At 59.7% G+C, this 224,896-nt stretch carries 218 protein-coding genes, 3 tRNA genes, 3 pseudogenes and 2 riboswitches (2 of these 226 only partly in view); of the genes and pseudogenes, 98 read left to right on the forward strand and 126 right to left on the reverse strand.

The annotated features are described in order from the left end of the window. The 9 genes from TRL7639_RS14420 to TRL7639_RS14460 all read left to right on the forward strand — a co-directional run. A protein-coding gene (locus TRL7639_RS14420) for an FAD-binding oxidoreductase (protein ID WP_085796569.1) crosses the window boundary here: on the forward strand, positions 1-562 show its final stretch. Its footprint begins 854 nt before the window's first position; only the last 562 of its 1,416 coding nucleotides appear in the window; its start codon lies off the left edge, out of view; its stop codon occupies positions 560-562. Positions 563-873: 311 nt separating this feature from the next. Then, positions 874-1,806: a LysR family transcriptional regulator gene (locus tag TRL7639_RS14425; protein ID WP_085796570.1), complete on the forward strand. Its 933-nt coding sequence runs from the start codon at positions 874-876 to the stop codon at positions 1,804-1,806. Positions 1,807-1,890: 84 nt separating this feature from the next. After that, positions 1,891-3,978: a hydantoinase/oxoprolinase family protein gene (locus TRL7639_RS14430; RefSeq protein WP_085796571.1), complete on the forward strand. Its 2,088-nt coding sequence runs from the start codon at positions 1,891-1,893 to the stop codon at positions 3,976-3,978. Beyond that, a complete protein-coding gene (locus tag TRL7639_RS14435) occupies positions 3,975-5,684 on the forward strand; it encodes a hydantoinase B/oxoprolinase family protein (protein WP_085796572.1) in 1,710 nt (569 codons plus the stop codon). The genes TRL7639_RS14430 and TRL7639_RS14435 overlap by 4 nt, the downstream gene beginning before the upstream one ends. Continuing rightward, positions 5,681-6,892 (forward strand): NAD(P)/FAD-dependent oxidoreductase, encoded by a 1,212-nt coding sequence (locus TRL7639_RS14440; protein ID WP_085796573.1) that lies wholly within the window; start codon positions 5,681-5,683, stop codon positions 6,890-6,892. Before TRL7639_RS14435 ends, TRL7639_RS14440 begins: the two co-directional genes overlap by 4 nt. Continuing rightward, positions 6,892-7,665, forward strand: coding sequence for an HpcH/HpaI aldolase family protein (locus TRL7639_RS14445; RefSeq protein WP_085796574.1), 774 nt, complete (start codon positions 6,892-6,894; stop codon positions 7,663-7,665). Before TRL7639_RS14440 ends, TRL7639_RS14445 begins: the two co-directional genes overlap by 1 nt. Continuing rightward, positions 7,662-8,876, forward strand: a complete 1,215-nt coding sequence (locus tag TRL7639_RS14450; protein ID WP_085796575.1) for a pyridoxal phosphate-dependent aminotransferase — start codon at positions 7,662-7,664, stop codon at positions 8,874-8,876. The genes TRL7639_RS14445 and TRL7639_RS14450 overlap by 4 nt, the downstream gene beginning before the upstream one ends. Then, positions 8,873-9,712, forward strand: a complete 840-nt coding sequence (locus TRL7639_RS14455) for an NAD-dependent epimerase/dehydratase family protein (RefSeq protein WP_085796576.1) — start codon at positions 8,873-8,875, stop codon at positions 9,710-9,712. The genes TRL7639_RS14450 and TRL7639_RS14455 overlap by 4 nt, the downstream gene beginning before the upstream one ends. Positions 9,713-9,716: 4 nt before the next feature. Continuing rightward, positions 9,717-10,418 (forward strand): SDR family oxidoreductase, encoded by a 702-nt coding sequence (locus tag TRL7639_RS14460; RefSeq protein ID WP_085796577.1) that lies wholly within the window; start codon positions 9,717-9,719, stop codon positions 10,416-10,418. A 266-nt stretch (positions 10,419-10,684) separates the two neighbouring features. Here TRL7639_RS14460 and TRL7639_RS14465 read toward each other — a convergent pair whose 3' ends face one another. Both TRL7639_RS14465 and TRL7639_RS14470 read right to left on the reverse strand, forming a co-directional pair. Then, positions 10,685-13,159, reverse strand: coding sequence for a GcvT family protein (locus tag TRL7639_RS14465; protein ID WP_085796578.1), 2,475 nt, complete (start codon positions 13,157-13,159; stop codon positions 10,685-10,687). Between the two features lie 156 nt (positions 13,160-13,315). Next, entirely contained in the window at positions 13,316-14,836 is a 1,521-nt protein-coding gene (locus TRL7639_RS14470) for a trimethylamine methyltransferase family protein (protein ID WP_085796579.1), read from the reverse strand. 91 nt (positions 14,837-14,927) lie between these two features. Here TRL7639_RS14470 and TRL7639_RS14475 point away from each other — a divergent pair, with 91 nt between their 5' ends. Next, positions 14,928-15,884 (forward strand): LysR substrate-binding domain-containing protein, encoded by a 957-nt coding sequence (locus TRL7639_RS14475; RefSeq protein ID WP_085796580.1) that lies wholly within the window; start codon positions 14,928-14,930, stop codon positions 15,882-15,884. On the opposite strand, the gene TRL7639_RS14480 is transcribed toward TRL7639_RS14475, so the two are convergent. Next, positions 15,865-16,347, reverse strand: a complete 483-nt coding sequence (locus TRL7639_RS14480; protein ID WP_085796581.1) for a fasciclin domain-containing protein — start codon at positions 16,345-16,347, stop codon at positions 15,865-15,867. The two genes, TRL7639_RS14475 and TRL7639_RS14480, sit on opposite strands and share 20 nt — an antisense overlap. 166 nt (positions 16,348-16,513) lie before the next feature. After that, a complete protein-coding gene (locus TRL7639_RS14485; RefSeq protein ID WP_085796582.1) occupies positions 16,514-17,053 on the reverse strand; it encodes an adenine phosphoribosyltransferase in 540 nt (179 codons plus the stop codon). Positions 17,054-17,387: 334 nt separating this feature from the next. Here TRL7639_RS14485 and TRL7639_RS14490 point away from each other — a divergent pair, with 334 nt between their 5' ends. Further along, positions 17,388-17,570, forward strand: coding sequence for a hypothetical protein (locus TRL7639_RS14490; RefSeq protein ID WP_085796583.1), 183 nt, complete (start codon positions 17,388-17,390; stop codon positions 17,568-17,570). A 17-nt stretch (positions 17,571-17,587) separates the two neighbouring features. Here TRL7639_RS14490 and TRL7639_RS14495 read toward each other — a convergent pair. Together TRL7639_RS14495 and TRL7639_RS14500 are read right to left on the reverse strand one after the other, a co-directional pair. Further along, positions 17,588-18,218 (reverse strand): annotated as a pseudogene (locus TRL7639_RS14495) (LysE family translocator). A gap of 27 nt (positions 18,219-18,245) precedes the next feature. Further along, positions 18,246-19,274: a DUF418 domain-containing protein gene (locus tag TRL7639_RS14500; protein WP_165759821.1), complete on the reverse strand. Its 1,029-nt coding sequence runs from the start codon at positions 19,272-19,274 to the stop codon at positions 18,246-18,248. Between the two features lie 376 nt (positions 19,275-19,650). On the opposite strand from TRL7639_RS14500, the gene TRL7639_RS14505 reads away from it, so the two are divergent. Further along, positions 19,651-20,340: a hypothetical protein gene (locus tag TRL7639_RS14505; protein WP_085796584.1), complete on the forward strand. Its 690-nt coding sequence runs from the start codon at positions 19,651-19,653 to the stop codon at positions 20,338-20,340. A gap of 86 nt (positions 20,341-20,426) precedes the next feature. On the opposite strand, the gene TRL7639_RS14510 is transcribed toward TRL7639_RS14505, so the two are convergent. Both TRL7639_RS14510 and TRL7639_RS14515 read right to left on the reverse strand, forming a co-directional pair. Next, positions 20,427-21,299 carry an S-methyl-5'-thioadenosine phosphorylase gene (locus TRL7639_RS14510; protein ID WP_085796585.1) on the reverse strand — a complete coding sequence of 291 codons (873 nt, stop codon included), beginning with the start codon at positions 21,297-21,299 and terminating at the stop codon, positions 20,427-20,429. Positions 21,300-21,371: 72 nt separating this feature from the next. Further along, a complete protein-coding gene (locus tag TRL7639_RS14515; protein ID WP_085796586.1) occupies positions 21,372-21,935 on the reverse strand; it encodes an invasion associated locus B family protein in 564 nt (187 codons plus the stop codon). Positions 21,936-22,110: 175 nt separating this feature from the next. Between TRL7639_RS14515 and TRL7639_RS14520 the strand changes: the two genes are divergently transcribed. After that, a complete protein-coding gene (locus tag TRL7639_RS14520) occupies positions 22,111-23,745 on the forward strand; it encodes a SulP family inorganic anion transporter (protein ID WP_085796587.1) in 1,635 nt (544 codons plus the stop codon). A 42-nt stretch (positions 23,746-23,787) separates the two neighbouring features. On the opposite strand, the gene TRL7639_RS14525 is transcribed toward TRL7639_RS14520, so the two are convergent. Together TRL7639_RS14525 and TRL7639_RS14530 are read right to left on the reverse strand one after the other, a co-directional pair. Further along, complete coding sequence (locus tag TRL7639_RS14525; RefSeq protein WP_085796588.1) at positions 23,788-24,420, reverse strand: CatB-related O-acetyltransferase; 633 nt, start codon at positions 24,418-24,420, stop codon at positions 23,788-23,790. Then, entirely contained in the window at positions 24,420-25,025 is a 606-nt protein-coding gene (locus TRL7639_RS14530; protein WP_085796589.1) for a flavin reductase family protein, read from the reverse strand. Before TRL7639_RS14530 ends, TRL7639_RS14525 begins: the two co-directional genes overlap by 1 nt. A gap of 90 nt (positions 25,026-25,115) precedes the next feature. Here TRL7639_RS14530 and TRL7639_RS14535 point away from each other — a divergent pair, with 90 nt between their 5' ends. The 4 genes from TRL7639_RS14535 (at position 25,116) to TRL7639_RS14550 (ending at position 27,624) form a co-directional block, all read left to right on the forward strand. After that, positions 25,116-25,604, forward strand: a complete 489-nt coding sequence (locus tag TRL7639_RS14535; protein WP_085796590.1) for a GNAT family N-acetyltransferase — start codon at positions 25,116-25,118, stop codon at positions 25,602-25,604. A gap of 47 nt (positions 25,605-25,651) precedes the next feature. Continuing rightward, a complete protein-coding gene (locus TRL7639_RS14540) occupies positions 25,652-26,410 on the forward strand; it encodes an EcsC family protein (RefSeq protein ID WP_085796591.1) in 759 nt (252 codons plus the stop codon). A 115-nt stretch (positions 26,411-26,525) separates the two neighbouring features. Next, positions 26,526-26,978 (forward strand): DUF1178 family protein, encoded by a 453-nt coding sequence (locus TRL7639_RS14545; RefSeq protein WP_085796592.1) that lies wholly within the window; start codon positions 26,526-26,528, stop codon positions 26,976-26,978. 4 nt (positions 26,979-26,982) lie between these two features. After that, positions 26,983-27,624 carry an SDR family NAD(P)-dependent oxidoreductase gene (locus TRL7639_RS14550; protein WP_085796593.1) on the forward strand — a complete coding sequence of 214 codons (642 nt, stop codon included), beginning with the start codon at positions 26,983-26,985 and terminating at the stop codon, positions 27,622-27,624. Here the strand turns inward: TRL7639_RS14550 and TRL7639_RS14555 are convergent. After that, positions 27,618-27,980 carry a hypothetical protein gene (locus TRL7639_RS14555; protein WP_085796594.1) on the reverse strand — a complete coding sequence of 121 codons (363 nt, stop codon included), beginning with the start codon at positions 27,978-27,980 and terminating at the stop codon, positions 27,618-27,620. The genes TRL7639_RS14550 and TRL7639_RS14555 overlap by 7 nt on opposite strands. A gap of 184 nt (positions 27,981-28,164) precedes the next feature. Here TRL7639_RS14555 and TRL7639_RS14560 point away from each other — a divergent pair, with 184 nt between their 5' ends. From TRL7639_RS14560 to zwf, 3 genes are all read left to right on the forward strand, one after another. Continuing rightward, positions 28,165-29,403 carry an aspartate kinase gene (locus TRL7639_RS14560; protein WP_085796595.1) on the forward strand — a complete coding sequence of 413 codons (1,239 nt, stop codon included), beginning with the start codon at positions 28,165-28,167 and terminating at the stop codon, positions 29,401-29,403. Between the two features lie 45 nt (positions 29,404-29,448). Beyond that, positions 29,449-31,692, forward strand: a complete 2,244-nt coding sequence (gene ptsP, locus TRL7639_RS14565) for a phosphoenolpyruvate--protein phosphotransferase (protein ID WP_085796596.1) — start codon at positions 29,449-29,451, stop codon at positions 31,690-31,692. A gap of 746 nt (positions 31,693-32,438) precedes the next feature. Next, on the forward strand, positions 32,439-33,893 hold the full coding sequence (gene zwf, locus TRL7639_RS14570; protein WP_085796597.1) for a glucose-6-phosphate dehydrogenase: 1,455 nt from the start codon (positions 32,439-32,441) through the stop codon (positions 33,891-33,893). Positions 33,894-34,078: 185 nt separating this feature from the next. Here zwf and TRL7639_RS14575 read toward each other — a convergent pair whose 3' ends face one another. Further along, a complete protein-coding gene (locus tag TRL7639_RS14575) occupies positions 34,079-35,935 on the reverse strand; it encodes an ABC transporter ATP-binding protein (protein ID WP_085796598.1) in 1,857 nt (618 codons plus the stop codon). 171 nt (positions 35,936-36,106) lie between these two features. Between TRL7639_RS14575 and TRL7639_RS14580 the strand changes: the two genes are divergently transcribed. Beyond that, positions 36,107-37,315 carry a pyridoxal-phosphate-dependent aminotransferase family protein gene (locus TRL7639_RS14580; protein WP_085796599.1) on the forward strand — a complete coding sequence of 403 codons (1,209 nt, stop codon included), beginning with the start codon at positions 36,107-36,109 and terminating at the stop codon, positions 37,313-37,315. Positions 37,316-37,568: 253 nt separating this feature from the next. Here TRL7639_RS14580 and TRL7639_RS14585 read toward each other — a convergent pair whose 3' ends face one another. Genes TRL7639_RS14585 through TRL7639_RS14595 form a run of 3 tightly spaced genes read right to left on the reverse strand, consistent with a single transcriptional unit; the run spans position 37,569 to position 39,878 of the window. Continuing rightward, positions 37,569-37,748, reverse strand: coding sequence for a hypothetical protein (locus TRL7639_RS14585; protein WP_085796600.1), 180 nt, complete (start codon positions 37,746-37,748; stop codon positions 37,569-37,571). Positions 37,749-37,797: 49 nt separating this feature from the next. Next, positions 37,798-38,922, reverse strand: a complete 1,125-nt coding sequence (locus TRL7639_RS14590) for a pyridoxal phosphate-dependent aminotransferase (RefSeq protein ID WP_085796601.1) — start codon at positions 38,920-38,922, stop codon at positions 37,798-37,800. Positions 38,923-38,978: 56 nt separating this feature from the next. Then, positions 38,979-39,878: an aspartyl/asparaginyl beta-hydroxylase domain-containing protein gene (locus TRL7639_RS14595; RefSeq protein ID WP_085796602.1), complete on the reverse strand. Its 900-nt coding sequence runs from the start codon at positions 39,876-39,878 to the stop codon at positions 38,979-38,981. A 244-nt stretch (positions 39,879-40,122) separates the two neighbouring features. Here TRL7639_RS14595 and TRL7639_RS14600 point away from each other — a divergent pair, with 244 nt between their 5' ends. Both TRL7639_RS14600 and TRL7639_RS14605 read left to right on the forward strand, forming a co-directional pair. Beyond that, on the forward strand, positions 40,123-41,193 hold the full coding sequence (locus TRL7639_RS14600; protein ID WP_085796603.1) for an SMP-30/gluconolactonase/LRE family protein: 1,071 nt from the start codon (positions 40,123-40,125) through the stop codon (positions 41,191-41,193). A gap of 78 nt (positions 41,194-41,271) precedes the next feature. Further along, positions 41,272-42,054, forward strand: coding sequence for a crotonase/enoyl-CoA hydratase family protein (locus TRL7639_RS14605; RefSeq protein WP_085796604.1), 783 nt, complete (start codon positions 41,272-41,274; stop codon positions 42,052-42,054). A 274-nt stretch (positions 42,055-42,328) separates the two neighbouring features. Here TRL7639_RS14605 and TRL7639_RS14610 read toward each other — a convergent pair whose 3' ends face one another. The 6 genes from TRL7639_RS14610 to TRL7639_RS14635 all read right to left on the reverse strand — a co-directional run bounded on the left by TRL7639_RS14610 (position 42,329) and on the right by TRL7639_RS14635 (position 49,873). Beyond that, positions 42,329-42,658, reverse strand: a complete 330-nt coding sequence (locus tag TRL7639_RS14610) for a DnaJ family domain-containing protein (RefSeq protein ID WP_085796912.1) — start codon at positions 42,656-42,658, stop codon at positions 42,329-42,331. Positions 42,659-42,697: 39 nt separating this feature from the next. Next, a complete protein-coding gene (locus TRL7639_RS14615; protein ID WP_085796605.1) occupies positions 42,698-43,861 on the reverse strand; it encodes a benzoate/H(+) symporter BenE family transporter in 1,164 nt (387 codons plus the stop codon). 120 nt (positions 43,862-43,981) lie between these two features. Next, a complete protein-coding gene (locus tag TRL7639_RS14620) occupies positions 43,982-47,137 on the reverse strand; it encodes a valine--tRNA ligase (protein ID WP_085796606.1) in 3,156 nt (1,051 codons plus the stop codon). 351 nt (positions 47,138-47,488) lie between these two features. Then, complete coding sequence (locus TRL7639_RS14625; protein ID WP_133057660.1) at positions 47,489-48,256, reverse strand: dienelactone hydrolase family protein; 768 nt, start codon at positions 48,254-48,256, stop codon at positions 47,489-47,491. 81 nt (positions 48,257-48,337) lie between these two features. Next, the gene (locus tag TRL7639_RS14630; protein ID WP_085796608.1) at positions 48,338-48,937 is read right to left on the reverse strand and encodes an HD domain-containing protein; all 600 of its coding nucleotides are present in this window, start codon (positions 48,935-48,937) and stop codon (positions 48,338-48,340) included. A 36-nt stretch (positions 48,938-48,973) separates the two neighbouring features. Then, positions 48,974-49,873 (reverse strand): phytanoyl-CoA dioxygenase family protein, encoded by a 900-nt coding sequence (locus TRL7639_RS14635; protein ID WP_085796609.1) that lies wholly within the window; start codon positions 49,871-49,873, stop codon positions 48,974-48,976. 108 nt (positions 49,874-49,981) lie between these two features. Here TRL7639_RS14635 and TRL7639_RS14640 point away from each other — a divergent pair, with 108 nt between their 5' ends. Beyond that, positions 49,982-50,863 carry a LysR family transcriptional regulator gene (locus TRL7639_RS14640; protein WP_085796610.1) on the forward strand — a complete coding sequence of 294 codons (882 nt, stop codon included), beginning with the start codon at positions 49,982-49,984 and terminating at the stop codon, positions 50,861-50,863. 166 nt (positions 50,864-51,029) lie between these two features. Here the strand turns inward: TRL7639_RS14640 and TRL7639_RS14645 are convergent, their stop codons facing one another. Beyond that, on the reverse strand, positions 51,030-51,467 hold the full coding sequence (locus TRL7639_RS14645) for an Lrp/AsnC family transcriptional regulator (protein ID WP_085796611.1): 438 nt from the start codon (positions 51,465-51,467) through the stop codon (positions 51,030-51,032). A gap of 104 nt (positions 51,468-51,571) precedes the next feature. On the opposite strand from TRL7639_RS14645, the gene TRL7639_RS14650 reads away from it, so the two are divergent. Genes TRL7639_RS14650 through TRL7639_RS14660 form a run of 3 tightly spaced genes read left to right on the forward strand, consistent with a single transcriptional unit; the run spans position 51,572 to position 56,112 of the window. Further along, positions 51,572-52,714 carry a type III PLP-dependent enzyme gene (locus TRL7639_RS14650; protein ID WP_085796612.1) on the forward strand — a complete coding sequence of 381 codons (1,143 nt, stop codon included), beginning with the start codon at positions 51,572-51,574 and terminating at the stop codon, positions 52,712-52,714. A gap of 46 nt (positions 52,715-52,760) precedes the next feature. After that, a complete protein-coding gene (locus tag TRL7639_RS14655; protein ID WP_085796613.1) occupies positions 52,761-55,058 on the forward strand; it encodes a xanthine dehydrogenase family protein molybdopterin-binding subunit in 2,298 nt (765 codons plus the stop codon). Further along, complete coding sequence (locus tag TRL7639_RS14660) at positions 55,036-56,112, forward strand: T6SS phospholipase effector Tle1-like catalytic domain-containing protein (RefSeq protein WP_085796614.1); 1,077 nt, start codon at positions 55,036-55,038, stop codon at positions 56,110-56,112. Before TRL7639_RS14655 ends, TRL7639_RS14660 begins: the two co-directional genes overlap by 23 nt. 125 nt (positions 56,113-56,237) lie before the next feature. On the opposite strand, the gene TRL7639_RS14665 is transcribed toward TRL7639_RS14660, so the two are convergent. After that, positions 56,238-56,690, reverse strand: a complete 453-nt coding sequence (locus tag TRL7639_RS14665; RefSeq protein ID WP_085796615.1) for a PaaI family thioesterase — start codon at positions 56,688-56,690, stop codon at positions 56,238-56,240. A gap of 57 nt (positions 56,691-56,747) precedes the next feature. Next, on the reverse strand, positions 56,748-57,614 hold the full coding sequence (gene metF, locus TRL7639_RS14670; RefSeq protein WP_085796616.1) for a methylenetetrahydrofolate reductase [NAD(P)H]: 867 nt from the start codon (positions 57,612-57,614) through the stop codon (positions 56,748-56,750). A gap of 100 nt (positions 57,615-57,714) precedes the next feature. Between metF and TRL7639_RS14675 the strand changes: the two genes are divergently transcribed. After that, positions 57,715-58,620, forward strand: coding sequence for a LysR family transcriptional regulator (locus TRL7639_RS14675; RefSeq protein WP_085796617.1), 906 nt, complete (start codon positions 57,715-57,717; stop codon positions 58,618-58,620). Positions 58,621-58,707: 87 nt separating this feature from the next. Here TRL7639_RS14675 and TRL7639_RS14680 read toward each other — a convergent pair whose 3' ends face one another. Continuing rightward, on the reverse strand, positions 58,708-59,748 hold the full coding sequence (locus TRL7639_RS14680) for an NADP-dependent oxidoreductase (RefSeq protein WP_085796618.1): 1,041 nt from the start codon (positions 59,746-59,748) through the stop codon (positions 58,708-58,710). A gap of 176 nt (positions 59,749-59,924) precedes the next feature. On the opposite strand from TRL7639_RS14680, the gene TRL7639_RS14685 reads away from it, so the two are divergent. After that, positions 59,925-60,710: an inositol monophosphatase family protein gene (locus tag TRL7639_RS14685; RefSeq protein WP_085796619.1), complete on the forward strand. Its 786-nt coding sequence runs from the start codon at positions 59,925-59,927 to the stop codon at positions 60,708-60,710. 53 nt (positions 60,711-60,763) lie between these two features. On the opposite strand, the gene TRL7639_RS14690 is transcribed toward TRL7639_RS14685, so the two are convergent. Further along, a complete protein-coding gene (locus TRL7639_RS14690) occupies positions 60,764-61,138 on the reverse strand; it encodes a GFA family protein (protein ID WP_085796620.1) in 375 nt (124 codons plus the stop codon). Continuing rightward, positions 61,135-61,878, reverse strand: coding sequence for a rhomboid family intramembrane serine protease (locus TRL7639_RS14695; protein WP_085796913.1), 744 nt, complete (start codon positions 61,876-61,878; stop codon positions 61,135-61,137). Before TRL7639_RS14695 ends, TRL7639_RS14690 begins: the two co-directional genes overlap by 4 nt. A 512-nt stretch (positions 61,879-62,390) precedes the next feature. Here TRL7639_RS14695 and TRL7639_RS14700 point away from each other — a divergent pair. The 4 genes from TRL7639_RS14700 (at position 62,391) to TRL7639_RS14715 (ending at position 63,777) form a co-directional block, all read left to right on the forward strand. After that, positions 62,391-62,804 carry a tetratricopeptide repeat protein gene (locus TRL7639_RS14700; protein ID WP_370809040.1) on the forward strand — a complete coding sequence of 138 codons (414 nt, stop codon included), beginning with the start codon at positions 62,391-62,393 and terminating at the stop codon, positions 62,802-62,804. A gap of 104 nt (positions 62,805-62,908) precedes the next feature. After that, positions 62,909-62,993 (forward strand) — tRNA-Leu (locus TRL7639_RS14705). 136 nt (positions 62,994-63,129) lie between these two features. Continuing rightward, positions 63,130-63,522 carry a rhodanese-like domain-containing protein gene (locus TRL7639_RS14710; protein ID WP_085796622.1) on the forward strand — a complete coding sequence of 131 codons (393 nt, stop codon included), beginning with the start codon at positions 63,130-63,132 and terminating at the stop codon, positions 63,520-63,522. Positions 63,523-63,594: 72 nt separating this feature from the next. After that, a complete protein-coding gene (locus TRL7639_RS14715; RefSeq protein ID WP_085796623.1) occupies positions 63,595-63,777 on the forward strand; it encodes a hypothetical protein in 183 nt (60 codons plus the stop codon). Positions 63,778-63,781: 4 nt separating this feature from the next. Here the strand turns inward: TRL7639_RS14715 and TRL7639_RS14720 are convergent, their stop codons facing one another. Then, positions 63,782-64,582, reverse strand: a complete 801-nt coding sequence (locus TRL7639_RS14720) for an alpha/beta fold hydrolase (RefSeq protein WP_085796624.1) — start codon at positions 64,580-64,582, stop codon at positions 63,782-63,784. A 45-nt stretch (positions 64,583-64,627) separates the two neighbouring features. On the opposite strand from TRL7639_RS14720, the gene TRL7639_RS14725 reads away from it, so the two are divergent. From TRL7639_RS14725 to TRL7639_RS14740, 4 genes are all read left to right on the forward strand, one after another. Next, positions 64,628-65,002 (forward strand): hypothetical protein, encoded by a 375-nt coding sequence (locus tag TRL7639_RS14725; RefSeq protein WP_085796625.1) that lies wholly within the window; start codon positions 64,628-64,630, stop codon positions 65,000-65,002. Between the two features lie 74 nt (positions 65,003-65,076). Continuing rightward, positions 65,077-65,667 (forward strand): TetR/AcrR family transcriptional regulator, encoded by a 591-nt coding sequence (locus TRL7639_RS14730; protein ID WP_085796914.1) that lies wholly within the window; start codon positions 65,077-65,079, stop codon positions 65,665-65,667. Positions 65,668-65,761: 94 nt separating this feature from the next. Next, positions 65,762-66,433 carry a PspA/IM30 family protein gene (locus TRL7639_RS14735; RefSeq protein ID WP_085796626.1) on the forward strand — a complete coding sequence of 224 codons (672 nt, stop codon included), beginning with the start codon at positions 65,762-65,764 and terminating at the stop codon, positions 66,431-66,433. Between the two features lie 70 nt (positions 66,434-66,503). Further along, a complete protein-coding gene (locus TRL7639_RS14740) occupies positions 66,504-66,788 on the forward strand; it encodes a YiaA/YiaB family inner membrane protein (RefSeq protein WP_085796627.1) in 285 nt (94 codons plus the stop codon). Between the two features lie 152 nt (positions 66,789-66,940). Here TRL7639_RS14740 and glyA read toward each other — a convergent pair whose 3' ends face one another. Continuing rightward, positions 66,941-68,236 (reverse strand): serine hydroxymethyltransferase, encoded by a 1,296-nt coding sequence (gene glyA / locus TRL7639_RS14745; protein WP_085796628.1) that lies wholly within the window; start codon positions 68,234-68,236, stop codon positions 66,941-66,943. A gap of 170 nt (positions 68,237-68,406) precedes the next feature. On the opposite strand from glyA, the gene TRL7639_RS14750 reads away from it, so the two are divergent. Then, positions 68,407-69,168 (forward strand): NAD kinase, encoded by a 762-nt coding sequence (locus TRL7639_RS14750; protein WP_085796915.1) that lies wholly within the window; start codon positions 68,407-68,409, stop codon positions 69,166-69,168. 505 nt (positions 69,169-69,673) lie between these two features. On the opposite strand, the gene TRL7639_RS14755 is transcribed toward TRL7639_RS14750, so the two are convergent. The 3 genes from TRL7639_RS14755 to prpE form a co-directional block, all read right to left on the reverse strand. Then, positions 69,674-71,233, reverse strand: a complete 1,560-nt coding sequence (locus TRL7639_RS14755) for an acyl-CoA synthetase (protein ID WP_085796629.1) — start codon at positions 71,231-71,233, stop codon at positions 69,674-69,676. 25 nt (positions 71,234-71,258) lie between these two features. Beyond that, positions 71,259-72,689, reverse strand: coding sequence for an amidase family protein (locus TRL7639_RS14760; protein ID WP_085796630.1), 1,431 nt, complete (start codon positions 72,687-72,689; stop codon positions 71,259-71,261). A gap of 208 nt (positions 72,690-72,897) precedes the next feature. Next, positions 72,898-74,787 carry a propionate-CoA ligase PrpE gene (gene prpE / locus TRL7639_RS14765; protein ID WP_085796631.1) on the reverse strand — a complete coding sequence of 630 codons (1,890 nt, stop codon included), beginning with the start codon at positions 74,785-74,787 and terminating at the stop codon, positions 72,898-72,900. Positions 74,788-75,198: 411 nt separating this feature from the next. On the opposite strand from prpE, the gene TRL7639_RS14770 reads away from it, so the two are divergent. Next, the gene (locus tag TRL7639_RS14770; protein ID WP_085796632.1) at positions 75,199-75,564 is read left to right on the forward strand and encodes a YMGG-like glycine zipper-containing protein; all 366 of its coding nucleotides are present in this window, start codon (positions 75,199-75,201) and stop codon (positions 75,562-75,564) included. 52 nt (positions 75,565-75,616) lie between these two features. Here TRL7639_RS14770 and TRL7639_RS14775 read toward each other — a convergent pair whose 3' ends face one another. After that, positions 75,617-77,890: an NADP-dependent malic enzyme gene (locus TRL7639_RS14775; protein WP_085796633.1), complete on the reverse strand. Its 2,274-nt coding sequence runs from the start codon at positions 77,888-77,890 to the stop codon at positions 75,617-75,619. Between the two features lie 157 nt (positions 77,891-78,047). On the opposite strand from TRL7639_RS14775, the gene TRL7639_RS14780 reads away from it, so the two are divergent. The 6 genes from TRL7639_RS14780 to upp all read left to right on the forward strand — a co-directional run bounded on the left by TRL7639_RS14780 (position 78,048) and on the right by upp (position 83,834). Continuing rightward, positions 78,048-79,133: a cupin domain-containing protein gene (locus TRL7639_RS14780; protein WP_085796634.1), complete on the forward strand. Its 1,086-nt coding sequence runs from the start codon at positions 78,048-78,050 to the stop codon at positions 79,131-79,133. A gap of 176 nt (positions 79,134-79,309) precedes the next feature. Beyond that, entirely contained in the window at positions 79,310-79,702 is a 393-nt protein-coding gene (locus TRL7639_RS14785; RefSeq protein WP_085796635.1) for a cytidine deaminase, read from the forward strand. Positions 79,703-79,706: 4 nt separating this feature from the next. After that, entirely contained in the window at positions 79,707-81,014 is a 1,308-nt protein-coding gene (locus tag TRL7639_RS14790; RefSeq protein ID WP_085796636.1) for a thymidine phosphorylase, read from the forward strand. Beyond that, a complete protein-coding gene (locus TRL7639_RS14795) occupies positions 81,011-82,222 on the forward strand; it encodes a phosphopentomutase (protein WP_085796637.1) in 1,212 nt (403 codons plus the stop codon). The genes TRL7639_RS14790 and TRL7639_RS14795 overlap by 4 nt, the downstream gene beginning before the upstream one ends. After that, positions 82,219-83,205, forward strand: a complete 987-nt coding sequence (locus tag TRL7639_RS14800) for an adenosine deaminase (RefSeq protein ID WP_085796638.1) — start codon at positions 82,219-82,221, stop codon at positions 83,203-83,205. The genes TRL7639_RS14795 and TRL7639_RS14800 overlap by 4 nt, the downstream gene beginning before the upstream one ends. After that, a complete protein-coding gene (gene upp, locus TRL7639_RS14805) occupies positions 83,202-83,834 on the forward strand; it encodes a uracil phosphoribosyltransferase (protein WP_085796639.1) in 633 nt (210 codons plus the stop codon). Before TRL7639_RS14800 ends, upp begins: the two co-directional genes overlap by 4 nt. Positions 83,835-84,184: 350 nt before the next feature. Here the strand turns inward: upp and TRL7639_RS23360 are convergent, their stop codons facing one another. Beyond that, on the reverse strand, positions 84,185-84,628 hold the full coding sequence (locus tag TRL7639_RS23360) for a hypothetical protein (RefSeq protein ID WP_235820392.1): 444 nt from the start codon (positions 84,626-84,628) through the stop codon (positions 84,185-84,187). A 67-nt stretch (positions 84,629-84,695) separates the two neighbouring features. On the opposite strand from TRL7639_RS23360, the gene TRL7639_RS23365 reads away from it, so the two are divergent. Then, positions 84,696-85,340 carry an SPOR domain-containing protein gene (locus TRL7639_RS23365; protein WP_235820393.1) on the forward strand — a complete coding sequence of 215 codons (645 nt, stop codon included), beginning with the start codon at positions 84,696-84,698 and terminating at the stop codon, positions 85,338-85,340. 33 nt (positions 85,341-85,373) lie between these two features. Here the strand turns inward: TRL7639_RS23365 and TRL7639_RS14815 are convergent, their stop codons facing one another. Beyond that, the gene (locus tag TRL7639_RS14815) at positions 85,374-86,387 is read right to left on the reverse strand and encodes a hypothetical protein (RefSeq protein ID WP_085796641.1); all 1,014 of its coding nucleotides are present in this window, start codon (positions 86,385-86,387) and stop codon (positions 85,374-85,376) included. 161 nt (positions 86,388-86,548) lie between these two features. Between TRL7639_RS14815 and TRL7639_RS14820 the strand changes: the two genes are divergently transcribed. From TRL7639_RS14820 to TRL7639_RS14830, 3 genes are all read left to right on the forward strand, one after another. Then, on the forward strand, positions 86,549-87,460 hold the full coding sequence (locus TRL7639_RS14820; RefSeq protein WP_085796642.1) for a DMT family transporter: 912 nt from the start codon (positions 86,549-86,551) through the stop codon (positions 87,458-87,460). Between the two features lie 37 nt (positions 87,461-87,497). Further along, entirely contained in the window at positions 87,498-88,154 is a 657-nt protein-coding gene (locus tag TRL7639_RS14825; protein ID WP_085796643.1) for a sulfotransferase family 2 domain-containing protein, read from the forward strand. Positions 88,155-88,387: 233 nt separating this feature from the next. Next, the gene (locus TRL7639_RS14830) at positions 88,388-89,062 is read left to right on the forward strand and encodes a Hint domain-containing protein (RefSeq protein ID WP_085796644.1); all 675 of its coding nucleotides are present in this window, start codon (positions 88,388-88,390) and stop codon (positions 89,060-89,062) included. A 98-nt stretch (positions 89,063-89,160) separates the two neighbouring features. Here TRL7639_RS14830 and TRL7639_RS14835 read toward each other — a convergent pair whose 3' ends face one another. The 8 genes from TRL7639_RS14835 to TRL7639_RS14865 all read right to left on the reverse strand — a co-directional run bounded on the left by TRL7639_RS14835 (position 89,161) and on the right by TRL7639_RS14865 (position 96,994). After that, entirely contained in the window at positions 89,161-91,362 is a 2,202-nt protein-coding gene (locus TRL7639_RS14835; protein WP_085796645.1) for a 3-hydroxyacyl-CoA dehydrogenase NAD-binding domain-containing protein, read from the reverse strand. A 24-nt stretch (positions 91,363-91,386) separates the two neighbouring features. Continuing rightward, on the reverse strand, positions 91,387-92,598 hold the full coding sequence (locus tag TRL7639_RS14840; RefSeq protein WP_085796646.1) for an acetyl-CoA C-acetyltransferase: 1,212 nt from the start codon (positions 92,596-92,598) through the stop codon (positions 91,387-91,389). Positions 92,599-92,611: 13 nt separating this feature from the next. After that, entirely contained in the window at positions 92,612-93,250 is a 639-nt protein-coding gene (locus TRL7639_RS14845) for a glutathione S-transferase family protein (RefSeq protein WP_085796916.1), read from the reverse strand. Positions 93,251-93,557: 307 nt separating this feature from the next. Continuing rightward, on the reverse strand, positions 93,558-93,770 hold the full coding sequence (locus TRL7639_RS14850; RefSeq protein WP_085796647.1) for a hypothetical protein: 213 nt from the start codon (positions 93,768-93,770) through the stop codon (positions 93,558-93,560). 58 nt (positions 93,771-93,828) lie between these two features. Further along, the gene (locus TRL7639_RS14855; protein ID WP_085796648.1) at positions 93,829-95,607 is read right to left on the reverse strand and encodes an acyl-CoA dehydrogenase C-terminal domain-containing protein; all 1,779 of its coding nucleotides are present in this window, start codon (positions 95,605-95,607) and stop codon (positions 93,829-93,831) included. Positions 95,608-95,657: 50 nt separating this feature from the next. Further along, positions 95,658-96,059, reverse strand: coding sequence for a MerR family transcriptional regulator (locus TRL7639_RS14860; protein WP_085796649.1), 402 nt, complete (start codon positions 96,057-96,059; stop codon positions 95,658-95,660). A gap of 206 nt (positions 96,060-96,265) precedes the next feature. Continuing rightward, positions 96,266-96,457: a hypothetical protein gene (locus TRL7639_RS22905; RefSeq protein WP_133057661.1), complete on the reverse strand. Its 192-nt coding sequence runs from the start codon at positions 96,455-96,457 to the stop codon at positions 96,266-96,268. Between the two features lie 153 nt (positions 96,458-96,610). Beyond that, a complete protein-coding gene (locus TRL7639_RS14865; RefSeq protein WP_085796650.1) occupies positions 96,611-96,994 on the reverse strand; it encodes a MerR family transcriptional regulator in 384 nt (127 codons plus the stop codon). Positions 96,995-97,111: 117 nt separating this feature from the next. Here TRL7639_RS14865 and TRL7639_RS14870 point away from each other — a divergent pair, with 117 nt between their 5' ends. From TRL7639_RS14870 to TRL7639_RS14880, 3 genes are read left to right on the forward strand one after another with little or no spacing between them, the layout of a single operon-like run. Continuing rightward, positions 97,112-97,531, forward strand: coding sequence for a PaaI family thioesterase (locus TRL7639_RS14870; protein WP_085796917.1), 420 nt, complete (start codon positions 97,112-97,114; stop codon positions 97,529-97,531). Next, entirely contained in the window at positions 97,531-98,043 is a 513-nt protein-coding gene (locus tag TRL7639_RS14875) for a PaaI family thioesterase (protein WP_085796651.1), read from the forward strand. The genes TRL7639_RS14870 and TRL7639_RS14875 overlap by 1 nt, the downstream gene beginning before the upstream one ends. A 4-nt stretch (positions 98,044-98,047) precedes the next feature. Then, positions 98,048-99,355 carry an MATE family efflux transporter gene (locus TRL7639_RS14880; RefSeq protein WP_085796652.1) on the forward strand — a complete coding sequence of 436 codons (1,308 nt, stop codon included), beginning with the start codon at positions 98,048-98,050 and terminating at the stop codon, positions 99,353-99,355. A gap of 137 nt (positions 99,356-99,492) precedes the next feature. On the opposite strand, the gene arsC is transcribed toward TRL7639_RS14880, so the two are convergent. The 4 genes from arsC to TRL7639_RS14900 are packed head-to-tail and all read right to left on the reverse strand — an operon-like array spanning position 99,493 to position 101,652. Further along, complete coding sequence (gene arsC / locus TRL7639_RS14885; protein WP_085796918.1) at positions 99,493-99,834, reverse strand: arsenate reductase (glutaredoxin); 342 nt, start codon at positions 99,832-99,834, stop codon at positions 99,493-99,495. Next, positions 99,831-100,889 (reverse strand): quinone-dependent dihydroorotate dehydrogenase, encoded by a 1,059-nt coding sequence (locus TRL7639_RS14890; protein WP_085796653.1) that lies wholly within the window; start codon positions 100,887-100,889, stop codon positions 99,831-99,833. Before TRL7639_RS14890 ends, arsC begins: the two co-directional genes overlap by 4 nt. Beyond that, positions 100,886-101,317, reverse strand: coding sequence for a DUF1330 domain-containing protein (locus TRL7639_RS14895; protein WP_085796654.1), 432 nt, complete (start codon positions 101,315-101,317; stop codon positions 100,886-100,888). Before TRL7639_RS14895 ends, TRL7639_RS14890 begins: the two co-directional genes overlap by 4 nt. Then, entirely contained in the window at positions 101,314-101,652 is a 339-nt protein-coding gene (locus tag TRL7639_RS14900) for a DUF952 domain-containing protein (RefSeq protein ID WP_085796655.1), read from the reverse strand. Before TRL7639_RS14900 ends, TRL7639_RS14895 begins: the two co-directional genes overlap by 4 nt. A 143-nt stretch (positions 101,653-101,795) precedes the next feature. On the opposite strand from TRL7639_RS14900, the gene TRL7639_RS14905 reads away from it, so the two are divergent. After that, positions 101,796-103,373, forward strand: coding sequence for a bifunctional metallophosphatase/5'-nucleotidase (locus tag TRL7639_RS14905; RefSeq protein WP_085796656.1), 1,578 nt, complete (start codon positions 101,796-101,798; stop codon positions 103,371-103,373). Between the two features lie 311 nt (positions 103,374-103,684). Then, positions 103,685-104,392, forward strand: a complete 708-nt coding sequence (locus tag TRL7639_RS14915; RefSeq protein WP_085796658.1) for an SOS response-associated peptidase — start codon at positions 103,685-103,687, stop codon at positions 104,390-104,392. On the opposite strand, the gene TRL7639_RS14920 is transcribed toward TRL7639_RS14915, so the two are convergent. Then, the gene (locus tag TRL7639_RS14920) at positions 104,389-104,853 is read right to left on the reverse strand and encodes a MarR family winged helix-turn-helix transcriptional regulator (protein WP_207559680.1); all 465 of its coding nucleotides are present in this window, start codon (positions 104,851-104,853) and stop codon (positions 104,389-104,391) included. The genes TRL7639_RS14915 and TRL7639_RS14920 overlap by 4 nt on opposite strands. Positions 104,854-104,995: 142 nt before the next feature. Here TRL7639_RS14920 and mnmH point away from each other — a divergent pair, with 142 nt between their 5' ends. After that, complete coding sequence (gene mnmH, locus TRL7639_RS14925; RefSeq protein WP_085796659.1) at positions 104,996-106,057, forward strand: tRNA 2-selenouridine(34) synthase MnmH; 1,062 nt, start codon at positions 104,996-104,998, stop codon at positions 106,055-106,057. Between the two features lie 173 nt (positions 106,058-106,230). On the opposite strand, the gene selD is transcribed toward mnmH, so the two are convergent. Genes selD through TRL7639_RS14960 form a run of 7 tightly spaced genes read right to left on the reverse strand, consistent with a single transcriptional unit; the run spans position 106,231 to position 114,337 of the window. After that, the gene (selD, locus tag TRL7639_RS14930) at positions 106,231-108,387 is read right to left on the reverse strand and encodes a selenide, water dikinase SelD (protein WP_085796660.1); all 2,157 of its coding nucleotides are present in this window, start codon (positions 108,385-108,387) and stop codon (positions 106,231-106,233) included. Between the two features lie 15 nt (positions 108,388-108,402). After that, positions 108,403-108,795 carry a Na+/H+ antiporter subunit G gene (locus TRL7639_RS14935; RefSeq protein ID WP_085796661.1) on the reverse strand — a complete coding sequence of 131 codons (393 nt, stop codon included), beginning with the start codon at positions 108,793-108,795 and terminating at the stop codon, positions 108,403-108,405. A gap of 12 nt (positions 108,796-108,807) precedes the next feature. Further along, a complete protein-coding gene (locus TRL7639_RS14940) occupies positions 108,808-109,077 on the reverse strand; it encodes a K+/H+ antiporter subunit F (RefSeq protein WP_085796662.1) in 270 nt (89 codons plus the stop codon). Further along, positions 109,074-109,571 (reverse strand): Na+/H+ antiporter subunit E, encoded by a 498-nt coding sequence (locus TRL7639_RS14945; protein ID WP_085796663.1) that lies wholly within the window; start codon positions 109,569-109,571, stop codon positions 109,074-109,076. Before TRL7639_RS14945 ends, TRL7639_RS14940 begins: the two co-directional genes overlap by 4 nt. Then, entirely contained in the window at positions 109,568-111,130 is a 1,563-nt protein-coding gene (locus tag TRL7639_RS14950) for a monovalent cation/H+ antiporter subunit D (protein ID WP_085796664.1), read from the reverse strand. Before TRL7639_RS14950 ends, TRL7639_RS14945 begins: the two co-directional genes overlap by 4 nt. Then, positions 111,127-111,471 carry a Na+/H+ antiporter subunit C gene (locus TRL7639_RS14955; RefSeq protein WP_085796665.1) on the reverse strand — a complete coding sequence of 115 codons (345 nt, stop codon included), beginning with the start codon at positions 111,469-111,471 and terminating at the stop codon, positions 111,127-111,129. Before TRL7639_RS14955 ends, TRL7639_RS14950 begins: the two co-directional genes overlap by 4 nt. 1 nt (position 111,472) lies before the next feature. After that, positions 111,473-114,337, reverse strand: a complete 2,865-nt coding sequence (locus tag TRL7639_RS14960; protein ID WP_085796920.1) for a monovalent cation/H+ antiporter subunit A — start codon at positions 114,335-114,337, stop codon at positions 111,473-111,475. A 225-nt stretch (positions 114,338-114,562) separates the two neighbouring features. Between TRL7639_RS14960 and TRL7639_RS14965 the strand changes: the two genes are divergently transcribed. Beyond that, a complete protein-coding gene (locus TRL7639_RS14965) occupies positions 114,563-115,030 on the forward strand; it encodes a rhodanese-like domain-containing protein (RefSeq protein ID WP_085796666.1) in 468 nt (155 codons plus the stop codon). Between the two features lie 2 nt (positions 115,031-115,032). Beyond that, positions 115,033-115,854 carry a CE1 family esterase gene (locus tag TRL7639_RS14970; protein ID WP_085796667.1) on the forward strand — a complete coding sequence of 274 codons (822 nt, stop codon included), beginning with the start codon at positions 115,033-115,035 and terminating at the stop codon, positions 115,852-115,854. A 283-nt stretch (positions 115,855-116,137) separates the two neighbouring features. On the opposite strand, the gene mdoH is transcribed toward TRL7639_RS14970, so the two are convergent. The 7 genes from mdoH to TRL7639_RS15005 form a co-directional block, all read right to left on the reverse strand. After that, positions 116,138-117,988, reverse strand: a complete 1,851-nt coding sequence (gene mdoH / locus TRL7639_RS14975) for a glucans biosynthesis glucosyltransferase MdoH (RefSeq protein ID WP_235820418.1) — start codon at positions 117,986-117,988, stop codon at positions 116,138-116,140. Positions 117,989-118,005: 17 nt separating this feature from the next. Continuing rightward, positions 118,006-119,508, reverse strand: coding sequence for an OpgD/OpgG family glucan biosynthesis protein (locus TRL7639_RS14980; protein ID WP_085796669.1), 1,503 nt, complete (start codon positions 119,506-119,508; stop codon positions 118,006-118,008). Next, entirely contained in the window at positions 119,505-120,728 is a 1,224-nt protein-coding gene (locus tag TRL7639_RS14985) for an OpgC family protein (protein WP_085796670.1), read from the reverse strand. The genes TRL7639_RS14980 and TRL7639_RS14985 overlap by 4 nt, the downstream gene beginning before the upstream one ends. A gap of 22 nt (positions 120,729-120,750) precedes the next feature. Then, complete coding sequence (locus tag TRL7639_RS14990) at positions 120,751-122,121, reverse strand: tetratricopeptide repeat protein (RefSeq protein WP_085796671.1); 1,371 nt, start codon at positions 122,119-122,121, stop codon at positions 120,751-120,753. Positions 122,122-122,299: 178 nt separating this feature from the next. Beyond that, positions 122,300-123,484: a CaiB/BaiF CoA transferase family protein gene (locus TRL7639_RS14995; protein ID WP_085796672.1), complete on the reverse strand. Its 1,185-nt coding sequence runs from the start codon at positions 123,482-123,484 to the stop codon at positions 122,300-122,302. Beyond that, entirely contained in the window at positions 123,471-125,090 is a 1,620-nt protein-coding gene (locus TRL7639_RS15000; RefSeq protein ID WP_085796673.1) for a thiamine pyrophosphate-binding protein, read from the reverse strand. Before TRL7639_RS15000 ends, TRL7639_RS14995 begins: the two co-directional genes overlap by 14 nt. Positions 125,091-125,159: 69 nt before the next feature. Continuing rightward, a complete protein-coding gene (locus TRL7639_RS15005) occupies positions 125,160-125,639 on the reverse strand; it encodes a DUF302 domain-containing protein (protein WP_085796674.1) in 480 nt (159 codons plus the stop codon). 128 nt (positions 125,640-125,767) lie between these two features. On the opposite strand from TRL7639_RS15005, the gene TRL7639_RS15010 reads away from it, so the two are divergent. Continuing rightward, positions 125,768-127,309, forward strand: coding sequence for an acetolactate synthase large subunit (locus TRL7639_RS15010; protein WP_085796921.1), 1,542 nt, complete (start codon positions 125,768-125,770; stop codon positions 127,307-127,309). Then, positions 127,306-127,668: a DUF1636 domain-containing protein gene (locus TRL7639_RS15015; RefSeq protein WP_235820395.1), complete on the forward strand. Its 363-nt coding sequence runs from the start codon at positions 127,306-127,308 to the stop codon at positions 127,666-127,668. The genes TRL7639_RS15010 and TRL7639_RS15015 overlap by 4 nt, the downstream gene beginning before the upstream one ends. 256 nt (positions 127,669-127,924) lie before the next feature. On the opposite strand, the gene TRL7639_RS15020 is transcribed toward TRL7639_RS15015, so the two are convergent. The 9 genes from TRL7639_RS15020 to cbiE form a co-directional block, all read right to left on the reverse strand. Further along, positions 127,925-128,419: a hypothetical protein gene (locus TRL7639_RS15020; RefSeq protein ID WP_085796676.1), complete on the reverse strand. Its 495-nt coding sequence runs from the start codon at positions 128,417-128,419 to the stop codon at positions 127,925-127,927. 71 nt (positions 128,420-128,490) lie between these two features. After that, positions 128,491-129,189: a CbtA family protein gene (locus tag TRL7639_RS15025; RefSeq protein WP_085796677.1), complete on the reverse strand. Its 699-nt coding sequence runs from the start codon at positions 129,187-129,189 to the stop codon at positions 128,491-128,493. Between the two features lie 4 nt (positions 129,190-129,193). Then, positions 129,194-129,364 carry a CbtB domain-containing protein gene (locus TRL7639_RS15030; RefSeq protein WP_085796678.1) on the reverse strand — a complete coding sequence of 57 codons (171 nt, stop codon included), beginning with the start codon at positions 129,362-129,364 and terminating at the stop codon, positions 129,194-129,196. A 37-nt stretch (positions 129,365-129,401) separates the two neighbouring features. After that, positions 129,402-129,615, reverse strand: a riboswitch (cobalamin riboswitch). Positions 129,616-129,643: 28 nt separating this feature from the next. After that, positions 129,644-130,402, reverse strand: a complete 759-nt coding sequence (gene cobF / locus TRL7639_RS15035; RefSeq protein WP_085796679.1) for a precorrin-6A synthase (deacetylating) — start codon at positions 130,400-130,402, stop codon at positions 129,644-129,646. Continuing rightward, a complete protein-coding gene (gene cobA / locus TRL7639_RS15040) occupies positions 130,395-131,123 on the reverse strand; it encodes a uroporphyrinogen-III C-methyltransferase (RefSeq protein WP_085796680.1) in 729 nt (242 codons plus the stop codon). Before cobA ends, cobF begins: the two co-directional genes overlap by 8 nt. After that, on the reverse strand, positions 131,120-132,436 hold the full coding sequence (locus tag TRL7639_RS15045; RefSeq protein WP_085796922.1) for a cobyrinic acid a,c-diamide synthase CobB: 1,317 nt from the start codon (positions 132,434-132,436) through the stop codon (positions 131,120-131,122). The genes cobA and TRL7639_RS15045 overlap by 4 nt, the downstream gene beginning before the upstream one ends. A gap of 13 nt (positions 132,437-132,449) precedes the next feature. After that, positions 132,450-133,244, reverse strand: a complete 795-nt coding sequence (cobM, locus tag TRL7639_RS15050; RefSeq protein WP_085796681.1) for a precorrin-4 C(11)-methyltransferase — start codon at positions 133,242-133,244, stop codon at positions 132,450-132,452. Continuing rightward, positions 133,241-133,609: a cobalamin biosynthesis protein gene (locus TRL7639_RS15055; RefSeq protein WP_085796682.1), complete on the reverse strand. Its 369-nt coding sequence runs from the start codon at positions 133,607-133,609 to the stop codon at positions 133,241-133,243. The genes cobM and TRL7639_RS15055 overlap by 4 nt, the downstream gene beginning before the upstream one ends. After that, positions 133,606-134,817 carry a precorrin-6y C5,15-methyltransferase (decarboxylating) subunit CbiE gene (gene cbiE, locus TRL7639_RS15060; RefSeq protein ID WP_085796683.1) on the reverse strand — a complete coding sequence of 404 codons (1,212 nt, stop codon included), beginning with the start codon at positions 134,815-134,817 and terminating at the stop codon, positions 133,606-133,608. The genes TRL7639_RS15055 and cbiE overlap by 4 nt, the downstream gene beginning before the upstream one ends. Here cbiE and TRL7639_RS15065 point away from each other — a divergent pair. Next, entirely contained in the window at positions 134,816-135,553 is a 738-nt protein-coding gene (locus TRL7639_RS15065) for a cobalt-precorrin-6A reductase (protein ID WP_085796684.1), read from the forward strand. The genes cbiE and TRL7639_RS15065 overlap by 2 nt on opposite strands. On the opposite strand, the gene cobJ is transcribed toward TRL7639_RS15065, so the two are convergent. The 8 genes from cobJ to TRL7639_RS15105 all read right to left on the reverse strand — a co-directional run bounded on the left by cobJ (position 135,550) and on the right by TRL7639_RS15105 (position 144,774). Continuing rightward, on the reverse strand, positions 135,550-136,311 hold the full coding sequence (cobJ, locus tag TRL7639_RS15070) for a precorrin-3B C(17)-methyltransferase (RefSeq protein ID WP_085796685.1): 762 nt from the start codon (positions 136,309-136,311) through the stop codon (positions 135,550-135,552). The genes TRL7639_RS15065 and cobJ overlap by 4 nt on opposite strands. Further along, positions 136,308-137,036 carry a precorrin-2 C(20)-methyltransferase gene (locus tag TRL7639_RS15075; protein WP_085796686.1) on the reverse strand — a complete coding sequence of 243 codons (729 nt, stop codon included), beginning with the start codon at positions 137,034-137,036 and terminating at the stop codon, positions 136,308-136,310. The genes cobJ and TRL7639_RS15075 overlap by 4 nt, the downstream gene beginning before the upstream one ends. Continuing rightward, positions 137,033-137,662: a precorrin-8X methylmutase gene (locus tag TRL7639_RS15080; RefSeq protein ID WP_085796687.1), complete on the reverse strand. Its 630-nt coding sequence runs from the start codon at positions 137,660-137,662 to the stop codon at positions 137,033-137,035. The genes TRL7639_RS15075 and TRL7639_RS15080 overlap by 4 nt, the downstream gene beginning before the upstream one ends. Further along, the gene (cobG, locus tag TRL7639_RS15085; protein ID WP_085796688.1) at positions 137,662-138,789 is read right to left on the reverse strand and encodes a precorrin-3B synthase; all 1,128 of its coding nucleotides are present in this window, start codon (positions 138,787-138,789) and stop codon (positions 137,662-137,664) included. The genes TRL7639_RS15080 and cobG overlap by 1 nt, the downstream gene beginning before the upstream one ends. Continuing rightward, on the reverse strand, positions 138,786-142,079 hold the full coding sequence (gene cobN, locus TRL7639_RS15090) for a cobaltochelatase subunit CobN (protein WP_085796689.1): 3,294 nt from the start codon (positions 142,077-142,079) through the stop codon (positions 138,786-138,788). The genes cobG and cobN overlap by 4 nt, the downstream gene beginning before the upstream one ends. Before the next feature lie 15 nt (positions 142,080-142,094). Then, a complete protein-coding gene (gene cobW, locus TRL7639_RS15095) occupies positions 142,095-143,150 on the reverse strand; it encodes a cobalamin biosynthesis protein CobW (RefSeq protein WP_085796690.1) in 1,056 nt (351 codons plus the stop codon). A gap of 3 nt (positions 143,151-143,153) precedes the next feature. Further along, complete coding sequence (locus tag TRL7639_RS15100; RefSeq protein ID WP_085796691.1) at positions 143,154-143,528, reverse strand: DUF1636 family protein; 375 nt, start codon at positions 143,526-143,528, stop codon at positions 143,154-143,156. Positions 143,529-143,606: 78 nt separating this feature from the next. Next, positions 143,607-143,817, reverse strand: a riboswitch (cobalamin riboswitch). Between the two features lie 72 nt (positions 143,818-143,889). Continuing rightward, complete coding sequence (locus tag TRL7639_RS15105; protein ID WP_085796692.1) at positions 143,890-144,774, reverse strand: LysR substrate-binding domain-containing protein; 885 nt, start codon at positions 144,772-144,774, stop codon at positions 143,890-143,892. 123 nt (positions 144,775-144,897) lie between these two features. Between TRL7639_RS15105 and TRL7639_RS15110 the strand changes: the two genes are divergently transcribed. From TRL7639_RS15110 to TRL7639_RS15125, 4 genes are all read left to right on the forward strand, one after another. After that, positions 144,898-145,863 carry an NAD(P)-dependent oxidoreductase gene (locus TRL7639_RS15110; RefSeq protein WP_085796693.1) on the forward strand — a complete coding sequence of 322 codons (966 nt, stop codon included), beginning with the start codon at positions 144,898-144,900 and terminating at the stop codon, positions 145,861-145,863. A gap of 189 nt (positions 145,864-146,052) precedes the next feature. Next, the gene (locus TRL7639_RS15115; RefSeq protein WP_085796694.1) at positions 146,053-147,462 is read left to right on the forward strand and encodes a cytochrome ubiquinol oxidase subunit I; all 1,410 of its coding nucleotides are present in this window, start codon (positions 146,053-146,055) and stop codon (positions 147,460-147,462) included. An 11-nt stretch (positions 147,463-147,473) separates the two neighbouring features. Next, positions 147,474-148,475: a cytochrome d ubiquinol oxidase subunit II gene (cydB, locus tag TRL7639_RS15120; protein WP_085796923.1), complete on the forward strand. Its 1,002-nt coding sequence runs from the start codon at positions 147,474-147,476 to the stop codon at positions 148,473-148,475. Continuing rightward, positions 148,475-148,585 carry a DUF2474 family protein gene (locus tag TRL7639_RS15125; RefSeq protein ID WP_085796695.1) on the forward strand — a complete coding sequence of 37 codons (111 nt, stop codon included), beginning with the start codon at positions 148,475-148,477 and terminating at the stop codon, positions 148,583-148,585. The genes cydB and TRL7639_RS15125 overlap by 1 nt, the downstream gene beginning before the upstream one ends. On the opposite strand, the gene TRL7639_RS15130 is transcribed toward TRL7639_RS15125, so the two are convergent. The 7 genes from TRL7639_RS15130 to TRL7639_RS15160 are packed head-to-tail and all read right to left on the reverse strand — an operon-like array spanning position 148,582 to position 154,840. Then, positions 148,582-149,373 (reverse strand): SDR family NAD(P)-dependent oxidoreductase, encoded by a 792-nt coding sequence (locus TRL7639_RS15130; protein ID WP_085796696.1) that lies wholly within the window; start codon positions 149,371-149,373, stop codon positions 148,582-148,584. The genes TRL7639_RS15125 and TRL7639_RS15130 overlap by 4 nt on opposite strands. A gap of 1 nt (position 149,374) precedes the next feature. Then, positions 149,375-149,923: a DUF3833 family protein gene (locus TRL7639_RS15135; RefSeq protein WP_085796697.1), complete on the reverse strand. Its 549-nt coding sequence runs from the start codon at positions 149,921-149,923 to the stop codon at positions 149,375-149,377. Then, complete coding sequence (locus tag TRL7639_RS15140) at positions 149,920-151,137, reverse strand: MFS transporter (RefSeq protein ID WP_085796698.1); 1,218 nt, start codon at positions 151,135-151,137, stop codon at positions 149,920-149,922. Before TRL7639_RS15140 ends, TRL7639_RS15135 begins: the two co-directional genes overlap by 4 nt. Beyond that, positions 151,137-151,664: a chalcone isomerase family protein gene (locus tag TRL7639_RS15145; protein WP_110647153.1), complete on the reverse strand. Its 528-nt coding sequence runs from the start codon at positions 151,662-151,664 to the stop codon at positions 151,137-151,139. The genes TRL7639_RS15140 and TRL7639_RS15145 overlap by 1 nt, the downstream gene beginning before the upstream one ends. Then, positions 151,657-152,814: an SAM-dependent methyltransferase gene (locus TRL7639_RS15150; protein WP_085796700.1), complete on the reverse strand. Its 1,158-nt coding sequence runs from the start codon at positions 152,812-152,814 to the stop codon at positions 151,657-151,659. The genes TRL7639_RS15145 and TRL7639_RS15150 overlap by 8 nt, the downstream gene beginning before the upstream one ends. Further along, entirely contained in the window at positions 152,790-153,563 is a 774-nt protein-coding gene (locus TRL7639_RS15155; RefSeq protein ID WP_085796701.1) for a DUF1365 domain-containing protein, read from the reverse strand. The genes TRL7639_RS15150 and TRL7639_RS15155 overlap by 25 nt, the downstream gene beginning before the upstream one ends. Continuing rightward, on the reverse strand, positions 153,560-154,840 hold the full coding sequence (locus TRL7639_RS15160) for an NAD(P)/FAD-dependent oxidoreductase (protein WP_085796702.1): 1,281 nt from the start codon (positions 154,838-154,840) through the stop codon (positions 153,560-153,562). Before TRL7639_RS15160 ends, TRL7639_RS15155 begins: the two co-directional genes overlap by 4 nt. A gap of 98 nt (positions 154,841-154,938) precedes the next feature. Between TRL7639_RS15160 and TRL7639_RS15165 the strand changes: the two genes are divergently transcribed. The 3 genes from TRL7639_RS15165 to TRL7639_RS15175 all read left to right on the forward strand — a co-directional run bounded on the left by TRL7639_RS15165 (position 154,939) and on the right by TRL7639_RS15175 (position 156,649). Further along, positions 154,939-155,601 (forward strand): sigma-70 family RNA polymerase sigma factor, encoded by a 663-nt coding sequence (locus tag TRL7639_RS15165; RefSeq protein ID WP_370809061.1) that lies wholly within the window; start codon positions 154,939-154,941, stop codon positions 155,599-155,601. Continuing rightward, positions 155,598-156,233, forward strand: coding sequence for a ChrR family anti-sigma-E factor (locus TRL7639_RS15170; protein ID WP_085796703.1), 636 nt, complete (start codon positions 155,598-155,600; stop codon positions 156,231-156,233). The genes TRL7639_RS15165 and TRL7639_RS15170 overlap by 4 nt, the downstream gene beginning before the upstream one ends. A 340-nt stretch (positions 156,234-156,573) precedes the next feature. Beyond that, positions 156,574-156,649, forward strand: a tRNA-Thr gene (locus TRL7639_RS15175). 545 nt (positions 156,650-157,194) lie between these two features. Here TRL7639_RS15175 and TRL7639_RS23570 read toward each other — a convergent pair. From TRL7639_RS23570 to TRL7639_RS15195, 3 genes and pseudogenes are all read right to left on the reverse strand, one after another. Beyond that, positions 157,195-158,196: pseudogene (locus tag TRL7639_RS23570) on the reverse strand (recombinase family protein); the annotation flags it as partial. Then, complete coding sequence (locus TRL7639_RS15190) at positions 158,159-158,464, reverse strand: hypothetical protein (protein ID WP_085796705.1); 306 nt, start codon at positions 158,462-158,464, stop codon at positions 158,159-158,161. The gene TRL7639_RS15190 and the pseudogene TRL7639_RS23570, both read right to left, overlap by 38 nt. Positions 158,465-158,577: 113 nt before the next feature. Further along, on the reverse strand, positions 158,578-158,931 hold the full coding sequence (locus tag TRL7639_RS15195) for a hypothetical protein (protein WP_165759823.1): 354 nt from the start codon (positions 158,929-158,931) through the stop codon (positions 158,578-158,580). A gap of 220 nt (positions 158,932-159,151) precedes the next feature. Here TRL7639_RS15195 and TRL7639_RS15200 point away from each other — a divergent pair. After that, positions 159,152-160,118, forward strand: a pseudogene (locus TRL7639_RS15200) (IS5 family transposase). A 496-nt stretch (positions 160,119-160,614) separates the two neighbouring features. Here TRL7639_RS15200 and TRL7639_RS15210 read toward each other — a convergent pair. The 10 genes from TRL7639_RS15210 to TRL7639_RS15255 all read right to left on the reverse strand — a co-directional run bounded on the left by TRL7639_RS15210 (position 160,615) and on the right by TRL7639_RS15255 (position 171,495). Then, positions 160,615-161,070, reverse strand: a complete 456-nt coding sequence (locus TRL7639_RS15210; RefSeq protein WP_085796707.1) for an SRPBCC family protein — start codon at positions 161,068-161,070, stop codon at positions 160,615-160,617. Positions 161,071-161,455: 385 nt separating this feature from the next. Further along, a complete protein-coding gene (locus tag TRL7639_RS15215) occupies positions 161,456-162,235 on the reverse strand; it encodes an XdhC family protein (RefSeq protein ID WP_085796708.1) in 780 nt (259 codons plus the stop codon). Then, entirely contained in the window at positions 162,232-163,413 is a 1,182-nt protein-coding gene (locus tag TRL7639_RS15220; RefSeq protein WP_085796709.1) for a vWA domain-containing protein, read from the reverse strand. The genes TRL7639_RS15215 and TRL7639_RS15220 overlap by 4 nt, the downstream gene beginning before the upstream one ends. Next, positions 163,410-164,285: an AAA family ATPase gene (locus TRL7639_RS15225; protein WP_085796710.1), complete on the reverse strand. Its 876-nt coding sequence runs from the start codon at positions 164,283-164,285 to the stop codon at positions 163,410-163,412. Before TRL7639_RS15225 ends, TRL7639_RS15220 begins: the two co-directional genes overlap by 4 nt. A 44-nt stretch (positions 164,286-164,329) precedes the next feature. Continuing rightward, positions 164,330-166,756, reverse strand: coding sequence for an aerobic carbon-monoxide dehydrogenase large subunit (locus tag TRL7639_RS15230; protein WP_085796711.1), 2,427 nt, complete (start codon positions 166,754-166,756; stop codon positions 164,330-164,332). Continuing rightward, the gene (locus TRL7639_RS15235; RefSeq protein ID WP_085796712.1) at positions 166,753-167,247 is read right to left on the reverse strand and encodes a (2Fe-2S)-binding protein; all 495 of its coding nucleotides are present in this window, start codon (positions 167,245-167,247) and stop codon (positions 166,753-166,755) included. Before TRL7639_RS15235 ends, TRL7639_RS15230 begins: the two co-directional genes overlap by 4 nt. A 12-nt stretch (positions 167,248-167,259) precedes the next feature. Then, complete coding sequence (locus tag TRL7639_RS15240; protein ID WP_085796713.1) at positions 167,260-168,114, reverse strand: FAD binding domain-containing protein; 855 nt, start codon at positions 168,112-168,114, stop codon at positions 167,260-167,262. Between the two features lie 114 nt (positions 168,115-168,228). Beyond that, on the reverse strand, positions 168,229-169,344 hold the full coding sequence (locus TRL7639_RS15245; RefSeq protein ID WP_085796714.1) for an MHYT domain-containing protein: 1,116 nt from the start codon (positions 169,342-169,344) through the stop codon (positions 168,229-168,231). 359 nt (positions 169,345-169,703) lie between these two features. Beyond that, positions 169,704-170,501, reverse strand: coding sequence for a phosphosulfolactate synthase (locus TRL7639_RS15250; RefSeq protein ID WP_085796715.1), 798 nt, complete (start codon positions 170,499-170,501; stop codon positions 169,704-169,706). A gap of 94 nt (positions 170,502-170,595) precedes the next feature. Next, complete coding sequence (locus TRL7639_RS15255; RefSeq protein ID WP_165759824.1) at positions 170,596-171,495, reverse strand: LysR family transcriptional regulator; 900 nt, start codon at positions 171,493-171,495, stop codon at positions 170,596-170,598. A gap of 130 nt (positions 171,496-171,625) precedes the next feature. Between TRL7639_RS15255 and TRL7639_RS15260 the strand changes: the two genes are divergently transcribed. Together TRL7639_RS15260 and TRL7639_RS15265 are read left to right on the forward strand one after the other, a co-directional pair. After that, positions 171,626-172,588 (forward strand): Bug family tripartite tricarboxylate transporter substrate binding protein, encoded by a 963-nt coding sequence (locus TRL7639_RS15260; protein ID WP_085796717.1) that lies wholly within the window; start codon positions 171,626-171,628, stop codon positions 172,586-172,588. 250 nt (positions 172,589-172,838) lie between these two features. Then, positions 172,839-175,085 carry a DUF3604 domain-containing protein gene (locus tag TRL7639_RS15265; protein ID WP_085796718.1) on the forward strand — a complete coding sequence of 749 codons (2,247 nt, stop codon included), beginning with the start codon at positions 172,839-172,841 and terminating at the stop codon, positions 175,083-175,085. 149 nt (positions 175,086-175,234) lie between these two features. Here TRL7639_RS15265 and TRL7639_RS15270 read toward each other — a convergent pair whose 3' ends face one another. Continuing rightward, positions 175,235-176,140: a LysR family transcriptional regulator gene (locus tag TRL7639_RS15270; protein ID WP_085796719.1), complete on the reverse strand. Its 906-nt coding sequence runs from the start codon at positions 176,138-176,140 to the stop codon at positions 175,235-175,237. A gap of 111 nt (positions 176,141-176,251) precedes the next feature. On the opposite strand from TRL7639_RS15270, the gene TRL7639_RS15275 reads away from it, so the two are divergent. From TRL7639_RS15275 to TRL7639_RS15290, 4 genes are read left to right on the forward strand one after another with little or no spacing between them, the layout of a single operon-like run. Beyond that, the gene (locus TRL7639_RS15275) at positions 176,252-177,214 is read left to right on the forward strand and encodes a Bug family tripartite tricarboxylate transporter substrate binding protein (RefSeq protein ID WP_085796717.1); all 963 of its coding nucleotides are present in this window, start codon (positions 176,252-176,254) and stop codon (positions 177,212-177,214) included. Positions 177,215-177,224: 10 nt separating this feature from the next. Further along, positions 177,225-177,716, forward strand: a complete 492-nt coding sequence (locus tag TRL7639_RS15280) for a tripartite tricarboxylate transporter TctB family protein (protein WP_085796720.1) — start codon at positions 177,225-177,227, stop codon at positions 177,714-177,716. A 2-nt stretch (positions 177,717-177,718) separates the two neighbouring features. Next, positions 177,719-179,233, forward strand: coding sequence for a tripartite tricarboxylate transporter permease (locus tag TRL7639_RS15285; protein WP_085796721.1), 1,515 nt, complete (start codon positions 177,719-177,721; stop codon positions 179,231-179,233). Between the two features lie 10 nt (positions 179,234-179,243). Further along, on the forward strand, positions 179,244-180,374 hold the full coding sequence (locus TRL7639_RS15290) for a CaiB/BaiF CoA transferase family protein (protein ID WP_085796722.1): 1,131 nt from the start codon (positions 179,244-179,246) through the stop codon (positions 180,372-180,374). Between the two features lie 2,039 nt (positions 180,375-182,413). Here TRL7639_RS15290 and TRL7639_RS15300 read toward each other — a convergent pair. After that, positions 182,414-182,487: transfer RNA gene (locus TRL7639_RS15300), tRNA-Cys, on the reverse strand. A gap of 227 nt (positions 182,488-182,714) precedes the next feature. Here TRL7639_RS15300 and TRL7639_RS15305 point away from each other — a divergent pair. The 3 genes from TRL7639_RS15305 (at position 182,715) to TRL7639_RS22830 (ending at position 186,036) form a co-directional block, all read left to right on the forward strand. After that, positions 182,715-183,368: a protein-L-isoaspartate O-methyltransferase family protein gene (locus tag TRL7639_RS15305; protein ID WP_085796723.1), complete on the forward strand. Its 654-nt coding sequence runs from the start codon at positions 182,715-182,717 to the stop codon at positions 183,366-183,368. Between the two features lie 93 nt (positions 183,369-183,461). Continuing rightward, entirely contained in the window at positions 183,462-184,880 is a 1,419-nt protein-coding gene (locus TRL7639_RS15310; protein ID WP_085796724.1) for a TolC family outer membrane protein, read from the forward strand. 76 nt (positions 184,881-184,956) lie between these two features. After that, positions 184,957-186,036, forward strand: a complete 1,080-nt coding sequence (locus tag TRL7639_RS22830; protein WP_110647155.1) for a hypothetical protein — start codon at positions 184,957-184,959, stop codon at positions 186,034-186,036. A 3-nt stretch (positions 186,037-186,039) separates the two neighbouring features. Here the strand turns inward: TRL7639_RS22830 and TRL7639_RS15320 are convergent, their stop codons facing one another. Both TRL7639_RS15320 and TRL7639_RS15325 read right to left on the reverse strand, forming a co-directional pair. Further along, entirely contained in the window at positions 186,040-187,494 is a 1,455-nt protein-coding gene (locus TRL7639_RS15320) for a cobyric acid synthase (RefSeq protein WP_085796925.1), read from the reverse strand. A gap of 153 nt (positions 187,495-187,647) precedes the next feature. Beyond that, the gene (locus TRL7639_RS15325; protein ID WP_037310273.1) at positions 187,648-187,968 is read right to left on the reverse strand and encodes a DUF6280 family protein; all 321 of its coding nucleotides are present in this window, start codon (positions 187,966-187,968) and stop codon (positions 187,648-187,650) included. A gap of 219 nt (positions 187,969-188,187) precedes the next feature. Between TRL7639_RS15325 and efp the strand changes: the two genes are divergently transcribed. Beyond that, on the forward strand, positions 188,188-188,751 hold the full coding sequence (gene efp, locus TRL7639_RS15330; RefSeq protein WP_085796725.1) for an elongation factor P: 564 nt from the start codon (positions 188,188-188,190) through the stop codon (positions 188,749-188,751). Between the two features lie 85 nt (positions 188,752-188,836). On the opposite strand, the gene TRL7639_RS15335 is transcribed toward efp, so the two are convergent. Both TRL7639_RS15335 and ygfZ read right to left on the reverse strand, forming a co-directional pair. After that, positions 188,837-189,772, reverse strand: coding sequence for an ABC transporter transmembrane domain-containing protein (locus tag TRL7639_RS15335; protein ID WP_085796726.1), 936 nt, complete (start codon positions 189,770-189,772; stop codon positions 188,837-188,839). A gap of 71 nt (positions 189,773-189,843) precedes the next feature. Beyond that, positions 189,844-190,578, reverse strand: a complete 735-nt coding sequence (ygfZ, locus tag TRL7639_RS15340) for a CAF17-like 4Fe-4S cluster assembly/insertion protein YgfZ (RefSeq protein ID WP_085796727.1) — start codon at positions 190,576-190,578, stop codon at positions 189,844-189,846. Between the two features lie 72 nt (positions 190,579-190,650). Between ygfZ and TRL7639_RS15345 the strand changes: the two genes are divergently transcribed. Then, a complete protein-coding gene (locus TRL7639_RS15345; protein WP_085796728.1) occupies positions 190,651-191,328 on the forward strand; it encodes a TIGR04283 family arsenosugar biosynthesis glycosyltransferase in 678 nt (225 codons plus the stop codon). On the opposite strand, the gene TRL7639_RS15350 is transcribed toward TRL7639_RS15345, so the two are convergent. The 3 genes from TRL7639_RS15350 to parE form a co-directional block, all read right to left on the reverse strand. After that, a complete protein-coding gene (locus TRL7639_RS15350) occupies positions 191,316-192,083 on the reverse strand; it encodes a hypothetical protein (RefSeq protein WP_085796729.1) in 768 nt (255 codons plus the stop codon). The genes TRL7639_RS15345 and TRL7639_RS15350 overlap by 13 nt on opposite strands. A 171-nt stretch (positions 192,084-192,254) precedes the next feature. Continuing rightward, positions 192,255-193,121, reverse strand: a complete 867-nt coding sequence (locus TRL7639_RS15355) for a DUF4238 domain-containing protein (RefSeq protein ID WP_085796730.1) — start codon at positions 193,119-193,121, stop codon at positions 192,255-192,257. Positions 193,122-193,207: 86 nt separating this feature from the next. After that, the gene (gene parE, locus TRL7639_RS15360) at positions 193,208-195,166 is read right to left on the reverse strand and encodes a DNA topoisomerase IV subunit B (protein WP_085796926.1); all 1,959 of its coding nucleotides are present in this window, start codon (positions 195,164-195,166) and stop codon (positions 193,208-193,210) included. Between the two features lie 255 nt (positions 195,167-195,421). Between parE and TRL7639_RS15365 the strand changes: the two genes are divergently transcribed. Continuing rightward, positions 195,422-196,870: an adenylate/guanylate cyclase domain-containing protein gene (locus TRL7639_RS15365; protein WP_085796731.1), complete on the forward strand. Its 1,449-nt coding sequence runs from the start codon at positions 195,422-195,424 to the stop codon at positions 196,868-196,870. Between the two features lie 114 nt (positions 196,871-196,984). Here the strand turns inward: TRL7639_RS15365 and TRL7639_RS15370 are convergent, their stop codons facing one another. Continuing rightward, positions 196,985-197,524, reverse strand: coding sequence for a winged helix-turn-helix transcriptional regulator (locus tag TRL7639_RS15370; protein ID WP_085796732.1), 540 nt, complete (start codon positions 197,522-197,524; stop codon positions 196,985-196,987). Between the two features lie 39 nt (positions 197,525-197,563). Here TRL7639_RS15370 and TRL7639_RS15375 point away from each other — a divergent pair, with 39 nt between their 5' ends. The 3 genes from TRL7639_RS15375 (at position 197,564) to TRL7639_RS15385 (ending at position 199,064) form a co-directional block, all read left to right on the forward strand. Continuing rightward, positions 197,564-197,941: a VOC family protein gene (locus tag TRL7639_RS15375; RefSeq protein ID WP_085796733.1), complete on the forward strand. Its 378-nt coding sequence runs from the start codon at positions 197,564-197,566 to the stop codon at positions 197,939-197,941. A gap of 85 nt (positions 197,942-198,026) precedes the next feature. After that, positions 198,027-198,635 carry a carboxymuconolactone decarboxylase family protein gene (locus TRL7639_RS15380; RefSeq protein ID WP_085796734.1) on the forward strand — a complete coding sequence of 203 codons (609 nt, stop codon included), beginning with the start codon at positions 198,027-198,029 and terminating at the stop codon, positions 198,633-198,635. Positions 198,636-198,731: 96 nt separating this feature from the next. After that, on the forward strand, positions 198,732-199,064 hold the full coding sequence (locus tag TRL7639_RS15385; protein WP_085796735.1) for a S8 family serine peptidase: 333 nt from the start codon (positions 198,732-198,734) through the stop codon (positions 199,062-199,064). A gap of 125 nt (positions 199,065-199,189) precedes the next feature. On the opposite strand, the gene TRL7639_RS15390 is transcribed toward TRL7639_RS15385, so the two are convergent. Beyond that, complete coding sequence (locus tag TRL7639_RS15390) at positions 199,190-199,801, reverse strand: glutathione S-transferase family protein (protein ID WP_085796736.1); 612 nt, start codon at positions 199,799-199,801, stop codon at positions 199,190-199,192. Continuing rightward, positions 199,798-200,688, reverse strand: coding sequence for an alpha/beta fold hydrolase (locus tag TRL7639_RS15395; RefSeq protein WP_085796737.1), 891 nt, complete (start codon positions 200,686-200,688; stop codon positions 199,798-199,800). The genes TRL7639_RS15390 and TRL7639_RS15395 overlap by 4 nt, the downstream gene beginning before the upstream one ends. Positions 200,689-200,910: 222 nt before the next feature. Between TRL7639_RS15395 and ppk2 the strand changes: the two genes are divergently transcribed. After that, the gene (gene ppk2, locus TRL7639_RS15400; RefSeq protein ID WP_085796738.1) at positions 200,911-201,864 is read left to right on the forward strand and encodes a polyphosphate kinase 2; all 954 of its coding nucleotides are present in this window, start codon (positions 200,911-200,913) and stop codon (positions 201,862-201,864) included. A gap of 51 nt (positions 201,865-201,915) precedes the next feature. Here the strand turns inward: ppk2 and TRL7639_RS15405 are convergent, their stop codons facing one another. Continuing rightward, entirely contained in the window at positions 201,916-202,554 is a 639-nt protein-coding gene (locus tag TRL7639_RS15405; protein WP_085796739.1) for a TIGR02453 family protein, read from the reverse strand. Between the two features lie 114 nt (positions 202,555-202,668). On the opposite strand from TRL7639_RS15405, the gene TRL7639_RS15410 reads away from it, so the two are divergent. Beyond that, positions 202,669-204,024 (forward strand): MATE family efflux transporter, encoded by a 1,356-nt coding sequence (locus tag TRL7639_RS15410; RefSeq protein ID WP_085796927.1) that lies wholly within the window; start codon positions 202,669-202,671, stop codon positions 204,022-204,024. A 138-nt stretch (positions 204,025-204,162) separates the two neighbouring features. Then, entirely contained in the window at positions 204,163-205,665 is a 1,503-nt protein-coding gene (locus TRL7639_RS15415) for a sensor domain-containing diguanylate cyclase (protein WP_235820397.1), read from the forward strand. 15 nt (positions 205,666-205,680) lie between these two features. On the opposite strand, the gene TRL7639_RS15420 is transcribed toward TRL7639_RS15415, so the two are convergent. Continuing rightward, entirely contained in the window at positions 205,681-206,082 is a 402-nt protein-coding gene (locus TRL7639_RS15420; RefSeq protein WP_085796740.1) for a hypothetical protein, read from the reverse strand. A 17-nt stretch (positions 206,083-206,099) separates the two neighbouring features. Continuing rightward, on the reverse strand, positions 206,100-207,302 hold the full coding sequence (locus TRL7639_RS15425) for a pyridoxal phosphate-dependent aminotransferase (protein ID WP_085796741.1): 1,203 nt from the start codon (positions 207,300-207,302) through the stop codon (positions 206,100-206,102). A gap of 94 nt (positions 207,303-207,396) precedes the next feature. Here TRL7639_RS15425 and TRL7639_RS15430 point away from each other — a divergent pair, with 94 nt between their 5' ends. From TRL7639_RS15430 to TRL7639_RS15440, 3 genes are all read left to right on the forward strand, one after another. Further along, positions 207,397-207,786 (forward strand): helix-turn-helix domain-containing protein, encoded by a 390-nt coding sequence (locus TRL7639_RS15430; protein WP_085796742.1) that lies wholly within the window; start codon positions 207,397-207,399, stop codon positions 207,784-207,786. Next, on the forward strand, positions 207,786-208,043 hold the full coding sequence (locus TRL7639_RS15435) for an FAD assembly factor SdhE (protein WP_085796743.1): 258 nt from the start codon (positions 207,786-207,788) through the stop codon (positions 208,041-208,043). The genes TRL7639_RS15430 and TRL7639_RS15435 overlap by 1 nt, the downstream gene beginning before the upstream one ends. Before the next feature lie 75 nt (positions 208,044-208,118). Further along, on the forward strand, positions 208,119-208,616 hold the full coding sequence (locus TRL7639_RS15440) for a MarR family winged helix-turn-helix transcriptional regulator (RefSeq protein WP_207559681.1): 498 nt from the start codon (positions 208,119-208,121) through the stop codon (positions 208,614-208,616). On the opposite strand, the gene TRL7639_RS15445 is transcribed toward TRL7639_RS15440, so the two are convergent. The 4 genes from TRL7639_RS15445 to TRL7639_RS15460 form a co-directional block, all read right to left on the reverse strand. Further along, on the reverse strand, positions 208,610-209,365 hold the full coding sequence (locus tag TRL7639_RS15445) for a DUF1194 domain-containing protein (RefSeq protein ID WP_235820399.1): 756 nt from the start codon (positions 209,363-209,365) through the stop codon (positions 208,610-208,612). The genes TRL7639_RS15440 and TRL7639_RS15445 overlap by 7 nt on opposite strands. Next, positions 209,362-209,790 (reverse strand): VOC family protein, encoded by a 429-nt coding sequence (locus TRL7639_RS15450; RefSeq protein WP_085796745.1) that lies wholly within the window; start codon positions 209,788-209,790, stop codon positions 209,362-209,364. The genes TRL7639_RS15445 and TRL7639_RS15450 overlap by 4 nt, the downstream gene beginning before the upstream one ends. 74 nt (positions 209,791-209,864) lie before the next feature. Further along, positions 209,865-211,229, reverse strand: coding sequence for a tetratricopeptide repeat protein (locus TRL7639_RS15455; RefSeq protein WP_165759826.1), 1,365 nt, complete (start codon positions 211,227-211,229; stop codon positions 209,865-209,867). Between the two features lie 37 nt (positions 211,230-211,266). Further along, positions 211,267-212,175, reverse strand: coding sequence for a thymidylate synthase (locus TRL7639_RS15460; protein WP_085796747.1), 909 nt, complete (start codon positions 212,173-212,175; stop codon positions 211,267-211,269). A gap of 192 nt (positions 212,176-212,367) precedes the next feature. On the opposite strand from TRL7639_RS15460, the gene thyX reads away from it, so the two are divergent. Further along, positions 212,368-213,279 carry an FAD-dependent thymidylate synthase gene (gene thyX, locus TRL7639_RS15465; RefSeq protein ID WP_085796748.1) on the forward strand — a complete coding sequence of 304 codons (912 nt, stop codon included), beginning with the start codon at positions 212,368-212,370 and terminating at the stop codon, positions 213,277-213,279. 210 nt (positions 213,280-213,489) lie between these two features. Here the strand turns inward: thyX and TRL7639_RS15470 are convergent, their stop codons facing one another. Next, entirely contained in the window at positions 213,490-213,696 is a 207-nt protein-coding gene (locus TRL7639_RS15470) for a cold-shock protein (protein ID WP_085796749.1), read from the reverse strand. Between the two features lie 217 nt (positions 213,697-213,913). Between TRL7639_RS15470 and TRL7639_RS15475 the strand changes: the two genes are divergently transcribed. Both TRL7639_RS15475 and TRL7639_RS15480 read left to right on the forward strand, forming a co-directional pair. Continuing rightward, entirely contained in the window at positions 213,914-214,231 is a 318-nt protein-coding gene (locus TRL7639_RS15475; RefSeq protein ID WP_085796930.1) for an ArsC/Spx/MgsR family protein, read from the forward strand. Positions 214,232-214,255: 24 nt separating this feature from the next. Further along, positions 214,256-214,624 carry a hypothetical protein gene (locus TRL7639_RS15480; RefSeq protein WP_085796750.1) on the forward strand — a complete coding sequence of 123 codons (369 nt, stop codon included), beginning with the start codon at positions 214,256-214,258 and terminating at the stop codon, positions 214,622-214,624. Between the two features lie 66 nt (positions 214,625-214,690). On the opposite strand, the gene TRL7639_RS15485 is transcribed toward TRL7639_RS15480, so the two are convergent. The 5 genes from TRL7639_RS15485 to thrS all read right to left on the reverse strand — a co-directional run bounded on the left by TRL7639_RS15485 (position 214,691) and on the right by thrS (position 219,417). Beyond that, complete coding sequence (locus tag TRL7639_RS15485; RefSeq protein WP_085796751.1) at positions 214,691-215,227, reverse strand: DoxX family protein; 537 nt, start codon at positions 215,225-215,227, stop codon at positions 214,691-214,693. 4 nt (positions 215,228-215,231) lie between these two features. Beyond that, complete coding sequence (locus tag TRL7639_RS15490; protein WP_085796752.1) at positions 215,232-215,984, reverse strand: HvfC/BufC N-terminal domain-containing protein; 753 nt, start codon at positions 215,982-215,984, stop codon at positions 215,232-215,234. Beyond that, positions 215,981-216,838, reverse strand: a complete 858-nt coding sequence (gene bufB, locus TRL7639_RS15495) for an MNIO family bufferin maturase (RefSeq protein WP_085796753.1) — start codon at positions 216,836-216,838, stop codon at positions 215,981-215,983. Before bufB ends, TRL7639_RS15490 begins: the two co-directional genes overlap by 4 nt. Positions 216,839-216,933: 95 nt before the next feature. Next, the gene (locus TRL7639_RS15500; protein WP_085796754.1) at positions 216,934-217,236 is read right to left on the reverse strand and encodes a BufA1 family periplasmic bufferin-type metallophore; all 303 of its coding nucleotides are present in this window, start codon (positions 217,234-217,236) and stop codon (positions 216,934-216,936) included. Positions 217,237-217,458: 222 nt separating this feature from the next. Continuing rightward, positions 217,459-219,417, reverse strand: coding sequence for a threonine--tRNA ligase (gene thrS, locus TRL7639_RS15505; protein ID WP_085796755.1), 1,959 nt, complete (start codon positions 219,415-219,417; stop codon positions 217,459-217,461). 209 nt (positions 219,418-219,626) lie between these two features. On the opposite strand from thrS, the gene TRL7639_RS15510 reads away from it, so the two are divergent. The 6 genes from TRL7639_RS15510 to TRL7639_RS15535 all read left to right on the forward strand — a co-directional run bounded on the left by TRL7639_RS15510 (position 219,627) and on the right by TRL7639_RS15535 (position 224,124). After that, positions 219,627-220,379 (forward strand): alpha/beta fold hydrolase, encoded by a 753-nt coding sequence (locus TRL7639_RS15510; RefSeq protein ID WP_085796756.1) that lies wholly within the window; start codon positions 219,627-219,629, stop codon positions 220,377-220,379. Further along, positions 220,376-221,368, forward strand: coding sequence for an alpha/beta hydrolase (locus tag TRL7639_RS15515; RefSeq protein ID WP_085796757.1), 993 nt, complete (start codon positions 220,376-220,378; stop codon positions 221,366-221,368). The genes TRL7639_RS15510 and TRL7639_RS15515 overlap by 4 nt, the downstream gene beginning before the upstream one ends. Next, positions 221,368-221,793, forward strand: a complete 426-nt coding sequence (locus TRL7639_RS15520) for a VOC family protein (protein ID WP_085796758.1) — start codon at positions 221,368-221,370, stop codon at positions 221,791-221,793. Before TRL7639_RS15515 ends, TRL7639_RS15520 begins: the two co-directional genes overlap by 1 nt. Before the next feature lie 2 nt (positions 221,794-221,795). Continuing rightward, positions 221,796-222,692 (forward strand): hypothetical protein, encoded by an 897-nt coding sequence (locus TRL7639_RS15525; RefSeq protein ID WP_085796759.1) that lies wholly within the window; start codon positions 221,796-221,798, stop codon positions 222,690-222,692. Between the two features lie 17 nt (positions 222,693-222,709). Next, positions 222,710-223,324, forward strand: coding sequence for a hypothetical protein (locus TRL7639_RS15530; protein WP_085796931.1), 615 nt, complete (start codon positions 222,710-222,712; stop codon positions 223,322-223,324). Positions 223,325-223,422: 98 nt separating this feature from the next. Next, a complete protein-coding gene (locus tag TRL7639_RS15535) occupies positions 223,423-224,124 on the forward strand; it encodes an alpha/beta fold hydrolase (protein WP_085796760.1) in 702 nt (233 codons plus the stop codon). A 154-nt stretch (positions 224,125-224,278) separates the two neighbouring features. Here the strand turns inward: TRL7639_RS15535 and TRL7639_RS15540 are convergent, their stop codons facing one another. After that, positions 224,279-224,851, reverse strand: a complete 573-nt coding sequence (locus TRL7639_RS15540; protein WP_085796761.1) for a DUF6151 family protein — start codon at positions 224,849-224,851, stop codon at positions 224,279-224,281. Between the two features lie 2 nt (positions 224,852-224,853). Further along, a protein-coding gene (phaZ, locus tag TRL7639_RS15545; RefSeq protein ID WP_085796762.1) for a polyhydroxyalkanoate depolymerase crosses the window boundary here: on the reverse strand, positions 224,854-224,896 show its 3' end. Its footprint extends 1,244 nt past the window's final position; the window shows 43 of its 1,287 coding nt (coding positions 1,245-1,287); the start codon falls outside the window, past its right edge; its stop codon occupies positions 224,854-224,856.

Here is a 224,896-nt window from a genome sequence, read left to right on the forward strand (position 1 = left end):
GATCGAACTGGGCCTGGCAGCCGGGCTGAACCCCGCGCAGATGCTGGAGCAATTGTTCGAACAGGCGGTAGAGCAAGACCTGGCGCTGGACGGCGTGATCGCGCAGTCACAGGCGCAGCGGCATGAGCTGTGGACCGTGCGCGAGCACATTCCCGAGGCCAACCGCCTGATAGGGTCCATCGCCAGCCACGACATTTCTGTTCCGATCTCTTTAATCCCCGAGTTTGTGGCCGAGGCGGGTAAGCGCCTCGCAGCGAAGGGTGATTTCCGCATCAACGCCTTTGGCCATGCGGGCGACGGCAACCTGCACTACAATATCTTCCCGCCCAAGGGGCAGTCTCGTGACACGTACAAGCCCATGGCCGCCGACCTGACCCGCATCGTGCATGACCTGGTGCACGAGATGGGCGGCTCGATCAGTGCCGAGCATGGCATCGGGCGACTCAAGGCGGCGGATCTGGAACGCTATGGCGACCCGACCAAACTGGCGGCGATGAGGGCGATCAAAACCGCCCTCGACCCCCTGGGCATCATGAACCCCGGCGCGGTATTGCGAGCCTAATCAAAAGTGGACGGCGAGCCGCCAACCCATGCGACAAATGTCGAAACGCCTCTGGAACATCCCTGAGGTGACAGGCTTTGTGAGCGTTTCCACCCGAAGATTTCTTCGAGAGCAACATAATTTCCCAAAAGCAGGCGTTGGTATGGCTCTGAGCAACGGCCGCTATGCGGGACAAACCAGACTGTGCCCCCGGCCAAACTAAGGTCTGCTCACCACACACTTTGCGGACAGAGCCACGTGATCGAAGTGTGTTGTCCTCCCGATTAAAGTTGCTGAAAAATCGGAGCCGTGCATGATCATGAAAACTGATCATGAGGTTAAAAGTGATAAAAAGCCAAATCACACTTAAGCAGCTCGAAGCCTTTTCTTTTGTTGTAGACATGGGAACTTTCAGAGCGGCCGCCGGTGCCCTTGGCACAACTCAACCCAACATCTCATCGCGGATCTCTGCATTGGAGGCCGCTTTAAATGTCACGCTTCTTTATCGCGATGCTGGTTCCGTGCGTCTAACTACCAAAGGCAAAGAGCTTCTTGAGCGGACTCGGGACGTACTTCGGGCGGGAGAAGCGTTGCTGGAAGCGGCGGGTCGGCAGGAGCTGATCGAGGAACGTTTGCGGCTTGGTGTAACAGAACTGGTCGCCTGCACCTGGCTTCAATCCTTCCTGCGCCAGTTGCGGCGGGAATATCCCAACCTTCGGGTTGAACTTCAAGTCGACTTGTCTCGCCAGATCGAAGAGCGTTTACGAGAGGGGCAGCTCGACCTTGCTCTACAGAATGGCCCGTTTACGTCACGGGCGACAGGCGAACGAACGCTATCCAGCGAAACATATGTTTGGGTGGCGAACGAAGAGGTTGCAAAAAGCCTTGGGGGCGGAGAGTCGGTCGGGCGTTTCTTTAAGCGAGCTGTCTTGACCCATGCGCGTCACACTACCGCGGGGAATGCCTTGCATGAATTGGCGAAGGAGCGCGGCTATGACGCGGGCAAGATCGTTCACTCCAGCGCGTTGTCCGCCTGTCTGCCGATGGTCAGCGAGGGGATGGGTGTAGCGCTTCTCCCAAAATCGCTGGTTCAAGGCGAATTGGACGCGGGTCGGTTGAAGTTACCAAACGCCGATTGGATTGCCCCGCCCCTGGCCTTCTTCGCCCGCTTCAATGCGGATCGCGCCCCACGTTTTATCGAAAAGGCGAGTGATATTGCAGGCAACATTAGGCCGCCTGCAAAAGAAGATAATAAAAATCTATAGGGTGTAGAAAATCAATTGATTTGATTTCTGATCTGCCATGGTCCTACGTCTACATGCTGATCTTATGTGGATGTGGAGAGACTGATGAAGGCCGAATCTATTCGAATGGGCGTCGATATTGGCGGGACATTCACGGATGTCGTTCTGGAAAAGGCGGGCGAACAGTATTCGGTCAAAGTGCTTACCACCTACGCGGCCCCCGAGAACGCGATCATCGACGGTATGCATCAGGTTTGCGCCAAGGCAGGTGTCAATCCCTCAGCCATTGAGCAGATCATCCATGGAACAACTCTGGCCACCAACGCGCTGATTGAGCGGCGCGGTGCCAAAACTGCGTTGATCACGACGGAAGGCTTCCGCGATGTGATTGAGATGCGTACCGAAAGCCGGTTTGAACAGTACGACCTGAATCTGAACCTGCCTGATCCGCTGTTGCCGCGTCAGATGCGTTTCACTGTCCCAGGACGGGTGAACGCCAAAGGCGAAATTCTGGTAGAGCTTGAGCGTGCAGATGTCGAAGCCGTTGTGGACCGCATTGCAGAAGCGGGATTCGAAAGCGTCGCGGTTGGTTTGATCCACTCGTACCTCAACCCCAAACATGAGCAGTTGGTACGTGATGTTTTGGCCGAAAAGCTGCCAGATGTTTCGGTGTCGATCTCGTCCGAGGTTTCGCCGCAGATGCGCGAATACGAACGGTTCAACACCGTGGTCGCCAACGCCTACATCAAGCCGCTCATGGCCTCCTACCTTGGACGGCTCGAAGATCGTCTGCGCGGCGAAGGCGTCGATTGCCGTATCTTCCTGATGCATTCAGGCGGCGGGATCATCTCGATTCAAAACGCGGCCGATTTCCCGGTGCGTCTGGTGGAAAGCGGACCGGCGGGTGGCGCGGTCTTCGCGGCCCACATTGCCGCCCGCTATGGTCTGGACAAGGTGCTGTCCTTTGACATGGGCGGGACCACGGCAAAGATTTGCCTGATCAAGAACCAAACGCCAAAGACCAGCCGCGTGTTCGAGGTCGCGCGAACCTACCGGTTCAAGAAAGGCTCGGGCATGCCGATCTCGATACCGGTGATCGATATGGTCGAAATTGGTGCGGGTGGCGGGAGCCTCGCCCATGTGGACGGCATGCGGCAAATTCGTGTCGGCCCTGAAAGTGCAGGGTCCGAACCTGGACCCGCCTGTTATGGGCGCGGCGGCACGCGACCGGGTGTTACAGATGCCGACCTTGTGCTGGGCAAATTGGATCCGGACAATTTTGCCGGTGGTTCGATTGCCCTTCATCCCGATCGATCGGAACAAGCGTTGAGCGCACATGTCGGTGACACTCTGGACATGGACGCGGTCGAGGCGGCATTTGGTGTGGCCGAGGTGGTTGACGAAAACATGGCCAATGCGGCGCGGGTTCACGCCGTCGAGAATGGCGAAGACCTGAGCGAGTACACCATGATCGCCTTTGGCGGCGCAGCTCCGCTGCATGCCGGGCGTCTTTGCGAAAAGCTTGGGGTTGAGCGGCTGCTTGTGCCGCCTGGCGCAGGTGTCGGTTCTGCCATTGGCTTCCTGCGCGCGCCGTTCAGCTTTGAGGCCAACCGGTCAGTCTATATGAAGCTGAGCGATTTCGATGCGGACAAGATCAAAGGCCTCCTGACCGATCTCAAAGCCGAGGCGACAGGCTTTGTGCGCACCTGCGATGAAGTCAGCCCGATCCTGTCGGAGTTCAAGGTCTACATGCGCTACACCGGTCAGGGCTGGGAAATCCCAATTGACCTCACCGAAGAGCAAGCGATGAATCCGGACGCGGCGACATTTGAAACACGGTTCGAAGAGGATTACACCAAGCTGTTTGGTCGTCCCGTCGCGGGCATGGATATCGAGATTACCGTCTGGTCGGTGAACGCCACAACGCCGCCGGAAGACGTCGCGCGCATTGAAACCACAGACGGCAGCGCGCCTGTTGTGCTGAACGGTACGAGGCAGCTCTTTGACGCGGCATCCACAAAATACCTTGATGCCCGTGTCATCGACAGGAGTCTCATGGAGGCAGGCCAGCGCGCACATGGCCCTGCCGCCGTAACCGAAGCTGAGACGACCATTATTGTTCCCGCCAGTCGGGACGCCATCCGCCAGCCTGATGGCTGCATCGATGTCGTGACGAGGAGAGCTGTCCAATGACTCAAGAACACTCGAAAGTCGCCTATCAGGTCATGTGGAACCGCCTGATTTCGGTCGTCGAAGAACAGGCGCAGGCACTGGTGCGCACGGCGTTCTCAACCTCGGTCCGCGAGGCCGGGGACCTGTCGGCAGGCGTTTATGACACGCATGGCAACATGCTGGCGCAGGCCGTCACGGGCACCCCGGGACATGTCAACGCAATGGCCGATGCCGTAGCGCATTTCATCCGCCGGATTGGGCGGCAAAACATGTTTGAAGGCGATGTCTACATAACCAATGACCCGTGGGAGGGCACGGGACACCTGCATGACATCACGATGGTCACGCCCTCTTTCCACAAAGGCACCTTGGTCGGCTTCTTCGCCTGCACGGCGCATATCGTCGATATCGGCGGGCGAGGCTTTGGCGCGGATGCGCAGAGCGTTTATGAGGAAGGTCTGTATATCCCGATCATGAAATTCGCTGATCGAGGTGAGGTGGACGAAACGCTTGTCCGCATCATCAGGGGCAACGTGCGGGAACCGGATCAGCTGATCGGCGACATCTACGCGCTGGCAACCTGTAATGAGATCGGACACCGCCGCCTGATAGACATGATGGAAGAGTTCGAACTCAGCCATCTGGACGGCATCGCCGCTTTCATCCTCGAAAACTCGCGCCGGGCGACGATCGAGGCGATCGCTGCATTGCCGCAGACATCCGCCACCGGCGAAATGACGATGGACGGCTTTGATGTGCCCATTGCGCTGAAGGTGAAGGTTAGCGTTGAAAAAGACCGTATCGTCACCGACTTCACGGGAACGTCCGGCCTCGACAGGAAGGGCATCAACTGCCCGCTTGTCTACACCAAGGCTTACGCCTGCTACGCGCTCAAAGTGGCGATTGCGCCGGAGATACCGAACAACGCAGCCTCGCTTGCTCCGTTTGAAATCACAGCACCGGAAAACTCCATAGTAAACGCGCTGCACCCCGCTCCGGTCGCTTTGCGTCACATCGTGGGGCATTTTGTGCCGGATGCGGTCTACGACGCGTTTGACAAGATCGTACCCGGCTTAGTGCCTGCCGAAGGCGCGGGATGTCTGTGCAATTTCCAGGTCAGCTTGCGCCCGCGCAGCGACGCACCAGCCCCTGCGGATGCGCGTCGTTCGGAAGTTTTGACCTTTAATTCCGGCGGTTCCGGCGCGCGGCCCGAGCACGATGGCATGAACGCGACAGCCTTCCCATCGGGCGTGATGACCATGCCGATTGAGGCGACCGAACACGCAGGCCCCGTCATCATTTGGCGAAAGGAACTGCGGCCCGACAGCGGCGGCGCGGGCAAGACACGCGGCGGTTTGGGGCAATACATGGAAGTCGGCGCACAGGAAGGCCACGAGTTCGATATTCAGGCCATGTTCGACCGCAGCCAGCACCCGGCGAGGGGTCGCCGTGGCGGCCAGAACGGCGCACCAACGACGATTGCACGGGACGATGGATCGGCGATGCGGGTCAAGGGCAAGCAATTCGTCCCACACGGCCGAAAGGTGGTGATGGCCTTTCCGGGGGGCGCTGGCTACGGCGATCCATTGGGCCGCCCGAAAGACCTTGTAAAACGCGATCTGGCGCGGGGATATATTACTGAAGAAACAGCTCGGACGGACTATGGTTTGTCCGCTGAGGACATCACGGCGGTGCAATCTGCTGTTGAAAAGGGGGACCAGATATGAGCAACCAAAGCCCATCAAAACAAAGTTATGACGTGATCATCATCGGAGGCGCCATCATGGGCGCCTCGACCGCTTGGTTCCTGTCCGACAACAAAGATTTCGATGGCTCTGTCCTCGTCGTCGAACGGGACATGACCTATGAGAATTGTTCGACCACGCACACAAACTCCTGCATGCGGCAGCAATTCTCGACCGAATTGAACGTGCGGATTAGCCAGTTTGCTGCCGACTTCGTCAAAAACATCCGCAGCTATATGGGTGGTGATGACCGGGTACCGGAACTTGGCATCCGCTCCTTCGGGTACATGTACTTTGCCGACAACGAAGGATTTGCCGATGTGCTGCGCGAAAGCCAGAAGGTGCAACTGGCGGCTGGCGCGGCAACCCAGCTTATGACACCCGACGAGATCAAAACCGCTTATCCCTTTTACAATGTGGACGACATCGTGCTTGGGTCCATCAACCTGGTGGATGAAGGCTATTGGGACGGGGCCGCCGTCAATGACTGGTGGCGACGTCAAAGCCGCGAGCGCGGTGCCGAATGGATTCAGAACGAAATTGTGGCGATGACCCGCAACGCTGCTGGCAACCGCGTCGAAAGTGTCACTCTCGCATCAGGCGAAGTGATTGCCTGTGGTCAGGTCGTCAATGCGTCCGGCCCACGCGCGGCACGCACCACCCAGATGGCGGGCATCGACGTGCCGGTGGAGCCGCGCAAACGCTATTCGTGGATCTTTAAGGCCGAACAACCGCTGGATCAGGACTTGCCGCTGACCATCGACCCCTCAGGTGTGCACGTGCGCGAAAACGGCGGCGGCACATATCAGTGCGGTGGGCATTCCGATTACGATCCTGCCGTAGACTTTGATGACTATGCGATGGATCACTCCATGTGGGAAAACCACGTCTGGCCCATCCTTGCGACGCGTATCCCGCAGTTCGAGGCGATCAAAGTGCAATCCGAATGGGGCGGGCACTATGCCATGAACACTTTTGATCACAACGCGATCATGGGACCCCACACAGAACTTTCAAATTTCATCTTCCTTAATGGCTTCTCCGGCCACGGGCTGCAGCAGTCGCCTGCCATGGGACGCGGGACTGCTGAGTGGCTGACCTACGGCGAATACCGCGCGCTTGATCTGACACCGTTCAATTACGAGCGGATTCCAGAAAACAGGCCGATCATCGAGAAAGCTATTATCTGATGAAGCTTCCCGCCAATCCCTTCACCCGTGCCATCGCAGCCGGTGAGAAACAAGTCGGCCTTTGGATCAGCCTGTGCAGCAACTTCGCCGCAGAGGTGGTATCGACCGCTGGATTCGACTGGGCGCTGATCGACATGGAGCACAGCGCCAACGACTACTTCAGTGTAATCGGTCAGCTTCAGGCGTTTGCGCCGTCCCCGACTACGGCCCTCGTGCGTGTAGAATGGAACGACGCGGTTGCGGTCAAGCGGTTGTTGGATCTGGGCGCGCCGGGCCTGTTGTTTCCAATGATCCAATCGGTGGAAGAGGCCAAACAAGCGGTTGCGGCGACGCGCTACCCGCCACACGGCGTTCGTGGCGTCTCGGGCGCGACCCGAGCAACGGCCTTTGGGCGCATCACCGATTACGTGGCTCGAGTTGAGGAAGAAACCGCTGTTCTCTTGCAACTGGAAACCCGCGAGGCGGTAGAACAGGCCGAAGCGATTGGCGCGGTTGATGGCGTCAATGGCATTTTCTTTGGACCCGCAGACATTGCGGCCGATATTGGCAAACTCGGCAAGCCGATGGACCCGGATGTCTGGGCCTTGGTCAAGCCTGCGGCGCAAAAACTGATTGCGAAAGGCATGCCAGTTGGCACCTTGGTCACGGACCCCGCCTTTGCGGCTGACCTTTTGAACGAAGGCTTCACCTTTGTTGCCATTGGGACAGACACGGGGCTTTTGGCGCGGGCCGCTGATGCGGCCCTGGCGCAAACAAAAGGCGCGCAGCAATGAGTTTCGCCTCATCGCGTCTTGCTCAGGTCAAGCCATCCGCTTCTGCCTGGGTCAGCCAGGCTGCAAAAGAGGCCAAGGCGCGCGGTGAAGATGTCATTGATCTTGGTCTTGGCGAGCCGGATTTCGACACGCCCGATCATATCAAGGAAGCGGCACATCAGGCAGCTCTCAGGGGCGAAACAAAGTATCCGCCGACGAACGGCACCCTCGCGATGCGGCAGGCTGTCGTGGACAAGTTCAAACGTGAAAACGCTCTGAACTATGCGTTGGACGAAGTGATCGTGTCGAACGGGGCCAAACAGGTGCTTTTCAACGCCTTCATGGCCACGTTGGAGCCGGGCGACGAGGTGCTGCTCTGCGCGCCCTATTTCGGTCAGTACAAGGACATTGTACTTATTCTGGGCGGCGTGCCGGTGCCGCTAGAATGCCCGGCTGAAGCTGGCTTTCTACTGACGCCTGATCAATTGCGCGACGCCATCACGCCCAAGACCCGATGGCTGCTCTTGAACCAACCGTCGAACCCATCGGGTGCGGTCTATTCGGATGCCGAGATCACGGCACTCGGCGACGTGCTGGTCGATCATGAGCGTGTGCTGGTCCTGTCGGACGAGATCTATGAGCACATCCTGTTTGACGGGCGCGTGTTCCGATCGTTTGCGGCGCTTTGCCCGGGTTTGAAAGACCGCACTTTGACGGTCAACGGCGTGTCCAAAGCCTATGCCATGACGGGTTGGCGCATTGGTTATGGTGCTGGGCACAAGGATCTGATCGCGGCGATGACCAAAGTGCAAAGCCAGATCTCATCAGGAGCGTGTTCCATCGCCCAAGCGGCTGCCGCGGCCGCATTGAACGGGCCACAAGATAATGTCCTCGGCTTTTGCCGGGCGTTCGAGGCGCGCCGTGACCTTGTGGTCGCGCGTGTGGCCCAGATCCCGGGCCTGACGCTCGATGCACCGGGCGGCGCGTTTTATGGCCTGATCGGCTGCGCCGGTCTGATTGGCGCTAAGACCCCTCTGGGTGAAACGCTCGCGAACGATACAGATGTCACAGCCTATCTTCTAAATGCTGCAGGCGTCGCCGCCGTGCCCGGCAGTGCCTATGACCTTTCACCGTTTTTCCGAATTTCAACAGCGACCTCGGAAGAGATTCTAAACGATGCGATGGATCGCATTGCTCGCGCTGTTTCTGACCTCAAAGGACTGACTTTATGAAAAAGATCGTACTCACAGGCGCGGCTGGACGCCTTGGTTCCTACTTACGCGAACCACTTTCCAAGATGTGCGAAAACTTCGTATCCTCGGACATTGCCGACAGCGTCACAAATCTTGCTGCGAATGAAACCTATGTGAAAGCCGATATCACCGATCTCGACGCCATGGTTGCGCTTCTGGAAGGCGCGGACATGGTGGTGCATTTCGGTGCGGTCGGCGACGAAGCCCCGATGGAAGTGCTTTGGGGGCCGAACTTCTACGGCGCCTATACTGTGTGGGAGGCTGCGTATCGCAATAAGCTGCGCCGCGTTGTCTATGCCTCGTCAATCCACGCGGTGGGCATGCACAAAAAGACCGATTTCATCGGCATTGATGCCCCCCATAAACCCGACACGTTCTATGGGCTTGCGAAGTGTTTTGCCGAAGACCTCGCCTCTCTCTATTGGGACAAGCGCGGGCTTGAATCCGTCTGCATGCGCATCCTGTCTTGCGCGCAGCCGACCAATTCACGCGCTGTGGGCACCTGGCTCAGCTATGATGATCTGATCCACATGGTAGAACGCGCGATCACCACGCCCATCACAGGTTTCAGCGTGGTCTACGGCGTGTCGAATAACGATCGTGCACCAGTCGATAACGCCAAGGCGCAACACTTGGGCTACCGCCCGAAGGATAACGCCGAGCAATTCGCTGCAGAAATCTTTGCCGCAGATGGCCCGCTCGACCCCCGTGATCCCGCCAACACCCACCACGGCGGCCCGTTTGCATCCGTCGAGTTGGGCAATAGCGGCATGGCCCATCTGAACCTCAGCGCAGACGACACCGGAAAGGACTAAGCACATGGAAAAAGTTGCACTGATTACAGCGGGCGGATCAGGTATGGGCGCAGACAGCGCACGCGCCTTGGCCGCAGATGGCTTCAAGGTTGGGATTCTGTCTTCGTCCGGCAAAGGCGAAGCACTTGCCAAAGAACTTGGCGGTATTGGCATCACAGGCACCAACAAATCTGAAGAAGACCTGCAAGAGCTGGTCGATGCGGCTGTGAACCACTGGGGCCGTGTCGACGTTTTGGTGAACTCCGCCGGTCATGGACCGCGCGCACCGGTCCTCGAACTCACCGATGAGGACTGGCACGAAGGAATGGAAGTCTACTTCCTGAACGCCGTACGCCCCTCGCGTCTCGTCACACCGATCATGCAAAAACAGGGTGGCGGGGCGGTCATCAATATTTCGACCTTTGCCGCGTTTGAGCCGAACCCTGTGTTTCCAACCTCAGGCGTGATGCGCGCCGGGCTTGCGGCCTTCACAAAACTCTTTGCTGACAAATACGCAGCCGAGAACATCCGCATGAACAACGTGCTGCCAGGGTTCATTGACAGCCTGCCAGAGAAAGAGGAATTCCGCTCCATGATCCCGATGGGACGCTACGGCAACTCGCTTGGCGAGATCGCAAGTGTCGTGGCCTTTTTGGCCTCGGAGGGTGGAGCTTACAGCACTGGTCAGAATATCCGGGTCGATGGGGGTATTACCCGGTCGGTTTAGTACCAATGATAATGAGGCCAAGTGCACCGCTGGTCGCCGGCGCGATCGTGGCTTGTCATCGTCGAAGTCCGCTATCCGCACTTGGCTGCCATTTATGCATCTTGCAGCATCGGCGATTCTGGGCTCAAACCGGTACTTCGCCGCGTATGGGGTGAACGGCAGCATTTGGTTCATTGGAAGTGACTCCATCACACATGTGGCGGAGCCATCCGCAATCGACACTTGCAACATGGGCTGGCGGCGAGCCGCCCCCCACTGGATTTGGTTCAGGCCCGCATATTCGCGCCATTGGCGTCATAGATTGGCGCGCCCAGAACCTCGGTGTCATACATCTCACCCAAAATCTCGACCTGCAGCTGCGTGCCGGGTGCGGCGTGCTCCGCCGCGATGTATCCCATCGCCATCGAACGCTGCGCATGATGCGCGTAGCCGCCCGAGCTGACATATCCCACCGCTGCGCCATCTTTCAGGATCGCCTCGTCGTTTGAGACATCAATCCCGTCCACATCGATGGTCATCGTCACCAGCCTTTGCTTTGGCCCCGCCGCGCGCGCGGCCAGGGTGGCGTCTTTGCCGACAAAGTCCTTCTTCCAGTTGATGAAGACGTCCATGCCGCTTTCGACCGCGTCGAAATCAGGGCGGAAATCCAGCGTCCACACGCCCCAACCCTTCTCCAACCGCATCGACATCAGCGCGCGCGCGCCATACCAGCGATAGCCCAGATCAGCGCCCGCCTCTTCAATCGCCTCGGCCAGGCGCAGCAGGTATTGCGGCTTGCAATAGATCTCATACCCTAACTCACCGCTGAACGAGATCCGGTTCAGGATCACCGGCACCCCGCCCACGAAGGTTTGTCGCAGGTCGCGGAACTTGAAGGTCTGGGCCGAAATATCCTCACGCATGATCCCTTGCAGCAGCGCCCGCGATTTCGGCCCCGACAGCGCAATCCCGTGCCAATCATCGCTGACGTTGGCGTAACTCACGTCATCGGGCAGATCCTTTTCAAACCACCTCCGATGCGCCTCTTGCATGGCGCCCGAGCCGAACAGCATGAAATGCTCTTCGCCCAGACAAGCCACCGTCAGATCACCGTACAGTTTGCCGTTGGGTGTCAGCATCGGCGTCAGCGTCAGGCGACCCGGTTTCGGCACATAGCCGGCCAGCACGCGATCCAGATAGGACCGCGCTCCGGGACCCTTGAACTCATGCTTGGCGAAGTTGGCGATCTCGATCCCGCCAACAGCCTCGCGCACCGCCTGAACTTCGCGTGCGACATACTCATGGGAGCGGTTACGCTCAAACGTCGGCTCCTCGTGGGCATCCTCTGGCCCATCGGCGAACCACAACGCGTTCTCAAGGCCAAACCCCTGACCCATCCGCGCGCCCCGCGCGACCAACCGATCATAGAGCGCGGTGGTCTTCTGCATCCGCCCCTTGGGTAGCGTTTCATTGGGGAAGGTCATCACGAACCGGCGCTCATAGTTCTCGGTCGATTTCACGGTGCCCCAATCAGGGGTCGCGAAATCGCCAAACCGCGCCACATCCATCGCCCAGACGTCGATGGACGGCTCGCCGTCAATCATCCACTCGGCCATGGTCAGACCCACGCCGCCGCCCTGACAGAACCCCGCCATGACGCCCACGGCGCACCAGTAGTTCTTCATCCCCGGCACTGGCCCGATCATCGGATTGCCATCGGGGCCGAATGTGAACGGCCCGTTGATCATATCCTTGATGCCGACCTCTCCAATCGCCGGGATACGTTCAAACGACATCTCCAACCGGTCCGCGATCCGGTCCAGATCCGGCTGCAACAGCTCGTGACCAAAGTCCCACGGCGTGCCACCCACCTTCCACGGCGTTCCCTTGGGCTCATAAGTGCCCAATAGCATCCCCTGACGTTCCTGCCGGAAATAGATGTTGGCCTCGTAATCAATGCCGGCGGGCAGGCGGGTTGGGTGCTTGGCCACTGCGTCGATCTTTTCGGTGATCAGATAGTGGTGTTCCATCGGTTGCACCGGCAGGTTCAGCCCCTGCATATGCCCCACCTCACGCGCCCATAGACCGCCACAGTTCACGATATGCTCGGCGTTGATCACACCCTTGGGCGTGGTCACATCCCAGCTGCCATCGGGGCGCTGCCTGGTCGCTGTGACGCCACAATGGGTGAAGTATTGCGCCCCATGTACCTTGGCCGATTTGGCAAAGGCATAGGTCGCGCCCGATGGATCCAGATCGCCATCCTGATCATCCCATAGCGCCGCATAGTAATGTTTCGGATCAATCAGCGGATGCCGCTCGGCCACCTCGGCGGGGCTGATGAACTCCTGGTTCAGCCCCATGTAGCGCGCTTTGGACCGTTCGCGCTTGAGGTAGTCATACCAGGTCTTGTTCGACGCCAGATAGAAACCGCCAGTGATGTGCAGACCCACGGAATGGCCCGAAGTCTCCTCGATCTCCTTATACAGATCGATGGTATAGCTCTGCAGGCGCGAGATGTTGGGGTCCGAGCTGATGGTGTGGATCTGCCCGGCTGCGTGCCAGCTCGATCCGCTCGTCAACTCGTCCCGCTCCAGCAGGACAACGTCTTTCCAACCAAACTTGGCCAGATGGAACAGGATCGAACAGCCGACAACGCCGCCGCCGATGACCACGACCTTGGCATGCGACGGCAGGGGTTTGCCGCCGGTGCCTTCTTCCTTGTGGATGTTGAGTGTGGATTGGGTGAATTGATCTGACATTTCTGTTGTCCTCAGGTCTGGGGCAAACGGCGGATGGGAAATGGGAGCGATGGCGCAAAACCGGTGCACGGGTTGTGCACGCATGGTGCACGCTTAGTGCACAGGTGTTTTCGCGGTTTCGCATCACCTGAGCATATGCGTGAAGATTGGGTTAACTCAGTACCACGCATCCGGCAGTTCCTCCTTGCGGCGGGCGACATATGCGGCCAGTTCTTCGCGCACTCCTTGATTCATGGCCGGGGGCTCATAGGCATCCAGCATCGCATTCCAGCGTTCATAAGCGCGCCGACGCATGTCCTTGGATCCGCCTTCCTCCCAGCTTTCAACATTCTCGCTATCGCTCAGAGCAGGCTCATAAAACGCGGTCTGATAGTTGCGCATCGTGTGGCCGGATCCCAGGAAATGCCCGCCGGGCGCAACTTCTCCATAGGCATCGCGCGCCAACGCCTCGTCACCGGTATCCAGGCCCTGCGAAAGTACCTTTTGGTACGACCCAAGCCGGTCCGCATCCATGATCAGCTTTTCGAACCCGGTACACAGGCCGCCCTCCAACCAGCCGGCCGAATGCAGCACGAAATTGGCTCCGGCCAGCATGGTCGAATGCATCGAATCCGCGCTTTCATAGGCCGCCTGCGCATCCTCAATCTTGGATGCGGTCAGCGACCCGCCACAGCGCAGCGGTAGGCCAACGCGCCGGGCCAACTGACCAATCGCATAATTCGAAATCACCGGTTCGGGCATTCCAAATGTGGGCGCGCCGGATTTGAGCGACATCGAACTTAGGAAGTTGCCCAGCACAAAGGGCGCGCCGGGGCGGATCATCTGGGCATAGGCGCAGCACATCATCGCTTCGGCCATGGCCTGCGCCACGCTGGCTGCCGTCGACACCGGACCCATTGCGCCAGACAGAATAAATGGAACAACAACAATGCCTTGACCGCGCCCGCAATAGGTGCGGATCGCCTCGGTCACCACCTTGTCCACCAAGAGCGGCGAGTTGGTGTTGACGTTGCCCATAATGACGCAATTGTTCTCCATCACATCCGCGCCAAACACGATCTCGGCCATATCCACACTGTCCTGTGCGCGGCTCATTTCGGTGATCGCGCCCAGATGAGGTTTGTCGCTAAGTGTCATGTGGGCAAAGAGCATATCCAGGTGCCGTTTGCTGACAGGGACGTCGCAGGGTTCGACAATCACAAGCCCGGTGTGATGCAGATTTGGGTGAAGATAGGCCAGCTTCACCAGCTTTTCAAAACTGTCCATATCGCCATAGCGCCGCCCACCTTCCAGATCGCGCACAAAAGGCGCGCCATAGATCGGCGCGAAAACTTGATGGGGACCACCGATGATGACCGACCGCTCGGGGTTGCGCGCCAGCTGCGTGAACTGCGACGGGGCCTTGGCACATAAATCGCGAATCCAGGCCGCATCGGCGCGCACGATGTCGTCCTCGATCCGGGCGCCTTTCTCGCGCCACAGATCCAGTGCCACCGGATCGTCTCGGAACGCGATGCCAACGTCCTGAATGATCCAATCGACCTGCGCCTCCAGCGTGGCGATCTGCTCTTCGTCCAGCGGATCAAAGAACGGCAGGCGTCGCTGAATGTGCGGCGAGGCCGGTGCTCCGGTCTCTGCAGTTTGCCGGGCGCGGCTGGCGCGGGCACGTCGGGCCATAGGCTCTCTCCCTTAAGTGATGCGTAAGGTTAGGGTGCTAAAACGGGCCTGTGACGGTTGAAAAACTTGATGCTTTAGATAAGCATGAGTTATGCAAGAACTCTGGAAACTCGTCACATCCCCCCGCCACCTCATCGTGTTTGAGGTCGCCGCGCGACACGGATCGTTCACACGGGCGGCAGCTGAGCTGAACGTGCAGCAACCCGCCGTCAGTGCGTCAATCGCGCAGCTCGAGGCCTCTCTGGGTGTGCTGCTCTTCGATCGGGCACACCGCAAAGTCGGGTTGACCCACGCCGGAGAGCGTTTGTTTTCAGATGTTTCCGCTGCTTTGAACCGAATTCTGCAATCCGCGCGAGAGGTGCATCAGCGCGGGCGTAACGACCATGTGACCGTCTCGGTCAGCTCGGCCTTTGCCAACTATTGGATGGTGCCGCGCTTGCAGCAGTTCCATGACAGCCATCCGGGCATCGATCTGCGGGTGCAAACCAGTGACCGTGAGCCCGACATTGACGCCGAAGGAATCAGTCTTGCCATAAGACGGGGCGATGGATCATGGCCTGGCGTCCATTCCGCCCTGATCGCCCATGAGGTCATCTCTCCGATCGCCAGCCCTCAGGTGATGGCAGCGGCGGTGAACCTGGTCACGCCGGCCAATCTTTTGCATGAACGGTTGATTCACCTGGAAGAGCCGGTGCGGGAACGGCCCAGCTGGCAGGCCTGGTTCGCGCATCACGACATCCCGGCGCAGGCACCCAAGGCGGGGCTCAGATTGAATGACTATGCGCTGGTGTTGCAGGCGGCGATGGCAGGCGAAGGCTTTGCCTTTGGCTGGCGCCATGTGACCCGTCGGCTGATCGAGCAGGGGTTGCTTGCAGCGAAAACGGATTGGGCCTGGGAGACCGGCAAGGGTTTTTACCTGGTCTGGTCCAAGACCGTGCCCCTCATCCCGCAGGCCGAGCAGGTGCGCGACTGGATGATCGGGATGGGCGAGGGGGAGGAGCAGCACCAAAGCGCTGCTCCAGTCAAACTTACGAGCTTGGCAGAATGACCTTATCGATGACGTGAATGACGCCGTTGCTGGCGGCAATGTCGGCGTCCACGACCGAAGCGTCGTTGATCATCACGCCGTTGTCCAGGTCGATGGTGATCTCACCGCCTTGAACGGTTGCGGCGGACATGTCGTCGCTCAGGTCGGTCGACATGACCTTGCCCGGCACCACGTGATAGGTCAGGATGGCGACCAGCTGATCCTTGTTCTCGGGCTTGAGCAGGTTTTCAACGGTACCTTCGGGCAGGGCTGCAAAGGCGGCATCGGTCGGTGCGAATACAGTGAACGGACCGTCTCCCTTGAGAACGTCGACCAGATCGGCGGCCTGAACAGCGGCCACGAGGGTGCCAAAGTTACCTGCACCCACAGCGGTGTCGACAATGTCCTTGGATGAATTGCCTGCAAATGCAGCCGTGGCTGCGACAGCGGTGGCGGCGGCGGTCAGTACGATTTTGCGAAACATTTTGAATCCTCCATGTCATGCCGTCAGTGGCATTGCAGGAGGTACGGGGTCTGTTCCCGGATGGATCAGAGCAGGTTTCAAGTTTCCATACTTGATCTGCAAAGGCCTTGCGCTAAGCCGCGCAAGGCCTGGACTTCCAGTCACGATCTTGTGATCGTATCAGGGCTTATTCGCCCTCAAACGCGCACAGGACGTGCACATCCATGCCCATCTCTTCCAACCGTTTGCGGCCGCCCAGATCAGGCAAATCGACGATGAAAGAGCACGACACGATCTCGCCCCCAAGACGTTCGATCAGTTTGATGCCCGCCCCGGCGGTGCCGCCGGTGGCAAGCAAGTCATCGACAACCAGGATCTTTTCACCTGGCTGGATGGCGTCATCGTGGATCTCGACGATGGCTTCGCCGTACTCCAGTTTGTAGTCTTGGCTGATCGTGGTGCCGGGCAGCTTGCCCTTTTTGCGGATCGGGACAAAACCGACGCTCAGCTGGTGCGCAATCGCCCCGCCCAGGATGAAGCCGCGCGCCTCGAGCCCGACGACCTTGTCGATCCGTTCCCCAGCATAGGGGTGCAGCATCTGGTCAATGGCCATGCGAAACCCGCGCGGGTCGGCAAAGAGCGTGGTCACGTCGCGGAACATGATCCCTTCGTGGGGGAAATCCACAATGGTGCGGATGTAATCTTGGACGGATGTTTTCTTTGGCATGGTAGCCCCCGTTCAACTAAGTCGAACGGGGTTTGGCCGATGTCGGCACAGCTTGCAAGGGACAAGAGGTCACGATCAGGGGCGTTTCACCCAGACTGCCCTATTTCTTGCCCTTCTTGCTCGCGTACGAACGGTAGAGGGCAGAGGGCAACCACAGAAGATGCGGTTTACGCCAGTCGCGACGGTCCTGGACAAGTAGAGATGAGGCGGCCAATAGGTTCATTTGCTTTCTGCTCTTTTCTGTTGTTACTGTCTGGTAATATGGATTTGCTATCCATTGTATATACAACGTATATCAAAATGAATCAAGCGACGCACTGGGTGCGGATGGGGCGTGGGTATCGTGGCAAAGAAAGACAGCAAGTCGTCTGGCAAGAAGAATGCGCAACTTGTTCTGCGATTGGACAAGTCCGAGCGCGACGCTTTTGTTGATCTCTGCAAAGAGCTGGACACAAGCGCCGCACGCGAAATCCGCCGGTTCATCCGGGGGTTTCTAAAGGAAAACGTCCAAGATTGAGCCTTAAGGTCAGGACCCTAGGCCGGTCGGCGCAGGAAGGCCGTGGCCAGCCCCATTCCCATCAGCGTGACGCCTCCCATGCGGGTCAGACCAGTGATCACCGACGGGCGGTCGATCCACTGGCGCAGCTTGTCGGCCAGCAACGCATAGGCCAACGCGTTGAAACCTGCGAGCCCAACAAACGTTGCGATCAGAATTGTGAATTGCGGCAGCAATGGCTCGGCCGGGCGAAGGAACTGCGGAACAAAGGCGATAAAAAAACGCAATGGATTTGGGGTTCAGCGACGTTACAGCAGCAGCATGCATAAACACGCTGCGCGGGGTGACATCCTTGCCGTTTGCGACGGTGCCCATTCCTTGCGAGGGGGCCGATCGGAGTAGTTTGAACCCCAGCCACAGCAGATAGGCCGCCCCGACCCATTTGAGCACGGTAAAGAGCGTGGCCGAGGCCAACACCAGGGCACCCAGACCCGCGAGCGAGGCTGTCATTGCGATCAGATCCCCCAACGCCACCCCCGTGGCCGAGGCCACAGCGACGGGTCGTCCTTTGGACAGGGCGTAGCTGAGCACCAGCAGAACGGTGGGGCCAGGGATCAGCAGCAGCGCGGTCGAGGCAGCAGCAAAGGCCAGCCAAAGATCAAGGGGCATGAGGGCTCTCTTGGCAGATGGTCGGAATCATCCGGTGACTTTGCGCATGATGGCTTCCAGCGGACCTCGACGGAAGAGGCGGAACCACAAAAGCGCAAAAATCGATGTGGTGGCCGCAAATCCCAGCCCAATCCATGTGATTTGCGGCGCCGTCAGCGAGCCGTCCAGCAATCCGAGCTCCTCCAGCGTGCCCATTCCGATCAGGATGTGCGCCACGTAGAGTGTCAGCGTCTGTTTGCCTGGAGCGGTTAGAACAGGCGACACGCGCAACCGGTCCAAGGCGGGCATAAGCTTGAGCGTTAAACCGATGATCGCACAGGCCGTGCCGGTACCAGCCATGATGTAGAACGGGCCTGGCGGAATGGACTCGGTTCCCAGCAAAGCTTGCAGATCCGGGTCTTGGGTCAGAAATTGCGGGACAAGCGCAAAGAGCGCGGCGGCAAGCCCCCACAGGATCAACCGATGTTGCGTGCAGCGGGCCCCAAGGTCACTGCGCCCAAGTGCCATTCCGATCAACAGGAACGCAGCCCAGGGCAGTACAGGGTGCCAGCCATTGAAAATGGCGTTGCGCAGGAAACCCGGCACGGTCCACAGGTCCGTGTAGATCAAAGCATCCCAATCCCAGCCTGTATCGTATTCGATGACGCCATGAACGAGCACGGACGCGGCGACCACACCGATTGCTCCAATCCACAGGGTGCGACTGCCGCTGCTCAAAAAAGGGACCGCGACCAGAAAATAGAGGGCATAGAAATGCAGAATGTCGGCGTCGAAGATCGTCATGTTCACAACGCCTATGACAAACAGAAACGCTGCTCGTCTGATCATGAGCCCTGGCGTCGGCTTGCCCAGTGTGACACCGATCCCGGCAAGAACGACAAACAGCGCGGCTGCGCGTCCTTCGAGGCTGTCGATCATCACGCTGGCCCAGTCGGTTCCGGGCGCGACCGCGGCCGCGATGCGAAAGTTCACCAGAACCATGCCGCAGAAGGCCAGAAAACGAGCCGCGTCCAAACCGTGCAGACGGGGCACGCCTTTGGTTTCAATTTTGGTCATGACTACCTCGAACGATTGTCGCAAAAATCATCCAACTCACCAATGTCGTGAGTTTCCAATCCGTTTCGACATTGTATGGGGGCGTCTGGGTTTCAACCCATGCAAGGTCGGTGGTGTTCCACGCGTGGCGTTCTTGCCTCATGCCGACCTTGAGGGGCCTGCGCCGCCCGGTGGACGTCCGGCCGCGCCAGCGGATTCGGAGTTTTCGCGATTTTGTGCTAAGGTGGCCGCATTGATTTGTTGGAGTTATTGCTATGAAACTATTTGCAGCGGCCCTTTTGGGCCTTTTCGTCGTTCTGCCCACAGCCTCACATGCATGCCCCGAAGGATACTATGACTGCGGCGGTAACTTGTGTTGTCCAAAGTGAGGCGCGCCATGTCACGTAATCTGTTGTTGATTGCTGCGGTTGGTCTGATCGTCATTTTCGCGGTCTCGCGAAAAAGCGTTCTGGATGCAGACCAATTGGATCTCAGGTACCATTTCAAATTGGTTGATGCGGCCCATGTAAATGAACCCAAACCGGGCGATGCGTTCGCCTATCACGGTCCGTCGGGTACTTTCGCCGACAATGCGATCTGCAGCCTTTATGGCGAGCAGTTCGTATCCCATCCCAACGCGGTGAACCTGACCGTTTTCAACTATCTTGGGGAAAGCGTGAACTGGGCCATAGGGCGGAGCGAGACAGTCTCACAACAAAGCCTGTGGGATTGGTTCCATTTCGACGAGCACATTTATTCCATCTCGCTCAACAAGATCTTTCGCCAGACCGCCGCGCGCGAAAACATGCGCGAATCCTGCCAGGACAACGTGTTCGAAAAAGCCACAGAGGATGGCTATTTCGTCTTCATCGTTGAAACGGTTTATCTGGATCGTGATGTGTCAGGGCTCGAACGATATGTGAAATTCAACCCAAGACCGATCGTAACAGCCGACTGCGCCGCACATTGCGGTGAAGGTGTCTCGCTTGAAACGCTCTTGGATGTGGGCTGGCTGACCAAGCAGAAAAAGAACTGGAACATCGTGCAGGTCTTTGGCGCCAATCAGCCAAGTGGGGAAGACGCGTAACCTGAAGACGCGTGAAATCGGGTCATCCTCCCGGGACCCGAGGCCTCCCGCCGGTTTTCATGATCGGCGGGAGCGCTGTTTTTGGCTTACAGAATGCGACCGGCAACCGCGTCAAGCTTGGCCAGCAGCGCAGGATCGCGTTTCTCAGGGGCGGTCAGGATCGCATATTCCAGCGCCCGGTCGCAGCCATGGGGGCAAGGATCGCGATCTGCCCCCAAAAGGGCGGGCAACCCTTTGACCAGATTGCGGCCCTTTTCGGCGTTGCCTGTCAGGGTGGCGATGATGGCGGTCACGTCCACCTCGCCATGATCGGGGTGCCAGCTGTCATAGTCGGTGACCATGGCGACAGAGGCGTAGCAAAGCTCGGCTTCGCGGGCGAGTTTGGCTTCGGGCATGTTGGTCATGCCGATGACATCCGCGCCCCAGTGTTCGCGGTACATCTTGGATTCCGCCAATGTCGAAAACTGCGGGCCTTCCATCGCCAGATAGGTGCCACCGCGATGCACGTTGATGTCAGCAGCCTTGGCTGCGGTTTCGCAAGCATCGCTCAGGCGCGGGCAGGTGGGGTGGGCGACACTGACATGCGCCACGCATCCGGTGCCAAAAAAGCTTTTGTCGCGCGCAAAGGTGCGGTCGATGAACTGATCGACGATCACAAAATCTCCCGGTGCCATTGCTTCGCGGAACGACCCGCAGGCGCTAACGCTGATCACATCCGTCACGCCCAACCGCTTGAGCGCGTCGATGTTGGCGCGATAGGGAACGTCGGTGGGTGAATGCACGTGGCCCCGCCCGTGGCGCGGCAGGAATGCCATGTCGACCCCGTCCAGGGATCCGGTAAGAATCTGATCCGAGGGGGAGCCCCAGGGCGTGTCGACGCTGACCCATTCAGCGTCCTGCAACCCGTCGATATCATAAATGCCCGAGCCGCCGATGACGGCGATTTTTGTTTTGCTCACGGGTTCTATCCCCCTGTTGGATTGAGTGTTTCGCAAGTTGTGAGGGCTGAGGCCATGTTTGGCAAGGGTGGGCTATTCTTCAACGGACAAAAGGCCGCGCGCCTCGGATTGCTGCTGAAAATCCCGCCAAGCCTGACCGAAACCGGACAAGGACCAACTCAGATCCTGTGGTTGTCCATGACGGTCGCGAAAGGTGAAACGGAACGCCTCACCATCCTGCATGCTGGAAATGAGCACATCGGCGTCATCGCCGGTGAAGGTGCAGCTCAACCCCGTCAGGCAGCCGGGAAACCGGGTGCGCCAGATGTCGCCCTGCATCGTCTCGATCCGGAACCCGTCGGGTGAAAACAACGTTCCCGGCTCCATCCCGAAGTCGACCTTGTAACCCTCCACCTCAGGCGTGATGAACAGGAACTGTGCCGCAAACTTGGGGCGCGGGGAAAAGACATCGACCCTGCGCAGATAGCATCGCTGCACCAGTGTGCCCTGTTCCTCGCGCTCGTCACACATGGAATTCCAGATGTCGTGGATTTCGTGATGCGTCACGCGCCAGTTGCCCGGAGTGTCATTGCCCTGCAGGTCCTGAGCCCACGCTGCCCAAGGGAGCAGCACAAGTATCATCCAAAGCCATCTCATGCCTCAGGGATGACGGTGGTGTGGCATTCTCGCAAGTCACGTTGGCGAGAGGGGTGGTTTTTCACCTCAGGTATGTTAAGGGCTGCGCGACGTCTCTTGCCGGGCTCGCAGGGTTTTCCAGCGGTTTTCGGCGAAAACGCGCCATAGTCGCGAACAAACCCCGTAGGATCCCGCCATGCCCCGAGCCCTTTTGGCCTCATTCGCCAGCCGTCTAGACTATCCCGATCTGCGTTGGATGCCCGACGAAGGCTTCAGCATTGGCCGCATCCGGATTGAACTGCTGTCCGGCCTGACCGTTGCCCTGGCCTTGGTGCCCGAGGCGGTGGCTTTTGCCTTTGTTGCTGGCGTTCACCCGTTGGTCGGCCTTTACGCGGCCTTTTTGGTTGGTCTGATCACCGCGCTGATCGGTGGTCGCCCCGGCATGATCTCGGGCGCGACTGGGGCTTTGGCCGTGGTCATGGTGGCGTTGGTGGCGCAGCACGGCGTTGAGTACCTGTTTGCGACCGTTGTTTTGATGGGGATATTGCAAGTCATTGCGGGCGTGATGCAGTGGGGCAAGTTCATCCGCCTGGTGCCGCATCCGGTGATGCTGGGCTTTGTGAACGGTCTGGCGATCGTGATTTTTCTGGCCCAGATGGGCCAGTTCAAAGTGCCCGGCACGATGGAAAACACCGGCCACGGCATGTCGGGTGGCGAATGGCTGTCCGGCACACCGCTCTACATGATGCTGGGGCTGGTGGCGCTGACCATGGCAATCATCTGGGTCATGCCGCGCATCACCCGTGTGATCCCGGCGCCTCTGGCAGGCATTGCCGTGGTCGCCGGTCTTGTCATCGCGATGGGTCTGGATGTTCCGCGCGTGGGCGATCTGGCCTCGATCAAGGGCGGTTTGCCGAGCTTCCACATCCCGATGGTTCCGCTGAATTGGGAAACTTTTGAAATCATCCTGCCCTATGCCGTGATCCTGGCCGCCATTGGCCTGATTGAATCGCTGTTGACGCTGAACCTGGTGGGTGAAATGACCGGCAAACGCGGTGGTGCCAGCCAGGAGTGTATCGCCCAAGGTGCGGCCAACGTTGTCACTGGGTTCTTCGGCGGCATGGGCGGCTGTGCGATGATCGGTCAGTCGATGATCAACGTGAAATCCGGCGGACGGACCCGTGTTGCAGGGATCGCTGCGGCCTTGTTCCTGTTGCTCTTCATCCTCGTCGGCTCACCCCTGATTGAACAGATCCCGCTGGCCGCGTTGGTCGGTGTGATGTTCATGGTGGTGATCGGGACCTTTGCCTGGAACTCGTTCAAGATCATGCGCAAGGTGCCCCTGATGGACGCCTTTGTCATCGTGCTGGTGACGGTTGTGACCGTGATGGAAGACCTCGCCGTCGCCGTTGTGGTTGGTGTCATTGTCTCAGCTCTGGCCTATGCCTGGAACAATGCCAAACGCATTCACGCTGAGACCCGCGAGTCGCACACCGAAGAGGGCGCCAAGGTTTACGAAATCAACGGCCCGCTGTTCTTTGGGTCGGCCGATGGATTTGGTGAACTGTTCACTGTAAGCGAAGACCCCGACACCGTGATCGTGGACTTCGCCAACAGTCGCGTCGTGGACCAATCGGCGCTGCAAGCGATTGAGGCGGTGGCTCTGAAATACGAAGAAGCGGGCAAAAAGATCATGCTGCGCCATCTGACCCGCGACTGTCACCAACTGCTGACCAAAGCCGGTCACCTGATGGTCGACAGTGACGACGACCCCGATTACGCGCTGGCCGTTGATTACTCGGTCCGCACTGGTGTCTTGGGCGGGCACTGATCCAAATCACAAGCGGGCGGCCAAGCGGTCGCCCGACTTGTTTCAAATCCGCTTGAGTGCGTCGACATCTCCACTCAGCAAGGCAGATTCGGCTTGCGCGATCTGCTCTGCGGGCCAGTCCCACCATCCCGTATCCAGCAGCGCCGCGATCGTGTTTGCATCGAACCGGGATTTGACGACCGTGCCCGGATTGCCGGTCACAACGCCGTAGTCCGGCACGTTTCCACGCACCACTGCACCTGCGCCGATGATGGCCCCGGTTCCGATCTGGGCGCCCGGCAGGATCAGGGCGCCGTAGCCGATCCAGACGTCATGGCCAATCATCGTGTCACGCGTGTCGGGCTGATAGCTGCCCATCTGCGCCGGGTCGAACACCGGGAATGGGAAACAGGTCAGGCTGTCCATCGCGTGGTTGGCCGAGCTGGTGATGAAGCGCACCCCATGGGCAATCTGACAGAACTTGCCGATGCGAAGTGCCTCGGTCGAGGTTGCAAACAGATAGGGCGCAAGGTGGCTGGCCCAATCCTGGGGCGGGTCGAAATCCGACGCGTAGGTGTAGTCGCCCACCTGAAACCGCGGATGATCAATCACGCGGTTCAGGAACACGGTTCCCTTGTGTTCGCTGCCATCGGGCAGCGTCACTGGATACCGTCGTGTGGCGTCGGGCATGGGCATCAATCGTCGGGTCGTTGCAGCGAGAACAGCTCGCGCACTACGGAATAATCGCGGTACCCCAATCGGGCCAGTGGCCGATAGGTTGTCACGTCAAAGATCCCATCGCGCAGGCAATCATCGCGCAAATGAATACCGGTAACTTCGCCGAACGCCACGCGGTTCGATTCCCCCGGCAAGGTCACGATCTTGGTCAACTTGCATTCCAGCGCTGCTGGTGCCCCTTCGACGCGGGCGCAATTGATGGTCTCGCATTCGACCGCCGTCAGGCCCGCATGGGCAAACTCGTCCACCCCTTTGTCCAGGGTGGCAGAGCTGGCGTTCATCGCGTCGCGGGCGGCAAATTCGACCACGTTGACGCAGAACTCACCCGTCTCTTCGATATTGGCCATGCTGTCCTTGGTGTTGTCCTGATCCTCTTTCGCCCCGGTCGAGGCGAACATGACCTGCGGCGGGAAATAGGCCACGCCGTTGAAAAACGAATAGGGCGCCAGGTTGTTCACACCATTGCCATCGCGTGAGGAAATCCACCCGATCGGGCGCGGGGTGATGATGGCGTTGAACGGGTTGTGGGGCAGGCCGTGGCCGTCCTCGGGGCGGTAGAACATGCAAATCTCTCCAAGTGTTTGCCCTAGGGGTAGCGAAGTGGTAGGGCGATTGCCACCCGTGGAAAGAGTTGGGTAAAGGGCAAGACGCAGTTGATCGAGGTCAAACCGGAAACGGCCAACGATTGGTGGGAGGTCGAGGCGCTTTTTGACCTGTGCTTTGCGCCGGGGCGCGAGGCGCTGTCGTCTTACCGGTTGCGTGACGACGTAGAGCCGGTGAAAGAGTTTTCTCTGGTTGCGCGCGATGAGCTGGGCATTCTGGCCGGCGCCATCCGCTTTTGGCCGGTACATGTGGGCGATCATGATAGTCTGCTGCTTGGCCCTGTGGCCGTGCACCCGACCCACCAAGGTGAGGGGTTGGGCGGTTTCCTGATCCAAGAGGGGTTGGAGGCCGCCGCGAAACACGGTTGGCATCGATGCATGCTGGTGGGCGATGCGCCCTATTACAACCGGTTCGGATTTGAGCGTCTTGACGGTGTGAACATGCCGCCGCCCACGAACCCAGACCGCGTGTTGGGCTATGCGCTGCAAGAGGGTGCCTGGACCGATATCACAGGCGATGTGTCCCGCTGGACTGCTTGAAATTCCATACTTCTCTTCCAATGTTGAAGGGAGCTGAAGGGAGCCTCATGCACGACATCATAACCCGCCCGCTGCTGGATACGGACACGGAACTGGATCGGATCGCCAAGCATTACCGCTCGGCCGGGGGGGCGGGTGTGCAGATGCTCAACGCCTTGGGGGGCAAGGCCGAAGGTCTGCTGGACCAACTGCCTGCCAATGTTCGCGATGGTTTGACCGGGGCCACGGAACGCGCGCTGCGTCTGTCTGTGCAGGCCGCCCAAGGCTCGCGCCGGGCCGTGCCGGATCAGAACGAATGGGTCAATGCTGCGGTCACCACCGCCATGGGGGCGGCTGGCGGATTTGGTGGCTTGCCCGGCGCTTTGGTCGAATTGCCTGCGACGACCACAATGCTGCTGCGCGCCATTCAGGGCGTCGCGGCGGGGACTGGCTTTGACCCGGCAACCGAAAGCGTCCAGTTCGATTGCGTTCGTGTGTTTTCTGCCGCTGGACCGTTGGATTTCGACGATGGTGCCGATCTGGGGTTCCTGTCGGCGCGCATGACGTTGACCGGCGGGGCGATGCAGAAACTGATCGCCACTGTCGCGCCCAAACTGGCAACGGCATTGGGACAGAAACTGGCGGCGCAAACTGTGCCAATTCTGGGCGCGGTTGCTGGGGCTGGCACGAACTTTGCCTACACGCGCTATTACCAGCAAATCGCCCACGTCCAATTTGGCCTGCGCCGCTTGGCCGTGGATGCAGACCTGCCGCAGGACGAATTGGTTTTGCGTTTACGCTCTAGAATGTCGGATCAAATAAGCTAGAGTGAATGTGACGGGGTTTAGCGGCTTTCCTGTTGTGATCTTGGGGCTTTACGTCCGGGCTTGATCTTGGGGCCGGTGTGGATATCTATTCGCGAACCTAAGTGATGAGCCGACAATGATTCAGTATGCGTTGAAATGCAGCAAAGACCACAGCTTTGACAGCTGGTTCCAGTCCGCCGAAGCTTATGACAAGCTGGCGGCTGCGGGCATGGTGTCCTGTGTGGTCTGTGGCGATGCGCAGGTCGAAAAGGCGATCATGACGCCGCGCGTGCGGCCCGCTCGTTCCGCCGTGGCAACGCCGCCCGCACCCGAGGCCGCTCCGGCGCCAAAGCTCAGCGAACCAACCTCTGACATGGAAAAAGCCCTGGCCGAGGCGCGCAAGCAGATCGAAGAGAACTCGGACTATGTCGGCAAGGATTTCGTGTCCGAGGCGCGTGCCATGCACGAAGGAGAAGCGCCGGAACGGTCGATCTATGGTGAGGCGAACCTGGAAGACGCCAAATCCCTGATTGATGATGGTGTGCCGGTCACACCGCTTCCTTTCATGCCTAACAGAAAGACAAACTGATCCCATGCATATCCTGATCACGGGCGCCAATCGCGGTATCGGCAAGGAAATCAGCAACAGATACCGAGCAGCAGGCCATACGGTGACCGGAACAGCACGGGACGGCTCTGAATCAGTGACGTTGGATGTCACCGATCCCGGACAGCACCGCGCGATGGCCGAGCAGATGTCGGGCAAACCTGTGGACCTGCTGATCTGCAATGCAGGCGTCTATCTGGACAAGGGGCAGGAGCCGGACGGCTACCCGGCCGAGATGTGGGCGCAAACCTTTGCAGCCAATGTTACCGGCGTCTTCTTGACCGTGCAGGCGATGATGCCGAACCTGGAGATGGCCGAGGGCGCGCGCATTGCCATCATCTCGTCGCAGATGGCGTCTCACACTCACGCTCCGGGGGGCAGTTATATCTATCGCGCCTCCAAGGCTGCTGTTTTGAACCTGGGCCGCAACTTGTCCGCTGACCTGAAGCCAAAGGGCATCGCGGTCGGCATCTATCATCCCGGCTGGGTGCGAACGGACATGGGGGGCGATGCTGGCGACATTTCAGTCGATGAAGCCGCCGATGGTCTGCTCGCCCGATTTGCCGAGCTTGATATGGACGCCACCGGCTGCTTTAAAACCTGGGACGGTCGCGATCACGCCTATTGAGGTTGCACGGCGTCTGCCGGAACCTCAAAAACCTCGCCCGGCTCGATGAAGATCCGCATGATCCCACCCTGCACCTCGTGGCTGATCGGCGTGGGAGAGCTGGAGGATGTGGGTTTGCCGTCTTCGAAATAGATACGCCGAACATCGCCGCCGGGGATCTGAACAGCCAACGTGACGCCTCCGCCCTCTTTGCGGCGCAATTCGGCATGGCAGTTCTGCAGGGCCGCGCCGGGGGCCGCGCAAGGCACAGTGCCTAAGGCGTTGTTGTTCCCATCGGTGCCGGAAACGGTAGCCTGCTGCGCAAACGCGGCAGAGGCTGTGATGGTCAAAGCAAGGGCTGCGGGAAGCAAACGCATGGAATTTCCTGTGAGATCAGTGATTTTGTTTCAAACTGGCACCGCAAATCGGGGCTGTAAAGCGGTTGCGACATTAAAGCGACGCAGATGACGCTAACATTGGGACCTCGCCACTTGCGATTGAGGACCCCCTCGCATATGAGGCGTGGAACCAATAATCCAAGGCGCGGAGACTTCTGACCCCATGCCCGTACTCGTTATGAAATTCGGTGGCACCTCGGTTGCCAACCTAGATCGCATCCGCCGCGTGGCCAAGCGCATCGGTGTCGAAGTGGCCAAGGGCTATGACGTCATCGTCATCGTGTCGGCCATGTCGGGCAAGACCAACGAGTTGGTGGGCTGGGTGAATGAAACCTCGCCGCTCTATGATGCGCGCGAATACGACGCGGTTGTATCCTCGGGTGAAAATGTGACTGCCGGTTTGATGGCGCTGACCCTGCAGGAAATGGACGTCCCCGCGCGCAGCTGGCAGGGCTGGCAAGTGCCGCTGATGACCACATCGGCCCACGGTCAGGCCCGGATCGAAGAGATCCCGACCAAGAACATCAACGAGAAATTCGGCGAGGGTATGCGCGTTGCCGTGGTCGCGGGATTCCAGGGCATCAGTCCCGAGGGTCGGATCACCACCCTGGGCCGGGGCGGTTCGGACACGACTGCGGTGGCCTTTGCCGCGGCGTTCGAGGCCGAGCGCTGTGACATCTACACCGACGTTGACGGCGTCTATACCACCGACCCGCGCATCTGCGAAAAGGCGCGCAAGCTGGACAAGATCTCGTTCGAGGAAATGCTCGAACTGGCCTCGCTGGGGGCCAAGGTGCTGCAAACCCGCTCGGTCGAGCTGGCGATGCGCTACAAGGTAAAACTGCGTGTTCTCAGCAGCTTTGAAGAACAATCCGACGAGGCCGGAACCCTGGTCTGCGATGAGGAGGATATCATGGAATCCAATGTTGTGGCCGGTGTGGCCTATTCCCGCGACGAAGCCAAGATGACCGCCGTTTCGGTGGCCGACCGCCCCGGCATCGCATCCACCATCTTTACCGCGCTCAGCGACGAGGGTGTGAACGTCGACATGATCGTTCAGAACATCTCGGACGAGGGGCGCACAGACATGACCTTCTCATGCCCGACCGATCAGGTGGCGCGTGCGGAAAAAGCCCTGTTGGCGATCAAAGACAAGGGCGAGCTGAACTATCAGGAGCTGGTTGCGGACACCGACGTCTGCAAGGTCTCGGTTGTGGGCATCGGCATGCGCTCGCAGTCGGGTGTTGCGGCCAAGATGTTCAAGATCCTCTCGGATGAGGGGATCAACATCAAAGTCATTACAACCTCTGAGATTAAAATTTCCGTGCTGATCGATCGGAAATACATGGAACTTGCTGTTCAGGCGCTGCATGATGCCTTTGAACTGGAAAAAGCGGCCTGAGCGAAACGCTTTGGGCCGGTCTGAGTAAGACAAGGTACAGGCCCGATGGCGGACGGCACAGAAAGTGAATCCCGCAAGCTGCTTGGACGGCTGCGCGAAGCCCTGGCCAGCGATGACGCTGGCCAGGCGCGTCTGGACAAGATCACCCATCTGATCGCGGACAGCATGGGAACCGAGGTCTGCTCGATCTACCTGTTCCGCGATTCGGAAACGCTGGAACTATGTGCGACCGAAGGGTTGCAGCCCGAATCCGTCCACCAGACCCGTTTGCGTATGGGCGAGGGGCTGGTGGGGCGCGTTGCCAAATACTCCAAGGTCATAAACACCCCCGACGCGCCGTCGGCCAAGGGCTTCCGCTATATGCCGGAAACGGGGGAGGAGCGGTTTTCGTCCTTCCTGGGTATTCCGGTGCAGCGTTTGGGTGAAAAGCTGGGCGTTCTCGTCGTTCAGTCCCGCGATGCACGTGAATATTCAGCGGACGAGGTTTATGCCCTCGAAGTGGTTGCGATGGTCGTGGCCGAGATGACAGAATTGGGGGCCTTTGTTGGCGAAGGCGCGGCCCTGTCGCCGCTGCACCAGCAATCGGTTCTGTTGCGTGGTGGCACCGGGCAGGAGGGCGCGGCCGAGGGTCATGTCTGGCTGCATGAGCCGCGCGTCGTGGTTACCAACCCCATCGCCGACGACCCACATCGCGAGCTGGAGCGCCTGACCGAGGCCGTCGAAGAGCTGCGCGTTGGCGTCGACAAGATGCTCGAGATGTCCCAGAACGGCGACAAAGAGCAGCTGCAAGTCCTTGAGGCCTATCGCATGTTTGCCAATTCCAAAGGCTGGATGCGGCGCATGGAAGAGGACATCGCCCGCGGCCTGAGCGCAGAGGCGGCGGTGGAAAAGGAACAGTCCCAGGCGCGCGCGCGCATGGAGCAGGTAAACGACGCCTATCTGCGCGAGCGACTGGCGGATCTGGATGACCTCAGCAACCGCTTGCTGCGCATTCTGACCGGTCAAGGGCGTGACTCCGGTGTGGAGCTGCCCGCCGATCCGATCCTTGTAGCCCGCAATATCGGGCCGGGGGAGCTGCTGGAATACGGCCGCTCGCTCAAAGGTATCGTACTCGAAGAGGGCTCTGTGGGTAGCCATGCGGCCATCGTGGCTCGGGCGCTGGCGATCCCGCTGGTTGTGCATACGGCCCGGATCACGACCGAGGCGCTGAACGGTGATCACATCATGGTTGATGGCGATCAGGGTATCGTCCACCTGCGTCCTGACGACACAGTCGTGGCGGCCTTCCGCGACAAGATCGCAATGCAGGCAGACGCTCAAGAACGCTATGCATCGATCCGGGATCGCAAGACCGAGACACAGGACGGCAAAGAAATCTCGTTGGTGATGAACGCTGGGTTGATGGCCGATCTGCCGTCACTCGACAGTTCCGGCGCCGAAGGGGTGGGGCTGTTCCGGACCGAGTTGCAGTTTCTGGTGCGCAACCAGATGCCCAAGCGGTCCGAGCTTGTGTCCCTTTATAGCCGTGTTCTGGACGCTGCGCATGGTAAGCGTGTGGTGTTCCGCACGCTTGATATCGGATCGGACAAGGTACTGCCCTACATGAAGCCCACGGACGAGCCGAACCCCGCTTTGGGGTGGCGCGCGATCCGGGTTGGATTGGACAAACCAGGCGTGATGCGGATGCAGCTGCAGGCGCTGATCCGGGCTGCCAATGGGCGTCCTCTGACCATCATGTTCCCTTTTGTTGCGCAGGCCGAGGAATACCACATGGCCCGCGCTGAGGTCGACAAGACCATCGCGCGCGAAAAGCGGCTGGGGCACGTACTGCCCGAGTCGCTTGAAATTGGCGCCATGCTGGAAACACCATCCCTGGCGTTTGCACCGCAAAAGTTCTTTGACGATGTTGGATTCCTGTCCATCGGGGGCAACGACCTGAAACAATTCTTCTTTGCGGCGGACCGCGAAAACGAACGCGTGCGTCGTCGTTATGACACGCTCAATGTGAGTTTTTTGAGTTTGATCGAGCGGATCGTGGAGCGCTGCGCAATCTCAGGCACGCCGCTGAGCTTTTGTGGCGAAGATGCAGGGCGCCCGATCGAGGCGCTGTGCCTGGCCGCCATGGGAATCCGAACTTTGTCCATGCGCCCGGCTTCAATTGGCCCAGTCAAAAGCTTGCTTTTGCGGTCAAATCTGGATGATCTGCGCAAGATCATCACCGACGCCCGCCATCGCGGAGAGCAAAGCGTCCGCCCTGCTGTGATGGAATGGCTGAAACAGCAGAGCTAAACACAAGCTCTGTGGTTTTGCCATGATCCGTGAAACCCTCTGACTTCAGTTACTTGCGGCAATGTTTTGGCGTCAAGCTGAAAGCGCGCGCTCCGCGTTTCACTCGGGAAACAGTCCGCGGCCCAACTGTTCATTTTCCCTAGGTTTATCCACTGAAATTTGAGTTGGATGTGGATGGAGTTGCGTTCAAAAATTTGCTTTTTTCTGACATTTTGGGGCAAGAAATTCTTATTTTTTCCATTTTAATTTCGAAAAGGCGACAATTTGTTTTATTTACGATCTGTTTGCCACCAGGATTGTCCATAATGCGGTCACACCGATGCTTCGGGTTCACAGCCTCGGCCGACGGCCCCTTGAATGTCGTTCAGTTCGCAGCCTGAACAGATAGTCTGTCTTGGCTAAAAACCTGTTAAATCAATAGATTGTGTGATCCAGCGTAAGCTTTTCGCTTTGCGTTGTAAGGCATTGAAATGAAACAGTTGTGGATAACTTTTTATGCGGAAAACTGGTGTAAGGCATTGAGAGTAAAGCATTTATAATTCTTCGGATGTATCCTGCAAACACGTGTTGCCTGTGCTGTTGTCGCACGCGTGTGCCGAAGCTTGCGCATTTTCTGCGCTAAACTGCCGGACGGTGCTAGGGTCGTGAGGTGGGTTGCTTTTTGTTAGACAAAGCGGCAAAAGGCTCACAACATATGTTAACGCTAACATTGCTTGCTCGACAAGGCAGGCAAAAGGAGCAAGCCGATGGTTTCGCGTGTCATCCCGGTTGAACCGTTCGACCTTGTGCTGTTCGGGGCGACAGGGGACTTGGCGCATCGCAAGATTTTGCCGGGGCTCTTTCATCGTTTCGTCGTGGGGCAGATGCCGGACACGGCGCGGATCATCGGGTCTGCCCGCTCGGACATGAGTGTTGAGGAGTTTCGCGGGACCGTGCGCGCGGCCATCTTGGAGCAAGCGGGCGATGAGGTTGGACCCGAAGAGGTCCTGGCCGACTTTCTGTCGCGCATTGATTATGTACGGGTGAATGCCACCGGCGACGAGGGGTGGGACGAACTTGCAGGAAAACTCCGCGCCGACAGGGTGCGCGCCTTTTATCTGTCGGTGGCCCCGTCACTTTTTGCCGAGATTGCCGAGCGGCTACATGCGGGTGGATTGGCAACGGGCGACAGCCGGATCGTGGTTGAAAAACCCTTTGGCCGTGACTTGCAATCAGCGCAGGAATTGAATGCGGGACTGCGCGCCTGTTTTGACGAACATCAAATCTATCGTATCGATCACTATCTGGGCAAAGAGACAGTCCAGAACCTGATGGCATTGCGCTTTGCCAACTCTCTTTTTGAACCGCTGTGGAATTCGACCCATATCGACCACGTGCAGATCACCGTGGCCGAGAGCCTCGGTATCGAAGGGCGTGAGGCGTACTATGACAAATCCGGCGCCATGCGGGACATGGTGCAGAACCATCTGGTGCAACTGCTGTGCCTGACCGCGATGGAACCCCCGTCCAAGTTCACGCCAAATGCGGTGCGAGATGAAAAGGTCAAGGTGATCGAAGCCCTTGATCCGGTGCCGGATGAGGATATCGCGCGAGGCCAATACCGGGCCGAAAAGGGCGGTGATGGATATTTGGATCACGCAGGTGACCCCAGCAGTCGGACCGAAAGCTTTGTGGCCATGAAAGTGCGTGTCGCCAATTGGCGCTGGTCGGGGACACCCTTCTACTTGCGAACAGGCAAGCGTTTGCGTGCCCGAGAATCCGAGATTGCAGTGGTGTTCCGTGACCCGCCGCACACGATCTTTCCAAACGTTGGTCATTTGCGCGGCAATGTCCTGGTGATCCGTCTGCAACCGGACGAAGGGATCACATTGCGCACCACGATTAAGGATCCGGGCCCCGGGGGCCTGCGTTTGAAAGAAGTCTCACTGGATATGTCCTTTGCCGAAGCCCTTGGCGCTGACAGCCGTCCGCAGGATGCGTATGAACGTTTGGTGATGGATGTGATCCGGGGCGATCAAACCCTGTTCATGCGCGGCGATGAGGTCGAAGCTGCCTGGACTTGGGCCGACCCGATCATCCGGGCCTGGGATGAGCGAACCGATCAGCCGACGCCCTACGATACAGGCAGCTCAGGCCCCGAAGATGCCTTGATGCTGATGCACCGCGACGGGCGTCGGTGGCGTCAAGTAGGTGAGGGTTGAAATTGCCGTTTCACCCTGGGGTCCTGACCCCAGGGATTGAATGTTCGGGCGAACGCGCAATGTTGCCCTTTCAGCAGGGATGAGGGGCCGATAGAGCGGCAGAATTGAAGGCCCCTGTGACCTTGGCAGCGAACAGAGCTGCGCCTTGAAAAGTTGCTCACGCGGTAGACTGAGGTGCTGACACCTCAGGACATGAGGCGTCCGAAGACACGTCGCACCCAAGAAGTCTGACGCAGATCCTCCTTCTTTGACTGAGGTGTCAGCGCGGCCACTCCCTCGGGGTCGACCACTGTTTTGCCGTCTTGGAATTGCAGGCGGTAGAGATCGGAATAGATGCCGCCGCGTGCAAGAAGCTCTTCGTGCGTGCCTTCATCCACGACCTCGCCGCGCTCCATTACCACGATTTTGTCTGCGTTTCTGATTGTGGAAAGGCGATGTGCAATTACGATTGTCGTACGGCCGCCAGACAGCCGGTCAAGCGCTTCTTGCACCACTTTTTCGGATTGCGCATCCAATGCGCTGGTGGCCTCATCCAACAGAAGAACGGGTGTATCTCGTAGCAAAGCGCGCGCGATCACAACCCGCTGGCGTTGTCCACCAGACAGCGCCGATCCACGTGGGCCAACCAGCGTATCTAGCCCCTTGTCCAGCTTGGGCAGGAAGTCCGAGACATGGGCCGCGTCTAGCACATCCTTTAGCTGTGCATCGCTGACATCTGTCCGCCCCAGCAAGATATTCTCGCGCAGGGAATCGTCAAACAACAACGCCTCCTGTGACACCACCGAATAGAGATCGCGCAGCTTGTCGAGCGCCATATCGCGCACCTCGACATCGCCCACGCGGACCGAGCCGGATTGCGGATCAACCAGGCGCGTCAGCAAGTTGAAGATCGTTGACTTGCCAGCGCCCGAGGCCCCAACCAATGCCGTCGTCTTGCCGCTTTCAGCATGCAGGTTTAGCCCGCGCAATACTTTGGCATCGCCATAGTTCAGCTCGACGTCCTTCAACGAGATATCGGGGCGGCCCGAGGGAGCTGCAACAGGTTTTTCCGGAGACAACAGCTTGATCGGCGCATCCATCAGGTCCTTGATGCGTTCCAAAGCTGCAGCTGCGGCCTGCCATGTGCCGCTGACCGAAGCAAGTCGACGCATCGGATCAAAAGCCAGGCCGATGGCTGTGAAAAAGCTCATGAATTCACCGACGGTCTTCTCGCCCGAGATGATCTCGGATCCGCCATAGAGCAGCACGCCCATAAAGCCGACACCGGCCATCACATCGATCAGGCCCGTGATCGATGCCACACCAAAACTTGCGCGCACCTCAGAGCGGACAAAGCCGCTCATATGCCCGGTGAAACGATCGACCTGATAGGTCTCGAGGTTGTTGAGCTTGACCGGAACGATGCCGTGGAAAATCTCGTCCAATCGGGTCGACAGATCAGCCCCCAGATCACGGGCTTGGGCCGCCTTCTTGCGAACATAGCGTTGTGCTGCGGCAACTGGCAGCAGGAGAACCGGCACGCCGATCAGCATCACGGCGGTCCAAACAAAGTCCACGTTGATCGCAACACCAATGAGCACGACCAGCGATACCGCGTCTCTGCCGGCGCCGGTGATGATCACCTGCCAGACCTGATTGACGGCAAAGACGTCCATTTGAACCCGTTGGATCAGGAACCCCGGCGGGTGAGTCTGGTGGAAGGAAGTATCCTGCCGGATCAAGCGGTTGAGCAGATCCAAGCGCAGATGTGCGGCTGTTTCCTGGGAAATCCGAACCAAAAGGACTTTTTGAACAACGCCTGCGCCGCCGCGCACAGCAAAGATCACCAGAAACGCCAGGCTTACCCATTTCAGCGCACCTGTGTTGCCCTGCACAAACACGTCATCGAACATTGGCTGCATCATATAGCTGAGCACGCCGACCATACTGCCTTCGAGCAGCATGAAAATCATCGCAAACCCCAACAGCGGCAGGTGTTTGTGCAGATATCCCCGCCAGAGCCAGCCCATGAGCTCACGGCTTGATTTGTGTTTTACACTCATGGCGTTGCTTTCAGTTGGGGGAGGGGGTGTGTCGACAGGTTTTGGGTCATGACGCGCCCATTTAAGCACGTCACAGCCAAGGCGCAAGTTTGCAGCGTGCTTGCCGTTTGGTGAATTGACGCCGCGCACGCGTTCGCTAGGGTGGCCGTCGGAGAGAAAACAGGCATTCAAATGACAACGAATTCGACACCAGTATCGGGCCGCCACTACCTTGCCATTCCGGGCCCCTCGGTGATGCCCGATGCGGTTTTGCAAGCTATGCACCGTGCCGCGCCGAATATCTACGACGGTGAATTGATCGACATGATGCCGGGCCTGACGGCGGATCTGCGCCGCGTTGCCCGAACTGAACACCATGTGGCGATCTACATCGCCAATGGCCATGGCGTGTGGGAGGCGGCTCTGGCCAATACGATCGCACCGGGTGAGCGGGTTCTGGTGCCCGCTACCGGGCGGTTTGCGCACGGCTGGGCGCTGACCGCGCAAGGGTTGGGAATCGAGACGCAGATCCTGGATTTCGGCAAGTCCAGCCCATGGGACATGGACCAGATCGCCGACGCTTTGCGGGCCGACACAGGGCATCTGATCAAGGCCGTTCTGGCGGTGCATGTGGATACCTCTACCTCGATCCGCAACAACGTGCCTGCATTGCGCGCGCTGCTGGACGAGTTGAACCACCCCGCACTGTTGATGGCCGATTGCATCGCGTCGATGGGCTGTGACCGGTTCGAGATGGATGCTTGGGGCGTGGACGTGGCGGTCACCGGTAGCCAGAAGGGGCTGATGGTGCCGCCTGGTACAGCCTTTGTGTTCTTCAACGACAAGGCGGCGGCCAAGCGGGCGTCGATGCCTCGGGTGTCGGGCTATTGGGATTGGACGCCGCGCGCGCACCCGGACGAGTTCTATCAGTATTTCAACGGCACAGCGCCGACCCATCACCTCTATGGCTTGCGTCAGGCCCTGGACATGATTCATCGCGAAGGAATGGAAAATGTCTGGTCCCGGCACGAGGTTCTGGCCCGCGCCATTTGGGCCGCCTGTGAGGTCTGGGCTGAAGGTTGTGCAGTGACGATGAATGTGAGCGACCCCGAGTTCCGCTCATACGCCGTGACGTCTTTACGCCTGGATCAGGGACGCGGTACCGCGTTGCGCAATTGGGTAGAGGGCAACCTGGGGCTGACCCTGGGGATTGGTTTGGGCATGGCAGAGCCCGATGATCCAAAGCGAGATGATTTCTTTCGCTTGGGGCATATGGGACATTTGAACGGCCACATGGTCATGGGGATGCTGGGCGGTGTCGAAGCAGGCTTGGCTGCGCTGGATGTTCCACGTGGCAAAGGTGCGCTGGAAGCGGCGGCAGCTGTCATCGGACACGGGTAAGGTCCGGACCTTGAACGGTTCGGGGGAGCTCCCGCCCGTCGGTCGAGCATCAAAGATGCCCGCCTTCCGTTGGGCCGGGCCGCCGCGCTTTGCGCGGCGGCGGGTGCTGCGCCGCCCCCTGCAAGACAAGAGTTGTAAGGTCAGCGATGTGCGGTACCGCGCCGAGCCGATAGGCGAGGCGCCCGGCCCAAGGCCGTTCGCTGAGCTGACGCAGTCAGGTTGGCGCGGGCGCGGGAGTACCCCGCCCATGGCTTCAACTTGCCCGTCGCCCAAGCCGGGCGATGCCTGCATTCAACAGCGCGGCCAGGATTAACGCAACGCCAAAGCCAAAGAACGCCCAAATCGCACAGAGGATCCACATCAGGTTCACGCCCAACATGGTCAACGCGGCAGTGGTGTAGTCGGGCGCGCGGCCCGGCGGCTTGTCTTGCACGATACTCTCCTCTGGCTGATATCATAGCGCAGAGGTGGGATTTGTCAGGTCACGCGCCCGTGTCCGCGCGGCCCCGTGCAACCTCCAGCGCGCCGGGCAGCGCCGCGGCGAAGGCATCAAGATCCCGCGTAGGGCCGCAACTGATGCGAATGCAGCGGTTTTGCGGCGCGGCAAAGGGCATGCGCACAAACAGCCCCTTGGCGATCAACGCATCCAGCACGGCCTTGGCAAATACCCCATCTTGACCACAGTCGATTGCGACGAAATTGGTGGCCGATGCCAAGCTGCAGAGGCCATTTTCCCCGGCGATCTGGGCAATGCGACCGCGGGCGGTGCTGATTTCAGACTGCACATGAGTCAACCAATTGCGATCTCGCAAAGCGGCCAATGCTCCGGCCTGCGCGGCTCGGTTCATCCCGAAATGGTTGCGGACCTTGTTGAAGGCCGAGATCAGTTCAGACGCGCCAAGGGCATAGCCCACTCGGGCGCCAGCCATGCCGTAGGCCTTGGAAAACGTACGCATCCGGATCAGGCGGGGGTCATCCACAGCCACAGGCGCGGCTGTCCCCTCGGGCGCGCATTCCACATAGGCTTCGTCCAACACCAGCAGGCAGCCCCGGGGCAAGGCCTCCATCGCGGCGACAATGTCAGCGCCCGCGTGCCACGTGCCCATCGGGTTGTCGGGATTGGCGAGATAGACCAGCTTGGCGTCCACTTCGGCGGCCTTGGCAAAAAGGGATGCAGGATCTTCGTGGTCATCGACATACGGCACTTTGTGGAGCACACCGCCAAAGCCTGCCACATGGTAGTTGAAGGTGGGATAAGCGCCTTCGGAGGTCACCACTGCGTCGCCGGGGCCAACAAAGAGCCGCACCAGATACCCCAAAAGCCCGTCGATGCCTTCGCCGACAACGATGTTCTCGTGCGAAATGCCGTGATGTGCGGCCAAAGCGTGGCGCAGATCGTGATTTTCTGGATCGCCGTACATCCAGATGTCGGCGTCGGCCTTCTGCATCGCTTCGATTGCGCGGGGAGAGGGGCCAAAGACGTTCTCGTTCGCCCCGAGGCGTGCGTCGAAGGGCGCGCCGCGCTGGCGTTCCTGTGTCTCGGGTCCGACAAAAGGCACGGTGGCAGGCAGGGATTGGGCGAGGGGGGTGAAACGAAACTGTGTCATGCTTCGCAGATAACCGCAGCGCGCGGGCTCTCGCAAGCCTCGCGCGTCAGGCTGCATCAGAAGAAGATCAGATAGATGATCCCGGCATAGATACCGTATTGGATCGCGTAATAGACTGTCTTGTTCCACGCCTTGATGCGCTTGCCAAAGGCGCGCACCTTATAGATCCAGGCAAAGGCCTTGTTCACGGCACCGACCTTGTCACCGGGTACGTTTTTGGTGGCCGAGGCGGACATGACGATGTTGGAAAACGCGGTATTGATCCAGTTGATCGGTGCAAAGGTCACAGGGCGCTTGATGTCCAGAAACAGCACGATGCGGTTGGCATCGGTCGTGTTTTCCGCGTGGTGGATATAGGTCTCATCAAACATCACCACTTCGCCATCGCGCCACGAGTAGTTCTCGCCGTCCACATTGATATAGCACCCATCGTCGTTGGGTGTGGTCAGACCCATGTGATAGCGCAGCGAACCGGCAAAGGGGTCGCGGTGCCGAACCAGCGTGGCGCCGGGCGGCAGGCTGGCGAACATCGCGCCTTTGATCGAGGGGATCTGTTCCACCATCTGCGTCGTCACCGGGCAGGTTTCCTTGGCAGACCCCAGCGAGGAGCCGTACCATTTCAGATAGAACCGGGTCCAACCTGTCTTGAAGAATGAGTTGAAGCCGATGTCGTCCAGATCATCGGACGCCTTGATCGCCCCGGCGCTGTTGAGCTGCACCGCTTCGTCGCGAATGGTTTCCCAATTGTCCTGCAGCGGCTTTAGCTCGGGGAACAGGGCCGGGTCGACGTAAGGCGTCGTCGGCACCTTGGAAAAAGCGTAGAACAGGCAGTTCAACGGCGCAAAGAGGTTGGCGTGATCGGTGATCCGGCGGCGGATCAGTTCGTGACGCAGTTTCCCACGGGTCTGCACGTAAATCGAACACAGCACAAAAATGGCCAGAATGGCGAACCCCATGGAAAACCCCTCCCAGGAAAACTTATCGTTTAACTCTGATTTGATCGCATATGCAGATGCGCAGTCCAGCGCGCAAGAGGGACGTGTTCACTTTTTACACATTTAGACATTCGTCTTGGCGGGCTGTTGCCGATGGAATGGCTCTCGAAAAAGTCCTGAACGAACAATCGGCCCAGACAACGGGTTGCGTTGGTCGACCTTAGGTTGCAGGTTTCTTTCAGTTTGGCAAAGGGACAGGGCGGTTATGCGTATTCTTTTGATTTTGGTTTTGGCGGGGCTTGGGTACTTGTTGTTTTGGCCCGTTCCGGTCGAGCCCGTTGCCTATGAACCGCCCAAGGATCGTGGCTTTGTTGCCGAGTTTGCCGAGAACGCAGCACTGAATACTGCCGAGATCGTGGCGCTGCCGGACGGTGAAATCGGCCCTGAGGACCTGGCCGTGATGCCCGACGGGCGCGTTTTCACCACAAGCCTGTCCGGTGTTTTGTACCAGATCGACGGGGCCGAGCCGGTTGAAGTCGATCGCTTGGGCGGGCGTCCCCTTGGCCTCAAGGCAGGGCCGGATGGCGCGCTCCATATCGCCGACAGCTTTCGTGGCGTTATGCGCTGGACCGGGCCGGGCAGTTTGGAAAGCGTCGTGTCCGAAATTGACGGAGAGCCCGTGATCTATGCCAACCAGCTGGATGTGGCCAGGGACGGGACGATCTATTTCTCGAACTCCTCGGACCGGTTTGATCCGGAAACCATGGGGGGAACCAAGCCGACTTCGGTTCTGACCATTTGGGAACAATCCGACACCGGCTATGTCGCCCGCGCGACCCCGGACGGAGCGGTGGAAAAGATTGCAACCGGGTTTGTCTATACCAATGGCGTGGCCCTGTCGCCGGACGAGGATTTCCTGCTGATCAATGAAACAGGGCGCGCACGGGTGCATCGGTTGTGGTTGACTGGGACAAAGGCGGGCGAGCGCGAGGTGTTTTTGGACAATCTGCCGGGCTATCCCGACAACCTTGAGCGTCAGGAGGACGGCACATTTTGGCTGGCTTTCGCAAGCCCCCGCGTACCGGCTGAAGTTCTGATGCCCTATCCATTCCTGCGCAAGGTGATCTGGCGCCTTGGCTCAGCAGTGCGGCCTGCTCCGATCGAACGCGGCATGGTCATTCAGTTTGATGCGGACGGCACCATCCTGCGCACATTGCAAGATCCCGATGGGCGGTTGGGTATCACCACTGGCGCGCGGGTTGTCAGGGATCAGTTCTACGTCATGACGCTCGATTCGCCTGGGTTCGGTCGGATGCCCTTGGCCGACATGCCCTGAGGTTCCCCGACGTTTCGGTGGCGTGGGCGCGCCGTTCGCGGCAGACTGCGCCCACCAGTGATTGAGGAGGGGCCAGCCATGGCACGTGTATCGGTTGAATATCAGGACAACATTGCCCGGGTGACCCTGACACGGGGCGACAAGATGAACGCGCTCGACAAGGCGATGATCGAGGCCATCGTGTCTGCCGGGCAAGAGGTTGCGGCTTCGGACGCCCGTGCCGTGGTTCTGTCGGGCGAGGGCAAGTCGTTCTGTGCCGGGTTGGATATGGCAAGCTTTGGCGCATTGGCGGCAGGCGGAGACAACAACTGGATCATGGAACGCACGCATGAGGACGCGAACCTGTTCCAAGAGGTCGCGCTGGTCTGGCGCCGGGTCAAGGTGCCCGTCATCGCGGCGATCCAGGGCGCCGCATATGGCGGTGGCCTGCAACTGGCGCTTGGAGCTGATATTCGAATTGCCGCGCCAGCTGCGAAATTCTCGGTCATGGAAATGAAGTGGGGACTGATCCCGGACATGGGGGGCATGGTTCTGTTGCCCCATCTGATGCGATCGGATGCACTGCGCCAGATGACGTATACGGCGCGTCCGGTGGACGCCAATCAGGCCTTGACCTGGGGTTTGGTGACCTCGATTTCCGAAGACCCGCTGACCGAAGCGCTGGCGCTGGCCGAGGAGATCGCAGGCAAGAGCCCAAGCGCTATTCGGGCCGCGAAACGTCTGATCGACATCGCCGAAAGCCATGGCCGCCAGGATGTTCTTCTGGCCGAGAGTGCGGAGCAGGGCAAACTGATCGGTGGCGCCGAACAGATGGAAGTGATCGCCGCAAACCTGCAGGGGCGTGCGCCGATTTTCAAATAAGCATCAGAGACTGGGGGGCGGGGGGTGCTCCCGCGCCCGAGCAGACCTGACTGCGTCAGCCCCGCTAGCGGCCTTGGGCCAGGCGCCGCGCTTTGCGCGGCGCCTGGCCCGCCTGCAGCTGGTCGCTTGGAAAAAATTCCATTTTTTAGTGTTTTAGGTGGCAATGGAGCGCCGCCTTCCGCGCGAAGCGCGGCCCGGCCCAACGGGAGGAAATGCCCCGGCAGGGGCGTTGACGACGGGCGGGAGCGCTCTGGTTTTGGGAACAGTACCGGGATCAGCGCATGAAGCTGCGGCGGGCGTCCTGGGCCATGTGGTAACGCATTTCAAGATCGGCCAGACGCGCCATGGCGGCCTTGCGTTTCTCTGGATCCGTCAACGTAGGGTATTCAGCACGGGCGGCATCGAGTTCTTTCTTGATCTTGAACTCTTCGGGTAGGACCCCGGCCTGGGCCATGATCCTGTGCGCGGTGTTCATTGCCGCGTCTCCGCCTGCTTCGGAAGACCGATCGGGCAGAGGCTTACCCGCGCCTGGCAGGTTGTCAAGCTGCCCCTCGGCTTGCGCCTTTTGGATCTGGCGTTCTATCAGGTTTCGAAAACTCTTCATGCGATTCATATAGCCGCTTACTGATTGATCCAAAATGCGTCACGTCGCCTTGTGGGACAGCATGTAGATCACCCCACCAACCAACAGCCCCCAGACCGCGGCGCCAAGTCCAAAGACAGTGATGCCCGAGGCGGTGATGGCAAAGGTCACAATAGCGGCCTCGCGCTCTTGGGTCACGGCCAAGGCGGCGTGGGTGGCGTTAGCCAGAACCCCCATCAGCGCGACCCCTGTGAGGGTGGCCATGAGGAGCGGGTCAGCGTTAACGGCAAAGCCGGTGATCACAGCCGCAAAGATGCCCAGAATACAATAGAACACGCCCGCCATAGCGGCGGACCAGTACCGCAGGGCCAGGTCAGGGTGGCTGTCTTCGTTCGAACACATGGCCTGGGTGATTGCGGCGAGACAGGTGGCCGGGGCACCGAATGGAGCAGTCAGGACGCTGGCCAGACCAACAGAAGCAAACAGCGGGCGCGGTTTGGGAGTGTAACCAAAGCTGCGCATCACCGCTATGCCGGGGATGTTTTGGGTTGCCATGGTCACGATGAACAACGGAAATCCGATGCTGATGACCGAAGCCAGAGAGAAGGTCGGTGTGATCCAGAGCGGTGTGCTCAGAACCTGGTCGGGGACCAGGCTGGCGTCTCCGGCATTCAGGACAACGATGACGGCGGCTGCGATGACAGCGGCGGGGACGGCGAAAAGGCGGTTGAACCGCCCCGCAATGAACCAGGTCAGGATGACGGGCAGGGCCTGCTCTGGAAGCGCAACTGCGGCTTGGAAAGGCGCAATGCACAAGGGCAGCAGAACACCAGCCAGCATGGCCTGGGCCAGCGTGGTTGGGATGGCCGAGGCCAACCGCGCCAAAGGTCGCCACAGTCCTGCCAGCACCGTCAGGGCGCCGGCGCAGAGGAAGGCGCCTGCCGCCTCTGCAAAGCCGCCGGCGGGCAGCACCGACGCCGCAAGGAGCGCCACACCTGGCGTGGACCAGGCCACACTGATCGGCTGGCGGTAGAGCAGGCTGAGAACGATGGCCGTTACCCCCATCGCAAGCGCCGCGCTCATCAGGCCGGAGGCCGCCTGTGGCGCCGTGGCCCCCATTGCGTTGAGGCCCTGCAACACGATGGGGAAGGAACTGAAGAAGCCCACGACTGCCACGACAAGGCCGGTTGAGATGGTTTGCAACGGTGGAAAGGGACGCGTCATTCGAGGCCTCGTGCTCAATTGGGCTGAGCTAACAATCAGCGCGCTGAGAAGGCAATCAAAAACCCCGCCGTGGCGTGCGCGGCGGGGTTTGGAATTTGAGTATTTGAAAAAAGGTGAAGATCAGGCCAGTTCTTGCAGGCGGGCCAGGGCCTGCTTGATCTTGCCTTCTTCCTCTTCCCGCGCAGCGAGGTTCGCGCGGGTTTCTTCGACCACCTCTTCGGGTGCGGATTCTGCAAATTTCGGGTTTTTAAGACGCCCGCGCAGACCGCCAAGTTCTTTGGTCAGCTTGCCCAGAGTTTTCTCAAGCCGCGCGATTTCAGAACCCACATCGATGATGTCCGCCAGCGGCAGGCCAAAGGTGCCGCCCGCAACCGGGATGGTTACGGTGCCTTTGGGGAACTCATCCACGGCCGTCAGGCTTTCGATCCGGGCCAGGCGCTGGATCAGGACGTGGTTGTTGTCCCAGGCCTCTTGCCCCTTGTCATCCAGGCTCGACACCAGCAGCGCGACCTTGAGGCCTGCGGGCACATGGGTTTGCGCACGCGCGGAACGCACCGTGTCGATCAGGCCGATGACCCAGTTCATCTCGCGGTCTGCCTCGGCGTCGACCAGATCAGCCGCCGTGTAGGTCGGCCAATCGGCATGGATCAGCATCTTGGCGCGTTGATCGGCGTGGCCCCAGAGCTCTTCGGTGATGAAGGGCATGATCGGGTGCAGCAGGATCAACGACTGATCCAGCACCCACCGCAGCGTCGCCTGCGTTTCGGCCTTGGCCGCCGCATCGTCGCCCTGCAGGATCGGTTTCGAGAATTCCAGATACCAGTCACAGACCTTGCCCCAGACAAAGCCATAGAGCGCAGAAGCCGCATCGTTGAACCGGTAGCTGTCAAGTGCCGCGTCAACCTCTTCGCGGACCTTGGCGGTCTCGCCGATGATCCATTTGTTCAGGGTCTGGGTTGCCTCGGGGCGGACGCTTTCACCGGCGTAGGGGATCTCGTAATGTTCGGCAAAGCTGAAGGCGTTCCACAGCTTGGTGCCAAAGTTGCGATAGCCGGTGATGCGGTCGCGGCTGAGTTTCAGCACGCCGCCAATCGCCGCCATCGAGGCGTTGGTGAACCGCAGGGCGTCGGCGCCGAATTCGTCCACGATCTCGAGCGGGTCAATGACGTTGCCGGTGGTTTTCGACATCTTCTTGCCCTTCTCGTCGCGGACGAGCTGGTGCAGATAGACGGTGTGGAACGGGATCTGATCGACCACGGCCAGCTGCATCATCATCATGCGCGCCACCCAGAAGAACAGGATGTCAAAGCCGGTGATCAGAACGTCCGTGGGGAAATAGCGCTGCATTTCCTCGGTGTCCGCAGGCCAGCCGAGCGTGCCGATGGGCCAGAGGCCGGAGGAGAACCAGGTGTCGAGGACGTCGGGATCACGCCAAACCGGGTAGACCAGTTTGGTCGGGTCCTGATCAACCGCATATTGGGCAAGGCTCTCGGCGAACTGATGGATCGCCTCATGCTTGTCGGCGACCTCGATGACGGTCGCGTGGCTCAGCGGGCTGGGGATGTTTGCATTGTCATCGAGGAATTTTTCGATGGCGTCCTCAAAGCTCGCGGCACACTCCATGACATTGCCGCGGTGCAACATGCCACCTTCGTTCAGCAGGCGACCAAGTTCGACCAGATCAAGCTGACCGTCGTTTTCGTCGTCTTTGAAGTTCTCGGCCGACAGGTCAAGGCCATACCAAACCGGAATCTGATGCCCCCACCACAGCTGGCGCGAGATGCACCAGGGTTCGATGTTTTCCAGCCAGTGGTAGTATGTCTTCTCACCCGATTCAGGGATGATCTTGACCGTGCCGTCCTTGACCGCATCCAGCGCAGGGCCGACGACCTTTTCGGCGTCCACGAACCACTGGTCGGTGAACATCGGCTCGATCACAACTTTGGACCGGTCGCCAAAAGGCTGCATGATCGGTTTGGCCTCGACCAGTGGGACGGCTGTGACCTCGGGGGCCTCTTCGCCCTTTTTCAGCTTGGGCTTGGGGCCAAGGCGCGCATCGTCCGAGGTGGTCATGACGGCCAAACCGTCGGCGGTGATCTCTTCGACAACCTTGGCGCGCGCCTCGAACCGATCCAGGCCGCGCAGGTGGTCGGGGATCAGGTTGATCGCGTCGATTTCATTCTCGGTGAATGCTTTGCCGCGCGCGTATTCCTGGGCTTTGCCGGCCTCTTCGGCATAGGGCGCGCCATCGGCCCGCATGGCACCTTTGGTGTCCATCAGGCGGTACATCGGGATGCCGCCGCGTTTGGCCACCATGTTGTCGTTGAAGTCATGCGCGCCGGTGATCTTGACCGCGCCCGAACCGAAATCGGGATCGGGATAATCATCGGTGATGATCGGGATCTGGCGGCGGTGCTCTTTTGGCCCCACGGGGATTTCACAGAGCTTGCCAACGATGGGCGCATAACGCTCGTCCGAGGGGTGCACGGCAACCGCGCCGTCGCCCAGCATGGTTTCGGGGCGCGTGGTGGCGATCGAGATGTAGTCGCGCTCCTCTTCGAGGATCACGTTCCCGTCTTCGTCTTTCTCGATGTAGGTGTAGGTGACGCCATCCGCGAGCGGGTATTTGAAGTGCCACATGTGGCCCGCAACCTCGATGTTCTCGACCTCAAGGTCCGAAATGGCGGTTTCAAAGTGCGGGTCCCAGTTCACCAGGCGCTTGCCGCGGTAGATAAGCCCCTTGTTGTACATCTCGACGAACACCTTGATGACGGCGTCGTGGAAATTGGGGGAGTTTTCGTGGCCCGTGCGCGGATCCCCGGCAGCGCCAGCCATGGTGAAGGCGTTGCGCGACCAATCACAGGTGGAGCCCAGGCGCTTGAGCTGCTCGACGATGGTGCCGCCGTACTCGCCTTTCCACTCCCAGACTTTCTCCAGGAATTTCTCGCGGCCAAGCTCGTTACGCGAGGGCTGCTGCGTGGCGGCCAGCATCTTTTCCACCTGCATCTGGGTGGCGATGCCGGCGTGGTCCTGCCCGGGCTGCCAGAGCGTGTCGAAGCCGCGCATCCGGTGCCAGCGGATCAGGATGTCTTGGAGCGTGTTGTTGAAGGCATGGCCCACATGCAGCGCGCCAGTGACGTTGGGCGGCGGGATCATGATGGTGAAGCTTTCGTCACGCGATTTGTTCGCGCCTGCCTTGAAGCAACCGGCCTCTTCCCAGGCCTTGTAGAGGCGGCTTTCGGCCTCGGCTGCGTTGAATGTCTTTTCCATCGCCATCTGATGTGTCCTGCGTCATCGAATTCGGGGTCAGCGCCTGCAATAGCGAATGGGGGCGGTAAGGGGAAGGGTTTGTCGATGGGAACCGTGCGAGACGTCCGGTTTGTGTCATGGTGACCGGTGGGCTCCCGCCCGTCGATCAGGCACCACAGATGCCTTCCTCCCGTTGGGCCGGGCCTCGCTGCGCTCGGCGGTTGGCGAAAGTGGTGAAACAGATGTCTAAGACGGAACCGCGCCGAGCCGCAGGCGAGGCGCCCGGCCCAAGCCCGCCAACGGTGCCGACGAAGTCGGGATTGTGCGGGCGCGGGAGCGCCCCAGCAGCACAAGGGAGATCGTCGACCAGAGCACGCGTCAGGCCCGCGCAAACCTCTCATGAAAATAGGCCTCGACCCTGTGATACGCCGGGTCATGAAAATGCAGCGTCAGCAGGGAATGGTCATTGCCGGGGAATTCGACCGTTTGCAGGTCTTCCCCAAAGGCGCTCTCCAGGGCGCGCATCAGGCGGGCAGGGGCCACCCGGTCGCCGGTGTACCGCATGGCAAGCCCGGGGCCTTTGCTTTTCATCCCAGTACGCGCCTCGGTGATGTCAGCCTCGCTCATGTGCAACGTATCGCCGCCAAAAAGCGGCAAGGCAGGCTGGCTGGCCACGCCGCCCAGAACTGCCTCATCCGCCATCAGTGCAAGTGCGAAACTGCCTGTCAGGCACATACCGATCACGCCAACACCCAAGGCGTCCTCTTCGGATCGGATGTGGCGGCACAAGGCGCGCATCCAGGTCGAAATCGGGCTTTGTCGGCCTTTCAGGAACACGTTGAATTCGCGTCGGATGCAGAGCATGCGCAGGGCGTTGCGCGTCATTGTCACCTTGCCGAATGTGCCAAAGAGGTGTGGCAGGTAGACGCGAAACCCTGAATCCGTCAGGCGATCGACCAGATCCAGCGTTTCCGGGCCGATGCCGGGCAACTCCTGCAGCAACAGGATCGGGGGGCCGTCGCCCCGGACATGCACGGTATGCGTGGCCTCGCGACCGGTGCTCAGCGCAGCGGTGAAATCAAAGGTTCGATCGGGTTCCCACGAGGACATATCCGCGACATAGCGCAGTACACATGCCAAATCCACGTATCGCGCAAAAACGCAGTGTTTTCGGCCCAAAAGGGCCGAAATCCTGCAGTTCTGCTGCTTTTTTGATCGCTTTGGGCTCTATTCGGACCGAGCGGCCGCGATTTCCGTGTTCTGGAGCGGTTCGCGCGCACCGGGGCGGATCACCTCTGGATCATAGGGCGTGCGCTCAAAGACCTCGCGCACCATGGGCGCAAAAAACTCCAGCGGCAGATCCTTGTATTCGGGATCGAACGAGGCCTGGTCCCAACGTTCGCAGAACACTTCGTTGTCTTCGAAATAGGGGTGACCGCGATGACGCTCGCGCTTGTTCTGATCGAACCCTTCCAGGTGATGACCATAGTAGAGCATCTGGAAATCGCCATGGGTTTGCACGACCCAGGAACATTGCTCGCGCACAAAGGGCTTCAAAATCGTCGCGGCGTATTCGTCGTGGTTGTAGGGCGCATAGATGTCGCCGATGTCATGCAGCAGGGCCGAAACGATCCAGTCGATGTCGGCCCCATCGCGATAGGCGCGGGTGGCCGATTGCACCGAATGTCCCAGACGGGTGATCTGATAGCCCGACAGGCTTTCGTCCAGATCGACCAGCGCCTGCAACAGCCGGTCGGCGGTGTGTTTGGTGTGGTCGATCTCGTGGGCGGTCAGGAACTCATACTCTTCCTTGGTGCCGTCCTTCATTTGGGTAAAACTGACTTTGTCCACAGCCGGTCCTTCCTAGTCGTTTGCGGCCGTGAGGCCCTGATACAGAGAAACATCCTTTTTCAGGCCCTCGGCAAGCGCTTTTGTCTGCTCTGTTTGAATTTCGTGGTGCAGGGCCAAGGCTTCTGTCGCGAACAGGCCAGTTGGTGTCGGTACGTGGACAAACGCGCCCGAGGTGTCGGTGCCGCGCGCCATCATGGCATAATCCCGATCGGCCACCTCTTGTCGCGCATTCGGGTTGATGTAACGGATGGCAAAGCCGATCCGGCGGTCGTCCGAAATATTGGGGCCGGACCCGTGGAATGTCAGACCATGGTGCAGCGAGATCTGGCCGGGTTGCAGTTCGATGTGGGTCTTGTCTTCGTCGCGCACATCCACTGCAATCTCTTGTCCGCGCGACAGCAGGTTGGTTTCTGAAAACGTGTCGTTGTGCGGCATGATCGGGTTCTTGTGGCTGCCTTTAACAAAATCCATGCAGCCGCTGTCGATGGTCGCGGGCGACAGCGCGACCCAGGCCGTGACCTGATCCGAGGTCTCGCCCAAGCCCCAATAGGTCAGATCCTGGTGCATGCCCACCACATGTTTTGTGTGGGGTTCCTTGATGAAGAACTCGGCCGACCAGATCATCAGGTCGGGGCCCAGAATGCCCTGTACCGCGTTCAGGATGCGGGGATCACGTGCCAGCTTGGCCGCCAGCGGCATGACCATATGCGCGTGGTTGCGTTTGTAGGTCATCAGGGGTTTGGGCAGATCGGTCGCCAGCCAGTCACGTTCGATCTGTTCCAATCCTGCGCGCGTTTCCGCAGCTTCTTCGGGGGACATGATCTGGATCGGGAAAAGGAAACCATCTGACCAATACCTATTCCTTTGGTCGGCGGTCAGATGGCCGTGGTCCAGCGAGAGAGGCTGAGGCATGGGAGCTCCTGCAGTTGCGCGTGTGTTGGCTCACGCTAGGCGAGAGGGCGAGATTCTCAGAACGCGAAGTCTTGCAGCTGAGGCTAAGTTTTGCTTAGCCTATATCTCATGGCGTCCCGCATCCCGTCCCTCAATTGGCTGCGCGTGTTCGAAGCAGCCGCACGCACCGAAAGTTTCGCGCGGGCGGCGCAGCAGTTGAACATGTCCGCAGCCGCCGTCAGCCAGCAGGTCAAGGCGCTGGAGACGCAATTGGGCGCGCGGCTTTTTGTGCGTCACCCCCATTCGGTGACGTTGACCGAGGCAGGGCGGGGCTATCTGCCATCAGTGCAGCAATCGCTGTTGATGCTTGAGACGGCGACCACGGGCCTGTTTGGGGAAAGCCGTCAGCAGCGGGTGTTTGTGCAGTCCAACATGCTCTTTGCGCATGGGTTTCTGGCTGCGGGGATCCCCTTGTTCAACGAAAAGCACCCTGACGTGCGGGCGATGCTGGGCACCAGCAATCAGGCCAGTGAAACCGCCAGTCAGTTCACCGATCTGCACATCGTTTTTGGAAATCCCAGCCTTTTCGGTGCAGCGCATGACCCGTTGTTGCAAGAACGCCTTTATCCAATGGCGCGGCCCGAGTTGGCAGAACGGATCACAGCGCCCCAGGATTTGTTGAAACACGTACTGATCGAAGTTGCCTCGCACAGGGCGGGATGGCCTTATGTGTTTGAGGCGTTGAAACTGTCGCAAGCCAATGCGCGATACACCTTTGTCGACAACACGATCATGGCTGCGACGATGGCTGCAGCAGGAGGCGGGATCTGCCTGGCCCGTGCACCTGCGAGTGACATCATCGCATCCATGAGCGGGCTTGTGCCCTGTTTGCCGGGTTTCGAAGTTCCAGGGCAGGAGGGCTATCATCTGGTTTATGCGGATGAAGCTTCGCTGCGCCCGGCTGCACGCGTGTTTCGGAACTGGCTCTTGGCTTATCTGGCACAAACGTGAATCTGTCGTTCTCTCATCGCCTATGTGCGGAGAGGAAAGGGAGGCTCCCGCCTGTCGTACGTGCATCAAAGATGCCCTCCTCCCGTTGGGCCGGGCGCCGCGCTGCGCGCGGCGGCCGCCACAGTGGCGCACATTTGCCAATCGGGAGTGTGAGTGCGAGCCAACTCTAACGCCCGCCGCGGTCGAGTTTAGTCGACAGGTGGATCAGGCTTTCGGAAGAGCGCACCCCGCGCGCCTCGCCGATCCGGTCTAGTGTTTCGTCCAGCTCAGCCGTGGTCGCGGCACTGACCTGCACCAAGAGGTCAAACCGACCGGATGTAGTGTGCACCACCTCCACCCCGGCAAGGCTGCGCAAGCGGCCTATGACTGCGGGTCCGGTGCGCGGCTCGATCGAGACCAGCACCGTGGCCTGCAGCGGCGGGCGCGCCGCCGCGCTGAGCCGCAGGGTGTATCCCGCGATGACGCCTGCGTTTTCCAGCCGCTCGATACGGGCCTGCACGGTTGTGCGGGCCAGATCCAATTTACGCGCCAGTTCCGTCACCGGGGTGCGCGCATTGTCCCCCAAGAGCGACAGGAGCTTTGCATCGGTTTCATCAAATTGCATGGCTGCCTCGGCAGAATGACGAATCTTTCTTGCATATTAGTCAATACGCCCCGCGAAATCGACGTCTTCTCGCCGCATCCTAAGAAAAAAGCAGTGAGGCACCGATGCAGCATCTCTCGACCCCTTGGGCCACCCCGGAGACCCACCTGAGCCGAATTCGCCCGGATCATCCGGTGATGTATCTGTCGCCTGCGGTGCTGCAAGCGACGGCGCGGCGGTTCCAGCAGGGATTTGACGGGTTGGTCACCTATGCGGTTAAGGCCAACGACCGCGCCGAGGTGCTGGCCAATCTGGTCGCGGCGGGTGTGACCACCTTCGACGTGGCTTCTCCGGTTGAGATGCAGGCGGTGCGCGCGGCCCTGCCAGATGCGGTTTTACACTACAACAACCCCGTGCGGTCCGAGGTCGAGATTGCTGCCGGCATTGCGCATCAGGTGGCAAGCTGGTCGGTGGATGATGCCGGAGAACTGGACAAACTGGCAGATGTGCCGAAATCCCGCGAAATCTCGGTGCGCTTTGCCTTGCCGGTTGAGGGTGCGGCTTATGATTTTGGCGAGAAATTTGGTGCGACCAAGGATGAGGCCATAGCGCTGTTGCGGCGTGTTCAAGAGAATGGTTGGTCGTCGTCCTTGTGTTTTCACCCAGGCACGCAATGTGAGGACGCAAGCGCCTGGGCGCGCTACATCGAAGCCGCCGCCGAAATTGCGCAAGCGGCGGGTGTCACCTTGGCGCGTTTGAATGTGGGCGGTGGGTTTGCCGCGCATCGCAATGGGCAAGCCCCAGATCTGGAAGGCGTGTTCAAGACCATCCGCGAGACGGTAGATCGGGTGTTTGCGGACGCCGCGCCTGCGCTCATCTGCGAGCCGGGGCGCGCCATGGTGTCCGAGGCTTTTGTCTTGGCGACCCGGATCAAGGGCATGAAACAGGACGGGCACATCGTGTTTCTGAATGACGGCATCTATGGCGGTCTTGTCGATCTGCGAGACATGGGGCTGATGGACCGGGTGCGCGTCGTATCAGATGAGGGGACTGAACGCACAGGCCTGGGGACGGCGCGCATCGTGTTTGGCCCGACTTGCGACAGCCTGGATCGGTTGCCGGATGGGCTTATTCTGCCCGACGACACGCAGACAGGTGATTATCTGTTGATCGCTGGCATGGGTGCCTATTCTGTAGCCATGTCCACCGTGTTCAACGGCTATGGTCTGCGCGACGTCGCGACGGTGCTTTCCTTCTCTGGACAATGAGGCCTCACGGGCTATCGTCGCGTCCTGAGCCAGCAGGGAGCGCGCGATGGAAAAGTTCGGAAAAAGCCAGCCAGTCAAACGGGTCGAAGACGTCCGCTTTCTGACTGGTCAGGGGCAGTTCATGGAAGACGTGGCCCCGGACGGTGCGCTTTATGCCGCCTTCTTTCGCAGTTCAGTTGCGCACGGGATCATCACCTCGCTTGATCTGGACGACGCGCGCGAGATGGATGGCGTGCATATGATCGTGACGGTCGAGGATCTCGAGGCAGCGGGGATCAAGGTGGCGATGGATGGTACCACCCTGCAAAACCGCGACGGGTCCAAGGCGGCTGCCCCTGAACGCCCGATGTTGGCACGGGGGCGTGTGCGTTTCGTGGGTGAGCCGGTGGCCATGGTGGTGGCCGAGACGCCCGAACAGGCCCGCGACGCGATCGAAGCGATCTGGATGGACACCGAAGATCTGCCCGCCAAGACCGATCTGGCCCCGGGCGGAGCAGAGCTGCACCCCGAGGCGCCAGACAACCGCGCATTTGATTGGGGGTTGGGTGACGAAGAGGCGACGCAAGCGGCCTTTGACGCAGCGGCGCATGTCGTATCGTTGGATGTGCATGACAACCGGATCATCGCCAATTCGATGGAGCCGCGCGGATGTCACGCCGCGTGGGAAGGCGACCACCTTCATTTCTCATACGGTGGGCAGGGCGTTTGGGCCATGAAGGCACAGCTTGCCGACAAGCTGGGGATGGAGCCTGAGAACCTGCATGTCACCACCCCGGATGTTGGGGGTGGATTTGGCATGAAGGCGATGCCGTACCCCGAATACATTCCCGTTGCCCACGCCGCGCGCGTCTTGGGGTGCCCCGTGCGTTGGATGTCCGAGCGCACCGAGGCAATGCTGACCGACAACCATGGCCGCGACCTGACCTCACTGGCCGAACTGGCCTTTGACGCGGATCACAAGATCACCGCCTACCGCGTGCAGACGCGCTGCAATCTCGGCGCCTACAACAGTCATTTTGCGCAGGCCATTCAGACGAACCTGTTCAGTCGCGTGCTGATGGGGGTCTATGATGTGCAGACCACCTGGCTTCAGGTCGAAGGCATTTATACCAACACCACCCAAGTCGATGCCTATCGTGGCGCTGGGCGGCCCGAAGCGATCTATGTGCTGGAGCGGGTCATGGACCGTGCCGCGCGCGAATTGGGCGTCGACCCGTGGGAACTGCGACGCAAGAACTTCATCAAGCCCGAGGCGTTTCCCTACAAGACTGCAACGGGTGAGACCTATGACGTGGGCGAATTCGACATGATCCTGTCGCGTGCGGGGGAACAGGCCGGGGCGGCGGGCTTTGCGGCGCGCCGTGCGGCGGATGCCGAGCGCGGTCTGCTGCGGGGCCAGGGCCTGTGTTACTATATCGAAAGTATTTTGGGCGACCCTTCTGAGGGTGCGACGGTCGAATTCTGCGAAGATGGCTCGGTCAACCTTTATGTCGGGACGCAGTCGAACGGGCAGGGGCATGAAACGGTTTATGCTCAATTCCTGGCCGACCAGACCGGTATCCCGACGGACATGATCCGGGTCGTGCAGGGCGACAGTGACCGCATCGCACAAGGCGGGGGAACGGGCGGGTCCCGCTCCGTGACCACGCAGGCCAACGCCACCCTGGCGACGGTCGACGTGATCCTGGCCGCATTCACGCCCTATCTTGCCGATAAGATGGGGGTTCAGGAGAGCGACGTCATGTTCGACGACGAGACATTCCGCGCACCCGGGTCAAACCTGACCCCAACGCTGGTTGAGGCGGCTGAGATGGCGCGCGCGGACGGTCGGACCGACCTGCTGAAACACGAGGCCCGGGCGCAGCTGCCCGGGCGCAGCTATCCCAATGGCGCCCATGTTGTCGAAGTTGTGATCGATCCCGAGACCGGGGTGACGACCGTGGACCGTTACACGGTGGTTGATGATTTCGGTAACCTTATCAACCCGATGCTGGCCGAGGGGCAGGTGCATGGCGGGGTGGTTCAAGGGATCGGTCAGGCAGTCACCGAACATGTTGTGCATGATGCAGATGGACAACTGCTCACGGCAACGTTGATGGACTATGCCTTGCCCCGCGCCGCCGACGTGCCCATGATTGAGTTTACCTCGCAACCGGTTCCGTCGACGGCCAATCCCATGGGGATGAAGGGCTGCGGCGAGGCCGGTACGGTCGGGGCGCTGGCCGCTGTGGCAAACGCCGTGCAGGACGCGCTCTGGGATCGGGGGGTGCGTCAGGCGGACATGCCGTTCACACCCCTCAAAGTATGGGAAATGATCAAGGATGGTGCTGTCGCGGCTGAGTAAGAAACTTCTGGGTTGGCTTGGACGGCCACTGCGGTCCGAGCATTCTGCAGAAACACCGCATCGCGGACCGCGAACGCATGTGATCATTCTGGACGGCACCATGTCGACGCTGGAGCCCGGGCGTGAAACGCATGCCGGTCAGGTGTTTCGCTTGGCCTGTGAGATGGGCTCGCAAGTGTCGGTGTTCTACGAAGCTGGGGTGCAGTGGAAAAGCTGGCGTACGACGCTGGACGTTATGATGGGGCGCGGGATCAACCGGCAGATCCGCCGCGCCTATGGGTATCTGGCGTCGCGCTACAAGCCTGGTGATCGGATCTTTCTGATCGGCTATTCACGCGGCGCTTACGGCGTGCGCAGTCTGGCGGGTGTGATCGACATGGTCGGCCTGCTCAAGGCGGAACACGCCACCGTGCGCAACATCCGGCAGGCCTATCGTCACTATGAATGCAACCCCAGCGGACCGCACGCCGCAGCATTTGCGCGAGCCTATTGCCATGATGAAACGCCGATCGAAATGGTTGGGGTTTGGGATTCGGTCAAGGCGTTGGGCATGCGTTTGCCGCTCTTGTGGCGTTGGGCTGAAGCGCGCCATGCATTCCACAACCATCAGTTGGGCCCCAGCATTCAGCATGGCTATCACGCGCTGGCCCTGGATGAGACCCGGCAGGTGTTCACGCCGGTGCTGTGGCAATGCTCGCCGGGGTTCAAAGGCCATGTCGAGCAGGTCTGGTTCCGGGGCAGCCATGGGGACGTGGGGGGGCAGTTGGGCGAGTATGAAGAGGCGCGACCGCTGGCCAATGTGTCCCTGGTGTGGATGCTGGAGAAAGCCGAGAAGCACGGGTTTCCTCTGCCGCAGGATTGGCGCAGGCGTTTCCCTGCGGACCCGGATGCCCCTTCGGTGGGGACCTGGCGAGGTTGGGGCAAGATCTTTCTGCTGCGCGGTGCGCGTGCGGTTGGGCGCGACCGGTCAGAACGATTGCACGAGACTGTCAAACCAGAGGACGTGCCAGGTGCGGCCGATGCCCCGATGGCGCATCCGACCGTGTCACATTAGTTCAGGTTCGGTCCAACATCTGCCTCTTGCGGTGGCAGAAAATTTCAAATTTTCTGACCCAATTTCTTTGAAAGAAATTGGCGCCCGAGGCTTGGTGAGCCATTCAATACGATTGGTGTCGTCTGTCATACCAGTTTCATGACGATGCAAGTGGTCGAGCCCGTGGCATAAAGTTTGCCATCCTCGACGCCACGAATTTCGCCATGTGCGATCCCGGTCGAACGACCGACGTGATCGGCCAGACCAATGGCCTCGATCTGTGTTCCCAGCTTGATCGGACGGATGATATTCACCTTGTATTCCAAGGTCGTGTAGGTCGATCCGGCCGGCACTTTGGTCCAGACCGCACAAGCCATGCAGCTGTCGAGTAACGTGCCGTACCAGCCGCCATGAACGCCGCCGTGTGGGTTGGTCGCGCCCTCGTTGGGCGTGCCGCGAAAGATCACCTTACCTGCCTCGACACTATGGGGTGCAAAGCCCAAAGTGCGGGCGATTGGCGCGCCGGGGATGTCGCCATTCAACACGGCTTGCATCAGTTCCAGACCGGATTTGTCGGTGATGTCGAAAGTCTGGCTCATGGCGCCCCCCTTGTTTCTGCGCCGCCACGCTAGCAGGGGCGCAAAAGGCGACAAGCTTTACGCCACGTTCTGCAGGTCGGCCTTGGGTACGACCCCCAAGGCATGACATACATCACGCGTCAGTTCGGGACGGTTGAGCGTGTAAAAATGCAGCTTGTCGACCCCGCCCTCAATCAGGTCTGAACACAGCTCGGTGCAGATCGCGGTGGCCAGCAGGTCTTCGCGGTCATCACGCACAGCCTTGGCAAAAGCCTCTTCGACCCACTGCGGAATGGTCGTGCCACATCGGCGGGCAAAGTTGCGCGCGCCTTTCCAGTTCTCGATCGGCAGAATGCCGGGCGTGATCTGTTTTTCGATCCCGGCTTTTGCGCAGGCATCACGAAAGCGGAAAAAAGTTTCGGCCTCGAAAAAGAACTGCGTCAGGGCCTCATCCGCGCCCGCATCCAGTTTGCGCTTAAGCCAGTCGATGTCGGCCTGCGCATGCGCGGCCTCGGGGTGGATGTCGGGATAAGCGCCGACGCGAATGGTGAACTTGCCCGTGGCAGCGAGCGCCTCGATCAACGCAACCGAATTGGCAAACCCGTCGGGATGCGGCGTGAACTTGCCCTCGCCCTTGGGCGGATCGCCGCGCAGGGCGACGATATCGGTAACACCGGCCTCGGCAAACTGATCCGCGATGGCCAGGGTCTCCGCGCGGGTTGCATTCACGCAAGTCAGATGCGCCGCAACGTTCAAGCCAGAGGATTTGTGCAAGGTCGCAACCGCCTCGCGCGTCAGGTCGCGCGTTGTTCCGCCTGCGCCATAGGTGACAGAGACAAAACGGGGGTCCATTGGCGCCAGGGTTTGAACCGTGTCCCACAGGCGGAACGAAGCCTCGAGATTCTGGGGGGGGAAGAACTCAAAGGAAATGTCAGGCGCGGTCATTTTTGTCTCACTCATATCTCTCGGATTTCGGCTCTTGTCGCATGTGCAGCATTGTGAGACAATTTCATAATACTCAAGAACAACATGAGGATCATTTGGCGTGCATATCGAATTCCGTCATCTCAGGACGATCAAGGCCATTCACAATTGTGGCGGGCTGGCACGCGCTGCGGATCAATTGAACATCACCCAGTCTGCGCTCAGCCATCAGATCAAGGGGCTCGAGGATCAGGCCGGGGTCGAGCTTTTCATTCGGCGATCCAAGCCCATGAAGCTCTCGGCGGCAGGTCTGCGGTTGCTTCGTCTTGCGGAACAGGTTCTGCCCCAAGTCGAGGCTGCGCAGGCAGAGTTTTCATCGCTCAGGGATGGTAAGGCGGGGCGGATGCACATCGCGATCGAATGCCACGCCTGTTTCGAATGGCTGTTCCCAGTGTTGGAGCTGTTTCGCAAAAGCTGGCCGGATGTGGATGTGGACATTCGCCCGGGTCTGGCGTTCGACGCGCTGCCTGCGTTGCAGAAAGAAGAGGTCGATCTGGTGGTGTCATCTGACCCCGAGGATTTGCCGGGGGTCGAGTTCATCGAGCTGTTCGACTACGATGCGGTGTTTGTGGCCGCGGCCTCTCATGCCTTGTCAAAAAAGCCGTTTATCGAGGCCGAGGATTTCCGGGGGCAAACCTTGATCACCTACCCGGTCGAACGCACGCGGCTAGATGTGTTCAGTCAACTTTTGATCCCGGCCAAGGTGGAGCCGGCCATGATTCGGCAGGTTGAGTTGACGGCTGTAATCTTGCTCTTGGTGGCCTCGAACCGCGGGATTTCGGTTTTGCCCGATTGGGTGGTTCGAGAAGTGAAATACAGCTCGGATTACGTGACCCGCCCTTTGACGGAGAATGGCATTACACGACGGCTTTATGCAGCGGTTCGGTCTGAGGATCTGGAAAAGCCATTTGTGAAGAAACTGATCAATCTGGCCAGCGTCGAGGCAAAAAAGCTTCAATCGCAATAAGAGAGGTGGCGCGGGGGCGGCGGCCATATGGGCAGGCACCCCGCCCATATGGCCGCCGCCCCCGCGCGGTTCCGTTATACGGATCTGTCAGATTACTTTGACGATCTGTTTGCCCATGTTGCCACCGCCCAGCATCGACATGAAGGCGGTTGGGGCGTTTTCGAGCCCTTCTGCGATATCTTCGATATAACGCAGTTCGCCGCTGGCAACTTTGGGCGCAACTTCAGTCAGGAAGGCGGGGTAGCGGTCAAAGTGGTTCGAGATGATGAAGCCGTTCACGCTCAGGAAGTTGACCAGAATATTGCGCCACAGCCCGGGTGCAGTGAGACCTGCATCCCGTGCGCCCGCACCCAAACCGCCTGCGTTGTACCAGCTGATCATGCCGCAGATCGGAATGCGGCCATGGGGGTTCATCACCGGCATCACCGCTTCAAGTACCTTGCCGCCCACGTTTTCGAAATAGATGTCGACGCCATCGGGGCAGGCCTCTCTCAAATCAGCGCGCAGTGATTTGGCATCCGGGTAGGCGCGATGATCAAGGCAGGCGTCAAAGCCGAAGGTCTCGGTTGCAAGCCTGCACTTGTCGGCGCCCCCTGCGATGCCCACGGTGCGCAGCCCCGCCAGTCGCGCGACCTGGCCCACCATCGACCCCACCGGCCCGGTGGCCGCAGCGACAACCAGTGTCTCTCCGGCCTTGGGTCGCCCCAATTCGGTCAGGCCATACCAACCGGTGAAACCGGGCATGCCCAGAACTCCGAGCGCTGTTGTGATCGGCATCTGGGTCGGATCGATCTTGCGCAGCATATTGGCAGGTTGCACGCCATGGGTGGTCCAGCCGAACATGCCAAAGGCGAAGTCTCCGGGGGCAAAATGCGGGCTGTTCGAGGCGAGGACTTCGCCCACGCCGCCAGCTTCCATCGTGCCGCCGATGGGTACGGGCGCGGCATAGGATTTGGCGTCGTCCATCCGACCCCGCATGTAAGGGTCAAGCGACATGTAATGCACACGGACCAGCACCTCTCCGTCGCCGGGGGTCGGGATCGGTGCGTTTTCATAGCTGAAATTCGCGGCTTCAGGCGCGCCGGTGGGGCGGCTGGCCAGGGCCACGCGGTACATCTGTTCGGTCATTTTCGGTCTCCTCCCTGTTGCAGGGCAGGTTAGGGGACTGCACGCACAAGGCAAGGCGGCGCGGCGTATAACGCGACGATAAGCAAAAGTACGGGGGCAGCCATGCAAAAGCTGCCTCTTGGCAAGTGGGCCTTGTCCAAGTATACGCGCGATCTGACCGAACAGGAGCCCACCCGATGATTGGCAGTGCAAACCTCAACATCATGCAAAAGGCCGCGCGCAAAGCAGGCCGTTCCCTTGTGAAAGACTTTCGCGAGGTTGAAAACCTGCAGGTGTCGATGAAAGGCGCCGGGGACTTTGTCTCCAAGGCAGACATCGCGGCCGAGGCGATCCTGAAAGAAGAACTGCTGGGCGCGCGCCCGACTTATGGCTGGATTGCCGAAGAGGGCGGTGAGATCGAGGGCGAAGACCCAACCCGCCGCTGGATCGTGGATCCGCTGGATGGTACCACCAACTTCTTGCACGGTCTGCCGCATTGGGCGATTTCGATTGCACTGGAACACAAAGGCAAGATCGTGGCGGGCGTGATCTATGACGCGGCCAAGGACGAAATGTTCTTTGCCGAAAAGGGCGCAGGCGCCTGGATGAACGAAAGCCGCATCCGCGTGTCGGGCCGTCATCGCATGATCGAATCGATCTTTGCCACCGGCCTGCCGTTTGGTGGGCGCTCTGATCTGCCAGCGACCTTGCAGGATCTGGCGCGTCTGATGCCGACCTGCGCCGGTGTGCGCCGCTGGGGGTCTGCCGCTTTGGACATGGCGTATGTGGCTGCTGGCCGCTACGAAGGCTTCTGGGAGCGTCGTCTGAACGCCTGGGACATGGCCGCAGGTATCATCATCGTCAAAGAAGCAGGCGGTTTTGCGCAAGCCATCGACCCCGAAGGGCACATCCTGTCGGATGGCGAAGTGATCTGTGCCAATGAGCCGATCTTTGAAACCTTTGCCAAGGTGATCCGCGGCTGAGGTTTGGTCCGGTCGCATTCGGGATGAATAGAAGGAGCCGTAGGGCTCCTTTTTTATTTGGCCCGGTCAGAGGGATGATTAACGCCATCGTGCCAGGGGATCGGGTCGTGGTCACGCGGATTGACGTTCTGAATACAGCCCAGGTTCACGCCGCATTCTGACGGGTCCAAACGACGTTGATGGTGGGTATAGATGCCGCAGATCTTGCAGAAATGGTGCTTTGCTGTGCCCGTTCCCCAAGTGTAGAGCGTCAGGTTCTCGACCCCTTTGGTTACACGCAGGCTGGCAGCGATGGCGGTGACGGCTGCGGCCCCCCGGCGGCGGCAAAAAGAGCAGTCGCAGCGGGCAGCAGAAGCGAGGCCTTGGGGGAATTCGGCCTCAAGCTTGACTGCGCCGCAATGACAGCTGGCGGTCAGAGTTTCGGTCATTTGCGGGGGACCTTTGGAATACGGGAGGTGGAAAAGCGATACTCATGCTCGGGGTGGGGCGGGTGGCCGTGGGTGCGGTCCCAGAAGGCGACACCGCCGCGTTTGATCCAAAGTGGTATGCTCAGCACGAGGCCCACGAAAAAGCCGCCTGCGTGCGCCCAATAAGCGACGCCGCCTTCGTCCGGGTTTGATCCAATGCCGCCCAGGAACTGCATCCCAAGCCAGACGCCCAGCATGACAAAGGCAGGGATCGAAAAAACTCTGAAATAGATGATCAAGATCAGCAGAATATCTACGCGAGCCTTGGGAAAGAGCAGCAGATACCCCCCCATGACGCCTGCAATGGCCCCAGATGCACCGACCAGTGGAACCGTGGATGAGGGGGAGACCACCACATGCAGCAAAGAAGCGCCCACGCCGCTGATCAGATAGAAGATCAGAAAGGGGATATGCCCCATCTCATCTTCCATATTGTCGCCAAAGATCCACAAAAACAGCATGTTGCCCGCCAGATGCATCCAGCCGCCGTGCAAGAACATCGAGCTGATTAGCGTCTCGGGTGCAAATCCGTCTGCCGTGCGGGCCGGGATCAGGGCCCAATCAAAGAAGAACCTATTGATCTGTGGGGCGTCGTTCAGGATGCCGACATAGCTGAGGAAGATCACGATATTGATCGCCATAAGCGCATAGACGACATAGGGCGTGCGCCCGGACGGGTTGTGGTCGCGGATGGGTAACATGAGGCCGACGCTGAGCCCAAAGCCGCTCAGCGTCAAGAGCGGTTAAGCCGCGTGCCTCAGAAGAGCTGCATTTCCTCGGGGGCCGGTGCCGTCGGCACAGGTGAAACGTATCGGCTGATACATGAGTATGATCTGATCCCGAGAAACGACCGGACGCGGTTGATAGCACACTGTCCCGCAGTTTCGATTTGGACAGGTGCAATGGAATTTCGTCCAGGATGCGCCTGTTTTGCCTGATATCTTGCCCAATAAGAACCGCCTCGATTTCGATCAGCGATGGATGAGAGTATGAAACCCTGAGCTTGGTGACGCTCGAAAATGTGAATTGACCTTATCCGGAATTGTAGCAGCCTATGGTCATGCGACATTTTTTGCACCTTTCGACCGCGCTGTGCTTGATTGCAGCTCCTGTATGGGCGGATAGATGCCCGCAAGCACCGGATCACTCGGAAGCTCTGACTGCGTTGATGTCAGAAATACAAGCCGCCAGAACCGAGCAGGAGGCTCGGATTGTGTCCAACAAGATGTGGACTTATTGGGCCGACGCTCCAAACGAACAAGCGCAGTCGATTTTGGATCGTGGGATGGCAAAACGGGCAGCTTGGGATCTGCTTGGCGCACGCGAAGATTTTGATGCGCTGATTGCATACTGTCCGAAGTATGCCGAAGGGTACAACCAGCGCGCGTTTGTCCATTTCCTGAGCCAGAATTTCCAGGCCGCTCTGCTTGACTTAGACCAGGCGTTGGCGTTGTCACCTGATCACGTTGCGGCCCTCAGTGGGCGGGCGCTTTCCTTGTTGGGTTTGAACCGCATTGACGAAGCGCGCGAGACGTTGCAATCCGCACTAGAAATGAATCCCTGGCTTCCTGAGCGTGGGATGCTTGACGCAGGCGGGGCGCTTGCGCCAAAAGGTCAGGACATCTGATGAAAATCATATATGTTTGACCAATTGGACAAAAAATTGTGAAAAATCCGAGTTATCAGATTGAGGTCACGCCACAGCCCGTCTAGAGCTAAAGGTGCCGGTGTGCGGGCGTGATGGAATGGTAGACATATCGGACTTAAAATCCGAAGGCCTTAGGCCGTGTGGGTTCGAGTCCCACCGCCCGTACCAGCAAAACTTCTTGAACCATGTAAGTATATTGCAAGGTCAGAACCTTTGACCGGGTGTGAAGTTGTTGGTCGGTGGACTCTACACTTGCAAGAAGTTGCATGTTATCTTCTGGCCAAAGCTTATCAGGAGAGAACAAATGGCGTTGACGGTGCAACAGATGATGGCTGCGGCAAATGCAGTGGTCGAGCGGATTGACGGAAAGAAAGCACAAGATCTGGTGGCCGAAGGGGCGCTTTTGTTGGATGTGCGCGACGGGCTTGAATTGGAAAATGCAGGGCGAGCGCAGGGTTCGCACCACGTCTCGCGCGGGATGCTGGAGTTCCGAGCAGATGCGGCAACGCAGTTCCACGATCCAGAGTTGCGCAAGGACCGTGTGATCGTCATTCATTGCGCCAGCGGCGGGCGCGCGGCTCTGGCAGGTAAGCTGCTCAAGGATATGGGGTACCAGAGCGTCTACAACGTTGGTGGGCTTTCGGATTGGCAGGCCTCAGGCGGAGCCATGGTTGAACCGGCAGATCCGGGTATGTGACACAGATCAAGGTGTCGCGTTTCAAGGCGGGCTAGAGCTTGGGCAACCTATTCAATTCAGGAGGCCCAGCCCATGTTCCGCCTTGCATCCATGCTTTATGCTCTTGTTGCCACAGCTATTTCCGGGACCGCGGTGATCGCGGTTCTGTCTGCAGGAATGGTGACAGTGCCTGCGATTGTGGGGGCGGCTGCCATAGGTGCTGTCGTTGCGGCGCCGGCGTCCTGGTTGATCGCCAAACGGCTTTACCAGAACTGACGCTTCAGGCGTTCAGGAATAGCCGCGCGGCCGCCTCGAACTCGCGCGGCTTTTCTGCGTGGAGCCAGTGGCCAGCGCCTGGGATTTTGGCAAACCGGGCCTGTGGGAACAGCGCCTTGATTCGTTCTCGGTGCTCGGGCAGCACATAGTCCGACGCCGCGCCCGACAGAAACAGCGTCGGGCCGGGCCACGACGTGGAGACATCCGGAAAGCCCATGATGTTGGGCATCTGATCGGCCAGCGCGTCCAGGTTCAGCTTCCACCCCTTGTTGGGGATATCGAGCGATTGGGTGAAAAAGCTCTGGAGCGCTTTTTCCACACCCAGTTCTGCCAACTGCGCCTCTGCATCCGAGCGACGCTCGACCCGGTCCATGTCTACGGCGCGCATGGCTTCAATGAATTGGATCTGTGTGTGGGTATAGGCCACTGGTGCGATATCGGCGACGATCAGCTTGTTCACGGCCGCGGGATGCGTCAGCGCCAAAGTCATCGCCGACTTGCCGCCCATCGAATGTCCGATGACGTCTGCCGTCCCGCCAAATTCACCGATCACCTCGGCCAGGTCACCGGCCAACGCGGGGTAATCATGCACCGCCTTGCGTGGGCTGCTGCCATGGTTGCGCATGTCCACGGCGATCACCTGCCGTTCATCCGACAGGCGCTTTGCGATGACGCCCCAATTGCGGCCCGAGCCGTAAAGGCCATGAGCAATGACAAGGGGCGGGCGGTCGGTCGGGGTGCCGTGGGTGATCCAGTTCAACATGCTCCGGTGATACCCGCAGGGCGCCTCCGCGACCACCCCCATTGAGGCCGCCTCTAAGGCAGGGTAGGGTGCCCGCCGGAGGCCAATATGTCAGAACCCATTGCCGTTCAGGATCAGATCGCGGAAACCGTCGCCCTGCTCAGGGCGCAATTGGGCGTAAGCGGTAAGGACTTGAGCAAGGCCCTGCGCAAAGCACGTCACCGTTTGCCGCGACGGATCTATCGCCAGGCCACCAAACTGGCGAAAGTCGAAGGGATGGCAACCCACCCGAAACTGCGCCTGACGCTGGATACACCCGCCTTGGCAAAAGCCGCGCGTGAGGTTCAAGAGCATCTGCGCAACATCGACGTCGCGGATCGTCGCAAAGGGTGGTGGTTGGGTGCCTTTGGCGCTCTGGCATTCAACATCCTGCTGTTCGGAGCGCTGTTGATCATGCTCCTGATGTGGCGCGACTTGATCTAAGTCGACCCCGGCGGACTTTCATTGCATGAGCGCCTGCGTTAATGGTGAACGCGGTTCACGAAACAGGGGTGCTCATGTCGACCAAATCGGAACAGCGCAAGGCGGTGCTGCGGGAAAAGCTTGTTCACTCGGCCAAGGCACGGATCGAACGGGATGGCATGGCGGCGCTGCGGGCGCGTGATCTGGCCAAGGATGCGGGCTGTGCCGTCGGGGCCATCTACAACGCCTTCGAGGATCTCAATGACATTGTCATGGCGGTCAATGGCCTGACCTTTCAGGCCTTGGGGGAAACAGTGCGCGGCTCGTTCGATGGGACCGAACCTCCGGTGGATCGCCTGATTCTGATGAGCCACGCCTACTTGGGCTTTGCAGTGGACCACACCAACCTGTGGCGGGCGCTGTTTGATCTGGACATGTCCGAGGATGGCCGGGTGCCTGCCTGGTATCGCGCGGCTCTGGGTGATCTCTTCGCCAATATCTCGCGTCCCCTGTCCGAGCTGTTTCCCGAAATGGCCGAACAGGAACTGTCCCTGATGACCCGCGCGATGTTCTCGTCGGTGCATGGGATTGTCCTCTTGGGCCTGCAGAATCGCATCTCGGGCGTACCTCCGGAACAGATCGAACAGATGATCGCCGCTGTTTTGCGCCGAATTGGAAACGAATAGTTTCGTGAACATCGTTCATAAAAGTTCTTGAACGACGTTCAGGAAATTGCTACATCCATTTTATGAACGATGTTCACGATTTGGAGGATGCGAAATGTTCAGAACTTTGAAGACTATGGTTGTGGGTGCAAATGCGCGGGCCGAGGAAAAACTGCGCGATGAATACTCGATCGAACTGATTGATCAGAAGATCCGCGAAGCGGCACAAAGCCTCAAGGCGGCCAAGCTGTCGCTGGCCAATCTGATCCAGCAGCAGCGCGCTGAGCAGCGCCAGTTGGATGGCCTGAAAGATCGGACCGACGATCTGCTGACCCGCGCCAAAGAGGCGCTGAATGCAGGGCGCGAAGATTTGGCCCAAAGCGCGGCCCAGGCGGTGGCTGATCTGGAAAACGAAAGCGTGACGCGTCAGCAGACGGTGGATCGCCTCGACATGCGCATCCTGCAGTTGCGCCAATCCATCGAGACCGCAAACCGCCGCCTGATCGACCTCAAGCAAGGGGCGCTGTCCGCCCGGGCCGTGCGCCGCGAGCAGGGGATGCAAAAGCGCCTGAACCGTCATCTTGGCGGCGACAGCCCGATGGATGAGGCGCAAGAGCTGATCGCAGGTGTTCTGCAGGCCCAGGACCCCTTTGAACAAAGCCAGATCCTGGCCGAGATCGACCAGGGGTTGGATCACACCAACATTGCCGCCCGGATGGAAGAGGCCGGGTTTGGCGAGAAAAACCGCTCGACCGCTGCTGACGTACTGGGCCGCCTAAAAGACTAAAACTGATCCAAAACTCGCCAGAATTGATGGCTAATTCTCAACTCATTTGAAAAACCGGAGTACAAGTTCCATGACTGATCGTAATGACAATGCACTGATTTTGATGCTGAACGGCGCAGGCGTGTTGATGGCCTATGGCCTGCTGGGTGTATCACTGTGGCTTTCGACCGAAGTGCCGCTGGCCACCAAAGGCTACTGGGGTATGGGGATCCTGCTGCTGACGATCAGCCTGATCAACGTGGTGAAGTACCGCTTTGACCATCGTTCGTCCGAGGACCGCATTCGCCGCATTGAAGAGGCGCGCAATGAAAAGATGCTGGAAGAGGCGATCCTGGACAGCAAAACGGACATCTGATTAAGGGCGGTGGCGCGCCGGGCCGCAGGCCCGGCGCCCGGCCCAACGCTTTTGCGGGCATCTCTGATGCAGGCAAAAGGGGCGGGAGCACCCCCGGAAACGAAAAACGGCGCCCGGTTGGGGCGCCGTTTTCATGTCATGATCGTGAAGGATCAGAGGTTCGGGTACAGCGGGAAGCGGGCGCAGAGGGCAGCCACTTTTTCGCGAACCGATGCTTCCACGTCGCCGTTGGCGTCTGCGCCGTTGGCTGCCAGACCGTCGACCACTTCGATGATCAGGTCGGCGATCTCACGGAACTCGGCCTCACCAAAGCCGCGGGTGGTGCCCGCAGGGGTGCCCAGACGGATGCCCGAGGTGACGGTGGGCTTTTCCGGGTCAAACGGGATGCCGTTCTTGTTGGTGGTGATGTGCGCACGACCCAAGGCCGCATCCACAATGTTGCCGGTCACTTTCTTGGGACGCAGGTCAACCAGCAGAACATGGGTGTCTGTGCCACCGGTGACGATGTCCAGCCCGCCCTTGACCAGCTGATCGGCCAAGGCCACGGCGTTTGCACGCACCTGCTTCTGATAGGTCTTGAACTCGGGGCGCAGCGCCTCGCCAAAGGCGGCGGCCTTGCCTGCGATCACATGCATCAGCGGGCCGCCCTGGATGCCGGGGAAGATCGCCGAGTTCACTTTTTTGGCGATCGCCTCGTCATTGGTCAGGATCATGCCGCCGCGCGGGCCGCGCAGGGTCTTGTGCGTGGTGGTGGTGGCCACATGCGCATGCGGGAAGGGCGAGGGGTGCTCGCCTGCCGCAACCAGACCCGCGATGTGGGCCATGTCGACCAGCAGGTAGGCGCCAACACTGTCGGCGATTTCGCGGAATTTGGCGAAATCGATCTGACGCGGGATGGCCGAGCCACCGGCGATGATCAGCGCGGGTTTGTGTTCGGTTGCCAGTTCCTGGATTTGCTCATAGTCGATCAGGTTGTCCTGCTTGCGCACGCCATAGTGCACGGCGTTGAACCATTTGCCCGACTGGTTCGGCTTGGCGCCGTGGGTCAGGTGACCGCCGGCCGACAGATCCATGCCCAAAATGGTGTCACCGGGCTTGATCAGCGCCTGGAACACACCCTGGTTGGCCTGGCTGCCCGAATTCGGCTGAACGTTGGCAAAGCCACAGCCAAACAGCTCTTTCGCGCGGTCGATGGCCAGATTTTCAGCCACGTCAACATACTGGCAGCCACCATAATAGCGACGACCCGGGTAGCCTTCGGCGTATTTGTTGGTCAGGACCGAGCCTTGCGCCTCCATCACGGCGGCAGAGACGATGTTCTCGGATGCAATCAGCTCGATCTCGTCGCGCTGGCGACCCAGCTCGGACGTGATCGAACCAAAGAGCTCGGGGTCACGTGTGGCGAGCGATTCAGTGAAAAACCCGGGGTCACGAATTTCGGCAGTCATTGTGGCTCCAATCAACTGGGGGTGTCTGTTGGCGGATTTCCTATCGGAAACCATGGGGGCAAGAAAGACCGTAAAGCGACGAATTGGCCAACTGCGGCGTCAAGGCTGGTCTCTGGGGGAAAGGTATGATTGTTTCGGAACCGAATGCGCAGCACCGGAAACCTGAAAACATGACCAAGAGAATCGCCTTTTTGGCCAGCGACGCTCCGGTGGCGCAAACCGCCCGGGCCGCTTTGATTGGCCGATACGGCAATGCAGCACCACGGGATGCTGACATTATTGTCGCCCTGGGAGGGGACGGGCATATGCTGCGCACGCTGCACAACACACAGCATCTCCCCGCGCCCGTTTATGGCATGAATCGGGGCACCATCGGCTTTCTGATGAATGAATATAACGAGGCTGATTTGCTGGAGCGGCTGGAAGAGGCCGAGCTAGAGATCATCAACCCGTTGTCGATGCGCGCCATGGATCAAGCGGGACAGATGCATGAGGCGCTGGCCATCAACGAAGTCTCGCTGCTGCGGGCAGGCCCCCAGGCGGCACGGCTCAAGATTTCCGTCGACGACCGGGTGCGACTGGCCGAACTTGTCTGTGACGGGGCGCTTGTCGCAACTCCGGCGGGCTCCACCGCATACAACTATTCTGCGCATGGCCCCATATTGCCGATCGGATCTGATGTCTTGGCGCTGACGGCAATTGCCGCTTTTCGCCCGCGGCGCTGGCGGGGAGCGCTGTTGCCCAAAACCGCCAAAGTGCGCTTTGACGTGGTGGACCCGGACAAGCGTCCGGTGATGGCGGATGCGGATTCCATTTCGATCAGCGACATCGACTGGGTGGAAATTCGTTCCGAACCTTCGATAGGGCACCGTATTCTCTTTGATCCGGGTCACGGGCTTGAAGAGCGGCTAATCTCGGAACAATTCACCTGAAACACCGGCGTACCCTTGGGTCTTAGGAGTTTATTTGCGTTTTTGTGAACAAACTCACAGTCACTAAAGTATGTGCCGAGTAACCTGAATTCAGGTTGGGTGTAGCGTCGCACAACATGATGTGAGTGGTTTGTTGTGCCGTGTTTATCAAGAGTTTGCATTGGTGCGCAAACGCGGGCGCGGCTGTCGTCGCGCTCGCACGCAAAGCGACCTGACTGATTGTTTCAGCATTATCGGCCCTGTTGCCGTTCGCGGTGGCAGGGCAATTAGCCTGCTCTGTGCCCGTTTGTGGTTCCATTCCGTGAGGTCGCAAACCAGTGCCGACAGAGCTCTTGCACGGCAACGCTGAGCCGGTCTCGGAGCCGAGTGCCAAAGGGCAGGGTGCTCCCGCCCGTCGTCAATTTTTCTTGCGAAAAACCTCCTCCCGTTGGGCCGCGCGCCGCGCTGTGCGCGGCGCGTTATCGCAGAACGCAGTCAACACCGACATGCCTGACCGCCAACAGCCTTATGAGATCTGGCGATCGCGTCCTTCCCAGAAGGGCTTGCGCAGTTCAGTTTTGAGGACCTTGTTTGCGCCAGAGAGCGGAAAGGGCTTTGTCCTGAATTCAATACTGCGAGGACATTTGTAACCGGCGATCAATTCGTGACAGTGTGCCATCAGCTTGTCGGGGGTGGTTTGCATGTCGGGGTTCAGGATCACGATGGCATGTACGCTTTCGCCCCACTGTTCGGAGGGGATGCCGATCACCGCGCTTGTGGCCACCGCCGGGTGTTGCGCCAGGGCGTTCTCTACCTCGGCCGAATAGACGTTTTCGCCGCCGGACACGATCATATCCTTGACGCGATCCATCAGGAAAACGAAACCCTCGTCGTCCATGTATCCTGCATCGCCGGTCATGACCCATCCATTGACAAGGGTTTTGACGGTTGCATCGGGCTTGTTCCAATAGCCCAGCATGGTGATCGGACCTTTGACCGCGATCTCGCCGATCTCGCCGACGGGCAGGGCCTGCCCAGCTTCGTCGACGATCTGGATCTCACAGACCCGGGTGGCGCGCCCGGCGGACCGCAGTTTACCGGCATTGGGCCCATCCAGCGTGTGGTATTTGCTGTCCAAAACCGTGGCAACGGGGCTGAGTTCGGTCTGACCGAAGGCCTGCATAAAGGCGACCTTGGGAAACGCCTTGAAGGCATCGGCCAGCGTGGCCTCGGTGATGGGCGAGGCGCCGTATCCAATGAGCTCCAGAGAGGAGATGTCGGTCTCGGCCAGTTTGGGCGAGGCCAGCATCATCTGGAGCATCACGGGCACCAGCAGGGTATGCGTGGGTTTGTGTGTCTCGATGGCCTCGAGCGTGGCTTCGGGCGTGAACATGGGGATCACCACGTGGGTGCCCGCCACAAATGTGATGGCCATGAACCACAATAGGTCAGCGATGTGGAACATTGGCGCGGCATGTAGATAGACCGTGCCATCGACCACCTTGAGCTCCTGCGCGTTCGAGATGCCACTGACGTAGAAATTGGTCTGCGACAGCATCACGCCCTTGGGAAAGCCTGTTGTGCCGCCGGTGTAGAAGATACCCGCCAGATCGTCATGACTGCGGTCCGCGTCCGCGGTCGGCGTGGCAGCGGCAATGATCTCTTCGTAGTTGACCATCCCCTCGGGGGTTTCGCCGTCACCGCAGAAGACCAGTGTCTTGAGACCCGGGACCTGAGCCTGGATCGCAGGTGCGGCGGTGGCAAAGGCATCGTCAACCAGCAAGATCTCGGCCCCGGCATCATTGAGTGCGTAGGCGCATTCGGCAGGAGCCCAACGGATGTTCATCGGCATCATCGCACCACCGCCCCAGACGGTTGCAAAGAAGTATTCGATGAAGCGGTCCGAGTTCAGTGACAAGAGCGCGACCCGGTCGCCAGGTGTCATGCCGAGGCTCTGGAGGGCCCCGGCCAGTCGCTGGACCCGGTCCAATAGCTCGGACCAGCTTTGTGAGCGGTCTTTGAAAACCGTGGCGGTGCCCTTTGGGTTCACCTGAACGGCACGGCGCAGCACGGATGTGATCTGCATGTCTGTCCTCCCTATTGCTCTAACCTTAGCCCATGCGTTGCCACAGCAGGTCGCACATGCGACCCAAGCGGGCCTCGATGGCGGCGCTGGCATCCACGGCCAGATCCTCGCGCCAGCGACGGGCAACGATCTGAACGCTCATCGGTTGCGGGCCTTGGGGCAATTCGGCCACATGTGTGGGCACGCAGGCGGCGGGCAGGCCCATAAAGTTCATGGAATAGGACCACAGAGCGGATCCCAGAACCTCGCGCACGCCTGCTGCCCCTTGGGTGTCGCGATCTGGCGCGAAGAAAGGCTGTGGCAGGAAGGGGCAAAGCACCAGCGGATAATCTTGCAGGAACTCCGACCACGCGCGGGCGTAGAATGTGCGCTTGGCCATCATGCGCAGGATGTCGGTGTCCTTATAGGGGGCGAATTGCTCAAAATATTCGTCAAAGATCGCGCGGATGGTGGGCGAGCCGAATTTTTCGATGTCCGGTCCCATCAGGGACAGAACCTCTCCCATCAGGGTGCGATAGCCGTCCATGCCGCAGTCGCGTAGGTGGGGTGGCTCGACCTCGACCACCTGGTATCCCGCATCGGTGAGCGCGTCCCGGGCCATGTCGAGGGCACGTGAGACCTCGGGGTGGAGGTCGAACTCATAGGTTTCTTTGGTGAAGCCCACCTTGATAGGGCCGTCCAGAGCGTCGCCGCGCCAGGGCAAGGGCACGTGGAAGGGATCGCGGGCGTCGGGGCGGATCATGGTCGGCATGGCCAGATGCAGATCATCCGCGGTGCGGCAGATCAGGCCCTGCACCGACATGCTCTGCGCCAGCATACCGCGTTCGGCGGTCTGGCTGGGGTTCCAGGCGGGCACGCGGCCCAGGCCGGGTTTCACGGTGACGGCACCATTGGCGGCGGCCGGAAAACGTAGCGAGCCGCCGATGTCATTGCCGTGGGCCAGCGCGCCGATGCCCGCCATGATGGACGAGCCCGCGCCACCCGATGAACCGCCGGGCGAGACGTGCTTGCCCCAAGGATTGTGGGTGCGACCGTGCAGCGGGTTGTCGGTGTCGGCGCGAAAGCTGAATTCGGGCGTGTTGGTGCGGCCGATGACGACGGCGCCCGCATCCTGCAGGTGGCGCACGAGGGGGGCGTCGTCGGGGGCAATCAGATCCTTGAGCGCGGGCACGCCATTGCTGCTGGCATAGCCGGTCTGATCGACGTTGATCTTGATGGTGACGGGCACGCCGTGCAATGGGCCGGTGGGCGCGCCAGATGCGCGGGCCTTATCCAGATCAAGCGCACGCGCACGGGCATCGTCGGCGCAGGACACCACAACGGCGTTGAGGTTCGGGTTGACCGCGTCCATGCGGGTCAAGGCAGCGTCCACAGCGGCCTCGGCTGTCAGGTCGCCAGAGGTGGTGCGAGCAACGGTTTCAGAGGCGCTGAGGCGCCAGGTATCGGTATCGGTCATGAAAAATCTCCCGCCCGCAGGTTAGGCGCGGGTCAGGAGAAGGCAAGCGAAACCAGAGTGATCGCGGCGTCATTTTTCCGAGGATTGCAGTTCAGGAAATGTGGTGTCGGGACGGGGGAGCTCCCGCCCCTTGGGTACGCATCAAAGATGCGCCCCCAGAAGCGTTGGGCCGGGCGCCGGGCCTGTCGGCCCGGCGCGGTGACGTGTTTCAGCTGGCGTAACCGATGGTTTGCAGCGCCGTCTTGATCTCGTCCAGGATCGCGGGGTCGTCGATGGTGGCGGGCATTTTGAATTCCTTGCCATCGGCGATCGACACCATCGTGCCACGCAGGATCTTGCCCGAGCGGGTCTTGGGCAGCCGGTCCACCACAACCGCAAGCTTGAAGGCCGCCACCGGTCCGATCTTTTCGCGCACCAGCTTGACCACTTCGGCCACCACTTCTCCGTGATCCCGGCCTGCGCCCGCATTAAGACAGAGGAAGCCAACCGGCATCTGACCTTTGAGCTGATCCGTCACCCCGATCACGGCGCATTCCGCGACGTCCGGGTGACCGGCCAGAACTTCTTCCATACCGCCCGTCGACAGGCGGTGGCCCGCGACGTTGATGACGTCATCGGTGCGCGCCATGATGTAGAGGTAGCCGTCCTCGTCAATCATCCCTGCATCGCCGGTTTCATAGTAACCGGGGAACTGCTGCAGATAGGATTTCTTGAACCGCTCTTCGGCATTCCAGAGGCCGGGCAGGGTGCCCGGGGGAAGGGGCAGCTTGACGGCAATTGCGCCGAGCTCTCCGGCCTTCATCTGGTGTCCGCCTTCGTCCAGGATCTGCACGTCATAGCCGGGCATGGGCTTGGCGGGCGAGCCCAGCTTGGTTGGTAGCTCTTCGATCCCCAGCGGGTTGCCTGCGATCGTCCAGCCGGTTTCCGTCTGCCACCAGTGGTCGATGACCGGCACCTTCAGCGCGTCCTGCGCCCAGACGATCGTGTCCGGGTCGGCACGTTCACCGGCCAGATACAGCGCCTTGAGGCAGGAGATGTCGTAATCGCCGATCAACTCGCCCTTGGGATCTTCGCGTTTGACGGCGCGGATGGCAGTGGGGGCGGTGAAGAAGCTGCTGACCTTATGCTCGGAAATCACCCGCCAGAAGGTGCCAGCATCGGGCGTGCCAACGGGCTTGCCCTCGAAGACAATGGTGGTGTTGCCGTGGATCAATGGGCCATAGCAAATGTAGGAATGCCCCACGACCCAGCCCACATCCGAGGCAGCCCAGAACACGTCGCCGGGATCGACGTTGTAGATGTTCTTCATCGTCCAGTTCAGTGCCACCAGATGGCCGGCGGTCGGACGCAGCACGCCCTTTGGCGCACCCGTTGTGCCCGAGGTGTAGAGGATATAGGCCGGGTGGTTGCCCTCGACCGGGACACATTCGGCCGGTTCCACGCCATATTGGAAGCCGTGCCAGTTGTAATCGCGCCCTTCGATGAGCTGTGCCACTTCTTGTTCGCGCTGAAAGATCACGCAGAAGTCGGGCTTGTGCTCGGACAGGTCGATGGCGCCATCCAGCAGCGGTTTGTAGTGGACCACGCGGCCCGGCTCCATCCCGCACGAGGCGGCGATGATAGCCTTGGGCTTGGCATCATCAATTCGCACAGCCAGTTCGTTCGACGCAAAGCCACCAAAGACCACTGAATGCACCGCACCCAAGCGGGCGCAGGCCAGCATCGCCTCGAGCGCCTCGGGGATCATCGGCATGTAGATGATGACGCGGTCGCCCTTTTCGATGCCCTTGGCGCGCAGTGCCCCGGCCAGGGTGGCCACCCGATTGCGCAGTTCCACATAGGAAATCTCGCGCTTGGTGTGGGTGATCGGGCTGTCATAGATGATGGCAGTCTGCTCACCGCGCCCGGCCTCGACATGGCGGTCTACTGCGTTCCAGCAGGTGTTTACCTTGCTGTCAGTGAACCATTCGTAAAGCGGGGCGTTATCATCGTTGAGCGCCTTGGTCGGGGCCTCGACCCAGTCAATGCCCTTTGCGGCCTCAAGCCAAAAGGCCTCAGGGTCCTGTTTCCAGCTGTCGTATACGTCCTGATAGGCCACGGCGTCCTCCTCACTTTAGGCTTGGCGAATGTGTTACGCCCGGCGCGGGGAGGGGGGCAAGAAAATAGCGGAACCTAGCGTCAGATTATCGCAATTTCTTTGCAGAACCTGTTAGTGTAACTTGCAAATTTTTGCAAAGCTTCTGTTTCGCTAAGGGATTTCTGCAAGCTATTCAAACTTTGCAAAGTCATAAAATTGCGCAGGCCCTTGTTGCGAATCTCAGTTTCAAAGAGCCGGGGGGGTGGTCAGGTGCGGCCATGATCCGCTCGTCGGTAAGAAATATTTATTGTCATCATTGACGGCAAATGGCGCGAAACTTATGTCCTTCGCAGCAGGGCATCCCTGTTTCCGTGAGTATGGGCCCGGGTACAGGAACTTTTTGTGCTCGGGCCCAAATTGAAAGACCAGAAAATGCGTAAGTTCATGTTGTTGGGGCTGCTGGGATTGGCAACTTGCGGCGAGTATGCCACGTCTCGGCCTTTGGCTGTGGATGGCACGAGAAATGCCAATTTCGGACAAGATGAGATCGAATGCCGGGCCTTGGCCGCGAACTACAACCCGCAAAAGCAGGCGGGTGCGATCGGGGGAGGGGCCGTGTCGGGCGCCTTGATCGGTGGATTGACCTCGGCCAGCGGTGAAAGCACCGAAGGTGCTCTCGCGGGGGCCGCAATCGGCGGTCTGCTTGGGGCGGCCGAGGGAAGCTATTACGAAGACGAAGCGCGCCGTCATGTTTTGATCAACTGCATGCAGGGCCGTGGGCACCGGGTCATCGGCTGATCAGGTCGGGCGCTCTGAAAACCACTTACCTCGGTCAGAGCGCCCGATTGTCTTATCCGTAATGGGTCACCGGCGTGCCTGCGATGGCGGCCATGTTGAGCAATCCCCGCGCGGTGATCGACGGCGACACGATATGGGCCCTGTTGCCCATGCCCATCAGGATCGGGCCGACTTCGATTCCGTCTGCTTTCATTTTTAGGATGTTGCGCACACCGCTCGCGGCATCCGCGTGGGCAAAGATCAGAACATTGGCTGCGCCTTTCAGGCGCGAGTTCGGGAAGATACGCTGCCGCAGCTCGGGATCCAAAGCAGTGTCCAGGTTCATTTCGCCCTCGTACATAAAGTCCCGCGGTTCGGCGTCCAGCAGCGCGATGGCATCGCGCAGGCGCTTGCCCGACCCCTCGGCCTGATTGCCGAATTGGGATTGCGAGCAGAACGCGATCTTGGGCTCAACACCGAAACGGCGGGCGTGACGGGCGGCGCCAATGGTGATCTCGGCCAGTTCCTCGGGGGTGGGCAGCTGGCGCACGTGAGTGTCGGCAATGAACAGAGGTCCATCTTCCAGGATCATCAGCGACAGCGCACCATGCGGATGCAGATCGCCATTGCCCAACACCTGCTCGACATAGTTCAGATGCCAGCGGTATTCGCCAAAGGTGCCGCAGATCAGGCTGTCGGCATCGCCCCTGTGCACCATGATCGCACCAATGGCGGTTGAATTCGTGCGCATGATCGCCTTGGCCAAATCGGGCGAGACGCCGCGCCGTTGCATCAACGCGTGATACGAATTCCAGTATTCATAATACCGCGGATCGTTTTCCGGGTTCACGATCTGGAAATCCTGCCCGGGACGTACGGACAGCCCAAGGCGCTCGCAACGGGCTTCGATGACCTCGGGGCGGCCGATCAAAATCGGGGTTTCGGTGGTCTCTTCCAAGATCGCTTGGGCCGCGCGCAGGACCCGCTCGTCTTCGCCTTCGGAAAATACGATCCGTCGGGATGCGGCGCTTGCTGCTTCGAACACTGGCCGCATAAGAAGAGCAGATTTGAAAACCGTTTGATTAAGTTGCTCTTTGTAGGCTTCAAGATCCTCGATGGGCCGCTTTGCCACGCCGCTTTCCATTGCGGCTTTTGCAACTGACGAAGAAACAACGCCCACCAAACGCGGGTCAAAGGGCTTTGGAATCAGATAATCCGCGCCAAAGGTCAGTTGTTCCCCCTTATAGGCGGCTGCGGCCTCGGCGCTGGTGGTGGCGCGGGCCAGCTCGGCGATGCCGTCGACACAGGCGATCTGCATTTCGTCGTTGATCTCGGTCGCGCCCACATCCAGCGCGCCGCGGAAGATGAAGGGGAAGCAAAGGACGTTGTTGACTTGATTGGGAAAATCGCTGCGACCGGTGGCGATGATTGCGTCGGGGGCAACGTCGCGTGCAGCATCCGGCAGGATCTCGGGCGTTGGGTTGGCCAGGGCAAAGATGATCGGCCGCTTCGCCATCTTCTTGACCATCTCAGGCTTGAGGACATTGGGGCCAGACAGCCCAAGGAACAGATCGGCCCCGTCAATCACATCATCCAGCGTGCGCAGGTCCGAGGCTTGCGCAAAAGCCGCCTTGTGCGGGTTCATGTCTTCGGCTCGACCCTCATAGACCAGCCCATGGATGTCGCACAGCCAGACGTTTTCGCGTTTCACGCCGAGTTTCAGCAGCATGTTGAGGCAGGCGATGCCAGCGGCACCGCCCCCGGTCGAAACGATCTTGATGTCCTCGAACCGCTTACCCGCCACATGCAGCGCGTTCTTGGCTGCTGCGCCAACAACGATCGCCGTGCCGTGCTGGTCATCGTGAAACACCGGGATGTTCATCCGCTCGCGGCAGATTTTTTCCACGATGAAGCAGTCGGGCGCCTTGATGTCTTCGAGGTTGATGGCGCCAAAGGTTGGCCCAAGCGCGCAGACGATTTCAGCCAGCTTTTCGGGGTCGCTTTCGTCCACCTCGATGTCGAAGCAGTCGATGTTGGCGAACTTCTTGAACAGGACGGCCTTGCCCTCCATCACGGGTTTTGAGGCCAGCGCGCCAATGTTGCCCAACCCCAGAACCGCCGTCCCGTTCGACACAACTGCCACCAGGTTTCCGCGCGCGGTGTAACGGGACGCCGTTGCCGGATCTTCCTTGATCTCGATACAGGCCTCGGCCACGCCCGGCGAATAGGCGCGCGACAGGTCGCGACCATTGGCCATCGGTTTCGTTGCCTTGATTTCAAGCTTTCCGGGTTTGGGAAACTCGTGATAGTCCAGTGCGGCCTGCCGCTGGCTCTGGTTTTCGGACATATGAAACACTCCTCCGGAAATTTAGTTTAGCGTTAAACTATTTTTGACGTCGGGGAAACCCTGTCAGGCCGCAGGCAAGGCGGAAATCCTGTCGCAGGCGACTTCTTGCAAATCCGTCTACCCGGCGGCACTGTCCGCGCCAGAGGAGAGAGAGCCGATGCCCGACACAATAGCCGAAATGCGCTTGCCGACCAAAGAATTGCGCGATGACATTCCGTTTTTTACCAAAACCTTGGGGATGCGGATGGAGTCCATCTATCCTGCGGACGACCCGCGCACAGCAGTGTTTTCTGGGCATGGGCTACGCCTGCGCGTGGAAAAGGACGCCACCGAAGCGCCCGGAACGATCCGAATCCTGACCGACGCGCCCGATGAGTTTGCAGGTGGTGATCGCCGTTTGGTCGCCCCCAACGGCACAGTGATCGAGATCGAAGACCGCAACCCACCGATGGTGATGCCGGAAACGGTGCACTCTTTTGTTGTGCGCCGCCTCAAGGATCAGGCGCCCTGGATCATCGGGCGCGCAGGCATGCATTATCGTGATCTGGTGCCGGATCGTTTGGGTGGCTCGATCATCGCCAGCCACATCCGCATACCTGATGGCGGGCCGGTGCCGGACATGGTGCATTTCCACAAGGTGGGCTTTCAACTGATCTTTTGCATCCACGGCTGGGTTGATGTCGTTTACGAGGATCAGGGCGACAAGATGCGCCTGACTGCCGGGGATTGCTTCATTCAGCCGCCCGAGATTCGCCATCGCGTGCTCGAAGCGAGCGACAATGTGCAAGTCATCGAGATTGGCGTTCCGGCCGAGCATGTGACCGAGATCGATCACGAGATGGAGCTGCCAACACCGCATTACCGCCCCGACCGCGAATGGGATGGGCAGCGCTTTGTCTATAACCGGGCCGACGGCGCGGAATGGATGCCATTCCGCCTGCCGGGCTTCATTTGCAGGGACACGACGATTGCCGAAAACACCAAGGGCGTGGCGGGTGTGCAGGTCGTGCGCCGGGGCGAGGGCGCGCCGCAATGGGCCAGCCATGATACGGACATCCACTTTACCTTTGTGATGAACGGCACTCTGACGCTCGAGGGGGAGGGCCGCGATCCCTTTGCTCTGGAGCAAGGTGACGCCTTTGTCATCCCGCCCGGCATGAACACCCGCCTGTCCGACCCCAGCGATGATGTCGAGCTGCTCGAAGTGACCTTGCCCGGCACGTTCAAGACAACACTGTCCTGACCCCTTCTTCTTGCTAAAAATATCCCAGGGGAGGGCCCGCAGGGACCGGGGGCAGAGCCCCCGCCGCCATTGGTGAAAGTCTAAAAACCTTCCCCCGAGTGACCTCTTCACCTCTGCGGTCAATTCGGATTATGGTGGCGTACTCTGACCAATTGATCAAAATTTGGGGAATCGCCATGAGCTTGAAGGATGCTGCAGAACAGGTGCGCGAAAAGGCCTATGCGCCTTATTCAAGGTTCAAGGTGGGCGCAGCAATTCTAGGACAGAACGGCCAGATCTATTCGGGTTGCAACGTCGAAAACGTGGCCTATCCCGAAGGCACCTGCGCCGAGGCAGGCGCAATTGCGGCCATGGTCGCTGCAGGCGAAACGCGCCTGACCGAAGTTTATGTGGTCGCGGATAGCCCGTTCCCGGTGCCGCCCTGTGGTGGCTGCCGTCAGAAGCTGTCCGAGTTTGGGTCGCCGGATGTTGTGGTGACCATGGCTTCTCAGGACGGCTTCGAAAAGTCCATGACGATCGGAGAGCTCTTGCCCGGTGCCTTTGGAACCGAGCACATGGAGGGCAACTGACTTGATGGACGCCCGCTCGATCATTGCGAAACTGCGTCGCCACGATGTGCCTGATGCGGCGGAACTCAGGTGGTTTGCCCAAGGTTTGGCGGACGGCGGTGTCAGCGATGCGCAGGCCGGGGCTTTTGCCATGGCCGTCTGCATGGGCGCGCTTGGGGCTGACGGACGCGCGGCGCTGACGCTTGCGATGCGCGACAGTGGCGATGTGCTGAGCTGGGATCTGGACGGACCGGTGATCGACAAGCATTCGACCGGCGGGGTGGGCGATTGCGTCTCGCTGATGCTGGCGCCCGCGCTGGCGGAATGTGGGACCTTTGTGCCGATGATCTCGGGGCGTGGTTTGGGCCACACCGGCGGTACCCTCGACAAGATGGAGGCGATCCCCGGCGTCACCACGCAAGTGGGACAAGACAGGCTGGCCGACATCGTGGGCGATGTGGGCGCCGCCATCGTCGGCGCCACGGCGCAGATCGCGCCGGCGGATAAGCGGCTTTATGCGATCCGCGACGTAACTGCGACTGTGGAAAGCCTCGATCTGATCACCGCCTCGATCCTGTCCAAGAAACTTGCCGCCAGCCCCGATGCGCTGGTGTTGGACGTCAAGGTGGGCAGCGGTGCTTTCATGAAAACGCCCGACGAGGCGCGGGCGCTGGCCACGGCACTTGCCGACACCGCCAATGCGGCTGGATGCCGGACCTCTGCCGTGATCACCGACATGAACCAACCGCTGGCACGTTCCCTGGGCAACGCGCTCGAGGTGGCCGAGATCATGCGTGCGCTGACCAGCGGCGAGGTGAGCCTGCTGTCCGAGCTTTCGTCGGCCTTGGGCGGCGTTCTGCTGAAGGATGCAGGTTTGGCTGCAACAGTTGAAGAAGGCACCGCCAAGATCGCCGAAATCATCCGCGACGGGCGCGCAGCCGATCGGTTCGGACGCATGATCGCCAGCGTTGGCGGCCCGGTGCAATTCGTCGAAAACTGGGCGCGTTTCCTGCCTGAGGCGAATGTGATCCAAGAGGTCACGGCCCGCGAAACCGGCTATGTTGCGGCCATCGATGGCGAGGCCCTGGGGCTGGCGGTTGTGGCTTTGGGCGGCGGACGGCAAGTCGAAAGTGACGAGATTGATCCAGCGGTTGGCCTGTCCGCCGTCGTGCGTCTGGGGGTCAAGGTCGGCAAGGGCGAGCCCTTGGCTGTGATCCACGCCAGCCGCGAGGATGCGGCGCGTCAGGCCGAGACCGCGCTGCGCCAGGCCATCACCCTCAGCGACACGGCCCCTGATGTGCCGCCCCTGATCCATGAAAGGATCGGTGCATGACACGGGCCTTTCTTGTGGTGATGGATTCGGTGGGCATCGGCGGCGCGCCGGATGCTGATCGGTTCTTTAACGGCGATGTGCCGGACACGGGTGCAAATACAGTTGCGCATATCGCGCAGGCTTGCGCCGCAGGGCAGGCGGAAAAGGGGCGCAGCGGGCCGTTGCACCTGCCCAATCTTGATCGATTGGGATTGAGCGCGGCGACCCAAATGGCATCAGGTGACAACACTCCTGGGTTAGACGGAATTCCACACGGCCTTTGGGGCTGTGCCCGCGAACACAGCCTGGGCAAAGACACGCCGTCTGGCCACTGGGAACTGGCAGGTCTGCCTGTGCCCTGGGACTGGCACTATTTCCCCGACACGCAGCCTGCGTTTCCCGCCGAAATCTCGCACGCTGCGGCGCAAGCCGCCGGAACCGGTGGCATCCTGGGCGACTGTCACGCCAGCGGCACGGTCATCATCGACCAGCATGGCGCGGAACACATGCGCAGCGGCTGGCCGATCTGCTACACCTCGGCCGACAGCGTCTTTCAGATCGCCGCGCATGAGGAAACATTCGGTCTCGACCGCCTGCTCCAGCTTTGCGCTGATGTGGCCCCGCTGCTGCATGAAATGAAAGTGGGCCGTGTCATCGCGCGGCCCTTTGTCGGCACGCCTGAGAAGGGTTTCACCCGCACCACCAACCGCAAGGATTATGCCATCGCACCACCTGCGCCCGTCCTGACCAATTGGGTTCAGGATGCGGGGCGCAAGGTTCACGCCATTGGCAAGATAGGCGATATCTTCACCATGCAGGGCATCGACACTCTGACCAAAGGCTCGGATGCCGAGCTGATGCAGGCTCTGACAGACAAAATCGAGACCGCCGAAGATGGCAGCCTCACGTTTGCCAATTTCGTCGAGTTCGACAGCCTCTATGGTCACCGCCGCGATATCAGCGGATATGCCCGCGCGTTGGAATGGTTTGATGCACAGATCGGGGCACTCCTGCCAAAACTGCGCGACGGTGACATGCTGGTGCTGACCGCGGATCACGGCAATGACCCCAGCTGGACTGGCACCGATCACACACGCGAACAAGTGCCGGTGCTGATCGCCGGGCTTGGCAGTGGCCGCATTGGGCAAATCAACTTTGCCGACGTTGCCGCCAGCATTGCCCACCACCTCAATATCCCGGCGCAAGGACCGGGGCGGAGTTTCCTATGACGGTCGCTGACCTGCCCAAGATCGAACTGCATCTGCACCACGAAGGGGCCGCGCCGCCCGCCTTCATCCGGCAGCTTGCACATGAAAAGAAGATGGACCTGAGCGGCATCTTCAAGCCGGACGGCTCTTATGATTTTCGCGATTTCGCTCATTTCCTGAGCGTCTATGAAGCGGCCAGTGAGGTGCTGACCGGACCCGAAGAGTTCCGCCGCCTGACACTGGCCATTTTGGAAGAGAGCGCCGCAAACGGTGTGGTCTATTCGGAAACCTTCCTAAGCCCCGATTTCTGCGGCGGCGGCGATGTGGCCGCCTGGCGCGACTATCTGGCAGCCATTCAGGACGCGGCGAATGAGGCTGAGGCCAAACTGGGCATCACCCTGCGCGGCGTCGTCACATGCGTGCGCCATTTCGGATCGGAAAAGGCCAAAGCCTCGGCCATTTGCGCGGCCGAAACAGCGGGTGACTGGATCGTGGGCTTTGGCATGGGCGGCAACGAAGGCGTGGGCCGTCAGGGCGATTTCGCCTGGAGCTTTGACTGTGCCCGCGAGGCCGGGCTGCGCCTGACCACCCACGCGGGCGAGTTTGGCGGGCCCGAAAGCGTGCGGGACGCGGTGCGCGATCTGCAGGTTGAACGCGTGGGCCACGGCGTGCGCGCCATCGAAAGCGCCGATCTGGTGCACGAGCTGCAAGATCGCGGCACGGTGCTCGAGGTTTGCCCGGGGTCGAACGTGGTTCTGGGGCTGTATCCCAATTTCGCGGCGCACCCGATTGCGCGCCTGCGCGACGCCGGTGTCAAAGTGACCGTCTCAACCGATGACCCGCCCTTTTTCCACACGACGATGCGCCGCGAATATGAGATGCTGGCGCAGGCCTTTGACTGGAGCGAACAGGATTTCGCCGACCTCAACGCCACGGCGCTTGAGGCGGCATTCTGCGATGAAGACACCCGCGCGCGGGTCAAGAAACGATTGGAGATGACATGAGCGACCACCTGACCGTTGTCGATCACCCGTTGGTGCAGCACAAACTCACGCTGATGCGGGACAAGGGCACCTCGACCGCTGTGTTCCGGCAGCTGTTGCGCGAGATCACACAGCTTCTGGCCTATGAGATCACGCGCGAGATGCCGCTGACCACTCGGTCCATCGAAACACCGATGGAAGAGATGGACGCGCCTATTCTGGCGGGCAAGAAGATGGCGTTGGTGTCGATCCTGCGCGCGGGCAACGGCATGCTTGATGGTGTGCTGGAACTGGTGCCCTCGGCGCGTGTTGGCTTTGTTGGCCTCTACCGGGACGAAGAGACGCTCAAGCCGGTGCAGTATTATTTCAAGGCCCCTGAAGGTCTGAAAGATCGCCTTGTGATTGCAGTGGACCCGATGCTCGCCACCGGCAACAGCTCGGCAGCGGCGATTGATCTGCTCAAGGATGCAGGTGCCACCGACATCCGTTTCCTGTGCCTGCTCGCCGCCCCCGAAGGGGTCGCCCGAATGAAGGAAGCGCACCCCGATGTGCCCATCGTCACCGCCTCGCTCGATCGTGAACTGAACGAAAAAGGTTATATCATGCCGGGACTTGGCGACGCCGGCGACCGGATGTTCGGGACGAAATAAGGCGAATCAGAGGCAACTGAGTCCTTTACTCAAGAGCTGATTTATAGCATCCTGCCTCCACATCTTGTGGGGGCAGTCATGAGAATTACAAGAGTTATTGCAGTAACCATAATGGCCGCAACGGTCGGCTTAACGAGTTTGAACGCCCAAACTCTGCGGAAATCGTCGCCTCCGGCGGAATTTCCACCTGCGTCCTACAAAGGCAAGCAATATGTTGACAGCCGCGGGTGTATCTACATCCGCGCGGGGATCGACGGCAATGTGACTTGGGTTCCGCGTGTTTCGCGCGACCGTCGCCAGGTCTGCGGTTACAAGCCTACGGCCGTAGCCGGAGCAACGGCGCGCCCAACTCAGGCACCAAAGCCCAAGCTGATCACCATCGAACCGACTGCCCCGACCGCTACTGCCACAGCGACGGCAACTGCTGCACCTAAGCCCAAGACGCAGACCAGAACACAAACCAAACCGAGCCCAGGGCCCGAACCAACGGTGGTATCAACCTCGAAACCGGCGGCTCCAGCCGCTCCGACTGTGCGCACCACCACGCGGAAACCTACGGTGCGGACCACGACGCGCACGACCACGGCGCGGCCAACCGTCACGACGCGTCCAGCCACAGCCGTTGCGCCCAAACCTACGACGGCCACCACGACGGCGGCCCCCGTTGTTGCACCGCGTCGCACCGCTCCGGCAGCGAAAACGGGTGGTGGGTGCTCGAACGCATCGGCGTTCAGCCAGCAATTCATCAACAAGAACGGCGTACGCTGCGGACCGCAGACGGAATCTCCGATCACCTATGGATCGGGTCGCAAATCGTCGAGCTTGGACACAACGCCCACTGGCGCTGTTCCTGTGGCGCAGGTGTCCCTGAACACACGTGTCGCGCCGCGGCATGTTTATGACAACCGCCAGAACACCCAGAACGTCCAGGTGCCCAAGGGTTTTCGCCCGGTCTGGAAAGACGATCGTTTGAACCCGTTTCGTGCCGAACGTACCCTGCGTCCCGCCATCACCGTGAGCCGATTTGAACCACCAACCGGATTTCGTGCTGTCGAGCGTGAAGATGATCGTCTGAACCCCCATCGGGGCATGCGCACCGCTGAGGGGGACGCGCAGTCTGATGCGATTTGGCAGCGGACAATTCCCCGTACCCTGCGTCGTGTACCAACCGATGCGCAGATCGTCACGGTTCCCAAGAACAACACCACCTACACAAACCTGGCCAACCGACCGAACCGCCTGACTTTCTCGACGCGCTCGGGTCCGACTGCACCGGTTGAGGCGCGGTACGTGCGGGTCGCAGCTTATCAGAACGATGCGGCCGCTCGTCAGGCAGCCAAGTCCCTTTCGGGAACCGGGCTGCCCATGAACGTGGGCACCGTGCGCCGTGGTTCGGGCACATACAAGGTGGTTTTGGTTGGCCCCTTCAGCTCGCAAGCACAGGCAACGTCGGCCCTGACACAGGTGCGCGGCGCCGGGTTTTCAGGTGCGCGTCTGACAAAGTGATCATGGCAGGTCAGGGCAGTTAATGCGGCGGGGCTACTCGCCGCAAATACTTTGCAGCAGCACCCAATCCCGATCTGGTAAAACCGGCTCTAGGGTGCGCCCAGCCATGGGATCGGCTTCGATCAATCCCAGGACGGTTTCCCCAGTGACATCCAACGCATAGGCATAGGGGGATGAGGGGATCGCTGCTTGGGCGAATAGCGCCAGTGTGGTGTCTTCCTCTAGAGCATGCCGGGGAGCAGCGAGGGCATGTTCGGCGTACCGGTCCAGAATGCCGGGCGTGATTTCACCCGTGGTCAGCAGGCGGAAGGACGGCCAGGCGCCTGCGAAATCCAGAACCTCATCCAGCGGGTCCATCTGTTCGGCGCGGGCGCGTTCAGCAAGGACAAAACCGGCTGCGACGGCGGGGTCTTCGTGATCCTCAATCAGGGCCCGGTTGAGCAGAACGATGCCCCCTGGCAAGTGCAAGCTGTCGGCCACGCCTGCAGGAACCACCGCCAGTCGATCAACGCCGGTTCGGGCGGCCAGTTTACGCAGGATTGGGTCGGCATCGGGGTTCGAACACTCCTGACCACCCACGCGTTCGATCCGGTCCAGCAGGGCGCGCCCGATCTCTTGGCGTTTGATGTCGGGCACAACACTGACCGTGTGCCGTTTCATGGCGCCCGGCAACCAGAACACCAACACCGCGGCGAGTGCCGCGCCCCCCCCCAGAATGGTCGCCAGCCTCAGACGTCCGGGATGCGGACGCGCGCGGTCGATGGCGCGTTGCAGCCGTTCGATGGCCTCGATCATCGTGGTCTCACCCTCGGCCAATTCCAGCGTCTCGCCGGGGTCACCGTCGGGGTGGTAGATTGCCGGAAACGCGCCGGGGTTCTGGCGCACAAGAGCGGCCAGCGACCAATGGGTCAGGGCGCTGTCGTTGAAATCGGCAATGGTTAGCGTGGCCTCGCCTATCGAAACAACCACCTCGCGGCGCTGCTCTTCGGCGGTGGGGCGCCACAGACCGGTCGCCTCGATCCGTTCATATTGCTTGAGAGCGGTCATTCGTGCTGGATCTGCTCGTGTTGTCTTTTGCCCTAATCTAGCATGTCCGATTGGCGCGCCGCAAACGGCTTGCAGAGTTTTTCCTTCCCGAGGCTGTCGGAAACGGGCTGTCGAGTCGCCGATGGACTTGCCAAGGCACGCGAAACCACCGAACAAGAGCCATGCAGGCGGACATCAAGAACTCTCCAGTAGCGGCCGCAGCCTTTATGGTGGCAGCCATGGCCCTGATCGGGGTCATCGACAATTTCATCGTGCGCTTGGCCGAAACCATCGGTTTGTGGCAGTTCCACGTTGTGCGCTCGGCGATGATGCTGCCCATCGTGTTCCTGATGTCGGTTATCGGGTTGGGGCAGTTTGGACCGCAACGCCTGTGGGCGGTTGTCGTGCGCAGCCTGCTGATTGCTACAGCGATGTTGTTTTACTTCAGCGCCCTGGCCCTGATGCCGATTGCGCAGGCTCTGGCGGGGCTCTTTACCTCTCCGATCTTCATCCTGTTGATCACGGGGCTTGGCATGGGGCAGCGCATTGGTCCCTGGCGCGTGATGGCCGTGGCGCTTGGGTTCACGGGCATTCTGTTTGTGCTGCAACCCGATCCTCAAGATTTCGATTGGAAGATCTTGATCCCGGTTGTTGGCGGGTTCTTTTATGCGCTTGCGGCTATTGCCACGCGCAGTCTGTGCGGCGGCGAAAGTACCGTTGCGCTGCTTGGGGGCATGACCATTGCGCTTGGCCTTATGGGGGTAACCGGGGTCACGGTGCTGCACTTTTTTCCGATGGATAGCGTCGCGGGGCCCGCAGGGTTTGTCACGCGCGGTTGGGTCTGGCCGATGCACGAGGCCTGGATTTGGGTGGTGGTGCAGGCGGTCGGTTCGGCCACGGCGGTGTTCATGCTGATCAAGGCGTATCAATTGGGCGAGCCGTCCTATGTGGCCGTCTTTGAATATTCGGTGATGATCTTTGGACCGGTCTTTGCCTGGGCCGTGCTGGGGCAGGGTTTGGGCCTGTGGCAGATCGCAGGGATCGGGTTGATCGCCTTTGCGGGCAGTATAATCGCCCTTCGTTCAAAGGCTTGAGGGTTTTTCCCGGGCCACGACGTGCTATGCCTGTGCCATGATCATCTCGCCCGGGCGCCGCTACATCTTTGTTCACGTCCCCAAAACCGGCGGAACGTCCCTGTCCCTGGCGCTGGAGGCGCGTGCCAAAAAGGACGACATCCTGCTGGGGGACACTCCAAAGGCCCTGCGCCGCAGGCAACGCGCCAAGGCTTTGGCGGAGCAAGCCAGGGGGCGGCTGTGGAAACATGCGACGCTGGCGGATATCGAAGGGGTTTTGCCCGAAGCCGAGCTGGACAAGATGTTCGTCTTTACCCTTGTGCGCAATCCATGGGATCGGGCCGTGAGCTATTATCACTGGCTGCGCGAGCAAAGTTTCGATCATCCGGCGGTCGAGTTGGCCAAGGGCCTGGCATTCAAACCGTTTCTTCTGCATCCCAAAACCGAGGTTGGCTTTCGCACCATGCCCGCAGCCGCCTACGTCCGGCGCTCGGACGGACGCGAACAATGTCACGCCTTTGTTCGGATGGAGCATTTGGCTCAGGATCTGAAACCGGTCGAGGACCATTTGGGGTTTCCGTTGGAACTGCCGCACATCAACCGATCCCGTCGCGGCGCAGATTATCGGGCCTATTTCGATGACGAATCGACAGAGGCAGTTCAGGAGATGTGCGCCCCTGACATTCAACGCTTTGACTACAGGTTCGACGGGTAATGGGTCTTTGTTGAAAATTTGAGGTCAATGGCACCTAACTCCCCCCCTATTGTCGCAAATGGTCAGGGGAATGCCACATTCTTGCCCTTGTTCCGACCCGACAGCGGCATTCGAATCGGGCGTAATGATCCGACATCATAGTTAATCCGGCATGCTTGTGACTGCTGCTGCCACATACAAGGAATGGGCTTGTGTTCGGATGGAAAGAAAAACGGGGTCGGGGGACCCCGCGTATGGCCGAAACCAGCGCTGCGCTGGACGGTTTGCTGATCACCGGTCAGGCCGGGTTTCTCAAGGGCACGCATGTGGCCTCGAACCTGGGCTGGCGTGCGGTCGAGACCCTGTCCATCGGGGATCGGGTGCTGACCTTTGATCACGCGATGCAACCCATCGTGGATATTCAACGCGAAACGCTGCTCCTGCCCGAAGGGGACGTGGTCGGAACGCGCCGCCCCGTGCTGGTGCCGGATGGCGCATTGTTCAATAGGCGCGAGCTTTGGCTGATGCCGGATCAGGGGATGCTGATTGAATGTGATGCGGCTCAGGATGCGGTTGGCGATCCCTTTGCGGTGATCCCCGCGCGTATGCTGACGGGGCTGCGCGGCATCTCATTGGGTTATCCGGGTGACCAGATCGAAGTGACTACGATTGGATTCGCCAATGACGAGGTGATCTATGTCGAAGGCGGGATGTTGGCCCATTGCCCCAGCCCGCAGCCGCTCTATTCAGAAAATGATCGGCCGGTCCCCGGGATTTATGATGTGCTCAGCGGACCCGCGGCGCAATTCCTGGTGAACTGCATCATTGACGATGATGATGCGATGGCCGTGGCCTCAGACCCCACCGAATTGCCGGGTGGGTTCCATGACGGCCCGGTGCGTCCCAGTCGCCCGGTAAGGCCGGCTTGATCCCCGCTCTCTCGGGGGTTTGGAGTTTCGATACCCTCGGTCTCCAACATGAAACCGGCGCCCCTTGGGACGCCGGTTTCTTTTTCTTGTGATATCGATCAGGCCGCTTTGGCTTCGGGGTTGAAGCGGCCATAGAAAGTCTGGCCCTTTTCAGCCATCTCGCGCAGCAGTGGCGGGCAGGCAAAACGCTCGCCGTACTTCTCGGCTAGCTGGTCGCAACGCTCGGCCGCATAAGGCGCGCCGATGATGTCCAGCCAGCTCAGCGGGCCGCCGGACCAAGGCGCAAAGCCCCAGGCCAGGATCGCGCCTACATCGGCCTCTCGGATGTCTTCGACCACGCCCTCTTCCAGCGCGCGCACGGCTTCCAGAACCTGCGCGAACATCAGACGTTCCTGCACCTCGATCAGGTCGGGCTGTTCATCGGCCAGCGGGTATTTGTCGTGGATACCTTTCCAATACCCGGTGCGCTTGCCCTTTTCGTCATAGTCGAAATAGCCCGCGTTGGCCTTGCGACCCAGGCGACCTTCTTCTTCCATCCAGACGATCAGATCGTCGGCCTCGGACGCCGGGTATGCGTTGCCCATGGCGGCCTTGGTGGCCTTCATGATGCGCACGCCGAGATCGATCGAGGTCTCGTCGCCCAACTGCACCGGACCAACCGGGAAACCCAGCTGACGTGCCGCGTTGTCGATCAGTACGGGCGCCACGCCCTCGGTGATCATGCGGGTTGCTTCGTTGCCATAGGGGATGATGCAGCGGTTGCAGTAGAAGAAGCGCGCATCGTTGACCACGATCGGGGTCTTGCGGATCTGGCGCACATAATCCAGCGCCTTGGCGACCGCGCGATCCCCGGTTTCCTTGCCCTTGATGATCTCGACCAGCAGCATCTTCTCAACCGGCGAGAAGAAGTGGATGCCGATGAACTGCTCAGGACGCACGCTCGCCTTGGCCAGATCGGTGATCGGCAGGGTCGAGGTGTTCGAGGCAAAGATGCAATCCTCGGGGATGATCGCCTCGACCTTCTTGGTCATCTCGGCCTTGACGGCGGGGTCTTCGAACACGGCCTCGATGATCAGGTCACAACCTTTCAGCTGCTCCAGATCCGGGGTCGCGGTGATCAGACCCAGCATCGCGTCTTTCTTGTCCTGCGTGACCTTGCCGCGCTTCATGCCCTTGTCGAGGTAAACTTCGGTATAGGCCTTGCCCTTGTCGGCAGCCGCCTGGTCACGGTCGATCAGAACCACTTCCATACCGGCCTGCGCCGACACCAGCGCGATGCCTGCGCCCATCATGCCCGCACCCAGAACGCCCAGCTTCTTGACGCGCTGATCGGCAACATCCTTGGGTCGCACAGCACCTTTTTCCAGCGCTTCCTTGTTAAGGAAGAGCGAGCGGATCATGGCACCCGACGAGGGGTTCATCAAAACGGAAGTGAACCAGCGTGCTTCGATCTTCAGTGCGTTGTCAAAGTCGACCAGAAGGCCTTCATAAACCGCACTCAGCAAAGCTTTGGCAGCCGGGAAAGCACCTTGGGTCTTACCGTGCACCATTGCTGCGGCACCGACGAAGGTCGGGAAACCAGCAGGCGAATAAGGCGCGCCACCGGGGATCTTGTAGCCCTTGGCGTCCCACGGTTTGACGATGTCGGCGTCCTTGGCGTTCAACACCCATTCGCGCGCTACAGCCACCGGATCGGCGACAACCTCATCCACCAGACCTGCGCCTTTGGCTTTCTTGGCGTCCAGCATCTTGCCTTCGAGCAGCAAGGGCGAGGCACCCATCGCGCCCAGCTTGCGTGCCAGACGGGTGGTGCCGCCTGCACCGGGGAAGATACCGACCAGAATTTCCGGCAGGCCGTATTTCGCCTTGGGGTTTTCGCTCACAAAGATGCGGTGCGTCGCCAGCGGCAGTTCCAGACCGATGCCAGCAGCAGTGCCGGGCAGGGCCGAGGCAATCGGCTTGCCGCCCTTGTTGGTCTTTTTGTCCATGCCGGCGCGTTCGATTTTGCGCAGAAGGGCATGCATCTGCATGGTGCCCTCGAACAGGCCCTTTGCCGGATCGTCGCCAGCTTGCTCTTTCATCACGGCCAGCAGGTTCAGGTCCATGCCGCCCGCAAACGAGCCTTCTTTGCCCGAGGTCACGACGATGCCCTTGACCGCGTCGTCGGCCAGCGCGTCGTCGATGCAGGCGTTCAGCTCTTCGAGACCGGTGAACGACATCACGTTCATGGTCTTGCCGGGCACATCCCAGGTGATGGTTGCGACGCCGTCTGCGTCTTTGGTCAGTGTAAATTCAGCCATTTTCTTGTTCTCCAGACGCCGTTCTTACACGCGCTCGATGATGGTCGCTGCACCCATGCCGGATGCGATACACAGGGTTGCCAGACCGGTTTCCTTGTCCTGCCGCTCCAGCTCGTCCAACAGGGTGCCGATGATGATCGCACCGGTGGCCCCCAGCGGGTGACCCATGGCGATGGAGCCGCCGTTGACGTTCACCAGCTCGGGGTCGACATCAAACGCTTGCTGGAAGCGCATCACGACCGAGGCGAAGGCTTCGTTCACTTCGAACAGGTCAAAGTCGGAAATTGCCATGCCGTTGTCGGCCATGATCTTTTGCGTCACAGGAACCGGACCGGTCAGCATGATGGTCGGGTCAAGGCCGATCTTGGCGGTGGCCTTGATGCGCGCGCGGGGTTTCAGACCGTGCTTTTCACCAAATTCCTTGTTGCCGATCAGTACAGCGGCAGCCCCGTCCACGATGCCCGAGCTGTTGCCCGCGTGGTGAATGTGGTTGATCTTTTCCAGATGCGGGTATTTCAGCATGGCGATCTTGTCGAAGCCCGGCATCTGCTCGCCCATCATCTGGAACGCGGGGTTCAGGCTGCCCAAGGACTGCATGTCGGTGCCCGGACGCATGTATTCGTCGCGGTCCAGAATGGTCAGGCCGTTTTGATCCTTGACCGAGATCACGGACTTGTCGAACCGGCCTTCTTCCCACGCTTGTGCCGCGCGACGCTGCGATTCCATGGCCAGAGCATCAGCCTGATCGCGGCTGAACCCGTACTCGGTCGCGATGATGTCGGCCGAGATGCCCTGCGGCACGAAATAGCCGTCAATGGCGATCGACGGATCAACGGCAATCGCCGCGCCGTCGCTGCCCATGGGGACGCGGCCCATCATTTCAACACCACCAGCGATGTAACCGTCGCCCGCGCCGCCACGCACCTGGTTTGCGGCCAGGTTCACGGCTTCCATGCCGGAGGCGCAGAAGCGGTTGATCGACAGGCCGGGGATCGATTCATCCAGATCCGAGGCCAGAACAGCCGAGCGCGCCAGACAACCGCCCTGTTCCATCACCTGGGTGACATTGCCCCAGATCACGTCTTCGACGGCGTGGCCTTCAAGGTTGTTGCGCTCTTTGATCGCGTTCATGGTCAGCGCGGACAGGCGCAGGCTGGTCACCTCGTGCAGGCTGCCATCCTTGCGGCCCTTGCCACGCGGGGTGCGCAGGGCGTCATAGATATAGGCTTCGGTCATTTTTTTACTCTCCTCAAGCGCGGTCCGACGGATTGCCGGGCATCAGGTCATAGGGGTGTTTCCAGCCGGGCAGGGCGCTGATGCGGTCCAGCCAGGCGTTGATGTGGGGCCATTCGGCACGGTCAAAGCCGAAGGGTTCGGGATAATAGAGATAGCCGCAGCAGCTGAGATCGGCATTGGTCACACCGTCGCCGACAATCCAGTCGCGGCCATCCAAATGGTTGTTCAACAGCTCATAGGCACCACGCAGGCGGCCCTGGTTAAAGGCGATCACCTCGGCAGGGCGTTTGTCCTCGGGCAGGAAGTTCATCAGAAAGCGGGTGACACCGGCCATCGAGCTGAGCTTGTGGTTGTCCCAAAGCACCCAACGAAAGATCTCATAGTTCTCTTCGTGGGTCTTGCCGCCGAATTTCCCTGATTTCTCGGTGATATAGGCCTGGATGGCCCCCGATTGCCCGGTCTTGAACTCACCGTCCACCAGCACGGGCGCTTCGCCCAACTCGTTTACGTTCGCGCGGTACTCGGGCGTGCGGGTCTCGCCTTTGAAGAAATCGACAAACACCGGCTCCCACTGAAGGCCACTGAGTTGCAGCGCCAGCGCCGCTTTGTAAGAATTGCCGCTTTCTCCGAAGCAGTAGAGTTTCATTGTCATGGCCATGCCCCTCCCGTGGCGTTTGTGGCAGGTGTCGGATTTTCCGTATTTGGAACGAGAAGAAATATGGGTCCCCTTCTTCTCGCTAACCGGGCGTTAAGGTTAATGCGTGTCTATTGGGTGCGCGGTACAGGCTGCCGAGCCGATGACCGCACGAGGAGAAACCTCGCCGCCCCGCCTGCGTTCCGTCTGACGGTCGGGCCGGGTGGTGGGGTGGACCTCTTGGCGGTTCCCTTGTTTCTTCTCGTTCCAAATACGGCCGCCGGAGGCGGATGGAACAGAAATCACGGGCGCGTGGCTTGTTGTGTCACCGTTTGCGATCTTCCAGTTCTGCATTGAACAGGCGCAGTCTGTGGGTCAGGTTCTCCTCGTTGATCACGCTGTTGAAGTTTTCGAACAAAAAGGACAGCGCCTCGCCCTCATCCAACCCGGCCTCGCGCGCGAAGTTTTTGAGTTTGCGATACGCATCCTCGGTCATGGCGCAGGGAAAACGGCGGGTCAGTTTGAAACGTTTGGGCATGGGCGTCCTTTGGAATGGTTGGCTTCGGGCAGCAGGCCGCCCGAAGCCGATCTTCCGCTTAGAAGCTGGCGGCGTCCAGTGTCATAACGGTGTCGCCACCGCTCTGGATACGGGCCAGGTGCATGCCGGTCGCAGGCAGGCGGCGCGCCATGTAGAAGCGGCCGGTGATCAGCTTGGTCTCGTAGAACTCCTTATCCTCGGTGCCAGCGGCCAAAGCATCCAGAGAGGCTTTGCCCATCTGCGCCCACATCAGGCCCAGGCAGACGTGGCCGAACATGTGCATGAAGTCGTAGGAACCGGACAGCGCGTTGTTGGGGTTGGTCGCGTTTTGCATGAAGTACATGCCAGCGGCCTGCAGATCCTTTGATGCGGCTTTCAGCGGTTCCAGGAAGTCGCGGTCAAATGCTTCGTCCTGACCGCCATTGTCCTTGATGTAGGATTTCACCAGCTCAAAAAACGCCATCACATGCTTGCCGCCATCAGCGGCCAGCTTGCGGCCTACCAAGTCCAGCGCCTGAACGCCGTTTGCCCCTTCGTAGATCATCGCGATACGGGCGTCGCGGGTGTATTGCGACATGCCCCATTCTTCGATGTAGCCGTGGCCGCCGTAGACCTGTTGCGCCTGAACCGTCATGTCATAGCCTTCGTCGGTCAAGAAGCCCTTAATGACCGGGGTCAGCAGCGAGATCAGGCCATCAGCGTCTTTGTCACCCTTACGGTGTGCCGCATCGATCAGCGAAGCCCCCCACAGGATGAACGCACGCGCGCCTTCGCTAAAGCTTTTCTGATCCATCAGATTGCGGCGGATGTCGGGGTGCACGATCAGCGGATCGGCGGGACCTTCGGGGTTCTTGGCGCCGGTCACGTCGCGGCCTTGCAGACGGTCCTTGGCGTATTCGACGGCGTTCTGATACGCCGCATCGGCCTGACACAGGCCCTGCATACCGACGCCCAGACGGGCTTCGTTCATCATGGTGAACATGGCGCGCATGCCTTTGTGTTCGTCCCCGATCAGGAAGCCGGTCGCGCCATCATAGTTCATCACACAGGTCGAGTTGCCATGGATCCCCATTTTCTCTTCGATCTTGCCCACGGTGGCGGGGTTGCGATCACCCAGCGAGCCGTCTTCGTTGACCATGTATTTGGGCACGATGAACAGCGATACGCCCTTGATCCCCTCGGGGCCGCCAACGATCTTGGCCAGCACCAGGTGGATGATGTTGTCGGCCATGTCGTGATCGCCCGACGAGATAAAGATCTTTTGGCCGGTGATCTTGTAGCTGCCATCCGCCTGCGGTTCCGCCTTGGTGCGCATGAGGCCGAGGTCGGTGCCGCAATGCGGCTCGGTCAGGTTCATGGTGCCGGTCCAGTCACAGCTGACCATCTTGGGCAGATAGGTGTTCTTCTGCTCTTCGGTGCCGTGGGCCAGAATGGCCGAGGCAGCACCGTGGGTCAGGCCCTGATACATGGTGAACGCACTGTTCGAGGCCGAAAACATCTCACCCACAGCGGTGCCCATCACGTAAGGCATGTTCTGGCCACCGTATTCCTCGGGCATGTCCAGGCCAGTCCAGCCGCCAGCCTTGACCTCTTCAAAGGCCTCCTTGAACCCGGTGGGGGTGCGCACAACGCCATTTTCCAGGCGGCAACCTTCGGTATCGCCGACAACGTTCAGCGGATGCAGCACGTTGGTGGCCAGCTTGCCAGCCTCCTCCAGAACGGCGCCAGTGAATTCGCTTTCCAGCTCGTCATAGCCGGGAATGTCGGATTGCGAGACCTTGAGGACGTCATGCAGGATGAACTGGGTATCCTTGGTCGGGGCGTTGTAAATGGGCATGAAGAGCTCCCTGGGTGAATGATATTGTTAAGATCAAAAGGCCGTTGGCGTTATTCAGCGGCCTTCTTGTTTTGCTTGTTCGAGGTGATGATTTTCTCACCCCATTTAAGTTGTTCTTTGAGATCGTCGATGGCCTGGTTCAGTTCATCGCGCTGCAATTCCATGTCAGCCAGGCGCTCGCGTGCCAGCTCATAGGTACGCTCCAGCTGAACCTGTTGTTGGTCGCCTGCATCGTAAAGATCGAGAAGCTGGCGGATCTGTTCCAGGCTGAAGCCAAAGCGCTTGCCGCGCAGGATCAGCTTGAGCCTCGCACGGTCCCGTTTGGTGAACAGGCGCTTTTGCCCCTCGCGGATCGGGAACAACAGTTCTTTTGACTCATAGAACCGCAAGGTGCGGGGGGTCACATCATATGTGTCGCACATCTCGCGGATGGTCAGTGTGTTGTCAGTCATAATGTCAAACTCTCATCACAAGTGTCGTGACCCTGAGGTGATCAGTGTTGTCGCTGTTTACAACACCAGCTTGACGTTTACGTAAGTCGAACGCTGCGTCACGAAATTACTGACGTAAGATCAATTAAAATTCTGTGAGTAATCGGCACGAATATTGCCGCTACGTCAAAATCCGACGGCGCGGATCGGGGGGAGCAATGGGCAGTTCATCTTCCCGAAGCACCCCCACGCGGACCTGCATAATACTGTCGACGGGCTTTGGCACGGGCAGCCTGCTGTGCATCCCAATCGGCCTGCGACACGCCCGGAGGCGCGGTTCCATAACCGTTTGGTCCAACATCACAGGACGCTAGCGCAAAGCTGGACACAACAAATGCAGTCACAATCGGGAATTTCATGAACCACCTCTTATCAATAGGGGGCGCGGAAACAGGGCCGCGTGCGGCCCATGCTTGCGCCATGGACAAGAATGTAGCCGGGTGATTTTCAGATCAACAAGTGCCCCGTCGTCTCACGCAGATTTGAGGGGCGGTCTTGCCGTCCCGGGGCCATTATTCGATCTTGCCGTCCTGCAGATCTTTTGAGGTTTCTTCGCGCAACTGGATCAGTTCGGACATCGCCTCTTCAAGCTGCTGTTTTTGAGATTCGAGCTCTTTGAGCTGCACGCCCGCATTGCGAACGAAGGCTTCCATCTGGGCACGGTTGCCTTCGTGCTCGTAGATCAACAGCCACTGCCGAATCTCTTCCAATGGAAACCCGAAGCGACGGCCGCGCATGATCAGTTTCATCCGGGCGCGTTCGCGGGCACCGTAATAGCGCGAGCGCCCTTCGCGGTCGGGCTGCAAAAGCTCGATGTATTCGTAATACCGAAGGGTGCGCGGGGTAACGTCGAACTCGGCGCACATCTCCTTGAATGACAGTCGGGTGTCAGACATTCTCAATCTCCTTGGCGGCAACCTATGGTGTCGTTGCGACAAGCGCAACAGGTGGGCTTGCCCTTTTGGCGGGCGCAGGCTCATAAAGAGACAAAGCCCACGCATAAAGTGCAAGCGATGACAGACAAGACAAAAATTGCGGCCCAGTTCATTCAGGCCATTCCCCACGCCAAGGCGCTTGGCCTGCAGTTGACCCAGATCGGGCAGGGCGAGGCAGAGATCACCATGCCCTACAACGAAGCGCTTATCGGTGATCCCAAGACGGGTGTGATTCATGGCGGGGCGGTGTCTGCGATGATGGACACTTGCGCAGGAGCTGCTGTGATGAGTCACCCCGCTGCGCCGGGGGGCACGGCGACCATTGACCTCAGGATCGACTACATGAGGGCGGCAACGCCGGGGCAGGCGATCACGACCAAAGCGGTCTGCTATCACATCACCCGCAATGTGGCCTTTGTGCGCGCAACTGCGACGGACGAAGACACGGAACGCCCGGTGGCCACGGCCTCGGGTGCATTCACGGTGGAGAAACGCTGATGGCCCGTTCCAGACCCGAACCGATGCAAGTCGTCAAACAGCGCCGCGATGCCACTTTGAACGCGCTGGTGGGGGGCGTGCCCTACATACAGTTCCTCGACATCACTTTTGATCGGCGCGGGGATGAGCTGACCGGGGTGCTGAATTTCGACGACAAGCTGATCGGCAACCCGTTTCTGCCCGCGATCCATGGCGGCGTGACGGCCGCGTTTCTCGAGGTGACGGCCGTGATCTCGCTCAGCTGGTCGCACCTGTGGCCGCTGATCGAAAGTGGCGAGCTGTCGCCTGAAGACATCGAAGGCGGCAATATGCCCGCGTTCCCCAAGACCATCGACCTGACGGTGGATTACCTGCGCTCGGGCCTGCCGCGCGACGCTTACGCCCGCGCCTACATCAGCCGGGCCGGGCGGCGCTATGCCTCCGTCCGGGTCGAGGCCTGGCAGGACAATCACGACAAGCTTTTTGCGCAGGCCAGCGGACACTTCCTGATGCCGCAACTCAAGGCCGAGTGAACCGGTGAGTGATCAGATCACCCATCGGCGGGTTCTGAACATCGCCATCCCCATTGTGATTTCAAATGCCACCGTACCCATTCTGGGTGCGGTGGATACGGGCGTTGTGGGTCAGATGGGGGCGGCTGCGCCGATTGGCGCGGTCGGTATTGGCGCGGTGATCCTGTCGGCGCTCTACTGGATCTTTGGCTTTCTGCGGATGGGCACCACCGGTCTGGCGGCGCAGGCACGCGGGGCAGGGGATATAGCCGAGACCGGCGCCTTGCTCATGCGCGGCCTGCTTCTGGGGTTTGCGGGCGGAGTGGTGTTCCTTCTTGGGCAGACCGCGCTGTTTGCTGGGGCGTTTTGGCTGGCACCTGCCAGTGCCGAGGTCGAGCGATTGGCGCTCGATTACTTGTCGATCCGCATCTGGGGGGCACCGGCGACCATCGCACTTTACGCCATCACCGGTTGGTTGATCGCGGTTGAGCGGACGCGAGGTATCTTCGTCCTGCAGCTTTGGATGAACGGGCTCAACATCGTGCTGGACCTGTGGTTCGTGCTGGGGCTGGGTTGGGGTGTCGAGGGTGTGGCCATAGCTACGTTGATTGCCGAATGGACCGGGCTGGCACTTGGGCTGTGGCTGTGCCGCGATGCTTTTGCTGGTGATCAGTGGCGCAATTGGGCGCGGATCTTCGACCCTGCCCGATTGCGTCGGATGATGGCCGTGAACGCAGATATCATGGTGCGGTCGGTTCTTCTGACGGGATCATTCACGACGTTCCTGTTCATCGGCTCGGATCTGGGCGATGTGAACTTGGCGGCAAACCAGATCCTGCTGCAATTTCTGGAGGTGACCGCCTTTGCGCTGGATGGCTTTGCCTTTTCGGCAGAGGCATTGGTTGGCGGTGCAGTTGGAGCAAGAGATCGCGCGCAGGTGCGCCGCGCGGCTGTTGTTGCCTCGCAATGGGGTGTTGGCGGAGCGGTTGGATTGGGGCTTGTCTTCTGGTTGGCAGGGCCTGCAATCATCGACTTGATGGCAACCTCGCCGGAGGTGCGGGAGGTCGGGCGTGATTTCCTGTTCTGGGCGGCGTTGGCCCCGGTTTTGGGGGTAGCCAGCTGGATGTTCGATGGCATCTACATCGGCGGCACCTGGACCCGTGATATGCGGATCGCGATGATGCAATCGGTGGCGCTTTATGCGGTGGCGTTGGTGGTGCTCGTGCCGCTGTATGGCAATCATGGCCTTTGGGCGGCCTTGATGGTGCTAAACGTGGCCCGAGGTCTGACGATGTGGGTGCGTTACCCAAGGCTAGAGGCGCAGGTGCAATGACCAGGGGCGCTCCCGCCCGTCGTCAATGTTTCTGGCGAAACATCTCTTCCCGTTGGGCCAGGCTCATGCGGGCTTTGCCCGCATGAGCCTGGCCCCCCGCCGTCCGCAGGACGCAAGGCCGACAGGCCGCGCAGGAATTAGAGCAGGTCTAGCAGATTTTCAGGTGGACGCCCGATGACGGCTTTATCGCCCACCCGTCCCAAGGGGCGCTCGATCAGGATCGGATGATCGGCCATCGCCCGCAGAAGCGCCGTGTCGTCGGCGTCCTTGCTCAGCCCCAACTCCTTGAATGTCTTCTCTCCAGTCCGCATCATCGCAATCACAGCAACGCCAAGCGCGGATTGCACGGCACGCAACTCATCCAACGAGGGGGCATCTTCCAGATACTTGCGCACAGAGAGTTCCGCCCCCTTCTCTTCGAGCAAAGTCAGCCCCTGACGGGACTTGGAACAGCGCGGGTTGTGCCAATATTCGATCACAGCCAATCCTCTCGTTTGCTGCCAACAGCCTCGGCAACCGAGGCAAATCCATCGCGCGTGAGCAGGTCATCCAGTCCACGCGCGATGTCACCGGCCAGCGATAGGCCGCCATAGACCATGGCGGTGTAAAATTGCACCGCTGAGGCACCGGCGCAGATTTTGGCATAGGCCTGCTCGGCGGTGCTGATCCCGCCAACGCCGATCAGAGGCGTGCGCCCCTCGGTCAGGGCAGACAGCCGCGCCAGAACGCGGGTCGATTTCTCAAAAAGCGGTGCGCCGGACAGACCGCCAGCCTCGCCTTTATGTGCACTGGCCAGCCCGTCGCGGGACAAGGTGGTGTTGGTTGCAATCACCGCGTCCACGCCCGTGTCATGCGCCACGGCGGCGATGTCTTCGATCTCGGCTTCGGTCAGATCAGGCGCGATCTTCAAGAACACGGGCACCCGGTGCTCCAGCGCGTCGCGAGTTTCGATCACGCCTGCCAGAAGCGCGGTCAGTGCCTCTTTGCCTTGCAGGTCCCGCAGCTTTTCGGTGTTGGGGGACGACACATTTACGGTGGCGAAATCCAGGTGAGCGGCACAATGGGCCAGCACGCGGGCAAAATCCGCTGGCCGGTCGGTGCTGTCCTTGTTGGCGCCCAGGTTCAGCCCGATCACCGCATCCTTGGGTCGCGCCGCCAAACGGGCGCCGATCGCCTCCATGCCTTCGTTGTTGAAGCCGAACCGATTGATCGCGGCCTTGTCCTCGGTCAGGCGAAAAAGGCGCGGTTTGGCGTTGCCCGGCTGCGGGCGCGGGGTGGCGGCGCCCACCTCGATAAAGCCGAAGCCCGATTGCGACAGCGGCCCAAGCGCCTCGGCGTTCTTGTCAAAGCCTGCCGCCAGCCCCACCGGGTTGGGCAAGTCAAGACCGGCCACTTGCATCCGCAAACGCGCGGACGTCACCGGTCCCGGTGTTGGCGTCAAACCCATCTTGAGTGCCTTGATCGACATGCCATGTGCGGCTTCGGGGTCCATCCGATGCAATGCGGCCAGCCCCAGTTTCTCGGTCAGTTTCATCCAAAGGCCTTTCCACCGGCTGCAGGCGCGCAGCGGATCAAGCGTGAGGTTTCGACAGCGGCCTGCCGGTGGATGACGGCGCGCTGATAATCAGCGTCGGTCACCATTTCCAGAAAGGCATGCGCCGTTGGGTAACGGGCGACAAACACCTCGTCCCAATGCTCATCGCTAGGTCCGATCAGCACCGCTTGCATGTTGCCACGCCAGATGATCGATGCGCCAAGACGGGCAATGATCGGCGCGGTGTCGATGCCATAGTTGCCATAGGCCTCGGCCCCGGTCAGCCCGGCAGTCGACAGCGGATGATCGGCGGGATAGGCGGCGCGCTCGCGGAATTTGACCAGGTTCAGCATCTCGATTGGTTGATCGCGGTCCAGGGCCTTGAAGGCTTCGAATTGCTCGCGCTCGGGGTCGACATATGCGGTCATTCCATCCCCTCCGGAAACTGATGCATGCCGTCCAGCAGTGGCAGCGGCTTGGACCAGAGCACGTCCGTCATCCGAAGCCTGCGATAGAGATGCGGGAACAGATCGCCACCGCGCGAGACTTCCCACTTCAGAGCGTCGCCCATGGCCTCACCTTCGCAAGCCAGGAGCATTAGCCCTTCGACGCTGGCAAAGTGCTTGGCCGCGGTTTCAGCGGCTTGCTCGGCGGTTGAAAAATGGACGAATCCGTCGCTTACATCAATCGGCGCACCGTCGGTTTCACCTGCGGCTTGCAGTGCGGCCCATTCGTCCGCGTGGAAGATTTTGTAGATCAGCATGCTCTGCGTGATGCCTTGGGCAGGGCGCGGAATCAAGACGCAATGCGGGCAAACCTCTCCTTACGTCGCCCATTTCAGCCTTTGACTCTGGGTGCGGAACGGGGGCACGATCTGTCCAAAACCAACAATAAGGGAGATTGACGATGTTGACCCGTTTTCTGATGTCCGCTGCTGCACTTGGGCTGACCGCCGGCATGGCTGCGGCTGAATACAAACTGACCATCCTGCATACCAACGACTTCCATTCCCGGTTCGAGCCGATCAGTAAGTATGACAGCGGCTGCCGTGAGGGCGACAATGCCGAGGGCAAGTGTTTTGGTGGCTCGGCCCGTCTGGTGACAGCGATTGCCGAGGCGCGCGAACGTGCGGGCAACTCGATCCTTGTGGATGGCGGGGATCAGTTCCAGGGCTCGTTGTTCTATACTTACTACAAAGGTAAGGTCGCAGCCGAGTTCATGAACAAGCTGGGCTATGACGGCATGACCGTGGGCAACCATGAATTCGACGATGGCCCCGAAGTGCTGCGCGGCTTCATGGATGCGGTCGATTTCCCGGTTCTGATGTCGAACGCCGATGTTTCGAAAGAGGAGCTGCTGGCCGACACGTTGATGAAGTCGACCGTGATTGAAAAGGGCGGCGAACAGATCGGCTTGATTGGTCTGACCCCACAAGACACCGATGAACTGGCCAGCCCCGGTCCGAATGTGACGTTCAGCGATCCGGTTGCGGCGGTACAGGGCGAAGTCGACAAGCTGACTGCCGCGGGCGTGAACAAGATCATTGTGCTCAGCCACTCGGGCTACGGTGTCGATCAGCGGGTCGCTGCGGAAACCACCGGGGTGGACGTGATCGTTGGCGGGCATTCGAACACCTACCTCAGCAACGTGTCGGACCGCGCAGCTGGCCCGTACCCCACCGTGGTCAACAACGTGCAGATCGTGCAGGCCTATGCCTATGGCAAGTTTCTGGGCGAATTGAACGTGACCTTTGATGACGCAGGCAACGTTGTCGAGGCCAAGGGCGAGCCGCTGGTCATGGATGGTGCTGTTGCCGAAGACGCGGCCACCGTGGCACGCATCGCCGAACTGGCGAAACCCCTTGATGAGATCCGCAACAAGGTCGTGGCAAGTGCAGCCTCTCCGATTGAAGGCGACCGAGCCGTGTGCCGTATTCAGGAATGCCCAATGGGCAATCTGGTGGCGGACGCCATGCTGGAACGCGTCGCAGACCAGGGCGTGACCATTGCCATCGCAAATTCGGGCGGTATCCGCGCCAGTGTGGATGCAGGTGATGTGACCATGGGCGAGGTGCTGACGGTGCTGCCGTTCCAGAACACGCTGTCGACCTTTGAAATCAGCGGCCAGGGTGTCATCGATGCGCTGGAAAACGGCGTCAGCCAGGTCGAAGAGGTCAAGGGCCGTTTCCCTCAGGTCTCAGGGATCACCTTCACCTTTGACGCATCCGTTGCCCCGAACGAAGGCCGCGTGAGCGACGTTATGGTTGCCAGCGAGGATGGCTTTGTGCCGATTGACCCGGCGACGACCTATCTTGTTGTGACCAACAACTATGTCCGCAACGGTGGCGACGGTTACAAGATGTTCTCAGGCGATGACAAGAACGCCTATGACTATGGTCCGGATCTGGCAGATGTGACGGCGGAATACCTGGCTGCGAACGCGCCATATCAACCTTATGTGGATGGCCGCATCAAGCAGAAGTAAATGGCCGATCGCCATTGGAAACAGGAAAAGAGCGCAGAATTTTCTGCGCTCTTTTCATATGGCATGGTTCCGATGGACGAAGGGCCGAACGGGGTGCTCCCGCGCCCGCGCCGATTTCGGCTACGCCGAAATCGCTGGCGGCCTTGGGCCCGGCGCCGCGCGATGCGCGGCGCGGTGGCGCCCGTCTGATACGTTGCAGGCTGAAACGTCCCTAGGGCTGAGTTCTTCGCGTAAGCGCGTTGTTTTCCGGAGGGCTGGATGCGCGCGGCCCGATATTGAGTTTCTCGGGTGCATGACCTTAGAGTGTCGTCATGTGCGGACGTTTTGCCATCACCTTGCCCAATGACGCGATGGCTCAGCTTTTTGCGGCACAGCCGTCGAATGCATTGCCCGCTGTGCCGAACTTCAACGTTTGTCCCACCAATCAGGTACACGTGGTGCGCAGCGGCGAGATGGGCAGACAGTTGCTGCCGATGCGGTGGGGATTTTTGCCCCATTGGTACAAGGCCGAGAATGGCGGGCCGCTGCTGATCAATGCGCGGGCTGAAACGCTGGCGGAAAAGCCTGCTTTCCGCGCGGCCTGTCGCGAGCGACGGTGCCTGCTGGTCGCGACCGGGTTTTACGAATGGACCAAATCCGCGCAAGATACGCGGCTGCCTTGGTACATCCATCGCCGTGACGGCGCCCCGATTGCCTTTGCAGGGGTCTGGCAGGATTGGGGACCGGCGGAGGCACGACAGTCGACCTGTGCCGTCGTCACGACATCGGCCAATTCACACATGTCCAAGATCCACCACCGGATGCCCTTGATCCTGGAACCCAACGACTGGCCCTTGTGGCTGGGCGAGCAGGGCAAAGGCGCCGCACGCCTGATGCGGCCGGGCGCCGAGGAGGTGCTGGACTACCACCGTGTTGATCCAATGGTGAATTCGAACCGTGCCCAGGGACCTGAGTTGATTGAACCATTTGAGGATGGTGCAGACGCTGGAAACAATCGCCCCGGCGATGCTTTGATCTAACCGTTTGCTGCCTGCGCAAGGGGCGCGCGGCTGAGTGTGTTGCCGGCATCTGTTGTCTTTTTCAACAGGGCGATCAGCTGCGCTTGTTCTGTCGTGCTCAAGCCCGATAGCATCTCGGGTTGAACGGCTTCGACATGGGGACGCGCAGCGGCGAGCAGTTCTTGCCCGGCTTCGGCCAGATGCAAGCATTTTGCCCGTCTGTCGTGCTCGGAAATTGTTCGCCGAACCAGCCCGCGTGCGTCCAGACGGTCGACAACCTTGCCCAAGGTGGCGCGGTCATATGCGATCAGCCCGGCGAGCGAAGCTTGATCCAGTCCCGGATTGGTTTCGATCGCCGTCAAGGTCGCAAACTGTACGGGCGTCAACTTGATCCCGGCCTGTGTCATGCGATCCATGAAGAGGGCAACTGAGATTTGGTTGAGACGCCGGATCAGGTGGCCGGGCATGGCATAGATGGTCATACGTTCACTTTTTCGCTCGTCACTTGTGGCGCGCAATTTTGATGAAATTAGTCCAAAATGACAAGGTATGAGATGCCTCACCGCCGCTTGGAGATCTTGCACGAGGGTTTTCCTTGCCGATCAGGCGGGTTAGATGCGTAGCATGGCTATTTCTTTTGCTTCCTTACCCGCGCTTTATGCGCATGGGTTTGATACTGTGATCGATGTTCGCAGCCCCGCCGAACACGCCGAGGATCATCTGCCTGGCGCGATGAACCTGCCGGTGTTGGATAACGAAGAGCGGGCGCGGGTCGGGACGATCTATGTGCAGGAAAGCCCGTTTCTAGCGCGCAAGCTGGGGGCGGCATTGGTGTTTCGCAACGCAGCCAATGCCATCGAACAGAGCCTCAGCCACCAGGAAGGTGGTTGGCGGCCGTTGGTTTATTGCTGGCGAGGCGGGCAGCGGTCGGGATCTTTCACCTGGATGTTGCAACAGATCGGATGGCGGGCCGAGGTGATCGACGGGGGCTATCGCACGTATCGTCGGTTGGTGAACCGCTATCTTTACGATGATCCCTTGCCGCATCGGTTTGTGGCGCTTGATGGGTTTACGGGCACTGCCAAGACCGATCTGCTCAAGCTTTTGCAATCGCGCGGAACCCAAGCGCTTGATCTTGAAGGGTTGGCCAATCACCGCGGCTCCATGCTGGGTGCGATGCCGGGGGGACAGCCCAGCCAGAAGGCGTTTGAATCGGCGTTGGCGGGGGCGTTGTGCGGGCTTGATCCCACGCGCCCTGTGGTGGTCGAGGCGGAAAGCAGCAAGATTGGCGAACGCAACTTGCCACCGTCGGTGTGGGCTGCGTTGAAGGCGGCCCCTCGCATCGAGGTTCAAGCCGCGATTGCGGCGCGCACGGGGTATCTGGTGCGGGCATATGATGACATTTTGTCGGACGCCGACGGGTTGCGGGAACGGCTGGAGTATCTGCGGCAATATCGGGGTCATGAGGTTGTGGACGGGTGGTTTGACCTGATTGCATCCGGGGACAAGGCAGGTGTGACGCGGGCGTTGATGGAGCAGCACTACGACCCGTCCTACCTGAAATCGCGAAAAGCTCACGACACTCGGGTGATCGGGCAGGTGCAAGCTGGTCTACTGGACGCGCCTGGCTTGGACGCTGCGGTGTCGCAGATCGAAGACCTGTTGCAGCGGTTGCCCAGGACGTGATGGCATGTTTGGTGGGACGGCGTGCTCCCGCCCGTCGTCGATGCCCCTGCCGGGACAGCTCCTCCCGTTGGGCCAGGCGCCGCGCTGTGCGCGGCGCGCCACCGCAGAACGCAGGCGGGGCCTTTGGGGGGATGAAGCTGTCCGGCAGCGTAGGCGGGCAACCAGTTTGGAATTCAGTCGATCAGGCGCAGGCCGCGGCCTTTGGTCAGCGCCCCAATGCGCACAGCCGGGTACCCGGCCGCGCTTAGTGCCGATAGCAGATCATCGGCGGCCTCGCTGGATACGGCAGCCAGCAACCCCCCGGCGGTTTGGGGGTCAAAGAGCAAATCCGCCTTGCCTCCGGTCGGCAATTCCGGCGCCAGGTTGCGGTTTTCGGGGTAGAGCGTTGAGCGGACGCCTTGCGCCGACAGGGCCACTGCCCCAGGCAGAACCGGAATTGCGCTTATGTCCAATTCAGCGCCGCAGCCTGAGGCCTCGGCCATTCCTTGCAAATGTCCGGCCAGGCCAAACCCGGTGACATCCGTCATCGCATGGGCCTCGGCCAGAATGCGTGATGCAGCCCCTTGTGGGTGGGTCATGTGATCAAGCGCCTGTGCCACCCAATCCCCACGCGCCTGGCCTGCCATTTCGGCAGCCATGATCACGCCACTGCCGATGGGTTTTGTCAGGATCAATACGTCCCCTGCTTGGCCACCGCTTAGGGAAACTGGGGGGTGTCGGCAAAGGCCGGTGAGGGTGAAGCCGATGGTTAGCTCGTCCCCCACGGACGTGTGCCCGCCCACGATCTCGGCCCCGGAGGCTGAGATGACTTGGTTTGCAGCCTCCATGATTTCGGCCAAGGTACGCTGCTGCAAGATTGCACTCAGGCGGGGCAGGATCAGGGTTGCTGTTGCCGCCTGCGGTTCGGCCCCCATCGCCCAGATATCACCCAAAGCGTGCACGGCGGCGATGCGCGCCATGATCACCGGATCATCAGTCAGGGCGCGCAGGTGGTCCGAGGTCAGGACCTGTTGCACGCCGCCAGTCTGCAAAAGTGCTGCATCGTCCCCGGGCAAGGGGATGATGTCGTTGCGGAGCGAAACTGTCGGCACCAAAGCTCGCCGCAGAGTGCTGCGCCCCACCTTGGCCCCACAGCCGCCGCACATGGGTTTGTCGCCAATCGCCTCGGACAGCCCGTTGGCATGGTTGCGCGGCAATTCAGGCTGCGGCATCGCGGGTAGATCACGAAAGCGGTTCATGAAGGTCTGGTCGATGTGATCTTTCCAACGCCACATCACTCCGCCCTGAAACGCCGTTCCCAGTCGTTCCGCCAATGCAGATTTGCCGCCCAGTGAGATCAGTTTGAGGTAATCGCGTTGCGGGCGATAAGGCTTCATCTGTCCCACACCCAGAGCGGCCCGCAGATTGTTGATCAGGATAGGTGCCTCGCGCACAGCGTAAACACCGGCCTTGGGGCGGGGATCGTGGCTCAGGTGCGCGCAGTCGCCTGCGGCAAAGACCGACGGATCGCTAGAGCACAGCGTCTCGTCGACCGATATGTAGCCTTGGTGCAGTTCAAGACCGGCCTGTGCAATCCAATCATAGGCGCGCGCCCCGGCAGCGCCTGTGATGAACTCGGCCTCGATCTCTTGTCCTGATGCAAGCACCAGTTTGTTCGCCTCGATCCGGGCGACCCCGGTGTTTTCGATCAACGTCACGCCCAGATCGGCCATCGCCCGGCGGATCAGCCGGGCGGCCTTGGGGCCGGTGGCAGACAGGGCGGTGGCCTGATCGACCAAGGTGATCTGCGCAGAGCGCCCTTGGGCCTTTAACGCGTGGGCCATCGCCATGATCAGTTCGGCTCCGGCCACCCCTCCACCGATGACGGCCACGCGGGCGAGGCCGGACCCCCCCAGATAGTCGGCCCATCGTTGCGCAAAGGGCCCAAGGGGTTTGGCGGGCACGGCGTGTCCAGAAAACCCTGCAACCGCAGGCATGTCCGAGGTGATGCCCACGTTGACCGAAGCCACGTCATAGGAGATCGGCGGGCGCCCGTCGACTGTCACCGTCTTGGCTGCGGCATTCATCCCGGTCACCGCGCCCAGAACCAACCGCGCGCCGGAAAATCGTGCCAGCCGCACCAGATCGATGTCCAACTCGTCGCGGCCATAGTGTCCCGCCACAAACCCTGGCAGCATGCCGGAATAGGGCGCAGTGGGGCCGGGGTTGATCAGCGTCAGGCGCGCGCCGGGCAGAGGCGAAATGCCCCATTTGCGCAGCACCAACGCGTGGCTGTGGCCCCCGCCAATCAGCACCAGGTCACGGGTCAGGGGCAGGGGGGGCTGGTGCATCTGTCGACCTTTGCGTCAGGCAGGTTTATCCTTGTCGCCTTCGGTCTCTTCGTCCACAGGCACATCATGAGTGGCCCATATGCCGTCTTGTTCCGCGCCGGGCAAGGTCTCGGGCGTTTCGCTCATGTGGATGTGAGCCTTGGCGATGAAATGCGCCGTCACGGGTGCCGTCAGGAACAGGAACAGCGTGATCAGCAGCTCGTGCAGCGACAGGTGATGCTCGATGGCGATGGAATGAAAGATCGACGCCAGCAACACCCCGCCCACGCCAAGTGTTGTCGCTTTGGTGGGTGCGTGCAGGCGGGACATTGAATCCTTGAGTTTCAGCAGCCCGTAAGAGCCGACAAAACCGAAGATACCCGACACGATCAGGAAAAAGGCGATAAGAGCTTCGAATGCGGTTTCCATGTCTGCCCTCGCTTATTCGATGATGTTGCCGCGCAGCAAAAAGCGCGCGTATGCGACGGTTGAGACAAAGCCCAGCATGGCGATGATCATGGCGGCCTCAAAAAACACTTCGGTCCCCAAGGCAAGGCCATAAAGGATCATCAGCGCGATGGCGTTGATCACCATTGTGTCGAGTGCCAGAACCTTGTCGCCGACGCCCTTGGCGGTGGCGATCTTGTAGAGGTTCATCAAAAGGCCCGCGCCGAAACAGGAGAAGGTGAAGTAGATTGCGTAGGTGATCATTCGAAAATCTCCTTCAGGCGGCGTTCATAGCGCTGTTTGATCTCGTCCCGCACGGCATTGGGGTCGGGTGCGTCCAGGCAGTGAACCAGCAGGTTGTGGCCCTCGGCCGACAGGTCCGCTGTGACCGTGCCGGGGGTCATGGTGATGGTGCCTGCTAGAACCGTGATCGCCTCGGGCGTGCGCAGCTCCAGCGGGACACAGATCCAGGCGGGTTGACGGTCTTGGTCGCGTTTGAACAGGATGATGCGGGCCACGACGATGTTGGCCACCACGATGTCATAGAGCACCACGAGGATGTATTCGATGATCATAAGCCAGTTGCGCAGCTTGGGTTGGTCGGGCCAGTAGGGTTGCGTGACAAAGGGGATCACCACGCCCAGGAACAGGCCGAACACCAGCGAATTCAGCGACAGCGAATTGGCCAGCAGCATCCAGACCAGCGTCAGCAGAAGGGTCAGATGCGGGTGGGGAAATATGCGGCGTAGAATTTTCATTTCTGTCCCCCATGCAGAACGGTTTCGATATAGCTCGACGGGTCAAAGAGCTGGGCCGCAGTGTCGTTTGCGAACTCTAGCACGGGGCCTGCAAAGATGGTGAGAAGAACCAACAGGGCCACCAGCCCAAAGACCGAGGTAAAGGCAAGTCCGGGGTGGGGCTCTGGCGCCGGTTCCTTGGCATGTTCGTCCTCTGTGCCTTCGACTTCGATCTCGGGTTCTGGGGCGTCGATGAAATCCGGGTCGTGACTGCGCCAGAACACGATCGAGCCTGAGCGGGCAAAGCCAACGATGGTGATGAACGAGCTAACCAGGATCACACCCCAGATCATCCCAAACTCACCACTTTGACGGGCGGCGTCCATGACCAGCAGTTTGCCGACAAACCCTGACAGTGGCGGCATGCCTGCCATGGCGATGGCTCCAACAAAAAAGAGGCTCGCCAGCAGACCGGCCTGCGGCATCGGGCTGTGAGAACGAATGCGGATGCCGCGACGTTCGCGTACCTGGTCGGCCACCAGAAACAGCAGGGCGGTCGCGATGGTCGAATGGATCATGTAGTAAAGCGCCGCCCCGGTTGCGATGGGGGTGAAGAGCGCGATTGCAATCAGCAGCGTTCCCATCGAAGCAATGGCACCAAAGGCGATCATTCGGTTGATGATACGGGTGCCCAGAATACCGATGGCCCCAACCGCCAGCGTCAGCATCGCCGCAGGCAACAACCAATCTCCGACCAACCCGGCGGTTGCATCGACGTCCGGTCCAAAGACCAGCGTATAGATCCGCAGGATCGAATAAGCGCCGACCTTGGTCATGATCGCAAACAGCGCTGAAACGGGAAGAGGCGCATTGGCATAGCTTGTGGGCAGCCAGAAATGCAGCGGCAGCACGGCGGCCTTGACGCAGAACACCAGCAAGAGCAGCACCGCACCCACGCGCAGCAGGGCGGTGTCATCGGCTGGCATTTCGGACACGCGCACGGCCAGATCCGCCATGTTGAGCGTTCCGGTCACCGCATAAAGCGTACCAAGGGCAAACAGGAACAAGGTCGAGCCCAGCAGGTTATAGACCACGTATTGCACGCCCGCCCGCAAACGGCGGGGACCACCGCCGTGGATCATCAGGCCATAGGACGCGATCAGCAGAACCTCGAAGAAGACAAACAGGTTGAAGGCGTCGCCGGTCAGGAAGGCGCCGCAAACTCCCATTAGTTGAAACTGAAGCAGCGCATGGAAGTGGCGCCCACGACTGTCCCAGCCCGAGCCGATGGAATAAAGCACAACGACCATGGCCAGCACCGCCGTCAGCAGCACCATCAGCGCAGACAGCCGGTCCAGCACCATGACAATGCCAAAGGGCGCCGGCCAATCGCCCAGCTCATAGACGTGGACCTGCCCGTCCAGGGTAAGCCCAAGCAAGGCAAGCGAGATCGCCATCAGGATGACGGTGCCTGCAACCGAAAAGATCCGCTGCAAGCTCAGGTGGTGGCGCAGGACCATGATGATGAACGGCGCCAGCACCGCTGGCAGCACGATTGGGGCGACAATCAAATGGTTCATACGTCGTCCCCCGTATTCTCGGACATGTCGATGCGGTCATCCTGCGATGACAAATAGGCGCTGAGCGCGATCATCACGACCACGGCTGTCATCCCGAACGAGATCACGATCGCTGTCAGAACCAGCGCCTGTGGCAGCGGGTCGGAATAGGGCACATCAGCGTATTTGTTCAAAACGGGTGGCGCGTTCAACGCCAGCCGCCCGGTCGCGAACAGGAACACGTTCACCGCATAAGACAGCAGCGATATACCTACGATTACGGGAAATGTGCGACGGCGCAGCAGCAGGTAAACGCCAGCGGCGGTCAACATTCCAACAGCACTGGCCAGAAGGATTTCCATCTTAGACCTCCTTCTTTTCTTGCACGTCTTCATCATCGCGGGCGGGGTTGATGTCCATCGCATGCTCGGACGCGATCCCCGGCTGCCAGGCAAAGCGTGACAGACTTTCCAGCGCCAGCATCACCGCGCCCACAACGGCCAGGAACACACCCAGGTCAAAACCCATGGCGGTGGCCCATTCGAACTCTTCCAGTGGCGGCCAGTGGATGTAGCCAAAGTCGCTGGTCAGGAACGGCTTGCCGTTCAGCCAGGCACCCATGCCGGTCACAGCCGCGATCAAGACGCCAGAGCCGATGATGCCGTGATAAAACACTTTCTGCCGTTCCGCCGCCCAGCTGAACCCACTGGCCATGTACTGCATGATAAAGGCAATCGCTGCGATCAGACCGGCGATGAAACCGCCACCAGGCAGGTTGTGGCCGCGGAAGAAGATATAGGCCGCCACCATCAGGGCAATCGGCATCATCACGCGTGTGACAACCACCATCATCAGCGGGTGCGCATCACCCGATTGCGGCATGTCCGGCTTGCGGTTCAGCAGATAAGCGCGCACGCGGGTGCCCAGCACCGCCTCGGTCAGGGCATAGATCACCAGCGCGGCGATCCCCAGAACGATGATCTCGCCAAAGGTATCAAAGCCCCGGAAGTCCACCAGGATCACGTTGACCACATTGGTGCCGCCGCCGCCCTTGTAGGAGTTCGCGAGGTGGAATTCCGAGATCGTCGGGAAGGCAAAATCGCGCATCATCAGCGCATAGATCAGCCCGCCAACGCCCAGACCCGAAATGCCCGCGATGATGACATCACGGAACCGGCGCTCGTTGGTGGTCTCCCAAGGGGTTTCCTTGGGCATGAAGTTCAGCGCCAGGAGCAGCAGGATGATCGTCACCACCTCGACCGAGATCTGCGTCAGCGCCAGGTCAGGCGCGGACAGGTAGTTGAACCCGATCGAGATGATCAGCCCGACGACACCCACCAGCACCAGCGAGACAAAGCGGTTGTGATGGAACACCACCAGGCAGATCGTGGCCCCCATCAGGCAGATCCAGCCGATGATGGGCATGACGCCAGCCTCGATCCCGATCCGCGTGGGGACCGAGTCGGTGCCGGTGTAGTAGGCATAGCCCGCCAACGAGACGACAAAGACCACAAAGATCGCCGAATACCGCGCCATCGAGCGGTTGTGCAGCCCTTCGGTGATTTTGCGGCTCAGTGCTGTAAGCGCGCCAATGACCGCATCAAAGATGACCTTGGCTTCGGGGCGGGGCAGCGCGTTCCAGATTCGCTCAAGCCGCCCGTGCATCGCCAAAAGGATGACGGCACCAATGGTGGCCACGATGGACATGTAGAGCGCCGTGTTGAACCCGTGCCAGATCTTGAGCGAGTAGTAGGGCAGCTTCTCTCCACCAATCACCGCGCCCGAGGCGACGGCGACCAGCGGGCCGACAATGGCGTTGGAAAACAGGCCAATCAGGACAACGAGTGTGACAAGAAACGCGGGCGCCAGCCACATGCCAACGCCGGGGTCATGCGGTTTCGCGGGATAGTCGTCGCGGACCGGCCCCAGAAACACATGCGCGATGTAGCGGAAGGAATAGGCGGCTGAGAATAGCGCGGCAACCAGCACCACGCCAGGCACCAGGTAAGGCGAGCTCAGCCAGGTTGTTTGCGTCGCGGCATCCAGCATCATCTCTTTCGACAAGAAGCCGTTGAGCGGTGGAATACCCGCCATCGACAGTGACGCCACTGTGGCGATGATGAAGGTCACGGGCATCAGGTGGCGCAAGCCGCCCAGCCGTTTGATGTCGCGCGTGTGCGTTTCGTGATCCACGATACCCGCCGACATAAAGAGTGCGGCCTTGAACGTCGCGTGGTTGATGATGTGGAACACTGCAACCACCGCTGCAAACTTGGTGCCAAAACCCAAGAGCATCGTGATCAGACCCAGGTGAGAGACCGTCGAAAAGGCCAAAAGCGCCTTGAGATCATCCTTGAACAGGGCGATCACCGCGCCCAATACCATGGTGATAAGGCCAGTTGTGGCCACAATGTAGAACCAGGCGTCGGTGCCCGCCAAAACCGGCCACATCCGCGCCATCAAGAACAGGCCCGCCTTCACCATCGTGGCGGAATGCAGATAGGCCGATACCGGCGTCGGCGCGGCCATGGCGTGCGGCAGCCAGAAGTGGAACGGGAACTGCGCCGACTTGGTGAAGGCCCCGATCAGGATCAGGATCAGGGCGGGCAGGTAATAGGGCGAGGCCTGGATCAGATCTTTGTTTTGCAAGATCACCGTCAGGTCATAGCTTCCGACGATATTGCCCAGGATCAGCATGCCCGCGATCATCGCCAATCCGCCTGAACCGGTCACGGCCAGCGCCATGCGGGCGCCTTGGCGCCCGGCAGGCAGATGCTTCCAATAGCCGATCAACAGGAAAGAGCTGAGCGAGGTGAGTTCCCAAAAGATCAGCAAAAGCAGGATGTTGTCGGACAGGACGATCCCAACCATCGCGCCTTGAAACAACAACAGATAGGTATAGAACTGACCCATCGGGTCTTCGCGTGACAGGTAGAACCGCGCATAGAGGATGATCAGCAAGCCAATGCCCAGGATCATCCCGGCAAAAAGAAAGCCCAACCCGTCGAGGTAGAAGTTCGCGTTCAGTCCCAATCCGGGCAGCCAGTCAAAGCGCGCGGTCACGACCTCTCCGCGAAAAACAGCTGGAGCATTCACAAGCAATCCCAGCAGCGCCAAGAATGTCGTGGCGCCCGCAGAGGCGGACGAGGCGTTGCGGCCGGCTCGGATCAGCAGGGCGGGAAAGACCGCTCCAAGAAATGGCAAGGCTGCTATCAGGAATAGGGACACAAGCAATCCTCCGCTCTTTGCCTGGTTCGGACGTAAACCTGTATTTTGAGTAAGGATATTTCGCGGACTGTCCAGACCTTGAAATATTTGAGATTTTGGTCCGACACCGATTCTGGGTGAATTTAGGGGGTTCTGACGGGAACTTGAGTGGATTTCCCGCCGGTTTGCGCCCTAGATAAGTCCAGTTGTTCAGATTGCCCTGAAAAGAGGTTCAAGCGCGCTAACATGACGCGGCAAGCAAAATTTCCGACGCGGAGACTGGTGTTGCTCGGGGGCGCCGCCGCCCTTGCGGCTGGAGGTGTCTATTGGTGGCGGGCGACGCCTCCCTACTATGGCGGAGCCAAGCTGACGGTTGCACAGGCCCATGAGGCTGCGGCCAGCGGGGACGTTGTGCTCGTGGACATCCGCACGCCCCGGGAATGGGCGCAGACGGGTGTGCCGGAAGGTGCGCACCCGATCGACATGCGGCGTGACGACTTTCTGGCGACCCTGTCCCAGGTGGCGGGCACCGACAAAGGGCGCCCCATCGCGGTGATCTGTGCCCGGGGTGTTAGGTCCGCACGGCTGAGCCGTGCGTTGACCGAGGCGGGGTATACTAACATCGTCGATGTGCCCGAGGGGATGTTGGGCTCGGCCGCGGGGCCGGGATGGTTGAAAACCGGCCTGCCCGTTGCGGCCGTCGAGGAGGGCTGAGGATGATCAGGCAGATGTTGTTGGGCTTGGGTCTGATGATGACGGGGTCGGGGGCAGTAGCCGCATGCGGTGGGGGCGATGATGTCTGTGAGATAGAAAGTGGGAGCTATCACATCGAAGTTCCCGACGCCGAGCATCCGCCGCTCGTGGTGTTTTTGCACGGCTATGGCGGCAATGGTGCGGCAACGATGCGCAACAGATCCTTGGTCGATGGGCTGCTTGCGCGCGGCTATGCGGTGATGGCACCCAATGGCTCGCAGCGGATTGGCTCGAACCGGGGGCTGAGCTGGAACTTCTATCCCGGGTGGGAAGGGCGCGATGAAACCGAGTTCCTGCAAAATGTAGTGGCCGATGCGGCAGATCGTTTTGGTTTGGATGAAGACCGGGTCTTGCTGGGAGGATTTTCGGCCGGGGGCTTTATGGTAAATTATTTGGCCTGCGCCGCGCCCGAGACATTCTCAGCCTATGTGCCCGTGTCGGGTGGGTTCTGGCGCCCGCATCCAACCGAGTGCAACGGACCTATCCGGATGTTGCATACCCATGGCTGGACCGACAACGTGGTTCCGCTCGAGGGGCGCGTCCTCGGGGGCGGGCGTTTTGTGCAAGGGGATATCTTTGCCGGGCTCGAGATCTGGCGCCTGGCCAATGGGTGCAGCGATCACAAGCCAAGCGGGTTCAGCCGTGAAGGAGAGTTCATGCACCGTCGCTGGACCTGCGGCAAGGACAGCGCACTGGAGTTCGTGCTGTTCCCGGGGGGCCATCAGGTGCCCAAAGGTTGGGCCGATCTTGTAGTGAATTGGTACGAAGGGCTGCCCGGGAGCTGAAAACAGAGATGAGCGAAACGGGGGCACTCCCGCCCCCGCGTGATCCTGACTGCGTCAGCACCACTGGCGGGGTCGGGCCGGGCCTCGCTTCGCTCGGCGGTTCCGCTTGCCGGAACCCCGGGAGCAACAAGAAAGAGATCGGTCGCGTCCTGAGGAGGTGTGGTGGGCCACACGCGCCCGCCGCCGCGCGCAGCGCGGCGGCCCGGCCCAACCGGAGAAGGGCATCTTTGATGCATGTGCGACGGGCGGGAGCCCCTCTCAATTGGCGCAGGCGCCTGACGGGTTACTCAGCCGGCGTTGCCGAGGATTTGCCGTCCAGCAGCGACTTGAGCTCGGTCCGGTAATGTCGCGCGGCCTGGGCGATTGCGGGTTCGCTGTAATCTTCACGTAGCCCCAGAAGGTTGCGTGCTGTCTTGGCCGTCACACCGCTCAGGGCCGAGAGCGGGATAGCCAGCGCCAGGCTGAGCGCAATCGGGGCCAGCCAGATTGAGACCAGGCCCGAGACTATTCCAGCCGTCAGCACCAGACCGCTTGCCGTTTCCAACGCGTGGCAGATGGCCAGCGTCTTCAGCCCATAACTGCCGCCATCCCGGGCCTGTGGCGACCAGCCCCTTTGCAGGCCCAGTACGGTCCGGAACACTGCGATCATCTGCTGTACCATCAGGATTGGCGCATAAACAACCGACAGGATCACCTCTGAGACGAAAGACAGCGTAAACCGCCAGCCGCCGCCGAACTCGGTATAGCGCGCGCCGGTAAGGGGAAGGACGGCCGCGCCCATCAGCTTGGGCACCAACAGCATCGCATACATCAGCACGATGATCAGCACATGGCGCCCTTCGGTCATCTGCGGCCACTGGGGGAACAGTGGGTTGTCGGGACGGAAGTAGTGCAGAACACTGGCGTCCTCACCCTGACCGATCAACGCCCACATAACCAGCAAAGCAAACCAGATCGGCGACATCAGATAGCCGATGGCTCCATGGAACAGGTGGAAGCGCGAAATCGAACGGAAGCCGCGCGCACCCAGCAGGTTGAGGTGCTGCAGGTTGCCCTGACACCAGCGCCGGTCGCGCAGCACGTGGTCGATCAGTGTCGGTGGCGTTTCTTCATAAGACCCGCGAATGCGGGGCAGGAACCGCACCGACCAGCCGGCGCGGCGCAAGAGCCCTGCCTCGACAAAGTCGTGGCTCATGATCAGTTGCTCTTTGCCCCGGAAATTGCGCAGCCGTGGGAGGCCTGCACAATTGGCGAAGGCGGCGGTGCGGATGATTGCGTTGTGGCCCCAATAATTGCCCTCTTGCCCGCACCAGCGCGCCACTCCCTCGGCCAATGCCGCGCCATAGACGCCGTTGGCAAATTGCTGCATCCGGGCAAACACGGACTGCGCGCCGGTCAGCTGCGGAAAGCTCTGGATCAGTCCCGCGCCCGGATCACGTGCCAGCGCATCAGTGAGACGGGCAATGGCGCGGCCGGTCATCAGGCTGTCGGCATCCAGCACCAGCATCGCCTGATAGGCCCCGCCCCAGCGGCTGACCCAATCGGCGATATTGCCCACTTTGCGGTCGGTGTTTTGGGGACGGCGGCGATAGTAAAGCTCGGTCCCCGGCATCAACGACGCGCGCAGGGCCTCTACACTGGCCTGCTCCTGTGCGGCAATCTCGTCATCGCGGGTATCTGACAGGATGAACATCGAATAGCGATGCACCCCACCTCGGGCGCGCAGCTCTTCGAGCATGGATCGCGCGTTGCCCAGAACATACCAGGGCACCTCGTTATAGACGGGCATCACCAGCGCCACGTTCAGCGGTTCGGCTTTGGTGGGGCGATCTTTAGCGACCTGACGCGACAGCGAAATAAGCCCGACAGACACGGTGGACACTGTAAAGGCGATCCAGAAGAAATTGAACGAGATCAGTGCCAGAAGCGCCCCTTCGACCAGATTGATACCTTCGTCTGCGAACCAATCTTGTATGACCCACAACAGCCCGGCGGTGGCGATCAACGCGGGTACGAAGGCCATGAACCGCCAGCCCGTGACGCCCTGTGCTTGCCGCGCCTCGGGCGCGTCGGCATCGCGAAAGGCTGCACCAAAGTCCTGCTCGGGCATGGCCAGCGGCGCCTCGGGGGGCATTATGTGCAGATCGCGGCTCACGCAGTCCACCGATAGAGCCAAACTTCGGACGCTGCCGCACCGTCCTTGCGCAACTGTGCGCGCAGCTCCACGTGATCGCGCTCGCCGGGGTCAAAGGAAAACGCCAGCCGCGCGCCGCCGGTGTCCGGGTTGCGTTGCAATACGCCCTTGGAGGTTTCCACATGCCGGGATTGGGTGAAGATGTCGATGGCGTCGAGATCATCGAACAGTTCGGATGCTGCGAAGTCGATCACCGCAACGCGCCCTTCGGCAAAGTGGCGTTTGCCCATGGCAGTGTTGATGACGGCGGGCAGGGGGGTGCGATAGGGATGTTCGCCCCAGGTCAGGCGATAGGCGATGTCGACCCGCTGGCCCGCTGCATAAGGTTCAGACGGGCGCCAGTAGGCGACGATGTTGTCATAGATTTCCTGATCCGCCGGGATCTCCACCAGGCGTACGGTGCCTTTGCCCCAATCGCCCTTGGGTTCGACCCACAGGCCGGGACGGCGATGGTAATGCGCCTCTAGATCGGCAAAATCCGCAAACTCCCGCGATCGCTGCATCAGGCCAAAGCCGCGCGGGTTGGTGTCGACAAAGGACGACACTTGCAGGTGCTTGGGGTTGGCGAGCGGGCGCCACAGCACTTCACCCGCGCCATTGTGGATCATCAACCCGTCGCTGTCATGGACGGCGGGGCGGAAGTCGTCAAACCGGGTCGGATTGGTCTCATCAAACAGGAACATCGAGGTCAGCGGACCAAGGCCGACATGTTCCATCTCTTCGCGGGCAAAGAGCGTCGCTTCGACCTCCATCACGCAATCCTCGCCCGGGGTCACGTCGAACCGATAGGCACCGGTGACGCTGGGGCTGTCCATCAGGGCATGCACCACCATGTTGCGCTGGCCCACTTTGGGACGTTCCAGCCAGAAGCGGATGAAATCGGGAAATTCCTCGCCCTCAGGGTCGCCGGTCTTCAACGCCAGACCGCGCGCGGACAAACCATAGGCCTCGCCCAGACCTATGGCGCGGAAATAGCTGGCGCCTTGGAAGACACAGAACTCATCCGTTTTGCCGGGGCGGTGCAGCTCGGTGCGCAGGCGCAGGCCGGAAAAGCCAAGCGTGTCTGCGTCGACCGGCAGTTCCGGCACCTTGTCGGACTTCTTGAACATGTCCAGGCTGAAGGGCACAGGCGTCGACAGGCCATCCTCGACCGCAAAGACCTTGACCGCCTGCGGAAAATAGAGCCCGGGTGTGAAGAAATCGACATTGTAGGGCGTGTCAGTTCCGTACCATAGCGCCTTGTCGAGGCGGAACCGGATCTCGCGGTATTGCTCGTAGCTCAGGTTCTGCCAGGCCTCGGGTACACGCGGGCGCGGCGCATACGGGCGGCTGGCCAGATCGCGGGCCTCGGCCACAACCGTCTCGCGGTCAAAGGGCACGCCTGCGCCGGTGGCCCCCACGGCAGGGGCCAGCGCAAGCGCCGAAGCAGAGGCAAGGAAGTGACGACGGGAGAGCTTCATTTCTTGGCCTTCCAAGGTTGCGATTTGAACCAGCCCGCCAAGTAGGCAACGCCGATGATCAGCGCAAAGCCAAGCAGGTTGGCAAAGAGAACGGGAAAGAAGTCACGCCCGGTTTGATCCAGCAAAACACCCAGGATGCGTGCGGCAGCCATCGAGAACACAAAGACCGCAAGCGACTGCTGTCCGACCTTTGTGATCAGGGTCAGGACGACTTGCCAGAGTTGCGCCAGCGCGCCGGTCCCGGTGGCGATCAGGCGGGCGCCCTTTTCACCTGCGACGACCCAACCCAAATAGGCCAACGCAAGAAAGTGCATGTAGCGGAAGAGGCCAAACTCGGTCTTGTCGCGGAATTCCTTGGTCAGGGGCCAGACCTTGCGGATCTGATCAGCGAGGTCGCTGTTCCACGCATCGATCCACAGGAACACCTTCCACGAGCCAAAGGGCGCGGACAACACCAGAAACAGGGCGCTGACCCAGATCAGGGTCTTGGACACTGGCGGTGCGGGAATCCAGCCGCGCATGAAGGCAAAGCCGGTAAAGAACAACAGCTGCCAGCCAAAGGGGTTGAAGAACCATTCTCGCGCCGACCAGGGCTCGGCCGGAAGGGCGAGCACGCCGGTTTGCGCAACGGCCCACAGTGCGACCGAGGCCAGAGCAGCGGCCCAGAACCCCAGCTTTTGTTGCAGGCCAACAAAGACGGGCATCAGTGCCAGCACCACCAGATACATTGGCAGGATGTCAAAGTAGTTGGGCACGTAGGTCAGCGTGAAGATCCCCACCATCTGCGAGGCCGGGTCCTTGAAGAAATGCTGCAGGTTGAGGGAGTTGATGTAGGTTTTTTCGAACAGTCCCGACTGATCCAGCGCTGCCATCGACATGGCGACAAAGAAAAACAACCCGATATGCGCCCAATAGACCTGCCAGATACGGAACGCCACGCGGGCAGTGCCCATCCACCAGCCCTTGCGCACAAATGCGCCGCCAAAGGCAATGGCCGAGGCCATGCCCGAACAGAACACAAAGATCTCGGTCGCGTCCGAGAACCCGAAGCGGGCCGGGATCCAACGCGCCCAGGGGTCACCCGGGATATGCGCAATCAGGATGATGAACATCGCGATGCCGCGATAGAAATCCAACCGCGGATCGCGCACGCGCACCGCTGGTGTCGCCGTTGAAGCGGCGACAGGGGCAAAATCAGTTGAGGGCGAAACGGTCGCCATATCGGGTACTGTCCTTAGTTTCTTATTCTGCGGGGACGCTTTGCGCGTTCTCACCGCCACGTCCAGAGGCAATCAGCGCACGGCGGGCCAGAGCATAGTTGTCTTCACCACCGGCGCGCTGGGCTTGACGGTCATCCAGAATGCTTTCGACCGCGTCCAGACGTCCCGCGCGCAGGCCTGCGTCGATGGTCAGGCGTTCAAAGACATCGCGCTGGGCGTGGCTGCCACCGGCCAGTTGCATCGACCCGCGCGCATTTGCTAGGTGATCAAACGCCAGCCCATAGTCGCCGTCGCCAAAGGCGTGCAGGCCAAGGGCCGCGTCCATGCCCGGCTGCGCCATGCGGCGGGTGGTATCGCATTTGTTTTGTTGTGCGTCCCGCGCGATCCGGCGCAGCATCGCGGTCGCCGCGTCCTCGCGCTTGTCGCCGGTCAGGGCCAGCAGATAGTGCAGATCGGCAAAGATCAGGCAACCATCCTCGGTCCGGGCGGCGCTGAATTCAGCCAGCTCTTCCCATCGGTCGCCGACATTGACGCCTTCAAGCTCGAGCCGCGACAGCAGCGAGGTTGCGTTGGAAATGTCACGGTAATCGTCGGTTTTGTCGGCGCGAATTTCCGCATCATACAGCGCCATCACCTCGTCGATCTGACCCAGGTCCAGATGCATCAGCGCCTTGTGCCACCAGACGTGGTAGCGGAAGTTGTTGCAGTGGGTAAAGGCATCCTCGCGCCCCGCCAGCCATTCCAGACCCTGCGCCGCATTGCCAGTCATGTCGTGGACATGGGCCACCGCATGCAGACCCCAGGCATCGTCCGACACCATCCACAGAGCCTGACGGCCCGCAATCTCGGCCTTTTCATAAGCTCCGGTTTCCTCAAGCGCAAAGGCGTGGCAGCCCAGCAGATAGCCGCGACCCGCGTGATCGGGGGCATAGGCGGGCATCACCCGCTCGATGGACCGGCGCATCCCCTTGGCATCCCCTAGCACAAAGCGCGCCGCGTGGCTGAGTTTCATGGCCAGCGAATCCTCGGGGTGAGAGCGCAGCACTTCTTCGAACTTTTGGACCGCACCGGTGGGGCTGCCAGCCAGCCAGACCTGCAAGGCTTCGACAAACAGCGTCTCACGCGCACTCACGGGGCGTGCCTGCATCGCCGCTTGGGCGTCTTTCAAAGCTTGTTCGGCAACCGAATAGAGCTCGCGCCGACCCAGCAGGATGGTGAAGATCCCCTTGATCGCGTGGCCCAAGGCAAAGTCTGGCTCGGCGGTCAGTACGGCACCCAGATGTTGCGGTGTTACAGCGGCATGCGCCATGAACCCGAGCAGGACACCGTTCCACGCCTCGACGCTGTCGTCGCGGGTCAGGCTGTTCATCTGTCCGAAAATGTCTTGTTTCATGCTAGGTCCGATCCTTGTGTGAGTGCTGGCTCTTACGGCTTAGCAAACTGTATAGGCGGCCAGTAACAGTATCGACGCCGCTCGCGAATTGGTGAAAACCCGTGTGCATGAAAAGTGGGAAATCTCGCCGATTCAGCCCCCTATTTCAGCAGAACACCGCGCAAACCGCAGATGTGTTTCAGTCTTTGAAGGGTGTTTTGCTGTTAAGAACTGTTTCAGTGTCGGCCCCAAAGGTCGGCGGAGCATGTCGATATGTTACAGGCGTGCGGCTGAAATTCAGCGGATTGCCGATCAGGTGCACAGGGCCAGGGGCGGCCTGCATATCGATCTGCATCTCGCGCGCGGCGACCTGATCGCTGTCAAAGACCTGATCCAGCGACTGCACCGGACCAACAGGCACCTTGAGCGTCTCAAGCTCGCGAATCACCGTTTGGGTATCGTGGTTTAGCAAAGCGGGGCGCAGGATGGCATTCAATGCATCGCGGTGTTCAAGTCGGGCGGGGTTGGTGGCAAACCGTTCGTCTGTCGGCAGGTTGTCCAAACCCAGAAATCCGCAAAACCGGGTGAACTGGCTGTCATTGCCCACGGCCAGGATCACGTGACCATCGGCGGTTTCATAGACGTCATAGGGTACGATATTGGGATGCCCATTGCCGCGCCGCTGTGGGACATTGCCGCTGGTCAGATAGTTCACACCTTCGTTGATCAACCACGACACCTGTGCATCGACCAGAGCGATGTCGATCTGCTGGCCTTCGCCTGTGCGTTCGGCGTGGCGCAGGGCGGCGAGGATGCCAACGGTTGCATACATCCCGCACATCACGTCCGCGATGCCAACACCCACCTTCATCGGTGCGCCTGTCGGTTCACCGGTCAGCGACATGATCCCGCCATAACCTTGCGCCATCAGGTCGTATCCGGGTTTCGCGGCATTTGGTCCGGTCTGCCCGTAGCCCGAGATCGAACAATAGACGAGGCCGGGCAACTCTTTGGAGATGCTGGCGTAATCCAACCCGTATTTGGCCAGACCACCGGGTTTGAAGTTCTCGATCAGAATGTCCGCCTCGGCCGCCAGACGGCGGATGGTGGCCTGGCCATCTGGGGTGGTTATGTCCACCGCGACGGATTTCTTGTTGCGGTTGGCGGACATGAAATAGGCGCTCAGGTCGCTGGTGTTGCCTTCTGCATCTGTCACATACGGGGGACCCCATTGCCGGGTGTCATCACCGCCCGTGACCGGGTTTTCGATCTTCAGGACACTTGCGCCCAGATCGCCCAATAGCTGCGTACATGTGGGACCGGCAAGAATGCGGCTGAGGTCCAGAACCTTGACGCCCGCAAGCGCGCCCTCAGATACGGCCATCGTATCCCTCCCGCTCGATCTCGGCTGCGATCACGGTGAAAGTGTCGGCCTGCTGTGCCTGTTCCAAAGCGGACCGCAGTTCGGTCCGATTGCGCACAGTGTGGCCCGCACCGCCAAATGCGCGGCCCATGGCGGCAAAGTCGTGATGCCCGAAATCGACGCCCCGGTTGGTCATCTGGCGTTGGCGTTGTTTCAACTCGATGAGCGCAAGGCTGGCGTCCACGAACACGACAAAGATTGCGCGCGTGTCCAGCTCAGCTGCGGTGGCAAGCTCTCCGGCGACCATCAGCAGGCCGGCATCGCCCGAGAAACTGACCACGGGACGATCCGGTTGCGCCAGCTTGCGACCAATCGCCATCGGCACGGCGCAGCCCATGGTGCAGAGCGCAGAGCTCTGGATCAGGCCACGCGGCTCGGTGCAGTTCCACATCTGGCTCAGCAGAATGCGATGCGCACCGCTGTCTGCGGTGGCCAGCGTCTGGGGGGGCATCACATCGCGGGTTTCGGCAATAACGGCGGCAGGGCCCCAGTCGTCATCCTGCGGAAACGCTTGTGCCAGCGCCATTTTGGTCGCCTGCGGCTCACCCCCGGACCAGACCGCGCGCGCGGCGTTGCCTTTGGCGAGGACTTCAAGCGTTTCGCCCACATGGGCGACAAAGTTCAGGCTGGCCTGATGCATGTAATGATCGTTGGGCACGGTGGCGATGTCGATGACCCGCTGTTTCGACGGGTCCCAGGCCTCGCGCCAGCCGGGGCGCATTTCGATTGGGTCGTAGCCCAGGCACAGGATCAGATCGGCCTGTTCAACCAGTGGCAACAAATGCTTGTCCGCCAGAGGCGATAGGCCTGCTCCGCCCAGGCACAATGGATGATCCTCGGTCAGGATGCCCTTGGCCTTGTAGGTGGTTACAAATGGGATCTGGTAGTGCTCAAGGAACGCCCGCAACACGCAGGCCGAGGTTTCGGCCAGCAGGTCCAGACCAACAATGGCTATGGGGCGCTTGCTGTCGGCCAGCCACTCGCGGGCCTGCGCCAGTTTCGCACCCTGGGGCACCACCCGCGCCGCCGGGGCCAGCCGCCGCAGGGGAACGCCCGTCACGCGCGTGTCCGCTACCGAGATCGGAACGTCGATGTGCACCGGGCCTGGGCGGGGCTGCATCGCAAGCGACACCGCCTTGTCGGCGATGATGTCGGCGCCCTTTGCGGTCAGTCGAAAGCTGCCCTTGGTGATGGGGCGAAACACAGCCTGATGATCCATCACCTGATGGGTGTAGGTCAGCGCCTCATCCTCGTCGACGCACCCCGACAGGACAATCATCGGTACCCGATCCTGCAGTGCATTTGCGACCACGTTGATCCCGTTCATTGCCCCTGGCCCAATCGTACCGACCAGAATGGCGGGCGCGCCGTCGGCATGATGCACGCCCTCGGCCATGAAACCGGCTGCGTTTTCGTGCTTGGCCAGATGAAAGGTTATCCCGGCCTGCTCCAACGCATCCACCAGCGTCAACACCTCTCCCCCGGGCATGCCGAATGCATGCCGACATCCGGCTTCGTACAGGCGGCGCGCCAGCAGATCTGCGGCACGTGGGGATGGGTTGGACATATGGGGCACTCCGAACTGTTTCAGGATGCGAGATTGCGGAGAGTGCGGGCAGGTGCAAGCCCGATCACGTCAGTGTGACCCTTTTGTTGCATCGTCGGCGATGGCCAGAAACCTGGCGTCCAATTCCTGAGCAATCGCCGCAAGCGCCGCGCCGCCCTCATCGCTGTAGGGGGCCATGACATGCGAAGGAAGTTTATAGGACAGCGTTGCGGTGCCACCCTCGTTTTCTGTCACATACATGCGGATTGGCGCCTCGATCATCGCTGCGGTCGACGTTTCCAGCACCCGCACGGCGAAGTCGTTGTTGAAAACACCAATGACCCGGTTTCCGGGAATGGTGATGCCGCGATTGGCAGCGGCCTTGGTTGGCCCTGCTTGGGTGACGACGATAAGCCCATTGGATTTGACGGCTGTCTTCACCGCTTTGATCAGCGCCTCATAGGTCTGCGATGTGGGGTAAACCGCCCAACCTTCACGCGGTTGCAGATCGCCTGCCCAGGCTGGCATAGCGAACATAAAGACACTCATGAACACAACAGATCGAAACATCGCCTCTCCCCTCAATGGCCCCGTCTTTGTGCCACCAAACACTACTTGGGTGTGGTCACGATTGCGTGGCCTAGAATGTCACCCTAAGGTCGCCGGGAACATCAGCGGGAGAGGCAGAGATGGCGGACATGAATGGAGCAGAGAGCCTGGTGCACACGCTCCTGGACAGCGGGGTCGAGGTCTGCTTCACCAACCCCGGCACCTCCGAGATGCATTTTGTGGCCGCGCTGGACCATATCCCCGGCATGCGCTCGGTTCTGACCCTGTTCGAAGGCGTCGCAACCGGGGCTGCGGACGGCTACTACCGGATGGCGGGCAAACCGGCCTCGACCCTGCTGCATCTGGGGCCGGGACTGGCAAATGGCATCTCGAACCTGCACAACGCCAAGAAGGCGGGATCCGGCGTGGTCAACATCGTGGGGGAACACGCAGCGTCTCATCTGGAGCTGGATGCACCACTGACGGCAGATATCGAGGGGCTGGCGCGACCGGTGTCCCATTGGGTTCACAGCGCCAAATCGGCAGCGGATGTCGGAGCAGATGCCGCCCGGTCGGTACAGGCGGCAAACACCGCTCCGGGTCAGGTCGCGACGCTGATCCTGCCATCCGACACGGCCTGGACCAATGGCGGTCAAGTGGCCGCACCTCTGGCACCTCCGGTTCGTGTGATGCCTGCCGAGGCTGACATTGCCGCAGCGGCCGCTGCCCTGGACGGAGCAGACAGCCTGTTGCTGTTGGGCGGCGAGGCCTTGACGGCAGAAGCGTTGGAATTGGCAGGACAGATCGCCGCGCAAACGGGATGTGCGCTGTTGTCGGAATGGTCCAATGCCCGGATGGAGCGCGGGGCAGGGCGGGTGCCGGTAGCTCGAGTGCCTTATCCGATTGATCTGGCGGTCGAGGTCCTGGCGCCCTTCAAACGCATCGTATTGGTTGGCGCGCGCGCTCCCATCGGGTTCTTTGCCTATCCCGGTAAGCCAGCGGTTTTGACAGCAGAAGGGGCCAAGATCATCGAATTGGCAGACTGGAGCGCCGATTTGCATGGCACGCTGGAGGGGCTTTGTGTGGCAGTGGGGGCCGAGGGAGCCCAGCCAGATCTGGCCACGCGCAACTCTGAGGTTTCGGTGACCGGTCCGCTTAACCCGGACAGCATTGCGCAGGTCTTGGGGCAGAAAATCCCTGAAGGTGCCATCGTTGTGGACGAATCCATCACCACAGGCCGCGCCTTTCATCCCGTGACCAAGGGATCAGCACCCCACACATGGCTCAACAATTGCGGCGGCTCGATCGGCTATTCGCTGTCTTGCGCCATTGGGGCTGCGATTGCCTGCCCGGATCGCAAGGTGCTGACGCTGACGGGGGATGGGTCGGCGCTCTACATGCCACAGGCGCTTTGGACCATGGCGCGCGAGCAGTTGGACATCACCGTGGTGATCTGGGCCAACCATTCCTATCAGATTTTGCGGGGCGAGTTGACCAACGTAGGTGTGCAGAACCCAGGGCCCCGGGCCATCGACATGCTGACGCTGGATCGCCCCCGGATCGACTGGATCGCACAGGCCCGTGCCATGGGGGTAGACGGTGTGCGGGTTGACAGCGCCGAGGGGTTTTCGGACGCGCTGGAGGATGCCTTTGCCGCGCCAGGCCCGCGGTTGATCGAGGTGTCGATGTGACAAAGGCGGCGGCGGCGCAGCAGATGACCCTGCGCTTGTGTACGACATGCAGCGGCGATCGTGATCGCCCTGCCGAGCGCGACGCGATTGCGCAAGCGCTTCGAGAGGCTGGTTTGCAGGACCGGGTGGAGCTGTTGGACCACGAATGCTTCAGCGCCTGCGCGCACCCGGTGTCGATCAGCCTGCAAGGTGAAGGGAGGGCGAGCTATGTCTTTGCCGGACTGACGCTGATCGAGGATGCGAGGGACGTCGCAGCCACCTGTCAGACCTATTTGGACAGCCCCGGTGGCTGGATCGAAGACGCCCGCCCATGCGGCCGACTGCGCCTATGCCTGAGGGCACGGATACCCGCCCTTTGATACCTGCGGCGTTCCCGCCTTTATCTATCGTACGCCAAGAGGGGGAGGCTCCCGCCCCCGAGCGATCCTGCTGCGCCAGCACCGCTAGCGGCCTTGGGCCGGGCGCCGGGCAACGCCCGGCGCGGTTACGCTTGGAGCGCCGGGACCGCCAAATACACCAAAATGCCGAGCGCAGCGAGGCCCGGCCCAACGGGAGGAGGTGTTTCGTCAGAAACATTGACGACGGGCGGGAGTGCTCCAGGCGCCGTTGTCGCAATCAGTCGACTTGTATGACCGTGGTCGCCTCGACCGGAACCGAATCCACCATCAACGGGCTGTGGCTGTTGGCGTTCAGGGACACTTTGATCTCTACCTCGCCCTTGGGAAGGTTTGTCAGGTGATACCAGTTGCCATAGAGCCGCCCCAGTTTGTCGCCGTTGGCGTAGACATGGGCGTGTCCTTCGCCCGGCACATCTGCCCGCGACGCATTCTCGGGCGAAAAGGTGAAATTCGCAGGCGTAACTTTCAGGTTCCAGCCGGACATCGGGTCCTTGAAGGCTTCGATGCTGACCGACGGCGCGTCGCTGCCTGCTGCAATATTCACCGGTGTCGAGTGGTCGTGCGTCATGGTCTCAGTCGCATCAGCGCCGTGATGCGCCGGATCGCCGTGATCGTGACCGTCAAAGGTGATGCCATTGCCCGCGGCAATGACAAACCCGGCGCCGCCACCAAACACCAGGCCGATGGCAAAAAGAGCGAGGGATCGGGACATGTTCCATCCTCAGAAAAAGACAAAGAAAAACCCCGCCAAGTCAATCTCGGCAGGGTCCGATGAAGCGAGGATCAGGCCGTTGCTTCGGCGCGGGCACCTTCGGATTGCCAGAAGTAACCGGCAAAAGTCCCTAGCAGCGCCCAGGCGGCCATGCCGACGCCAAAGGCGCGGGCGGCAAAAAGCGCGCCAATTTCGGTTGGAACCGGGCCGCTGAAGGTGGACGGTTCAGGCGCACCAATCAGATGGGGTGCCATCAACAGCAGAGCTGCGACTACGTAGCTGACGATGTTGCCACCATAGGCGATCAGCCACATGGCGATGCCAGCTGCAGCCACCGTTGCGGTCCACCAGATCTGACGCGCACCCACTTCGGCTGCGGCCACACCAGGCACCTCAGGGGCCAGCGAAAGACCGGGGGCAAAGTGGAACGCCACAAAACCCGCCAGACCCCACAACAATCCGGTGCGGGCGTTGATCTCGTGCCCTTGACCTTGGGCCACAGACATCAGGGCCACCATAACCAGCGCATAGCCTGTGTAGGTCAGCATGGTGAAGATGATGCTCAACCCGTCGCGTATCGGCTCGGCGAACATGCCCGGCAGGTCAGGATGCGCGCTGACGGCTTCTGCGCCGAAATGCACCAATGCGCCGCTCTCATAGAGCTCGGCGTGCAGCAACACGGGTTGCACAAAAACCAACTGCAGCAGGGCTGTAATCAACCCTGCTGCAGCGCCAGCGAACAACGCGCTGGTCAGAATACGACTGATCATGGCCTTAGTGGCAGGGGAAGCCAGTTGCGTGGCGTACATCGTGGGCCGCGTCGTGCAGGCCCGATGCCTGAACGTGACCGGTCACGGTGATGATCCCCAGGCCCAGTACCACTGCAAAAATAGCGGGCAGGATGCTTGAACCGGCGGCGGCTGCCTTGAGAGTTTTGGTCGTCATATGTCGTCCTCCTAAGCCGTCGCACCCGACGGCTGGTGTTAAAGTTCCGTGCCTGGCAGGTCTCCTGGCTCGCGGGTCAGCGCCTTGTGTTCGCCTTCCCCAAGGGGCAATCCCCAAGAGTGGCTGTCTGAACAAAGGCTCACCGCTTACAGTCGCGGGGGCGGCTCTGGCCTTGATCACCTGCGTGATCGCACCAAATTCCCTCTTAGCATCCGGATTGCTCCGGGTTGACCAAGCCTCTTCATGTAACCGTGAATGGCAGGCTGACGCAATTGCGATTTACGACGCTTCGGCGCCGTTTTGGCGCTTTTGCAGCAAATAAATGTCCATGATCCAGCCGTGATCCGCGCGCGCTCTGGCCCGCGTATCCAGAATCTCGGCTGCGACCGCATCCAAAGGACCAGATACGAGAATCTGCTCTTTCATGCCGACATAGGCCCCCCACCAGATGTGATACGCGCCCATCTCAAGGCTCTGGAACGAGCATTCGCCATCCAGCATCACGGCCACTTTGCCCATCCCATCTGGCCAGCCTTCGTCGCGAATGCGGCGTCCGGTCGTCACCACATAAGGCGCGCCGATATCATTGATTGGGATTGCATGGGCGGCGGTCAGCGCCTGCAAGGCGGTGATGCCCGGGATAACCCGAGTTGTCGGGTAAGGGTTCAGCCGCGATGCAATTCGCAGTGAGCTGTCATAGAGCGACGGATCGCCCCAGATCAACAGTGCCACCTGTTCGGTCTGCGGGTGTTCCGCAATCGCCTCTTGCCAGCGCAGGGCGATGGCGTCGTGCCATTCATCGACACCGCGCAGATAGCCGTCTTCAGAGCGGCGCTTGGGGATGTCGAAATAAGCGACCGTGGGGGAGGTATCAGTCACCTGCGCGATGATCTCTTCGCGCAGTCCGGCCAGATCGGCTTTGTTCTCGCCCTTGCGCGGGATCAGGATCAGGTCGGCGTCGCGGATCGCCTTCGCGCCCTGAAAGGTCACGTGATCCGGGTTGCCGGTGCCAATGCCGATCAGGTTCAGCTCATACATCTTCCAACTCCGCCAGCGGGCCGTACAGGATGAGAGCAGGTGCCGTTCCGATCTCGGCGCTCAGGCGTTGGGCCAACTCTCCCATGGTCGTGCGGTGCAGAGCCTGATCCGGGGTCGAGACCGCCTCGGCCAAAAGAGCAGGAGTGTCCAGCGGCAGGCCGTGTTCGTGCAAGGCTGTGACCAGCAACGGAAAAGTTCGCTTGCCCATGAAGACCACCGTGGTTGCCTGATCGTCGGCCAGTGCCTGCAGGTTCAGGTCGTCGGGCAGTTTGCCGCTGACATCATGGCCGGTGACGAACTGCACCCGGCGGGCTGTCAGGCGGCGGGTCAGCGGGATACCGGCGGCGGCGGCGGCGGCCACGGCCGAGGGGATGCCGGGGATGATCTCGTATTCGATCCCGGCTTCACGCAGCGCGACCAGCTCTTCCTCCAGTCGCCCGAACATCCCGCCATCGCCCGACTTCAACCGCACCACTTTGGCTCCGGTCAGGGCATAATCCACCAGCAGGCGGCTGACGTGATCCTGTTTGGGCGACGGGCGCCCGGCGCGTTTGCCCACTCCGACCAGATCGGCATCCTCACGCGCATGGCTCAGGATCGGACCGCTGCTCAGGTCGTCAAACAGTACCGCATCGGCCTTGCCCATCCGGTCCACGGCCTTGAGCGTCAAGAGCTCTGGGTCGCCGGGACCAGAGCCGATAAAGGAAACAAAACCAGTCATTTGCTGTCTTCTGCAATGAGGTGAAAGAAGGTGCCGGTGACGTGACCGCGTACCGATCCTGTCTGCGGCCCTTCGGCGCCTTCGGCGTCAAACACGCGCGCCAGCGGTGCATCGGGCTGTTCCACGATCGAGGAATAGTGGAATTCATGCCCGCGCAGTTCCGTACCGGTGGCAAAGCCGGGCATTGGCGCCACCAGTTGCGCCTTGCGATAGCCCAGGTTGAACTTGCGTTTTTCGTAAGAGGTTACCAGGCCAAGCAGCCCGGCCATCTGATGCCGCGCGCCGTCCTTGTCGACCAGCGCTTCACCCAGGGCCATATATCCGCCACACTCGCCGTGCACCGATTTGGTCTCGGCGTGTTTGCGCAGACCCGTGTGGAAAGTTTCTGCCGCAGCCAAGGTGCCGGCATGCAGTTCAGGATATCCACCAGGCAGCCAGACCAGATCAGCGTCCGGGTCAGGGGCTTCATTGGCAAGCGGCGAAAACGGCAGGATCTCGGCCCCGGCCTCACGCCATCCTTTGAGCAGATGCGGATAGGTAAAGGAAAACGCAGCATCGCGGGCCAGCGCGATCCGTTGCGCCGGGGGGCGCGGCAGCGCGGCCGACGATGGCTCATGTGAGCCTGAGGAGGCCGCCGCCCGGATCGCATCCAGATCGACATGTTCGCGCAGGAACGCCGCATAGCCGGTGATTGCGGCTTCGAGGTCGGGATGTTCAATGGCCTGGATCAGGCCCAGGTGACGTTCTGGCAAGGTCAGGTCGCCGCGTCGGGGCAGAACGCCCAAAACCGGCAGGCCTGCGCGCTCCATGCCCAGGCGGGTTAGCCGCTCGTGGCGTGGGCTGGCGCAGCGGTTCAGGATCACGCCTGCAAAGGGCAGGTCGGGGTTGTACATCCGAAAACCCAAGGCGGTTGCCGCAGCCGACTGCGCCTGTCCGCCCACATCCAGAACCAAGACCACAGGCCAACCCATGCGCAGCGCTGTTTCAGCACTGGTGCCGTGGCCGACGGCGCCGGGTTTGGCAACGCCATCAAACAAGCCCATCGAACCTTCGGCGACCACGATATCGGCGCCTTGGGCCTGGGTCGCGATGGCGCCCAACAGGTCCTCTCCCATGGCCCAGCTGTCGATGTTGAACGACGGGCGTTTGGCAGCTGCCAGGTGAAAGGCCGGGTCGATGTAATCCGGTCCGCTTTTGAAGGGCTGCACCGCCAAGCCGTCCTCGGCCAACGCGCGCAGCAGGCCCAACATGACCGTGGTTTTGCCGGTCCCCGAAGAGGGGGCGGAAATCAGAACGCCGGGGGGATTGGTCATCTGCGTCTTCTCCTCAATCGTCGCCATGCTGCCAGCTCGACCACGGGCTCTCGGCGCTTTGTGGACGATAGCGGCGGTCGTAGTCGGTGGAATAGAGGCAGCTTTCGTCGAACCCTTCGCCCTTCAGGACCGGCCCCACAAGGATCAATGCGGTGCGCGAGATCTTTTCGTCCAGCGCGTCCTTCAGTGTCTCCAATGTGGCGCGGATGATCTGCTCGTCGGGCCAACTGGCGCGATAGACCACGGCCACAGGACAATCGGCGCCGTAATGCGGGGTCAGATCCGCGATCACCTTGTCCAGGTTGCCGATCGACAGGTGGATGGCCAGCGTGGTGCCGGTGCGGGCAAAGTTTTCCAGGCTCTCGCCCTCAGGCATAGACGAGGCGCGTCCCGGCGTCCGGGTCAGAACCACCGACTGCCCCAGGCCAGGCAGGGTCAGTTCGGTTCCCAAGGCGGCAGCGGCAGCGGCAAAGGAGGGCACGCCGGGGGTGACGCTCACCGGAATACCTTCTGCTTTCAGGCGGCGGATCTGCTCGCCCATGGCGGACCAGACCGACAGGTCACCGGAATGAAGCCGCGCTACATCTTGGCCCGCAGCATGAGCAACCTTAATCTCGGCGACAATCGCATCCAGGTCCATCGCGGCCGTGTTGATCACCTTGGCGTCATCCGGGCAATGGCTCAGGATTTCCTCTGGCACCAGCGACCCGGCATAGAGGCACACCGGGCTCGACGCGATGATGTCGCGGCCCCGCAGGGTCAGCAGGTCGGCAGCGCCCGGTCCGGCGCCGATGAAATGAACGGTCATGAGGGTACTCCAATTGCGACCGCGCAGGTGGCCAGGCGGTCGGTCGAGATATGTCGGGGGGCCAGCAGCCGGGCGCCAGGGCCTGCGGCGGACAGGGCGGCGGCCTCAGCGACGCTGCCGGTGCCATAAGTGGCGCGGCTGCGCGGCGAGCATGTCAGGGTGCGTTGCCCGGCAAGATCATCAGCGGGCAACAGGTGCAGGGGCAGGTTCAGGCGGAGCGCAAACTCGGTCAGCGCCGGGTGGCCGTCCTTGCCCGCCACGGTCGCAAGCGCGGTTACGTGATGCCCGACACTGGCCAGATCATAGGCCGCGCGCAAACTGTCCGCAGTCGCTTGCGAAGAAAAACCGAGACCCGCAACAATCATAGCGTCACGCTCCACTGCACCACCGGATAGGCCGATTTCCAGCCCCGGCGCGGACCCAGAGGCGCGGATTGTGCCAGTTCGATCCGGAGCAGGTCACCGCCCAGTTGTTCGTGCCACTGCGCCAGCGTTGCTTCGCTTTCCAGTGTTACGGCATTGGCGACAAGGCGGGTTCCAGCATCAAGATTATCTTTGAGCCAGCCCATCAATTCATCACTCAAGCCGCCGCCGATGAACACAACGTCCGGCAGATCGAGACCGTCGAGCACGGCGGGGGCGATGCCATGCACCACCTCCAGCCTGTCCTGCCCCAGGGCGTCGGCATTGCGCCGAATGCGCTCGGCCCGGTCGGCGCGGGGCTCGATCGTGGTGGCGGTCAGACTGGGATGGCACATCAGCCATTCGATCCCGATAGAGCCGGTGCCGCCGCCAATGTCCCACAGGTGCTCGCCCCGCTGTGGGGCCAGTGCCGACAGAGTAAGGGCGCGCACGGGGCGCTTGGTGATTTGCCCGTCGGTTTCAAAAATCGTATCGGGCTTGCCGCTGGCTTTGGGCAGGGTCAGGCCATCGCCCGCCACATCAAGTCCCACGCAGACCGGATGCTGGATGTCATCAAATTCCAGATCACACGATTTGGACGAACGCAGCCGTTGACGCGGTCCGCCAAGCGCTTCCATGACATTCAGTTTGCTTTCCCCGAACCCGATCGCCGTCAGCCAATCCGCCAACGCCAGCACGGCGTCCCCATCGCGCAGCAGCACAATGGCGCGCAGACCGGGGGCCATATGCGGGCGCAACCGGGTCAGCGGAGCGGCGTGCAAACCCATGGTCAAGGTCTTTTCCAGCGGCCACGCGAGGCTCGCGGCAGCCAGGGCAAAGGTCGACGGGCCGGGCCGCGCGGTCCATTCGCCTGGGGCCAGATTGCGCGCGATGACCGAGCCCGCGCCGAACCAAAACGGATCGCCCGAGGCCAGAACCGCAACTTGTCGTCCACGCAGGTCCAGTAGCTGCGCAAACCCGTCCGCATAGGGCACCGGCCATTCGATGCGCTCTTGATGCCCCTCGGGGACCAGAGACAGGTGGCGGGGCGGGGCCATGATGACCTCGGCCGCGTCCAGCACTTGACGGCTTGCGGGCGACAGGCCATCCAGTCCATCTTCGCCCAACCCGATCACGGTGAGCCACGGTTTTTCGAACGGAATGTCAGACATGTCCAACCTCCTTATTCTTGGCGGCACAACCGAAGCCAACGCTCTGGCCAAAACTGTTGCAGAACAGGGGCTTAACGCGACCTATTCTTACGCAGGGCGCGTCGACAACCCGCGTCCGCAGCCGCTGCCGACCCGCGTTGGCGGCTTTGGTGGGGCCGAGGGGCTGGAGCGTTACATCCGCGACCATGGCGTGACCCATGTGATCGACGCAACGCACCCCTTTGCTGCGCAGATGAGCGGGAACGCCGCGCAGGCCTGCGCCCAGACGGGCACGCCGCTGGCTGCAATGACGCGCCCGGCGTGGGTGGAAGGAGAGGCTGACAATTGGATCCGTGTCGCGAATGTCGACACTGCTGTCGAGGCGTTGAGCGGTCCTGCTCAACGCGTGTTTCTTGCCGTGGGCCGTATGCATTTGGCGGACTTCGCGGCCCAGCCCCAGCACCACTACTTGCTGCGTCTGGTGGATGAACCGGGCAGGGTGCCGATGCCCAACGCCGACGTAGAGGTCTCGCGCGGGCCGTTCACTGTTGAGGGCGACATTGAGCTGATGCGCCGTCATGGCACGCAGTTGGTCGTGTCCAAGAATGCGGGCGGCAGTGGCGCGCGGGCCAAGCTGGATGCGGCGCGCGCCTTGGGTCTGCCCGTCCTTATGATCGATCGGCCCAAAGTTCCGGAAAGAACGGAACTGGGGACCTCGACGCAGGTTTTGGACTGGCTGGCGCATAACGGGTTCTAACCCTCGGCCTTGGCAACAAAGCGTGGCGTATAGACGATCGGGTCACCGTCTCGATCAATGGTACGTGTCAGCGAAGAACCGACGATCACCATCGTCTGCATGTCCGCCATCTCGGGCGTGGCTTCGCCCAATGTGGACACGCGGATCGCCTCATCTGCGCGCGACACTGCACGAGCAAAGATGATCAGGCGCTCGGGTTCGCATTCCTCGCGCAGGATTTCCAGCGTGCGTTCGAACTTGCCGGGACGAGATTTGGCGCGGGGGTTGTAAAACGCCATGGCGAAATCGGCCTTAGCGGCAAGGCGCAGGCGGTTTTCGATGATTTCCCAAGGTTTCAGATTGTCGCTGAGGTTGATGGTGCAGAAATCATGGCCTAACGGCGCACCAACACGGGCCGCAGCCGCCAGCATCGCGGTGATGCCGGGCAGCACCTGAATGTCCAGATTGCGCCAGTCTGCCGGGCCATTGTCCACGGCTTCATAAACAGCCGAAGCCATGGCAAAGACGCCGGGATCACCGGATGAAACCACGACGACGCGCTTGCCGTCGCTTGCCATTTCAAGCGCATGTTGCGAGCGGTCGATCTCGACCCGGTTGTCGCTGGCATGCAGGGTCAGGCCGGGGCGTTCGGCCACGCGCGCGACATAAGGAATGTAGCCCACGATATCCGTGGCCTGAGCTAGGGCCGCCGTCACTTCGGGCGTCACCAGGTCCTCATTCCCCGGCCCAAGACCTGCGATCTTGACCCAGCCGGTCATGGCCTGCGCCCCTGACCGTGCACGATGATGATCGAGAAATAGGGGGTCAGCCCGTCGCAGTTCTCGCTCAGCTTGCAGACACGCTGGTTGGGCATCTGGGCAAATTCCACGATCCAGGCGCGGTCGTAAAGACCAGAGGCTTTCAGCGCGCGCGTCACCTTGTCGATATTACGGCCGATCTTCATCACCACCAGCGCGTCGGTGTCCGACATGCGGCGGGTGAGCTCTTCTTCGGGCAGAGTACCGACCAGCACGGTCAGCACATCGTCGCCCCAGGTGATCGGATCGCCGGTCGCGGTCCAGGCGCCGGACATACCGGTGATGGCCGGAACAACTTCGACCGGGGCCTGATCGCGCAGGCGGGAATAGAGGTGCATAAACGAGCCGTAAAAGAACGGATCGCCCTCACACAGCACCACCACATCCTCGCCCTGATCAGACAGCTCTTTGAGGTGGGCGGTGCAGTCTTCGTAGAAGCTCGCCAGCATCTCATTGTAACGCGGATCGGTCAGCGGGATTTCGGTCGTAACCGGGTATTCCATCGGAAACTCGATCACGCTCTCGGGCAGCATGCCGTTCACGATGCCGCGCGCTTGACCGGATTTACCGGCCTTGCGGAAAAAGGCCACATGGCGCGCGTTGCGCAGCAAACGGTCCGAGCGGACGCTCATCAGGTCCGGATTTCCGGGGCCAAGGCCCAGGCCATATATGGTGCCCTTGCTCATTCCGCGCGGCTCGCGATGGCGTTGATGGCGGCGACGGTGATGGCGCTGCCGCCCAGGCGACCCTTGACGATGCAGGACGGCACAGGTTGTGCCTCCCACAGGGCGTCCTTGGATTCCACCGCACCGACAAAGCCCACCGGGCAGCCGATGATGGCAGCGGGGCGGGGGCAGTCGGGGTCTTCCAGCATGTTCAGCAGATGGAACAGGGCGGTCGGCGCGTTGCCGATGGCCACGACCGAGCCTTCGAGCTTGTCGCGCCACAGCTCAAGTGCTGCCGCCGAGCGGGTGTTGCTCATCTTTTCGGCCAGCGGGCGCACGCGCTCGTCATGCAGGGTGCAGATCACCTCGTTTTCGGCGGGCAGGCGAAAGCGGGTGACGCCTTCGGACACCATGCGCGCATCACAAAATATCGGTGCGCCAGCTTCCATCGCGTCGCGGGCGGCCTTCACAAAATTGGGCGAGAAGTGAACGAATTCCTCCAGTCCAACCATGCCAGCGGCATGGATCATGCGCACCGCGACCTGCTCTTCGTCGGCATCAAAGCGGGCCAGATCGGCCTCGGCCCGGATCGTCGCAAAGGACTGCTTATAGATGGCCGCGCCGTTGGTTTCGTATTCATAAGGCATCAGGTCAGATCCATGCTCTTCAGTGTTTCGGGTGTCAGCCCGCGCTGACAGGGCACATCCCCCGCGCGGCCATGTTTTACAAGATCAAATCGTCCGTTGGCGCCGACCAGGGTGACATCGGCAGGCAATTGACGCGCGCAGCCCTTGGCACAGCCCGAGACATGCAGGCTACCCGTGACCTTAAGGGCCAGAGCGCGGGCCATGTCGCGGGTGGCGACCTCGGCCTGCGGGCAAAAGGGCGCGCCGGGGCAGGCGTCGGTGGTCAGAAGCGGATCGTTTGCGGTTGTGACAAAGGCTTCTGTGGCCACGTTTGCGCCGCCTTCCAAAAGGAAGAGCCGCCAGGGGGTCACGCGCAGGTCGGTCGCCCTTGAGCTTTGCATCAGGTCAGCCAAGGCCCGAGCAGGCAGGGCCCCAAAGGCCGCGCCATAGATGGGGCCAATGTCTGTGTCGCCTGGTTGCAGGGTTACCCCAATGGGGCCCGGCGCCGCGCCTTGCCAGATCGGGGGCAGCGGAAGCTCGCTCGTGAGTCGTGCCATGCGACGCGTCTCAGTTCTGTAATTTTCGCAAAACCACTGGGCCAGTTCGATCAGCCGCTCAATGGCCTCATTTTCGGTCACAGGGCGCCCGGTAGACACTCCATCGGCTCGCAGGACCAGCCCATCTTGCCCTCGCTCCAACCGGATGTCGGCAGAGTTCGATGTCAACAAGCGGGTTGGGCCGGTGTCGATGGCTAATCCAAATTTCGCTGGGATGTCAGGTAGTTCACTAAGGCGTGTGATCAGTTCGTTGGTCAATCGCGTAGTCAGATCGCCATCCTGAAACAGAGGGGCGACCAGGATGTTGCGCTTGGTCTCAACCCCGGGCTCTGCATCCAGCAGATCAAGTGCGGCCAGTTCAGCCAGCAGCTGTTGGTGATCCCTCTCTGCGACGCCGCGTACCTGCAAATTTGCGCGGTTGGTCAGGTCGATGGTGCCGTTGCCAAACCGCTCGGCCACATCGCACAGGCCAAGGACCTGATCCGCCGTCAGTCGCGCCATCCGGGGGCGGACCCGCACCACAAGGCCATCACCCGACATCATCGGACGATGTGCGCTTGGGCACCAACCACGGACCAGCGGATCTGTCACAACAGCCCCTCCATCTCGGCCCGCAAGGAGTTGCGGCGCGTGTCCCACAGCCCCGCCTCATACAGCGCGCGGAACTTGTCGAGCATCGCCTGATGCGCCTGCGGGTTGGCCTCTTGCAGGAAGGCATCGACCTGCGCGTCGCCCAAAGTGGCGTCGTGGTAAAGGTCGAACAGATGCGGCGCGACGGTGCCCGACAGATGCGCAAAGCTGGCCATGTGGTCAAGCGTCGCCGCGATCTCGGCCGCTCCTCGGAAACCATGGCGTTGCATGCCCGCGATCCAGCCGGGGTTGGCGGCACGAGCGTGGACGACGCGGCTGATTTCTTCGGGCAGGGTTCGCGCCCGTGGGTCTTCGGGGTTGGTATTGTCCAGATGGTACAGCTGCGCGGTACCGCCGGTGACTTTCTTGGCGGCGGCAAACCCGGCCTCATGGGTGGCATAGTCATTGGCCAGCAGCAGGTCGGTTTCGGTCAGATCCTGCAGGTGGACAAAACTGTCGGCCTTTGCGACCCGGTCGGTGATGCCGTCGAGGTCCTGCGCGATGTGCTCGCCTTCCAGCGCGAAGGAACTGGCGTTGAGCCAGGCGTGGCCGGCGGCTTCACGCGCCTCATCCGTATAGGTCTCGCTGTGTTCCCCCATGCCCAGACCATAGCTGCCGGGCGCGGGCCCATAGACCCGCGCAGCGGGCTCTTGACCGGCATAAGGGTTCCAGTCGGGCGCTTCATCGCGGGCACAAAGGGCACGGATGGCTTGGCCGTAGAGCGCTGACAATGTTGGGAAAACATCGCGGAACAGGCCAGATACACGCAAGGTGACGTCCAGGCGGGGCCGGTCGAGATCGGTGATCGGTAAAACCTCGATCCCCGACACGCGCTCGCTGCCCGCATCCCAGACCGGCTTCACGCCGAGCAGGTGCAGCGCCATGGCGAATTCTTCACCCGCTGTGCGCATGGTGGCCGACCCCCAGAGATCGACGATCAGGCCGCGGGGGTAATCGCCTTCTTCCTGCAGATGCCGCCGCACCAGTTCCTCGGCCAAATTGACGCCCTGCGCGTAAGCCGCGCGGGTGGGAACCGAACGCGGGTCGGTGGTATAGAGGTTGCGGCCTGTGGGCAGCACGTCGGTGCGCCCGCGATAGGGCGAGCCCGAGGGACCGGATTCGATCCGTTTGCCCGCAAGCGCGTCCAGCAGGCCCTGTCGTTCTGCATGGGCCGATGCGGTGGGGTCGAAATTGCCCTGCACTTGCGGAATGCGGCCATAGATGTGCAGCCCGTCGCCGAATTGGCTTTCCTTGATGTCACAGACAAAGCGGTCGATGCGGGTGATCGCCTCGGCGGTGCTGGTGGCGCGATCTAGGCCCAGATCGTTTTCCAGGCCAATGGCCTGCGCCTCGTCCCGGATGTCCGATTGCAGCCGGTCGCGTCGTTTGGGGTCTAGCCCGTCGGCGTTGGAAAACTCGTCCAGCAAGGCTTCGAGGCGCACCATCCGGTCCGGTGTGCCGCTTTCGCGCATCGCCGGCGGGATGTGGCCAAGGGTGACGGCGCCGATGCGGCGCTTGGCCTGCGCAGCCTCGCCCGGGTCGTTGACGATGAAAGGATAGATGACCGGAAGGTTACCCACCAGCGCCTCGGGCCAGCAGTCGTGTGACAAGGCCACGGATTTGCCAGGCAGCCATTCCAACGTGCCGTGCGCGCCGATGTGGATGAGGGCGTCGGCGTTCAGCACATGGCGCAGCCAGAGGTAGAAGGCGACATAGGAATGACGCGGGGTGCGGCCCAGATCGTGGTAGTCATCGTCGCGTACCTCGGGCGTGCCGCGTTCCGGTTGCAAGGCGATGATGGCCTTGCCGCGTTTGAGGGCTGTGAAGTGGAAAGATCCTTGCGAAAACGCCGCATCATCTTCGGGATTGCCCCAAGCATCTTGCAAATTTTGGCGTAGCTCGGGCGAGACTGTGGCAAGGGCTTGGCGGTAGTCTTCGACCGGCCACGAAATCGCCGCATTTTGCAATTCTTCAGAGATGGATGCCTCGGGGGCGGTTTTGTAGCCTTGTGATTGCAAGTCGGACAGCATGGCTTCGGCCGACGCCAGAGCGTCCAGACCGACAGCATGAGCCATCTGCCAGTCTTTGCCGGGATAGGTCGAAAGCACCATGACAGGAACCTGCTCTGCCTTGGGTTTGGTGCTCAGGTTCAACCAGCCGCTGACGCGGTCAATGACTGCTTCGATCCGGTCTGCATCGGGGCGGTGGGTAAAGCGGGAATACTCCAGATCCGGATCTTTCCGGCCCGGTTCCTTGAAGGACACGACGCTGGTGTTGATGCGCCCATCCACCTCGGGCAGCACCACATGCATGGCAAGATCTGCTGGTGAGAGCCCGCGCTCGGCCTCGGCCCAGGCTTTGCGGCGCGAGGTTGACAGGGCAACCTGGAACACAGGCGCATCTGCGGCATCCAGCGGAGATGTGCCAGAGGCACCGCGACCCGAGAAGGAGGTGGCGTTGATGATCGCGTCTGGTGACAGGGATTGCATCTGTTCACGCAACCACGCGGCGGCCTTTGGCGCCTTGAGGGAGGGGGCAAAGAGCCCCAATGCGTCGTAGCCGCGGGCGCGCAGGGCCTCGATCATGGCCTTCACCGGGGCGGTGTCTGCAGATGTGAGATAGGCGCGATAGAATGTGACCAACACGCGGGGCTTGTCGCTGCCAAACGCGGACGCCGGGTCGATGACACCGCGATCCGGGCACCACGCGCCAAATTCGGGCAGGGATTTGGACCCCATGACCGGACCGGCATAAAGCCCGGTTGCCAGCGCCATTTGCGCCAGGGCTGCCTGCGCTGCCACTTCACCACCGGTATCGCACAGATGCGCCAGGCGGCGCAGGGTCGAGACGGGCAGGGTAGAATACTCATCCAGCCGCGTGTCCTCGCGCCCGTCAGCGGGAAGCACAGCCAGTGCCAGCCCCTTGGCTTGGGCCAACGCCAGCACCTGTTGCAGACCGTAAGCCCAGTAAGGCACCCCGCCGATCAGACGGATCAGGATGCCCTTGGCCCCTTCGAGCGTCTGTTCGACATAGGTGTCGACGGACAGGGGGTGTTTCAGTGCGGCCAGGTTTGCCAGCCGCAGCGAGGGCATGCGCCCCTCGGGACCGCCGCCACGATGCCAGCCTGCCGCAAAAGCCCCCAGATCACTGTCCGAGAACGACAGCACGACCAGATCACCGGGCGTCTGCCCCAGATCCATCGGTGTATCGGCCTCATCCAGACCGTGGCTTTCGCGAAAGACGACATGCATTGGCGGTCTTGGTCCTTATTCTGCCGGCTCAAACTGACCGGCGAGGATGTCGCGGATGCGCGCCTCTTGGATGTCGTCATGCTCGGCAATGACAACGACCCGGCCCAGACGGTTTTCTTCCGCCTTCCAGGGGCGGTCGAACTGATGACGCACGCGCGCGCCAACGGCCTGCACCAGCAGGCGCATCGGTTTGCCTGCAACGGCGGCATAGCCTTTGACGCGCAGAATGTTCAGCTCGTTGGCCAGACGTTCGATCCGATCAACCAGTTCTTGTGGGTCGGTCAGCTCGGGCAGCTCAACCACGATGCTTTCAAAGTCATCATGCTCGTGGTCGTGGTGGCCGTCGTGATGGCTGGGGCGCGCTTCCATGTCGTCTTCGGCCGCAGCTTCCAGACCCAGAACAACACGCACATCTACGACGCCCTCGGCCACCTCGACCACGGGCAGCGGGCGGGGGGCTTCGGCTGCGATGATCTCTTTGGCTTTGGCGATGCCATCGGGGCCTGCCAGATCCGGTTTGGTCAGCAGGATGATATCCGCGCAGGAAATCTGGTCTTCGAAGACTTCGGACAGGGGCGTCTCGTGATCAAGGCTGTCATCGGCCAGGCGCTGCGCGTCCACCGCCTCGACGTTGGGGGCGAAACGGCCTGCGGCGACGGCTTCGGCATCGGCCAGAGCGATCACACCGTCGACGGTGATTTTCGAGCGGATATCGGGCCAGTCGAAGGCTTTCAGCAGCGGCTTGGGTAGCGCCAGACCGGATGTTTCGATCAGGATGTGCTCGGGGCGCGGCTCTAGCGCCATCAGAGCTTCGATGGTCGGGATGAAGTCATCGGCCACGGTGCAGCAGATGCAACCGTTGGCCAGTTCCATGATGTTCTCGGCAGGGCAATCCGGGATCGCGCAGGATTTCAGGATTTCGCCATCGACGCCAACATCGCCAAACTCGTTGACGATCACGGCCAGGCGCTTGCCTTGCGGGTTCTGCATCAGGTGACGCACAAGCGTTGTTTTGCCCGAACCAAGGAAGCCGGTGATGACAGTGACGGGAAGTTTTTCGAGGGTCGACATGGGTCAGGCTCCGATCGGGGGGATGCGCGCGGCGCAGTTTTTGCGGAAATGGACGGGACGCTCGCGCCAGGGCACAATCCCGTCGGCGGTGGCGTGGTATTTGGTGGCGCCTTCGACGATGACATCGACGTCGTCGGCCTCGTTCAGGTTTTCATAGACAAAGGTCCAGCGCGACGGCCCGCCGCGCAGCACGACCGAGCAACCCTGATCGCAGTTGGACAGGCATTCGACGGCTTTCAATTGGACACCTTCAGGCAGCTCTGCCTCTTCCAGTGCCTTGTGCAAAAGCGTGCCGGGTCGTTGGTTGTCGTCCTCGATGGGCAGACCACGGCGGCACGTAGTGCAGACCAGCAGCTCGACTGGTGCAAAATCACTCATCTCTCTCATCCCCCCTTGGGTTTCGGGGGACGGGGTATGCGCGGGCCATCAGCCCGTCACCGGAACACCCCGTCCGGTTTGGTCTTTCAGGTGTTGGCAGGTCTCCCGGCTTGCGGATGTCAGAGAGGCGTCTCTGTCGGGCGACCCGCCTTCCCGGCCTGATTGGCCAGTGGCTTGGGCACCCTCTCCGGTCACGGTCGCGGGGGCGGCTGTGTTTAATCGGCTGGACGCCGAATGACACATTCCCTTTTCATCTGTTTGCACAGACACCAACGCAAGCGACATGGGGCATGCGGGCAGGCCTTGTCAAGCTTGGGACAGGTGCCAGAGCAGCGGGGCAGAGAAAAGCGACCGGATGCAGTCAGCCAGCGGCATTACCATCGAGCCGATCCCGCAGCCAGGCGATGAACAGCTGGGCTGAGGCGGACTGTGTCGCCGGTTCTTCTGCATGAATCAGATAGTGCGACTGCGCAAAGGGAATCGCAGGCCCCGCGATTTGCAATGGCGCGCCCTGGTCGATGGCGTTCCGGGCGAACCGGCTGAGGATCGTGGCATAGCCTGCACCGCCCATGACCAATTGCAGGGCAGCGACCGTTGTATCCACCGAATGGCGGGGCGTTTTTTGAGCCGGGGGCAGGCCGTGCGCCTCGAAATACCGGGCCCAGTTGTCTTCGTAGCCAAGGATATGGATCAATGGCCCGGATTGCAGCGCATCAACGCTTGGTTTCGGGGCATCTGCACGACAGACCGGAACGATGGTTTCATCACACAGTTTTTCGGCCCGCAGACCGGGCCAATCGCCATAGCCCAGGCGGATTTCCACATCGACATCATCAACCTTGGTGCTGTCGGCCCAGATATTGGAAACAAGGCGCACGGGGATGTCGGGATAGAGCGTGTTGAACGCGGGCAGCTCTGCCGCGATCCAATAGGTTGCCGTGGAAATGGCCGCGCGAATGGTCAGGGTCTGGCGACTGTCGCCGCCAAACAGCGCATTGGTGCTGAGCGAGATGTCCGACAGTGCGCGGCGCACGGTCAGCGCATAAGACTGCCCCAACTCGGTCAGCTCCAACCGGCGCGCGGCGCGGGTGAAGAGTTTTGCGCCCAGATTTCCCTCAAGTGAGCGGATGTGCAGGGACACCGCAGTCTGCGTCAGCCCCAGTTCGCGTCCGGTTTCGGTAAAGTTCAGATGCCGGGCGGCGGCCTCGAACGTGCGCAGCCAGATCGGGTTGGGAAGTCGGTCCATTTATCACCAAAAAAATTTAGACATTTACTGCATTATTATTCATTTCTCTTGGCACATGTCACGCGGAATACTCTGCTCCAGAATCGTATACACGGGCATGCTGCCCGTTTGGGAGGATACATCATGAAAGTTGGCTTCATCGGTCTGGGCAACGTGGGCGGCAAGCTCTCGGGCTCGCTTCTGCGCAATGGCATCGATCTGACGGTGCACGATCTGAGCGCGGCGTTGGTTGATGACTTTGTTGCGCGTGGGGCCAGCCGGGGCGAAAGCCCGGCGCAGCTGATGCGCGATTGCGACGCAGTGATCACCTGTCTGCCGTCGCCCGCAGCATCGGACGCGGTGATGCAGGAAATGCTGCCCGAGGTCACCGAAGGCAAAATCTGGATGGAGATGTCCACGACGGATGAAGCAGAAGTCAAACGTTTGGGAGCCATGGTGATCGAACGGGGCGGGGCGGCTGTGGATTGCCCGGTGTCCGGCGGGTGCCACCGGGCCGACACCGGCAACATCTCGATCTTTGCGGGCTGTGATCGCGAGACGTTCGAACGCATCTTGCCGTTCCTGACCACCATGGGCCGCCGTGTCCTGCACACGGGTGATCTGGGCTCGGCTTCGATCCTGAAAGTTGTCACCAACTATCTGGCTACTGCGAACCTGGTCACCTGCTGCGAGGCGCTGGTGACAGCCAAGGCGGCGGGCATGGACCTGAACACCACTTATGAGGCGATGAAGATCAGCTCAGGCACGTCTTTTGTGCATGAGACCGAAAGCCAGGTGATCCTGAACGGTTCGCGCGATATCTCTTTCACCATGGACCTTGTGAAAAAAGACGCGGGTCTGTTCCACGAGGTGGCCAAACGCAACAATGTACCGTTGGAGATCGCACCTATGCTGGTGGACATCTTTGATGACGGCATCGCGCGCTATGGCGAGCGTGAGCTGTCGCCCAACATCATCAAACGTCTGGAAGAGGCCACCGGCCTGGACATTCTTGCTCCCGGCTTCCCGCCGGAAATGCTGGATGATGAGCCCGAAGAGCCGGGGTACGAGGTCATCCCGCAAGGCACGGAGCAGCAGGCGGCTGAATAGCAAGGCCGCACGTCCTGCGCCAACTGAAATGAAAGACCCAAGGTCAGCCTTGGGTCTTTTTTGTTGCGCACCTTGGGGGCCTGCGTCACCCGGAACCATTGAAAACGGCTGTTAATCCCATAGGCTCAAACTTGTCTGACCCAAGACCACATGTTCATCCCGGTGTTTTATCCCAGATAGGGGGTCTGAATGTTCGAAGGGTTCTCAGCCGAGACGCTGGCGCGGATGCAGTTTGCGTTTACCGTGTCCTTTCACATCATCTTTCCTGCGTTTTCGATCGGATTGGCAAGCTATCTGGCGGTGCTCAACGCGCAATGGCTGCGCACGCGTGATCAGGTTTTTCTGACGCTTTTCAACTACTGGAAAAAGATCTTTGCCGTGGCTTTTGGCATGGGCGTCGTGTCGGGCATCGTCATGTCGTACCAGTTTGGCACCAACTGGGCGGTGTTTTCGGAAAAGGCCGGGCCGGTCATTGGCCCTCTCATGGCTTATGAGGTGCTGACCGCCTTTTTCCTTGAGGCGGGGTTTCTGGGCATCATGCTCTTTGGCCGCGACAAGGTGGGCGAGGGGCTGCATATGATGGCCACAGCCCTGGTCGCGATTGGCACGCTGACCTCGGCCACCTGGATCCTGAGCGTCAACAGTTGGATGCAGACGCCTGCGGGGTATGACATCAACGATTTGGGACAGTTCATCCCGGTGGATTGGTGGGCCATCGTGTTCAACCCGTCGTTCACGCATCGCCTGGCCCATATGGTGCTGGCCGCTTATCTTACGACCGCCTTTGTGGTGGCTGGCGTTGCGGCCTGGCAGTTGCTGCGCGGGCGGGCGACAGATGGCACGCGCAAGATGTTTTCCATGGCGATGTGGATGGCCGCCATCGTGACCCCGATCCAGATTTTCGCCGGGGATTCCCACGGGCTCAACACGCTGGAGCACCAGCCGGTGAAGGTCATGGCGATGGAGGGGCATTTCGAAAGCCACCCTGACGGGGCGCCGCTGATCCTGTTTGGGTTCCCGAACCAAAAGGAAAAGCGCGTCGATTACGCAATCGAGATCCCCAAGCTCTCGTCGCTGATCCTGAAACATGACCTCAACGCGCCGCTGGATGGTTTGGATACGGTGCCCGATGACGAGGAACCGCCCGTTGCCATCGTGTTCTGGTCGTTCCGGGTCATGGTTGGCATTGGCTTTGCCATGTTGGGGTTAGGGCTCTGGAGCCTGCTGCAGCGGATGCGAGGGCGACTTTACACCTCAACCTGGCTGCACCGCGCGGCTGTTTTGATGGGACCAACCGGATTTATTGCAGTCTTGGCAGGCTGGGTCACGACCGAGGTTGGACGGCAGCCCTATACGGTTTACGGGCTACTTCGCACCTCAGATTCGCTGTCCCCGGTCGAGGCACCTGCGGTGGCAACGTCGCTGCTGATGTTCATCATGGTCTATTTCTTCGTCTTTGGTGCGGGCACCTACTACATCCTGCGTTTGATGCATAAAGCACCCGGAGAGGGCAGTGATGATCCAACTCGCGCCGGGCCCTTGCGCACGGCTGGGATTGTCCCGCCCGCGCAATATGACGCCTCAAAGACTGGCTCATAAGGAGGATGGATATGCTGGATCTTCCAACAATCTGGGCGGGTATCATCGCCTTTGCCGTGCTCACCTATGTGGTGCTGGACGGGTTCGACCTGGGCATCGGCATCCTGTTTCCCTTTGCCAAAGCCAAGAAAGACCGCGACGTGATGATGAACTCGGTCGCGCCGGTCTGGGACGGGAACGAGACCTGGTTGGTGATGGGAGGTGGCGGGCTTTTTGCCGTCTTCCCCGTGGCCTATGCCATCGTCATGCCCGCGCTTTACATGCCGATCATCGTCATGCTGCTGGCACTGGTGTTTCGCGGCGTGGCGTTTGAATACCGCTGGCGGACCGAGCGTTGGCGCGGCGTTTGGGACGCGGCCTTTATCGGCGGATCGACCGTCGCGGCCTTTTGTCAGGGCGTGGCCCTTGGCGGGCTGGTGCAGGGGATCGAGGTCGTGGACCGCGCCTATGCGGGCGGCTGGTGGGATTGGCTGTCGCCGTTTTCGATCCTCACCGGTTTTGCTCTTGTCGTGGGGTACGCCCTTTTGGGGGCGACCTGGTTGGTGATGAAAACCGAAGGCGATTTGCAAGCGGCCATGCGCGCGCGGGCCTTGCCATTGGGTGTCGCCACCTTTGCCCTGATCGGCCTGGTGAGCTTGTGGACCCCGTTCCAGGATCCAGCCTATTTCCAGCGCTGGTTCACCTTCCCGGCGATCCTGTATTCCGGTGTCGTGCCGGTGCTTTTGGCGTTTGCCGGATACATGCTGTATCGCGGGCTGACATCGGGGCGGGACGTGATGCCGTTTCTTGCCAGCCAATCCGTGTTCGTGATCAGTTTCATTGGCATCGGGATCAGCTTTTACCCCGACATGGTGCCGCCCTCGGTCACCATCCATCAGGCCGCCGCGCCAGATGAAAGCCTGGCCTTCGCGCTTGTTGGGACGGTCATTCTGGTGCCGATGATCCTGGCTTATACGGCTTACGCCTATTGGGTGTTTCGCGGCAAGATCGACCCCGACGCGGGTTATCATTGATGGCGCGCCAGACTTGGAAACGCCTGGCCTGGTTCGTGGCCATCTGGGGCGCGTCTGTCTTGTGCGTTCTGGCCTTGGCCTGGGGAATCCGGCTGATGATCCCGGCTTAGGTATTTGGATCAAGCGTTCCGCTGCCTTGCCCCTTTGTCCCGGGGGCGGTCGGCGTGTGTTCGGGCTTTCCAAGCAAACGCCAGAACAGGGACTTGGGCAGGCGTTTCCCGATGGTGAACAGCCACGAGAATGGCGCGGGGAAGTTGACTTCCAGCCGGTTTGACCGCATCGCGTTCATCACGTTGGACGCCGCCTCCTCGGGGGTCTGGATCATGGGCATGCGAAACCCGTTCTTGGCGGTCAGGCGCGTTTTGATAAAGCCCGGATTGACCACCTGGACCAGCAAGGGACTGTCACGCAGATCGGCTTGCAACGACTCGCCCAGGTGCATCAATGCGGCTTTGCTGGCGCCATAGCCAATGGACCCGGGCAGCCCCCGGTGTCCGGCCAGCGACCCGATCAACACCACATGACCTGCTCCTTTTGCAACAAAGCGCGGAACGACATGGCCCAATACCCGAACCGCACCCATGAAGTTTGCCTCGCACATGGCCTCGACAGCTTTGGACTGCCAGTCAGTGGCGGGGATCGGGTCATATTGGCCGACACAGTAGATCACGCCATCCAGATCACCGATCTGGGTCATGGCCTGGGCAACGGCATCCGTGTCAGTGACGTCCATCGGCACGATCTGTGCCCCACCTGAGGCTTGGGCGACCGCGGCCAGGCGGTCCGCATTGCGCGCCGACAGGATCAGGCGCGCCCCGGCCCGGTGCAGGTCCTTGGCGATCGCCTCGCCCAGCCCCTCGCTGGCACCGACAATCCAATAGCTCTTGTTTTCGAACATGTCAGTTCCCTTTAGGGCGAATGGTGGCAATCAGCTCGGCTACCTTGACGCCGAATTTGCGCATTTCCGAGCGGTTCATGATCGTGCCGTTGTCCATCAGGTACATCCAGTCGACGACATCCAGAACATGCCCGCCGGCGGCTTCGGTCAGGCGGATGGAATAGGTCAGGCGCACGGTCGCGCCGTTCATCTGGCCCTGACCCACGCCCACGATGTCGTCAGCGGTTGCGGTAAAGGAGCCATTTTCGCCCATGGTCAAAAACCATTTGCGGTTCTGGATGGTGCCGTTGTCATAGTGGAACATCTCGCCCAACTCTCCGCTGTTGCCGTCCCAGACTCCTGTGAAATCTGCCACAAAGCGCGAAGTAGCCCGCCCGTTCGGGCCAAAGATCACACCCTCGGATTCCAGTTCGCCCGACAGGTGCTGGCGCAGGTCAAAACTGGGCCCGGTGTCGGAATAATCCTCAGGCTTTTGCGCCCGGAACGAGAAGCCGGGGCGCCACAGGATCAGGGCAAGCAGTCCAAGCAGAATGATCAGAGCGGTTTTCATTGGTCCATGACCTGCGGCGGAAGGTGAAACAGAAACCAGATTGCGACGGCCTTGATCAGGCAGGGCAATACAGCATAGGCAAAGTTCAGGGCGCTCAGGGCCGAGGGGGTATTTGTCTGCCCGGCCTCGAACCCGGTCCACGACAGGTAGGGCAGTACCAGGGCCGCGGCCAGGGCCAGCGACATTTTGAGCGTGAAGGACCAGATGCCAAAGGCTTGCCCAGCCTTGAGGTCGGCGCGTTGCAAGGTCGACGCAAACAGGATCGGCAGGATGACCATATCCGCTCCCAAGGCCGCTCCCGATGCGATGCAGATCAGGGCAAAGGGCAGGGCGGCGCCTGCGGGCAACAGGGCGGCCCCCACAAAACTGAGGATGGCCAAAGACATGGCCGGGATCAGAATGCGGCGTGCACTGTGTCTGCGCACAAGCCGGGTCCAGATCGGAACCGAGAGGCCCGAGGCCACGAAGAACAACAGTAGAAATGGACCGGCAAGATCGGTCAGCTGCAAGCGGTCTTCGACAAAGAACAGAAACAGGGTCGATGTGATGGCGACCGGCAGGCTGTTGATCAGTGCCAGGGCCAGCAACTGCCGGATGCCAGGCTGTTTCAGATCGGCAAAGCCAAAACTGGCAGCCGGTTCATTTGCAGAGCTCCACAACCCGCGTGTGGTCAGCGCGACGATGCCTAGGAACAGACACAGCAGCACACCAAAGGCAGCATAGCTCTGACCAAAAGCCAGAAGCACCGTTGGTGCGGTTGTGGCCAGAATGATGCCCAGGATCGCACCGCCCTCGCGGTAGCCCGCAAGCTCATAAAGCTTTGCGCGACTGTCCCCGCCTGCCAAGGCAACTGTCTGTCCGTAAAACAGGATCGAGCCCAGGCTATACGCGGTGAAGAGCAACACAAGTGAGGTCACCAGCCAGGGCATGATCGGGATCGGTGCTGTCAGGGTGAACAGGCACAGAAACCCCACAGCCATCCCCGACAGGGCCAGCGTGGCAAAGCGTTTGCGCAGCGACGGCCAACGATCCACCACCCAGCCAAGAGCGGGATCTTGGACAAAATCCAACACCCGAATGCCAATCAGCAAGAGGCCGATCGTTGCCAGGCTCAGCCCCAATTCGCTTGAGGCGAACCGCGGCAGGTGGATGTAGAGAGGCAGCCCCGCAGCGGCCAGCGCCATGGAGAACAGTGAGACCTGTGCGCGTTGCATTATTCCCCTCGGAGTCTTTTGGACAGTCGCGCCGAGCGGCTTTGATCTGACAGCCAAATTCCCAGGAACCGCTCGCGGATCTGCGTGTGGCGCAAATCGCAGGTTTTGATGCCGTTGAACCAGAGCGTCACTTGGTTGGCAGATATGGATTGCGCGATGAAATGGTCCCCGGCCGATGCGTTGCGATAGCAGGGTTCAAGCTTGCGCGCGATCTGAGGGTGATCGGCGCGTTTGCCTTCGATGCGCTCCAACTCGGCCATGGTGGCGGTCAGAAACGCGTCCTGTTTGATGGTGCGGGCATAAATCAGGCGCAACGCAACCGGGTTTTGCCAATCGAACTGGGCACCCGCCGGGGTGAAAAGTGTCGCGTCATAAAGTGGGAACCCATACCACCGCATCGTGACTTCGCCGCGTGCGGCGGCCTGTGGCACCGCCGAAGAGATGACATTCATGCCCTTTTCCGCCCAGGCGGGTAGCGCGGGCAGGGCCATAAGGGTCGCTAACGCGAGGGGTAGGATCTTAGGCATGAGATAACTCCACTTGCACAACGTCCGTGCCCTTGGTCGCAAAGGATGCGGCACAGATTTCCAGGTAATACCGCCAGCTGCGGATGAAGCGGTCGGAATAGCCGATGGCCTTGATCCGCTCGATCTGATCGCTTAGCCGTTCGGCCCAGATCCGGCAGGTGGCGGCGTAATCAGCACCAAAAGAATAGCTCTCACGCACCTCCAGGCCGACCTCGCGCGCCTGGTGCGAGATCACGGCGTCCGACAGCAGCATGCCGCCTGGGAAGGTGTATTGGCGGATGTAGTCCGAGCGACGACGGTAGATGTCAAAATTGCTGTCGGGCACGGTGATGGCCTGCACCACGGCCCGTCCATCCTCGGCCAGGCAGGATTTGATCTGGCCGAAATACTGCGGCCAATAGCGTTCCCCGACGGCCTCGATCATCTCGATCGAGACGATGTTGTCGTATTTGCCGCTCTCGGCGCGATAGTCGCGCAGGACGATGTCGGCGCGCCCGTCAAGGCGGGCGTCGGCATAGCCTTTTTGAGCACGCGAGATGGTCAGCCCGGTGACATGGCGCCCCCGTTCAGCGGCGCGTTCGGCAAACCCACCCCAGCCACAGCCGATTTCCAGCGTCCGCTCGCCTTGTGTGAGACGATCCAATACGCGGTCGTACTTGCGCTGCTGGCCGCGTTCCAGATCGGTGTCATCGTCGGTGAACAGGGCCGAGGAATAGGTCATCGAGCGATCGAGCCAAAGCTGATAGAACTCGTTGCCCACATCGTAATGCGCCCGGATGTTGCGGGACGAGCCGCGTCTGGAGTTTGTGCGCAGCAGCCGGTCGATGGCGCGGAACTTGAGCCGGTTGAGCACACTGGGTTCCACGTAGTCCGAGAAGTGATCCGCATTGCCCAAGGCAACCGTGGCGACATCTTCGATTGATGGTGTTTCCCACAGGCCGTCGACATAGGCCTCGCCCAGGCCGACATCCCCGCGCGCCGCCAGCGCCGAAATCACCGACCAATCACGGATCACCATCTCGGATTCCACGCCGTCGGTGCCAAAATGATGCACGCTTCCTTCAGGGGTGTGGATGGTCACGCGCCCTGTCTTAATCTGGCTGACAGCGTCCAGAAAGTCGTTCTTCACACGTTTGCTGACATAGAACACGCGCTCGTCTCCTCGTTCGGGGGGGATGGGCGGGGACGATAGACCGCGCCTTTGAGTTTCAGTTTCAGGGCCTGCCAGTAAATCAGCGAGATCGTTCGGAGCGTCCCTAAGGGTCGCCGGATCAACGCTCGCAACACCGAGGTGTTGGTCATTGGCGCGCGGCGACCCGAAAGGGTGGCAATCACGCCTTGGTCGCCGTTCTTGTGTTCGATGCGGATCGAGATGCGGTCTTGATCCACCAGAAAGTTGAACCGATAGGTGCCCGAAACATCCTGAAACGGGGACACATGCATCAGCTTGACTGCGGTGATCGTGTCCTTGGGCGATATCGGCGCAAAGCCGGGCAGATGGCACAAATAGCTGTGTCGATCGCCAAAGGTGTTGTTGGTTTCCGCGATCACGCACACCAGGTCATCGCCCTCGTGGACCAGCCAAAAACTGACCGGGTTGAACTGATAGCCCAGACAGGTGGGTTGGGTCAGAAGCGTGATCTTGGCAGGACGGTCCAGACCAGCAGCGCGCAACTGCTCTAACGCCCAGCTGAGGCCAACACCGTTGCCCCGCTCGCCGCCGTGATGGCGATCATGTACGGCAAAAAGGTTGAAGCGGTTGCGCGAAAACAGTGCGGGACCTGCGCGCTCTTCAGGGTCGATCAGCACAAAGTCGACGCCATAGCGGAAAGCGTTGCTGATCTCTCCCATCCGGGCATGGGTCGTGGACCCCGCGATATGATCGGGCCAGGCAGTCATACGAACTGCGCCTCAAGCGCACGGGCAACCCGCACCGCGCTAGCGAACCCGTCCTCGTGGAACCCGTTGCGCAGCCATGCGCCGGTGAACCAGGTGTTGTTCTGCCCCTGCATCGCAGCGATGCGTTTTTGCGCCTTGAGCGCTGCACTGTCGAACACCGGGTGACGAAAGACGTTCTGATCATAGATCAAGGCTTCGTTCACCGGTTTGGCCGGATTGAGCGAGACAAAAAGCGGATCGCTGTCGGGTATGTTCTGCAAGCGGTTCATCCAATACGACACACCAATGGCGCGACTCGTGTCGGTGGTGTCGGCCTTGTAGACCCAACTGGACCAACAGGCCTTGCGCTTGGGCATCTGCGTGGTGTCCCGGTGCAAGACCATCAGGTTGTCTTGGAACCCAACATCCGACAGCGCCGACTGCTCGGCCTTTGTAGGGCGGTTCAGCATCCTGAGCGCCTGATCGGGATGGCAGCCAAAGACCACTTGGTCAAAGCGCTCGGGTTCGCGTCCCTCGACCATCACGGTGGCGCTGACGCCGTCGCGGTGAACGGACTGCACAGGGGTGCCCGAACGCAACATTACCCCGTTGAGGCTGAGATGATGGATCAGGCGGTCCACGTATTCCTTGCTGCCACCCTTGACGGTCCACCATTGGTGTTGTCCGCGGAAATTCATAAGCGCGTGGTTGCGAAAGAACCGAACCAGCGTCTCGGCGGGAAAGTTGCGGATCTCTTGCGCAGGCGACGACCAGATCGCGCCGCAAAAGGGCATCAGGTAGTAATCCTGAAACCATTTTCCCAACTTCAGATCGTCGACCAACTCGCCAATGGTGATGTCGTCATTTTTGGCCATGTCCTCGGCCTGCGCGTTGAACCTGAAGATATCGTTGATCATGCGATAAAATGACGGTTTGAGCGCGTTGCTGCGTTGACCCAAAAGGGCATTCAGGCCACGCAGTGCGTATTCCACGCGCCCATCATCGACGCTGACGCCAAAGCTCATGTTGCTTTTCTGGACCGGCACGTTGAGATCCTGAAACATCCGCGTCAGATGCGGATAATTGGCGTAGTTGAACACTATGAAGCCGGTGTCGACCGGCTGATCCCCGCGGATCCCGGCAGTAAACGTGCGCGCATGCCCCCCAAAACGCGGCTCAGCCTCGTAAAGAGTGACGCGATGCGTGCGTGACAGCAGGTAGGCAGTGGCCATCCCGGAAATTCCGCCACCGATAACTGCGATCTTTCTACTTGGCTGCGGTGCTAAATCGAATGACATATGCGTTCCTGTCTAGTGTTTTGAACTGACTACGCCCGGTTGCTGCGATTGGATCATAAATAACTGATCCAATTGTTCTCTTGTCGCGTAACCCATGTATGATGACCTTCGAACTGGACTACGCACCGGATGAAGAACTGGCGGGGCAGGCGCCGATTGCGACTGCTGTGCGCTCAAACAGGGCTGCTCGACACGTGACCTCAGAGCCGACGAAAGAGTATTCGCCTCAGACGCAGTGGATGATCGCGGTGCGCGATCACCAGGATAAATCTGCGTATCTGCAGCTGTTCGACTACTTTGCGCCTCGTTTGAAGGGGTATCTGATGAAGTCGGGCATGTCCGATGCACAGGCCGAAGACATCGTACAGGACGCGATGCTGTCGGTTTGGCGCAAAGCGCATCTGTTCGACCCCCACAGGGCAGCCGTGTCCAGCTGGATCTATCAAATTGCAAGAAATCGCCAGATTGATGTGATCCGAAAGGAACGACGCCCCGTACCAGAAGAGCTCCGGCAACCTGAGGAGACCGAAGAGGACGCCTCACAGATCGTCGGGCTTGAGCAGGAATTGGGTAAACTGAGGGATGCGTTGCAAACCCTGTCGCCAGATCAGCGACAGATGATCGAGCACGCGTACCTGGGCGAGCTCAGCCATAAGGACATACAGGAAAAGACGGGCTTGCCTTTGGGCACCATCAAATCACGTATACGCCTTGGGTTGACGCGATTGCGCCACGAATTGAAAGGATTGAACAGGTCATGACGAGCATCGCTCATCATATCCCGGATCACCTGTTGCAGGCATATGCGGCAGGCACGCTGCATTATTCGATGGACATGGTTATCGCGACCCATGTGTCGATGTGTGACGATTGCAGGGTACGGTTGACTGCGCATGAATGCGCAGGTGGCGCCGTTCTGGAAGAGGCTCGCTCGGTCGACGTGTCGCAAAACATGCGTGCAGGCGTACTTGCGGCGCTGGACGCCCCGTGTGACATGCGCCCGCCCCGCCGGGCCTCTGGTGTGTTCCCGGCCCCGGTGATGGAGGCGTTGTCCGGTCAGCCGCCAAAATGGCAGAAGATGGGGGCAGGCGTGCGCCAGTCGCTGCTGCACGCGGACAAGGCAGGCAGCGTTCGGCTTTTGTACATCCCTGGTGGCCAGGCAGTGCCGGACCACGGGCATCACGGCCTGGAATTGACCTTGGTCCTGCAAGGCGCCTTCTCGGACGAAGGCGGTCGTTTTGGTGTGGGCGATGTCGAGGTGGCGGATGCCAGTGTCGAACACACGCCGATTGCCGAGATCGGCCCGGCCTGCATTTGTCTCGCCGCCACCGAAGGATCGCTCAAGTTCAACGCGTTGATTCCCAGATTGCTGCAGCCGTTCTTGAAAATCTGACCAGACCGTTTCGCCGCCTTTGAAAACGCTGTGCGCTCGATTGCAGCGCATATCTACGAGGGAATGAAGTTTCTGGCGCGTATCCAATCTGGCGCGTATCCAAAATGATGGGCGGACACTGGCGTGTTTGCCGCCATCATGTGCGCTGAACCACCCATTGCAAGCAATCTGAGCTGGTCTGCAGGGTGTATTTCCCAAGGGTTAGGTCGCTCCAGTTAGAGTTGGATGTTGATCGATCGAAACCCCGCCGGGCGCCCGCATCAAATTTGCGTCTCAAGATTGATTTTTGACCCTTGCAGTCCATCCCGGAATGGTGCTAATCGCCCGGAACAGCCAGAGTGCCCCTATAGCTCAGCTGGTAGAGCAACTGATTTGTAATCAGTAGGTCCGCGGTTCGAGTCCGTGTGGGGGCACCATAACAGACATCCCTGTCTGTAATCTTCTCTAAAGCTTTGAATGGTAAGGCTATTTGTGGGGTTCTAGGTCCCTCAAAACGGTCGTATTGGATGCGGTCTGCGAAGGCCAGTTTGAGTGCTGTGCGGCGCAGGGCAGTTTGACCGGTTTCCCAGAGTTTCCAAGGGTTTGCGAGGAAAGTCAGGACCGGTTCTAGTTTTTCCTCGTAAGTTCCTTTCGGTTCAGACTGATTTGCCAGTTGTTCGCCCAAGATGATTTTCTGTTTTTCCAAAGCGCTGATCTTGGTCTCATAGGTGCCGATCACTGTGGCATTAGTTGATTCCATGATGCGCGACAGCAGGGTATCGATATGCTTATCCAACGCGCGGAGCTGGTCCTTGCCTGACTTGATGGCCTCTTCCGCCTGAGCGCGACGTTGGTCCCACGCGTGGCGGAACATGGCCTTGGCGAGCGCAACGAGTTGTCTGGTTGGTTGCAGGGTCTTGATCATCGCCCCAACATCACCTTCGACCTTGTTGCGCGCGATGGATTTGCCGTAGCTGGCACAGGTTTTGGTCTGGCAGAGATAGTAGGCGTAGGACTTGCTGCGGCCAGTGCTGTACGACGAACGCAGAGGCGTACCGCAATCGGCACAGCAGACAAAGCCACGCAAAGCGAACTCGTTTCCGATGTTCTTGCGCATAGGGGCCTTAGCGATGCCGCGCAGGCGCTCCTGCACTTTCTCGAATGTCTCAACCGAGATCAGCGCATCGTGATGTCCTTTGAGCCAATCGATGCCGTAGTTTTCTGAGCAGATGTACCCAGTGTAAAGCGGATTGATGAGAACGTCTTTGACTCGCTGTCGGGTTATTTCACCCTTCTTGTTGCGCGGAAAGTCCGGGAAGGTCTCAAAAAAGCGCTGGATTTCCGCCTGCGTTTCAAACCGGCCCATAGCATAGCCCTCGAAGGCATCGCGCACGATGACGGCCAAAGGCTCGTCAGGGAACAGCATCTTGCCCCGGCCTTTAACGGTCTGATATTTGTAGCCAACCGGCGCATTGTGAATCCAATAGCCTGACTGCATCCTTGCCTTCATCTTTTGCGCCACCTGACGCCCGTTTTGCTTGCGCTCGAGCGCGCCTTGGGCGGCCATGATCGTCTCAATGAACTCGCCTTCTGGCGTGTCGTCGAACTTGAAGTTTAGACATTCGACCTGAACCCGGCGAAGACGGAAGGCATCACGCAAGTCAAGGAAGGCACGCGTGTCGCGGCTGGCGCGTTTGAGATCATCGAAGATCACCACAAAGCGCTCATGGGGTTGCGCATCGATGAAGCTCAGCATTGCCACCATGCCGGGACGTGCCATGAAGTCACCACCGCCGGTCATGGTCTCGGGAAAGACAGCGGCCACTTCGAGCCCCTTGGCGGAGGCAAACTGACGGCAGCGGACCTCCTGGGATTCGAGCCCATGGCCATCCTGTTCCTGCGTTTTGGAAGAGACACGACAGTAAATGACCGCTTTGGCAGTTGTATTACTCATGGCGGCCCTCCGTTTGATCTGTTTGCGCATTTTCCAAGTCTACCATGCCCGAGGTGAGCAGGGTGTAGAGATCAGCGTCTTCTCCACAGCTTTCGTTGACGGATTTGATGTCCCAGCCAAGATCGACAAAGCCGATCACGATGGCCCAGAGGGTTTCGATCAACTCGATCTTCTGTTCATACGATGCGTTTTCGTCTTCGATATAGGGTAACCAATCGTTCACATCGAAACGCAAGGTAGGCTGCGATGGCGTCGTGTATGGGTTTGGGATGGTGTCTGGCGGTCTTGTGTCTTTCATATCTGCTCTCTTTCTATCGCGGTCTCCTTTGCTGATTCACGCACGCCGCATGCGTGAACAAAAAGGGAATACTATAGGCATATATTTCCAATTCTGGCAAGGAAATTATGAAGTTACAGGCTCGGACCGGAGCGTTGCACCTGACTGCGTGTCGCCTGACGGGCCGCACGTTCTGCGTCGCGAATGGGGATGTGGTATGTGGATTCCAGCTCTTTGCCGTGATCACGCAGCGAACGCCCCTCAGCCTCCTCAAAGGCTTCCGCCATCAGTTCCTTCGCGCCGGTCTCTGTGATGCCGTGTTGGCGCGCCATTGCTACGCCAGCGTTGTCAGCGGCTTGATAGAACGGCATGGTCGGGCCGTCCTGGATCATCTTTCCGATGGAGTGAGCATGGTGCAGCGCTTGATCTTGAGCACCTTCACGGATCATGTCCTCGCGTTCCATTAGGGCTGTCCGGGTTCGGTTCATGCTTTCGCCGTAGCGGGCAGAGCACAGGTCGCGCAAAATCACTTCACCGCGTGCACCATCGAATTTCTGATTGCGAGCGTAGGCGTGGGCATAATCGGTCAGCTTGTCGATGAAGCTGCCAGACTTGTGGATTTCGCGATTGATGATGCCAGTGATAGGCTCTGTTGCACGAATTGCGTGAGGGATTCATCTTGTGAATCCAGCGTGGTAGCTGGGATGGATGAGCAGACCTACACCCCCAACCTACAGGACCAAGAACTGGCCAGCCTATAACGAAGCGCTCAAGCGCCGGGGTTTGCTGACGATCTGGTTCGATCCTGAGATGAGCTGGGATGGCGCGCCGACATGCAGGCGTGGCCGCCAGCAAAGCTACAGCGACGCCGCTATACAGACGTGCCTTTCGATGAAGGTGCTGTTCGGGATGGCGCTCCGGCAGACAGCCGGGTTCGTCGAAAGTCTGCTGCGACTGGCTGGCCTCGACTGGACGGTGCCCGACTTCAGCACGCTGTCGCGCCGCCAGAAGACGCTGGCCGTCAATATCCCCTATCGCGGCTCCAAGGGTCCGTTGCACCTGCTAATCGACAGCACCGGCATCGAGGGCGAAGGCGAATGGCACGCCCGCAAGCATGGCGGCCCGAAACGTCGCGTCTGGCGCAAGATCCACCTCGGGATTGACGAGGAAACGCTGGAGATCCGGGCTGTTGAGATCACCGGGAGCCACATTGGCGATGCACCGGTTTTACCCGACCTGCTTGGCCAGATCCCGGCGGACCAGGAAATCGGCAGCGTCACGGCAGATGGGGCCTACGACACACGCAAATGCCACGATGCCATCGCTAACCGCAGCGCCCACGCCGTCATCCCGCCCCGCAAGAACGCCAAGCCATGGAAGACCGTCACCGCTGGCGCGGTCGCCCGAAACGAGGCCCTGCGCGCATCAAAATACCTCGGCCGTGCCCTGTGGCGACCCTCTCGGGACATGGCTTTGCCATGCCCTGCCGGGCAGTGGATGGAGCGGATACCACCGCCGAAGCCGCGTCGAAACGAAGATGCATTGTGTCAAACTGCTGGGCCAGCGGCTCATGGCGCGGGACTTCGACCGACAGGTCGCCGAGCTCCAGGTCCGCATCGCCGTCCTGAACGGCTACACCGCGCTCGGCATACCCGTCACGGAAGCTGTGAGATAAGTCCGTCCGGGGAAAGGGGAACCTCGGCGTTCAGCCGATTTGTGCAACAGAGCCGTTAGAAAGGCGACCAGCAGGTCTGCACCGATCATCCACTGGATTAGGCCGCCAAGATTTTCTCAGATTTCAAATCTTCGACCCCTTCCGCTGCCTCGCGCCTGCGCGAGGGTGGTTGTGGATGGTTTTAGGTTGGTTTGGGGTCCACCGTGACCCCCATACCCCGTTCACCGTGGACCCCGTACCGGGTTCAGGCCGGACGGGGTTCACAGTGACCCCCGTCTCAATGTCGGGCTCAGCCGTGGGGTCGAGTGTGGCCTTGAGATCGCTCAATTTCCATGTATGCCGCAGGACCAACCAAGGTCTCCATTGGGCTCGAACAGGAGATCTGACAAGTTTGGTAGGAAAATCCAGCGAATTTGTGGTGTCAATTGCCACTGAGCGGGCTTTTCCGCCGCTTGCTCCGATTGGCCTAATGTCTGCTCTGCGCAGATGGGATCTGCTAAGCGGGTGCCTCTTCATTGACCACATCAGCGAAAGATTTGAAGAATTTGGTCGCAAGTTTCTCGGCAGTGCTCTGGATCAGTCGGCTGCCCAGTTGGGCCAGCTTTCCGCCGATATCGGCCTTCGCGTTGTAACGCAGGATCGTCGTGTCGGGCCCGTCTGCCATAAGCGTGACATCAGCTCCGCCCTTGGCGTGCCCGGCGGCACCGCCATTACCCTGCCCGGTCAGCGAAAAGGCATCCGGCGCGCCTGCGGTGTCGAGTTGGACGTCTCCGCTGAATCTAGCCTTCACGGGCCCGACTTTGAGTACGACTTTTGCCTCCAATTCAGTGTCCGAATGCTTGATCAACTCTTCGCAGCCCGGAATGCATTGCTTGAGAACTTCGGGGTCGTTAAGCGCTGCGTAAACCTGCTCTTTTGGTGCGTTTATGACGATTTCGTCTGCAAGTTCCATGGGATGTCCTTTTAGCAACAGGGAAATTTGATGGTGGCCATTTGGTCGACCTGTTCGGGTGTAAGTGCGAGCTTGCGGCGCAGACGCGCTGCGAGGTGTCGAAGTGCCTTCATGTGATGTCCTCCAGCATGCCCGCCTTGAGAGCAACGTACATCCCGGGTGTGTCCAAGTCCGCGAGGAAGCCCGGAGAGGCCAATGGGTGAAACTGGACATGTTCGGGATGGGTGCGGGTGAATTTCTTGCAGCCGGGGGGGGATCCGCCAGGAGCCGGGCGCGCAAGGTTGCGGGCACCAGGATCGGCTTGCCGCGGCGTTGATCCACCGCCGGAAAGGAGATGCGCGTGCTGTCAGCCCCCGCATGCGCCGCCAGAATGATTGCTGTCACATCACGCATCGGTCTGCCTCATCGCGGCGCGCCGGTCCTGTACCAATTGCGCCAGTATCGACAGCGCGATTTCTTCGGGCGTCACTGCCCCCAGATCCAGGCCTGCCGGGGCTTTCACGCCGTCAATGGCGGATTTTTCAAACCCAGCGGCGTCGAGCTTTTCCGCCAGAAAGGCGTATTTCTTACGGCTGCCGACGAAGGCCACATACGTCGCTTGTGCGTTCAGCGCCGCCTTCAATGCGTCAAGGTCACCTTGTCCTTGGGTGGCGATCACCACGAATGACCGATGATGGGGTTTGCCTTGTTGCGGGGTCGAAGACACGGACCAATGAAACTGCGGCGCAAGGTTGCTCAGAACTTGTGCCACAGGCGATGCACCCATGACCACGAGTTGAGGTGACGGCAGGCAGGGTTCAATGAAGATGTCGATCGTGCCGCGCGATGGACAACCGTTGCCGGCAAATCGAGTGCCGTCCACCTCATCGCCTGCGGTTACACCCTTTTCGGCCAGCAGGTCCTCTGGTGCAACGGAAACAAGCTGCGGCGTTCCATCCTGCAAAGCCTGCAAGGCGGCGCGTTTGACGGCGCCACGGGTACAGCCGCCGCCAAGCCAGCCTTGCAGAAGCGTCCCATCCGCGCTGAGCAGCGCCTTTGCCCCCGGCTTCGCTGCGGTGGATCCCGCAGTGCGCACGATGGTTGCAAAGGCAAAAGGTTCGTCCCTGTCGCGCAACTCCTGCGCTGCCTCGGCCAAATCTGTCGAAAGGATTTCAGCGGGGGTCATAGGCGTGCCAACTCTTGTTCCAGCAGGGCCAGATCCCCTAGCGTGTTGGCTGCCTTGAAGGCGTCCAAGTAGGGCAAGGCCGCCGCCATCCCTTCGGCCACCGGTGCGTAATCGGCCCAGCCTTTCAGAGGGTTTAGCCAGACCACCTTGCAGCCGCGTTTGCGCAGTTTGTCCAGGGCGGCAGCAATGATATCAGGGGCTTCGGTGTCGTACCCGTCTGACAAGATCAGCACGACGCTGCGCCCATCCACAAAGCGTTTGGCGTAGGTGTCGGCGAAGCGCATCAGCGACCGCCCGATCTTCGACCCCCCGCCGAACCCATCAGCCATCAATGACATCCGTCCAATCGCGCGCATTGCGTCCTTGTCACGCAGGGCCTCGGTGATCCGCACAAGACGAGTGTGAAAGAGATAGGCGTCAGCGGCCGTGTCTGCACGCATCAAGCCAGCGAGGAACGCCAGAAAAACCTGTGCATAAACGGACATGGAGCCGGAAACATCGCAAAGCGCGACGATCTTGCGCGTGCGGTCCGGGCGCTTCTTGCGCCACAGATGCAGCGGCTCGCCACCCGAGGCGAGACTGTGGCGAATTATCTTGCGAAAATGCAACCGGTCGCCTTTGCGCGCGGCAATGCGGCGGCGGGATCGGGTGTCGCGCAAGGCAGCCCCGAGGCGACGCGCGACCTCTTCGGCCTCTGCGATTTCTTCTGGGCGGACCAGGTCGCGCAGGTCACGCCGGTTGAGGTTGCGTTTTTCGGTGGCGATCAATTTACCGGTGCCGTCACTGTCTGCCGCCCCGCCTGTGTCATCCGGGGCAGTAGAGGTTCCGGATGCACCAGCGTCTTGGCCCTTGGCATCCCGTGAGGAATGAACGTCATCACTTACCGAGGATGACGGGGTGGGAACAACCTTCTGCCGCACACGTCCCATGTCCATCCAGTAGCTGTCGAACAGGTCATCAAAACGGTCATACTCTTCCTTGCAGCCTGTGCAGACGGCACGCAGGGCGCGGCGGCTGTCGTACGGGCGGATGGCGTCCACCTCGCCCAAGGCCGTCAAGGCCAGCTCCGCTTCCGCCACGCCAAGCCGCAAGCCGTTATCGCGCAGATGGGCAATGAAGCCCGCGACCCGAGCAGCGGGACCGGGATCGCGGCCGGCAAATTTCGTTACCCGGCTCATGCGGCCTTGCCCGCAATGCGCCCCGCCACTTCTGGCGTGATCTGGGCCTGATCGCCTTGGGTCTTCAACAATGTCGTCAGCGTCGATTGCAAGACCGCCGGATTGTCGGTCAAATCGGCGATTCCGAGACCCATCACCGCAGCGGCGAAGTCCAGCATTTCGGCAACGCCTGGGGTTTTCTCCAGTTCTTCCTCGCGCAATTTTTGCACAAAACCCACGATCTGCTCACCTAGTCGCGTTTCGACGTCGGGGCAGCGGGCCCGGAGGATCGCCAGCTCGGTCACGCGGTCCGGGTATTCCACGAAGGTATAAAGGCAGCGGCGGCGCAGTGCGTCAGACAGGTCGCGGGTGCCGTTTGACGTCAGTATCACGACCGGACGGGTTGTCGCCTTGATCGTGCCAAGCTCGGGGATCGACACCTGATAGTCTGATAGGATTTCCAGCAGATAGGCTTCGAACTCTTCATCCGCCCGGTCAATTTCGTCGATCAGAAGAACCGGAGGCGTGTCTTGGGTAATGGCCGCCAGCAAGGGGCGTTCCAGTAGAAAGTCACTTGAGAAGATGCGGTTTTCAACCGCCTTGCCGGTTTCGCCAGCCTCGGATGCCGCCCGGATGGTTAAAAGCTGCCGTTGGTAGTTCCATTCGTAAATGGCTTGCGCCGCATCCAGTCCTTCGTAGCATTGCAACCGGATCAGGCGCGTGTCCATCACCAACGACAGCGTGCGGGCGATCTCGGTCTTGCCGACACCGGCCGCCCCTTCCAACAATAGTGGACGGCCCAGCGACAAGGCCAGTTGCAACGCAACAGCCAGATCGTCCGAGGCCACATAACCTTCGTTGGCCAGCGCAGTCTTTAATTCAGTCCAGGTCATTCATGTCTCCATAGGGCGGGGAGTCTCCCGCCCTATCAAAGGGATCAATCGTGCAGGCCAAGCGCATTGGCCGTGCGCCAAATCCGCCAGTGATCATGCGGCATGTTGGTGTGCCGGTTGCCGAACGGACGGAACGCATCCTGAACCGCGTTCGAGAAACAAGGCACGCCGCCGACATGCGGGCTTTCGCCCACGCCCTTGGCGCCGATCGGATGGTGCGGGCTGGGTGTGACGGTGTAGTCGGTTTCGTAGTTCGGCACTTCCCATGCCGTCGGCAGGAAGAAGTCCATCAGCGTGCCCGTCTTCACGTTGCCCATGTCATCATAGGCAATCTCTTGCCCCAAAGCGACGGCGAGTGCTTCGGTCAGCCCGCCATGCACCTGGCCTTCGATGATCATCGGGTTGATCCGTGTGCCGCAGTCGTCCAGCGCATAAAAACGGCGGATTTCCGGCACACCCGTGTCGACGTCGATATCCATCACACAGACATAGGCGCCAAACGGATAGGTCATATTCGGCGGGTCGTAGTAGCTGACAGCCTCAAGCCCCGGCTCGATCCCCGGAATGGCCTGGTTGTAGGCGGCAAAGGCGATTTCCTTCATCGTCTTGAACTTTTCAGGAGCACCTTTCACGACAAACCGGTCGACATCGAATTCCACGTCGTTGTCGTGGACCTCCAACAGATAGGCCGCGATCATCTGCGCTTTGGCGCGAATCTTGCGTCCGGCCATGGCCGTAGCTGCGCCTGCCACCGGGGTAGAGCGTGACCCGTATGTGCCAAGGCCATAGGGCGCTGTATCGGTATCGCCTTCTTCAATGGTGATGCTGTCGGCAGGCAACCCGATCTCTGAGGCCAGGATTTGCGCGAATGTTGTCGCGTGACCCTGCCCTTGGCTGATCGTTCCCAGGCGGGCAATCGCAGAGCCCGTCGGGTGGATGCGAATTTCGCAGCTGTCGAACATTCCAAGCCCGAGGATATCGCAGTTCTTGACCGGTCCGGCGCCGACAATCTCCGTAAAGAAGCTCAGGCCAATCCCCATCAGCTTGCGCGTCTTGCCAGCCTTGAAGTCCTCGACCCGTTTGGCCTGCTCAGCCCGTAGCCCGTCATAGTCGACGGTCTTGAGCGCCTTGTCCCAAGCGGTGTGATAGTCGCCGCTGTCGTATTCCCAGCCAAGGGCAGCGGTATAGGGGAACTGCTCTTTCTTGATGAAGTTGATCCGGCGCAGTTCGGCTGCGTCCATGTTCAACTCGATTGCCAGAACCTCTATCATCCGCTCGATAAAGTAGACGGCCTCGGTCACCCGGAACGAACAGCGATAGCTTACGCCACCCGGGGCCTTGTTCGTGTAGACGCCATCGACCTCTAGATAGGCAGTCGGGATATCGTAGGAACCGGTGCAGATGTTCATGAAGCCTGCAGGAAACTTGGTTGGATCGGCGCAGGCATCAAAGCCGCCATGGTCGGCTGTTACATGGCAATGCAGCCCTGTGATCTTGCCATCCTTGGTGGCAGAAATCTTGCCGGTCATATGATAGTCTCGCGCGAAGGCGGTGGTCATCAGATTGTCCATCCGATCTTCGATCCACTTCACGGGTTTGCCTGTGACAATTGACGCCACCACCGAGCAGACGTAGCCCGGATAGGCACCAACCTTGTTGCCAAAACCGCCGCCAATATCGGGGCTGATCACGCGGATGTTGTGCTCTTCGATTCCCGAGATCAAAGACACGACTGTCCGGATCGCGTGCGGCGCCTGAAACGTGCCCCACAGGGTCAGCTTACCGTTGACCTTGTCCATCGACGCCACACAGCCGCAAGTTTCCAGCGGGCACGGGTGGGTGCGGTGGTAGTACATGCTTTCGGTCGCCACGACCTCGGCGTTGTCGATGACCTCTGCCGTCGCGGCCTTGTCGCCCGCGTCCCAGGTGAAAATGTGGTTGGGGTGCTTGCGCGGTCCGTGTGCGCCATCAGGGATGGAACCATCTTCTCCAACCAAATCCTCGCGTAGGGTCACATCGGATTGCAGCGCTTCGAAGGGGTTCACGAGAACCGGTAATTCTTCGTAATCGACCTCGACGGCCTCAATTCCATCTGCTGCAGCGTAGCGATCTTCGGCGACGACAAAAGCGACCTCTTGCCCTTGAAACAGTACCTTGCCATCGGCCAGTACCATCTGCTTGTCGCCTGCAAGCGTTGGCATCCAGTGCAGACCCAACGGTTCCAGATCAGCTGCGGTCAGGACGGCCAGGACACCGGGCACTTCTAGCGCGGCAGCGGTATTGATGCTCTTGATGCGCGCATGGGCGTATGGCGAGCGAACAAAATCGCCAAACAGCATGCCGTCCAGTTTAATGTCGTCTACATAGTTGCCCTTGCCTTGGGTAAAGCGCGCATCCTCGACCCGCTTTCGCGAGCAGCCCATGCCCTTGAGATTGTCGACGCGTTCTTCGCGGGTAATTTCGTCCTTCATTCTGCGGCCTCCTTGGCTGCATTCATTTCGACTGAGGCGGCCTGAATGGATTTCACAATGTTCTGATAGCCCGTACAGCGGCAGATATTGCCGGCCATGCCAAAGCGAATTTCTTCTTCGGTCGGGTTGGGGATTTCTTCCAGAAGTTTGGCTGCCCGTGTGATCATCCCTGGCGTGCAGTAGCCACATTGCAATCCGTGGTGCTCTTTGAACGCCTCTTGCAGTGGATGCAGGTCGTCAGGCCCGCCGAGACCTTCGATTGTCGTCAGCTCAGCGCCATCCGCCTGTGCCACAAACATCGTGCACGACTTCACCGATTTGCCGTTTATGGTGACAGTGCACGCCCCGCAATGGGACGTTTCACACCCAATGTGCGGGCCGGTGATGTTCAACCGTTCGCGTAGCGTGTAGATAAGCAGTTCGCGTGGCTCGGCCAGAAATTCTTCGTCCTTGCCGTTCACCTTCAACTTGATGTGCATTTTCTTTGACATGGTGTGTTCCCCCTACGCGCGCGACCAGGCGCGCTCGATGGCGCGACGCAAGATGACGCCAGCCACGTGGTTCTTGAATGCGACAGGGCCGCGGTTGTCCTCGGTCGGGTCGATATCACCCAGCATCGCTGCCACTGCCGCGTCGAGCGCGGTTGCATCGACAGATGTTCCCACCAGGGCGGCACCTGCATCCTCGGAAAAAACCGGCGTATCGCTGAGGTTCGTCATTGCGATGGATGCGCTGACGCAATTGCCACCGTCCTTGACTATTTGCACAGCGGCGGCGGCGGTCGCGTAGTCACCGATTTTGCGCTTCTGCTTCTCGTACGCGTAGCCCCCACTGGACGCGGGGATGGTGACCGCTGTCAGCACCTCTTCATCCTCGCGTGCGGTCATGTACGCAGCCTCGTAAAACTCCCGCGCGCGGATATCACGCTCTCCCTCCGGGCCCACTACCGTGAACACCGCATCAAGACACTGCATCAAACCCGGCATGTCGTTGCCGGGATCGCCGTTGGCGACATTGCCTCCGACAGTGCCCATGTAGCGAACCTGAGGATCAGCGATTTGCAATGCAGCCTCGCGCAGGATGGGGGCTACCTCTGCCAGATCGACGTGGTCGATAATGTCCGTTTGCGTGACCATTGCCCCGATGCGGATTGCACCGGCGCCTATTTCGATGTCCGACATGCCGACGACATCTTGAAGGTCTATCAAATGAGGGACTTCGGCCATACGAAGTTTCATCATCGGGATCAGACTGTGGCCGCCCGCAAGGACGCGGGCGTCATCCCCATATTCCTCAAGCACGGCTAGTACTCCAGCCATATCCTGCGGACGGTGATATTCGAATGCCGCTGGAATCATCAGCTCTCCTCCCTAAAAGCGAATGTTCAGTGTCGGAGAGAGGCTGCATGCCCCAGCATGAGACATCACCAGAAAATCAATGAAACACAGGTCTTTTTCACGAAATGCGCGTGGTCACGCACCAATTGCGCCGCCCTGCGCCGCAAGCACGTCGTGAACGGCCTTCAGTTTGGAACGGCTCACGGGTGCGGGCGGTAAATCGCCCCCATCAAAGAAGCAGCGTCCCTTGTCCTTGGTTCTTTCAAATCGTGAGACACGGGCAAGGTTGACCAAGTAGCTGCGATGCGTTTGCACAAACCCAAGTGGCAAGAGGCGTTTGGAGGCCAAGGTGATCGGCCAGGCACAAAACAGCCGTTCGGTCTCGGTATAGATCTGGGTATAGTGTCCATCGGCACGAACGAAAACAACGTCTCTGGCTCTGACAAAGACCTTGTTTCCGTCCGCCTCGCAAGGGATCTGTGGATCCGGCGTCAAATCCGGCTCAGGCTGCGCATGCTTATGTTGTTCTTCTGATCCGGGCGTGACCAGATAGGTGACGCTTACCCAAAGGCACGCACCAAAGATCACGAAGCTGAAGAAGATAACACCAAGTGCCAGGGCTTCATTGCTCATGGTAGGGCCAAAATCAACGGCTGTGGACTCTTGCGCAAATCGGGTTTCCGCAATCGCCAGAAAATGTGCCGAGCAAACTGCAATCGCAAAGCAAATCGTCCCAAGAACGATGTTGCGGTTCGTGCGTTTTCCATAGGCGATCCAGAAGGCAAGAATGCAAAGCCCGATAGCCACGACAGAAGAAAATACCACACCGGACGTCGTGTAGACCGCGCGGCAAAGCTCCAGCCCCGCCATACCGATATAGTGCATGACCAGAATGCCGGTCCCGACAAGGCCGCCTGAAAGCGAAATGATGAATGGTGTGCGGTCAGCGAAATGCAACAGGATCAGGGCCGCGCCAACAAGAAGGATCGCGGATAGAGCCGACACCAACGTGATCGCCGCATCGTAGTAGAACAGTATCGGCAACTTCAGCCCCAGCATTGCCACGAAATGCATCGCCCAGATGCCGCCGCCCAAGGCGATGGCCGCAAGCGCGATCGACGCCTTTTTCTGAAACATCGGCTTTTCCGACAGATCGCGGGTCAGCGAAAGACCGGTGAACCCCGCGACAAGTGCCACGACGCAAGACATTGCGATCAGGAAACTGCTATGATCGACGGTCAGAAACTCCATGCCGCAGAGGATGGCCAAGACTCAAGCGATTTGCAATCAGTGCCGTTCGCACGGCCTTCATTTCTTTCCTTGGAGCGCGGCCATCGACAGCCGCAATTCTGAATGACTGAAGTTTCGGTGGCTGATACGCCAGAGCTGCGGAAACCCAAATGCATTTTTTCCAGTAGAAGACATTCATGCGCTTTGCAGCATTAGCCACTTGAGCTCGGAGCGTCCATCTGACGGTTTTAGAAGGGCAGTGACTGAATATCTGGGGGTACTTCGGTCGCGCCAAATAGCCTGAGGCGATCCGGACAAGCCGAACCTGACAGGACACCGGTCCACTTGTTGTTGCATCAATCGTCTGGCCGTTATCGTGTTTACATGAGTGACAAAGGCCCGGCGGAGCCCAGACCCAGACGAGTAGTTTCTGTTTCAATCACGACATCTGCCGTGACATTGCCCAAATTAACGTCCGGCCCAAAGGTTTTGACCAGGAATTTCTTTCCGGCATAAATCTCAGGCGTGGTTGATCCTACGCGCGGAGTAGACAGCTCAAACATGCAACGACTGACATCAACGTTTTCCTGCAAAATCTTGATCAGGTGTTTGTTGGGTTGGCCATTCAGCATCAGCTCCTGACCTTCGATCATGGCAAACTCGGCCCCCGTGGCCAGAACTTCATTCACCTCTTTTGCCATTTCCGCCGGGTCAGAGTTGTCGCGCTTATCGCCGATCTCACCGACTGCGGCGAGGCCTGCATCCTGCACCATCTTAATCAAGCGGTCCCGCGTGCCTTCGCCAAGTTCGACGATATTGTCCGAAATTTCAACGATGTCGAAGCCAACTTCCTTGGCCTCCTTGAGATGCTCCTCCATCGCTTCAATGCCCATCGTGTGTAACACGTATTCCTGCATCTGTCCCCCCAGAAACGGGCGCACTTGATGCTCTCGCAGCAAGGCCAGCTTGGCCACAAGGTGTTCCCGCGGAAACAAGCGCGAAGTGCCTGTCGCAAGCTTGAATATGTCGAAATAGGCACCGCCCAGTTCCAGCAATCCCTGCAAGCCGCCAAGCGTGACCTGATAGTCGGTCACCATTGTCAGCCCCGTCTTGCGTGGCTTCTCCAGGCTGCGGCGCGGGTCGAGTGGTACATTCGGGAAAGCGGTTGTAAGTGACATGTCGTCTCCAGTTCAGCTGAATTTTGGCAGAGACTAGCGGGGTCACTTCGATCAGAAAATTCGAATTTTCTTAGCCCCTCTTCAAAAAAGCTGACTAACTGTGCGGCTCTAAAAGCTCTCCCACAATTTGCCTGAGATGCTTAACAAAGGGATCGACCAGAGGGTGCTGCAGCTTACTCTTGGACAGAAAAAGACCCACCTTCAGATGACTTGCCGGCTCCAAGGGAACCAGCTTTAGGGTATTTGGCAAGTTGGCTCCAACCGCAATGGCTTCTGTTATCGTATAGCCTAGACCATCCGCCACCAGTTGGTGGGCTGCGGCAGAAACTGAAACCTCGTGACGCACAGAAAGGCGCAGGTCGGAACTAACCAAATTTGCTTCGATCAACTGTCTCAGCAAAGTGTTTTCCGTCAAAGCGATATAATCCAGATCCTGCAAGTCGCGTAAATTCAACTTGGGTCGCTGAGCGAGCGGGTGATCTCTGGGCAGCAGAACGCACAACCGGGTCTCACAGAGCTGCTGACTTTCCAGATCTTCCCAATGCGCGGACAGGGAGCCGAGCCCCAGATGAAACTGGTCTTGGGCGATATAACTGCCAAAGCTTTGGCGGGGCTGAACCTCCAGCCTTACACGAGCGTCAGGAAATTCACAGGACAGGCGTTTTATTGCTGGTAGCATCAGGCCACTGGCCATGCGCGGGTGAGAAATCAAACGCAAGGGAGGCGTTTGCTCTTGTCGGGATCGTTCCAGAAAATCTGACAGACTGTCGATACCCGCCAAGATACGCAAAGCCTCGGGTAGCAATTGCTCGCCCGCTTGGGTGGGGATCAGCCTTTTTTTGACCCGCTCAAACAGCGGTTGGCGCAATTCGTCTTCGAGCAATCGCAGCAGTCGACTGACGGCTGGGGGGCTCAGGTGCATGATTTCAGACGCACGCACCAGCGTTCCGTGCTCCATGATCAGCACAAACACTCTAAGGCTTTTCAGGTTCATGTTGTTCAGTTTTTTCGAAATAGTTGTAGAATGATTATAATTTTTTTTGAAACTTCGCTCAAGTAGCTTCGCGAGGATAGACGAGGCAGTTACCTTCGGGTGGCCTTCGAAAACTCGAAGGGAGGATCTTATGGAACGCAGGGAATTTTTGAAAATCACGGGTGCAGCTTCGGCAGGGCTGGCCTTGTCCGGTACGGCGGCGTTTGCGGAATGGAAGCCGCGGCGCCCGGTGAATGTCATCTTGCCGTACAAGGCCGGTGGCGGCACCGACAGCTATGCGCGCGCCGTGGCCTCGGCGGGGGACGGGCTGTTCCCGGTGCCGTTTGTCGTGGTGAACAAGCCGGGCTCGTCGGGCATGACCGGTGCGACCGAAGCAGCGCGAGGGCGCGCGGATGGGACCACGGTGATGTTGACCTCCGCGGGCTCATTCTTGCTGACATCGCTGCTGCGCGACACCGATGTGACACCGCTGGATTCATTCCGCATCGTTGCGCAGATCGGTAAGCTGACCACGTCGCTGATGGTTCCGGCCAGCAGCCCGTATCAGTCGCTGGACGATCTGGTCGCGGATATCAAGGCCCGCCCGGGTGAGGTGCGTTGGGCGCATACCGGCAATGGCGGTTTCCATCACGTCGCGGGCCAGGGCTTTCTGGACAGCAATGAGTTGGACGCAGTTGGTGTTCCGTTCAAGGGCGGCTCGGCCACCCGTGCGGCTCTGATCGGTGAGCAGGTTGATTTCGCGATGATCGGTATTCAGCAGGCCGCCGGCTTTGAAAATGAGCTGCGCCCGCTGGCGCTGAACTCGGACAAACGGGATGCGTTCATGACGGATGTGCCGACCTTCAGCGAAGCAGGGTTCGAGGCCGTCGATGTGAGCTCACCCATTGTGCTTTTTGCCCCCAAGGATACGCCGGATGATGTTGTGGCGCGGCTCGAAGCGGCAATGAAAGAGATCACCGAATCTCAGGCTTTCATCGATGCGATGGCCGAACGTGGCAACACACCGGTCTTCCTGCCTGGTGCCGAGGCCGAGGCCAATTTGAAAGCGATGAAAGACAACGTTCAGTCGATCATCGGCGCTCTGAAAAGCTAGGGGTGATCCGATGACAACACGTGTTCTGAACTCAAATACGGTTATTGGCGGGGTTCTGACGGTGTTCGGGTTGGCGGCAGTCGCCGCAAGCCGGGGATCACATAGCGTTTAGGCCAAAGAGACGTCCGTCAAAGATACCTGAACCAAAATCTTCAATAGTCTCAAATCGCCCAAAGTTACTGCCATCCACGCACCAACGCACTGCCAATCGCGTGTGGCTGGCGGCTGCTCCCCTATGAAAGGAAAAACCATGCCAAATCATGACTACCGCCGCGATCTTATGGGTAGCGCTGAACTGTCTCCCGCCGGTCCGATTGAAGCGGGTTCCTGGCAGAGTTTCACGCTGACCTACACCGCCGGTAAGTTCGGCATCGACGATCAGGGCGGCCTGAAAGTGGCGTTCCGCACCCATTCGGACATGACCCCGCTGCAGATGGACGACCCAAAAGCGCCCGGTTACCTGACCGTCGAAACCTCAAAAGGTGCGCCTTTTGAGGCCGAGTTCAGCTACAAGCGCAACCTGCGTCCCTGGGGCCTGTGCATCACCGTTCTGTGCAAGCAGTTCCTGAAACCCGGCGATCAGATCACCTTTCGTATCGGCGATCAGCGCCAAGGATCCCCCGGCGTTCGTACCCAGACCCATATCGAAGCCGAGCATCAGTTCCGGATCACCGTCGATGCCTTTGCGACGGTGGACTACACCCCGCTTGAGGACGACGCGCAGCCATTCATCAAGATCGTTCCGGGTGCACCAAAGCTGTGGAAAGCAATCCTGCCGACCCTGCGTCGCGCCGATCAGCCGTTCCGCTTTGTCGTCAAGTCCGAAGACAACTGGGGTAACCCGTCGGACAAATACGACGGCGAAGTTGCGCTGCGTTCGAACAAGCCTATCAATGGTCTGCCGGAAACCGTCAGCTTCAAGACCGGCGATTTTTCGGTCATTCTGGATGATCTGACCGTGTCGGAAGATGGTGACTATACCATCGAAGCGCTGATTGACGGCGAAGTGGTTGCCAAATCGAACCCGCTGCGGGTGTCATCGAAATCGAAAGTGGCGCACTATTGGTCCGACATGCACGGCCAGTCGGGTGAAACCATCGGTTCGGGCTCGGCGCGCGACTACTTCTTCTTCGCCAAGCACCGTTCGTTCGTGGACATAACCGGCCATCAGGGCAACGACTTCCAGATTTCGGACGATTTCTGGGATGAAATCAACAGCCTGACCGCCGAGTTCAACGAAGAGGGTAAATTCCTCGCGCTGCCCGGCTACGAATGGTCCGGCAACACCGGCCTGGGCGGCGATCACAACATCTGGTACCGCAACGAAGGCCGCCCGATCTATCGCTCTTCGCGCGCTATTGTTCAGGACAAATCGCGCCCCGAAAGCGATTGCCACGACGTGACCGAATTGTTTGAAGCCCTGAGAGGCGAAGACGTTCTGGTTGTGCCCCACGTTGGGGGGCGTTTTGCGGACGTGACTTATGCGCATGACGCCAGTGTCGAGCCTTCGGTCGAAGTACACTCCAGCTGGGGAACCTTCGACTGGATCGTTCAGGACGCGATGAAAATGGGCTATCGTATCGGTATCGTGGCCGGTTCTGATGGTCACAAAGGACGCCCCGGCGCATCTTATCCAGGTGACGCGAAGTTCGGTGCCTATGGCGGACTGACCTGCCACCTGTTGCCGGAACTGACACGTGACGACCTGTTCGAGCAGTTCCGTCGCCGTCACCATTATGCCACCACAGGTGCACGCTTGTTCATGTCGGCCGAAATGACCTACGGCGAACCGGCTCGCGTATTCGCCCGCAACCCGTCTCTGAAAAATGACGAGTTTGAGAAATCGACAACCGCGATCATGGGAGACATCGTGCAGACCAATCAGGACACGGCGACCTTTAACCTTGAAGTCTCGGCGCAAAGCCCGATTGACAAGATCGAGATCTTTGATGGTCTGGACCTGCTGCAACGCGTTCGCCCCTATGGCGAGGATGATCTGGGTGCACGCTATCAGATCACCTGCAAAGGCCAGGAAACCCGTGGTCGCCAACGTTTGGTCAAGTGGGACGCCTCGGCCACTTTGACCGGAGGTACGATCTCGCGGATCAAGGCAACCAACTTCTACAACCCTGACAACCAGCCCAAGCAAGTATCGGATACCCGGATTGACTGGACCAGTGTGACCACAGGGGGCGCACAGTCCGTGGATCTGTGGATCGAAAATGCGGGTGGCGATGCCAAACTGTCGATCAAAACCAATCAGGGTGACCTTGAGGTTGCATTGGTCGATGTTGGGGCCGAGGGTGTCGAAGTTGCCTGCGGTGGTATGGATAAGGTCTTGATGGTGCAGCGTCTGCCCGATGTGCGGACCGTGACACAGATGGCCCTCAGCCAGGAAGTGGCCATTCCGGCCAAGGGCGACAGTGCAATCTTTGCACGAGTTGTTCTGGAAGACGGCCATGTCGCCTGGACCAGCCCAATCTATAGCTTCAAGTAAGAAACTTCGGCGCCCCAACGTGGGGCGTCGCTCACGCGTTGCTCAAATGAATGCTGGTTCGAGTCGCGAATGCATTCCTGCTCAATACATGCGATTTATCACCGCTCTTTTGTTGCAGGACCAAATGGGTCCTGACACTAAGATAGCGATTAGGCAAATCCACTTAGTCGTTGGCTGCATATCTCATTAAGACAGTCCACAAATGTTGCGTGTGCCGCGTGTTTTCTCGACGACTGGGTCTCGAAATAGCCATATTCAACGTTCGAAATGGGATGCCAGGGGATCAGAGCCACCGAAGGCAATAGTTCGGGCTCGACTGCCAGCGGATCGGCAAATGTGAAGCCGCCCCCCTCCCGCACCAATCGATATGCGGCGGCCCCCGCTGACACTTCGTGTTTGACGGGTAAGTTTAGGTTCTGCGCTGCAAGCGTCCGGTCTACGATACGACGTATGACAGTGTGTTTGTCCATCGCGATGTAGTCTTCCCCAATCAGTTCATTGGTCTCGATGTTCGTCTTGTCTGCCATTGCATGGTTTTTGGGAAGTAAAACGTGCAGTTGCGTCTTTGCCAAAAGTGTCGGACGCATTTCTTTGACCGGTAAGGGAAGGGTGGAAATGCCTACATCAAACAGGCCAAGCTCGATCGTTCGCCCCAAGTTGCGACGTGGATGGATCTCAAGCTGCATTCTCAAACCTGGGTCTCTTTTGCTTGCCAGTGTCATCGCCGGAAGAACCAACCCATTTACGGCTCTGGGATGACACAAAATTCTCAAAGGCACCGTGTGCTCAGACGAAAGCCGGTTGAAAAACTCGGGGATGTTGTCGATAGCGGATAGAATTCGCACGGCCTCAGGATAGAACAGCTCCGCCTCACTGGTGGGGATAAGTTGTTTGTGTTCGCGGTAGAACAAAGTAGCTCCCGCTTCCAACTCCAGTATCTGAATCAATCGGCTTGCTGCAGGTGCGCTTAAGTTCATTCTCTGAGAAGCACGCGCAAGTGACCCTTCTTCAATAATACCGACAAACAGGTGCAGCGCTTTGTTGTTCAGGTTCATGATTTCAATTTCTCAAACGTTTATTCGAATCATTATAATTTTTCTACGGAAGCAGCTTTGATACAAGTCTTGCCAACCTATCTTCGGGAACGTTTCTAGTGGGAGGATCTTATGGAACGCAGGGAATTTTTGAAAATCACGGGTGCAGCTTCGGCAGGGCTGGCCTTGTCCGGTACGGCGGCGTTTGCGGAATGGAAGCCGCGGCGCCCGGTGAATGTCATCTTGCCGTACAAGGCCGGTGGCGGCACCGACAGCTATGCGCGCGCCGTGGCCTCGGCGGGGGACGGGCTGTTCCCGGTGCCGTTTGTCGTGGTGAACAAGCCGGGCTCGTCGGGCATGACCGGTGCGACCGAAGCAGCGCGAGGGCGCGCGGATGGGACCACGGTGATGTTGACCTCCGCGGGCTCATTCTTGCTGACATCGCTGCTGCGCGACACCGATGTGACACCGCTGGATTCATTCCGCATCGTTGCGCAGATCGGTAAGCTGACCACGTCGCTGATGGTTCCGGCCAGCAGCCCGTATCAGTCGCTGGACGATCTGGTCGCGGATATCAAGGCCCGCCCGGGTGAGGTGCGTTGGGCGCATACCGGCAATGGCGGTTTCCATCACGTCGCGGGCCAGGGCTTTCTGGACAGCAATGAGTTGGACGCAGTTGGTGTTCCGTTCAAGGGCGGCTCGGCCACCCGTGCGGCTCTGATCGGTGAGCAGGTTGATTTCGCGATGATCGGTATTCAGCAGGCCGCCGGCTTTGAAAATGAGCTGCGCCCGCTGGCGCTGAACTCGGACAAACGGGATGCGTTCATGACGGATGTGCCGACCTTCAGCGAAGCAGGGTTCGAGGCCGTCGACGTGAGCTCACCCATTGTGCTTTTTGCCCCCAAGGATACGCCGGATGATGTTGTGGCGCGGCTCGAAGCGGCAATGAAAGAGATCACCGAATCTCAGGCTTTCATCGATGCGATGGCCGAACGTGGCAACACACCGGTCTTCCTGCCTGGTGCCGAGGCCGAGGCCAATTTGAAAGCGATGAAAGACAACGTTCAGTCGATCATCGGCGCTCTGAAAAGCTAGGGGTGATCCGATGACAACACGTGTTCTGAACTCAAATACGGTTATTGGCGGGGTTCTGACGGTGTTCGGGTTGGCGGCAGTCGCCGCAAGCCTGAGTATCAATCCGGACCCTGACGGCGGATGGGGCGCTCGGATCTTTCCACTCGTTGGATCAGTTGCTCTCGTCGTGCTTGGTGTCTTGGAATGCGTGAAAGGGCTGTCCTCTTCTGCTCCAATCTCTCCTCCCAAAGAAGAGGGCAGTTCCCCCCTGCCTGCCATTTTCAGTCTGGTGGCGTTGTCGCTGGCCTATGTCTGGCTGATGGGGAAGTTTGGCTATCTGATCAGCACCGGCATCGCCGCAGTTCTGGTTCTGATGATATTCGGCGTCCGCAATCCTTTGGGATTGCTGGTCGCCGCAATCATTTGCCCAGCCATCTACCATTTCATCTTCTTTGTCATGCTTGGCGTGTTCCCGCCCTATGGCGAATGGTTCGACTTGCTTGATGTCATTGAAGGGAACTGATCATGGAAATCTTTGCAGCTCTTGGAGCAGTTCTGACCGATCCCATTATCCTTATGTGGATTCTTGTTGGGGCGGTTGTCGGCATGGTCGTTGGTGCCATTCCTGGTTTGACCGCATCCGCAGCAATCGCAATGTTGTTGCCGGTGACCTTCTACATGCAGCCTCTGGCAGCGTTGGCCTTTCTTTATGTGATCGGCAAATCAGGTCGCTATGGCGGATCAATCGCCGCAATCCTGTTTAACACGCCCGGAACGGCGGCCTCAGCCGCGACACAGATTGACGGATATCCACTGTCCAAACGCGGCATGTCGTCAAAAGCGATGAAAGTGGCGACTGTATCATCCATCATAGGCGACTATGTTGGTGAAATTCTTCTGATCGCCGGCGTCGGTATCATCGCCGCCATCGCTCTGAAACTGGGTCCGCCAGAACTGTTTGCGGTCTACTTCGCCGCCTTTGTGGTCATCGGTTCGGTCATTGGCAAGTCGATCACCCGGGGTCTCGCCTCCGCCGCATTGGGGGTGCTGATCAAGATGATCGGTCTGGATCCGATTTCGAACGAAGAACGCTTTACCTTTGGCAGTTTCGATCTGACCAACGGCATCTCGCTGGTGCCGCTGATGATCGGCATCTTCGTATTGGGTGAGGTGTTCTCGCAGCTCGAAGCGCGCGGTCAGAAAATTGAGCAGTTCGACGAGCCGGAAGGCGAAGACGCCAAGGCCAAGAACCATCTGAGCTGGGCTGAGTACAAACCCTGTGTTCCGCATGTTATCCGTTCGTCCTTCATCGGCGCGTTTATCGGGATGCTTCCGGGACTTGGGTCCGCGATCGCTGCTTTCGTTGCCTATGGCGAGGGCAAGCGCAAAGCCAAGAACCCTGAGCAATGGGGCAAGGGCGCGCTGGAAGGTATCGCCGCACCCGAGGCCGCTAACAACGCGGTCTCTGGTCCATCGATGGCACCGCTGCTGACGCTGGGTATTCCCGGTTCGACCATTGGTGCCATTCTGGTCGGCGTGTTCCTGATCCACGGCATTCAGGTCGGTCCGACGCTGTTCCTGACCCAGAAAGAGCTGATCTATCAGTTGTTCGCCTGCGGTCTAATCGGCATCGCGCTCTATGGTCTCATCGGGTATTTCGGCGCGTCCTTTGTGGGTCGCTTCATCCTGAAGATCCCGACGGATGTTTTGTATCCGATCATCTTCCTCACTTCGTTCATCGCGGCCTATTCCTCGCGCGGGAACCTGTTTGACGTGCTGGTCATGGTGATCGCTGGATTTGGCGGTTGGTTGATGAAACGCTACGACTTCAACCCTGCAGCCTTTGTCATCAGCTTCGTGCTGGCCGGTGGCGCGGAAGAAACCTTCCGGCAGGCCCTGCTGCTGAGCAACAACGGAGCACTGATTTTCTTCACTCGCCCGGTCGCCCTGGGCTTCCTCCTGCTGGGTGTCGTTGCCGTCTTCGCACGCGCCAGATCACTCAGCAAACAGGCCAAAGAAGCCTCACTCAAAGACGCATGAGGAGATCCAAATGAGTTTGCCACTTACCGGCATCAAGGTCATTGACTTCACGCATGTCCTTGCAGGACCTGCCTGCGGCTACTACCTCGGCCTTCTCGGGGCCGAGGTCATAAAAGTCGAAAGTGTTGGTCGCGGCGATTCCATGCGTTATCGTGGAGGAACGGACCCTGTGCGAGCGGCCGAAGGGATGAGTACCGCCTACATAACTCAGGGTTCTGGCAAAAAGTCGGTCGAGATCGACCTTGCCAGCGACGCCGGCAAAGTGGAGATGTTCGATCTACTCGAGTCCGCAGACGTTTTTGTCGAAAACCATTTGCCCGAAACAATGAGACGCCTTGGTTTGGATGAAAAGCGGACAGCCCGATTTTTTCCGCGCCTGGTTCATTGCTCGATGACCGGTTATGGGCGGGGCGGTGACAGAGAAAATGCACCTGCCTACGACGTTAATATTCAGGCTGTTTGTGGCATCATGACGATGACAGGCACGGCTGAATCCGGGCCACTGCGAACCGGAGCGCCGATCATGGACTATAGCGTCGCCTTGGCAGCGGGGTTCGCAATCTCAGCGGCGCTCTATCAACGTGAGCAGACTGGCAAAGGGACGTTTATTGATGTTTCCATGCTGGAAACTGCGTTCACGTTGATGAGTTCGACGATCACTGATTACAAGCTGACTGGCAACGTGCCGAAACCTCGGGGCAACGCCGCCAATAGTCGAAGCCCCGGTGCGGGCAGCTTCGATTGCAAACAGGGTGTTCTTAGTCTTGGCGTCAACGAAGAATCCCAGTTTCAGGCACTGGCAAGGGTGTTGCAGCGTGAAGACTGGTTGACCGGGACCAAATTCGCAACCAGACAGCAGCGCACAGCAAACAAAGCGGAACTGGAGCATGAATTGGCCAGTATTCTGCTGACTCGCACAGCAGACGAATGGGAAGCGGACATGATCTCAAATGGGGTGCCTGCTGCACGGGTCAGGACCATGCCCGAAGCGCTTGCACTGCCTCAAGTCGAAGCGCGCGGCTATCTCCACACTGACCCGGAGACGGGCGCAGTCGTTCCGACCCTGCCGTTTCGCATAGGTGACAGCGGGCCGTTCAAACCGGTTTCCAGCGCCCCCCGACTTGGTCAGAACAACGGCTGAATGAAGGCCATTGCCATGTAGTTTTTCGGGGGCGAACGCTGCGCCTGCGGAGCCGCAACCTGCCGCGGATGGAAACTATGGATCAAACGCTGACAATTATCACGTTGTGGCGAAAGTACACTTCGTCCCCACCTTGCTCATTTTCTGACGAAATCTCGCTGTGCTTGGCACGAATGGCCGCTAATTACGCCGCATTGCCGTTCTCAAGATGATGCACACGAGGCAAAATCTGTGCTGCGAGCGCGCGCAGCGAGAAATTGCTATGACTGCCGTGGACCAGAATGATCTTGTGCCGCATGAAGGACGGATATCGACATCAGCGGTATTGAGTTCGATTTCGTCCGATCAATCCGTGTTTGGGATGTCCGGCATTACAGTCACAAACGTCGTGGCCGGGATGAAGGATGCAGCGAACGTTTTAATATGCGGCTCGGGTCCTATGGCCCACAGGGTGGGTTTGGCTGGCAATACACCAGCCCTGCTGCTGCGCCGACTTGGGTGTTGCCGTCCCGGCGCTGTTTCTCATCCAACTGGAGGCGCGGTGTCGGTGTCGAGTGGGAAGACTGCGAAGGCAACCACGGCTACGAATGGGTTGCTTATTGAGAGAGCTCTGTCTGCCCGTCTGTTCCTGCCGGGCGGTATTCAGGGCGGAGCTCAGTCAGCCCTTCTTGGCGTTACTATCGATCGCGGCCATACGAGCGACAACGTCGCTAGCAATGCTCTCGTAGAGCGTGGCTTGCCGTTCTCTCACTGAACCTGGTTTGGGGTCACTTTGAGCGTTCTGGACAGAGTTCTCGCAGTGATGCAAAACTATAACCCTCAGCAAGGGTCAAAAAATAGCCACCTCCAGTTTCGTTACCCTGAAAAGTAGTGGGAGAGTGTTGCATACAAACGCTAAGATTGCGAAATAGTAGAAATACCCTCAGATAGCAAGAATATTCGATAGCCATGACGCTTCAGTTGAAATCGAGTCCAATTTATAAGAAGTTTTCGATATGCATCCTAGTTTCCCTGGTTTCACTAGGATATCAATCTACCTCCGCCGAAACAACTTTTGATTTTCATTGGACAGTGAGGCACAAGCCAAACCCTGATGGCCCGAGGAAAAAACCTGGAAACTTCACTATTAGTAAGATCTGGGTTAACAAATGTTTGCTGATATCAGAACACACGAGGTGCATAAATCGAGTAAGACCATTTTTGATACGAACAACCAAAATCGAAGTGGATTTAGCTAGCGTTGGAGGGACAAACTTTATGAACCTCAATGGAGGTTATAATCAAGATCCTGAAACAACACACCGTGCAGACATTGTGATATTATCCGGAAGTAAAATAAACAAACTTACTAGAACTGAAAACTTACGCGGGAGTAAGACCCTGAGTTTTCAAGATCCAAACATCCCGCCAGATCGGTATCCGCTTCGTCCAAATGTTAGTATCAGCCTTCCTTACGGGCAAAGAAATGATGTTTATCAAAAATTGTCAAATCACATAATCGAAAACTGCCATCACCACGAGGTTGATACATAAATGGGAAGTAGCCCTTTTTCTCTCAGTGAAGATTTTTAGGCTGTTACTGGATTCAATCCGGGCAACATTGGGAAAATGACAGATGCAGAGTTGGTAGCCGTCGCGCTGACCACGAACCGAAGCATGTACCCGAAGGATCTCAACAGAAGGCCGCGACTGAAAACGGGGCGGACACATACAGGTACAGCTACACTCCCTTGGCGGATCAATCATGCTGCGCAAAACCGCTTGACTGGGAAGGCCCCGTTATCGAAGTCCCGAGCCTAGGGTTGACAAGAGTCTAGGCTCGGACACCTTTCCCTAGATATCAGTTACACGTCCATTGTTCAAAGTCAGACCACTGTACCCCGGAATGTCTCCAAAGAGCTGAAACGTTAAGATCTGGAAGAAATAGTGCGTAGTTGAACATGACGGAGCGCTGAAGAAGCATGAGGATTTTGAGCCCAAACTGATCCTAAGCGGGCAAAACGCTTAGAACGATTAGGTGCTAAATTATTGATTTTAAGTGGAGGCGAGTACCGGAATCGAACCGGTGTACACGGATTTGCAATCCGCTGCGTCACCACTCCGCCAACTCGCCGTTCCGTTGTGGTTTGGGCGTATTAGGCGATTCCTGGGGTGGGTGCAATAGGCTAGCTTGGTTCGATCGATGGGGCTTCGAAGGGGGATCCAAGGTTGGGGCCACGGCACATATGTGACTATCTTCAGACGAGATGCGTCGCTTTTGCTCAGGTGCGCGGGTTGACGTTGCCGGGCGGGCAGGGATGTGGCAAAAGCTCAGACAATCGTTCGAAACATGAGCATGACATGACAGATTTTGCCGCCCGCCGCCGTATGATGGTCGACACCCAAGTTCGGCCTTCGGATGTTACGAAATTTCCGATTATTGACGCGATGTTGGCTGTCCCTCGCGAGAATTTTGTGCCTGTCGCGCAGCGTGAAGCTGCTTACGCTGAGGATCTGATCGATTTGGGGGCCGGGCGCAGCCTTCTCGAGCCGCGCACGCTGGCGAAAATGCTCGATGGTCTGAATATCGGCAATGATGAACTGGTTCTGGATGTGGCTGCCGCCCACGGCTATTCAACGGCCGTTACGGCCCGTATGGCTGAACTCGTTGTCGCTGTGGAAGAAGACGAGACACTCGCCGAAGAGGCACAGACCATTCTCATGGAAACCGGTGCAGACAATGCGGTGGTTCATGTCGGGCCGCTGACGGGTGGCGCTGCGGATCACGGACCCTATGATGTTGTAATTGTTCAAGGTGGGGTCGAAGAGGTGCCACAGGCGCTGATCGACCAGCTTAAGGATGGTGGGCGCATCGGCTGTATCTTTATCGAAGGCGACTTAGGCACCGTTCGCATTGGCCATAAATCCGGAGACCGGGTCACATGGCGATTTGCATTCAACGCCACAGCCCCTGTCTTGCCCGGCTTTGAGAAGGCACCAACCTTTCAGCTGTGACTTTTCGCGGGTTCCGTTGGGTGTGACCTTGCCTGTCGGCAGAATAAAGAGCAATCTGATTTGAACATTTGTAATGTGGTGGAGAAGCAAGCGATGCACAGAGCAGTGGCACGTAGACTTGCAAAGGTCGCGGTTCTGTCGGCAGGGGTTATCCTGGCAGGCATGATGCCGAAACAGGGACAGGCTGACAATCTCGCAGATGCACTGATCGGCGCCTACAACACCAGCGGCCTTTTGGAACAGAACCGTGCCCTGTTGCGGGCTGCGGACGAGGATGTGGCGATTGCGGTATCGGCGTTGCGTCCGATCATCGACTTTTCGGTTCGTGTGCAGCGGGCATTGGTGAACAGCGAAACCAATAGCTTGGTGACACAAACCCGGACATCTACGTTCTTCAGCGGGCTTGAGTTCACTCAACTGCTGTATGACGGTGGTGCCAGCATCCTAGCTAAACAGGCCGCACAAGAAACCGTGCTGGCCACGCGCCAGACGTTGCTGGAGGTCGAGCAATCGATTCTTTTGCGTGCAGTGGCCGCTTACATGGATGTCTTGCTGCAAGAAGAGAATGTGGTCCTGCGTCAGAACAACGTGCGTGTTCTGGGCGAAGAATTGCGAGCGTCCCAAGACCGCTTCGAAGTGGGTGAAGTCACACGTACCGACGTTGCGCTGTCCGAATCGCGTGTTGCTGCGGCTCGCGCCAATCTGGCAGATGCCCGCGGCGCGCTTACTACGGCGAAGGCAGAATATGTAAATGCGGTGGGGCGCGATCCGGGGCGTACAGCCGGGCAACCACGCTTGCCGAAACATCCCGCATCGATCAACGATGCAGTGGCGATCGCCGTTCGCAATCATCCCAGTATTCTGGCTGTCCAGCATCAGGTCAAAGCTGCAGAGTTGACGGTGGACCGCCAGCGGGCGGCTCTTGGACCGAACGCCAGCATCCGGGCGGATGTTGGTATCACCAATACCTTCGGCAATTCGAACTATAACAACACGGCTAGCGCCGGGTTGGTCTTCCGGCAGCCGATCTATGCTGGCGGTCGGTTGGCGGCAAACGTGCGTCGTGCAATGGCCACCCGGGATTCGGTCAAGTCCAGTTTGCTGAACACGCAAAAGGACGTGATCCAGGCCGTAAACCAGGCTTATGTCCGCTTCGAGACAGCGCAAGCCAACCTCCGGGCCACCAACGAGCGTGTGCGCGCGGCGCAGGTTGCTTTTGACGGCATCCGTGAAGAGGCCACACTGGGCGCTCGGACTACGTTGGACGTTCTGACTTCGGAGCAGGAATTGCTGGATGCGCAGACGTCCCAAATCCAGGCTCGGGCAGAGCGGTCTCTGGCGGCGTATCAGTTGCTGTCTGCCCAGGGGCTTTTGACGGCAGAGCGCTTGGGCTTGGCAGTGCAGATCTATGATCCGACGCTCTACTACAACTTGGTCAAAGGTGCGCCGGCGAAGGTTTCGAAACGCAGCAAGGACCTGGACCGTGTCTTGGAAGCACTAGGTAAGAACTGAGAATTCTCGCTATCTGTTGTGAGAATCCATGTGTGCCGCTACACTTACGACTTGAGATTAAGAGCGGTGAAAGCACATGTCTGATCCTGTTGCGAACGTTCAGATCGAAGATGTCCTGTCTTCGATCCGACGGTTGGTCAGCGAAGAAAGCAGAACGGAAACACGGCAAGAGGCGGCAAAACCGGCTCCGTCGTCTGATCGTTTGGTTCTGACCCCAGCCTTGCGTGTCGCTGAGCCCATAGACGATTCATCCAAATTGGACGAAGCTCAGGTTGGCGAGCCTGTAGACGCAAAGGTCGAGGCGGCAGGCGTTTCGGTTGATCTGGACAGTGCAGCACCATGGACGGATCCGGATGCAACCCTTTACGGAGCGGCTCATGAGCTGGGCCAGGCCGTAGATGAGTATTTTCCGGAACAAGACATCGAGGAGGTGGATACGGCGCCCACGACGATGGTTTTGGATGAGAAATATGAAGTTGCGCCCGAGCCCGAGGATGCATTCTTAGCCGAAGCCGAAGCCGAAGCCGAAGCCGAAGCCGAAGCCGAAGCCGAAGCCGAAGCCGAAGCCGAAGCCGAAGCCGAAGCCGAAGCTGTCTCATTTGATTCTGTGGAAGAGGCGGAGCTTCACGATGAGGACTTTGCCGAGGACCCAGCCATTGACGAGGAATTCGTTGAGTTTGTCGCTGCAGATGACGAGGGCGAGTTAGAAGAGATTGAGGCTGAACCGCTCACGTCAAAGATTGAGGCACTTGAAGCGGTGATCGCGCAGACACAGGACCAATGGGAGCCTGACGGCGAAGGTCATGACGCGTACTCCGGGACACGTGTCACAGCGATGGAATGGGAAGATCACGCCGATGGCGGCGAGATCCTTGAAGCCGAAGAATTCATTGACGAAGTTGTCGAGGACGTCGCACCAAAGGTGCAGGAAAAAGTTCGTGAAGCCGTGTCTGCTCCAGAGTTCACGGCAAGTGACGAGCCGTCCATTTTGGCCTCAGACGAAGCTGTGCTTGACGAGGAAAGTTTGCGCGAACTGGTTGCGGATATCGTGCGAGAAGAACTGCAAGGCGCTTTGGGCGAACGGATTACCCGTAATGTGCGCAAGCTGGTGCGCCGCGAAATCCACAGGGCATTGACCGCGCAAGAGCTGGAATAATGTTCACAGCCCTTTGGGTGCGCGGGCAAGCTGTAGCAGAAGATCCAGATCCATGTGGCGTTCCAGGTGATCGGCCAAGTCATCCAGCGTGGCTTCGACGCTTTCCTCGTAGGACAGATCCGAGCGATGCCCCAGTTCCTGCAAAAAAGCCGCCCGATAGCTGTCCGAGGCAAAGGTGCCGTGCAAATAGCTGCCACGCACGCGGCCGGATGGGGAAATCGCGCCTTCTGAACGTTCTCCGACCTGGAGCCACGGTCGGTCGCAATCCGGGCCTTCTGTGCGACCGATGTGGATTTCGTAGCCATAGACCGGCAGACCAGTGTGAATGTCTGTGGCCTGCGTTTGGGTGACTTTCTTTTGGCCAGCCATTGTTGTGTGCACGTCCAGCAGGCCCAGTCCTTCGACTTCGCCAATGAAGCCTTCGATCCCCTCGGGGTCGGCGATGGTTTTGCCCAGCATCTGATAGCCGCCGCATAGGCCAACCACATGCCCCCCGCGCCGCACATGCGCATAAAGGTCGATGTCCCAGCCCTGAGCGCGGAAATAGTTCAGATCGCCGATGGTGGATTTGCTGCCCGGAAGCAGGACCAGGTCCGCATCGCCAGGCAAGGGGCGACCCGCTGGGATGATCTCGACCGAGACATTGGGCTCGCCTGACAGAGGGTCGAGATCGTCGAAATTGGCCATCCGTTCCAGCTGTGGCACGACAATCTTGCAGGCCCCGCCGAGATGCGAGCGGATGTCCATCATGTCCTCGGCGGGAAGTTTCCAGGCGTCGTTGAACCAGGGCACCACACCCAAGCAGGGCCATCCGGTGCGGGCAGCGATATCATCGCGTCCCTCGTCAAACAAGGTGACGTCACCCTTGAACCGGTTCACAGCAAAGCCACTGATCTGAGCCAGATCAGTATCGTCCAAAACGGCCTGAGTACCGACGATCTGTGCGATCACGCCGCCACGGTGGATGTCGCCAACCAGAACCACCGGCACACCTGCGGCGCAGGCAAAGCCCATATTGGCAATGTCGCCTGCCCGCAAATTGGTCTCGGCCGGGCTGCCGGCTCCTTCGAGCAGCACCAGGTCTGCGTCCGCGCAGAGCCGGTGAAAACTCTCAAGCGCAGCAGCAAGCAGCTGTGCCTTGCCCTTTCGATAGTCACCCGCTTGCATAGTGCCACGGCGTTGTCCCTGGACGATGATCTGCGCGCCGGTGTCGGTTTCGGGCTTGAGCAAGATCGGGTTCATGTCGGTATGCGGTTCGAGCCCGGCGGCGCGGGCTTGCAGCGCCTGAGCGCGCCCGATCTCGCCCCCCACGGCCACAGCTGCGTTGTTTGACATGTTTTGTGGCTTGAAAGGCGCAACCCGCAGGCCTCGGCGGCTGAAAGCACGGGTCAGCCCGGCGACCAACATTGACTTGCCGACGTTGCTGCCGGTGCCTTGAATCATGATGGCTTGAACCATGCGCGCCTCCTGTTTCGCGCACAATTGACCTGATTTGGCGGTCAAGCGAAAGCCCGGAAACGACATGGTGGTGTTGCAAGGCGGAGCAGGGGGTAGAAAAGGAAAAGCGCGCTCCCCCAGGAGCACGCTTTTTCATGCAGCAGTAAATTGTGTTCAGGCAGCTTCGGCCTGCTGAGCGGCGTTGCGACGCTCGCTTTCTTCGCGCGACAGCGCAACCGAGGTGCGGACACCGCGGCCAACAAATTCCATCAAGCCCGAGACAACGCGCTCGTTCGGGTCGATGCCCGCGCAGCTCAGAACTTCACGGCCGTCACGCGACCGTGCCCAACGGGCGATCTGTTCAGGACCATTGCCGTATTTCTTGTCATCGGCGATGGCGTCATCCAGTGCAGCCAACACAACGGCTGCGAATAGTTTACGTGCACGATTGCCTTGTTCATTGTTAAAGGCAGTGCCGTCAACGAAATCTCTCATCTCGTCTTCCTTGTTGTTCTTGCTCTTGCAATTTCCGGCGTGGCGTTCCTTATGACGGATCGCATTTGATTCGGGTACCCCGTTTCTGCATAGCGCCGTTGCGTCATTTGCATGGCTTGGTGCGGCCGCAGCACAAGGTATCGTTGTCTTGCCAGGTAACGTCCCGCCAGATATAGGGTCTGCAAACTCTGCATCAAGCATGTGTGAAGGAAATATGTCATGCCCAAGATCAATGGGAACGAAATTCGTCCAGGCAATGTTCTGGAGCACAACGATGGTCTGTGGGCCGCGGTCAAGGTCGATCACGTAAAGCCTGGTAAAGGCGGCGCTTTTGCCCAGGTCGAACTGCGCAACCTACGCAATGGGTCCAAACTGAACGAACGCTTCCGCTCGGCGGACAAAGTCGAGCGCGTGCGCCTGGAGCAGAAAGATCAGCAGTTCCTGTACGAGAGCGACGGCATGCTGGTGTTCATGGATACCGAGACCTATGAGCAGATCGAATTGCCCGCAGAATTGCTGGGCGACCGTCGCCCGTTTCTGCAGGACGGCATGACAATTGTTGTCGAATTTTATGAATCCGAGGCGCTGAATGCCACGGTGCCGCAAAAAGTCATATGCCAGATCGTCGAGACCGAGCCGGTTGTGAAGGGGCAGACTGCCGCCAACTCGTTCAAGCCCGCGATCCTGGACAATGGCGTCAAGGTCATGGTGCCTCCCTTTGTTGGCCAGGATGAGATGATCGTGGTGAATACCGAGACCATGGAATATTCGGAACGCGCCTGATCAGAGGGCGCGGTCGACCACAGGAGGTGGTCGATTTCTTTCAAAGAAATCGGGCCGGAAACTTTGAAAGTTTCCGGTGCCGGGTTCAAACGTTTGCACGACTTCTTTGGTTTTGGTCGTCGAATAGCTCGCGCAACAACTCGTATTTGATCCTGTTGGCGCTGACTTGTCGGTAAAAGGCAATCAGGAATGCGGTTGGAGCTTGAATACGACCCAGGCCTATGGTGGCAGCTACCACTGTGCCGATGTCGGTTTTCCCCTCGATCACCAGCCAGCCGCCCAGCAACAACACCGCCACGGTCCCGGCACCATTGATGGTGCTGAGCAGGAACTTGGTCGACAGCTTCCAGATGAACATGTGGCGACGGGCTTCGTAAATCTCGTCAAAATGAGTTTTAACGGCGGCCTCGGCCTCTTGCACGTCGCGCGCCGTTAGCTGATCGGTGGCCTTGCGCAGCACGCGCACCCGTTCGGCCACGTATTGGTTCACTTTGGCTTGCGTCACCAGAACGATGACCACTTGTGGCAGGATCATCATCAGCGCGATCGTCCCAAGGCCCGGCTGTGAGGTCGCGATGAAACCGATAACACTGACCAAGGTACCGATCTGCACAACAGGTTCCGAGATGGCCGCGCCGGCGAATTTACCCAACTCCTCTGCCTCGGCCGAGACGGCGGTGGACAGGGTACCTTTGCGCAGGCCTTCACCTTGGGTGTCGGCGATAACCGCCCCTTCGACCAGACGGCTACGGATCAGGCGGATGATGTCCTCACCCAATAGGCCCGAGCGATAGCCCATCAGCCACTTGAGCCCCAGGCTCAGCAGGATCGCCAGCATCATGAAAGAGCAGTACCAGAGCAGATCTTCTTCGTTGATCTCGTTCTCGGTCAGCAGGTTGACGATGTCCTTTTGGAACTCCAGCGGAACGGCAGCCAAAAAGGCGATGGCCAGCGACAGGATGATCAGAACGATCTGCCGACCCGAACTGACCCGCCAAATGGCTGCGTATAGCTGAAGCATGCGATGTGTCCCCAAGACCCTTGCCTGGTCGACACTGTGCCGGTCTTTGGTTTGAATTTCAAACCCTTGGGTCAGGCAAGGCGAACGGTGGCCTCACCCGCCTGCATATCCCCCTTAGCCCGATCAAAGCGCAGATAGGCGATCCCTTTGCCACCTGACTGGGTGAACAGCGTGCCAACCGGTTTGCCATTGGCCACAATCTCGGAGCCTGCGGGGGTCTCCCCTTCGACCACCACCTGGCGCAGCCCTTTGCGCAGCTCGGCCTTGTGTTTCATCCGCGCCGTGACCTCTTGGCCAACATAGCAGCCTTTCTTGAAGTCGACGCCCTGCAACACCTCAAACCCGCTTTCCAGGATATAGCTGTCTGGGGTCAGTTCGACGCCCGTCTCGGGGATGCAATGCGCCACCCGGATTGCGTCCCAATCCGTGCCATCATCGCTGGCCGGGGCGGCGGAATAGGCACGCCAACCCATCTCGCCGTGGCGCGGGTCGGGCAGAGCACCTTCGGGGGCCTCACCGCTGCCGCGTTGCAGGTTCAGCCCGCTGTCTGCGATCTGCACATCAGCGCGCAGCTTGTACATGCTCAGCCGTTTCACCAGCCCGTCGGCCAGCTCCTCGGCCACATCCAGCAGCACGTCGTCACCATCGCGGGCCAGAAAGAAATCGGCCAGATACTTGCCCTGCGGCGTCAGGATCGCGGCATAGACCAGCCCCTGATCCAGCTTGTCCACGTCATTGGTCACCAGCCCTTGCAGGAACGTGACAGTGTCCGCACCACTCAGGCGCAGGATACGGCGGGCAGTCATGGCGGTCCCTCGTTTCAAATCCACGCGCCAGTGATATAGGAGAACCCGAGCCAGTGACCAGAGGGGACGTACATGCCCGCCAAGATAAGCATCGTAATCCCCACGCTGAACGCCCAGGCCAATCTGGCCCGCACGCTTGAGGCGCTGATGGAGGGGCTGGGACAGGGGCTGATCCGCGAACTGATCATCTCGGATGGCGAGTCGACCGACGCCACGCTCAAGATCGCCGAAGAGGCCGGGGCCGAGATCGTCACCGGCGCGCCGTCTCGTGGCGGGCAGTTGCGGCGCGGCTGCGCACAGGCCAAGGGCGAATGGCTGCTGGTGCTGCACGCCGACACGGTGCTTGAGGCGGGGTGGAGCGAAGTTGTGGCCGACCACATCCAGACCAACCGCGCGCCCGCCTGGTTCCAGCTGGCATTCCGCGCGCGGGGGATCATGCCCGCCTGGGTCGCGGGCTGGGCCAATCTGCGGTCGCGCCTCTTTGGGCTGCCTTACGGCGATCAGGGGCTGTTGGTGCGGCGCATCGACTATGACAAGGCGGGCGGTTACCCGGATCAACCGTTGATGGAGGATGTGGCGATTGCCCGCGCCCTTCCACGCCTCACCGGTCTGCCCGTGCGCGCGATCACCAGTGCCGAACGGTATCAGCGCGCAGGCTGGCTCAAACGGGGCGCACGCAACCTGTGGACGCTGATGCGGTATTTCGCGGGAACTTCACCCGAGACGCTGGCCGACAGCTACCGCCGCTGATCCAGCAGCTCCACCACGGATTTGCCAAGGCGGAACGGCGCGGCGAAGCTGACCAGACACAGCGCGATCACCTGCAGGATCAGGATATGCGCGTTGGATTGCAGATACTCCCACTCGTCCTTCAGCTTGCCGACCTGCTCGACCAGATCGTCATAGGCCATCGCCAGGATCAGGTAATCGCCCGCTATCGTCGGCACCTTGCGGCGCATGTTGTCGACAGCCGCTTGGGTGGGGGCGTCCAGCGTGGTGAAGACCAGGAACTGATCGGGGTCGAACGCGTTGGCCTGTTCGACCATCTCGTCCATCTCATCCATGTCGTCGCCGCCCCATCCGAACAGAAAACTCAGCCCCGCCAAAGGCGCGACCTCATTTGTCACGGCGATGAACAGGGGCAGTTCGGCGTTGGACGCGGTCGAGGCCGAGAGGAATTCGACTTTGTCGCACAGCACCGCGATGTCGCTGTCGTAAGCCGGGTCACAGAACCGCAGCCGGAACCGCGCGGCGTCGCGGTCGAATGCGGATGTGGCGGCATAGGCGATGTCGATTTGTCGGTCGAGCCGCGAGCTGTCGGCCTTGTAAAGCCCCGCAAGCACCGCAACCAAGGCCCCGATGCCGCCCAGAACGACCCAGACCAGATCCGCCAGCTTCCACGCCCGGTGGCCCGCGGGTTTGCGGAACAGAAACCCGGTGCCGATGCAGCCTGCCAGGAAAAAGGCAATGAGCAGGGGGAGTTGGTTGTCAGCGATGAAATTCATGGGGGGAGTTTAGGCGGCTGGATGGGTGACGCAACAGCCCTCACGCATTTGTAGGGTTTGTGTCGCTCGCGATTGCACCCCCAAGCAAAATGCTATGCATTTTGCCGCGCCTGACCTTCCCCCCGGGAAGGCGCTTCACGCCTCCCCAAGGTCAGGCGCGGGATAGAGGTGTTAGCAGTCTTCCCTGTGCTCAGAGTTCATATTCATTGCCGCTTTCGCAAGTTCAGAATACATGCGGAAAAGAGTCTTCTGAGTTGGTTTTTTACCATCCACTGACCGAAGAGATTTTTCGAGATCACGCTTATTGCCAGAGACAATAGTTCGTTCTGCCGTGAGTGCAGTGATTGCGTTTAGGTTTTTCACCAAGGAAACAGAATTGATGATTTGAGAGGGGCGATCACTCCAAAGCACATCTGAACTCGGTTTCTGGGTATCGCCGAACAACAGCAAGTCACTTGCGAGTGGGAAGAAGCACAAGGTTCTTGAACTCAGGTTAGGTAAAGTTGCTACAAGCTTCTTTCGTTTGCGATTTACGGAGAAATAGGCTACTGGATGATCGCTCGTTATCAATTTTGACGGCGAATTTATCCTAACAGTCCGATAAGAAACATGTTTCAGAATGTTGGAGACGCCTTGTGCTAAATGAGCGCTGGATTGTAGGCCAATCTTTGTAATAGCGTCTGAATCTCCTTCGCGGGCTCGCCTCAGAAGTTCAATTGCGGCTTTTTGAACGCCCAAAACTCTCAAGCTACTGTCACTTTTGGGAGAATACCTAAGAAGTAGTTCGGTCATTAGTCTTCTAGAAAGAGGCGACCGGATGATTTGAAGGGTCATAAAATCAATTGTAAGCCTTAGCATTGCTGAAGTTTGAACCCCGCTCCGCAGCGTTTCTACTGCTCTGGGATATTCTGTCTCGAAAGTTCCAAAGAATTGTTCAACCGTACTGCGGTCTACAGTTCCGTCATCCAGAAGGGCGGTGTTGAAGTCCTTTCGAACCGCCACGTTTATAGGTTGCGTCGCGAAAGTTTTGTTGTTCAGCTTCTCGTGAACCTACACACAGTTGCCAGTGTCTAAGAATTGTTTCTGATAAGCTTCTGCCAAAATGTGGTGACGTTTGGGCTCACTCAAACATCCAACTCCTCCACAAACCGCGCGTTCTCCTGGATGTACTGGAACCGCAGTTCGGGTTTCTTGCCCATCAGGCGTTCGACCAGGTCTCCGGTTTCGCCCGGTTCGTCCTCGTCAATCGTCACCCGGATCAAAGTGCGGGAATTCGGGTCCATCGTCGTTTCTTTCAGGTCCTTGGCGTCCATTTCACCAAGACCCTTGAAGCGCGAGACGTCGATCTTGCCCTTGCCGCCCAGACCCTTTTCCAGCCACGCGTCCCGTTCCGGCTCGTCCACGCAATAAACGCGCTTGGCGCCTTGGGTCAGGCGGAAGAGGGGCGGGCAGGCCAGATACAGGTGGCCCGCGTCGATCATGGGCCGCATCTGGGTGAAGAAGAACGTCATCAACAGCGCCGCGATATGCGCCCCGTCGACGTCCGCATCGGTCATGATGATGACCTTGTCATAGCGCAGGTCATCGACGTTGAATTTCGTTCCCAAGCCAACACCAAGCGCCTGCGTCAGGTCGCTGATCTCGGCATTCGAGCTGAGCTTTGAACTCGCCGCGCCCAGAACGTTCAGGATTTTACCACGCAGGGGCAGCAGGGCCTGGGTCTTGCGGTTGCGGGCCATCTTGGCCGAGCCACCGGCCGAGTCGCCCTCGACAATGAACAGCTCGGTGCCTTCACGAGTGTTCGACGAACAATCGGTCAGCTTGCCGGGCAGGCGCAGCTTCTTGGTGGCTGATTTGCGGGCGGTTTCTTTTTCCTGTCGCCGCTTCAGGCGTTCTTCGGCGCGCAGGATCAGGAAGTCGAGGATCGCCCCAGCTGATTTCGTATCCGCCGCCAGCCAGTTGTCGAAATGGTCGCGGACCGAGTTTTCGACCAACCGCTGCGCCTCGACCGTGGCGAGGCGGTCCTTGGTCTGGCCCACGAATTCCGGCTCGCGGATGAAACAGCTGACCAGAGCGCAACCGCCGGTGATCAGGTCCTCACGCGTGATCTGAGCGGCTTTCTTGTTGTTGACCAGCTCGCCATAAGCCTTGATCCCCTTGACGATCGCCGCCCAGAAGCCGGCCACATGGGTGCCGCCTTCGGGCGTGGGGACGGTGTTACAATAGGACTGGATGAAGCCATCGCGCGAGGGCGTCCAGTTGATCGCCCATTCCACCTTGCCGGGCGTGCCGAACTTTTCCTTGAAATCCACGGTGCCGCCAAAGGGCACGTCGGCATAGGTGGAGGCGCTGCCCAACGTCTCGGTCAGGTAATCCGACAACCCGCCCGGAAAGTGGAAGGTGGCGTTTGTGGGCGTCTCGCCATCGTCGATTTCCGATTTCCAGCGGATTTCAACGCCCGAGAACAGGTACGCTTTGGAGCGGATGGATTTGAACAGGCGCGCGGGTTTGAACCGGTGGTGGCCAAAGATCTCTTCGTCCGCGTGGAAGGTGACGGTGGTGCCGCGCCGGTTGGGGGCCATTCCGACCTTTTCAACCTTGCCCAAAGGGATGCCGCGCGAGAAGCGTTGTTCAAACAGCTCTTTGTTGCGGGCGACCTGTACGACCATGGAATCAGACAGCGCATTGACGACAGATGCGCCCACACCATGCAGACCGCCAGAGGTCTCATAGGCATCGCCCGAGAACTTGCCGCCCGCGTGCAGGGTGCACAGGATCACCTCCAACGCGGATTTGTCGGGGAACTTGGGGTGCGGATCAATCGGGATGCCGCGCCCGTTGTCGCGGATGGTGATGGCGTAATCAGCGTGCAGCTCAACCTCGATCCGGTTGGCGTGGCCAGCGACGGCCTCGTCCATCGAGTTATCGAGCACTTCTGCCACCAGATGATGCAGCGCGCGTTCATCCGTGCCGCCGATGTACATGCCGGGGCGTTTGCGGACCGGTTCCAGCCCTTCGAGCACCTCGATCGAGGAGGCGTCATAGGTTGCGGAGGGGGCTCCGCTCAACAGATCTTCGGGCATGTCGCTGCTCATGTTCTTGGGCTCTTCTTTGGCAGGTATTATGGCAGGTGATGTGGTTGGGGGGAAGGGGGGCGCAGGGTGTTGTGTATAACTTCGCATGTCCGCATTTGGGGCGAACTGCCACTGGGTGGATGATTTGCGTTGAATGACAAGGCTGTCGGTCGAGGTTTCGAACGCCACTCGTATTTTGGTCAGCCTGCTGTGGTGCGCGCGGTCTCCTTGCCCAGGTGATCAGAATCACGCAAGCTCTGGATCATGTCACAACCCGATCCCAACTTTGCCGCGATACCGGCCAATGAGGCTGACGTCATCCGTGAGTTGAGCGTCGAGAAGTCCGTGGAAACGGTGCGCAATATTCCTGCTACAGTCTTTTCCAATCTGGGCATCTGTTGTCTGACCTTCATGGCCAGCCCAACCTGGGTCATCGCCTCTGGTGCGGTCTATGCCTATGCATTGATCGTGTTTCACAATGCCCTGTTGTTGCGCCTTTACATGTATTTGCGGCACAAACCACGACCCAGGCAGGTTCGACAGCGGACCCATCGCTTGTCGGCGTTTGTCTCTTTGCTTGGTGGCGCGGCTTGGGCGGTCTTCATCCTGCTGGTTCTGGCGTCTTCTCCAACCGACGTTGCCTTGCTGATTTCCATTTTCACTGTGGCCACATCCATTGGAGCGCTCGTCATTTCGCCGAGTTCTCCGGCTATCAGCTTGGCTTTTGGGTTGCCTATCCTGACGGCCTTTGCTTTTGGAGCAGGTGCGTTTGGGCACTTTAGTCCGGTGTTGGCTGCCATGGTCTGGATCACTGCCATGGTGGGGGTGCCCGGATTTGCGGTGACCAATTCGCGTACCGCCTGGGATCGCGCGCGTCTGCATGTGCAGATCGCCGAAGAACGCGCCGAAAGGCTGGCCATGATGGAGCAACTGTCCGAGCGGCTGGGGAAATACATCTCTCCACAGCTGTATCAGTCGATCTTTGTCGGTACGCAAAAGGTCGAAGTTGCCGCGCAGCGCAAAAAGCTGACGGTCCTGTTTTCGGACATTGTGGGGTTCACCACCATAACCGAACGGTTGGAGAGCGAGGAACTGACGGCACTGCTCAATCAATATCTGACCGAGATGTCCGAGATCGTGTTGCAGCATGGCGGAACTCTGGACAAGTTCATTGGCGATGCAGTGGTTGTCTATTTCGGCGATACCGATGACGGTAGAACCGCTCAAGAGAACGCGATCAGCTGTGTTCAGATGGCGCTCGCGATGCGGGCACGCGTGTCCAAGCTGCGTCAGGCATGGCGGGAACAGGGGCTGGACGACACCCTTGATCTGCGCATTGGGATCAACACCGGGTTTTGCACGGTGGGAAATTTCGGCTCGGATCAGCGAATGGACTACACGATCATTGGCAGCGAAGTTAACCTGGCTGCGAGGTTGGAGGCCGCGGCAGAGGCTGGAGGGATCCTTTTGGCGCAGGAAACCCATGCGCTGGTCAAAGGGGTAATTCAGACGGAACCAGCTGGAACCGTGACGGCAAAAGGGTTTTCGCGTCCTGTCGAAACCTACCGCGTTGTGGGGGTGGCTGACGGCACATGCGCGCTTGATCAAAGCGCTTCGGTCACCTTTGCCAAAGACCCCGCGCAGATGACCCCGTTGGAAATGGAAGCCGCGCGCAGCACGCTAGAACAGGCGATGCGACGACTGGAGAACTGAAAGACTTGGAGAGGTCTACGAACAGCTGAAGTCTGACTTCACCTTCTAGGTCTTCGGCTGTTTGCAACCTGATGGCTGACGGGACCTCAACGAAGTGATGGTTTTGGACAGGTGCTAGCGCAGCGTGACAACAGGCCGGGTCATCTCGCTGATCACCTGCCCGGTGTTGATTGCGCGGTAAACAGGATGGGGCGGCCTGCTGGCGCCATCCACGGTGCGGCTGATCCAGTCATGGTCTTCCAGTGTTTGCAGCGACTGTGACAGTGCGCGATCCGTGATCGACCCCAGCTGTTGCTTGACGGTGGTAAAGCGGCTGGGACGTTTCAGCGTCGTCAGGATGGGCAGGGTCCACGACCGGCGCAGCAGTGCCTTGTGTTCACCTGGCACTGCATGAACCCGATGCGCCAGCTGGGCGGCCACCTGTCCTTTGGGCGTTAATCGAAACTCTGGACGCAATGGGTGGCCATGCCCAGGGTTCCGTTCCAACAGTCCGATCTCGATCAGATGGGCCAGGCTTTGCGCAAATGCCGTCCTGCTGGCCCTCGTTGCAGACAACAGCGGTGCTTGGCGTCCCGGAACACCGTCATGAAGATGTGCGAGAATGGGCAGTGCCCAAGCCCGAGAGGTGATGTTGACAAGTAGATTTATGTCCATAAAGTATAGTTAGTATATTTTGCGTCGAAAGGAAAGTTGATGTCGCTCGTTTCATTGGAAAACACCATTACCCTCGCCATGTCGGTCAAAGACCGCCATGCAAGCGCCCGTTGGTATCACGACATGCTGGGGTTCGAGGTGATCTATCATGCTGATGAGGCTGGGTGGTCCGAAATCCAGACCAAAACCACGGGGGTGACAATCGGACTTGGTGAGCAGGCCGAACCGGCGCCGGGCAATTGCGTGCCGGTGTTTGGTGTCGCTGACATAGACAGCGCGCGGCAAGCACTTGAGACGGCAGATGTCACCTTTGACGGCCCCACGGATGTGATCGAGGGGATGGTCAAGACTGCCACGTTCTATGACCCTGACGGCAATGCGTTGATGTTGGCGCAGGACCTGACCGGGGCAGCCTGAGGGGGCAAGGAAATTGCGCCTCGCGGCCCGCGGGATATGCCGCTAGGGTTCGCCCAATCAGAATTCTGTCAGGTGAGGAGGCGACATGAGCTGGATTGAAACCGTTCCGTTCGAGCAGGCAACAGGCAAGCTGAAAAAGCTCTATCAGCGGGTGACGGGCCCGGACAACAATGTGGACAACATTATGATGTCCCATTCCCTGCGGCCCCACTCGATGGAAGGGCACATGGTGCTCTACAAGAACGTGCTGCACCACACGGGCAACAAGATCCCGAAGTGGTTTCTGGAAACGCTTGGGGTCTGGGTCAGCGCGTTGAATGGCTGCGCTTATTGCGTCGAACATCACTTTCAGGGGATGCAACGCCTGTTGGGGGACGAACCGCGTGGTCTGGCGATCCGCGCAGGCATTGAGGCGCGCGATCTGACGGATGTGCCGCTGGACGAGCGCCAGGTGGCAGCCATGCTCTATGCCCGCAAGCTCACCGAAGCTCCAGCCGAAATGGTCGAGGCTGACGTGATCGCCCTGCGCAATGTGGGCTGGGACGACGGTTGCATCCTCGAGATCAATCAGGTGAGCTCTTATTTCTCTTACGCCAACCGCACGGTGCTGGGGCTGGGTTGTTCGACCAAAGGGGACGTTCTGGGGTTGTCACCGAACAATTCCGATGACCCGGGCGATTGGGGGCACAGCTGAAGCGAAATTGACTGTCTTGGGTGGCAGCCTTGAAGCCAGGCTGCGAATTCCTATTTGGGCTCCAACATGTGAAACCAACTGTTGGGGCCTTTTCTGATGCACACTCTTTTACTGGCGTTGGCCCTTGCACTTGGGTCGACAAGCGCGGGTGGGCCAAAAGTCGAGCCTGCGCAAATGGTTGAACAGCAGGAATTTGTACCTGGCATGGTGATTGTCCAATTCAAGGATGCGTCACGGGCACAAGAGACGATCAGGATACTGGAGCAGTACGAAGAGATCACTTTCGACAGAATGCTGTTTGACGATGATGCGCTTCGGATCGGCCTTTTCACGGTGCCACAGGGACAGGAACAGGCCTACGTCGAAAAGATCGGCCAGATGGATAATGTGGACATTGCCGAGTTGAATGGGATTGGCTCTTTCAACTGATCCGGCCAGAAAACTGCACACAAGGCCCGCCTCGGGTGATGCCGCGCCTCGCCGCAGGCGAGGCGCCCGGCCCAACGCCGCAAGGGCCCGTCAGGGCATGCAACGGGGGCGGGAGCGCATCCGGGTCAGGATCCGCCGCCAGCTTCCAGAGCACGGACATGGGCCGGGCGGGCTTCGATCATCTGGGTAAAGCTTGTGAGACCCGGGTATTCACTGCTGCGACCTAGGCGTCCAACGATACTGGCTGGAAAGCTCAACATGATGTCCGCGGCTGACAGATCGTCCAGCACAAAATGGCCCGAAGGGCGCAAGACGCTTTCCATATAGTCGAAGTGGTTGGTCAATTCGTTCTGGATGCGCGGGTGCAGCGGGGCACCTGCATCGCCGAGCATCCCGACATACAAGTTCAACAGGATCGGGGTCATCACCGATCCTTCGGCGAAATGCATCAGCTCCAGATGATGCCAATGCGAAGGTGTCCCTGCTTCGGGCACAAGGTTGGGGCCATAAAGCGCGCAGAGTACTTCGACAATGGCTGCGGATTCCGACACCATCTGACCGTCGATCTCTACCACCGGCGACTTTCCGAGCGGGTGAACCGTCAGCAGCTCGGGCGGGGCCAGGTTGGTCTTGGCATCACGTTCGTAGCGGATGACCTGATAGTCGATACCCAGTTCTTCGAGCAGCCAAAGGATGCGCAGCGAGCGTGAGCGATTGAGATGGTGAACCTTGATCATGAGGGTGTTCCTGTCTGCGGTATCCAATCGAGAATGGCTTGCGCCACGGCCTGCGGGTTCTGGTGGATCAGCCAATGATCCGTTTCAGGTATGGTAACCCGCGTCAGCTCATCGGCAAACTCTTCCAACCCTTCGGTCGACTGCGGCAGAAGGGCCTTGTCATCCGGTCCCCAGATCAGCAGATGCGGGCAGCGCACTTGCAGCCGGTCCAATGGCAGCGGGGCAAGGTCCGTGATTGGCTGACCCGGGGCGGCCACCCGAAGCGGCGAGGCGCGGTACCAGTTCAGCATGGCGTTCAACCGTCCGGGTCGCGCCCATTCGGCTTTGTATTTGGCCAGCGTCGCTTCATCCAACCAGTCCTGTCCCAGGTGACGGCGAAAGAACGTCTCTAGTCCGGCAAAGTCATTTGCGCTCATCACCTCTGCCGCTTCTGGTGATCGCAGCATGTTGATGTATTGAGACGCCTCCGATTGTGCTCCACCTGCTGCCATTTCCCGCTGAAAGGGAACCGGGTGCACACCATTGGCGATGATCAGACGATCGACCAGCGCAGGCTTGAACATCGCCAACCCATAGGCCACGGCCGCGCCCCAGTCGTGGCCTATCACCGTGACCGGGTCGCCAAATTGCTCGATCAAGGCGACCATGTCGCCCACCAGGGCCGAAGTCACATAGTTTTGGACTCCTTCGGGCGCCCAGCTTTGACCATAGCCACGCTGATCTGGAGCCACACAGTGGAACCGTTGTGACAGGTGCGGGGCCAGATCCCCCCACGCGCCGCCATATTCGGGAAAGCCATGCAGCATCAGCAGGGGTGGTAGCGATGGGTCGCCCCAGCTGCGCACAAAGAACTGGTGGCCATTCAGATCCAAGAACTTGCTCTGCATCTGTCTCTCCTCTCTCGCGCCTGATTTGATCAGTCAAGCAGGCTTGGTGCGTCATGGGAATGATACTTTGTCGTGACCTTTCGTCAGGGTGGCAGGCAGGTGTCAATAATAGCGACATATGTGTCGAGAAAATATGTGCCCTTTGCCCATCTTTGATACGGATCAAGGCAGGATCACGCGCGATTTGCTAGGCGAAAGGCGACATAATAAAGGGACCAAAAAATGGCGACAGTGACTTCGATCGAGACCACAAAACCGACCCCCGAACCCGCCAAGGCCGCAGCGGCCGAGCCGGTCAAGACACCGGGTAAGAAACCGGTGGAATCCGAAGCGGAAAAGATCCGCAAGGCGTTCGAAAGTGGTCACTATCCCTATGCCCGTAGAATGGCACGTCGTGCTTACGAGGCTGAGAAAGCCAAGCTGCAGGCGGAATTGTTGAAGGTGCAGCACTGGGCTCTGGAAACCGGGGAACGGTTTGTCATGCTCTTCGAAGGCCGGGATGCTGCCGGCAAAGGCGGCACCATCAAACGCTTCATGGAACACCTGAACCCGCGCCACGCGCGTGTTGTTGCCCTGAACAAACCCACGTGGGAAGAAAAGGGGCAATGGTATTTCCAGCGCTATGTTCAGGAACTGCCGACCACCGGTGAGATGGTGCTCTATGATCGGTCCTGGTACAACCGCGCGGGCGTTGAGCGGGTGATGGGGTTCTGCGAGCCGACCGAGTATCTGGAATTCATGCGCCAGGCGCCAGAACTGGAGCGGATGCTGGTCCGCTCGGGCATTCGTCTCTACAAATACTGGTTCTCGGTCACGCAGCCCGAACAAAAGCGCCGGTTCGATTCCCGCGCAACCGACCCGCTAAAACGCTGGAAGCTCAGCCCGATCGACAAGGCGTCGCTCGACAAGTGGGACGATTATACCGAGGCGAAAGAGGCGATGTTCTTTTACACTGACACCGCCGACGCGCCCTGGACCATCATCAAATCAAACGACAAGAAACGCGCGCGTCTCAACTGTATGCGTCATTTCCTGTCGACGCTGGATTATCCAGGCAAAGATCTGGATGTCGTTGGCCAACCCGATCCCTTGATCGTGGGTCAGGCGCACCATGTCATCCACCGATCAGATCACATCCTGGGTACCGCACTGCATCCCGACCAGCGGCAGAAGTAACAGATGGGGCAGGCGGCCCAAGGGGCCGTCTGTTTTCTTGGGGCCCTGACCCTAGAGCACGTTGGACAAAGCTCGGAAGAGGGGCCGCAGTTTGGCCAATGTCTCCGAGATCGCTGCAGTTGGGGCCGTAAACTGAGGCTCTGTCAGATCATTCCAGAGGGTCAGGGATTTACGCCGCAACAGATCTCCCCTTGGGTGATCCTTGTCATAGGCAGCGGGGAGGCGTTTGAGTTCGGGATCAGACAGGCGAAAACCCTCACCAGTCAATGCGTGGATGGCGTCGGACAGGTTTGCCCCCAACGGTCCATCGACCCCCGCGCGCCACCTGATCAGCGCGGTCTTGTCAAAGCCCATGATACCGCCGCCCACGCTTACATATTCCAACCCGATCCCGAAAAAGAGCGCCGGCCGTGTGCCGTCGCCCGGCATCATCCACAGCATGTGCAGATGCGTGTTATAAGGCGTCTTGTCCTTGGAAAACCGAATGTCCCGTTGCGGGCGGAACAATTTGGTTGTGACGCCGCCACCGACCCGAGCTGCAATCTGCTCCAACAGGTGTTGTGCCGGGGTTTTCAACTGCTGCTCATACCGCGATTTATTCTCGTTGAACCACTGGCGGGTGTTGTTTTGCGCAAGTTCGGACAAAAAGGCACGAGCTTCGGGAACGAGCTGTGAAAAGGGATCAGGCATAAGCGACCTCCGGTTGTCGCTTTCACGGTATCACAACGATATTTTGGGGGAAGGTGCAGGCTGCCTCTTGCGTGTGCAATTTGCGGACCCTAAGCCTGTCTGGTGAGTAGAATGATGACATATGGCGGGCATGCCCGCGCGATCGCAATCCTGGGCCTGCCGTTGGTCGGCGGGCATTTGGCGCAGTTTGCAATTGGCCTGACGGATACGGTCATGCTGGGCTGGTACGGGGTCGAGGAGCTGGCTGCTGTGACCCTCGCGGGCAGCTATTTCTTCATCCTCTTCATGCTGGGCGGTGGTCTGGCCATGGCGATCATGCCACTGGTGGCAGCGTCCGACGCCCAGGGCGACGACACCTCGATCCGCCGTGTGACCCGCATGGGGCTGTGGCAGACAGTGATGTTTGGCGTGCTGGCCATGGGGATGCTGTGGTGGTCCGAGCCGATCTTGCTGCTGCTCGGGCAGAAGCCGGATGTTGCTTCGCTGGCTGCGGAATACCTGCGTGTCGCAGGCTGGGGGATCTTTCCGGCGCTCTGGGTCATGGTGCTCAAATCCTATCTGGCAGGGCTTGAGCGTACGCAGATCGTGCTGTGGATCACCGTTCTGGCCGCAGTCGTGAACGCCATCGGCAACTATGCTCTGATCTTTGGCAACTGGGGCGCGCCCGAGTTGGGGATCATCGGGGCCGGGATTGCCTCGGTCTTGACGCAACTGGTGTCGTTGGTCGCGGTGATCATCTATGCCCTCAAGGTTTTGCCGCAGCATGCTTTGTTCCAACGCTTTTGGCGCCCCGATTGGGAGATGTTCGGCAGGGTATTCAAAATTGGCGTGCCCATCGGCCTGACCAACCTGTCCGAAGTTTCGATGTTCGGAGCTTCGGCCATGATGATGGGTTGGCTGGGCACGGTGCCGCTGGCCGCCCATGGGATCGCGGTGCAGCTCGCCTCGGCCACCTTCATGGTGCATCTCGGCCTCAGTAATGCGGCGACAATCCGGGCGGGCAACGCATACGGTCGGCAGGACCGCCCGCATATGGCCAAGGGAACCGTGGTTGTGACCGTAATTTCGCTGGCCGTGTCCGCCATCTCGATGGTGGTGTTCCTGACCTGCGCAGAGCCACTCATCGGGTTGTTCGTGGAAAGCGACGAACCAGATTTGGCGCAGATCCTGGCCATCGGCACTGGTCTGCTGGGCATGGCGGCGCTGTTTCAGTTGGTGGACGGCGTGCAGGCCATCGCGCTTGGCGTGCTGCGCGGCGTTCAGGATACCGCAGTGCCGATGGTGATGGCAGCACTCAGCTATTGGGCGGTGGGGATCCCGGCATCATATGTCTTTGGTTTCATGTTCGGGCTTGAAGGGATCGGTGTGTGGCTGGGGCTTGTTCTTGGGCTTGCCTGTGCCGCGGTGCTTTTGATGGCGCGGTTCTGGGGGCGTTCGATCAAACAGGTGGGTGCGGCGTCTATGGCCTGATGCGGGCGGGTTCACGGCAAATCTTCCGAAAATACCGTGAAAACATGCCAAGTGATTTAAGCACTTAGGCGACGCGGCTTTAACATTTGAACAAGTTTTGCCTCTAGGCTCCCCAACAAGAATATTGGGGGATGCCGCGTGGGCGAGATCAACAAACAGCTGAAAGTAGGGAAGGCCGTCGACCGGTCCCTGGCTTATGAGCCAAGCGAACAAGAGCAGATGCTGGATGTGATCAACCAGATGGAGCAGGGGATCCTGGTCTGGTCCCCTGATGGTGTGTGCGTGCTGCACAATGACCGCATCTTCGAAGTGCTTGAACTGGGCCCCCGGGACTTGCAGGTGGGAATGACCCGTGAAACGTTTCTGAGCATCACGGTGGCCCAGGGTGTCATTACCGCCGAGCGCAAGGCCGAGGTGCTTGAGTTGTTCAAGACCGGTCAACCGTTCCATTTCGACCGGGACATGCCATCGGGCAAGGTGATTTCATCCTTTGCGCGTCCCTTGCGCCATGATGGCTACGTCGTGACTTTTACTGATGTCACGCAATTCCGCCGCGACGCGGCTGATCTGGCCGATGCCAAGCAACAGGCGGAGATCGCGGAATCCAAGGCCAAGTCGATGTTGGCCAAGGAGCAGGCCTGGCGGGCCGAGGCCAAGTTGCTGGCAGATCTCGATGAATGGCTGCAAAGCTGTAAGACCTTGTCGGAACTCTTTGACGTTGTGGCCAAATTCATGACCAGCATGCTGCCGGAAACGCAGGGAGAGCTCTATATCTACTCCAATTCCCGCGATGTGCTGGATGGGGCCTGCGCCTGGGGCGGCGGCCAGGCGCACGACCACATTGCGCCGGACAGTTGCTGGGCATTGCGGCGGGGGCGCGGTTATCGGTTCGATGCGCGCGGCATCAGCTTTCGCTGTGGCCACGTAAACGACCACCCGACAACGGGCGACGTCGAGGATGCAATGTGCATTCCGATCGTGGCCCACGGCGACACTGTGGGGTTGTTGCATGTGACCTATCCGCTGGGAACGGACGCGCAAGTTGCCAAGGATGGATATGACTTTGCCCTGCAATGCGGCGAACACATCAGCCTGGCCATCGCCAACGTCAAGCTACGGGATGAGCTGCACGACCAGAGCACACGTGATCCGCTCACCCGGCTCTATAATCGGCGTTACTTTCTGGAAGCGATGCGCGCCGAACACGCAACAGCCGCGCGCAAGGATCAACGCTTTGCGGTGCTGTCGTTTGATGCGGACAAGTTCAAGGCGTTCAACGACAATCACGGGCACGATGCAGGCGATATGGTGCTGCGCGCCATCGGAGACCGAATGCACGAACTCTTTCAGCATGGCGAGACGCCCTGCCGTTTTGGAGGAGAAGAATTTTCCGTTCTTCTGCCGTGTGCAGACGCGGACATCGCTATGGGGGTGGCCGAGGTGCTGCGCGCAGGTATCGAAGACACCCGTATCCGCTATGGCGCAGAAGAGCTGCCGCGCGTGACAATCTCGATCGGGGTCGCTGTTTATCCGGATCACGGCAACCTGCCGCAGGATCTGTTGAACGCCGCCGACCGCGCGCTTTATGTCGCCAAGGCGGCGGGCCGCAACTGCGTGCGGTTGGTTGGGCGGGGCGCATAGCACGCCCAAACGCGCCTACTTCTTGAGAAGGCGATCCGCCTTTTTGCGCACCAGAACTGATCGCAGGTCATGCATCGCCAGCAACAGATCGTCGGTCACTTCTTCCAATTGCTTGTCGCTGGCCTTGGAATGCGACCAGTGCGTCACCTGGTTCAGGTAATCGACGGCCCGAAAGATGTCGTCGATATCGCGCTCTGCCAAAAGCGCGATACGATGTTCCATCCAATGCTCGATCTCGCGCATATCCGCCTTGGTCAGCTTGCGCCCGCCATGCGGTTTGATCTCGCCGTTGCGGATGTTGACAACGGCGACCTGCTCCATCTCGATCCGGCGTTGCCGGTTTTCAGTGTCCACGCGAAAGACAAAGGCGCCGTTGTCGCGGACGCGAAAATAGTATTCGGGCAACTCGGGGGCCATGCCTGTTCCTTTGTTTTCTATGTCAGCGACGCACAGAACCGTTGAATGCGCGTGCAGGCCTCTTTCAGGGCCTCGTCCGAGGTAGCGTAGCTTACCCGGAAGTTTGGCGAAAGCCCGAAGGCCGCGCCAAAAACAACCGCCACATCAGCCTTTTCCAGCAAAGCGATGGCAAAAGCCTCGTCACTGTCGATGACAGTGCCCTGGGGAGTGGTCTTGCCCATCAGGCCCGCGATCGAGGGGTATACGTAAAACGCGCCTTCGGGCGTCGGGCAGGAGATGCCATCGATTTCGTTCAGCATCTTGACCACCAGATCCCGGCGCCGCACGAATTTTTCGTTGTTGGGGGCCAGGAAGTCCTGCGTGCCATTCAGGGCCTCAACCGCCGCCCATTGGCTGACGGAACAGGGGTTCGAGGTGGATTGAGACTGCACCTTGCGCATCGCCGCGATCAACTCGACCGGACCCGCCGCATACCCAATGCGCCAGCCGGTCATGGCATAGGCTTTGGAGACGCCGTTGCAGGTCAACGTGCGGCCATAAAGCTGCGGCTCGATCTGGGCCGGGGTGCAGAACTCGAACCCGTCATAAGCCAGATGCTCATACATGTCGTCTGTCATGATCCAGACGTGGGGATGGCGCAGCAGCACATCGGTCAGCTCTTTCAACTCTTCCCGGCTGTACCCCGCGCCCGTCGGGTTTGAGGGCGAATTGAAGATGAACCATTTGGTCTTGGGTGTGATCGCGGCCTCAAGCTGATCGGCGGTCAGTTTGAAGTTCGTCTGGATCGAGGTTTCGGCGATCACCGGCGCGCCACCCGCCAGCAGCACCATATCGGGGTAGCTGACCCAATAGGGGGCGGGAATGACCACCTCGTCGCCTTCGTTCAGCGTTGCCATCAGCGCGTTGTACAGCGTCTGCTTGCCGCCGGTTCCGACCGAAATCTGCGCGGGCGTGTACTCCAACCCATGATCGCGCTTCATCTTGGCGCAGACGGCCTGCTTCAGCTCGGGGATGCCGTCGGGAGCGGTGTATTTCGTCTTGCCCGCGGCAATCGCGGCGACGGCGGCGTCCTTGATGTTCTGGGGGGTGTCGAAATCGGGCTCGCCCGCGCTCAGGCCAATAACGTCGCGTCCGGCGGCCTTCAACTCGGCCGCCTTGGCTGTCATTGCGATTGTGGGCGAAGGTTTGACGCGGGACAATGTCGCAGACAGGAAACTCATGGGCGGCCTCGGTTTGTATGTTGATCAAACCTGTCATAGGGTGCGCCCGATAGACGATCAAGTGATATACAGATAGAGCGGCAGGAGAGCCCAAATGAGCACTGACAACGATTGGTTCGGACCGGAATCGGCAACCTTTGGAGACCGCGTTGCAGGCGCCCGCGAAGCCGCAGGAATGACGCAAGCGCAGCTGGCCCGCCGCCTGGGCGTCAAAAAGGCCACCGTGTCCGGTTGGGAGCAGGATCTGTCTGAGCCGCGCGCCAACAAACTGTCGATGATGGCGGGGCTGCTCAACGTCTCGATCATGTGGCTCTTGACCGGTGAAGGCGAGGGGATGGAAGAACCCGCAGGCGAGGTCACGCCGATCGAAGGGCTGTCTGATGTGGTGATGGAACTGCGCGCGATCCGGGCCGATATGCGAGCCAATGCAGAACGTGCCGCCCGGCTGGAAAAGCGACTGCGCCAGATGCTGGGCCAACCCTGATGGCCGAGTTGTTGGAGCATCGGCTGAAACGGTTGAAAATGCGATCAATGCGTCGGGGCATCAAAGAGATGGATATCATTCTCACAGCCTATGCGGATCGCAATCTTCAGGACATGGACGGAGCTGGCCTGGATCTGTACGAGGCGATGCTGCATGAAAATGACCAGGACCTCTATCAATGGGTTACGGGCCAAGTCCAAGCGCCTGATCCTTATGGCGCCCTGATTGCGGATATCGCGCAAACGTTTCAAAAATAACACAGTTTTCTGCTTAACTGATTATTCGGCTTTTGAGCGCATTTTCTACTGAAGAAAAGCGAGTCGGAGAGACGGATGAGTATGGAAATGCAAGTTACCCCGACCGGCACCAAAGGGTTCATGACCAGCTATCTTGAGACGCTGGCGCTTGTGGAACGTCTGCACCGTCTGCTGCTGGACGTCATCAAGGATGAATTCGAGCGGGTCGGTGTTTTGGAAATCAATGCGGTTCAGGCCCTGTTGCTGTTCAATATCGGCGACAATGAGGTGACGGCAGGCGAGTTGAAAAGCCGTGGCTATTACCAGGGCAGCAACGTCAGCTATAACCTGAAAAAGCTGGTCGAGATGGGCTATATGCACCACCAGCGGTGCGAAATTGACCGCCGCTCGGTGCGGGTGCGTCTGACGGCCAAGGGGCGTGACGTGCGCGATGTTGTGACGGACCTGTTCTTGCGCCATGCCGAAGGGTTGGAAGAACGGTCGGTGATCGATGCGCAGGGCATCGAGGATATCACTCGGTCGCTGAAACGGGTTGAGCGGTATTGGACCGATCAGATCCGCTACATCTATTGAGCTGGTTTGCGATGGCTTGGCGGGCTTTGTGACAGCACAACAACCGCCAGCTCTCGCAGCAGTTTGCGCGTCATCGCGGCTTGAAAATCCTCGAACCCCAGTGCTGTTTCCACAAAGGCGTCAGGGCCGTGGATCACGCGGGCCTGGAAATAGGCGACCAACTCGCCGATCTGGGCCATGCGTGTATCGGTGCTGTTCTGAGAATCTGCGCCGATGACAAGCCCGTTGATGATGACCGCAGAGCCCTCAAGTTCGGCTTTGACCATGTGCGGGGATGGGCCCATGTTGTGCAAGCCGTCCCCTGACAGATCGAGGGTGTGCTTCCAACAGTCGGGCATTTGGGCCAGTTGAGAAACCCCGAATTGCACTGCGGTTCCTACAGCTGTTCCCGGTGGGGCAGGCGCGCGCTGTGTCACGGCTAGGGTCTGCGTGATCCGCGCCAGTGTTTGGGGGGAGTTTACAGGGGTCCAGTTCAACAAAACCCGCTGGAATTCAGGTGCGCTCCATTCAAAGACCATCAGATGAACCGGCAGTTCAGGTGTCGAGAGTAGGGCGCGTTTGACCTCTGGGTCTTGTAACGCACCCGCTAGCCCATCGAGCTGCAATCGGTATTCCTGACCGCTGACCGAACCTGACACATCCAGGCCCAAAGCCAAAGCTTGTCGGCAGGAGGACGCCTCGCCCATCCCTGCGATGCCGCTGCACAGCGACACCGCAAGCGTAAGGGCGAGACGTAGGTGCTTGATCACCAGTGACCAGTGCTTTCCATGCTGACCCAGGGTTCTGCCGGTGCCAGTGCTTCGCCGTTTTGCAGCAGTTCGATCGAGATGTTGTCGGGCGAGCGAACAAAGGCCATACGGCCGTCGCGCGGTGGGCGGTTGATGACCACACCGTTGTCCCGCAGCATCAGGCACATGCCGTAGATGTCATCGACGCCATAGGCCAGATGGCCAAAGTGGCGACTGTCGGCGGGCAACTCATCATCACCGTCCCAATTGTAGGTCAGCTCAAGCGGGGTTTCATCCTGACCAGGGGCCGCCAGATAGACCAGTGTGAACCGGCCCTGTTCGCTTTCATAGCGTCGGATTTCACGCAGACCCAGCAGTTCATAAAATGCCATGGATTTTTCCAGGTCTTTCACGCGCACCATCACGTGCAGATACTTCAAGCTCATGTCACTCTCCAGTTGTCTTTGGGTCGAGACTCTAGCGGGAAGTCACGCAAGCGCCAGTGGGGCCAAGCAGGATTTCAGAATTTTGATTCAATTCCCAGCGAGACCGAGAACTCGCGAATGTCAAACCGGCTGACATTCGAATCCTTTTTGCCGGTTCGCACGCGGAGCATCGGGGCGAAGCCGGCATAGTCGTATTCGTCGAAGAACAGGCTGAGATCACCATATATGGATTTGTCCTGCCGTCCACCGGGCACCGTGAAAATGCTGACTGCGTAATTCGGATAGTCCGAGTACCCCAAAACCAACCCCGCACTCAGTTTGGCGGGACCGATGGCCTGTCCCAGGTCATATGCGACCCTGACGGAGGCGGAACGGTAAGTTCCCATGAACCAGCGGGCCCGTGAATCCCTGTAGGCCATGCTGATCGAGATCCGGTTCCCGCTGCCCACAGGGCGCACATATTGCGCGCCAATGCCCAGGATATTGGCGTCATTTGATCCGTAGCGCTCGGCAAATCGTGTCTCAACCAACGCGTTCAGGCGCAATTGTGCGCCGCCTGCCATGCGCCAGGTACGTTCTCCGCCAAGGCGAGCAAAATTATAGCTGCGTTCGCCTCCGAACCACGAGGTGCCGGTGGCCACATCCACAGCAGCCGAGCCGAGGTTTTCCGCAGGACCCACAATCATCGCGTGACGAACCGAAACTTCGCCATAGGTTGAGGCAAACTGTGATCCGGTGACATTCGGCGCAAGGGCTTTGGCCTCGGACGACAATGACACGCGCTGTACATAAAGGCGCCCGCCGACCGACGTCATACTCTCTGCCGATTGCCGCAGGCGATAGGCCGTGGTGACATCCACAATGCCAAACGCCCCCGACAAAGCCTGCGCCGACCCGCTGAGTTGCCCAACCACTGGCACCCCGTCGATGATCTGCAGGGCGGTATCCGCACCGTTGTTGACGTTGTCTGTGGGTTTGATCTCGGCACGAATGCGAAAGGCCCAGGGGTTGATCCGGCGAAGTTGCTTGTAGTCGGCCGCGATCAGTTTTTCCGCCTCTTCGTTGGGCGCGTGAACTGCTGTTCGCCTAAGCCAAAACTGCGCCATCGTGGGACGTCCCGCCTGCAGGGACAGGCGCGCGGCCAGTTGGGCAGACTGGAACAGAGAATCCTGATCCTTGGAATTGCGATATGCCAAGGCAGCGGCCTGCCGCCCCTCTTCGGGTTCGTTCATGCGGGCGTAAGCTTGTGCCTGAAGATAATGCAGAACCGGATCCTTGGGATTGGCTTTCAATAGCCCATGCGTAAGCGCAACCGTGACGGTGGGTTGGCCAGTTCTTAGGGCTTCGATGGCGGTCCGAAATGCCTGATCCAGCGTTAACGTATGGGATGTCTCTTCCGCCTGGGCTTCGGAGAACGCACCAAGAGACAGTGCCGCCACGATTGCAAGGGCCCGGACCGAAACCAGTTTCAATTGGTTACGGCTGCGGCTGGTTGCACACGGCATCGGCATTTGCTGTTCCACATTGTGCCAGAACAAAGACGCCGTATTCGAGCGCTTCACCTGACCCTCCACTAATGTGGTTCGAAACGTTCAGAGCACCCGCCAATGCAGAAGCATCAGTTCCGCCGAAGATACCGGCGTAGGTGCCGACGGTTTGAGTCGAACCTAGGCGCACCTCTCCATCAAATGTTCCGTTGGCAGTGATCGTTCCAGGGAACAAAGACAAATCCTCTAGCGTGGTGCCGGAATCGGCGAGGACCCTGTCATAAACAATCCCGTTGATTGAGTTGTCTGCAAAGTCGGCATTGATGAAAATCACACCGGTTATTTCTGCGATCTGGGTTGGTCGAATGTCATCAGATGTGCCGGCCGTTACCGGTAAAAGGTCGTTTCCGTCGCCCTCGGTGTTTAGAATGCCCACGTAGTTACCTGCATAACTCACTAGCCCCAATCCATCTTGGCTCGCGTCTGGGGCAGTGTATGTCCCGTCTCGGCCAAAGCTGGCACCCATGATGACCGAGTTGAACTGTGGGCCGCCTCCGACGACGGTCGCATAAACCCCATCACGTTCCTGAGCGTAGGCGGTAAAGTGGCGGTCCAATGAACCGTCTTGCGTCGTGTAAGCCTCGTATCCGGGCACATCCAGGGCTGTGTTGCGCGTGTAGACAGCCTCAAATGGCGTGTTGTCCAGCTGGCTGCCCGTAACGGTCAGGGTTTGGTTTGCCTGGTCATAAGATACGCTGGTGACATCACCAGCGATTGCTTCGGGAACTGTTGGAGTGGGTGCAACTGGGTTCTCGGGGGTACCCGAGTTGTTGAACGTATCGCCACCACACGCCGACACCACGGCCGCCGCCGTGATACCAAGCCAAAACCGCTTCATCTGCCTCAACCTCTGTTTTTTATAGGTTTTGCTGCACCGTCAGTCTTTTACGCGAAGAAGTCAATGTTTCTGCGCCTGTTGCGTGTGGACCGTGACCAATGTGTGACCTTGATATTGCGGTTCACGCCGAATGCCTACCCATATATAGTTTCATCAAACAGATTCTCTGAGACCACCAAGGAGCCCCCCCTCATGCCTCTGTCGCCCGAGCAACTTGCCGAAATCGAAGAACAGCGCACCCAATCTCAGGCGACACTGCGCACTGTTGCTCCGGGGATTGAGCAGCACCTTTATTCGGCAAAGCCGGTTCTGGACCACGGGTTTGTTCGGGTCATCGATTATATGGGGGATGATGCTGCAATTTGTCAGGCGGCGCGTGTGTCTTATGGCAAGGGCACCAAGTCGGTGCAGAACGATGAAGGGCTGATCCGCTATTTGATGCGCCACTGGCATTCGACCCCGTTCGAGATGTGCGAGTTGAAGCTGCATGTCAAATTGCCGGTCTTTGTGGCGCGTCAATGGATCCGCCATCGCACCGCAAATGTGAACGAATACTCGGCTCGCTATTCGATTCTGGATCGTGAGTTCTATATTCCCGCACCTGATCAGATGGCTGCTCAATCGGTGATCAACAACCAGGGCCGTGGTGAGGCATTGCAAGGCGAAGAGGCCGCACGGGTTCTTGAGATGCTCAAAGGGGATTCAATGCGCGCCTATGATCACTATGAAGAGATGATCAGCCAGGACGGCCAGCAGGGTCTTGCGCGCGAGCTTGCCCGGATGAATCTGCCGGCGAACATCTATACACAGTGGTACTGGAAGGTGGACCTGCACAACCTGTTCCACTTCTTGCGGCTGCGTGCGGATTCCCATGCTCAATACGAAATCCGCGTCTACGCCGAAGCGATCTGCGACATTGTCGCGGATTGGGTCCCTGCTGCGTACAAAGCATTTGAGGACTACCGGCTGGGTTCGGTCAGCATGTCGGCTCAGATGGTGGATTGCTTGCGCCGGATGCTCAAAGGCGAGCAGGTTGATCAGGAAAATTCAGGCATGTCCGTACGTGAATGGCGCGAATTCGAAACTGTGATCAAGCCCGAGTAAGCCGTTCGATCAAACGCAAAAAAGGTTCCGATCCCACGGCTGTCTTGGGGTCGGGGCGGTGGTGTAGTTCAAGTGTCGGACGACTGGTCAATAAGCATCATGCTGAAAATGGAACGAAACTATTGGTTCAGTCTACCGGCGGCCGCACACCTCAGCCGCCGGTAAATGCGCCGCCCCGGGGCTTGCGGGAAGGCGCGTCTTTCGAAAAACTTACAATGGCTTCAAATCGGATGCCATCTGGCGTCCGTCGCGTCCATCCTGAAGCTCATAAGCAACCTTCTGGTTGTCCGCGAGGCCCGTCAGGCCCGAACGTTCCACAGCAGAAATATGGACAAAAACGTCCTTTCCGCCTTCGTCAGGTGCGATAAAGCCGTACCCTTTAGTCGTGTTAAACCATTTCACGGTGCCGGTAGGCATGTCCCGTGTCTCCTTCTACTTTCCACGTTTCCCCTAATTTCTCGGGGGTGCGAACAGCGTAACCGACCGCCAGGCGACCGGCTCATACACGTCAAGGCGGAAGTCTGATGGGCTGTTACACCGACGACAAGATCGCACGGTGCGTTCAAAAATCAAGCGCAAGGGGGTGAAATTCTGTGGTTTGATGGATATTTGGGCACTCAAAGATGGAGTGAAAATGCGACTTTTTGGGATCAAAACCTGTGACACCTGCCGTAAGGCTTTGAAAGAAATAAACAATGTTGAATTTGTTGATGTTCGGGTCGAGGGATTGCCCAATGACGTCCGCGATGCGGCGCTGACGCAGTTTGGCGACAAACTGCTCAACACCCGCTCAACAACTTGGCGCGGGCTTGATGAGTCGGAGCGTTCGCGCCCTGCGGTCGAGTTGCTGGCAGAGCACCCGACGCTGATGAAACGACCTCTGATCGAAGCAGATGGGCAACTGCATCTTGGCTGGACGGCCGAGACGCGCGTTGCCTTGGGTTTGTCCTGAAATTTCCCGGTTGAGGAGTAACAGATGCGCAATGCAGCCCTTGTTCTGGGGATCATCGCCGGCTTGATCGGCATGATCGTCGGCTTCTTCAGCTTCGGTTACATCGAGGCAATTCAGTACTATGGCGAAGTGGATGGTTATTTCGAGCAGGTGGAAAATTCCGATCTGATCCAGCTAACCTCTATCATCGCGCCCATGTTGGCGATTGCGGGGGGCGCCATGGCCCGGTCGCGGGCTTTGTGGGGTGGGGTGCTGTTGCTGATTTCGGCAGCAGGCATGTACTATGCCTTTGGGTTCAACGTTTTCACGATGTTCCCCGTGGCCTTTGCTGCGGTGGGTGGGTTGCTGGCCGTTGGCGCAGGCAAACCGGACGAGCCGAAAGCCCACTTCTGATCGAAAAAAAACACCGCCCCCAGGGGGGCGGTGCATACCACTCATTACTCAAAAGCGATGTGCAGATCAGGCGATCGCAGGTTCCCCGCGCTTGCGGAACAGGGCGTCGACGGACAGAGCTCCGGCACCCTTGAAGACCAGCACCAGCATCAGGAATGTCCACATCACGCGTTGATCTACCAACGTCAGCGTGTTGTCGAACAGACTGCCCAGCTTAACGCCGTGGCCGGTGATATCGACGACGGTCTGTACCCAGATGAAACCGATCATTCCCAATGCGGCCAGGCGGGTGAGCAACCCAACAAGGATCAGTGCGGGCAGGACAAATTCGGCCACGGTACCAAAGAAAATCACCAGACGCTGAAAGATGTTCATCTGGCTCACGTCCCACAAAACCTCTTCGGCGGCTTTGGGAAAGATCTGGCCAAACGCGCCAGCCGAGGCCGAAAAGATCGAGCCGTCAATTTTCAGCATGGCCGAGTTCCAATAGTAGAATAGCAAAACGGCGACAAACGTCAGCCGGGCCAGGGTCGGCACCATGAAATCTGACATGCGGTCCAATGAGTTGAGCGCCGTTGTGTAGCGCGAGACAAGTGCGTGCATGGCCTTATCCTTTGGTCGTGAGTGAGATGATTGCACCGCCTTGCAACAGCAAGGCCAGCGTTGCGCCAAGGTCGAAACCGGGAGAGAGACCTTCGGCAATTTCGTGAGCCTCACCGATGGATTTGCCAGCTTTCAACGCCAGGATCCAATCAGCGCCACCGGGTGGCAAGATGTGGGGCTCGGGGTCAAACTCGACCCGGGTAATCACTACATCCTCTGCCACCGCCTGCGGCTTTGGGCTGCCGTCTTGGGTGTTGAAGGTCCAGATGCTGGCAATGGGCCAATCCGAGCGGACCACTTCCATTGCAGGTGCAAATTCTAGCGTCGAGGCCATCAGGGCCTCGGGGTCGATGGCCATCTGTTCGGGGGCAATGGGGGCGCTATCAGCCGCGTGATAGGACCGGCGCAGCGCGAGTTCCAATCGAGCGACGTCGGCAAGGTACCCCAGATGAGACAGCTGTTGCATCCCGTTCAGAAAGTCCGGGAATGATTCGCCATAGTGCATCATCAGCGGGGACGTAGGCGGATGTTGCCTGAGGAATATTCCCGCAAGCCCGTCCATGTTCTGCGTCCCCAGCAACTTGGTGATCACGGGGAACGCCTGATGCATCGCTTCGGTCAGCGAGACAGCGACATTGTTGCGATAGACGTTGAAGCGAGCCCCGGCAGGGCCGTCGTTGGCGTCCAGCAATCCGGTCGGAACCGGCTGAGCCGAATCCAGCAATGCAGCGCGAAATTGATCCTGGGTCACCTTCATGCAAGCACCTGATCCAAGGCTTTTTGGCCGCGTTCAGCTTCGGCCCGCAGAATGGGCCATTCGGGGACATCGGTATCCCATTCGATCAGCAGAGGTTTCGGGCCCGAGCGTTCAAGCACATAGTCCAGCAACGTCCAGACTGGATCGACCACTTCGCGCCCGTGGCTGTCGATCAGCAGGGGCTTGCCGTGATCGTCCTCATCCTCGTCATGCCCGCCCAGATGTATTTCCCCAACCAGATCCAGCGGGTAGGCGTCGATGTAACCCTGCGGGGAGAACTCCAGATTGGTGGCCGAGACAAAGACGTTGTTCACGTCCAGCAGCAGGCCACAGCCAGTGCGCCGCGCGACCTCGTGCAGGAAATCGGGTTCGGACCAGGTGCTTTCTGCGAAGGCCAGATAGCTGGATGGGTTTTCCAGCAGCATCTGACGGCCCACGTGGGTTTGGACCTGATCAATGTGGTCGCAGATGCGCGCAAGTGAGGCGTCGGTATAGGGAAGGGGCAACAGATCGTTCAGAAACTCTGCTCCGTGAGTGGACCAAGCCAGGTGTTCCGAGAAACTTGCTGGGTTCAACCAGCCGATCAGTTGCTTGAGCCGATCCAGATGGTCGGCATCCAGCGGCCCTTCTCCGCCGATGGACAGGCCCACACCGTGGACCGAGATCGGAAACCGATCCGCCATGTGACGCAGCTGCGCCAGCGGGCGGCCACCATCCCCCATGTAGTTTTCCGCGTGAATTTCCAGCCATCCAACAGGGTCAGGCTGTTCAAGAATGTCCGAGAAATGTTGTGGCTTGTACCCAACCCCGGGCGCCGGGGGCAAATGATGCGATTTGCGGGTATCGTCCAACATGCATAAACCTCGGGTAGGAGCTTGAAAAGATTAATAAAGGGGCGGGCGGCTTACACCATCCGCCCCCGAATTTGCCTTAGGCTGAGCCGTGCGGCTTATGCCGGCAGATCACGCTCTTGCGCTTCCAGCGAGCCTTTGCGGGCCGAGCCGTCCGCCTGAGCAGGCAGGTCCATGGTTTCGCAGGTGCCGGCGTCAACCAACGTCCATGCGTTGCCCTGATAATCGACAGTCGAGGTGCCTGCGCATGTGGTGCCGGGGCCTGCGGCGCAATCGTTTTCACCTGCCAGCGACACGCCATAGCATTTCTCTTTGGCTTGAGCGCTTACAGTGGTGGTGGTGGCTGCCAGGACTGCTGCGACGGCGCCTGCAACGGCAAGGGTTTTGACGGTGTTCGACATCTCGGTAAATCCTCTTGGTGATTTCGGTGTGTCTGTTGTTGACACTGACAAGGTAGCCCCTCGTCAGCCGGGTTTGAATTCACGAGCCCGTGTCTCACGAGCGCGTCAGCCCATGTCATGGCAGCGCACCTGTTAATATTATGTTTTTATAGAGGATTTTTTGAAATGTTACAAACCGGCCCTCAGGTGGGGGCCGGTTTGCAGGTGTTTTTTTGCCGATTGTTACAGAAGATCGGGCGGTGTTGCCTCGGTCGAAAGGGCTTTTGTTACATCTACCAGGCTTTCGACGCTGGTACGCTTGTCGCCCAGACGCCGAACCGACACGGTGCGCTCTTCAACTTCGCGGTGACCAACGGCCAGAATGACCGGCACTTTGCCGACCGAATGCTCGCGGACCTTGTAGTTGATCTTTTCGTTGCGGATGTCGGCCTCGGCCCGGACACCCGCCGCGCGCAGGGTTTCGACCACCTCGTTCACATAATCATCCGCCTCGGATGTGATCGAGGCGACAACCACCTGACGCGGGGCCAGCCAGAACGGCAGCTTGCCGGCGTGCTCTTCGATCAGGATCCCTATGAAACGCTCGAACGACCCCAGGCAGGCGCGGTGCAGCATATAGGGGCGGTGTTTTGACCCGTCCGCACCGATGAAATTCGCATCCAAGCGTTCGGGCAGGTTGGAATCAACCTGCAGGGTGCCACACTGCCAGTTCCGGCCGATTGCGTCGGTCAGAGTGAACTCAAGCTTTGGTCCATAAAATGCGCCTTCGCCTTCGAGGATCTCATAGTCATAGCCCGCAGCCTTGCAGGCCTCACCCAGAGCTTTTTCCAGGAAGTCCCAGCTTTCGTCCGACCCGATCCGCTGTTCGGGGCGGGTGGACAGTTTGATGGTCCAGTCGTGAAAGCCCAGGTCGGCATAGACCTTGGACAGGAAGGCGATGAACTTGGCGGTTTCTGGCTCGATCTGATCCTCGGCACAGAAGATGTGGCCATCGTCCTGCGTGAACCCACGCACCCGCATGATGCCGTGCAGGGCGCCCGAGGGTTCATAGCGCGCGCAGGATCCGAACTCGGCCATGCGCAGCGGCAGGTCGCGATAGGACTTCAGGCCCTGATTAAACACTTGAACGTGGCAGGGGCAGTTCATCGGTTTCAGCGCATTGATCGCCTTTTCACGGGCATGTTCCTCGTCCACTTCGACGATGAACATGTTTTCCTGGTACTTGTCCCAGTGGCCCGAGGCCTCCCACAGTTTGCGGTCGACGACTTGCGGGGTGTTCACCTCGACATAGCCGTCACGCTCCTGCATCCGGCGCATGTAGTCCTGCAGTGTGGTGTAGATCTTCCAGCCATTGGGATGCCAGAACACCTGACCGGGGGCCTCTTCCTGCATGTGATACAGGTTCATTTCGCGGCCCAGCTTGCGGTGATCGCGTTTGGCGGCCTCTTCCAGCATGTGCAGGTGGGCTTTGAGCTTTTCCTTGCCGGTGAAGGCCACGCCATAGATGCGCTGCAACATCGCGCGATCACTGTCGCCACGCCAATAGGCGCCCGCAATGCTCATCAGCTTGAAGGCGTCGCCCGGCACTTGGCCGGTGTGTTGCAGGTGCGGCCCGCGGCACAGGTCCTGCCAGTCGCCGTGCCAGTACATGCGCAGCGGCTCGTCCCCCGGAATGGCGTCGATCAGCTCGACCTTATAGGGCTCGTTGTTCTCGGTGTAGAAATCGATCGCGCGCTGGCGGTCCCACACTTCGGTGGTCACGGCGTCACGCTTGTTGATGATTTCCTTCATCTTTTTTTCGATCTGCCCGAGGTCTTCGGGGGTGAACGGCTCGGCGCGGTCAAAGTCGTAATACCAGCCGTTATCGATCACCGGGCCGATGGTGACCTTGGTGTCGGGCCAGATTTCCTGCACCGCGCGCGCCATGATATGCGCCAGATCATGGCGGATCAGCTCGTTGGCCTGATTCTCATCCTTCATGGTGTGAATGGCGATCTGCGCGTCGGCGTCGATGGGCCATTGCAGGTCCCAATGCTGACCGTTCACAGTGGCCGAGATGGCCTTTTTCGCCAAAGAGGTGGAGATGTCGGCAGCCACTTGTGCGGGTGTTACACCAGCATCAAAGGAACGTGCATTGCCATCCGGAAAGGTGAGAGAGACGGATTTTGAATCCAGGGCCATATTGGCTCTCCTCGTCGATTTGGCGCCCACTGAACGCCCGGTTGCGGGTTATGATGTAGCGCTCAAATGGCAAGGTCTGGTGCTTGTGTCAAGAGTGGGAGCGAGGGGCTCCACCCCTCGCGCTCCCCGGAGTATTTGGAAAAAGGTGAAGAAGGAATTGCGGACATTTTGGGGGCGTGCATGATGTCGGAAGACCAAATGAGGGCACTATGGCTGCAACAAATTTTCTGGACACGGCGACAGGACGAAAGCTCGCGTATCACAAAACCGACGGGCAGGGGCCGACCGTGGTGTTTCTGGGCGGACTGAAATCGGACATGGAGGGCACCAAGGCGGTGCATCTCGAGGCTTGGTGCCGCGCGCGTGGACAGGCGTTCTTGCGGTTCGATTATTCCGGGCACGGTGAAAGTTCAGGCATCTTTGACGAAGGCTGCATCGGTGATTGGCACGAGGATACATTGGCTGCGGTCGATGCGCTGACCGAGGGGCCATTGATCGTTGTGGGGTCGTCCATGGGGGGCTGGCAGGCGTTGCTATTTGCGCGCGCGCGGCCCGAGCGGATTGCGGGTATGGTGACCGTCGCCGCCGCACCTGATTTCACCGAAGACGGTTGGTGGGCAGGCTTTGACGACGCGCAGCGACGGATGCTCGAGGCCGAAGGGCAGGTGGCTTTGCCGTCGGATTACATGGAGCCCTACATTGTCACCAAACGCATGATCGAGGATGGGCGTCAGCGGTTGGTCTTGCGTTCGCCATTGGTGATGCCGTTCCCGGTGCGCTGTCTGCAAGGCACGGCGGATACGGCCGTGTCGACCGAAACCGCGCTCAAACTGCTGGAGCATGCGACCTGCGATGACATGCGGCTGTTGCTGGTCAAGGATGCTGACCATCGGTTCTCGGACGGGCCGTGTCTGGGGTTGATCGAACAGGCGGTTCAGGACGTGATGGCGGCCACGGCATGAGAGCGTTGGGAAAGCTCTTGGGGCGTCTGCTTCTGATTTTGGTGGTTGTGGGTGCGGGACTGTGGATTTTTGGTCCGCGTGAAGAGGTGAACCTGAACCCGACGTTTGAGCCGCGCAAGTTTGGCGAAGGGGTGCAGGTCTATTTCGAAAGCATCGAATCCAGCTTTGATGACATCGTGCCAGGCACCGAAAAGCGGGTGATCTGGCAAGAGGGCGCGAAAGAGCAGCGCACGCAGTATTCTGTTCTCTATATCCATGGGTTCTCTGCCTCGTCCGAGGAAATTCGTCCGGTGCCCGATAGGATTGCTGACGCCTTGGGCGCCAATCTGGTTTACACCCGCCTGCAGGGACATGGTCGCGGCAGCGACGCCATGGTGGAAGGCACAGCAGTGGGCTGGATGCAGGATACCGCCGAAGCGCTGTCTGCAGCGCGTGCCGTGGGCGACAAGGTCGTGGTGATCAGCACCTCAACCGGGGGCACTTTGGCGGCTGCGGCAGCACTTGATCCCAATCTTTCGGCGGATGTTGCCGCGATGATCTTTGTCTCACCCAACTTTGGTGTCAATGCGCCCATGGCGTGGATTCCGGGTTTGCCCGGGGCCCGCATCTGGTTGCCGCCACTGATGGGGGGAACACGCAACCCGCCCACCGGACATGAGGCTAAAGACATGTATTGGAGTACGAACTACTCGTGGGAAGCCGTGGTGCCGCTGACCGCACTGCTACAAGAGGTTGTGGTGCAGGATTTCAGCGCAGCAAAGGTTCCGGCGCTGTTTCGATTTTCGGATGACGACAAGGTCGTGCGATCCGACCTTTCCCGTCAGATCGCTGCTCAGTGGGGTGGTGCGGTTGAATTACAACCTGTCACAGTTGGCCCCGGCGACGATCCTTCTGCGCATGTCATCGCGGGGGACATCGAATCTCCCGGTTTGACTGACCAAACCGTGCAGGACACGCTGGCTTGGCTGAAATCGCTGGGGATCGAGTGATGGAACAGCGCGTCAGCTTGATCACTCTTGGTGTGCGCAACCCTGCCCGCGCTGCCACCTTCTATGAGACGTTGGGGTGGCAAAGGGTCGACAGCCCTGACGGTGTCATCGCCTTTGACCTGATCGGACAGGTGCTGGGGCTCTATCCGCTAGAAGCTCTGGCAGACGAGATCGGTTTGGCCGTGGATACTCTGGGGCAGGGCGCCATCACGCTCAGCTACAATTGCCGAACCAAGAGTGACGTGGCCGAGGTTCTGATCGCAGCAGAGGGGGCGGGCGCCGAGGTCCTGAAACCGGCACAAGATGTGTTCTGGGGCGGACATCACGGCTATTTTCGCGCGCCAGACGGGACGATTTGGGAGGTTGCACACAACCCGTTCTCAGGCCTGCGCGACGATGGGGCCTTTTGCTGGAACGGGTACTAGGTATGGAATGGGTCGCACCGGTCTGTGAATATGTGATCGCGCGATTACCCAAAGATGAGCGCGGTGGGGCCAACGACTATGCCATGACGGCCTGGCAATTCGGCTGCAGGTTGCTTGAGGCCTGCGGCTATGCCCAGGAACGGCCATGGGGTGCGGCTTTGATCGCGCCGCCACAGGTGCCCGAGCGCTTGCCGATACTGGAGGACATTGCCACGGTCGTTCTGACGATCGCAAGTCAGACCAATGAACGAGGCTGGAGACAGGCAGACGGGATGCCGGTGCCTGGGCGTCCCATCCGCGCCGCGGGGGCCGAGTGGACGGTGGTTAAGCCGACCCCCACCAAGGTTCCGCCTCCCACGGTTGGTGCCGGGCGCGGCTTCGGGCCCGCCTGGTTCAGCGACGAGGTGCAAGAGATTCTCGAGCTTTTGGGAATGGTTCAAGCCGGAGCGTGGACTGAACAAGCGCACCCTGTTCTTCTACGAATACAGCCAGATGCATGGGCGATGAACATCCCCGAAACTGACGTGTTCGGGGCCGCATTTGACGCGTGTTTGGCGACAATGCCGGAGGATGTGAAACAAGCTATCGTGGCTATTTCTCACCCTGCGCCAGAGGATTGGGTTGAGGACAAGATCAAAACCCATTTTGCGGGGCACGAAGCTCGGGCGGCTGAAGCCCGCCTTCACGGTGTTGAACTTCAAGCACCTGATGCGGCAGTGATGCGCCGCAATCTGCGAGCTGGTTGGCCCAGATTGCAGACCCATGACGTCGAAAGTCTGTTCTACGCGCGCTGGCGGTTATCGCTTGGCTGGGATCCCAAGGTGGCAAAACTGTTACCGCTGTTCCACGACCGGCTCGCCAATCAGATGGTCAAGGCGGTGATCGAGGAGATGACCTGATGCGCAAGCCCGGCAGCATGTGGAGCCTTGAGACGCTGGGGCGCGTGCGCCTGTCGCGGCATTTCTTCATGCGGGATTTTCTGTACTCGGAGATTGGGAGTTTCCACCAGAAACAGAATATCCCAGAAAACCCTGATCTGGCGATCGAAACGGGGCGGTTGTTTTGTGAGACGCTCATGGACCCGTTGGAGGAGACCTTTGGCCGGATCGCTGTGCGTTCGGGGTATCGCTCTCCCTCGCTCAATCAGTTCGGCAATGACATGAAGCTCAACTGCGCGCGAAATACGCATCCGTTGGAGTGCCATATCTGGGACCGGGGCATGGGCGATGACCGCATCGCGGGGGCCTCGGTTGTGATTCCCTGGTTTGCCGATCAATACGATCAAGGTCGGGATTGGCGTGATTTGGCGTGGTGGATGCACGATCATCTGGACTATTCCGAGATTTGGTTCTTTCCCAAACTCTGCGCTTTCAACCTGGTGTGGCGCCCCAATCCTTTGCGTCGGATCGACAGCTACATCGCACCGCGTGGTCGCTTGTTGATTGCTGGCGAAGAGCCGGAAGAAGGGCCGTCGCAGAGAAGGGCGCGCTATGCGGATTTCCCGTCGTTCCGTGGCATCCGATATCCGTGACGTCGCCCTTGCCCGGTGCTGCAAGGTTGGGCATTCTGCAGACAAAACAGACGGATGAGGGCAGGCAGTGAGACAGTCTAAGGTTAAGGTGGTGGGCCATGGTTGAACCGCTTGTCCTGTTGCCGGGCATGATGTGTGATGCGCGGCTGTATGCCCATCAGTTGCTGACTCTGGGGCGTGATCGGGCCGTCATGGTGGCGCCGATCCATCTGGGGGAGCGGGTGGAAGAAATCGCCTCGGGCCTTTTGGATCAACTGCCGCAACGGTTCGCGCTGGCGGGATTAAGCATGGGCGGTATCATCGCGATGGAGATATATCGCCGTGCGCCCGACCGTGTCACCCGGCTGTGTTTGATGGATACGGATGTGCAGGCCGATACGCCGGTGATTGCGGCCGCGCGTGAACCAATGATTGTCGGGGCCAAGGCGGGACGGTTGGACGAGGTTCTGCGCCAAGCTATGCAGCCCGAGTATCTGGCTCCGAATGCCAACAGAATGCAGACCTTGGAACAAGTGTACGCTATGGGGCGCGATATGGGGGCTGAGGCCTTTGTGCGCCAATCACGAGCGCTGCAGCGCCGACCAGATCAACAGGGGACACTGCGCAAGATCAAGGTACCCACGTTGGTCCTGTGTGGTGCTCATGACGCGTTGACGCCGGTCAAGCGTCACACATTTATGGCAGAGTTGATCCCCGGCGCTGAGTTGCAAGTGATTGATAATGCAGGTCACTTACCAACACTTGAGACACCCGATATTGTCACACGGGTTTTGTTGACCTGGTTGCAGCGAAGTCAGTAAGTCGGGGGTGCTCCCGCCCGTCGTCAATGTTTCTGGCGAAACATCTCCTCCCGTTGGGCCAGGCTCACGCGGGCTTTGCCCGCGTGAGCCTGGCCCCCTGCCGTCCGCAGGACGCAAGGCCGACAGGCCGCGCAGTGTGCAGGCTTTGATGGTGTCAGATGTAAAGAGCTTTGCGCTCAGCTTTGTCGATGACGCGGGGCTCTACCACAGGCGCACCACTGTCAGCATCAAAGAACGGCGTGTTTTTCCACCGTCCCGACAGGCGCGATGCCGCCATGCGCTTGATCAGAGGCCATGCGGAGCGATAGGCGGACTCGTGCTTTCGACTGCCATCTGCTGCAGGAACGAACCCTTTTGAAACCACTGGTCCCAGACTGCCTGGATCATCAAAGCGCTGGGCGTTCATTCCGGCAAAGGGTGTTTTGGCAGATTTCAATGTGGTGCAAATCGGCGTGTTGCAGCAGTTTGCATACCAGCGAAACATGCCATTGGGGCTGAGGCGGATAGCCGCCAGATGCTCGGTCCCTTGGTCGATGACCACGGTCTCGGGGCTGAGTTGAAAGATATCGACAGGGCCGGGCGCTGGGTCGGGTTGCTGGAAAAAGCGTTCGCTGGCCCGGCAATCAGCACAGTAGCAGACCACATGCGTACCTGCCCGTACGCCGTTGGCTGTGACGTGCCCTTTGAGCGCACCACAGCCGCACGAAAAGCCCAAAGGGGCCGTCATGATCAGGCAGCCGTGTTCTTGTTGGCCGCTTTCGGAGCCGCCTTG

It is taken from the genome of Falsiruegeria litorea R37, from assembly GCF_900172225.1.
In the GTDB taxonomy this organism is placed as follows: domain Bacteria; phylum Pseudomonadota; class Alphaproteobacteria; order Rhodobacterales; family Rhodobacteraceae; genus Falsiruegeria; species Falsiruegeria litorea.

Excerpts from the sequence above, each read along its gene's own strand:
- TRL7639_RS14730 (WP_085796914.1), top strand. The coding sequence starts at position 65,077 with ATGTCGACCAAATCGGAACAGCGCAAGGCGGTGCTGCGGGAAAAGCTT.
- TRL7639_RS14580 (WP_085796599.1), top strand. The coding sequence starts at position 36,107 with ATGACAACGAATTCGACACCAGTATCGGGCCGCCACTACCTTGCCATT.
- TRL7639_RS14795 (WP_085796637.1), top strand. The coding sequence starts at position 81,011 with ATGACACGGGCCTTTCTTGTGGTGATGGATTCGGTGGGCATCGGCGGC.
- TRL7639_RS14560 (WP_085796595.1), top strand. The coding sequence starts at position 28,165 with ATGCCCGTACTCGTTATGAAATTCGGTGGCACCTCGGTTGCCAACCTA.
- TRL7639_RS14715 (WP_085796623.1), top strand. The coding sequence starts at position 63,595 with ATGTTCCGCCTTGCATCCATGCTTTATGCTCTTGTTGCCACAGCTATT.
- TRL7639_RS15170 (WP_085796703.1), top strand. The coding sequence starts at position 155,598 with ATGACGAGCATCGCTCATCATATCCCGGATCACCTGTTGCAGGCATAT.
- TRL7639_RS14875 (WP_085796651.1), top strand. The coding sequence starts at position 97,531 with ATGGCCCGTTCCAGACCCGAACCGATGCAAGTCGTCAAACAGCGCCGC.
- TRL7639_RS14850 (WP_085796647.1), bottom strand. The coding sequence starts at position 93,770 with ATGCCCAAACGTTTCAAACTGACCCGCCGTTTTCCCTGCGCCATGACC.
- TRL7639_RS14935 (WP_085796661.1), bottom strand. The coding sequence starts at position 108,795 with ATGGAAACCGCATTCGAAGCTCTTATCGCCTTTTTCCTGATCGTGTCG.
- TRL7639_RS15270 (WP_085796719.1), bottom strand. The coding sequence starts at position 176,140 with ATGAACCTGAACAACAAAGCGCTGCACCTGTTTGTCGGTATTATTGAA.
- TRL7639_RS15520 (WP_085796758.1), top strand. The coding sequence starts at position 221,368 with ATGGAACAGCGCGTCAGCTTGATCACTCTTGGTGTGCGCAACCCTGCC.
- TRL7639_RS14725 (WP_085796625.1), top strand. The coding sequence starts at position 64,628 with ATGTCAGAACCCATTGCCGTTCAGGATCAGATCGCGGAAACCGTCGCC.
- TRL7639_RS14755 (WP_085796629.1), bottom strand. The coding sequence starts at position 71,233 with ATGCAGATCACATCCGTGCTGCGCCGTGCCGTTCAGGTGAACCCAAAG.
- TRL7639_RS14800 (WP_085796638.1), top strand. The coding sequence starts at position 82,219 with ATGACGGTCGCTGACCTGCCCAAGATCGAACTGCATCTGCACCACGAA.
- TRL7639_RS14475 (WP_085796580.1), top strand. The coding sequence starts at position 14,928 with ATGCAAGAACTCTGGAAACTCGTCACATCCCCCCGCCACCTCATCGTG.
- TRL7639_RS14920 (WP_207559680.1), bottom strand. The coding sequence starts at position 104,853 with ATGACCATCTATGCCATGCCCGGCCACCTGATCCGGCGTCTCAACCAA.
- ptsP (WP_085796596.1), top strand. The coding sequence starts at position 29,449 with ATGGCGGACGGCACAGAAAGTGAATCCCGCAAGCTGCTTGGACGGCTG.
- TRL7639_RS15525 (WP_085796759.1), top strand. The coding sequence starts at position 221,796 with ATGGAATGGGTCGCACCGGTCTGTGAATATGTGATCGCGCGATTACCC.
- TRL7639_RS14835 (WP_085796645.1), bottom strand. The coding sequence starts at position 91,362 with ATGGCTGAATTTACACTGACCAAAGACGCAGACGGCGTCGCAACCATC.
- TRL7639_RS14865 (WP_085796650.1), bottom strand. The coding sequence starts at position 96,994 with ATGTCTGACACCCGACTGTCATTCAAGGAGATGTGCGCCGAGTTCGAC.
- selD (WP_085796660.1), bottom strand. The coding sequence starts at position 108,387 with ATGCACCAGCCCCCCCTGCCCCTGACCCGTGACCTGGTGCTGATTGGC.
- TRL7639_RS14530 (WP_085796589.1), bottom strand. The coding sequence starts at position 25,025 with ATGTTCTACCGCCCCGAGGACGGCCACGGCCTGCCCCACAACCCGTTC.
- cobW (WP_085796690.1), bottom strand. The coding sequence starts at position 143,150 with ATGTCGACCCTCGAAAAACTTCCCGTCACTGTCATCACCGGCTTCCTT.
- mnmH (WP_085796659.1), top strand. The coding sequence starts at position 104,996 with ATGGCTATTTCTTTTGCTTCCTTACCCGCGCTTTATGCGCATGGGTTT.
- TRL7639_RS15160 (WP_085796702.1), bottom strand. The coding sequence starts at position 154,840 with ATGTCATTCGATTTAGCACCGCAGCCAAGTAGAAAGATCGCAGTTATC.
- TRL7639_RS15265 (WP_085796718.1), top strand. The coding sequence starts at position 172,839 with ATGCCAAATCATGACTACCGCCGCGATCTTATGGGTAGCGCTGAACTG.
- TRL7639_RS14640 (WP_085796610.1), top strand. The coding sequence starts at position 49,982 with ATGGCGTCCCGCATCCCGTCCCTCAATTGGCTGCGCGTGTTCGAAGCA.
- TRL7639_RS15515 (WP_085796757.1), top strand. The coding sequence starts at position 220,376 with ATGAGAGCGTTGGGAAAGCTCTTGGGGCGTCTGCTTCTGATTTTGGTG.
- TRL7639_RS15305 (WP_085796723.1), top strand. The coding sequence starts at position 182,715 with ATGACAGATTTTGCCGCCCGCCGCCGTATGATGGTCGACACCCAAGTT.
- TRL7639_RS15430 (WP_085796742.1), top strand. The coding sequence starts at position 207,397 with ATGAGCACTGACAACGATTGGTTCGGACCGGAATCGGCAACCTTTGGA.
- TRL7639_RS14815 (WP_085796641.1), bottom strand. The coding sequence starts at position 86,387 with ATGACCGCTCTCAAGCAATATGAACGGATCGAGGCGACCGGTCTGTGG.
- TRL7639_RS14485 (WP_085796582.1), bottom strand. The coding sequence starts at position 17,053 with ATGCCAAAGAAAACATCCGTCCAAGATTACATCCGCACCATTGTGGAT.
- TRL7639_RS15025 (WP_085796677.1), bottom strand. The coding sequence starts at position 129,189 with ATGATCAGTCGTATTCTGACCAGCGCGTTGTTCGCTGGCGCTGCAGCA.
- TRL7639_RS14425 (WP_085796570.1), top strand. The coding sequence starts at position 874 with ATGAGGTTAAAAGTGATAAAAAGCCAAATCACACTTAAGCAGCTCGAA.
- TRL7639_RS15140 (WP_085796698.1), bottom strand. The coding sequence starts at position 151,137 with ATGCAACGCGCACAGGTCTCACTGTTCTCCATGGCGCTGGCCGCTGCG.
- TRL7639_RS14980 (WP_085796669.1), bottom strand. The coding sequence starts at position 119,508 with ATGAAGCTCTCCCGTCGTCACTTCCTTGCCTCTGCTTCGGCGCTTGCG.
- efp (WP_085796725.1), top strand. The coding sequence starts at position 188,188 with ATGCCCAAGATCAATGGGAACGAAATTCGTCCAGGCAATGTTCTGGAG.
- TRL7639_RS15500 (WP_085796754.1), bottom strand. The coding sequence starts at position 217,236 with ATGTCGAACACCGTCAAAACCCTTGCCGTTGCAGGCGCCGTCGCAGCA.
- TRL7639_RS15395 (WP_085796737.1), bottom strand. The coding sequence starts at position 200,688 with ATGCAGAGCAAGTTCTTGGATCTGAATGGCCACCAGTTCTTTGTGCGC.
- TRL7639_RS15000 (WP_085796673.1), bottom strand. The coding sequence starts at position 125,090 with ATGTCCAACCCATCCCCACGTGCCGCAGATCTGCTGGCGCGCCGCCTG.
- TRL7639_RS15215 (WP_085796708.1), bottom strand. The coding sequence starts at position 162,235 with ATGACCCCCGCTGAAATCCTTTCGACAGATTTGGCCGAGGCAGCGCAG.
- mdoH (WP_235820418.1), bottom strand. The coding sequence starts at position 117,988 with ATGCCCCCCGAGGCGCCGCTGGCCATGCCCGAGCAGGACTTTGGTGCA.
- TRL7639_RS15350 (WP_085796729.1), bottom strand. The coding sequence starts at position 192,083 with ATGAATTTCATCGCTGACAACCAACTCCCCCTGCTCATTGCCTTTTTC.
- TRL7639_RS14870 (WP_085796917.1), top strand. The coding sequence starts at position 97,112 with ATGACAGACAAGACAAAAATTGCGGCCCAGTTCATTCAGGCCATTCCC.
- TRL7639_RS15440 (WP_207559681.1), top strand. The coding sequence starts at position 208,119 with ATGAGTATGGAAATGCAAGTTACCCCGACCGGCACCAAAGGGTTCATG.
- TRL7639_RS15530 (WP_085796931.1), top strand. The coding sequence starts at position 222,710 with ATGTGGAGCCTTGAGACGCTGGGGCGCGTGCGCCTGTCGCGGCATTTC.
- TRL7639_RS22905 (WP_133057661.1), bottom strand. The coding sequence starts at position 96,457 with ATGAAATTCCCGATTGTGACTGCATTTGTTGTGTCCAGCTTTGCGCTA.
- TRL7639_RS14440 (WP_085796573.1), top strand. The coding sequence starts at position 5,681 with ATGAGCAACCAAAGCCCATCAAAACAAAGTTATGACGTGATCATCATC.
- cbiE (WP_085796683.1), bottom strand. The coding sequence starts at position 134,817 with ATGTCTGACATTCCGTTCGAAAAACCGTGGCTCACCGTGATCGGGTTG.
- TRL7639_RS15365 (WP_085796731.1), top strand. The coding sequence starts at position 195,422 with ATGTCACAACCCGATCCCAACTTTGCCGCGATACCGGCCAATGAGGCT.
- TRL7639_RS15535 (WP_085796760.1), top strand. The coding sequence starts at position 223,423 with ATGGTTGAACCGCTTGTCCTGTTGCCGGGCATGATGTGTGATGCGCGG.
- thyX (WP_085796748.1), top strand. The coding sequence starts at position 212,368 with ATGCCTCTGTCGCCCGAGCAACTTGCCGAAATCGAAGAACAGCGCACC.
- TRL7639_RS15230 (WP_085796711.1), bottom strand. The coding sequence starts at position 166,756 with ATGAAGGACGAAATTACCCGCGAAGAACGCGTCGACAATCTCAAGGGC.
- ygfZ (WP_085796727.1), bottom strand. The coding sequence starts at position 190,578 with ATGACTGCCCGCCGTATCCTGCGCCTGAGTGGTGCGGACACTGTCACG.
- TRL7639_RS15405 (WP_085796739.1), bottom strand. The coding sequence starts at position 202,554 with ATGCCTGATCCCTTTTCACAGCTCGTTCCCGAAGCTCGTGCCTTTTTG.
- cobM (WP_085796681.1), bottom strand. The coding sequence starts at position 133,244 with ATGACCGTTCATTTCATCGGCGCCGGACCGGGCGCTGCCGACCTGCTG.
- TRL7639_RS15470 (WP_085796749.1), bottom strand. The coding sequence starts at position 213,696 with ATGCCTACCGGCACCGTGAAATGGTTTAACACGACTAAAGGGTACGGC.
- TRL7639_RS14840 (WP_085796646.1), bottom strand. The coding sequence starts at position 92,598 with ATGACCGAAGCCTATATCTATGACGCCCTGCGCACCCCGCGTGGCAAG.
- TRL7639_RS15165 (WP_370809061.1), top strand. The coding sequence starts at position 154,939 with ATGATGACCTTCGAACTGGACTACGCACCGGATGAAGAACTGGCGGGG.
- TRL7639_RS15260 (WP_085796717.1), top strand. The coding sequence starts at position 171,626 with ATGGAACGCAGGGAATTTTTGAAAATCACGGGTGCAGCTTCGGCAGGG.
- glyA (WP_085796628.1), bottom strand. The coding sequence starts at position 68,236 with ATGACTGCCGAAATTCGTGACCCCGGGTTTTTCACTGAATCGCTCGCC.
- TRL7639_RS14790 (WP_085796636.1), top strand. The coding sequence starts at position 79,707 with ATGGACGCCCGCTCGATCATTGCGAAACTGCGTCGCCACGATGTGCCT.
- TRL7639_RS15235 (WP_085796712.1), bottom strand. The coding sequence starts at position 167,247 with ATGTCAAAGAAAATGCACATCAAGTTGAAGGTGAACGGCAAGGACGAA.
- TRL7639_RS14915 (WP_085796658.1), top strand. The coding sequence starts at position 103,685 with ATGTGCGGACGTTTTGCCATCACCTTGCCCAATGACGCGATGGCTCAG.
- TRL7639_RS14780 (WP_085796634.1), top strand. The coding sequence starts at position 78,048 with ATGCCCGACACAATAGCCGAAATGCGCTTGCCGACCAAAGAATTGCGC.
- TRL7639_RS14635 (WP_085796609.1), bottom strand. The coding sequence starts at position 49,873 with ATGCCTCAGCCTCTCTCGCTGGACCACGGCCATCTGACCGCCGACCAA.
- TRL7639_RS14905 (WP_085796656.1), top strand. The coding sequence starts at position 101,796 with ATGTTGACCCGTTTTCTGATGTCCGCTGCTGCACTTGGGCTGACCGCC.
- TRL7639_RS15240 (WP_085796713.1), bottom strand. The coding sequence starts at position 168,114 with ATGATTCCAGCGGCATTCGAATATCACCGTCCGCAGGATATGGCTGGA.
- TRL7639_RS14680 (WP_085796618.1), bottom strand. The coding sequence starts at position 59,748 with ATGACCGAACAGATGTACCGCGTGGCCCTGGCCAGCCGCCCCACCGGC.
- TRL7639_RS14845 (WP_085796916.1), bottom strand. The coding sequence starts at position 93,250 with ATGACAATGAAACTCTACTGCTTCGGAGAAAGCGGCAATTCTTACAAA.
- TRL7639_RS14695 (WP_085796913.1), bottom strand. The coding sequence starts at position 61,878 with ATGTTACCCATCCGCGACCACAACCCGTCCGGGCGCACGCCCTATGTC.
- TRL7639_RS14465 (WP_085796578.1), bottom strand. The coding sequence starts at position 13,159 with ATGTCAGATCAATTCACCCAATCCACACTCAACATCCACAAGGAAGAA.
- TRL7639_RS15245 (WP_085796714.1), bottom strand. The coding sequence starts at position 169,344 with ATGGAGTTTCTGACCGTCGATCATAGCAGTTTCCTGATCGCAATGTCT.
- TRL7639_RS14945 (WP_085796663.1), bottom strand. The coding sequence starts at position 109,571 with ATGAAAATTCTACGCCGCATATTTCCCCACCCGCATCTGACCCTTCTG.
- TRL7639_RS14900 (WP_085796655.1), bottom strand. The coding sequence starts at position 101,652 with ATGCTGATCTACAAAATCTTCCACGCGGACGAATGGGCCGCACTGCAA.
- TRL7639_RS15065 (WP_085796684.1), top strand. The coding sequence starts at position 134,816 with ATGTCCAACCTCCTTATTCTTGGCGGCACAACCGAAGCCAACGCTCTG.
- upp (WP_085796639.1), top strand. The coding sequence starts at position 83,202 with ATGAGCGACCACCTGACCGTTGTCGATCACCCGTTGGTGCAGCACAAA.
- TRL7639_RS14950 (WP_085796664.1), bottom strand. The coding sequence starts at position 111,130 with ATGAACCATTTGATTGTCGCCCCAATCGTGCTGCCAGCGGTGCTGGCG.
- TRL7639_RS14645 (WP_085796611.1), bottom strand. The coding sequence starts at position 51,467 with ATGCAATTTGATGAAACCGATGCAAAGCTCCTGTCGCTCTTGGGGGAC.
- TRL7639_RS15375 (WP_085796733.1), top strand. The coding sequence starts at position 197,564 with ATGTCGCTCGTTTCATTGGAAAACACCATTACCCTCGCCATGTCGGTC.
- TRL7639_RS15225 (WP_085796710.1), bottom strand. The coding sequence starts at position 164,285 with ATGACCTGGACTGAATTAAAGACTGCGCTGGCCAACGAAGGTTATGTG.
- TRL7639_RS15310 (WP_085796724.1), top strand. The coding sequence starts at position 183,462 with ATGCACAGAGCAGTGGCACGTAGACTTGCAAAGGTCGCGGTTCTGTCG.
- TRL7639_RS14890 (WP_085796653.1), bottom strand. The coding sequence starts at position 100,889 with ATGAAACTGACCGAGAAACTGGGGCTGGCCGCATTGCATCGGATGGAC.
- TRL7639_RS14860 (WP_085796649.1), bottom strand. The coding sequence starts at position 96,059 with ATGACTGACAACACACTGACCATCCGCGAGATGTGCGACACATATGAT.
- TRL7639_RS15030 (WP_085796678.1), bottom strand. The coding sequence starts at position 129,364 with ATGACGACCAAAACTCTCAAGGCAGCCGCCGCCGGTTCAAGCATCCTG.
- TRL7639_RS15510 (WP_085796756.1), top strand. The coding sequence starts at position 219,627 with ATGGCTGCAACAAATTTTCTGGACACGGCGACAGGACGAAAGCTCGCG.
- TRL7639_RS14985 (WP_085796670.1), bottom strand. The coding sequence starts at position 120,728 with ATGGCGACCGTTTCGCCCTCAACTGATTTTGCCCCTGTCGCCGCTTCA.
- TRL7639_RS14630 (WP_085796608.1), bottom strand. The coding sequence starts at position 48,937 with ATGAAGGACGGCACCAAGGAAGAGTATGAGTTCCTGACCGCCCACGAG.
- TRL7639_RS15100 (WP_085796691.1), bottom strand. The coding sequence starts at position 143,528 with ATGAGTGATTTTGCACCAGTCGAGCTGCTGGTCTGCACTACGTGCCGC.
- TRL7639_RS15370 (WP_085796732.1), bottom strand. The coding sequence starts at position 197,524 with ATGGACATAAATCTACTTGTCAACATCACCTCTCGGGCTTGGGCACTG.
- TRL7639_RS15110 (WP_085796693.1), top strand. The coding sequence starts at position 144,898 with ATGAAAGTTGGCTTCATCGGTCTGGGCAACGTGGGCGGCAAGCTCTCG.
- TRL7639_RS14445 (WP_085796574.1), top strand. The coding sequence starts at position 6,892 with ATGAAGCTTCCCGCCAATCCCTTCACCCGTGCCATCGCAGCCGGTGAG.
- TRL7639_RS14690 (WP_085796620.1), bottom strand. The coding sequence starts at position 61,138 with ATGACCGAAACTCTGACCGCCAGCTGTCATTGCGGCGCAGTCAAGCTT.
- TRL7639_RS15410 (WP_085796927.1), top strand. The coding sequence starts at position 202,669 with ATGACATATGGCGGGCATGCCCGCGCGATCGCAATCCTGGGCCTGCCG.
- TRL7639_RS15105 (WP_085796692.1), bottom strand. The coding sequence starts at position 144,774 with ATGGACCGACTTCCCAACCCGATCTGGCTGCGCACGTTCGAGGCCGCC.
- TRL7639_RS15210 (WP_085796707.1), bottom strand. The coding sequence starts at position 161,070 with ATGGAACTTGCAGACGAAATCGTCATAAACGCACCAAAAGAGCAGGTT.
- TRL7639_RS15385 (WP_085796735.1), top strand. The coding sequence starts at position 198,732 with ATGCACACTCTTTTACTGGCGTTGGCCCTTGCACTTGGGTCGACAAGC.
- TRL7639_RS14540 (WP_085796591.1), top strand. The coding sequence starts at position 25,652 with ATGCACGACATCATAACCCGCCCGCTGCTGGATACGGACACGGAACTG.
- TRL7639_RS15325 (WP_037310273.1), bottom strand. The coding sequence starts at position 187,968 with ATGAGAGATTTCGTTGACGGCACTGCCTTTAACAATGAACAAGGCAAT.
- TRL7639_RS14520 (WP_085796587.1), top strand. The coding sequence starts at position 22,111 with ATGCCCCGAGCCCTTTTGGCCTCATTCGCCAGCCGTCTAGACTATCCC.
- TRL7639_RS15380 (WP_085796734.1), top strand. The coding sequence starts at position 198,027 with ATGAGCTGGATTGAAACCGTTCCGTTCGAGCAGGCAACAGGCAAGCTG.
- TRL7639_RS14735 (WP_085796626.1), top strand. The coding sequence starts at position 65,762 with ATGTTCAGAACTTTGAAGACTATGGTTGTGGGTGCAAATGCGCGGGCC.
- TRL7639_RS15080 (WP_085796687.1), bottom strand. The coding sequence starts at position 137,662 with ATGCCTTATGAATACGAAACCAACGGCGCGGCCATCTATAAGCAGTCC.
- TRL7639_RS15275 (WP_085796717.1), top strand. The coding sequence starts at position 176,252 with ATGGAACGCAGGGAATTTTTGAAAATCACGGGTGCAGCTTCGGCAGGG.
- TRL7639_RS15155 (WP_085796701.1), bottom strand. The coding sequence starts at position 153,563 with ATGACTGCCTGGCCCGATCATATCGCGGGGTCCACGACCCATGCCCGG.
- cobF (WP_085796679.1), bottom strand. The coding sequence starts at position 130,402 with ATGTATGAGCTGAACCTGATCGGCATTGGCACCGGCAACCCGGATCAC.
- ppk2 (WP_085796738.1), top strand. The coding sequence starts at position 200,911 with ATGGCGACAGTGACTTCGATCGAGACCACAAAACCGACCCCCGAACCC.
- TRL7639_RS14430 (WP_085796571.1), top strand. The coding sequence starts at position 1,891 with ATGAAGGCCGAATCTATTCGAATGGGCGTCGATATTGGCGGGACATTC.
- TRL7639_RS14590 (WP_085796601.1), bottom strand. The coding sequence starts at position 38,922 with ATGACACAGTTTCGTTTCACCCCCCTCGCCCAATCCCTGCCTGCCACC.
- TRL7639_RS15250 (WP_085796715.1), bottom strand. The coding sequence starts at position 170,501 with ATGTCACTTACAACCGCTTTCCCGAATGTACCACTCGACCCGCGCCGC.
- TRL7639_RS14435 (WP_085796572.1), top strand. The coding sequence starts at position 3,975 with ATGACTCAAGAACACTCGAAAGTCGCCTATCAGGTCATGTGGAACCGC.
- TRL7639_RS14655 (WP_085796613.1), top strand. The coding sequence starts at position 52,761 with ATGGAAAAGTTCGGAAAAAGCCAGCCAGTCAAACGGGTCGAAGACGTC.
- TRL7639_RS15130 (WP_085796696.1), bottom strand. The coding sequence starts at position 149,373 with ATGTTCGAAAACAAGAGCTATTGGATTGTCGGTGCCAGCGAGGGGCTG.
- TRL7639_RS14825 (WP_085796643.1), top strand. The coding sequence starts at position 87,498 with ATGATCATCTCGCCCGGGCGCCGCTACATCTTTGTTCACGTCCCCAAA.
- TRL7639_RS15345 (WP_085796728.1), top strand. The coding sequence starts at position 190,651 with ATGCCCGCCAAGATAAGCATCGTAATCCCCACGCTGAACGCCCAGGCC.
- TRL7639_RS14470 (WP_085796579.1), bottom strand. The coding sequence starts at position 14,836 with ATGGCCCGACGTGCCCGCGCCAGCCGCGCCCGGCAAACTGCAGAGACC.
- TRL7639_RS15020 (WP_085796676.1), bottom strand. The coding sequence starts at position 128,419 with ATGTCCCGATCCCTCGCTCTTTTTGCCATCGGCCTGGTGTTTGGTGGC.
- TRL7639_RS15285 (WP_085796721.1), top strand. The coding sequence starts at position 177,719 with ATGGAAATCTTTGCAGCTCTTGGAGCAGTTCTGACCGATCCCATTATC.
- TRL7639_RS15425 (WP_085796741.1), bottom strand. The coding sequence starts at position 207,302 with ATGAGTTTCCTGTCTGCGACATTGTCCCGCGTCAAACCTTCGCCCACA.
- TRL7639_RS22830 (WP_110647155.1), top strand. The coding sequence starts at position 184,957 with ATGTCTGATCCTGTTGCGAACGTTCAGATCGAAGATGTCCTGTCTTCG.
- TRL7639_RS15460 (WP_085796747.1), bottom strand. The coding sequence starts at position 212,175 with ATGAAGCGGTTTTGGCTTGGTATCACGGCGGCGGCCGTGGTGTCGGCG.
- TRL7639_RS15290 (WP_085796722.1), top strand. The coding sequence starts at position 179,244 with ATGAGTTTGCCACTTACCGGCATCAAGGTCATTGACTTCACGCATGTC.
- TRL7639_RS14460 (WP_085796577.1), top strand. The coding sequence starts at position 9,717 with ATGGAAAAAGTTGCACTGATTACAGCGGGCGGATCAGGTATGGGCGCA.
- TRL7639_RS14455 (WP_085796576.1), top strand. The coding sequence starts at position 8,873 with ATGAAAAAGATCGTACTCACAGGCGCGGCTGGACGCCTTGGTTCCTAC.
- TRL7639_RS14575 (WP_085796598.1), bottom strand. The coding sequence starts at position 35,935 with ATGAGTGTAAAACACAAATCAAGCCGTGAGCTCATGGGCTGGCTCTGG.
- TRL7639_RS14600 (WP_085796603.1), top strand. The coding sequence starts at position 40,123 with ATGCGTATTCTTTTGATTTTGGTTTTGGCGGGGCTTGGGTACTTGTTG.
- TRL7639_RS14895 (WP_085796654.1), bottom strand. The coding sequence starts at position 101,317 with ATGACCGCATATGTCGACCCCGAGCGCGAGCAATTCGAAGCCTTCAAG.
- TRL7639_RS14965 (WP_085796666.1), top strand. The coding sequence starts at position 114,563 with ATGACGCGGCAAGCAAAATTTCCGACGCGGAGACTGGTGTTGCTCGGG.
- TRL7639_RS14505 (WP_085796584.1), top strand. The coding sequence starts at position 19,651 with ATGTCACGTAATCTGTTGTTGATTGCTGCGGTTGGTCTGATCGTCATT.
- TRL7639_RS14620 (WP_085796606.1), bottom strand. The coding sequence starts at position 47,137 with ATGGCGATGGAAAAGACATTCAACGCAGCCGAGGCCGAAAGCCGCCTC.
- cobN (WP_085796689.1), bottom strand. The coding sequence starts at position 142,079 with ATGCATGTCGTCTTTCGCGAAAGCCACGGTCTGGATGAGGCCGATACA.
- TRL7639_RS14545 (WP_085796592.1), top strand. The coding sequence starts at position 26,526 with ATGATTCAGTATGCGTTGAAATGCAGCAAAGACCACAGCTTTGACAGC.
- TRL7639_RS15485 (WP_085796751.1), bottom strand. The coding sequence starts at position 215,227 with ATGCACGCACTTGTCTCGCGCTACACAACGGCGCTCAACTCATTGGAC.
- TRL7639_RS15125 (WP_085796695.1), top strand. The coding sequence starts at position 148,475 with ATGGCGCGCCAGACTTGGAAACGCCTGGCCTGGTTCGTGGCCATCTGG.
- metF (WP_085796616.1), bottom strand. The coding sequence starts at position 57,614 with ATGACCGCGCCTGACATTTCCTTTGAGTTCTTCCCCCCCCAGAATCTC.
- thrS (WP_085796755.1), bottom strand. The coding sequence starts at position 219,417 with ATGGCCCTGGATTCAAAATCCGTCTCTCTCACCTTTCCGGATGGCAAT.
- TRL7639_RS15145 (WP_110647153.1), bottom strand. The coding sequence starts at position 151,664 with ATGCCTAAGATCCTACCCCTCGCGTTAGCGACCCTTATGGCCCTGCCC.
- TRL7639_RS14660 (WP_085796614.1), top strand. The coding sequence starts at position 55,036 with ATGGTGCTGTCGCGGCTGAGTAAGAAACTTCTGGGTTGGCTTGGACGG.
- TRL7639_RS14555 (WP_085796594.1), bottom strand. The coding sequence starts at position 27,980 with ATGCGTTTGCTTCCCGCAGCCCTTGCTTTGACCATCACAGCCTCTGCC.
- TRL7639_RS15220 (WP_085796709.1), bottom strand. The coding sequence starts at position 163,413 with ATGAGCCGGGTAACGAAATTTGCCGGCCGCGATCCCGGTCCCGCTGCT.
- TRL7639_RS14990 (WP_085796671.1), bottom strand. The coding sequence starts at position 122,121 with ATGAAACAAGACATTTTCGGACAGATGAACAGCCTGACCCGCGACGAC.
- TRL7639_RS15390 (WP_085796736.1), bottom strand. The coding sequence starts at position 199,801 with ATGATCAAGGTTCACCATCTCAATCGCTCACGCTCGCTGCGCATCCTT.
- TRL7639_RS15075 (WP_085796686.1), bottom strand. The coding sequence starts at position 137,036 with ATGAGCAAGGGCACCATATATGGCCTGGGCCTTGGCCCCGGAAATCCG.
- TRL7639_RS14515 (WP_085796586.1), bottom strand. The coding sequence starts at position 21,935 with ATGAGATGGCTTTGGATGATACTTGTGCTGCTCCCTTGGGCAGCGTGG.
- TRL7639_RS14750 (WP_085796915.1), top strand. The coding sequence starts at position 68,407 with ATGACCAAGAGAATCGCCTTTTTGGCCAGCGACGCTCCGGTGGCGCAA.
- TRL7639_RS15255 (WP_165759824.1), bottom strand. The coding sequence starts at position 171,495 with ATGAACCTGAAAAGCCTTAGAGTGTTTGTGCTGATCATGGAGCACGGA.
- TRL7639_RS14610 (WP_085796912.1), bottom strand. The coding sequence starts at position 42,658 with ATGAAGAGTTTTCGAAACCTGATAGAACGCCAGATCCAAAAGGCGCAA.
- TRL7639_RS14760 (WP_085796630.1), bottom strand. The coding sequence starts at position 72,689 with ATGACCGATACCGATACCTGGCGCCTCAGCGCCTCTGAAACCGTTGCT.
- TRL7639_RS14830 (WP_085796644.1), top strand. The coding sequence starts at position 88,388 with ATGGCCGAAACCAGCGCTGCGCTGGACGGTTTGCTGATCACCGGTCAG.
- TRL7639_RS14615 (WP_085796605.1), bottom strand. The coding sequence starts at position 43,861 with ATGACGCGTCCCTTTCCACCGTTGCAAACCATCTCAACCGGCCTTGTC.
- TRL7639_RS14820 (WP_085796642.1), top strand. The coding sequence starts at position 86,549 with ATGCAGGCGGACATCAAGAACTCTCCAGTAGCGGCCGCAGCCTTTATG.
- TRL7639_RS14595 (WP_085796602.1), bottom strand. The coding sequence starts at position 39,878 with ATGGGGTTCGCCATTCTGGCCATTTTTGTGCTGTGTTCGATTTACGTG.
- TRL7639_RS15195 (WP_165759823.1), bottom strand. The coding sequence starts at position 158,931 with ATGAACCGAACCCGGACAGCCCTAATGGAACGCGAGGACATGATCCGT.
- TRL7639_RS14955 (WP_085796665.1), bottom strand. The coding sequence starts at position 111,471 with ATGGAAATCCTTCTGGCCAGTGCTGTTGGAATGTTGACCGCCGCTGGC.
- zwf (WP_085796597.1), top strand. The coding sequence starts at position 32,439 with ATGGTTTCGCGTGTCATCCCGGTTGAACCGTTCGACCTTGTGCTGTTC.
- TRL7639_RS14605 (WP_085796604.1), top strand. The coding sequence starts at position 41,272 with ATGGCACGTGTATCGGTTGAATATCAGGACAACATTGCCCGGGTGACC.
- TRL7639_RS14500 (WP_165759821.1), bottom strand. The coding sequence starts at position 19,274 with ATGACCAAAATTGAAACCAAAGGCGTGCCCCGTCTGCACGGTTTGGAC.
- cobA (WP_085796680.1), bottom strand. The coding sequence starts at position 131,123 with ATGACTGGTTTTGTTTCCTTTATCGGCTCTGGTCCCGGCGACCCAGAG.
- TRL7639_RS15435 (WP_085796743.1), top strand. The coding sequence starts at position 207,786 with ATGGCCGAGTTGTTGGAGCATCGGCTGAAACGGTTGAAAATGCGATCA.
- TRL7639_RS15475 (WP_085796930.1), top strand. The coding sequence starts at position 213,914 with ATGCGACTTTTTGGGATCAAAACCTGTGACACCTGCCGTAAGGCTTTG.
- TRL7639_RS14855 (WP_085796648.1), bottom strand. The coding sequence starts at position 95,607 with ATGCCCATTTACAACGCCCCGACCAAGGATACCCAGTTCATCCTGCAT.
- TRL7639_RS14970 (WP_085796667.1), top strand. The coding sequence starts at position 115,033 with ATGATCAGGCAGATGTTGTTGGGCTTGGGTCTGATGATGACGGGGTCG.
- TRL7639_RS14450 (WP_085796575.1), top strand. The coding sequence starts at position 7,662 with ATGAGTTTCGCCTCATCGCGTCTTGCTCAGGTCAAGCCATCCGCTTCT.
- TRL7639_RS15190 (WP_085796705.1), bottom strand. The coding sequence starts at position 158,464 with ATGAAAGACACAAGACCGCCAGACACCATCCCAAACCCATACACGACG.
- bufB (WP_085796753.1), bottom strand. The coding sequence starts at position 216,838 with ATGTTGGACGATACCCGCAAATCGCATCATTTGCCCCCGGCGCCCGGG.
- cydB (WP_085796923.1), top strand. The coding sequence starts at position 147,474 with ATGCTGGATCTTCCAACAATCTGGGCGGGTATCATCGCCTTTGCCGTG.
- TRL7639_RS15320 (WP_085796925.1), bottom strand. The coding sequence starts at position 187,494 with ATGGTTCAAGCCATCATGATTCAAGGCACCGGCAGCAACGTCGGCAAG.
- TRL7639_RS14720 (WP_085796624.1), bottom strand. The coding sequence starts at position 64,582 with ATGGGGGTGGTCGCGGAGGCGCCCTGCGGGTATCACCGGAGCATGTTG.
- TRL7639_RS15480 (WP_085796750.1), top strand. The coding sequence starts at position 214,256 with ATGCGCAATGCAGCCCTTGTTCTGGGGATCATCGCCGGCTTGATCGGC.
- TRL7639_RS14940 (WP_085796662.1), bottom strand. The coding sequence starts at position 109,077 with ATGATCACCTACGCAATCTACTTCACCTTCTCCTGTTTCGGCGCGGGC.
- TRL7639_RS15115 (WP_085796694.1), top strand. The coding sequence starts at position 146,053 with ATGTTCGAAGGGTTCTCAGCCGAGACGCTGGCGCGGATGCAGTTTGCG.
- parE (WP_085796926.1), bottom strand. The coding sequence starts at position 195,166 with ATGCCCGAAGATCTGTTGAGCGGAGCCCCCTCCGCAACCTATGACGCC.
- TRL7639_RS15010 (WP_085796921.1), top strand. The coding sequence starts at position 125,768 with ATGAATGGAGCAGAGAGCCTGGTGCACACGCTCCTGGACAGCGGGGTC.
- TRL7639_RS14550 (WP_085796593.1), top strand. The coding sequence starts at position 26,983 with ATGCATATCCTGATCACGGGCGCCAATCGCGGTATCGGCAAGGAAATC.
- TRL7639_RS14650 (WP_085796612.1), top strand. The coding sequence starts at position 51,572 with ATGCAGCATCTCTCGACCCCTTGGGCCACCCCGGAGACCCACCTGAGC.
- TRL7639_RS15335 (WP_085796726.1), bottom strand. The coding sequence starts at position 189,772 with ATGCTTCAGCTATACGCAGCCATTTGGCGGGTCAGTTCGGGTCGGCAG.
- TRL7639_RS15135 (WP_085796697.1), bottom strand. The coding sequence starts at position 149,923 with ATGAAAACCGCTCTGATCATTCTGCTTGGACTGCTTGCCCTGATCCTG.
- TRL7639_RS15450 (WP_085796745.1), bottom strand. The coding sequence starts at position 209,790 with ATGAGCTTGAAGTATCTGCACGTGATGGTGCGCGTGAAAGACCTGGAA.
- TRL7639_RS15045 (WP_085796922.1), bottom strand. The coding sequence starts at position 132,436 with ATGACCAATCCCCCCGGCGTTCTGATTTCCGCCCCCTCTTCGGGGACC.
- TRL7639_RS15280 (WP_085796720.1), top strand. The coding sequence starts at position 177,225 with ATGACAACACGTGTTCTGAACTCAAATACGGTTATTGGCGGGGTTCTG.
- TRL7639_RS15005 (WP_085796674.1), bottom strand. The coding sequence starts at position 125,639 with ATGTTTCGATCTGTTGTGTTCATGAGTGTCTTTATGTTCGCTATGCCA.
- TRL7639_RS15540 (WP_085796761.1), bottom strand. The coding sequence starts at position 224,851 with ATGACGGCCCCTTTGGGCTTTTCGTGCGGCTGTGGTGCGCTCAAAGGG.
- TRL7639_RS14665 (WP_085796615.1), bottom strand. The coding sequence starts at position 56,690 with ATGAGCCAGACTTTCGACATCACCGACAAATCCGGTCTGGAACTGATG.
- TRL7639_RS14525 (WP_085796588.1), bottom strand. The coding sequence starts at position 24,420 with ATGCCCATGCCCGACGCCACACGACGGTATCCAGTGACGCTGCCCGAT.
- TRL7639_RS14685 (WP_085796619.1), top strand. The coding sequence starts at position 59,925 with ATGATTGGCAGTGCAAACCTCAACATCATGCAAAAGGCCGCGCGCAAA.
- TRL7639_RS15490 (WP_085796752.1), bottom strand. The coding sequence starts at position 215,984 with ATGAAGGTGACCCAGGATCAATTTCGCGCTGCATTGCTGGATTCGGCT.
- TRL7639_RS15420 (WP_085796740.1), bottom strand. The coding sequence starts at position 206,082 with ATGGCCCCCGAGTTGCCCGAATACTATTTTCGCGTCCGCGACAACGGC.
- cobJ (WP_085796685.1), bottom strand. The coding sequence starts at position 136,311 with ATGACCGGCTGGGTCAAGATCGCAGGTCTTGGGCCGGGGAATGAGGAC.
- TRL7639_RS14775 (WP_085796633.1), bottom strand. The coding sequence starts at position 77,890 with ATGTCCGAAAACCAGAGCCAGCGGCAGGCCGCACTGGACTATCACGAG.
- TRL7639_RS15055 (WP_085796682.1), bottom strand. The coding sequence starts at position 133,609 with ATGATTGTTGCGGGTCTCGGTTTTTCTTCGCAAGCGACTGCGGACAGT.
- TRL7639_RS14770 (WP_085796632.1), top strand. The coding sequence starts at position 75,199 with ATGCGTAAGTTCATGTTGTTGGGGCTGCTGGGATTGGCAACTTGCGGC.
- TRL7639_RS14710 (WP_085796622.1), top strand. The coding sequence starts at position 63,130 with ATGGCGTTGACGGTGCAACAGATGATGGCTGCGGCAAATGCAGTGGTC.
- TRL7639_RS14995 (WP_085796672.1), bottom strand. The coding sequence starts at position 123,484 with ATGGCCGTATCTGAGGGCGCGCTTGCGGGCGTCAAGGTTCTGGACCTC.
- TRL7639_RS14480 (WP_085796581.1), bottom strand. The coding sequence starts at position 16,347 with ATGTTTCGCAAAATCGTACTGACCGCCGCCGCCACCGCTGTCGCAGCC.
- TRL7639_RS14740 (WP_085796627.1), top strand. The coding sequence starts at position 66,504 with ATGACTGATCGTAATGACAATGCACTGATTTTGATGCTGAACGGCGCA.
- TRL7639_RS14785 (WP_085796635.1), top strand. The coding sequence starts at position 79,310 with ATGAGCTTGAAGGATGCTGCAGAACAGGTGCGCGAAAAGGCCTATGCG.